The following is a 230,686-nucleotide window of genomic DNA, read 5'->3' as shown; positions in this document are numbered from 1 at the left end:
AAAAAGCCTTCTTTTGTATGAGATAAATGGTCGTACATTTTTTCACGCATTTCTCTTACTTCAATTTTTAGCTGATTGATATCTCTTTGAGCAGAAAGTACATTACAGCGAATTTTTTCAAATTCTGCTTTTAATTCAGTTTCACCAAAAATGGCACGACTGCGGACAAGCGCTTGTTTTTCCCAAGTCCATGCTTCATTGAGTTGATAGTTTTCAAATGCTTGAAGCGAACAGCCTAATAAGCCTGCATCGCCTGAAGGACGTAAGCGCATATCAACATCGTAAAGTATGCCTGCACTGGTATTCATACTAAAGATGCTGACAATTTTTTGAGCCAATCTTAAATAGAATTGATTGCTATCAATGGATTTCTTCCCACCAACAGTCACTCCTTCAACAGCTTGGTATAAAAAGACTAAATCCAAATCAGATTTATAACCGAGTTCAATTCCGCCTAATTTACCGTAGCCAATGACTAAAAAGCCTTTTTCTATTTTACCAGCTAGATGTTCCGGCACACCAAAGCGTTGACTGACTTGTTGCCAAGCAAAATTGACAACGGCATCAATAATTGCTTCAGCTAGATAAGTGAGATGATCGCTTACTTTCATAACAGGCAATACGCCTAGAATATCAGCGGCTGCAACACGTAATAAAATAGACTGTTTGAATTGGCGTAACCCGTCAATAAATTGCTCTTCATCGTCTTGCGGTAATCGCAGCATATATTGCTTCAATTCATCAGGGTACTGTGTGAACGGTAATGGATTACGTAGTGCCTCAGTATTTAATAATTCATCGAGTAGAATAGGATGGCGAGCCACTTGTTCGGCAATCATCTGTGATTGCGCACATAGTTCAATAAGCTGTTCAATGGCTTGAGGATTTTCTAAGAGCAATTCCAAATAAGTCGTTCTACTCGCAATTTTATCGACAATATTGAGGATGCGTGGCAATAAAGTGCGGTAATTTTTTTGTTTAAATATTTGAGTGAAGATATTTGGCAATAAGTGAGCTAAAACTTCTCGACCTCGAGAGCCAATAACCCGGCGCGCAAGCCCCTCTTTGAATTGAATAAGTTTATCTAAGATATCGGAAATCGCGTCCTCATAAATATGGTTATCGACCAGCATTTGTTCAATATCATCAAGATCACTTTCTAAAAAATCAATCCACTGATTATTGTCATCGCTACGTTCATCTTTTTCTTCACCAATTAGTGCATCAAAAACTGACCGCACTTTTTGTTGGTGTGCTTGTAGTATTTGATAGAAATCATCCCAGTTTTCAATTGGATAAGATGTTATCGTAGGCTGACTGTTCTCATCTAAGTAAGTGTATTCTCGACAAGCGACCATTAATCTAAGGCGATTTTCTTCATCTGTCGGAAGAAGTTGCGTTTGTTGATCATCAATAGCTTGTAGTACGTTTTCAGTACGACGAAGGAAGATATAAGCATCTCTTAATTCATGATATTGTTCAGGCGTAATTAAACCGAGATCCCGTATTTCGGACAGAAGTTTAAGCAATTCATGTTGTTGGAGCTTAATCTCACGTCCACCACGAATCAGTTGAAAAACTTGCACAATAAATTCGATTTCTCGAATCCCGCCTGCGCCTAGTTTAATATTGTCTTTTAAGCCACGACGACGTACTTCACGCTCAATTTTACCTTTCATTTCACGTAAAGCTTGAATCACACTAAAATCAATATAGCGTCGATACACAAAAGGACGAAGTAATTGTTGTAAGGTTTTTACATTGGGATCTTGCGCATCAGCGCTTAAAATACGCCCTTTGATCATGGCATAGCGTTCCCAATCTCTCCCCTGATCTTGGTAATATTGCTCCATTGCAGAAAAACTTAAGGCAAGTGCACCACTGTCACCAAAAGGGCGAAGGCGCATATCCGTACGATAGACAAAGCCATCTGGCGTGAATTGATCTAAAGCATTGATCAGTCGTTGTCCTAAACGAGTAAAAAATTTAGCATTATCAACGGCTCGTCTTGCACCAATGGTTTCTCCCTGTGAAGGGTAAGTAAAAATTAAATCAATATCAGAGGAGAAATTTAGCTCAAAACCACCTAATTTTCCCATGCCAAGAATATAGAGTTGCTGAGGGATGCCATGTTCATCACAAGGAGTGCCCATTTCTTCGCAAGCTTGTTTATACAGCCAATCTCTCGCTCCGATGATAAGACTCTCAGCAAGTTGAGAAAGACGAATAAAAATTTCTTCTACGGTAGCAAGATTCAAGCTTTGACAGAAACTAAGTTTTGCCATTTCTTGATTTCGAAAATCTCGTAGCGTTTTGTAAAGCTGTTCTTCGTTTTGGATAGTAGAGAGTTGGTCAGCTAAACGGCTAGCGTAATGTTGACAATCTGAAAATTGAGGAGGATGTTGCCACCATTGAGCTAAAAAGTGCGGGTGTTTTTTTAAGACTTTTTCCAAGAAATCAGACAGACTGATAGCATAGTTTATTTGTCCGATTGGTGTCGTGAGATCTATTGCATCCCGCTCGATTTGTTGGGTTATTTCATCAAGATTCATTTCAGGGAAATGTTGGCAAAGCACTTCGCCAAGTTGAATGAGTTTTTCAGTCGAAAGCGGAAGTGAAAGCGCCATAATTTACCCCTTAAAATGTTCGTCAATCTTGCGTAGTACGATTTCTTTGGCTTGTTGCGGTTGCAGACTATCTAGCCAATTTAATGGTGTTTTCCAGCTGCGCAGCCAGGTGATTTGTCGTTTTGCTAATTGGCGAGTCGCACAAATGCCACGGAAGACCATTTCTTCATGATCATAGTCACCACGTAAATATTCCCACATTTGGCGATAGCCCACACAGCGGATAGAAGGCAAATCAGGATGGAGATCTTCTCGTTGATAGAGTTTTTCCACTTCTTCTTGGAAACCTAATTCGATCATTTTATGGAAACGTTGTTCGATACGTTGATGCAATACCGCACGATCTTCTGGTGCAATAGCAAATTGTAAAAATTGATAAGGCAATTCTTCGCCTTTTTGTTCAGTTAATTCCGTTAATGATTTGCCCGTTAAATAGAATACTTCTAATGCACGATTAATGCGCTGTGAATCATTTGGATTAATACGCTCTGCAGAAATAGGATCAATTTTTTGTAATTCTTGGTGAAGTGCTGGCCAGCCAAGTTTTTGCGCTTTTTCTTCAATCTCTAAGCGTAACTTTTCATCAGCAGATGGAAGGGGAGAAAGGCCTTCAATCAATGCTTTGTAATACAACATGGTACCGCCAACCAAAAGCGGAATTTTACCTTGCGCGGTAATATCAGCCATTTCTCTGAGCGCATCATCATGAAAATTCATCGCAGAATAACTTTCAGCGGGATCTAAAATATCAATTAAGCGATGAGGGGCAAGGGCTAGTTCCTCTTTAGAAGGCTTTGCCGTACCAATATCCATCCCTTTATAAATTAATGCAGAATCGACACTGATCACTTCTACTGGCAGGCTTTGACGCAATTGAATAGCAAGATCTGTTTTTCCTGAGGCCGTCGGCCCCATCAGAAAAAGTGCGGTTGGTTTGGAGTCAGTTTTTTGTGTCATATTACAAATCAGTTAAAAAAGGCTGCCAGTTAATCGGTTTCAGTAATGTATTAAATTTTTCTTGATGAGCTTTATTCAGTAAGCGTTCCGTTTCACTTAATAAGCTGACTGCATCCGCTAACACTTGAATTGGTTTCATCTCTAGCGTTTGACAAAGTGCGGTCAGAAAATCAGGCATATTTTCTAGATGTTCAGCAAGCAGGCTCACCACACATTTTTGTAAATTTTGTGTACGTAAAATTGCAGGCACTTTATTTAATGTAAGGCGTAGCTGGGCTTCATTTTCAATAAATTCAAAACCACTTTGTTGGAAAAAAGCTTTTTGTTTTTGCCATTGTTCAAATTGTTTTTCATCTAAACGGAAAATAATCGGAATGAGCAATGGTTGTTGTGGAATTTCACCTTGCTGTAAGGTTAATTCATAATTTAAGGTTTGCAATTTAGCTAATGACATCAAATAAAACTGCTGATTTTGTTGTAAAAGCAATGCTTTATTTTCAATTAATGCCAATGCACGTAAATAGCCTGCATCACTTGTCTGTGGGAGTTGTTGTTCAACGACAGGTGTTGTTAAAACTTGAGATGCTTCTGTTGGACGTACTAATTCACCATATAAGCGTTGTTCGGTCTTTGTAGGTTGTTCACGATAACCATACGACGGAACGTAATCACTACGGTTTGAAAAGTGCGGTCGATTTTCAGATTGTTTTTCACGAGGCTGATGATAATTCGAGGCGAAAATATTTTGCCCTGCCGCTGCACGATTGGGTTTTGGTTCATAGTGGGTTTGATATGAAGCTGAAGGCTCTCTTGCCTCATTCATCGTTGACGCTAAATCCAATTCAGCTTGAGGAATGGCATTGAGCGCATTTGTTACGCCTTGGCAGATAAAATCATGAATTAAACGCGCTTGATGGAAACGCACCTCGTGTTTTGTTGGGTGCACGTTGACATCGACATCATGTGGATTGAGATCGATAAATAGTACAAATGCAGGGTATTGCTCAGTATGCAAATGCTCCGCATAAGCTTGACGAATGGCGTGGGTGATCACTTTATCGCGCACCATTCGTCCATTGATATAGCAATAGCTTAAATCATTCTGAGAACGGGTAAATTCAGGTGTCGCCACCCAGCCAGAAAGATGCAGATCATCATGTTTCCAATCAATACGTAAGGCATGTTGAACAAAATCATCGCCACAAATGGCAGCAACGCGTTTTAGTTGTTGTTCTTCATTTGCCGCTGGGCGGTATTGTCGAACAATTTTGCCGTTATGAGTGAGCGTAAAAGCGATATTAAATTTTGCTAAAGCAATTCGGCGAATGACTTCATCAATATGAGCAAATTCTGTTTTATCGGTGCGTAAGAATTTACGACGAGCTGGCGTGTTAAAAAAGAGATTCGCCACTTCAACTGTTGTACCGACTGGATGAGACGCAGGTTTAATTGTAGTTTCCATCTCTCGTCCCTGTGCGTAAACCTGCCATGCTTCATTTTGCTCAGCTGTGCGAGAGGTAAGCGTGAGACGAGAAACCGAGCTGATACTAGCAAGGGCTTCACCGCGGAAACCTAAACTTAAAATGGCTTCGAGATCATCAAGATCGGCAATTTTACTGGTTGCGTGTCGAGCCAGTGCGAGGCTTAATTCTTCTTTAGGAATGCCACTACCATTATCTCGAATACGAATCAGGCTGGCGCCGCCGTTTTCAATATCAATATGAATTTTATTGGCACCGGCATCAAGGCTGTTTTCCACCAATTCTTTCACCACAGAGGCAGGGCGTTCGACCACCTCACCTGCGGCAATCTGATTAGCCAGCTGTGGAGAAAGAATTTTGATTGCCATAGGATTCCTTATTTTTCTTTAAGTTTGATTTTTTGCCCAGTCACGACTTTGCCGTTTTTCAATGTTGGGTTCAGCTTTAAAAGACGATTAACCGGTACATTGTATTCACGAGAGATAGCATAGATAGTTTGATCGGCTTTCACTGTATGGTAAAGCGGGGTTTCTTTCTTGCCATCATCTTTCTTCTCATTTCCTTTTGAAGAAGTGTCTTTTTTCTCAGGCTCTTTTTTATTCTCAGCTTTTTCTTGTTTTTGATCTTTTTTAGAAACCGCTTTTTCAGCTTCAACAATCTTGCTGTTTTTTCCTTTGTTATCGGCTTTGGCTTTATCATCCGATTTAGGTTTTTCTTCTACCTTTTTACCTTTGCCGTTATCAGGAATTTTAATGGTTTCATTCAACCAAAGTTCTTTGCGTTTCAGTTTATTTAACTCAATAATTTCACTGACTTTGACATCATATTTGTTCGCCAGGCTACCAATGCTTTCACCTGGTTTCACTTTATGGCGAATACCGCTGTCTTTCACATCAGAAGTGCGGTCAGATTTTTCGGTGTTTTTCTCTTCTTTTTTAGTTGGTTCTTCCGCTTTTTTGCCTTTGCCATTATCAGGAATTTTAATGGTTTCATTTAGCCAAAGTTCTTTGCGTTTCAGTTTATTTAACTCAATGATTTCACTGACTTTGACATCATATTTGTTCGCCAGGCTACCAATGCTTTCACCTGGTTTCACTTTATGGCGAATACCGCTGTCTTTCACATCAGAAGTGCGGTCAGATTTTTCATTGTTTTTATCGTTTGATTTTGTAGATTTGCTGTCTTGCTCATCACTAGGTGGAACGGCAATTGCTTTTAAATTACCATTACGATAAGCAACCAAACCTTCGTAAATCATATAAGCAATACGACGACGATAAGCAATGGTATTCAGTTTTTGTTCTTCTTCCATATTGGAAAGGAATCCCGTTTCCACTAGAACAGAAGGAATGTCGGGTGAACGCAATACGCCAAGGCTCGCATGTTGTGGGGTACTACGGCTTAAGGAGGTGACTCGAGCAAAGCGACGTAAAATACTGTTGCCAAGTTCGTAGCCTGTACGTTGGCTATGACCAAATTGTAGATCGAGTACGGTTTGATCTAAATATTTGTCATTGTTATTGGAAAGTACTTTACCTGCACCGCCTAAAAGCTCAGAGCGTTTTTCATCGTCTTCTAACCATTGACCCATTTCATCGTTGGCACGACGATTGGATAGCACCCAAACAGATGCACCACGTTGGTCTGAATTAAGAGAGGAGTCAGCATGGATCGACACAAGGAAATTTGCTTTATATTTACGTGCAATTTCGGAACGTTCTGGCACGGAAATGTAGTAATCGCTACTGCGTGTTAAAACACCTTTGAAATTAGGATCTTTATCTAATAAGACTTTTAATTCTCGCGCGATAGAAAGGGTGACATTTTTTTCATAAATGCCGAGATTTTTTCCGATTGCACCGGGATCTTTACCACCGTGGCCAGGATCAATCGCAATTGTCCATTGTGGGGCGGCAAATACGGTAGTAGAAATTAGAGAAAATATTCCAAAGAGAAACGAAAATTTTGCTTTCATGTAAATCAATTTTATAGTTGTGTCAAAATATGCTCGCCCAGTGAGTTTTGAGCAATTAGCGTAATGTTGCGAGCATCATCGTAATAATCAATATTTACCAGTAAATCAGCCTCAGGCAGAATACCTTCACCTTTTTCTGCCCATTCGATTAAGCAGATGCAATTTTGGCTGAAATAATCACGAATGCCCATAAATTCCAATTCTTCAGGATCGGCAAGACGATATAAATCAAAGTGATAAATCATTTTCCCAGCAATGCTATATTCTTCCACTAACGTATAAGTAGGGCTTTTGACATTGCCTTGGTAGCCTAAACCTTGCACCATTCCACGAGTCAGGGTGGTTTTCCCTGCACCAAGATCGCCATTAAAATAAAGCACAATGGCGTTATCTTTCGGTTGTTTTACAAGCACTTCTGCGAGTTTTTTACCAAAACGGAGCATCGTGCCTTCATCAGGAATGTATTGGGTTAATTCGGTCATTCTTAGAGTGATTTTTTAGGTTAAAGTTTCTGGGGGATTTTATCGTATTTTGAAGGGAATATGTAGGGAAAATACAATAAAAAAATCCGCTGCTTTTCAGCAACGGATTGAGAATTTGGAGCGGGAAACGAGGCTCGAACTCGCGACCCCGACCTTGGCAAGGTCGTGCTCTACCAACTGAGCTATTCCCGCAGGGCATTCATGTGAAAATTTGGAGCGGGAAACGAGGCTCGAACTCGCGACCCCGACCTTGGCAAGGTCGTGCTCTACCAACTGAGCTATTCCCGCATTTCACATTGGTGAATGAGGCAACATTATACGAAAAAATTTATGCAACGCAAGCGCAGATTTTGCAAATGATTGAGTTTGCCTAAGTTTTCATCACTCCAGATTAATAAAGTGATCACGGTAGTAAGCTAACTCTTTTATTGACTCCCGAATATCATCAAGGGCTAAATGAGTATTGCCTTTTTTGAACCCGTCTAAAATTTCTGGTTTCCAGCGAGCAGCTAATTCTTTTAACGTGCTGACATCTAGATGACGATAATGGAAATAATCGGCTAAATCAGGCATATATTTATAAAGAAAGCGTTTATCTTGTGCGATGCTGTTGCCACAAATCGGTGAAGCACCTTTCGGTACCCATCGTTTTAAAAAATCTAACGTTTGTAATTCAGCTGCACGTTCGGTGAGTTTGCTCGCTTTGACACGGTCAACTAAGCCATTTGCTGTGTGTGTTTTTACGCACCATTCCGACATTTTGTTTAATAATTCATCACTTTGATGCACCGCAATCACAGGTCCTTCCGCTAAAATATTGAGATCTTTATCTGTCACGATGGTTGCGATTTCAATAATGCGTTCTTTTTCAGGATCTAATCCTGTCATTTCTAAATCGATCCAAATCAGATTTTGTTTATCTAATTGCATAATATAAGGTATCCTATGAACATTTTGTAATCCCGTTTATTTTAACGAAAAACATCGGAAAAAACGACCGCACTTTATGAGCAAACGTAAACTAACGCAAAATCAAACTCGTCGAATTCAATCAAATAACGCGAAAGCCTTGCATCGCCACAAGAAGAAAGAAGTGGAATGGCAAGATGATATGCTAGGCGAAAGCCAAGATGGGGTAGTGGTCACGCGTTATTCGGTTCATGCAGACGTAGAAAATGCACAAGGCGAAATTTTCCGCTGTAATTTACGTCGTACACTTTCTAGTCTCGTGGTTGGAGACAAAGTGATTTGGCGACAAGGCAATGAGCAGCTCCAAGGGGTGAGTGGCGTGATTGAAGCTATTCATCCAAGACAAAATGAAATTGCTCGCCCAGATTATTATGATGGGTTGAAACCCATCGCGGCGAATATCGATCGTATTATTATTGTTTCTGCGGTGGTGCCAGTACTTTCACTCAATATTATCGATCGTTATTTAGTGGTGTGTGAAAATGCGGGGATCGAACCTGTCATTGTGGTGAATAAAGGCGATTTACTGGATGCCGAGCAAGAGCAGGAAGTGGAAAGCCAGTTACAGATTTATCGTGATATTGGTTATCAGACCATCATCATTTCTGCTGAAACCGGAAAAAATATGGAAAAATTGACCGCACTTTTAAGTGATGGAACATCCATTTTTGTGGGGCAGTCAGGGGTAGGCAAATCCAGTTTAATTAATCATATTTTGCCAACCGTCAATGCACAAGTCGGTGGCATCAGTGAAACCTCAGGCTTGGGGCAACATACCACAACTTCTTCTCGTTTATATCATTTGCCACAAGGCGGTAATTTGATTGATTCACCGGGTATTCGTGAGTTTGGTTTATGGCATTTGGAGCCAGATCAGATCACCAAAGGCTATCGTGAATTTCAATATGTCTTAGGGACGTGTAAATTCCGAGATTGTAAGCATTTGAACGATCCTGGCTGTGCATTACGTGAGGCTGTCGAAGCAGGTCGGATTTCACCGATACGTTATGAGAATTATCATCGCTTAATTGAAAGTTTAAGTGAGACAAAATCACAACGTCATTTTTCTGTGTAGTAGACAATTTACTGTAAATTAGGTATAAAGTACCCCTAATTTCGTGATGTAGCTCAAGTTTTTTTGTGTTTAGCCTTGATTATTGGGCATTTAATAGAGATACTACAGCGGATTTATAGACTAAATTTTACAATTACTATAGAGGTAACATTATGTTCTCAAAAGATGTAGAAATTACAGCTCCTAATGGTTTACACACCCGTCCGGCGGCGCAATTTGTTAAAGAAGCTAAAGCATTTGCTTCTGATGTAACAGTGACCTCCGGTGGTAAAAGTGCAAGTGCGAAAAGCCTATTTAAGCTACAAACCTTAGGCTTAACGCAAGGAACTGTAATCACCATCTCGGCGGAAGGTGAAGACGAACAACAAGCCGTTGAACATTTAGTAGCATTAATTCCTACTTTAGAATAATTTACGATTAGCCATAGGATTTCTATTCTATGGCTATTGTTTATCTAACCTTTAATAAATTATCTCGGAAGGTAAAAGTATGATTACAGGTATTCCAGCGTCACCAGGTATCGTTTTTGGTAAAGCCTTAGTATTAAAAGAAGAAAAAATTGTTCTTGATACGCAAAAAATTTCAGAAGATCAAGTTGAGGCAGAAGTTGCCCGTTTTTATGCCGGCCGTGAAGCGGCCGTTGAGCAACTTAATTCTATTCATCAACGTGCATTAAAATCCTTAGGTGAAGAAAAAGCGGCTATCTTTGAAGGCCATTTAATGATCCTTGAAGATGAAGAGTTAGAAGAGGAAATTATTGATTATCTTCGTTCAAACAAAGTGAATGCGAGTGTGGCAGCAAGTAAAATCATCGATCAACAAGTTGAAATGTTGTCTGAAATTGATGATGAATACTTAAAAGAACGTGCAGGTGATATTCGCGATATCGGTAATCGTTTAATCAAAAATATTTTAGGTATGCACATCGTAGATCTTGGTGATATTACCGAAGAATCCATCCTTGTGGCTTACGATTTAACCCCATCAGAAACTGCTCAATTAAACTTAGAAAAAGTATTAGGTTTTATCACGGATATTGGTGGTAGAACATCTCACACCTCAATTATGGCTCGTTCACTTGAATTACCGGCCATTGTAGGGACAAATGATGTCACAGCACGAGTGAATACAGGTGATTATCTTATTTTAGATGCGGTAAACAACCGTGTTTATGTGAATCCGACTCAAGCTGAAATTGACGAATTAAAAACATTAGAAGCAAAACTTGCTGAAGAAAAAGCAGAATTAGCGAAATTAAAAGATTTGCCTGCAGTGACCCTTGATGGTCATAAAGTTGATGTGGTAGCCAATATTGGTACGATTCGTGATTGCGAAGGTGCACATCGTAATGGTGCTGAAGGGGTAGGTTTATACCGTACAGAATTCCTCTTTATGGATCGTGATCAATTACCGAGCGAAGAAGAGCAATTCATTGCTTATAAAGAAGTAGTTGAAGCAATGGAAGGTCGTCTAGTGGTATTACGTACCATGGATATCGGCGGTGATAAAGAGCTTCCATATTTAAATTTACCAAAAGAAATGAACCCATTCTTAGGATGGCGTGCGGTACGTATTGCCCTTGATCGTCGTGAGATTTTACATGCGCAATTAAGAGCGGTATTACGTGCGTCTGCATTTGGTAAACTTGCTGTGATGTTCCCGATGATTATTTCGGTAGAAGAAATTCGTGAATTAAAATCAGTGCTTGAAACCTTAAAAGCAGAATTGCGTGCAGAAGGTAAAGCTTTTGATGAAAATATCCAAGTGGGTGTCATGGTTGAAACACCATCTGCAGCGGTGAATGCGAAATTCTTAGCGAAAGAAGTGGATTTCTTTAGTATTGGTACAAACGATTTAACGCAATATACGCTAGCTGTTGACCGTGGTAATGAATTAATTTCTCACTTATACAATCCAATGTCACCTTCAGTGCTCGGCTTGATCAAACAAGTGATTGATGCTTCTCATGCAGAAGGTAAATGGACAGGGATGTGTGGTGAGTTAGCCGGTGATGAACGAGCAACCTTATTGTTACTCGGTATGGGCTTAGATGAATTTAGTATGAGTGCAATTTCTGTGCCACGTATTAAAAAATTAATTCGTCATGTGAATTATCAAGAGGTGAAAGCCTTAGCTGATGAAGCATTACAAAAACCAACCTCTGCTGAAATTGAGCAATTAATTCAAGCTTTTTTAGCAGAAAAATCGTTAAACTAGATACAAAAACAGAGTTTTACGTTAAAATACTAGCCATCTTTAATAGATAGGAGATTAAAATGGGCTTATTTGACAAATTATTTGGTTCAAAAGAAAACAAAACAGTGGAAGTCGAAATTTATGCGCCACTTTCTGGTGAGATTGTGAATATCGAAGATGTACCAGATGTTGTTTTCTCTGAAAAAATCGTAGGTGATGGTATCGCGATTCGCCCAACAGGTAACAAAATTGTGGCGCCTGTTGATGGTGTAATTGGTAAAATCTTTGAAACCAACCATGCATTTTCAATGGAATCAAAAGAGGGTGTTGAATTATTCGTTCACTTCGGTATTGATACCGTTGAATTGAAAGGTGAAGGATTCACTCGCATCGCACACGAAGGTCAAAGCGTAAAACGCGGCGACACAGTAATCGAATTTGATTTAGCAACATTAGAATCAAAAGCAAAATCAGTTTTAACACCAGTGGTTATCTCTAACATGGATGAAATTTCATCTATCGAGAAAAAATCAGGTGAAGTGATTGCTGGGGAATCTGTTGTTTTAAGTTTAACAAAATAAGATTTATAGACTAAAAGATCCGCTTTAAATAAGCGGATTTTTTTATCCTTATTCTTTTTTAAAGAAGGTAAAGATGATTTATCGATTAACTGGCCAAGTACAGCATTATGCATGGGGCGGAAAAAACTATATTGCATCATTGATTGGATTACATTCAGCGAAAGATCAACCTTGTGCAGAGTGGTGGTTAGGAGCTCATCCATCAGCACCTTCTGAAATTGAGGATGTAACAGGTAAGCAATCCCTTATTGAATTTTTATTGCAAAATCCGACCGCACTTGGACAGGCGAGCCGTCAGCAATTTGGTGATGAACTGCCTTATTTATTAAAGATTTTAGATGTTGAAAAGCCATTGTCGATTCAATTGCACCCGACTAAGTCTCAAGCTGAAAAGGGCTTTGAGGCTGAAAATGCAAAAGGCGTGGCATTAACAGACAGCACGCGGACTTATAAAGATAGAAATCATAAACCAGAAATGATGATTGCCTTATCTGATTTCTGGCTTTTACATGGTTTTAAAACAAAAGCTCAAATCCTTGCCACATTAAGTGCACGCCCCTCTTTGCAACCTTTGGCTGAAAAACTTGGCACACAAAACCTTGCTGAATTCTATGCGGATGTGATGTTGGCGGATCAATCAACGCTCGCAAATTGGCTATTACCCATTATTGAAGCCAATCAACAGCCTTATAAAAATGGCGAGTTGGCACTTGATAATCCTGATTATTGGGTGCTTTATACCATGGAAGCTATGGCAATTTTGCCTGAAAAATTAGATGCTGGCTTGGTGTGTTTTTATCTCTTTAATATCGTGCATTTGAAAGAAGGGGAAGGCATTTTCCAAGATGCAGGCATTCCTCATGCTTATCTTCGCGGACAAAACGTGGAATTAATGGCCTGTTCTGATAATGTGATTCGTGGTGGCTTAACACCAAAATATGTCGATATTGTCGAATTATTAAAAATTGTGGATTGTCGCGAAGTAACACCCAAAATTATCTCAGCCGCGCCTCAAAATCAGTCAGAATTTACTTATAAAACGCCAGTAAACGATTTTGCTTTAGCTCAAATTCGTATCGAACCCGAAATGCATACTAAAGTGAATCTTCAAAGTACGGGTATTTTGTTGGTGATGCAAGGTGAGCTAAAAATACAAGAAAAATCAACCGCACTTACCTTGAAACAAGGTGAGTCAGCCTTCATTACAGCGGATTCTGTTGTCGAGATAGAGAGTGAAAAAGGCGGTTATGCCTTCTTGGCAAAATTGCCATAAAATTAATGTGATAAGTATCACGATTTGCGAACTTATCGCTAGATTAGTCGACGATTTTAGGTATAGTGGGCGTCATTCAGGCGCCCTTTTTTATATGTCTAAATTGCATTGGGAGTTTTTATGTTGTTGCCTCGCTATTTTGAAGATCCGCAAACCTTGCACGTGAATACCACACCACATCATGCTTATTTTATTCCTTTTTCTTCAATAGAAAGTGCGGTCAAAAAGACACGAGAATTTTCCCCTTACTTTACCTTACTAAATGGTGAATGGGATTTTGCTTATTTTGAAAGCTATACTCACTTACCTCAAGATTTTCTTCGTTTTTCCTTTACAGATAAAATCCCCGTTCCATCCAACTGGCAAAATTATGGTTACGATAATCATCAATATACTAATGTAAATTATCCTTTCCCTTTTGATCCCCCTTATGTGCCCATTGAAAATCCTTGTGGTTTGTATCATCGCGTTTTTAATGTTGAAATCAATGCCGAAAAACGGTATCTCTTAAATTTTGAAGGAGTAGATAGCTGCTTATTTGTCTATGTGAATCAACAATTTGTGGGTTACAGCCAAATTAGTCATTGCACCAGTGAATTTGATATCACTGATTTTTTACAACAAGGGGAAAATCATTTACATGTTCTCGTGTTGAAATGGTGTGATGGTAGTTATTTGGAGGATCAAGACAAATTCCGAATGTCTGGTATTTTTCGAGATGTTTATTTGTTAGCGCGAGAAAAAAATTACTTACAAGATTTCTTCATTCAAACGCAATTGAATCAAGAGCTTATCAAGGCTCAATTACATGTGCTCTGTCAGTTTGTTGAAAGTGAACAGCCTATCTCTTGGCAATTATTTGATCCTCAAGGCAAATTGGTAATTGAACAAAAAGGGCATGCATTTCATGCTGAAATTGAAAATGCACAATTATGGCATGCAGAGAACCCTCGCTTATACACGTTGATTTTTCAATATGGATCAGAAGTGATTTGCCAAAAGATCGGCTTGCGTCGTATCGAAGTAAAGAATGGCGTCATGTTATTTAACGGGCAAGCGATTAAGTTTAAAGGCGTTAATCGTCACGATAGCGATCCTAAAACCGGTTATGTCATTAGTCGAGAGCAAGCCTTACAAGATTTACGCTTAATGAAACAGCATAATTTTAATGCCATTCGCACAGCGCATTATCCAAATGCCCCTTGGTTTACTGAATTGTGTGATGAATATGGTTTTTATGTGATTGCAGAAAGTGATATTGAATCACACGGCACGAATGCGGTTTATGTAGAGTCGCCAGAAACAAGCATTTTGTTAGGGGTAAAAACAGAGATTGATCATGAAGCAATTCGTCAAAAAACAATCGACAATTATTGCTATATGGCTCGAAGCCCTGAATTTAATCAAGCCATTTTAGACCGCACTTATGCCAATGTTGAGCGAGATAAAAATCGTCCTTCTATCGTGATTTGGTCATTGGGAAATGAAAGTGGCTACGGTGAGAATTTTGAGCAAGCAGTCGCTTGGGTGAAACAGCGCGATCCAAGTCGCTTAGTGCATTATGAAAACGCGATCTTTCAACATTCAGCCCATCAAAATAACACATCCAATTTAGATTTTCATAGCGAAATGTATACCAGCACGGAAGAATTGGATGCTTATTTTGCCGATACTCAAAATCAAAAGCCGTATCTTTTCTGTGAATATTTGCATGCGATGGGGAATTCTTGCGGTGACACAGAAGATTATTTCCAAGCCATGGAACGACATGTTGGCGCTTGTGGTGGCTTTGTGTGGGAGTGGTGCAATCATTCCCCTTATTTGCCAAACTCAAGCAAGATGGGCTATGGCGGGGATTTTAATGACACGCCAAATGACGGTAATTTTTGTGCTGATGGATTAGTGACGGCTGACCGTCAAATTCAAAGCAATTTGTTGGAATACAAAAATGTGTATCGTCCACTTCGAGCTACCTTAAAAAATGGTCATATTGAACTCAAAAATTATTTGGATTTTACGGATGCGGCAGAGGCTATTTCGATTCATTATCAAATAACAGAGGACTTTTCGGTTGTACAAGAAGGCCAAATAGATGATTTAAACATTGCACCAAAATCAACCGCACTTTTGCCTTTAACATTGCCGGCAAGTAACGGTTCATTACAAGTTTTAACATTGACCTATCATCAAAAAACAGAAACGGGCTTAATTCCCCAAGGGCATTGTTTGGGATTTGATCAGATCATTTTGTCGGAGCAACAACAATTCTCTACAAATGAATTCAAACCAAATCATCACTCGATTTCTGTTTCAGAACATGCCAATTTAATTTCAGTTAAAGTGGCAGATATTGAATACCAGTTTGATCAATATAAAGGCACCATTCAACAAATTACTAAAGATGGCAAGCCGTGGTTAAATCAAGCCGCTGATTTCAATATTTGGCGTGCGCCTTTAGATAATGATAGTTTAATGAAAGCACATTGGCTTGCATCAGGTTACGATCGTGCGACGAGTCGAGTCTATGATTATCGCTTAACCAAGCAGGAAAGTGCGGTTGAAATTACCTTTAAATTGGGGCTGGTCGCTGTATCAAAAGCGCGAATTTTGACATTGAATGTAGTGTATCGTATTGAACAAAATGGGCGATTTCACATCAATATTCATGCTGAAAAACAACTGCACTTGCCATTCTTACCACGCTTTGGTTTGCGTTTCTTCCTTAATCAAGGATTTAATCAAGTAGAGTATGTAGGCTATGGCCCAACGGAAAGTTATCTGGATAAATATCACGCCACGGCTTTCGGTCGTTATAAGACAACGCCCGAAAGTAATCATGTACCTTATTTAAAGCCACAAGAAAATGGTAGTCATTATGGTTGTCGTGAGGTGAAGGTAGAGAATTCGTCTGATTGTTTTACCGTGCAAAGTCATACGCCTTTTAGCATGAATGTTTCCCCTTATTCACAAGAAGAATTGGGCAGTAAAAAGCACCAATATGATTTGGAGAAAAGTGGCAGTACGATCTTGTGTGTGGATTACAAAATGAGTGGGGTAGGTTCTAACTCTTGTGGACCCGCGTTAAAGGAACAATATCGTTTGAATGAAACGGAGTGGGATTGGTCGATCTCGCTACAAATTAACTAAGATGAAATAAAAAAGTGCGGTTGAAATTAACCGCACTTTTATGTTTTTAGCAAAAATTAAGCAACAACGTTAAATTGTTCTTTCATTAATGCTTCGAAATCAGTGCAACCGCCGATTGGTCTTTCATCGATAAAGATTTGTGGCACAGTTTCCACTTCTTTACCGACAGATTTTGATAAATCTGCTTTAGAAATGCCTTCAGCGATAATATCTACATAGCGATAATCGAAATCCGCTACTTCACCTTTTAATTTTTCAGCAAGGTTTTTTGCACGTACACAATAAGGGCAGCCTGGACGACCAAAAATAACTACGAACATAGAATTTTCCTTTTATTTAAACAAAATTCTTAATGATTTTACTCTATTTCCACAAAAGCAGAAATCATTTTTCAGGATTATTGTGATTGGTGTAATATATCAACTCCTCTTTTCCTAAGGATATAACTGAATGAAATTATTGATGCTTTGCCGTGAGCCTCGCCTTTATAGCTGCCAGCGTTTAAAAGAAGCAGCAGAAAGTTGCGGGCATCAAATGGATATTTTGGATCCTAATCGTTGCATTTTAAAACTCGACAAAAATCAACCGCATTTTTCTTTGTATTATCAACAAAATGTAGAAAGTGACCCCTATTTATTGCCCGATTATGATGCTGTACTACCACGCTTTGGGACGACAAGTACCCAAATGGGTTGTGCGGTATTGCGTCATTTACAAGGAAAGGGTGTCTATTGCCTCAATAAAGAACAGGCATTTTTAGCTGCTCGCGATAAATGGCGAAGTTTGCAGATGTTATTGGAGCAAGGTATTGCTGTTCCAACTTCAGTCTTATCGGGTTGTGAGGTTGAGCCGAAACAAGCCATTAAGCAAACAACTGCTCCAATGATTATTAAAACCTTAAAAGGCTCACAGGGTATTGGCGTGATTTTAGCCGAACGTCCACAAAGTGCGGTCAGTATTTTAGAAACGTTAAAAGATGCGAATGTGCCTGTCTTGTTACAAGATTTTGTAGAAGAGGCAAAAGGGACAGATATTCGCTGTTTTGTGATCGGCGATAAAGTCGTCGCCACGATGCAACGTATTGGGCAAAATGGCGAGTTTCGTGCGAATTTTCACCGTGGTGGCACAGCAGAAAAAGTTAAACTCAATGAAGATGAAAAATCCATCGCCATTCGTGCGACTAAAGCTTTAGGACTTGTGGTAGCAGGTGTTGATTTGATTCGTTCAAAAGAAGGTTTATTGGTGCTCGAAGTGAATGCTAGTCCTGGTTTAGAAATGATTGAGAAGACCAGTGGCATTGATATTGCCTTGCAGATGATCTTGTTTTTAGAACAGCAAGTGAAACAATAAAAGAAAAGGGCGAACTATTCATGTTTGCCCTTGTTGTTTATCCTTTTGCGTCTTGTTTAAAATCGTAATTTGGTGGTAATTCCGGCATTGTATTTTCTTCATCAAAAGGCTCGCTTGCCGGTTGATGTTGAAATTCTTTGCTATCGTGAGCCGGTTTTTCTTTACCTAATAATTGCGGTTGTAATTTGATAAAACTACTTTTATCTGAAAGCCACACATCAATAAACGCTTGTGTAAATTTTTGATCGAATTCGTGATCTAACACGGTGTCATTTAACACAAAATAGCCTTTATCCGCTAAGGCAACAAAATTTAAGATGTCACTTGGTGAAAAATCAGGGAAGATTTCCTGCATTTTTTTCAGCCATGCAGTAGTGTCGTCTTTACTTAAGTTTTGGGCTTCCATTTCTTTAGTTAAAGCAATGGCGAAATTTTTCCCTTCAACTGGTTTCTCATATTTAATCGAAAACATTAACGGACGTTCATTCTTTTCATATGACCCCGTTTCAGAATATAAGCCGACAGTGTAAACATGGAATGGCCCCCATGTGTATTCAGCGTTGCCAACAGGTTGCCATTGGGCAAAAAGTGCGGTGGAAAATAAGGCTGAAATGGCAGCAATAATAAATTTCAGTTTCATAGTTTTTTTCATATCAAAAATATTGCCGTGATTATAACAAAAAAGCCCTCTAAAAAAACACAAATAAAAAGGCAGGAATACCTGCCTTTGACATTAAATTATTGGGGGAGTTTATTTTAAGCTACCCACCATATCTTCTGGACGAACCCATTTGTCGAAATCTTCGGCTGAAACTAAGCCTAAGTTAATCGCTTCTTCACGTAAGGTTGTACCGTTTTTGTGTGCAGTTTTCGCAATTTTCGCTGCATTTTCGTAACCAATGTGTGTATTAAGTGCGGTTACTAACATCAATGAATTTTCCAATTGTTGTTTAATGCGAGGATAGTTTGGTTGAATACCGGTTGCGCAGTGTTCATCAAATGATACGCAAGCATCACCTAATAATTGTGCAGATTGTAAGAAATTTGCCACCATTACAGGGTTAAATACGTTTAATTGAAAGTGACCTTGTGAGCCAACGAAAGAGATAGTGGTATCGTTACCGAATACTTGTGCACATACCATGGTTAATGCTTCACATTGAGTTGGGTTCACTTTACCCGGCATGATTGAAGAACCTGGTTCATTTTCAGGAATTAAGATTTCACCGATACCAGAACGAGGGCCAGACGCTAATAAACGAATGTCGTTTGCAATTTTGAATAAGCTCATCGCTAATTGTTTAATTGCACCGTGAGTTTCCACAATCGCATCGTGAGCTGCTAACGCTTCAAATTTGTTTTCTGCAGTCACAAATGGTAAGCCAGTGAATTTTGCAATGTAATCTGCTACTTTCACATCATAGCCTTTTGGTGTGTTTAAACCAGTACCTACTGCAGTACCACCAAGTGCTAATTGACTTAAGTGTGGAAGGGTGTTTCTTAGTGCACGTAAACCGAAATCTAATTGTGCTGCATAAGCAGAGAATTCTTGACCTAATGTTAATGGGGTTGCATCCATTAAGTGAGTACGGCCAATTTTTACCACATCTTTAAATTCTGCTGATTTTTTAGCGAACGTTTTTTGTAAACGTTCTACACAAGGAATGGTGTGTTCAACCACTTTTTTGTATGCCGCAATGTGCATTGCAGTTGGGAAAGTGTCATTTGAAGATTGGGATTTGTTCACGTCATCATTTGGATGGATGAATGATTTTTCACCTAATTTACCACCATGTAAAACGTGAGCACGGTTTGCCACCACTTCGTTCACGTTCATGTTTGATTGTGTACCTGAACCAGTTTGCCAAATGACCAATGGGAATTGGTCATCCAATTTCCCTGCAAGGATTTCATCACAGGCGGTTGCGATCAAATCACGTTTCTCTGCAGGTAATACACCTAAATCACAGTTTGCGAAAGCAGCGGCTTTTTTCAAATAACCGAACGCTTCAATAATTTCGTGCGGCATAGAAGCTGCCGGACCAATTTTGAAGTTGTTGCGAGAACGTTCGGTTTGTGCTGCCCAGTATTTATCTGCAGGAACTTGAACTTCGCCCATAGTGTCTTTTTCAATACGAAATGCCATGTGATACTCCTATCATCGAAAATAAAAATAAATCTTCGAAATTCTAACACCTACGAGTTATGAATGGAATGTAACATAAAGGTTAAAAGTTACTTTTGTGATGTAGATCATAAAAGTACGGTAAAAAATTTTCGTGTTTTTTCTATTTGCGTTAATCACCTTGTTGATGATTTATTTTTTAGTGCTTTTTTGATAAAATCCGCCAGTTTACAAAACGATAAATGGAGAAGTCGCAATCATGGCAAAAAACGCACAATTTTATCTCTTAAACCCAGAAAAGAAGATAACAGTTGAGCAACTTGCCTGTGATCTTGCCGCTCAAGCGTGGCGTTTAGGCAAGCGAGTGTTAATCGCTTGCGAAACAGAAGAGCAAGCATTTTTAATTGATGAAGCATTATGGCAACGGGAGCCGAATGAGTTTGTCCCTCATAATCTTTCAGGCGAAGCAACACAATATGCACCGCCAATTGAGATTAGTTGGAAAGGCAAACGCAATGCCCAACGTCGAGATTTGCTGATCAATTTGCAAATGGAAGTGCCGGATTTTAGCCACAGCTTTACACAATTAATTGATTTTGTACCGGTAGAAGAAACACAAAAAGCTCAAGCACGTGAACGTTATAAAATCCTTCGCTCGCAAGGTTGGACGCTTTCTACTGAAAACACTTAATATTTTTAACTTTAAAACCTAGGAAATTAACATGAATTTAAACGCTAAAGTGGCTTTAAGCCTGATTCTTGGCGCAAGCACCTTATTATCTGCTTGTGACAATAAAGAAAACACCTCAACCCAAGTTGAGAAAGCAGTAAGAATACCTACATCAACCGAAAAAGTGGAAAGTGCGGTTGAAAAATCAAAAGAATTAGTCGCAGAAACCCAATCTGCTGAAAAAGCTGAAAAAACAGAAAGCACAGAAGTTAAAGCTGACGCTAACAAAGCCGATGTAAAACCTGACACAGTGAAATCTGAAGTTAAAAAAGAGACGAAAGCGGATGATGTGGCAGAAAAAGTATCTGAGAAAAAAGAGACGGTTGTCGCTCAACAAGCGGAAACTGCTCAGAAACCACGCGTAATTACTGCTGAAAAAGCATCGAAAGAAAGTGTTAAGCACAAGCAGAAAAAAGCAGTATTGAATGTGCTAGAAAAGCAATATAAACAAGTTCGTTGTTCTGCTGACGCGAAAAACTTAAGTGGTGATAGTTTCTGTCGTCAAGAAGAACACCGTTTATTCTTAGAAATTCAACGTATTAAAGATGAATTAAGAGGGATTGAGGAATAATCTCATCCTGACCAATATGAGGGCGTGATCAATTCGCCCTCAAGATAAAAAAATAGATTTTTTGTGACCGCACTTTATGAACGACATCACTTTTTACCAACGCTTTGAAGCTGACATTCTCGCTGGGCGCAAAACCATCACTATTCGAGATAAATCCGAAAGCCATTTTAAAGCAGGTGATATTTTGCGTGTCGGACGGTTTGAAGATAATCAATATTTCTGCACTATTGAAGTGTTAAGTGTGTCACCGATTACTCTTGATGAACTGACGGAACAGCATGCGAAGCAGGAGAATATGGGACTGGACGAGTTGAAATATGTGATTCGTGAGATTTATCCTAGTGAAGATAAGTTCGTATTAATCAAGTTTAAGATAAAATAATCAGAGGCAACCAACAGTGTATATAAAATATATTAGAGTCATTTTATTGCTTCCTATTCTTCAGTCGTTGTCGGCATGTCTTAGTTTCGATGGGATATATCCGAAGTATAAAGATTATGAAGGTAGTGACTATGGCACATTAAGTGTAAAAAATTACGCAACCCATCTTATAACTATTTATAAGAAAGATGATATTAAGCAATGTTTAGTACAAGATGGCCCTCGAAGAGCTTTAGTTTTACGTGAGCTTTTTCTACCTGATTTTAAAAATGGGGTATTTAATAATTCACCATTTAAAGACTCCGAAAAATATTTATCTGAAAGTAGAGTAAAAGCAGGATCTTATGTGCAATTAACAAGAAGATCTAATAATTCAAATATAAGCTCTCAAACTTTTAAATTTATTATTGAGAATAAAGGGTATTATTATTTTCAACGAATAGCTAATGAACCTATACCTATTTTAAAGATGGATGAGGATATTAATGAGATTTTCTATCTTTTGCCGGATAAAAATGGGACTTATAAAAAGGATACCTATAGTGAAACAACAAAGAGACATTATACATTAGATGGATTACTCAGCGAAAATGATACTATTATTCGTTATAAGAATGAAATTCCCGCAAAAAAATGGGATCTTCCTGAATGTGAGTAGTTAGATTGTAAGTTAGTTAAAGAGAAAATAAATGACACAAAAATTCGAAATGGCAGACCGTTTTAATCCGTCTGCGGTAGAACAAGCCCTTTATCAACATTGGGAAGAGAGCGGTTATTTTAAACCGTCTGAAAATGAAAACGCACCGAGCTATTGCATTGCGATTCCGCCACCGAATGTAACGGGTTCCCTACACATGGGGCACGCTTTCCAACAAACCTTAATGGATACCTTAATCCGTTTTAACCGTATGGAAGGGCATAACACCTTATGGCAAGCGGGGACAGACCACGCGGGTATCGCAACCCAAATGGTGGTTGAACGTAAAATTGCCGCTGAAGAAGGCAAAACACGCCATGATTATGGTCGTGAAGCGTTCATCAACAAAATCTGGGATTGGAAAGCCTATTCTGGTGGCACAATCAGCCAACAAATGCGCCGTTTAGGGAACTCTATCGACTGGGAACGTGAGCGTTTCACTATGGACGATGGTTTATCTAACGCGGTAAAAGAAGTATTTGTTCGCTTGCATGAAGAAGGCTTGATTTACCGTGGCAAACGCTTAGTAAACTGGGATCCGAAACTTCACACCGCGATTTCTGATTTAGAAGTGGAAAATAAAGAGAGCAAAGGTTCCCTTTGGCATTTCCGCTATCCGTTAGCTAACGGTGCGAAAACGGCAGATGGTAAAGATTATTTAGTGGTGGCAACCACGCGTCCAGAAACCATGTTGGGCGATACGGCTGTTGCAGTGCATCCTGAAGATGAACGTTATCAATCTTTAATCGGTAAAACTGTGGTTCTGCCATTGGCAAACCGTGAAATTCCAATTATTGCCGATGAATATGTCGATCGTGAGTTCGGTACTGGTGTGGTGAAAATTACCCCTGCGCACGACTTCAACGACTACGAAGTGGGTAAACGCCACAGTTTGCCAATGGTTAACGTATTAACCTTAAATGCGGATATTCGTGATGAAGCGGAAATTATCGGTACTGACGGCAAACCACTTGCGGGTTATGAAGCGACTATCCCAGCTGATTATCGTGGCTTAGAGCGTTTTGCTGCACGTAAGAAAATCGTGGCAGATTTTGAAGCGCTAGGTTTATTAGACGAAATTAAACCACATGATTTGAAAGTGCCTTATGGCGACCGTGGTGGCGTACCGATTGAGCCGATGTTAACCGACCAATGGTATGTGAGCGTGAAACCGCTTGCTGATGTGGCAATTAAAGCAGTGGAAGACGGCGAAATCCAATTTGTGCCGAAACAATACGAAAACCTTTACTTCTCTTGGATGCGCGATATTCAAGATTGGTGTATCTCTCGCCAACTTTGGTGGGGACACCGTATTCCGGCGTGGTATGATGCAGAAGGCAATGTTTATGTCGCGCGTAACGAAGAAGAAGTGCGGTCAAAATACAACTTAGATTCTGCGGTTGAACTCAAACAAGATGAAGACGTGTTAGACACATGGTTCTCATCAGGTTTATGGACATTCTCAACTTTAGGCTGGCCAGAGCAAACCAAAGAACTCAAAATGTTCCACCCAACGGATGTGTTAATCACCGGCTTTGACATCATCTTCTTCTGGGTTGCTCGTATGATTATGTTTACGATGCACTTTGTGAAAGATGAAAACGGCAAACCGCAAGTGCCATTCAAAACCGTGTACGTAACGGGCTTAATCCGTGATGAGCAAGGCCAAAAAATGTCAAAATCAAAAGGCAACGTGCTTGATCCAATCGATATGATTGACGGTATCAGCCTTGAAGATTTACTTGAAAAACGCACCGGCAATATGATGCAACCGCAGTTAGCAGAGAAAATTGCTAAAGCAACCCGCAAAGAATTTGCTGAAGGTATTGCAGCTCACGGTACAGATGCGTTGCGTTTCACATTAGCCGCGTTGGCTTCAAACGGTCGTGACATCAACTGGGATATGAAACGTTTAGAGGGTTATCGTAACTTCTGTAACAAATTATGGAATGCAAGCCGTTTCGTTCTTACGAATGAAAAATTAGATTTAAGCGAAGGCGAGATCGAATTTTCATTAGCGGATCGTTGGATTCAATCAGAATTCAATCGTACCGTGGAAACTTTCCGTAATTCATTAAGCCAATATCGTTTTGACCTTTGTGCCAATGCGATTTATGAATTTACCTGGAACCAATTCTGTGACTGGTATTTAGAATTAACTAAACCGGTATTTGCAAACGGCAATGCAGCACAAATTCGTGCGGCAAGCCAAACTTTGGTTCATGTGTTAGAAAAATTATTACGTTTAGCCCATCCGCTTATTCCATTTATTACCGAAGAAATTTGGCAAAAAGTGAAAGGATTTGTGGGTATTACTGCTGACAGTATTATGTTACAACCTTTCCCACAAGTGGAAGAAAATGGCTTTGATCCAGAAGCAGAAGCTGAAATTGAGTGGTTAAAAGAAGTGATTGTTGCGGTACGTAACATCCGTGCAGAAAGCAACATCGCACCAAGCAAAGGCTTAGATCTGTTATTCCGTAATTTAAGTGCAGAAAATGCAAAAATTCTTGAAAAACAGACCGCTCTTTTAAAAGCCATGGCGAAATTAGACAACGTTCAAGTGTTAGCGGCAAACGAAACAGCACCACTTGCCGTAGCAAAACTCGTCGGTAATGCAGAATTGCTCGTACCAATGGCAGGCTTTATCAATAAAGAAGCAGAGCTTGCCCGTTTAACCAAAGAGATTGAAAAATATCAAAATGAAGTTAAACGTATCGAGAATAAACTCAGCAATGAAGCTTTTGTGGCTAAAGCACCTGAAGCGGTGATTGCGAAAGAACGCGAAAAACAAGCGGAATACCAATCAGGATTAGAAAAAATCCAAGAGCAGTATAAAGCGATTGAAGCGTTGTAGTTTTTAAATAAAGAAAGCGGTCAGATTTAAAATCTGGCCGCTTTTTTATTTTCTACAATATTGTTATAAGTCGAAAAATCTACTTTAGTTATTTAACACTTCAAGCAATGCTTGAACAGGGTGTTTCAAGATAGCTTTTTCATATCGCTTCACTTGGCTACGGCAGGAATAACCGGTTGCAAGGCAATAATTCGGATCTTTACCTTGTAATTTTTTGCCCCATGATACGTCGTAAATCTCTTTTGACATGGTTTGATTTTGAACTTCATGACCAAATACACCCGCCATACCACAGCAACCGACTTTTTCGACCTTTAAGGTTTGTCCAAATTGCGCGAAAATATGCTGCCATTCTTTTGGGCTGTTTGGCATAAAGGTGGATTCAGTACAATGAGGGAATAAATGCCACTCAAAAGTGCGGTCAGATTTCGCGATATTTTTCACCGCACTTTGTAATGCGTTACTTTCTAATTGATTGGTCAGCCATTCGTGCGCTGTGAGCACATGGAAGTCACCGCGAGAATCCCCTAAGGCCTCTTTATATTCATCTCGATAAGAAAGCACAATCGCTGGATCTACACCGACCAAAGGCACATTTAATTTAGCAACGCGATTTAAAAACTCCGCTTGTGTTTTTGCTGTTTTACTAAAGCGAGTTAAAAAACCTTTAATATGCATGGCTTTGCCATTCGGTTTAAAAGGCAGAATGATTGGCTCAACACCTAGTTTTTGTGTGAGAGCGACAAAATCACGGACCACTTTAGCATCATAATAAGAGGTATAAGGATCTTGTACGATAAAGAGCATATTGGCTTTTTCTGTTGCACTGAGACCTTCCAATTCTTCTAATTTTTTGCCTTGGTAGCCGATTTCGACTAATTGTTGTTGAAGGTTAGGCTCAGAAAGGAGAGGTAAGTCAGTCATACCCAATGTTTTTTCAACCAGGCTTTGTGTGATTTTTAGCTTGGTGAAATAATTGAATAATGCCGGTTGTTTCGCCATATAAGGTGCGGCAACTTCTAAATTCGCCACAATATGATCTTTGGCTGGACGCAAATAACGGCTGTGGTAAAAATGGAAAAATTTTGCACGGAAACTTGGTACATCAATTTTAATTGGGCACTGGCTTGCACAGGCTTTACAAGCCAGACAAGTATCCATTGCTGCCTTCACTTCATTTGAGAAGTCATATTCGCCGCGCCATTTCTGTACGCTATTGCGGAAACGTTCCACAAGTGCGGTCAGTTTCACTTGTGTTTTATGAAAATCTAATTGCTCAGGTGATACGTTTTCATTGGCCATTAATCGCAACCACTCACGCACCATCGCAGCTCGTCCTTTGGGCGAGAATACGCGATTTTTACTCACTTTCATGGAAGGGCACATAATGCTGTGCTCATCAAAATTAAAGCAAAGTCCATTGCCGTTACAGTTCATCGCGCCTTTGAATTCATCTCGCATTTGAATCGGGATTTGGCGATCATTGTCCGCACGCATCGGCGAGAGAATTGAATAGAGCTCCGCATCGCTATTAAGTGGCGTACAGATTTTACCTGGATTGAGACGATTGTTTGGGTCAAATAAGAACTTCACATAACGCAATTCTTGCCAAAGTTCGGGAGTGAAGAATTTTTCTCCATAATGAGAACGTACGCCTTTACCGTGTTCACCCCATAGCAAACCGCCGTATTTCACGGTGAGTTCTGCCACTTCATCTGAAATTTGTTTAAAGAGTTTGACTTGTTCTTTATCGCATAGGTCTAAAGCAGGGCGAACGTGCAATACGCCAGCATCCACATGGCCAAACATCCCATATTGCAGATTGTGGCTATCTAATAAGGCTCTAAACTCTGCAATGTAATCTGCAAGATGTTCTGGTGGCACACAGGTATCTTCCACAAAAGGAATCGGTTTGGCAGCGCCTTTCGCATTCCCCAATAGCCCCACCGCTTTTTTACGCATGGCGTAAATACGTTCAATAGAAGGCAAGTCAGAACAAAGTTGATAGCCGATAATATGATCTTTGCCTTGTGCAATTTTTTCATCTAATTGCTGACAAAGTGCGGTCACTTGGCTGTCGATTTTGGCTTGATTGTTGCCCGCATATTCCACAATGTTTAAACCCAGAATTGGATTTTGTTCTTCTTCTGTTAAAAGTTCTTTTACCGAATGCCAAATAATATCTTGCTTAGCTAGGTTCAGCACTTTGGAATCGACGGTTTCAACGGAAAGAGCATTGGCTTTCACCATAAAAGGCGCATTGCGAAGGGCAGCATCAAATGAGCTGTACTTCACATTAATTAAGGTACGATATTTCGGAATCGGCAATAAATTGAGTTTGGCTTCGCAGATAAACGCAAGTGAACCTTCTGACCCCGTTAAAATTCGGGTGAGATTAAATTCACTTTCATCTTTATTAAAGACATTCTTAAGATCGTAACCGGTGAGAAAGCGATTGAGTTGTGGTAAATCTTGAATGATTGAGGCGCGTTTCTCTTTGCAACGTTGGAAAATCGTTTGATGTAACGCTTTACCATTTTCTGAAAGCGGGTAGTTTTCTAAAACATCGTTAGATTTGACCGCACTTGTATCTAATATTTCACCGTTCATTAAAACAGAACGTAATGCTAAAACATGATCAGAGGTTTTGCCGTATTGTAATGAACCTTGACCAGAAGCATCGGTATTAATCATGCCACCGAGGGTTGCTCGATTACTGGTGGAGAGCTCTGGTGCAAAGAATAATCCGTGTGGTTTTAGAAAATGGTTGAGTTGGTCTTTTACGACGCCTGCCTGAACGCGAACCCAGCGTTCTTCTATATTAAGCTCTAAAATGCTCGTCATGTGGCGAGAGAGATCGACAATAATGTTGTTATTTATAGATTGTCCATTGGTACCCGTGCCGCCACCGCGAGGTGTAAAGGTTAGATGAAGGTATTTCTCTTTATTGGCTAATTTGGTGATACGTACTACATCGGCAACAGATTTAGGGAATAAAATAGCCTGAGGAAGCTGCTGATAGACGCTGTTATCTGTCGCAAGACTTAAACGGTCAGCATAATTTGAGGCAATATCACCTTCAAAATGCTGCTTTTGGAGTTCGCTAAGATAATCACTTACCATGTTATTAAGTTGTGGCACATTAGAAAGACGGGGCAACATAAAATCACTCACCTATATAATAGAGAAGAAAGTGAATTTGATGATATATGAAGCTCAAAAAAAAGTCGATTTCAACAAAAGATATTTTTTGTTAGAATAGAAATCGGGTTAAAAAGTAACCCGATTTTTGTGAACAAATGTTCATTTTAGGGGTTATTTGTCTATAAAGTAACCAAAAAGGGCAAAAAAAGTTTGATCTTTGGTATTTTTATAGGATAATAACCATACTTTTGAACGTTCCTTTGGCTATGGCAAAGGAATTGAATTTGTCAAAAGGATAAGTTAGGGCAAATTCAAAACCCTAGTTAAGCAACGTTTAGAGTGTTTCTTTTTTATAAAGTTCACAATAAACAAGGAAACTTTTCTTATTAATAACGATGACTAAATAGAGGACATCAAAATGAAAAAAACTGCAATCGCATTAGTCGTTGCTGGTTTAGCAGCAGCTTCAGTAGCTCAAGCAGCTCCACAAGAAAATACTTTCTATGCAGGTGCTAAAGTTGGTCAAGCATCTTTCCATGATGGTATCAAAGACAACTTAGGTTCTTATCACCGTAACTCTGTTACTTACGGTGTGTTTGGTGGTTACCAAATCTTAAACCGTGATAACTTAGGTTTAGCGGTAGAATTAGGCTATGATGACTTTGGTCGTGTTAAAGGTCGTGATTTAGGTAAAACTGACTTCAAACACACTAACCATGGTGCTCACTTAAGCTTCAAAGGTAGCTACAATCTTGGTGGTTTAACTTCTGCATTAGAAGGTTTAGATGTTTATGGTCGTGCTGGCGTAGCATTAGTTCGTTCTGACTACAAATTCTATGATGTAGCAAACGGTGGTGCTCGTGTTCACGCAGACGGTCGTCATAGCTTACGTACTTCTGGTATGTTCGCTGCAGGTGTTGAATATGCATTACCATCATTACCAGAGTTAGCATTACGTTTAGAATATCAATGGTTAACTCGCGTGGGTAAATTCCGTACTCAAGATACAGCTAACAGCTCTGTAGACTACAACCCATGGATCGGTTCTATCAACGCTGGTTTATCTTACCGCTTCGGTCAAGGTGCTGCTCCAGTTGTTGCACCTGAAGTTGTAAGCAAAACTTTCAACTTAAGTTCTGATGTAACTTTCGCTTTCGGTAAAGCTAACTTAAAACCACAAGCTAAAGCAACTTTAGACGGTATCTACGGTGAAATCGCTCAAATCAACAACGCTAACGTAGCAGTTGCTGGTTATACAGACCGTATCGGTAAAGATGCACCAAACGTGAAATTATCACAACGTCGTGCAGACTCTGTAGCTAACTACTTAGTAGCTAAAGGTGTTCCAGCTCAAAACATTTCTGCAGTTGGTCACGGTAAAGCTAACCCAGTTACAGGTTCTACTTGTGACGCGGTTAAAGGTCGTAAAGCGCTTATCGCTTGTTTAGCACCAGACCGTCGTGTTGAAATCGCAGTTAACGGTACTAAATAATTTTATTTAGTTATCCATTAACGGATTAGCATTAGAAGACCTAAACTTCGGTTTAGGTCTTTTCTTATATAAATTAAACCTATAAATTGAAGGAATTTTTGAATGAAAAAGTGGATTATCTTGATTATTATCGCAATTGCTGCAGGTTTAGGCTTAGTGTCTAGCTACAATGGTTTAGTAAAAGCAGAAACTGAAATTGATTCTGTTTGGGCAAATGTTGAATCATCTTATCAACGTCGTGCTGATTTAATTCCAAACTTAGTGAATACTGTAAAAGGTCAAGCTAATTTTGAACAACAGACATTAACTAATGTAATCGAAGCGCGTGCAAAAGCGACACAAACTAAAATTGATCCGTCTAATTTAACAGAAGAACAATTAAACGAATTCCAACAAAATCAAAATCAAGTCGGTTCAGCACTATCACGCTTACTTGTTACAGTAGAACAATACCCACAATTAAAAGCGAATGAAGGTTTTATGAACTTACAAGCGCAACTTGAAGGTACAGAAAACCGTATCAATGTGGCTCGTAATAAATTTAATGAAGCTGCACGTATCTATAATGAAAAAGTACGTCAATTCCCAACTAAATTAGCAGCAATGATTTTTGGTTTTAAAGCTAAACCTTACTTTAAATCAGCTACTGGCGCTGAAAATGCACCAACTGTAAACTTTAACTAAGGTTTATCTATGCCATTCTTTTCCAGAATTCCAGTAGATAAAAAGCAAATCGAGGCGGCGATTAGTCGCCTCGAAAGCTTAAGTTCGGCTGAGTTACGTGTTTATATTGAACGCAAAGTACCAAAGGCTTCAGCACAACTGTCCGCAATGGAACGAGCTTTAGAAGTCTTTGACGAACTGGAAATGCATAAGACAGCAGCGCAAAATGCCGTGTTGATTTATGTGGGATATAAAAATCATCTCTGTGCAATAGTTGGTGATAAAGGCATTCATCAATTTGTTGATGTGGCTTATTGGCAGTTACAATGCGATTTAATGATTGAGCAGTTTAAACAAAAAGCTTATACAGAAGGCATTGTGGATGCGATTGATCGTATCAGTGATATTTTATCTCGCCATTTCCCTATTCAGCCTAATGATGTGAATGAATTATCGAATGAGGTAATTATTAATGGCTAAGCTTTTATCTTTTATGAAAAGTGCGGTTATTTTTAGCCTTGTTTTTTTTGCTAAAATGGTTGTTGCGGCAGAATTTCCGCCTGCACCAAATCCTTTCCATTACATAAACGATTACACTAACACACTTTCATCAGAACATAAGCAAATTTTAGAAAATAAACTGATTGCTTATAGCAAAGAAACGAGTTCACAAATCGCTGTTGTTTTGGTTCCTACAACCGGCGAATATGAAATTGCTGATTATACCTTTGCTTTAGGTGATAAATGGGGCATTGGACGTAAAAATCTGAACAATGGCGTGTTGATGCTGATAGCGAAGGATGATCGCAAAGTCTTTATCGCAACAGGGCAAGGTTTAGAAGGTGTTTTGCCAGATGCTTTTTTATCGCAAGTCATCCGTTCGGCAATTTTGCCACAATTTAAACAAGGCCAATATGCGCAAGGTATTAATGATGGCTTAAACCAAATTATTGCGGCAAGTAAAGGCGAGTTTGATGCAGCACAAGTTGAAGAAGATGCGTTCGATAAGTATATTCCATTCTTAATGGTATTGGCGTTTATTGCTATTGTATTATTTGGTGAGTTCCAATATCACAAAGATGAAGTCTATATTAGCCCGAATCAACGTGACCAACTGAATAAAATTATTCGTCAAAGTACGATTTCTCGTCGTCATGGCGGTGGCTCCGGTTTTGGAGGTGGATTTGGTGGTGGCTTCGGCGGAGGTGGTTCTTCCGGTGGTGGTTTTGGTGGCGGTGGCTTCGGCGGCGGTGGAGCGGGTGGAAGTTGGTAAGACCAAGCCTTTCACTCAGGTTCTATCTTATGCTAGAATAACGCCCTATTCAGACTTATTTGAACAAGGAACATTATGGAAACGTTAGACAAAATCAAAAAGCAAATCGCTGAAAACCCAATTTTAATTTACATGAAAGGTTCACCAAAATTACCTTCTTGTGGTTTCTCTGCACGTGCATCTGAAGCATTAATGAATTGCAAAGTGCCTTTCGGCTATGTTGATATTCTTCAACACCCAGATATTCGTGCTGAATTACCGGCTTATGCAAACTGGCCAACTTTCCCACAATTATGGGTAGAAGGTGAGCTAATTGGTGGTTGTGATATTATTTTAGAAATGTATCAAGCGGGTGAACTTCAAACTTTATTAAGTGAAGTAGCGGCTAAACATCAAGCTTAATTGATAACCGATTATCAAGATAAACCTGCTTTTTAGCAGGTTTTCTTTTGCTCAAAAAATGATAAACCAGATAGAAAAGTGTGATCGAATTAACATTTTTAAATTAAATAACTTGTTGATTAAATTTCCTTAAGATAGACTACGTTGCGTTAGTCGGGGTGCCTATATTAATGGCTGAGAAATACCCGTGAACCTGAAACAGATAATGCTGGCGTAGGAAACTAATCATCTCATTATGCTGTTTCGTTATGCAAAAATAAGGAGAACGCATAATGAACAAAACGCTTTCCATTTTAACCGCACTTTTTACCGCTTCCGCTTTCGCACAAGCAGCTCCTCAAACATTAGATGTTTATACTTATGATTCATTTAGTGCTGATTGGAGCGCTGGACCAAAAGTTAAAGCAGCTTTTGAACAACAATTCCCGCAATGTAAGCTGAATTATGTGGCTTTTGATAATAATGGCACCTTGTTTAACCGTGTTCGTCTAGAAGGTAAAAAAATTAAGGCGGATGTAGTGCTCGGTTTAGATAGTTATCAAATTGAGGATGCACAAAAACTCAATATTTTTGAGCCAAATAAAGTGGATTTAAGCCAGTTACGTTTACCAATTAAATGGGAAAATCACACGTTCTTACCATTCGATTATGCACAATACGCGTTTATTTATGATAAAAATAAACTGACTAATCCACCAAAGAGCTTAAAAGAATTAGTTGAGCGTCAAGATCTTAAAGTGTTATATCAAGATCCGCGTACAAGCAGTATTGGACGTGGTTTATTACTTTGGATGAATGTAGTTTATCCAGAAGCAGATGTCGCAAATGCCTGGAAGACCCTTTCTAAACATACGGTCACGGTCACCAAAGGTTGGACTGAGTCTTATGGGGCCTTCTTAAAAGGCGAAGGTGATCTGGTTTTAAGCGTAAATACTTCGCCGATTTACCATATTCTTTCTGAACAAAAAGACAATTATGTGGCAACGGAATTTGCAGAGGGGAGCGTATTACAAGTTGAAGTCGCAGCAAAAGTTGCTAACCGTAATAATGCCTGTGCGGATGAATTTTTAGGCTTCCTACTTTCACCGCAAGCTCAAGCGGATATTGCCAAAAATAATGTGATGTTACCTGTGGTAGAAACCAATATCGAAAGTCATATTGATGCGCTTAATTCTCGTGCAAAATCAATGCGTATTTTAGATACCACGAAGGTGACAAGTGACCAGCTTAAAGGCTGGATCAATCAATGGCAAAAAGCCTTATCTAAATAGTATTAATGAGCTTATTGCAACATCCGCATTTTCGTCCTCGCCATTATTTGGGCGGAAGTGCGGTCATTTTTTTCATTGTTTTACTCTATGGATTTTCACTTTCTGCGGTTTTTTCAGTAGGAAGTGATTATGCTTTATCTGATTTCTTAAAAGATGATTATTTGCATCAAGTCATCGCTTTTAGTATCTGGCAGGCATTCTTATCGGCCGTGCTTTCTAGCATAATTGGAACGTTATTTGCACGTGCTTTTTTCTATTTAGATTTCAAAGGCAAATCGCTCATTTTACGCATTTTTTCCCTCACATTTGTTTTGCCGGCATTACTGGCTATTTTCGGTCTAATTGGTATTTATGGCACTGCCGGTTGGCTAACACAACTTCTGCAAACCCTAGGTATTTCATGGAAACCATCCATTTATGGTTTAAGCGGCATTCTCATTGCCCATTTATTTTTTAATATTCCCTTAGCAGCCCGAATGAGTTTACAGGCTTTGCAAAGTGTACCGACCGAACAGCACCAACTTGCGGCACAATTGAATATCAAAGGTTTCACATTTTTCCGTTTAATTGAATGGCCTTATTTGAAAAGCCAAATCGTGTCAGCCTTTGTATTGATTTTTATGCTGTGCTTCACCAGTTTTACGATTGTCTTGGCACTGGGTGGCGGGCCACAAAACAGCACATTAGAAGTTGCCATTTACCAAGCCATTTTCTTTGAATTTGATTTACCCAAAGCCGCACTTTTTGCGCTTGTACAATTTGCGTTTTGTTTTGCGTTATTTTCACTTTCACAATATTGGGCAAAAGCACCTGAAACGCAGATTTCACAACGTTATCGCTGGGTTTTGCCTTCTTCAAGTGCGGTCAAATTTGGATATGTTTTTGTCTTATTCTCGGTGTGCTTATTTATTTTAAGTCCCTTATTCAATATTGTTTTCCAAGGTTTGTCTGCGACCCAATTATTTGACTATTGGCAAAATCCACAATTATGGAAGTCGCTTGCTTATTCATTAACCATGGCTCCGACTGCAGGGATTTTATCGGTCTTATTTGGATTTTTCTTATTATTGCTTTCAAGACAGCTGCAATGGTTATATCACCCCAAATTAGCCCACTTAATTTTAACGGGGGGCATGATGATTTTAGCCATTCCGACGATCGTCTTAGCAGTCGGTCTATTCCTTTGGTTACAAGATATTGATTTTTCAGCAGGACATTTATTTGTAGTGGTATCGGTTTGCAATGCCTTGGCTGCCTTGCCATTTGTTATCAAAATTCTTAATACACCGATGAATCAATCGATGCAATATTATGAAAAACTCTGTTTATCGCTGAATATTACAGGTTGGCAGCGTTTTCATTTAATTGAATATCCGCTGCTAAAAGCCCCGTTGAAATATGCTTTGGCACTCGCGACAACCTTATCACTCGGCGATTTTACGGCAATAGCTTTATTTGGTAGCCCTGATTTTACTTCGTTGCCTCATTTGCTTTATCAACAAATCGGGCAATATCGAAGCCAAGAAGCGGCTGTTACGGCATTGATTTTATTGGGCTTATGCTTAGGGTTATTTATGTTTATTGAAGGGCAGAAGGAACAATATGATTAAATTAAATAATGTAGTCTTCAATTATCAATCCATGCCGATGGTGTTTGATTTACAGATTCAAGCGCAAGAAAAAGTGGCTATTATTGGGGAAAGTGGCGCAGGAAAAAGTACCTTGCTGAATTTAATTGCCGGATTTGAATATGCTGATAGTGGCGAGATTTGGCTCAATGGTGAAAATCATACCAAAACAGCACCTTTTGAACGCCCTGTTTCCATGTTATTTCAGGAAAATAATCTCTTTACTCATCTTTCCGTGGAAGAGAATATTGCTTTAGGTTTAAAACCGAATTTAGCCTTAAATGCAGAAGAAAAAGCACTTGTAGAACAAGCCGCAAAGGCGGTCAATTTACAGGATTTTTTAACGAGAAAACCGACCGCACTTTCAGGTGGACAAAAACAGCGAGTGGCGTTGGCACGCTGTTTGCTACGAGATAAACCCATTTTATTATTGGATGAGCCTTTTTCTGCCCTTGATCCTAAATTACGCATTGAAATGCAGGATTTAATGGATCAATTATGTGAAGAAAAAAAGCTCACCATGTTACTGGTGACACATCAACCCAAAGAAATTGAACGGCATATTGATCGAGTGATTGAAATTCATCAAGGCAAAGTGATCTGATCTCTTTTTATCATATTGCAGAGTAATATGCTCAACTTAATAAAAGCGACATAGCTTAAACGAGGAAAATATAATGACCACAACAAATGTAGTACAGCTTTCATCCATTACACCTCACCCCTCAGTAGAGTATTGGTCTGTTTGTAAAGTCGAAGCGTTATTTGAAACACCTTTTTTAGAATTAGTCTATCGTGCGGCTCAAGTGCATCGAGAGCATTTCAACCCTGGTGCAATACAGTTATCGACGTTGATGTCGATTAAGACGGGTGGCTGTCCAGAGGATTGTGGTTATTGCCCACAATCAGCACGTTATCAAACAGGCGTACAAAATCAGCAGATCTTGGATATTGATGAAATTGTTGAAAAAGCCAAAATTGCGAAAGCACGTGGTGCAGGACGTTTTTGTATGGGCGCAGCATGGCGTGGTCCAAAACCAAAGGATATGGAAAAAGTGACGGCGGTTATTCGTGCGGTAAAAGATATCGGCTTAGAAACGTGCGGTACCTTTGGGTTGTTGCAAGATGGTATGGCGGAAGAGTTAAAAGATGCAGGATTGGATTATTACAACCACAATCTAGATACCGCGCCAGAGAATTATCACAATGTCATTGGTACACGCCGTTTTGATGATCGTTTAAGTACATTAGGAAAAGTGCGTCATGCTGGTTTAAAAGTTTGTTGTGGTGGTATCGTAGGGATGAATGAAACCCGTAAAGAGCGAGCAGGCCTTATTGCGAGTCTGGCGAATCTTGATCCGCAGCCGGAGTCCGTGCCAATTAACCAATTAGTAAAAGTGGAAGGTACACCAATGGCTGATGCGGCTGATCTAGATTGGACAGAGTTTGTTCGTACCATTGCGGTTGCGCGTATTACCATGCCGAAAAGTTATGTTCGTCTTTCTGCTGGTCGTCAAGGCATGAGTGAAGAAATGCAAGCGATGTGCTTTATGGCGGGAGCGAATTCCATTTTCTATGGCGATAAATTATTAGTGACAGGCAACCCAGAAGAAGATGGCGATCAACTTCTTATGGCTAAATTGGATCTTGAGCCGGAAACGGAAGAAAATAGAAAGCCACTCGAAAGAAATTAGTCATAAAAAAAGTGCGGTGAAATTCACCGCACTTTTTATTGAGGCTTACTTCACTTGTTCAGTTAGGCAAGGCTGAATTTTATTTAGCATTTCTTTTAGAATACGCGCTGGAGCAGCCACGATGTTGCCTGAGCGTAAATAGCCATGACCCGCATTGAAATCACACACTAAACCGCCAGCTTCACGCACGATTAAATCACCCGCTGCGCAATCCCAAGGTTTTAAGCCCATTTCGAAATAACCGTCAACGCGACCAGAAGCCACATAGCAAAGGTCTAATGCGGCAGAACCTGTACGACGGAAATCAGCTGCTTCATCAATTAAGTTATTCATAATGGCAAATTGAGTTGGCATCAAACTTGGTTGTTTGAATGGGAAACCGGTGGCTAAAATTGCCCCGTTAAGTTCATTTTGGCTATCTACACGTAAACGCACTTCATTTAATTTTGCGCCTTCACCACGCACAGCAGTGAATAATTCATTACGAATAGGATCGTAAACCACACCCACTTCGGTACGGTTTTTTACACGGATAGCAATAGAAACGGAGAAATGTGGCAAACCTTTTACGAAGTTGGTTGTGCCATCTAGTGGATCAATTACCCATTGAATATCACTGTCTTTGCCTTCTAATGCACCACGTTCTTCACTGATAATTGTGTGATCAGGATAAGATTTTTGAATGATTTCAATGATCTCTGCTTCAGCGGCTTTATCGACGCTGGTCACATAATCATTAATACCTTTTTTACTTGTTTGGATGTCATCACGGCGCTCATAGTTTTTAGCAATCACGTTGCCCGCTCTTCGTGCCGCACGAATAGCGATATTTAACATTGGATTCATATTTCCACCAGATTTTAAAGAACAGATAATAGGTCGCCTATTATAAGGGAGTTTTAGTAAATAGCCAGTTGAAAATGTTTAATTCACGGTTTTTCACGTTTTTTAAAGGAAATTTGCGATCAGTATCGCAAAAATAAAGTAGTAAATTTGGCTTTCTTCTGAAGGAATTTTAAAGTGCGGTCAAAAAAGAAGGCATTTTATGTATAAAGGGATAACCTTATTAGAAACCTTGATTGCATTATTTATTTTAAGCGTAACGTTGGCGTTTGCATTGCCTAAATGGCAGAAAAATGATCCCAAATATTTTCTCGAAAAAGAGCAACAACGGCTTTATTTTTTCTTACGTAATATCCAAGCGAGGGCAGAAAACTCATCGGCGATTTGGTTTATTTTGGCCAATCAAGATAGGGCGAATCAACGTTGGTGTATTACTGCTCAAGTAAAAAGCGATCATTTTTGTGATTGTTTTCATCCCCAGAATTGTCCTAAAAATCTTTATGCGCATTTTTACTATCCTTATTTTGAAGGAAAAACGATGCTGATAGGCCCTAAATTATATCCGTCAGAAGTGGCGGTGAAATTTAATGGGGCCAGAAATACTATGGAAACGAATTGTTTTATGTTGCAAGCTGAAGAGCATCGTACATTGTTTTCTTTTTTCAATGTGGGCAGTATTAAATTAAAACCAGATCAAGCGGCGAGTGCATGTACAAGATGAAACCATTAAAAGGCGAAACATTGGTAAGTTTATTGGTTTCACTTGGCTTATCTGCTTTATTATTGTTATTGGTGGCACAGTTTTATGCCCAAACTCAACAGCAAAATCAGCGTTTAATGTTACAGCTCAAACTACAAGCAGAATTACAACGCACAATTCAACTCATCGGGAAAGATTTGCGTCGCGTAGGCTTTCGGGCCACAAACCAAAAACTCATTGAGGATAATCTGGCTTTATTTGAATTGGATGAAAAGGGCACTGCAATAACCATTGCTCAAGCAGACAATACCCCGTCAAATAGTTGTGTTTTGTTTTTTTATGATTTGAATAGCAATGGTTGTATTGGTGAAAAATACACAAAAAATACCTGCGTAAATGGTGTTAAAAATGTGGCGAAAAATATCGAAAAAGAGCTGTTTGGTTACAAACTTAACGGCAAAATGATCGAAACCAAACAAACCTACAAAAATGCAGTAAATGCAGATTGTCGCTCAGCAGAGTGTCAGCGAGCCTTAGCGCAATCTACTTGTAACGCTGGTGGTGGATGGACAGATTTATTGGATGAAAAAGAGTTTGAGATTTCTCAATTACGTTTTGATTGGTTAAAGGCAGGGAAAGGGATTGAAATTAAACTCGCAGGGCATCTTGCCGCATATAAGCATATTCAATATGAAACTTCGCTTGTGGTGCCTTTATTAAATCAAGAAGAATGATGATGAAAAAAGGGATTGTGACACTGACGGCACTGATTTTACTTTCAGGCTTCTTGGCGCTGATCTTATTATTTGATGAACAGATCTTTGCATTTTTTCGATCTCAAATGAGTCAGCGAAAATATTATGTAGAACAAGGCCTGGCGTTACAGGAAATCAGTCAGCAGCAACAAAAACATATTTGCCAAAACTTGCCTTTAAATGGTGCTGAAAAAGTGAAACAAGTCTTTTTCGAGTCTAATGGGGCAGAGGATAAAGTGACCTATTCTGTTTGGTGTAAACGAGCAGAGTTATTTAAGAAATCGCCCACAAAAGGCATTAATGAAAATATGCTGCGAGATTTTATTTCTAGCGAAAAACAAGCGGATTTTCAACCGCACTTTGTGAAAGTAGCGTCAATTTTAACGGCTCAAAAAGTACCCCAAGTGTATTGGATAACACAAAACCAATTAGAAATTAAAGGGAATGTGAGTGGTATTCTGCTAGCAGAAGGGGATTTAACCTTAACGGGCAAAGGACGAATAAGCGGTGCAGTGATTACAGGTGGTTCACTTAAGTTAGAGGGAGACGTGACAGTAGCTTACGGTAAAGCTGTGGTTGCAAAACTCGTACAAGAATATAGCCAATGGCGTTTGGTGGATAAAAGTTGGAGTGATTTAAGTGCGCAAGATCAAAGTGAATAAAGGCATGTCGTTAATGTCACTTTTATTAGCCTTATCAATTTTCAGCGGGTTATTTTTGATTTTTAACCGATGGATGAGTGAACAACGGAAAAGTGCGGTCAAAATTTTTCAAGAATTTCAGGCGATTCAAATTGCTGAGAATCAGGCTCAACGCCAGTTTATAGGCTTGTCTTGTGAAAATAACGTACAACAAAATGGCATTCAATTTGCAATTCAATGTAGTCATCATCAAGTGAATATACGCTATCCTCAAGGTGAATTTTTATTGAAAACCGAGTAAAATAACGCATTGTTTTTGCTTTCAAAAGGGCGTTACTTTGTTCGTTACTTATTATTCAAACCAACCAGAAATTCAAAAGGATATTTTAGTTTCGCTGTTGGAAAATTTACCGCAACATGATCCATTTCAGTCTGACATTGTGTTGGTGCAAAGTCCGGGTATGGCACAATGGTTGCAAATGGAAATTGCTAAAAAACGCGGCGTTGCAGCGAATTTCCAATTCCCCATGCCTTCCAGTTTTATTTGGAAACTTTACGCCGATAATTTGCCGAATGTTTCCACGCAAAACCCTTTTGAAAAAGATTCAACGTTATGGCGATTAATGCGATTAATCCCTACTTTTTTACAGCAAAAAGAATTTGAACCATTAAAAAAATATTTAGCGTCCTCACCGGCATCAGAACAGCAAAAACTTTATCAATTAAGCCTAAAAGTTGCCGATTTATTTGACCAATATCTCGTCTATCGCCCCGAATGGATTGCCGCATGGGAAGAAAATAACGATGAAAAGATCTTGGCTCAAATTAATCAGCAAAAGCAGGGCCTTTCGGCGTTAAATCCTACCTTTCTTTCTCAAATTAAAGGCAATATTCACTGGCAGGGAATTTTATGGCGAGCCTTGGTGGATGATGTCCAACGTGATTTCGGTGGAAAAGCAAGGCATCGTGCAGCACTCAATCAACAATTTTTAGAGCTATGTCGTGATCCAAATGCGACACTTAACTTGCCGGAACGTATTTTTATTTTTGGTATTCCAGCATTGCCAACGGTTTATCTCAATATTTTCCAAGGTATTTCAGCTAAAACAGATGTACATTTATTCTTCAATAATCCATGTCAAGAATATTGGGGAGATTTGCGAGATCTGAGTAAATCCTATTTATTAGAAAGACAGCGTTTCGTGCAAGAAACCAACGATGTGAAGCCTTTAATTTCAGCCGAGCAAGTGTCATGGGAACCAGCCGATCTTGATTACACTAATCAACAAGAAGAATTGTTCAGCGGGAATCCGCTTTTAGCCTCTTGGGGCAAAATGGGGCGGGATTTTCTCTATCAATTAGTGCGAGATGAAGAAAATATTCAAGCCATTTCCCGTGATTACTATGCCGAACTTCCCGAAAAAACATTGTTAGGGCAGATCCAAAATCAAATTTTGACGTTGAGTCATGGTGCATTAAATGTCGCGAAAAATGACCGCTCTTTGGTGATGAAATCTTGTCATAGCGCGATGCGCGAAGTTGAAGTGCTACATGATTATTTGTTGGATTTATTCAATCAGAATCAGCATAAACCAAAAGAAGAACAGATTACACCAAAAGATGTGGTGGTCATGGTGGCCGATGTTAACCAATATACGCCTTATATTCAGGCTGTCTTTGGTGCGAATAGTGCGGACGCACCCATTATTCCGTTCTCAATTTCTGACAGTAAATTATCTGAAAGTGATGTGATCGTGTCGAGCTATCTTTCTCTGTTAAATTTAAAAGAAAGTCAGTTTGGCGCGGAAGAGGTGCTGGCTTTATTGGATATTCCGGCTATCCGTGAACGTTTTAATATTGCCCTTGCCGATCTCGAGCAAATCCGTGAATGGGTGAAAGAGTCGGGTATTCGCTTTGGTTTGGAAAAACTGCAGAATACACTGAATTTTAATGCGTGGCAGGCGGGACTTGAACGCATGACCTTAGGTTATGCGATGCGTGAAGAACAAGGTGTTTGGCAAGACAGTCTTGGACTTGATAGTAGCTATGGATTGAAAGGGCAGTTAGTTGGTGCAGTGAATCAATTTTTTACGGTCTTAAATAAATGGCATCAAGATTTGCAAAAAGCACACAATATTGAAAAATGGCGTGAAAAATTGACCGCACTTTTGACAGATTTTTTTGTGCAAAATAAAGAAACGGCGGATACCTTATTTTATATTCAAGATTGTATCAATGCGTTTGCCGATGATTTGCAGACCGTCAATTTTGAAGAAACCTTGCAGGCGGATGTGATTGCGGAAGTGATGTCTGCACGTTTAGAAGAAACACCAAACAGCCTTCGTTTCTTAGCGGGAAAAGTGAATTTCTGCACACTTTTACCAATGCGTTCAATTCCTTTCAAAGTGGTGTGTTTGCTCGGAATGAATGAAGCGGATTACCCACGCAGTCATACCCCAAATAGTTTTGACTTAATGCAATATCATCATCAAAAAGGCGATCGTGTTCGTCGAGATGATGATCGTTACTTATTCCTCGAAGCCTTACTGGCCGCAAGATCCCATTTTTATGTCAGTTATGTAGGCTGTTCAATCATTGATAATCAACCCAAAGAACCTTCAGTATTGGTGAGCCAATTGGTTGATTATATTAATCATTATTCAGACAATGGCTTAAAGATTGAACAACATCCAATGACGGCGTTTAGTCCAAGCAATTTCCAACATGAAGGGAAAATTAACCGCTCTTTTGCGAAAAAATGGTTGCCGATTGCGCAATTTCAAGAAAGAAAATGTCATGAATTTGTTGTGCCGATGGGCGAAAATCAAGCGCCAATAACGGAAATTGAGCTCGATCGGTTTGTGAGTTTTGTTGAAAATCCAGTGAAATTCTTTTTTGAAAAGCAGCTTGGTGTGTACTTCCGAGATGAAGATGATCGCATTGAAGAAAGTGAAAACTTCACGTTAAATGGTTTGGAGCATCATCGCATTAGTAATGAATTATTGCATTTAGAGGAAGCGCAATTTAACGATTATTTCGCCAAACAGCGAGTGAAAGGCATCATGCCACGTGGCGAGTTTGCGGAAGTCTGTGCGCAATCCATTCGTGCTGATGTATTGGCTTTTAAAGAGAAAATTAAGGACTATTCTTCACCACATAGTGAGAGTGTCGATTTTGTGGTGGAAACGGCACAAGGCAATATTCGCTTGTTTGGCTATATGGAGCCATTATTTGGTGATGAAAATCAGATAATCGAATGGCGATTTGCAAAATATAAAGATCGTTATCGTATTCGCCCATGGCTTTATTATCTCATTCAACTGGTGACAAAAGAGAATGCACTGCCACCACGTATTATCGCTAAGGATAAGGATTTAACATTAAAAACAATAGAAAAATCAACCGCACTTGAGAAACTGAAAATGTATGTTGAGGCTTATTTACAGAGCCAGCAACAAATTCAGCTCATACCAACGGAAAATATAGCGAAGTTTATTGAAAAAGATGAAAGTGCGGTCAATTTTGACAATGTTTTAACGAATATCGAATTTCTTGCGGAAGATGATAACTATAGTTATAGAAAAGCCGATCCTTATTGGGCGAGGGTATTGGGTCAAACAGAACAATTTAAATCGCAGGAAGGTATTTCACAGTTGGTGAAGCAAACCACATCTTGGTTTGGAGAAATGTTGTCTTAAAGCGGATCTTCAGATCGAAAAGATCCTGGATTTTTGATAAGATACTGACTTAAGAATCATTTTGAAAAGGAGCTAGAATGCGTTGTCCGTTTTGTTCAACTGAAGAAACTAAGGTGATTGACAGCCGTTTGGTTTCTGATGGGTATCAAGTGCGTCGTCGTCGGGAATGCGGGAATTGTCATGAACGCTTTACCACCTTCGAAACGGCCGAATTAGTGGTGCCAAAAATTATTAAAAATGATGGGTCACGCGAACCGTTTAATGAAGATAAATTGCGTAGCGGTATTCAACATGCGTTAGAAAAACGCCCTGTAAGTTCGGATGATGTAGAAAAAGCCATTAGCCATATTATCATCCAATTACGCGCGACGGGTGAGCGCGAAGTGCCAAGTCATCTCGTGGGTAAATTAGCCATGAATGAGCTGAAAGAATTAGATAAAGTGGCGTATATCCGTTTTGCATCCGTTTACCTGAGCTTTGATAATATCAATGAATTCACCAAAGAAATTGAAAGCTTAAAGGATTAATATGAGTGACACCTTTTCCCCTGATGACGTGAAATTTATGCAACTGGCTCTTGAGCTTGCGGCAAAAGGGCAGTACACCACCGCGCCAAATCCATCCGTAGGATGTGTGTTAGTTAAGAACGGTGAAATTGTCGGGAAAGGGTTTCATTTTAAAGCTGGTCAGCCTCATGCAGAACGTGTAGCGTTGGCAGATGCCGGTGAGAAAGCGAAAGGTGCAACTGCGTATGTGACGCTTGAACCTTGTTCTCATTATGGACGCACACCGCCTTGTGCATTAGGTTTAATTGAAGCGGGGGTCAGTCGAGTTGTTGCCGCCATGGCAGATCCTAATCCTCAAGTGGCAGGCAAGGGCTTAAAAATGTTAGCCGATGCAGGTATACCAAGTGCGGTCAATTTATTGAATGAACAAGCAGAAGCCTTAAATAAAGGTTTTCTCAAACGTATGCGGACTGGCAAGCCTTATGTGCAGCTGAAATTAGCCATGAGTTTAGATGGACGAACAGCCATGGCGAGCGGTGAAAGCAAATGGATTACAGGTGATGAAGCTCGTGCGGATGTACAAAAAATGCGAGCCAAAGCGGCCGCACTTTTATCAACAAGTGCTACCGTGTTAGCCGATGATCCAAGCTTGAACGTGCGTTGGAATCAATTCCCCAATGACCTAAAAGCGGAATATGCGGAAGATACTGTGCGTCAGCCTATTCGCATAATTTTAGATTCTAAAAATCGAGTTCAACCAAGCCATCAATTATTCCATACCCATTCGCCAGTTTGGCTTGTGGGTTCAATTCCACGAGATATGTCTGTGTTTCCTGATTTCTGTGAGCAAATGTTACTGCCAGAAAACTATGATTTTGATCTATTGATGACAGAATTAGGTAAGCGACAAGTGAATTCTGTTTGGGTAGAAGCGGGTGCCAATTTAGCGGGTAGCTTGATTGAACAACATGCTGTAGATGAATTAATCATTTATGTTGCCCCGAAACTCTTGGGAGATAAAGCTCGAGGATTATGCCAACTTTCGCATTTGGAAAAACTTGCGGATGCCCCATTGTGGCAACTGCAAGAATGTGAAAGAATTGGGGATGATTTAAAGCTCAGTTATTTACCTAACTTATTAATAAAAGAATAAAAAAATGCTTAAAAAACTTTTCCACTCCGCCCTTTGGGGGCTTGCTGCGGCAGGTGTTATTTTATTTGCCGTTCCTAAGCTCAATAACAGCAGCCTTTTCTCTGCTGATGATATCGTTTCGTTCAATAGCGCCGTGAGAATTGCTTCTCCTGCTGTGGTGAATGTGTACAACCGATCTTTTTCTTCTGCCAGTATTAATGATAGCGATCAATTACAGGTAAATAACTTAGGTTCTGGCGTGATTATGACGAAAGACGGTTATATTCTTACCAATAAACACGTTATCCAAAATGCCGATCAAATTGTGGTGGCACTGCAAAACGGCAATATTTATGAAGCAAATTTAATCGGTTCGGATAATTTGACGGATCTTGCAGTATTAAAAATCAAAGCAACCAATCTTTCGACGATTCCACAAAATCAAGAACGCCAAGTACGAGTGGGTGATATTGCTCTGGCTATTGGTAACCCATATAACCTTGGACAAAGTGTGTCACAAGGGATTATCAGTGCGGTAGGACGTAGTGCCGTAGGGGATTCTTTAGGGCGTCAAAACTTTATTCAAACAGATGCATCAATTAACCGTGGTAACTCTGGTGGTGCGTTGATTAACTCAGCTGGCGAATTAGTAGGGATCAGCACGTTAAGTATTGGTAAAACAGCCAATGAAATTGCGGAAGGTCTGAATTTTGCGATTCCAATTAGCATTGCTAATGATGTGTTATATAAAATTATTCGCGATGGCCGCGTGATTCGTGGTTATTTTGGGGTACAAAGTGAAATCACCGCTAACTCTAATGGTGGTATTGTGATTACAGGCGTGACCGCCAATAGCCCAGCAGCGAAAGCAGGCATCCAAGTGGGTGATGTGATTTTACGTTTAAATAAACAAGATAACTTATCTATTCGTGAAATGATGCAAATTATTAGTGATACTAAACCGAATACAGAAGTCATTGTTACTGTTTCTCGCTTAGGTAAAGTGATTGATCTCCCTGTAGTTATTGAAGAGTTACCATCTAACTAAGGATATATCGTGGAAGTTAAAACCAGTCACTTTTTTGCCTGTTTAGATCGTCTTCGCTTAATTCAGCGTTGGTCATTGATGCGTAATATTGAAAAGGAAAACTTAGCAGAGCATAGTCTGCAAGTTGCCTTTGTGGCACAAGCCTTGGCGATTATTAAAAATCAATTTTTTGACGGGGAAGTGAATCCTGAGCGTATTGCGGTGATGGCAATGTATCATGATACCTCTGAAATCTTTACTGGGGATTTGCCGACCCCAATTAAATATTTCAACTCTGAAATCACGCATGCTTATAAAGATATTGAAGCGGCTGCCGAATTGCATTTAATTAGTTTGCTCCCGACAGAATTACAAGACAGTTTCGCGCCATACTTAGATAGTGAGCAATTTAGCTCTGAAGAAAAGCATATAGTAAAACAAGCGGATTTGATTTGTGCCTATATTAAAGCCCAATTTGAATTAGAGCATGGTAACCATGAATTTAAAACAGCGAAAAAACGCTTAGAAAATTTAATGGAACAATGGCACAGTCAAGAAATGGATTATTTTTTACAGGTCTTTTTGCCTAGTTTTGGGCGATCAATTGATGAGATTGCGTTATGAGCGAAAATAAAAAAAGTGCGGTTAATTTTGACCGCACTTTCTGTTTCGAGGATTATTTCAATGTTGCTAAAATAATCTGTTCAGGATCCACGTGTAACCACACATCTTGTCCCACTTTCCAACCATCTTTGCTATGAATACTCGCACAAAATTCAATTGAGCTGTCCTTTATTTGCAAAATCACTTCTTCATTCTGCATAGAAAGAATCGTCGCTTGGAAAAGGTTATTTTTTTCTTCTAATGGGGTAGTGCTAATTTTCACCCAAGGGGCTTTAAACATGACCATCACTTCTTTTTCAGTAATGAGTCTGAGTCGCTCTGCACTGCGCATTGTGATTGAAACATGTAATGGATGAGCTAAATCCTGAATGTTTACTGCAACAATGCAGCGGGAGTCCACAATATGTTGGCTTGCTACCTTACCGAAAAATTGATTGCGCGCACTACTTTGTAAGGAGAATTTTGCTGTTGCTGAAAGCAGGCTGTTTAACGGGATCGTCTCATCTTGCAGAATATGGAACGCGTGCTCTTGTGTTTGTTCGAGCAAATCGTAAAGCTGTAGCAAACGTTCTGCGTAAGTCGTTAATGATGTACCGCCCCCATTTTTCCCACCGATATTACGTTCTAAAAGCGGTTTTGGGCTGATTTTATTCATTGCCTCAAGGTGATCCCAAGCACTTTTATAGCTCACTTTAGCGTTTTTGGCCGCTTGGTTGATTGAGCCACATTCTTTAATTTCTTTTAAGAGGCGAACACGTTTTGGATCAATAAATAATTCTTGATGAAGTTTGATCGTCAGTAAAATTTCAGTTTGTTTCATCATCTCCTCCTAATACACAATTCTGTTTATTTTACTTGATCTTTAAGTTTTTCTGTATGCTTATTTAAAAATTCAAGTTATAATTTACTCGCAGTATATTTTTTTATATATAGTTTCATTTATATAGGAGATAGATAATGAAATTAACTAAATTTGCAACCGCACTTTTAATTGCGGGTATGGGTGTATCTTTTGCTGCATCAGCAAAAGTGACTGTGTTTGCAGCAGCTTCAATGACTGATGCGTTACAACAAATTGCGGATCAATACCAAACTGAAAAGCCAAATAATACCGTTGTTTTCTCTTTTGCTTCTTCTTCTACTCTTGCAAAACAAGTTGAAGAAGGTGCACCTGCAGACTTATTTATTTCAGCTAGCAACAAATGGATGAAATATTTATCAGATAAAAATCTCACTGTAAAAGAAACGGAAAAAGTATTAGCGGGTAATGAATTAGTGTTAATTGCGCCGGCTAAAAGTGCGGTTAATTCAGTGGATATTGCTAAAGGTGAATGGATTAAAGGCTTAAAAGACAGTTATTTGTCCGTGGGTGATCCTGCGCATGTTCCTGCAGGACAATATGCAGAAGAATCATTAACGAAATTGAATTTATGGGATCAAGTCAAAGATAAATTAGCGCGTGCGAAAGACGTGCGTGGTGCGTTAGCTTTAGTTGAACGCGCTGAAGCGCCTTACGGTATTGTGTATAGCACCGATGCGAAAGTGAGTAAAGACGTGAAAGCAGTAGGTGTATTCCCGAAAGAGAGTTATAAACCGGTTGAATATCCGGTTGCGATTTTAAAAGATCATGACAACGCGGATACCCGTGATTTTCTCAATTACTTAGAATCGAGTGCTGCGAAAAAAATATTTGTTGAATATGGTTTCTCTGTGAAATAATGAGCCAGACTTTATAAAGAAAGGACAGGAAACTGTCCTTTTTGTTATCTCTAAAGAAATTTCGTCATATCGATATATACACAAGGAAATATTTTGCTCTCTTGGTTTCAATTAAGCTCGATGGAATGGGATGCGATTCACTTAAGCATGAGTGTCGCATTGAGTTCTATGCTTTGGAGTTTGCCCTTCGCAATTTTTATCGCTTGGCTGCTGGCTCGTAAGGAATTCTACGGTAAGTCACTGATTACAGGAATTATTCATCTGCCTTTGGTGTTACCGCCAGTGGTAATTGGTTATTTATTATTAGTCGCCATGGGACGTAACGGTTTTATCGGTAAGTATTTATATCAATGGTTTGGCTTATCCTTTGGCTTTAGCTGGAAGGGAGCGGTATTAGCTTCTGCAGTGGTAGCATTTCCATTGGTTGTGCGGGCAATTCGTCTTTCTTTGGAAAGCATTGATTTTAAGTTGGAGCAAGCCGCACAAACGCTTGGCGCTTCGCCTTGGCGAGTCTTTTTTACAATCACGTTGCCTCTTTCTCTCCCTGGTGTATTGGCGGGTTTAGTATTAGGTTTCGCACGTTCTTTAGGGGAATTTGGGGCAACCATTACCTTCGTATCTAATATTGCGGGGGAAACCCAAACCATTCCTTTAGCGATGTATTCATTTATCCAAACACCGGGCGCAGAAGCACAAACTGCACGACTTTGCTTGTTTGCGGTGATTCTTTCATTAATTTCCTTATTGCTTTCCGAAGCCTTAAGCAAACGGATGCAGAAAAAATTGGGGCAAGGCGATGCTACACATTAATGTACAACAACAATTAGGTCGCCTGACCTTACGTGCGGATCTGCAATTGCCAACTCAAGGTGTGACGGCTATTTTTGGTTTGTCAGGTTCGGGTAAAACCTCATTGATTAATTTAGTGAGTGGTTTAACTCATCCCGATCAAGGATTTATTCGTTTAAATGACCGCACTTTGGTGGATGTGGAGAACAGTGAGAATCTTCCCGTACATCAGCGTAAAATCGGCTATGTATTCCAAGATGCGCGTTTATTTCCTCATTATAATGTCAAAGGTAATTTGCGTTATGGCATGAAGCATGTCAGCCGTGAAGATTTTGACTATATCGTTCAGCTCCTTGGTATCGAACCGTTACTCAAACGCTATCCGCTTACTTTATCGGGAGGCGAAAAACAACGTGTGGCGATTGGGCGAGCCTTATTAACAGATCCTGATATTTTATTGATGGATGAACCGCTTTCAGCTTTAGATATGCCTCGCAAACGTGAGCTCATGCAATATTTGGAAAGTCTATCCAAAGAAATTAATGTGCCGATTTTATATGTGACGCACAGTTTAGATGAATTATTACGCTTGGCCGATCGTGTAGTGCTGATGGAAAACGGCAAAGTGAAAGCCTATGACACCTTAGAAAATGTGTGGAACAGTCCGTCATTTGCCCCTTGGAAAGGCGAATCGGAGCAGAGTAGTGTGTTGGCGTTGCCCGTCTATTTACATAATCCAACCTATAAAATGACCGCACTTTCTTTAGGCGAGCAACAGCTTTGGATTAACGAAGTGCATCATCAAGCGAATGAAAAAGTACGTGTCTGTATTTATAGTTCCGATGTATCACTCACTCTCAGCAAGCCAGAACAAACGAGTATTCGTAATATCTTACGTGGGCAAATTGTACAAATCGTTCCGCAAGAGAATCGCATTGATATTGCGGTGTTGGTGGAAGGGCATAAAGTTTGGGCAAGTATCAGTAAATGGGCGTTTAATGAATTGCATTTCGCTCAAGGCATGGATGTTTATGTGCAAATAAAAGCGATTTCAGTCGTATAAAGTAAAAGTGCGGTCAATTTCAAAACAGTTTTAAAATTGACCGCACTTTTTGTTTAGGATTACTTACCTAAGTTATCAAAGAATTTCTTCACACCGTCTAAAAAGCTTGAAGATTTCGGATTATGCGATTTTTGTCCTTTCAAACTTTCTTCCAGTTTTTCTAATAATTCTTTTTGTTCTTTATTTAAGTTCACTGGTGTTTCAATCACCACTCGACAAATGAGATCACCTGCGTAGCCGCTACGTGTAGAGCTTACCCCTTTACCACGCATACGGAATAGTTTGCCTGTTTGGGTTTCAGCAGGGATTTTGAGTTTCACTTTACCATCTAAGGTTGGAACTTCGATTTCACCACCTAACGCAGCCATTGAGAAACTGATTGGCACTTCGCAGTAGAGGTTATTGCCATCACGTTCAAAGATATGATGTTCTTTAACGTGAATGACCACATATAAATCACCTGCTGGAGCACCATTTTCGCCAGCTGCACCTTCACCGCTTAAACGTAATTGGTTGCCGGTATCCACGCCTGCAGGGATTTTAACGGAAAGATTTTTCTTCTTGTGAACACGACCTTCGCCATGGCAGCTTTTACATGGTTTTTCAATTTTCTTACCAGAACCATGACAAGTAGGACAAACCGCTTCAGTTACGAAGAAACCTTGTTGGCGACGAATACGACCTGAACCATGACAGCTTGGGCATGTCTCAACTTTTGATCCTTTTTCTGCGCCAGTACCATCGCAGCTATCACAGTGAGCAAGGGTATTAATTTGGATATCTTTGGTTGTACCTTTTACGGCTTCTTCTAACGTAATTTGGATGTCATAACGTAAATCTTCACCGCGAACAACACGCTGACGACCGCGTCCGCCACCGCCGAAGATATCGCCGAACATATCACCAAAAATATCACCGAAATCAGCACCGCTGAATCCGCCACCGAAGCCACCGCCTCCCATGCCACCTTGTTCAAAGGCTGCATGACCGTATTGATCGTAAGTCGCACGCTTTTCTTTATCACCTAGGATTTCATAGGCTTCTTGGATTTCTTTAAATTTTTCTTCTTTGGCTTTATCACCTTTGGTTCTATCAGGGTGATATTGCATGGCGAGTTTTTTGTAAGCACGTTTAATTGCTTTTTCATCTGCGCCACGTTCAACACCAAGAACGTCGTAATAATCTTTCTTTGCCATAATGTTTTCGTTTTCCGTTTAAAAATATAAATTTAAAAAATTTTATTTTGTTATTGTATGGTATTGCGTTAACAACATACCTAAGAATAAAAATAATGTCGAAGTCAGAAATATCAAGGGTAAATTCGTTAATTTATGACTTATTTTGCTGCTGCAAATGCTTGCTCTAAGTCAGCTAAAATATCTTGAATATTTTCAATACCGCAAGAAAGGCGAATAAGTCCTGCAGAAATCCCCGCTTTTTCTAATTCAGCTTCACTTAATTGGCGGTGCGTTGAAGTCGCTGGATGTAATGCACAAGTCCGAATATCGGCTACGTGTACTTCACGTGAGGTCATTTGCAATGCGTTTAACCATTTTGCCGCGGTTTCTTTATCACCTTTAATCTCAAAGGAAATAACGCCACACAAACCGTTCGGTAAGTATTTTTGTTTGAGCACGTAATCTGGTGAACTTGGTAAGCCAGGGTAATTCACTTTAACAACTTGCGGATGTTTTTCTAAAAACTCGGCTACAGCCTGTGCATTTTCATAATGACGTTGCATGCGAAGCGCAAGGGTTTCCATACCTACATTTAATAAGAAACTATTTTGTGGTGCTGGTGTAGCACCTAAATCACGCATTAATTGCACGCGTGCTTTGACAATATAAGCCGCAGGGCCGAAGGTTTCTGTGTAAACCAAACCATGATAAGTTTGGTCTGGCATGCTTAATTGCGGATATTTGCCGTTATTCCAATTAAAGTTACCACCATCAGTAATTGAGCCACCTAAGGCAATAGCATGACCATCTAAATATTTAGATGTACTGTGAATGACCACATTTGCGCCAAATTCGATTGGACGACAAAAATAGGGCGTTGCAAAGGTATTATCAACTAATAATGGCGCCTCAGCAGCTTTCGCTAAGGCTGCAAATTTTTCAATATCCAACACGCGTAAAGCGGGGTTCGCAATGGTTTCAGCAAAAACAGCTTTTGTATTTGGACGAATTGCTTTTTTGAGCTCTTCAAGTGGTAAATCTTGATCCACAAAAGTCACTTCGATACCCATTTTTTTGAATGTATGGGCAAATAAATTGTAAGTACCGCCATACACATAAGAAGAGGAAATGAAATGATCGCCTGCTTCTAAAATATTCAACATCGCATAGAAAACCGCAGATTGACCAGAAGCAGTACACATTGTTGCTACACCACCTTCAAGTGCCGTGATTTTTTCTTCCGCAGCATTTGTTGTTGGGTTTGCTAGGCGAGTATAGAAATAACCGGCTGCTTGTAAATCAAATAACTTGCCAATTTCTTCTGCAGAATCATAAGTATAAGTAGTGCTTTGTACGATTGGTTGAACACGTGGCTCACCGTTTTTAGGGGTATAGCCAGCATGGAGGCATTTCGTTTCGAATTTCATTGTTTTTTCCTTTGTTGTGTTTGTTTTGGGGTAAAGTGCGGTCGTTTTTTATAAAATTTTACGCACTTTGAGCTTAGCAATGTGGTACAACAGCGATATAAATTTCTACCAAACCATCAGAGTGGTATTTTTCAAAATCCACCGAATAAGCCCGCTTAAGTAAACCTTGTTGTTCTTTTTTCCAGATTAGTTGCCATGTTTGATAAATTTCATCTACTTTGCAACGAAAAACTTCGTAGAAACTCAAATCTTCAATTTCAATCACTGGCATATCTGTCTCTAATACTACTTCACTTGCAATCGCAAAATCATAGTCTGTTAGGTGATTCGTAGCATAATTAAAATAGATGCCATAACAACAGTGACCTTGTGGTAGTTTATCAAGATTGTTTTGCCAAAGGGCTGAGATTATCTCATTTGCTATGTTGTTATTTAAGCGTTGTTGTACGATTGGGTAGAGTTTTAACGCCATTTATCCTCCGGGTTTATTTTTCCTGACTTCACTTTTTTAAATAAAGTCAGGAAAAATGGCATTTAATGAATATGCCAAAAGGGCGTATCGCTACGCCCTTTGATTTAGGTTAAAGTGAAATTATTTGTTGTCTTTCACTTCTTCAAACTCAGCATCAACAACATCATCATTTGGTTTGCTGTTGCTTTGAGCTTGTTGTGCATCAGCTTGCGTTTGTGCCGCTTGAGCAAGTTTTTGAGCAACTTCTGCAAGTGCTTGAAGTTTTGCTTCGATTGCTGCTTTATCTTCACCTTTCGCTGCAGTTTCTAAATCGCTTAATGCACTTTCAATTGCTGCACGATCTTCAGCTGGAACTTTGTCACCGGCTTCTTCTAATTGTTTACGTGTGCTGTGTACAAGGTGATCTGCTTGGTTGCGAGCTTGTACTAATTCTTCAAATTTACGGTCTGCTTCAGCATTTGCTTCTGCATCACGAACCATTTGTTGAATTTCTTCATCACTTAAACCTGAAGAGGCTTTGATGGTGATTTGTTGTTCTTTACCCGTACCTTTATCTTTCGCAGAAACATGGATAATACCGTCAGCGTCGATATCAAAGGTTACTTCAATTTGTGGCATACCACGTGGAGCAGGGTTGATGCCTTCAAGGTTGAATTGACCTAAAGATTTATTCGCTGATGCTTGTTTACGTTCACCTTGTAATACGTGAATGGTTACTGCACTTTGGTTATCTTCTGCTGTTGAGAATACTTGCGATTTTTTAGTTGGAATCGTCGTGTTTTTCTCAATTAAGGTAGTCATTACGCCACCCATTGTTTCGATACCTAAAGATAACGGAGTTACGTCTAACAATAATACATCAGTTACATCACCCGCTAATACACCACCTTGAACTGCTGCACCGATAGCAACGGCTTCATCCGGGTTCACGTCTTTACGAGGTGCTTTACCGAAGAACTCTTCTACTTTTTGTTGTACTAATGGCATACGGGTTTGACCGCCCACTAGGATAACATCATCAATTTGTGATGCACTTAAGCCAGCATCATTTAATGCAACTTTTACAGGTTCAAGTGATTTAGCCACTAAATCTTCTACTAAAGATTCTAATTTAGCACGGGTTAATTTAATGTTTAAGTGTTTAGGACCTGTTGCATCTGCAGTGATGTAAGGTAAGTTCACATCAGTTTGTTGTGCAGAAGAAAGTTCAATTTTCGCTTTTTCACCTGCTTCTTTTAAACGTTGCATTGCAAGTGGGTCGTTACGTAAATCAACGCCTTGTTCTTTTTTGAACTCATCCACTAAGTAGTTGATTACACGGTTATCGAAGTCTTCACCACCTAAGTGAGTATCACCGTTGGTTGCTAATACTTCGAAGGTTTTTTCGCCACCTACTTCATCAATTTCGATGATAGATAAGTCGAATGTACCACCACCTAAGTCATAAACAGCGATAGTTTTGTTGCCTTGACCTTTATCTAAACCGTAAGCTAATGCTGCAGCTGTAGGTTCGTTGATAATACGTTTAACTTCTAAGCCTGCGATACGACCTGCATCTTTTGTCGCTTGACGTTGAGCGTCGTTAAAGTATGCAGGAACAGTGATTACTGCTTCTGTCACTGGCTCACCTAAGAAATCTTCCGCAGTTTTCTTCATTTTTTTCAATACTTCTGCAGAAATTTGAGGAGGCGCAAGTTTGTCACCTTTTACATTTACCCATGCATCACCATTGTCTGCTTTGGTGATTTCAAATGGCATAATGTCGATATCACGTTTTACTTCAGCATCATCAAAACGACGACCAATTAAACGTTTGATTGCGAATAATGTATTTTTCGGGTTGGTCACCGCTTGGCGTTTTGCCGGTTGACCGACTAAAATTTCGTTATCATTTGTATAAGCGATAATTGACGGGGTAGTACGATCGCCTTCTGCGTTTTCAATTACGCGAGGTTTGTCACCATCCATTACAGCGACACAAGAGTTTGTTGTACCTAAGTCAATACCAATAATTTTTCCCATGTTGTTACTCCTAATTAAATTTTAAATTCGTTGTAAATTGTTACGATGAATAAGATGTGGATACTTTTTCGCATTTCAAGAGGCAAGATTTAAAATTTTTTCTTCCTTTTAAAGTGCGGTCATTTCCGTTCTTGTTTTACAAAATAAGTCCAGAGATGAGAAGTTCAAGGGGGGATATAAAATTATTTTTTAAAAATAAGAAAAAAATTGTGATTTGTGATAAATTGCCAGCAATTTTAATCATCTATTAGTTAGCAAAGGAATCAAAATGAAAAAATCAACTGTAGCATTAGGTGTCATTGTTGCCCTCGGTATTGTCGGCATCGGTGGTGCATGGTTTACTGGAGAAAAAGCACAAACTGAATATTTGCGTCAAATTGAATTAGCGAACCAAAAATTCCAAAGTTTAGGTTTGTCAGATTCAGTGAATCTTGTTTATAAAAATAAGCAATTTGATCGCAGTTTCTTTACTTCTCAAGTGGAAGATGAAGTAGTTATTTCTTTACCGAAAGAAGGACAAGTATTTACTATCCCACTTTCAACTAAGCTTTATCATGGACCATTTCCACTTAATCAGTTGGAAAAATTTAACTTCGTACCAACAATGTTTTCAGCACAAGGTGTGATTGGTAAAAATGAAACAACTCAGCCACTATTTGATTTTCTTAAATCAGATAAACCTGTTCAATATCAAGCTTCGACTAGTTATAGTTTAGCAACAAAAGGTAAAGTTGAATTAGCAGCAGGGGAAATGACAGATCCTCACTCACCGCAAAATAAGATCGCATGGTCAAATATCAACATTGGTTTTGATGTAGATAAAGATCGAGCGGGGAAATATGACATGACCTTAGACGAAGTGACTGCTGATTTAGGCCCTAGTAGTGCAGATGGGGATAGCCAGGACGCTACTGCAGTTAAGTCGGTAAAAACGAAGATGAAGGGCATGAAATTGGATGCTTCATTCAATCCTACAAAATGGGCTTACATTTATACTGGGAAAGGTTCTTATTCAACTGAAAGCTTCGAAATGACGAGCACGGACTATGCTGGAAAAACGACTTCTCTTATTGAAAAAGGCTTAAAAGCCACATCTGATATTTCACTTAATGGTGATTTTGTAAACTTAAAAAGTGAGAGTGCAGTAGATTCATTTGTTCTAGATGGAAAAGAGTTAGGGAAGTTAACTAACAATAGCGAGTTAAATCATATTGAAGCAAACGCAGTAAATGCCTTGATTGAAGCTGTTTTCACAGTATTTAAGTCTGTTAGAGATGATAAAAATGTGAATGATGAAGTGGTTTCTGAAATCTTAAGTTCATGGGTTGAAGAGCATGGTATGGCTATTTTTAATAATCAACCTCAAATTAAACTCAATCCTGTGTCAATTTCAGATGATCAAGGCAAAGTGTCATTAGATTTAAATGTGGCGCTAGCGAAAGATCCGAAATTTGATTTAATGGCGGGGAGTTTATATAAACAGTTTACAGATTTTGCAGTGAATATTCATGTAGATAAAGCAACTGCAGAAAAACTTATGACACAATTAGATCCAGAAGCAGATAAAGCGTTGATTAAAGCACAAATTGAAGAGCAAGCTAAGCAAGCGGCAGCACAAAATATTGTGGTGAATAATGATAAAAATGTGACGCTTAACTTAGTGCTTGAAAAAGGCGAACTCAAACTTAATGGTCAAGTGATTCCAGAAGAGCAAGTTCAAGGCGTATTATTTATGTTAATAATGGGCGCAGCAATGCAGGGTAAATAATTAACGAATAAATAAGCAGAAAGGAGATAAAGTGATTTATCTCCTTTTTTATTTGGTTAATTTAAACGTGCTTTTAAATATCCTTCATAATCGGGAATATCAATATTGATTTCTTGATAAAATAAACTTGATGTTAAAAGGAAATCGGCTGTGCTTTGATTAATCGCCACCGGAATATTCCAGACGGTTGCAATACGCATGAGCGCTTTTACATCAGGATCATGTGGCGCGGCATTCATCGGATCCCAAAAGAAAATCATCATATCAATTTTTTTCTCAGCAATTAGTCCACCGAGTTGTTGATCGCCTCCCATCGGGCCACTTAATAGTGAGGCTATTTTGAGTCCCGTTTCTCTTTCTAATAGATGGCCTGTTGTACCAGTTGCATAAAGTTGATGGGGAGCAAGTGCATCTTTATGTTTCTTTACCCAATTGAGCAGATTTTGTTTACAGCTGTCATGTGCAACGAGCGCTATTCGTTTATGAGAAAAAATTGGGCGAGTTGTCGTGTTCATATTTTGTCCTCTAAAAAGCTTAAAAGCATGCGAACACTTTAGATCAAAGCGGGTAGGGAATGCAATACATAAAGTATGCTTTAACTTAAAGTCAAAAATCCTTTAAAAATGACCGCACTTTTAGTGAAGAGTATTGCAATAACTCGAAGAAATGCGTGAGAACAGTGAAAATCTACTATCTTTCTTGCAAAAAATCTTCTAAAATTTACAAGATTTGTTAAATGTTTGTAACATTGATTAACAAGCTTGATTTTCGTGTTTGGTCATAACCAAACTTCATTTTCACTCAGTAAAATAAGGAAAGACTATGTCAGATACCTTAGTAAACGATATTGACCCAATTGAAACACAGGATTGGTTGTCAGCTGTTGATTCATTAATTCGTGCCGAAGGCGCAGAGCGTGCGCATTACATCATCAATCAGGTGATCGACCAGGCTCGTAATGGTGGTGTGAACATTGCAAAAGGTGGCGTAACAACCCCATATGTTAATACCATCCCAGTTTCTGAACAGCCAGCATACCCAGGTGATAAAGCTATTGAGCGTCGTATTCGTAGTGCTGTACGTTGGAATGCGATCATGGCGGTATTACGTGGTCAGAAAAAAGATCTTGAATTAGGAGGTCACATTTCAACTTATCAATCTGCAGCAAGCATGTATGAAGTCTGTTTTAACCACTTCTTCAAAGCTGCTACAGATAAAAACGGCGGTGACTTAGTCTTCTTCCAAGGCCACGCAGCGCCAGGTATGTATGCGCGTGCATTTGTTGAAGGCCGTATTACTGAAGAACAAATGAATAACTTCCGTCAGGAATGTGAACCAGGTAAAGGTCTTTCTTCTTACCCTCACCCGAAATTAATGCCTGAATTCTGGCAATTCTCTACCGTATCGATGGGTTTAGGTCCAGTAAATGCAATCCGTACTGCTCGTTTTTTAAAATACTTAGATAACCGTGGCTTAAAAGACACCAAAGATCAAAAAGTCTATGCTTTCCTTGGTGATGGTGAGATGGACGAAATCGAAGCGAAAGGTGATTTAACCTTCGCAGCACGTGAAGGCTTAGATAACTTAATCTTCGTTGTAAGCTGTAACTTGCAACGTTTAGATGGCCCTGTAACGGGTAACGGTAAAATCGTTCAAGAATTAGAAGGTTTATTTGCTGGTGCTGGTTGGGAAGTGATCAAAGTCATGTGGGGCTCTAACTGGGACAAATTATTTGCCAAAGACACCTCAGGTAAGTTAACTCAATTGATGATGGAAGTGCTTGATGGCGACTATTTAACCTTCAAATCTAAAGATGGTGCTTATGTTCGTGAACACTTCTTTGGTCGTTATCCAGAAACTGCAGCATTAGTAGCGGATATGACAGATGATGAAATCTGGGCATTAAGACGCGGTGGCCATGATTCTGAAAAACTTTATGCGGCATTCCATAAAGCGCAAACAGCAGGTAAACCTGTAGTAATCCTTGCACACATGGTTAAAGGTTATAAAATTCCTGAAGCAGAAAGTAAAAATACGGCTCACCAATCTAAAAAAATGTCGATCGAAAGTCTTAAATACTTCCGTGATCATTTCCACCTAGATATTAAAGATGAAGATATTCCTAACTATCCATACATTACCTTCCCAGAAGGTTCGGAAGAGTACAATTATCTTCATGGCAGACGTAAAGCGTTAAACGGTTACTTACCGAAACGTTTACCAAAATTCACCACTGAATTTAAAGTGCCATCTTTAGAAGAATTTGCCCCATTATTGGAAGCTCAAGCTCGTCCAATTTCAACTACAATGGCATTCGTGCGTTTCTTAAATACCTTATTGAAAGATAAAAATATTGGTAAACAAATTGTGCCAATTGTTGCTGACGAAGCACGTACTTTTGGTATGGAAGGTTTATTCCGTCAAATCGGTATTTACAATCCACATGGTCAAAACTATGTGCCTTCTGACCGTGATTTAGTGGCTTACTACCGTGAAGCGAAAGATGGCCAAGTATTACAAGAAGGTATCAATGAATTAGGTGCTGCATCATCTTGGTTAGCTGCAGCGAACTCATACTCTGTCAATAACCTTCCGATGATTCCATTCTTTATCTACTACTCAATGTTTGGTTTCCAACGTGTGGGTGACTTAATGTGGGCAGCAGGTGACCAATTAGCACGTGGTTTCATGATCGGTGGTACTTCTGGCCGTACAACATTAAATGGTGAAGGTTTACAACACGAAGATGGCCACAGCCATATTCAATCTCTTGTTATTCCTAACTGTGTGTCTTATGACCCAGCTTACGTTTATGAAGTGGCAGTTATCCTACAAGACGGTATCAACCGTATGTACGGTGAAAAACAAGAAGATGTGTTCTACTACATCACCACATTAAATGAAACTTACGAACAACCAGCAATGCCAAAAGGTGCAGAAGAAGGTATTCGTAAAGGTCTTTATAAATTTGAAACCGTTGAAGCGAAAGGCAACAAAGGTCATGTTCAATTATTAGGTTCTGGTGCGATCTTCCGTCACGTTCGTGAAGCAGCACAAATTCTTGCAAATGAATATGGAGTAAGCTCAGATGTATATAGCGTGCCTTCATTCACTGAAGTGGCTCGTGAAGGTGCGGATGCTGTACGTTGGAATATGTTACATCCAACTGAGACACCACGCGTACCTTACATTGCACAAGTAATGAACGATGCTCCAGCTGTTGCAGCAACTGACTACATGAAATTATTTGCAGAACAAGTTCGTGCATTCATCCCAGCACAAAGCTATCACGTATTAGGTACTGACGGTTTCGGTCGTTCAGACAGCCGTGAAAACTTACGTGAACACTTTGAAGTGGATGCACGTTATGTTGTGGTTGCAGCATTACATGAGCTTGCAAAACAAGGCAAATTTGATGCGAAAGTGGTGGCTGATGCAATCGCGAAATTTGGTTTAAAAACTGAAATTTTAAATCCGCTTTACGCTTAATTAAAACATCCTGTGTGTGAGAGCACACAGGAGCATCTACAAATAAAGTGCGGTTGATTTTAACTGCGTTTTTTAAAGGTAAGATAACATGTCAAAACAAATTCAAATTCCTGATATCGGTAGTGATGAAGTTACCGTAACAGAAGTGATGGTGAAAGTAGGTGATACCATTACTGCTGATCAAAGTATTATCAATGTTGAAGGTGATAAAGCTTCAATGGAAGTCCCTGCACCTGAAGCCGGTGTGGTAAAAGAAGTATTAGTAAAAGTGGGTGATAAAGTCACAACTGGCACACCAATGCTTGTATTAGAGTCAGCGGATGCGGCAGCGCCTGCTCCAGCTGCAGCAGCACCTGCAGCACCTGCACCTGCACCGGCAGCCGCACCAGCAGCTGCAAGTGTCGTTGAAGTCAATGTACCCGATATCGGTTCAGACGAAGTAAACGTGACAGATATTATGGTGAAAGTAGGCGATACCGTTGAAGTTGATCAGTCAATAATCAATGTTGAAGGTGATAAAGCGTCAATGGAAGTGCCTGCTCCAGTTGCTGGCGTCGTAAAAGAAATTTTAATCAACGTGGGTGATAAAGTTGTTACTGGCAAATTAATCATGAAATTTGAAGTGGCAGGTACTGCACCAGCCGCAGCACCAGTTCAACAGGCTGCAGCGCCTGCAGCAGCACCAACAGCTTCAGCCATTAAAGAAGTGAATGTTCCAGATATCGGTGGCGATGAAGTTAACGTAACTGAAATCATGGTTGCCGTTGGTGACAGCGTTTCTGAGGAGCAATCTTTAATCACCGTTGAAGGCGATAAAGCCTCAATGGAAGTGCCAGCTCCGTTTGCGGGTGTGGTAAAAGAAATTTTAGTGAAATCAGGTGATAAAGTTTCAACTGGTTCATTAATTATGAAATTTGAAGTGGCAGGTGCAGCACCAGCGCCAGCAGTAGCTCCTGCAGCGGCAGCTCCAGCTCCTCAAACAGCACCTGCAGTAGCGCCGGCAGCACAATCAGGTAATGTATCTGGTTTAAGCCAAGAACAAGTTGTAGCAAGCGCAGGTTATGCACACGCAACACCGGTGATTCGTCGCTTAGCGCGTGAATACGGTATTAACCTTGATCGCGTAAAAGGTACGGGCCGTAAAGGTCGTGTCGTGAAAGAAGATATTCAAGCTTACGTGAAAACCGCTGTTAAAGCGTTTGAAACAGGCACTGTATCTTCTGCAGCAGCGGGTAATGGTGTGGCAAACGGCGCAGGCTTAGGTTTATTACCGTGGCCGAAAGTTGACTTCAGCAAATTTGGTGAGGTAGAAGAAGTTGAATTAAGCCGTATCAACAAAATCTCTGGTGCAAACTTACATCGTAACTGGGTAATGATTCCACATGTTACTCACTTCGATCGCACAGATATCACCGATTTAGAAGCATTCCGTAAAGAACAGAACAAGATTGTTGAAAAACAAAAATTGGATGTGAAAATTACACCGGTTGTGTTCATTATGAAAGCAGTAGCGAAAGCATTAGAAGCGTTCCCACGTTTCAATAGCTCTATTTCTGAAGACGGTCAAAAATTAACACTTAAAAAATACATCAACATTGGCGTAGCGGTAGATACACCAAACGGTCTTGTTGTACCTGTATTTAAAAACGTGAACAAAAAAGGTATTATCGAACTCTCTCGTGAATTAATGGAAATCTCCAAAAAAGCACGTGACGGTAAACTTTCAGGTTCTGATATGCAAGGTGGTTGTTTCACCATTTCAAGCTTAGGCGGTATTGGTACAACTCACTTTACACCAATTGTAAATGCACCTGAAGTGGCTATCTTAGGTGTGTCTAAATCAGAAATGCAACCAGTTTGGAATGGTAAAGAATTTGAGCCACGCTTAATGCTTCCATTATCATTATCTTTTGACCACCGCGTGATCGATGGTGCTGATGGTGCTCGTTTCTTAAGCTATATCAATGGCGTATTAGCTGACTTACGTCGCTTAGTGATGTAATTAACATGGTAAGATGTGAGTGATTAGGCTCACATCTTACAGAAAGGACCGCAAGTGCGGTCAAAAATTTGAACGTTTTTACGAGGTAAAAATGAGTAAAGAAATTAAAACCCAAGTTGTGGTACTTGGTGCTGGTCCTGCAGGTTATTCAGCGGCATTCCGTTGTGCGGACTTAGGTTTAGAAACAGTACTTGTTGAACGTTATTCAACATTAGGTGGGGTATGTTTAAACGTAGGTTGTATCCCTTCTAAAGCATTACTTCACGTTGCTAAAGTAATTGAAGAAGCAAAACACGCAAGCAAAAATGGTGTGTATTTCGCTGAGCCTCGCATTGATTTAGATGAAGTGCGCGCAGGTAAAGAAGCGGTTGTGGCTAAATTAACAGGCGGTCTTGCAGGCATGGCTAAACAACGTAAAGTCACCGTTGTTGAAGGTTTAGCGGCGTTTACCGATCCACATACATTAGTAGCACGTGATCGTGATGGTAAACCAACAACAATCAAATTCGATAATGCGATTATCGCAGCGGGTTCTCGCCCAATTCAATTACCATTCATTCCACATGAAGATCCACGTGTTTGGGATTCAACAGATGCTCTTAAATTAAAAGAAGTACCGAAAAAACTTTTAATCATGGGTGGTGGTATCATCGGTTTAGAGATGGGTACCGTATATCATGCATTAGGTTCTGAAGTTGAAGTGGTTGAAATGTTTGACCAAGTAATTCCAGCAGCAGATAAAGATGTTGTTGCAATCTACACCAAACAAGTAGAGAAAAAATTCAAGTTAATGCTTGAAACTAAAGTGACTGCAGTTGAAGCAAAAGACGATGGTATCTATGTTTCAATGGAAGGTAAAGCATGCAATGACACTAAACGTTATGATGCAGTGTTAGTGGCAATCGGTCGTACACCAAACGGTAAATTGATCGATGCAGGTAAAGCTGGAGTTGAAGTGGATGAGCGTGGTTTCATTCATGTTGATAAGCAAATGCGTACTAATGTGCCTCATATCTTTGCAATCGGTGATATTGTTGGTCAACCAATGTTAGCTCACAAAGGTGTCCACGAAGGTCACGTAGCGGCAGAAGTGATTGCAGGACAAAAACATTACTTCGATCCAAAAGTCATTCCTTCTATTGCTTATACTGAACCAGAAGTAGCTTGGGTAGGTAAAACTGAGAAAGAATGTAAACAAGAAGGTTTAAACTACGAAGTCGCTAAATTCCCTTGGGCAGCTTCTGGCCGTGCGATTGCATCTGAATGTGCAGAAGGTATGACCAAATTAATCTTTGATAAAGATACTCATCGTATACTTGGTGGGGCTATCGTGGGGGCTAACGGTGGTGAATTATTAGGTGAAATCGGTCTAGCGATCGAAATGGGTTGTGATGCGGAAGATATCGCATTAACAATTCATGCTCACCCAACACTTCATGAATCTGTAGGTCTTGCGGCTGAAGTATTTGAAGGTTCAATTACCGATCTTCCAAATGCAAAAGCGAAGAAAAAATAATCAATTCTAATCCTTTTAAGGGCTACTCATTGAGCAGTCCTTATTTTTTTTGAGATCTCACTCACAAAATTGCATAAAAATTCAATAAAAACTGGCGGGCATAATGACTTTTTGATAAAATCCGACCAGTTTTGTTTTTATATTTTTTTATTATTTAAAAGCTATGTTAAAGAAGATTTTGATTATTGTAGGTTTGGCTGTTTTGACAACAGCCTGCTCTAACAACTCGGGGCAGGCACAAAACGGCATGATTAGTGAAAGTGATGATGCTGAGTTAACGGGTTTGATTGCTGGTTTAGATGGGAAAAAAGGGGGCGTTTACCCTAAATTAAGAACTAACCGTCCTAAATCAGGTTTAATTGGTGATAAAGCGCTTGCTCAAGTTTATAACGAATGGGTTGGTACTCGTTACAGAATGGGTGGCACTTCAAAACATGGTATTGATTGCTCTGCATTTATGCAAACTGCTTTTCTCGATGCTTACGGCATGGAGCTTCCACGTTCAACCTCAGAACAACGCTATTTAGGTCGCCAAATCCAAAAACATGAATTACGTAAAGGTGATTTAGTGTTCTTCCGTCGCAACAATCATGTTGGCGTTTATATTGGTAATAACCAATTTATGCATGCAAGTACAAGTCAAGGCGTAACAATTAGTTCATTAGATGAAGATTACTGGTCAAGAACTTATACACAATCTCGTCGCGTGATGTAATGACAATTTTATTTCAACAAGAAGTGCGGTTAATTTTAACCGCACTTTTCTTTATTTAGAATTTAGATTATTTGATTATTGGCTTAAGCCGCAAATTTCATTAAGTCTCTTCTTGGTTTCATTTGATGGATAGTATTCGTCACCGTGCCAACTAATGGAAGGTTTGTCCATTGTGTTGTTTTAATATTTTCCACTTTAGAATCTAATGCCATGAATACAAATTCATTACCGCTTACGCCGGCAAATTCATAGATATGGAATTCATCTTGTTTTTCTAAAACGACAAGATCACCAATGAAAAGGCTGTCATTTTTTTCAACCACTAACATATCGCCCATTTCAATTCCCCAAGCAAGCATATTCGGATTGGTAACACGAATAAAACAAGTTTGTTGTGGACGTTTGATGCAATAAAGGTTGAGATCTAATTTTTTATTAAATGTTGATTTGCTTTCAACATCATTGAAAAATGGCATAGGATGATAAGAAAACGTCATATCATTTTGTGCAACTGTATTTGCGTAGTTCATCATCTTGTGTTCCTTTTAGTTTGTGTGTTTTTAATCAGTGGTTGTTTATACAGTTGTAATATACTGGTATTAGATACAGTATGTCAATAGGGCATAGAAAAAATTTTTTTATAGGCGAAAATTTTAGAAAAAATTCATTCCTTACTGAAAAAGTTCAATTTTTTAACAAAATAATAAAGAAAAAATTTTCTTTTAAATAAAATTTGAGCTATCTTTATCTTGTTTCGGTGGATCGTAACGATCTGAAGTTCAACTTAATCTTCATTTAAAACTATTATGAATACAACACGTTTATTTCATTTTTTGTTCCAAGGTAATTTGGTAAAACGAATTGCCGTTGGTTTGGTACTCGGGATCCTTGTTGCCTTGGTGAATGAGAGTGTAAAAAATTCAGCAGGTATTGATCTTGCATCTAGCTTTGGAGTGCTCGGTCAAATCTTTGTTAAAGCATTGCGTGCTGTTGCACCAATTTTGATTTTCTTCCTTGTTATGGCTGCGCTCGCTAATAAGAAAGTGGGCTCTAAAAGTAACATGAAAGAAATTGTCGTGCTTTATCTTTTGGGTACGTTCTTAGCGGCTGTGGCTGCAGTAATTGCAAGTATGGCATTCCCATCAGATGTGGCTCTTGCAGTAAAAGAGGATGCGAGTTCAGCACCTCAATCTGTTGGTCAAGTCATGTTAACGTTAGTATTGAATGTGGTGGATAACCCATTAAATGCAATTTTCAAAGCAAACTTTATCGGTGTTTTAGCGTGGTCTATCGGTTTAGGTTTAGCCCTTCGTCATGCATCAGATGCAACTAAACAAGTTGTGGCTGATTTTGCAGAAGGCATTTCTAAAATTGTTCACGTGATTATTTCATTTGCACCTTTTGGTGTATTCGGTTTAGTGGCTGAAACATTATCTGACAAAGGCTTATCTGCGTTAGGTGGATATGTTCACTTATTATTCGTGTTAATCGGTACAATGCTATTTACTGCCTTTGTACTTAATCCAATTCTCGTTTATTGGAAAATTCGTCGTAATCCATATCCATTAGTGTGGACTTGTGTACGCGAAAGTGGTGTAACTGCATTCTTTACACGTAGCTCTGCAGCAAACATTCCTGTAAACATTGAATTAGCAAAACGCTTAAATCTTGATGAAGAAACCTATTCTGTGGCAATTCCATTGGGTGCGAATATCAATATGGCGGGTGCGGCAATTACTATTACTGTATTAACGTTAGCAGCTGTTCATACATTGGGTATTGAAGTTTCTTTTGTTAGTGCGGTGTTATTAAGTATTGTTGCGGCGCTTTGTGCGTGTGGGGCATCTGGTGTTGCTGGTGGCTCATTATTGTTAATTCCATTAGCTTGTAGCTTATTCGGTATTAATGATGACATCGCTGCTCAAATGATTGGTGTAGGTTTCGTGATTGGTATCTTACAAGACTCAACAGAAACAGCACTTAACTCTTCAACTGACGTACTATTTACTGCGGCAGTATGTATCGAAGAAGAGCGTAAAAACGGTTAATTAAATTAATCTAATAAGGCGGGCAATTGCTCGCCTTTTGTTTTTAAAGGAAAGAGAATGGCACTTTTAATTCAGCAAGCAAAATTTAAGCTTTATCAAAAACAGACCTTAAACTTACCGCACTTTGCGATTGAGCCACAACAATATTGGGTTGTGGTAGGCAGTAATGGGAGTGGGAAATCGGCGTTTGCTTTAGCTTTGCAAAATGAGTTACCTTTACAGGAAGGGGAGTACCATAATTCCTTCAAACGTGTTCACTCCTTTTCTTTTGAAAAACAACGAGAAATTCTTGAAGCCACATTAAAGAATTTAAACAACGATGATACCGATCCAGATTTCTTTGGTAAAACGGCAAGAGAAACCATTTTAAATGGCAGCACGGAACTCACTTTTTGTGAACAAATTGCAGAAAAATTAGGGATTACTTATCTCTTAGATCGTTTCTTTATCAAACTTTCTACTGGGGAAACACGAAAAGTCTTATTGGCACAAACATTATTGCAAAAGCCCGATTTATTAATTTTAGATGAACCTTTTGAAGGGCTAGATCAGCAATCAGTAAAAGATTGGATGGTGATGTTGAACGAACTAAAAAAAGAATGTGCTATCGTTCTAATCGTTAATCGTTTGGCAGATATTCCGGCTGAAGCGACTCATTTAGCTATGTTGGAAAATTTAGAGTTAGTATTAGAAGGTGTACGCCAATCCATTGAGCAACAAAGTATTTATCAACAATTAGTGTATGCGGAACAGTCTGTTGATGTTGCGTTGCCTGAGCCGGCCTCACCATTACTAAAACTGCCTGAAAACCAACCGCACTTTGAACTTAAAAATGTTACAGTTCAGTATGGCGATAAAGTGATTTTGGATCATTTAAATTGGGTTGTTCAGCCAAATCAAAATTGGTGGATTAAAGGACCAAATGGAGCAGGGAAGTCAACCTTACTTTCGTTAATTACAGGTGATCATCCTCAAGCCTTTGCGAATCATGTGATGATTTTTGGTAAACAACGTGGTTCAGGCGAAACCATTTGGGATATCAAACAAAAAATTGGTTACGTAAGCAGCCAACTGCATTTAGATTATCGTGTGAATTGTTCCGTGCTAGATGTGATCATTTCAGGTTTTTTTGACAGTATTGGGATTTATCAACAAGTGCCAGAGGCAATTCGTTTGAAAGCCATGCAATGGTTAGCTCGTTTAAATCTGACTCATTTAGCAAAAAAGCCATTTCGTTCACTTTCTTGGGGACAGCAACGTTTGCTTTTAATTACACGTGCAATGGTGAAATATCCGCCTGTTTTGATTTTAGATGAACCTTTTCAAGGGCTTGATGGATTAAATCGCAAGCTAGTAAAACATTTTATTGAGCAACTGGTCAATAATAGTAAAACCCAACTTTTATTTGTCTCTCATCAAGATTTAGATGCCCCGAATTGTATTACGCATCTTTTTGAATTTATAAGAGAAAACGATAAATATATTTATATACAAAGTGCGGTCTAATTTGATAGACTTTTCTTATATATCCTCATCATTAAGGAGCAATCTATGGAAGGCTTATCCGTTGCCGCAATCGTCTTTATTGTATTAGTTGTAGTCGTACTTTTTTCAGCACTCAAAACTGTACCGCAAGGTTATAACTGGACGATTGAGCGTTTTGGGCGTTATACCCACACTCTAATGCCTGGCTTAAACTTTGTCGTACCATTTGTGGATCGTGTTGGCCGCAAGATCAATATGATGGAACAGGTATTAGATATTCCCTCACAAGAAGTTATTTCTAAGGATAACGCCAACGTATCTATTGATGCGGTCTGTTTTGTTCAGGTGATTGATGCTCGTAGTGCAGCTTATGAAGTGAACCATTTAGAACAGGCGATTATCAATTTAACTATGACCAACATTCGTACCGTATTAGGTTCGATGGAATTGGATGAAATGCTTTCCCAACGTGACTCCATTAACGGTCGCTTGCTGGCAATTGTGGATGAAGCGACCAATCCTTGGGGAATTAAAGTCACCCGTATTGAAATTCGCGATGTGCGTCCACCACGTGAGTTGATTGATTCAATGAACGCACAAATGAAAGCAGAACGTAATAAACGGGCGGAAGTCTTAGAAGCGGAAGGGATTCGTCAGGCGGAAATTTTACGTGCAGAAGGAGAAAAACAAGCCCGCATTCTGAAAGCAGAAGGGGAGCGTCAAGAAGCCTTCTTACAAGCAGAAGCGCGTGAACGTGCAGCAGAAGCAGAAGCGAAAGCAACCCAAATGGTGTCAGAAGCGATTGCCAGCGGTGATACCAAAGCAATCAATTACTTCATCGCACAAAAATACACAGAAGCCTTAAAACAAATTGGTGGTTCACCGAACAGTAAAGTGGTTATGATTCCGCTTGAAGCAGGCAATTTAATCGGCTCGGTGGCGGGTATTGCCGAACTGTTAAAAGGCGACAAAAAAGCGTAATTTCTTAAAGTGCGGTTAAAAATGACCGCACTTTTTCTCTCAAGGAGTTGATATGGCAGATTGGTTAACAACTTGGTCGGTATGGCATTGGTTAGTATTAGGTTTTGTATTATTAATCGCTGAAACTCTCGTACCTGGCGTGTTTTTATTATGGTGGGGCTTGGCCGCGATTGTGGCAGCAGGCGTAATGGCGTTGGTGCCAAGTTTATCCTTAACCGCCTTAGCCATTTTTTATGCGATTTTAGCGATTATTCTCTCGTTGCTTTGGTGGAAATACCAACATAGCAAAGATAATCAGGATCAATCACGTACAACCTTAAATCAACGGGATCATACTCTGTTAGGTAAAAAAGGCACGGTGTTAGAAATTGGTTCTAACGGGATTGGTCGAGGTGCTTTTGGCGATACCACATGGCGTATCCAAGGCGAGCATTTAAATGTGAACGAGCTTGTGGTGGTAGAACGCGTTGATGGCATTACATTGTTAGTTAAAAAGGTAACAGAATGAATCATTTGATTATTTTTGCGCATCCCAATAGCCAAAAAAGTTTTGGTCGTGCAATTGTGGATCGCATTGTAAAAGCAAGTCAACAGCTTGGTGTTGAAACCCATTTGCGTGATCTTTACACCATGAAATTTAACCCGATTATTTCCTTTGAAGAATTACAATCGGCTAATAAGGGTATTATCCCCGCAGAAATTCAGCAGGAACATGATTTTATTCGCCAAGCAGATTTGATTACGATGGTTTATCCTTTATGGTGGATGGGGTTTCCCGCCATGTTGAAAGGCTATTTGGATCGTGTATTAAGCCATGGTTTTGCTTATAAAACAGAGAATGGTGAATCCAAAGGTCTGCTTCAAGATAAAGCAATGCAACAATTTATCACCATAGGGAGTAGCGTAGCAAAATATCAAGAATACGGCGTGGATAAATCCCTCAATCATTGTTTGATCAATGGTTTATTTAATTATTGCGGTATCGAGAATGTGGATTACTCTTTATTTGGTGATATTCACATTATCGATGATGCAGCCCGCCAGGCGATGCTTGATGAAGCTGCTGAAAAAACAACAGCAAAATTGACCGCACTTTTAGCTCAATCTTGAGCACAATTATAGGAAAGCAACAGATGTCAGAAACTCAAATGAATAATTTCTCTTTAATTAGTCGCTTATTCGGCAATTTATTTTATCGCAGCCCTACGGATCCAATTTTGAGTGGGGTATTTGATTGGCTGCAACAACAAGGTTTAAGTCAAGTGTGGGCACTTTCTACGGATAAAGAAAGTGAAGCCGCCATTGATAATTTACAGATGAAAATTGATTTAACGTTACTTGATCAAGAATATCAAAAATTGTTTGGTCCAAACGGTAACGTGCCGACAGCTATTTCAAGTTATGGTATCGATGTGCAACGTTTTATGGATTTCCGTCATGCTCGTAACGTGCCAGAGACAGAGAATGTGGATCATTTCGCCTTGTTATTGCTTACAGCCTCTTGGTTAGAAGACAACACGGAATCGCTATCCGCTCAACAAGATTTATTCGGTGATTTCTTATTACCTTGTGCAGCGAAATTCTTAACCCAAGTGGAAACTTATGCCACACTTCCTTTCTATCGTTCATTAGCGTATTTAACCCGTGAAATCTTGGCTGCAATGGCTGATGAATTAGAAGAAGGCGAGTAGTTTTCATCAATAGAATAGATTTCTAAAAGAGATTTTTAGATGCCAATAAAAAAGCCCCGCGTGTCAAAACGCGGGGCTTTTATTTAATGGAAGATCAATTATTCTTCAGAAGTCACATCTTCAGAGCCTTCATCCTCATCATCCACATCACAAACACGTTCAAGGCTGACTACGTGCTCATCTTCTGCGGTACGAATTAAACGAACCCCTTGGGTGTTACGGCCAACGATGCTTACTTCACTTACGCGAGTACGCACTAAGGTACCCGCATCAGTAATAAGCATGATTTGGTCAGTTTCTTCTACTTGTGTCGCGGCAACGACTTTACCGTTACGTTCGCTCACTTTAATCGAAATCACCCCTTTGGTATTACGGGATTTGGTTGGGTATTCGCTTAATTGTGTGCGTTTACCGTAACCGTTTTGCGTCGCCGTAAGGATTGCGCCGTCATTTTTCGGCACAACTAAGGAAACCACTTTATCGATATTGAGATTGAGGGTTTCTTCTGCATTATCATCGGAAACCTCTTCAATTTCGACCGCACTTTCATCGTCAGCGATGTCGTTGGTGAGGGCGAGTTTAATACCGCGAACACCTGTTGCTAAACGACCCATTGCACGGACTGCACTTTCCGCGAAACGCACTACGCGACCTTGCGAAGAGAACAACATGATTTCGTTAGAACCATCGGTGATATCCACGCCGATTAATTCATCTTCATCACGTAAGTTCAAGGCGATGATACCGCTTGAACGTGGACGGCTGAATTCGGTTAGCGCAATTTTCTTCACAATACCACCAGCCGTTGCCATGATGACGAATTTATCTTCTTCATAAGCAGAGATTGGCAAGATTGCGGTGATACGCTCGTTTTCTTGCAACGGTAGAATATTCACAATCGGACGACCACGCGCACCACGGCTTGCTTGTGGTAATTGATAGACTTTCAACCAATATAAGCGACCGCGGCTCGAGAAGCAGAGAATCGTATCATGAGTATTCGCCACTAAGAGTTTTTCGATGAAGTCTTCATCTTTCATCTTCGTTGAAGATTTACCTTTACCGCCACGGCGTTGTGCTTCATAGTCGGTAAGTGGTTGATATTTCACATAACCTTCATGAGAAAGGGTCACTACTACATCTTCTTGAGCAATTAAATCTTCTAAATCAATATCACCAGAAGCCGCAGTAATTTCAGTACGACGTTCGTCAGCGAATTGAGCACGTACTTGTTCAAGCTCTTCACGAATCACTTCCATCAAGCGTTCAGGGCTGTTGATGATATGGAGAAGTTCTGCAATTTTAACCAATAACTCTTTGTATTCATTGATCACTTCTTCGGTAGCAAGACCGGTTAAACGGTGCAAGCGAAGTTCTAAGATTGCATCAACTTGTTCTGGAGAAAGATAGTAATCAGAACCTTTAATACCAAATTCAGCGGCTAATTCAGCCGGACGAGCCGCTGCATCAAGCAAGCCTAAAATTTCGTTATTCAGTTTCCAAGGACGAGAAATTAATTTTTCTGCCGCTTCTTTACGCTCTTTCGATTGACGGATGATATCGATGATTTCATCGATGTTTGATGTCGCAACCGCTAAACCTTCTAAAATATGAGTACGCTCGCGGGCTTTACGCAATTCAAATAAAGAACGGCGAATCACCACTTCGCGACGGTGCATCACAAAGGCTTCAATGATTTGTTTTAAGTTGAATAAACGTGGTTGACCGTGATCTAAGGCCACCATGTTGATCCCGAAAGTCACCTGCATTTGTGTGAGAGCATAAAGGTGATTTAATACCACTTCGCCTACGGCATCGCGTTTGATATCTATTTCAATGCGGATCCCTTCTTTGTTAGAAAGGTCGATAATATTGCTGATGCCTTCGATTTTTTTATCTTTGATGAGCTCAGCAATTTTTTCTACCAATTTGGCTTTGTTCACTTGATAAGGCAATTCGGTCACAATGATTTGCTCTTTGCCTTTATCTGTAGTTTCTACGCTAGCACGAGCGCGAACATACACTTTGCCGCGACCTGTGCGATAAGCTTCTTCAATCCCTTTACGGCCATTAATTAATGCCGCTGTTGGGAAGTCTGGGCCAGGAATATATTGCATTAACTCATCAATGGTGATGTTTTCATTATCAATATAAGCCAAGCAGCCATCTAAAACTTCATTTAAGTTGTGTGGTGGAATGTTCGTTGCCATCCCCACCGCAATACCAGAAGAACCGTTTGCTAAAAGTGCAGGAATACGGGTTGGTAATACATCTGGAATCATTAATTCGCCATCATAGTTTGGCGAGAAATTCACGGTTTCTTTATCCAAGTCAGTTAATAACGCTTGGGTAATTTTTTGCATACGGACTTCGGTATAACGCATTGCCGCTGGCGCGTCACCGTCGATTGAACCGAAGTTACCTTGCCCATCTACCAACATGTAGCGTAATGAGAACGGCTGTGCCATACGCACAATGGTGTCATATACCGCAGAATCACCGTGCGGGTGATATTTACCGATTACATCACCTACCACACGGGCAGATTTTACGTATTTTTTGCCGGCAGTGATGCCAGATTGATCCATGGAGAAAAGCACACGTCGATGTACCGGTTTTAAACCGTCACGCACATCAGGCAAAGCACGCCCAACAATCACCGACATGGCGTAGTCAAGGTAAGAAGATTTTAGTTCTTCTTCAATATTGACTGGGGTAATAGAGGAATGGATTGAATCCGTCATTTTTATTCCTTTTTTGATCAAAAAATTGCGACGGATTATAGCATAAATTTAAGCGTTTTTGTGCGAAAAGTGCGGTTGATTTTAAAGCAGTTTTTTAATGCGGAAATAAATAAGGCAGACATTAAGTCCGCCTTATGATTGAAAGAAAATCAACTATTTCCAATTTTCTCGTTTAGCTTTTTGTAATTTCGCATAAGCACCAAGTAAAGCTTGGTGTTCTTTGAAGTTTTCAAGCGTTTCATCGCTGGCTGGCAAGTTATAGAACGGGTTACCTTTTTCTGCTACCGCAGCCCAAGCTTGTTGAACGGCTTCTTTGCCATACATTCTTTCAAACACAGTGCGATATTGTTGTGGATCGCGAGTATTGTCTAAATGCAATTCAATGATACTGATTAAGGCACGATAGTAATTCACACGCTCAGGCGTAAACACGGAGCTATTCATATTCATTGTCCAGTTTGCCCAATCTAAGGCTAATTCTAATTCACCTAATGCTAAGTAAAGCATGGATTTCAGTTCACCAACACGTAATGTTGTCCAACCGCTTGCTTTTGGTGCAACGATACCGATAAATTCGCGAACGCGTGTAGCATCGTCAATATCTTGCTCATCTAATTCTGCTAATAACTCTTCGTAAGTTTCGGCATCATGATGATGGTGTGGTAGATCCAATAAGATCTCGCGCCAGTCCATCCCCATGTTGTTATTGGCATAAATGAGATCATCAGCAGGGTAGATATCAGACATGCCAGGCACAATAATGCGGCAAGCGTAAACGTCTAAATGGTTGTAATCCATGATATAGACTTCTTTTTCTTTCGCCTTAAAGATTGACATCAAGTTTTCATATTCTTCTTGTGTTGAACCAGAGAAATCCCAATCTACAAACTCATAATCTGGTGTATTTTTGAATAAATCCCAAGAAATCAAGCCACTAGAATCAATGAAGTGTGTTTCAAGGTTAGCGTGTTCAGCCACATCATCATTATTGAATGATGGAGGAGAGAATACATCGAGATCTTTTAAGCTGCGACCTTGTAAAAGCTCCGTTACCGTACGCTCTAATGCCACTTGGAAATTAGGATGGGCGCCAAAAGAGGCAAAGCATGTGCCGTTATTTGGGTTGAGCAATACCACGCAAATGACAGGATATTTGCCACCTAATGAGGCATCGAAAGCATAAATTGGGAAACCTTCTTCCTCTAATTTGGCAATAGAGGCTTGAATAGATGGATAGCGATCCATGACGGATTTTGGAATTTCAGGAAGACTGATCGCTTCTGCAATAATGCGATTTTTCACATAGCGCTCAAAGACCTCAGACAGTCCTTGCACACGCGCTTCATTTTTTGTGTTACCAGCGGACATCCCATTAGAAACATACAAATTCGCAATGATACTTTGTGGAATATAGACGGTTTGTTGATCGGATTGGCGCACATAAGGCATGGCGACAATACCACGATCGTAATTACCGGATTGCAGATCCACGAGTAATTCAGGCGTTAGTTCTTGGTTTGGATCGAAATAATCCCATAGATAATCATCTAAAATTCCCTCTGGTAAAAGGGCGTCATCTTCAATTGGAAACCATTTTTCAGTTGGGTAATGAACAAAATCACCGTTAGCAATTTCTTGTCCTAAATAGAAATCAGCAAAGAAATAGTTGGTGGAAAGACGCTCGAAATATTCACCTAATGCAGACGCTAATGCGGCTTTTTTGCTTGCGCCTTTGCCGTTAGAAAAACATTGTGGGCAATCTTTATCACGAATGTGTACCGACCATACATTTGGCACAGGATTAAGCCAAGAGGCTTCTTCAATATTGAAACCAAGTGCGGTCAATTTTTGTTGAAATTTTGAAATACTGTCTTCAAGTGCGGCATCTTTGCCGAGAATAAATGTTTGTTCGGTCATAATTGTTCCTGTTATAAAAAGCTCCAGCATCATAGGGGAGTTTAGTGAGCTAATCAAGCATAAAATTTATGCACTTCTGCTCTTGTTTTCCTTGATTTTTAAGGGTAAATTAGCTTGGCGTAGAAAGGCATTTTCTGCGTGGGTAAAATTATAAACAAATCAACCAATTGGGAGATATCATGGCTCAAGGATTTTATGAATTAAAAGTGGCTAAAGACGGACAATTTATGTTCAACTTAAAAGCAGCAAACGGACAAGTGATTTTAACTAGCGAACTTTATAAAACTAAAGCATCAGCTGAAAACGGTATTGCTTCAGTGCAAAAAAATGGCGTGGATGCGAAAAACTTTGAATATCGCGTAGCGAAAAATGACAAACCTTATTTCGTATTAAAAGCGGCTAACCACCAAGAAATTGGCCGTAGCCAATATTATTCTTCTCAAGCTGCAGCAGAAAAAGGCGTTGAGTCAGTGATTAATAACGCATCTTCTGCAGTAATCAAAGAAGTCTCAGAATAATTATTCTGTTCTTATTTCTTTAAATGCACCTGCCGGCTCTAAAAACGCCGGCATTTTTGACCGCGCTTTCTCAGGATTTAGTGTTAATGGATAGGTTCGTTTTTGAGCAACGATGACCGTGAGCGGAGAGCAGAGCGTGGTCTTTTCTTGTTTTATGGATAGTCTTTCTTCTGCAATCACATCAAAATTTAATAATGATAGCCAGTCAATGACTCGCCAAGTAGCATATTGTCGGAATTTGAAGTTACCTAACTTTGGTTTGAAAAGTAATGGACTCATCGGATTAAATAACGTGATGAAAATCCAGCCATCATCCTTTAAAACACGATGAGCTTCTCGCAATATTTGGTGAGGATCTTGCGCAAAATTTAAGGTGTTTGCCAACAAGCAGGCATCCATTTCTTTTTCAATAAAAGGCAAGGCTAATGGCGATGCTTGGAGTAAGCTATCACTTTCATTTAATAGTGTGGTAGGAAAATACGCTGTTTTTTCAGCTAATACAATTTGGTGACGTAAAGGCAAGTCAAAGGCGATTTCACCACTTAAAGCCCCGATTTTCAGAATTTGATAGCCTAAAATTTTTGGTGTCCATTGGGCAAAATAATCGGTTAATACGTTACAATAGGCTTCACCTTGTGGTAACGCTTGCCAACTTTCAGGTGAAAGAAGTGGTTTGTGCCATTTGGCTTTCCAATTCAATGTTAATCCTATTTTCATAAGGTAATTTATGCTAGTTCCTATTCCTGCGCTCAATGATAACTATATTTGGCTTTATAGACGAGAAAATTTCCCCGTAATTGTGATCGATATCCCAGAAATAACCCGTTTAATTCCGTATTTAGAATCGAATAAGTTAGACGTAGAGGCGGTGTTATTAACCCATAATCATGATGATCATGTGCAAGGTGTCGCGGAATTTAAGCAATATTATCCCAATGTGCCAGTTTTTGGTCCAACAGAATGCGCAGACAAAGGGTCAACCAATATCGTGGATAGTGGTGTGATTAATACAGCACATTATCATATCGAAGTTTTGCCAAGCGGTGGCCATACGGCAGGGCATGTCAGCTATTTAGTGGATGGGCATCTATTTTGTGGCGATGCGTTATTTTCTGCGGGCTGTGGTCGCGTGTTCACGGGAAATTTTGCTCAAATGTTTGAAACCATGCAGCGTTTTAAGCAATTACCGAATGAAACCGTGGTTTGCCCCGCTCATGAATATACGCTAGGTAATTTAGCTTTTGCGGAAACCGTTTTGGCGGATAAAAGTGCGGTTGAAAATCAAAGTGTTTTAGTGAAGGGTTATCGTGCAGAGGGTAAACCGAGTTTGCCGACAACAATTGAATTAGAGAAACAAATTAATCCGTTTTTACAGGCAAAAAATTTAGACGAATTTACACAATGGCGTTTAGCGAAAGATAAGTTTTAACTCATTTTAGTTATTTATTTGAGTTTTTTCTCTTGAAATTTGCTCAATTCTCAACAATTCATTAAAATAGCGAAACTTTTACTTTCTACTTAAGCCGCATATTCATAAAAGTGCGGTTGTTTTTATTAGGTTTTTATGACCCTTCTTGTTCTAGGCATTAATCATAAAACGGCTTCTGTCGCCGTTCGTGAGAAAGTCGCTTTTTCTGAAGAAAAGCGGCAGCTTGCCTTACAACAAATTCACCAACAAGATTTGGCTGAAAGTGCGGTTATTCTTTCTACCTGTAACCGTACAGAGATTTATCTTCATCATCGTCAAATTTCACCCCAAGAGTGTAAACAATGGCAAACAAACTGTATAAATTGGTTTGCTAATATTCATCAGCTTTCTGTCGATGAATTAAATAAAAGTATTTACACCCATCAAAATCAACAAGCTGCAAATCATTTAATGCGCGTGGCCTGTGGTTTGGATTCATTGATTTTGGGCGAGCCACAAATTTTAGGACAGGTGAAACAAGCTTTCCAAATCAGTGAAGATTATTATCAAGCGGCGAATATTCCACTTTCAAGCACGCTTTCTCGCTTGTTCCAAAAAACCTTTGCAACAGCAAAACGAGTGCGTACTGAAACCAATATTGGTGAAAGTGCCGTATCGGTAGCTTATGCGGCTTGTAGCTTGGCTCGTCAGATTTTTGAATCTTTACGTGAACTACAAATTTTACTTGTTGGGGCAGGAGAAACCATTGAATTGGTGAGCCGTCATTTATTACGTCACGGTGTAAAAAAATTGATGATTGCTAACCGAACTTTATGTCGTGCTGAGCAGTTGGTGGAAAAATTAGCGTCTAATACACCGATTGATGTGTATTCGCTTGATGAATTGCAAACACCGCTAAATCAAGCCGATATTGTTATCAGCTCTACAGGTAGTCCGACTATTTTAATCACTAAAGCGATGGCTGAAATTGCGGAGAAAGTACGCCAATTTAGACCGACTTTAATGGTTGATATCGCCGTGCCTCGTGATATTGATGAAAACATCTCGGAATTAGAAAGTGTGTATCATTACACCGTGGATGATTTGCAAGATATTATCCAACGCAATCTTTCTCAACGTGAGCAAGCATCAGAACAAGCACAAGATATCATCACGCAAGAATGTAATGCCTTCTTTGAGTGGTTGAAAGTGCAACAGTTCTCTAATTTAATTCGTCATTATCGTGATGAGGCAGAAAATACTCGCCAAGAATTACTCGAAAAAGCGTTACACCAAATTCAACAAGGTGAGAATGCTGAAAAGATTCTACAAGAATTAAGTTATAAATTAACAAATAAACTTATTCATGCTCCAACCCAAACCATGCAATCCATGATGAGATCGGGTAATGCAGAAGGGTTGCATGCCTTTTCAAATGCGTTGCATTTAACCCATCCTTTAAATGAAAAAAACGATTAAATTTTTGACCGCACTTTTCAGTAGCGCATCGTTACTGATGAGTGTGCCAGCTCTAGCGGAATACCGAACTTTTGATGATGGCAATATTACTTACGGAATTTTTCAAGCAAAGCCCGAAGAAGTACAGCTACATTGGAAAGATGCTGAAGGTAAAGATTATCAAAGTCTAACGCGTCTCAAAAATGCCTTAGAGCCTAGCTATAACGTGAAAATGATCATGAATGCAGGCATTTATAGCATGAATAACACGCCAGCGGGATTATGGATTGAGCATGGAAAAGAGCTCAATGCGTTAAATACAAAATCAGGCAAAGGTAACTTTCATGTACAACCCAATGGTGTGTTTGCCATTGCAAAAAATAAGCCCTACATTTTAACCACCGCCGCTTATCAGAAAAGTAAACTCAAGCCGGATTTTGCGTTGCAATCAGGCCCAATGTTGATTGTTCATGGCAAAATAAATCCGCAATTTAGAGCAAGCCTAGAAAGCTATCATAAGCGTAATGCAGTGTGTTTGACGAAGCAAAATGAATTGCTATTTTTGATGACGATAAAAGATGAGCCTAATCTTTATACCTTGAGTCAAGGTTTGCTTAAAATTGGTTGCCAGGATGCCTTATACCTTGATGGAACCATTTCTAATTGGTACATTCCAGGGCAATTTAGCTCTTTGCATTGGAAGCATTTTGTGGGAATGATCTCCGTTCTTGATGTGAACAAAAAATAGCAAAAGCGTTTTATTTATAATCAACTAAATCAAAAAATCCGTTTTTTGCAAAAAAATGATTGACGAGAATAGGTCAAATCAGGATAATACGCCCCGCAAAGCCGATAAGGTAAAGCAAATGATGGCTACATAGCTCAGTTGGTTAGAGCACAACACTCATAATGTTGGGGTCGCAAGTTCGAATCTCGCTGTAGCCACCAAATTTGCGGGACTGGCGAAATTGGTAGACGCACCAGATTTAGGTTCTGGCGCCGAGAGGTGTGTGGGTTCAAGTCCCTCGTCCCGCACCATTTATCAGCTTGCAGTCAAATAGTAGTTGGGGTATCGCCAAGCGGTAAGGCACCGGGTTTTGATCTCGGCATCCCTAGGTTCGAATCCTAGTACCCCAGCCATACTATCTAAATAAAATCTTCTTTATTTCCAATCAAAGAATTTCTGTTGGGGTATCGCCAAGCGGTAAGGCACCGGGTTTTGATCTCGGCATCCCTAGGTTCGAATCCTAGTACCCCAGCCATCTTATTTTCTCTATTTCTTTTATATAAAAAATGCGATTAAATTTAACTGCACTTAGTCCTATCTGTCAGTTGTTATTTGCTACAAATTTTAATGTCTTTATATAAAAGAAAAGCACCTTGCGGTGACCTTTCTTTCATATTGATTATTTTAATTCTACTAAAGTTAAATTACATTGAGCTGTTGATGCTGAAGGTAATGCCTCATAATCTTTACCCGCTTGGGGGGTGAATACAAGTTTTTTGCCTAGGCAATGTTTAGGTCCTACGAACTTACCATTGACTATATAATTAATATTATGGGGTGTAATAATTTCACTTTGTAGAGTGATTTCTGCATCTGATGGGATTATAAATTCCTTAAAAAAAGTACCAGAACCTATTTCATTGAATTGGCTAGGATTCATACTTGCACTAGAGCTTGGCATGCCAATAGATTCATTCCCTTTAAGATAGAGTAATGAGCTGAAGGATTGCCCAAGGCTTCCTCCAACATTCACTTTTTCTGTTTTTCCATTTTGTTTTACTTCCATCATTGTGTAGCGACCATTTTGTCCATATAGACGGATACGAGCATCAGTTTGTGGGTTATAAGCTTTTCCTGCATTTGATAGTTCAGTATTTACACAACCTGAAAGTAGTAACGCTGCTGTACTGATAAGCATCAATTTTTTCATGATTTTTCCTTTTGTTAATGATAGGAAATGGTGAATTAATGTTCCCTTGTTTTAAAGAAGGTCACATCTGGATAACGTTCTTGTGCAAGATTTAGGTTTACCATGGTAGGTGCGATATAAGTGAGATTATCACCGCCATCTAATGCTAGGTTTTGCTCATTTTTGCGTTTGAACTCTTCAAATTTTTTGTTATCCGCACATTCTACCCAACGAGCTGTTGCTACGTTGACAGTTTCGTAAATGGCTTCAACGTTATATTCTGATTTCAAACGAGAAACAACCACATCAAACTGTAACACACCGACTGCGCCAACAATCAAATCATTATTACTTAATGGGCGGAACACTTGAACAGCACCTTCTTCAGAAAGTTGTACTAAGCCTTTTAACAATTGTTTTTGTTTAAGAGGATCTTTCAAACGAATACGACGGAATAATTCAGGGGCAAAGTTTGGAATACCGGTAAATTTAAGCTCTTCGCCTTGCGTAAAGGTATCACCAATTTGAATAGTACCATGATTGTGCAAACCGATAATGTCTCCAGCATAAGCCTCATCGGCATGAGTACGATCCCCCGCCATAAAGGTAAGCGCGTCAGAAATGACTACATCTTTACCAATACGTACGTGTTTAAGTTTCATCCCTTTTTCGTATTTACCAGAAACTACGCGTAGGAAAGCCACACGGTCTCGGTGTTTTGGATCCATATTGGCTTGGATTTTAAATACGAAACCAGTGAATTTTTCTTCTTCAGCTGAAACTTTACGGGTATCTGCTTGACGAGCTTGTGGAGCAGGTGCCCATTCAGTTAAACCATCTAAGAAATGATCAACACCGAAGTTACCTAATGCAGTACCGAAAAAGACAGGTGTTAATTCACCACTTAGGAATAAATCCAAATCAAATTCATTACTTGCACCTTTTACAAGCTCTAATTCATCACGCAATTGTTGGGCTAAGTCATCACCTACGGCGGCATCTAATTCTGGGCTATTTAGACCTTTCACAATGCGTACTTCTTGGATTGTAGAGCCTTGCCCACTTTGGTAAAGATAGGTTTCATCTTTATATAAATGATAAACCCCTTTAAACAATTTACCGCAACCAATCGGCCAAGTAATTGGCGCACAATGGATTTTTAATACGCTTTCCACTTCATCTAATAATTCCATTGGATCACGAATATCACGGTCAAGTTTATTCATGAAAGTGATAATTGGCGTATCGCGTAAACGGGTCACTTCCATCAATTTAATGGTACGTTCTTCAACCCCTTTTGCCGAGTCGATAACCATTAAGCAGCTATCTACAGCCGTCAAAGTGCGATAGGTATCTTCCGAGAAATCCTCATGTCCCGGCGTATCCAATAAATTCACTAAGCATTCATTGTAAGGGAATTGCATCACGGAAGTGGTAATGGAAATACCACGTTGTTTTTCCATTTCCATCCAGTCAGATTTTGCATGCTGTGCAGAGCCTTTACCTTTTACTGAGCCTGCTTTTTGAATGGCATTGCCGTATAACAATACTTTTTCGGTGATGGTGGTTTTACCCGCGTCAGGGTGGGAAATAATCGCAAATGTGCGACGTTTATTCACTTCTTCTAATGGATAACTCATTTGTCTTGTTTCTTCTGTTTTAAATGATGCTGTATTGTCGCTGATTTTCAGATTGAGCTCAAATTAAATTGCTTTTCTTTTGTTATCTATAGCTTATTTAGGTATATGACTCTGTAGTTTCTTTTCTTTAAAATTTTTCATAAAAAAAAGCAAACGTTTGCGCTAAAAGTGCGGTACAATATCCACCGATTTTTTATTCTTATAATTAAAGGTGCAAGCAATGACACAACTTAGTCTAAAAAAAATCTATTCGGGAAAAGTGCGTGATCTTTATGAGATCGATGATAAACGAATGCTAATGGTAGCCAGTGACCGTTTGTCCGCATTTGATGTGATTTTAGATGATCCTATCCCACGTAAAGGTGAAATCCTGACCCAAATTTCCAATTTCTGGTTCAATAAATTAGCCCATATTATGCCGAATCATTTTACATGCGATTCAGTTTATGATGTGTTACCAAAAGAAGAAGCTGATTTAGTAAAAGATCGCGCAGTGGTTTGCAAACGTTTGAATCCAATTAAAATTGAGTCTATTGTGCGTGGTTATTTAACAGGTAGCGGGCTAAAAGATTATAAGCAGACAGGGACCATTTGTGGTTTGAAATTACCGGAAGGATTAGTTGAGGCAAGTAAATTACCTGAACCGATTTTTACGCCATCAAGTAAAGAAGAAGTGGGTAATCACGATATCAATATCAGCTATGAACAATGTGAAAAAGCAATTGGTGCAGAGTTAGCGGCACAAGTGAGAGAAAAAGCCATTGCGCTTTATACTGAGGCAGCAAAATATGCGCTGACTAAAGGTATTATTATTTGTGATACTAAATTTGAATTTGGTTTAGATGAAAATGGTACGCTCACTTTAATGGATGAGGTATTAACACCGGATTCTAGCCGCTTTTGGTCAGTTGATACTTATAAAGAAGGGACAAACCCTCCATCATTTGATAAGCAATTTGTACGCGATTGGTTAGAACAAAGTGGTTGGAATAAACAACCGCCAGCACCGAAAGTACCAAAAGAAGTGATTGAAAAAACAGTGGCTAAATATCAAGAGGCTTTGGATTTATTAACAAAATAACATTAACAAACTCCCTGCTATGCTTTAGAATAGCAGGGATTTTTATGGATAAAATATTGTGAATAAAAGAGTATGAAATCTGTTGCGATAGTTGGTTTAGGTTGGTTAGGCTTACCGCTGGCGCTGCACTTAAAAGAGCTTGGTTGGTGTGTAAAAGGCTCAAAACAATCCCCTGATGATGCTCAGAAATTGCATCAGCTAGGTATTGAAACTTATCCTTTTTCGCTTTCTGACGAAATGAAACGTTTACCAGACCATATTCGCCCTCTTTTTAATGTAGATGCTCTCATTATCACCCTACCACCTAGCAGTTTTTCTTCTCAACAGTATTGTGAATATCTTGCTTTTTTAACTAATCAAGCCAAGAAACAAGGTGTACAGCATTTGGTTTTTACCAGTTCAACTTCTGTTTTTCCTAATATTTCGGGGCAATTTGATGAAAGTTCTCAACTTTCAGCTGAAACAGAAATGGGCAAAACACTGATACAAGCAGAACAGTGCTTGTTCCAATCAGGAATATTGCATTGCGATATTCTTCGACTAGCAGGATTAATTGGTAAACAACGCCATCCTGTTAAATTCTTAGCAGGAAAATGCAATTTAAAACAGGGCTATTCACCTGTTAATTTGGTGCATCTAGAGGATTGCATTCAAGCTATTACGGCCTTACTCATGAATCCAAATGGATTGCGAACTTACCATCTTTGCGCGCCAATTCATCCTACTCGAGCAGAATATTACACAAAAGCAGCGGTATTTTATGATTTATCCATACTACAATTTGAATGTAGTGATTCGGATCCGAAACGAATCATTATGGCAGATAAAATTTGTCGAGATTTAGGCTTCGCTTATCGTTATCCAAATCCCGATGATATGTTAGAAAAGCGCAGTGATTTTTGACCGCACTTTTTAAAGACTCACTCACCATAACCACAATGAAGGAAATAAAATATGTCAAATACGATTCTGCAACATTTACCTAAAGGTCAAAAAGTTGGTATTGCTTTTTCAGGCGGGCTAGATACCAGTGCGGCATTACTTTGGATGCGTCAAAAAGGTGCAGTACCTTATGCTTATACAGCAAACTTAGGTCAACCAGATGAAGATGATTACAATGCAATTCCCAAAAAAGCAATGGAATATGGTGCGGAAAATGCGCGTTTAGTGGATTGTCGTGCGCAGTTAGCCCATGAAGGGATTGCGGCTATTCAATGTGGTGCATTCCATATTTCTACTGGTGGAGCAACCTATTTCAATACCACACCACTTGGCCGTGCGGTAACAGGTACGATGCTTGTTGCAGCCATGAAAGAAGATGATGTGAATATCTGGGGTGATGGTTCAACTTTCAAAGGTAACGATATTGAGCGTTTTTATCGTTATGGCTTATTAACCAACCCAAATTTAAAAATTTACAAACCATGGTTAGATCAACAATTCATCGATGAGTTGGGCGGTCGCTTTGAAATGTCACAATTCTTAATCGCAAATGGTTTTGACTACAAAATGTCAGTAGAAAAAGCGTATTCAACTGACTCTAATATGTTAGGTGCGACACACGAAGCGAAAGATTTAGAAAAATTAAGCACTGGTATTAAAATTGTAAAGCCAATTATGGGTGTGGCATTTTGGGATGAAAATGTTCAAGTGAAACCAGAAGTGGTGACTGTTCGCTTTGAAGAAGGTGTGCCGGTTGCATTAAACGGTAAAACATTTGATAACGTGGTGGATCTTTTCTTAGAAGCAAATCGTATTGGTGGTCGTCACGGTTTAGGTATGTCAGACCAAATTGAAAACCGTATTATTGAAGCAAAATCACGTGGTATTTATGAAGCACCGGGAATGGCATTATTCCACATTGCTTATGAGCGTTTAGTCACCGGTATTCACAATGAAGATACTATTGAACAATATCGTATCAATGGTTTACGTTTAGGCCGTTTGTTATACCAAGGTCGTTGGTTTGATCCACAAGCATTGATGTTACGTGAAACTGCACAACGTTGGGTTGCTCGTGCGATTACAGGGGAAGTGACATTAGAACTTCGTCGTGGTAATGACTATTCCATCTTAAATACTGAATCACCAAACTTAACTTATGCGGCAGAACGTTTAAGTATGGAAAAAGTGGAAAATGCACCATTTGATCCAATCGATCGTATTGGTCAATTAACTATGCGTAACTTAGACGTAGCAGATACACGCGGAAAATTAAGTATCTACTCTCAAGTAGGTTTATTAACTGCGGGTAAAGATTCCGTTTTACCGCAATTAGGTAAAAAATAATTTTCTCCTTTAAATATAAAAAGTGCGGTCGATTTTGACCGCACTTTTACTTTTCTAAATATTCATTTCTTGAAATAGATTTAATTTATCCGGCACGAGATAAACTTGATCACCTATTTTATATTGCGCATTGAGATAATTTTCTTTGGTAAGAATGACTTCAATAGGTTGTTCAGTTTGCGAACTTTCTACTTCAATTCTCACGATAAAACCAATAGCATTAATATGACGAATCGTACCACTCGCTAAGGCATTATGAGATTCGCGTGAAAGCGTCAGTTCGTAAGGGCGAATATAAGCCGTTGCAGATTGGTTATTGACTGCATGAGTCGCATTGCTATGTGTTTGTAAATTATGAGCAAATTCACCAATGACTAAATTGCCTTGATCAATGTGTCCGTGGAACACATTAACATCCCCCACAAATTGCGTGACGAAAGGGGTTTGTGGTGCATGATAGATTTGGCTAGGCTCATCAATTTGCTCCACTTGACCTTTATTCATCACCACAATACGATCAGACATATCTAATGCTTCATCTTGATCATGGGTAACGAAAATGCTGGTCACATTGAGTTCATGTTGCAATTCCCGTAGCCAACGACGCAATTCTTTACGAACTTGGGCATCCAGTGCACCAAAGGGTTCATCAAGTAGTAAGACTTTCGGTTGAACCGCAAGGGAGCGAGCCAAGGCTATCCGTTGTTTTTGACCACCTGAAAGTTGATTAGGGTAGCGATCGGCTAGCCATTCAAGTTTTACTAGCTTTAAAAGTGCGGTGACTTTTTCGCGAATTTCTTCTGCAGAGGGACGTTCTCTACGAGGTTTCACCGTTAAGCCAAAAGCGACATTGTCAAAGACGGTCATATTTTGAAATAGTGCATAATGCTGAAACACAAAGCCGACACCGCGTTCAGCAGCTGAAAGTTGAGTCACCTCTTTTTCACCAAACCAAATGTGTCCATTATCAGCAAATTCTAATCCGGCAATGATCCTTAATAGCGTTGTTTTTCCACAACCACTAGGTCCAAGCAAGGCGGTTAGCTGATTTTCCGGAAAGCTTAGATTGATATCTTTCAACGCATGAAACTGTCCAAAGTGTTTGTTTAGTTGCTGGATTTTGATTGTCATGTATTGTGTTCCTGTTGTTATTCTTGGATTTTTTTCTTTTCCACATATCTCACTACGTTTTGCAATCCCAGTGTTCCCACTGCGATTAATGCCAATAAACTGGCGCAAGCAAATGCGGCAACAAATTGATATTCGTTGTAACTAATTTCTACATAAAGCGGAATGGTATTAGTCAAACCGCGAATATGCCCAGATACAACACTTACGGCACCGAATTCACCCATTGCACGAGCATTACTTAAAATCACTCCATAAATTAATGCCCATTTTATTTTTGGTAGCGTTACATGCCAGAAAAGTTGCCAAGTGGATGCACCTAAGATTAACGCAGCTTGTTCCTCACTTGTGCCTTGTACTGACATGGTTGGAATTAATGATTTTGCAATAAGTGGAAAGGTGACAAATAAGGTCACGATAACAATGCTTGGTGTTGCAAACATAAAACGAATATGGTGTTCAGCAAGCCATGCGCCCCAAAGTCCATCTAACCCAAACAACAGTAAGAACATTAATCCTACAACCACTGGTGAAATGGAAAAGGGGAGGTCGAGTAGTGCGGTTAATAAGCTTTTCCCCTTAAAGTCAAAATAAGCAATAGCCCAAGCCATAACCACACCGATAAAAATGTTAATAGGTAATACAATTAAAGAGACTTTAATCGTAAGCCAAATAGCTGCTAAGGCTTCCGGTTCTTTTAATGCAGCCCCAAATAGCCCAATCCCTTGTTCAAGGGCTGAATAGAACACGGTAAACAGTGGGAGCAATAAGATGACCGTAAAAAAACTGAGTGCGGTCAGAATTAAGATCCATTTTTGCCATGATTGGGTTTTCATAAATACCTCTTATCGAATTGGACTAATGCGTTTGGCAACAGACCATTGCGCTAAGTTAATGAATAAAATCAACAGAAATGAAATGGCAAGCATTAATAATGCAACCACAGATGCGCCTTGCACATCGTACAAATCAAGTTTTGACATAATAATCAATGGTGCAATTTCTGAGACGAGTGGCACATTACCCGCAATAAAAATGACTGAGCCATATTCACCAAGCGATCGCGCAAATCCCATACCTGCACCGCCTATTAATGCAGGCAATACAGCTGGGATAATGACTTTTCGCAATGTTGTTAATCTGGATGCACCTAAAATTTGGGCTGCTTCTTCATAGCTAGGATCGAGATTTGCTAATACGGGTTGAATCGCTCGAACGGTAAAAGGCAAGCTAACAAAAATCAGCGCAATCGCAATACCACTTGGAGTATAAGCGAGTTGAATCTCTAAATGGCTTAACCATTGTCCAATCAGTCCAGTCGGAGCATAAAGCGAGGCAAGTGCGATACCGGCAACGGCAGTGGGTAAAGCAAAAGGTAAATCCACTAACGCATTGACGAGATTCTTACCTGGAAAGTCATAACGCACTAAAACCCATGCCAATAAAAAGCCAAAAACGATATTAATTAACGTCGCGATTGCCGCCATTTCAAAGGATAGCGTTAAGGATGAGATCACTCGTTCACTCGTGATGATTTGAACGATATCAGCCCATTTTAACTGCCAGGCAGTGAGTACAAGCAATGTTAATGGCAACAATACCATTGAGCCGAGCCAGGCTAATGTAATTAACATGCTTTGTTTAAATCCTGGTAATACGGTTTTCATTATCTCACCTTCACAACAGATAAATACCTAAGCTTTGTAAGCGTTTTGAAATGTTCAAAAAAATAACCGCTCTTTTCCATAATGGCAAAGAACGGAAATTTATTTAATATTCCAAAGTGAAATAAGAAAACGCTTTTCTCTTGAGTTTATATTTCATTTTGTTCTATAAAATGCTTTTTCGTTATTTTTTGTACTTAACATTTTGCGATATAAATTTAGCCACACGAAATTGAGGGTAATAACGGAGGAGAGTAAAAATGAAAAAAATTGCTTTATTTTCAGTGCTTTCTTTCGGCTTGGTAGCTTGTTTATGGCATACCAGTACGGAACAAAAAACAGTACTACTGAATGTGTCCTATGACGTGATTCGTGATTTCTATAAGGAATATAACATCGCGTTTCAACGTGAATTTCCCTCAGATGTGATGATTTCACAATCGCATGGTGGCGCCAGTAAACAGGTGTTAGGCGTGTTAAATGGCTTGCCTGCAGATGTGGTGACATTGACACAAAGTAATGATATCGACGCTTTAGTTAAAAAAGGCTTAGTGGATGCAGATTGGCAGCAAGTATTACCGAATGGTGCGGTTCCTTTTGGGTCAGTGATGGTGCTTTTGGTGAGAAAAGGAAATCCAAAACACATTCAAGACTGGTCGGATTTGATTCGGGATGATGTCAAAGTGGTCTTTGCTAATCCCAAAACGTCAGCAAATGGACGCTTTGCTTATTTATCGGCTTTAGCTTATGCCGAACAGCATAGTGATAAACCACAAGATTTTGTGTTACGCCTGCTAAGAAATGTGCCAGTTTTAGAGGCGGGTGCACGCAGTGCCAGTATTTCTTTTACGCAGCGTAATATCGGTGATGTTTTAATTGCCCCGGAAAATGAAGCGGCGCTAGCGGCTAAAACACTGGGCGAAAATAGCGTTGAAGTGGTGTATCCGAGTATAACAGCCTATACCCCAATTTATGTGGCGGAAGTGAATAAAAATACGCAGACAGATGGTTTGCATCAACTTTCCCATGATTATTTGAGCTATTTATGGTCACCTCAAGCACAGGAACTGGCTGCCCAAAATTATTTCCGTCCGACAGATAAAAAAATTATTGCTAAAACGACCGCACTTTTTCCCGAAGTGAATCAATTTGATGTGAACCAACGTTTTGGTTCGTGGGAGGCGATTAATACTCAACATTTTGTCGATAACGGCTTATTTGATCGTCTATATATCAGTGCACAACGTGCTGATAAAGTGAATAAATAGGAGTGATACCCATGAATTATTTTCCACTTTTTGCTGATTTAACCGGTCGCCCGGTACTTGTTGTCGGCGGTGGTTCGGTGGCTGCTCGTAAAGTAGGGTTGTTACTCAAAGCGAATGCGCAAGTCCGTATTGTTGCTCGCCAATTAAATGAGGAATTAAGCGAACTTGAACGTCAAAATAAAGTACTATGGATTGCCAAAGAATTTAATGCCGAACAAATGAGAACGGTGATGTTGGTGATCGCGGCAACAAATGATGAGATATTAAATCATCGTATTTTCCATTTAGCCGAAAGCCAACATAAATTAGTCAATGTGGTGGATGATCAGCCCCACTGCAGTTTTATTTTTCCTTCTATTATTGATCGTAGTCCGATCCAAATTGCGATTTCGAGTGGTGGCAAGGCGCCAGTATTAGCCCGTTTATTACGTGAGAAACTGGAAGCATTATTGCCACAACATTTAGGCAAAATCGCTGAGATTTCTGGTAAGTGGCGTGATCAAGTAAAAGCAAAATTGGCATCGGTCACTGAACGTCGCCGTTTTTGGGAAAAAATGTTTAGTGGACGTTTTGCCAATCTCATAAAAAATCAACAGCAAGCGCAAGCTGAACAAGAATTAGCTGAACAGCTAGAAAGTAACTATCAAGGTGGCTTTGTCTCTTTAGTTGGTGCCGGTCCTGGAGATGCGGGGTTACTAACCCTTAACGGTTTACAGGAAATCCAACAAGCCGATGTGGTGCTTTACGATGCTTTGGTTTCAGATGAGATTCTTTCTTTAATTCGCCGTGATGCAGAACGTATTTTTGTGGGAAAACGTGCCAATGGTCGTTCTGTCGCACAAGAGGAAACCAACCAATTGTTATTAACCCTTGCCCAACAAGGCAAGCGAGTAGTGCGCTTAAAAGGTGGTGATCCTTTCGTTTTTGGACGCGGTGGCGAAGAATTAGAAGTATTAGCTCAACATCAAATTCCATTTTCGGTTGTACCCGGCATTACAGCAGGTATTGGTGCAACAGCCTATGCAGGCATTCCATTAACTCACCGTGATTATGCACAAAGTGCTATTTTTGTGACCGGTCATCGTAAAGCCGATGCGTCTGATATTGAATGGCAAACCTTAGCAAGAAGTCATCAAACCTTAGTCATTTATATGGGGACGTTAAAAGCGCAAGTCATTGCTGAACGTTTACAACAATATGGTCGCGCTGCGAATACGCCTGTTGCGATTATCAGCCAAGGTACTCAACTTACTCAAAAAACAGCGATTGGCACTCTTGCAAATTTAGCTGAATTAGCTGAAAAAGCAGAGACCCCAGCCTTAATTGTGGTGGGTGAAGTGGTGAAATTACACGAACAATTAGCGTGGTTTGGCGAAGAAAAACAACGTCAAAAACAACCGCACTTTACCTTAGAAAGTTTAACCATCAGTCAAGTGGCATAAGGAGTGGATGATGAGTTTATTTAAACCGACTTTTTGGCAAATTCCACTTGTTAGCCTTAATGTACAAGATCGTTTGGCAGAAAAAACAGCTACATTGAAGCAACGTTTACATCAAATAGTTGATAGCCATCACGATGCACGCTTTGCCAGCAGTTTAGCCGTAGAAGATATGGTCATTACCGATGTCATTGCGCGTGAAAACTTAGATATTGGTATTTTTACTTTAGATACCGGTTTACTTCATCAAGATACGTTAAATTTATTAGACAACCTTGAGAAAGTCTATCCACATCTTCAAATAGAACGCTTTCAGCCGATTGCTGATGAAGTGACTCGCTACGAGGAAGAAAAAGGGAAATTTGCTTTTTATGAAAACGTGGAATTACGTCGCGAGTGTTGCCATATCCGTAAAATCGAACCCTTAAATCGCGCCATTCAAGGTGCAGATGCATGGCTGACCGGACAACGTCGAGAACAATCGGCTACACGTACTGCGCTCCCTTTTGCTGAGCAAGATCAGTCTCGTGGTATTGATAAATACAATCCTATTTTTGATTGGTCAGAAACAGATGTGTGGGCTTATATCTTAGCGAACAATGTGCCTTATAACGATCTTTACCATCAAGGTTTTCCAAGCATTGGCTGTGAACCTTGTACCCGCCAAGTTAAACAGGGCGAAGATATTCGCGCCGGCCGCTGGTGGTGGGAGAGTAAAGATAGTAAGGAATGTGGATTACATAAGTAGAAAAATATAGGAAGCAAAACATGACAAAAACTGAACTCAACAACCAACATCTAGACTGGCTCGAGGCGGAGTCGATTCATATTATTCGTGAAGTCGTTGCGGAATGTGAAAACCCGGCGTTGCTTTTTTCCGGTGGAAAGGATTCGGTGGTATTGCTGGCATTAGCTCGTAAAGCATTCCAGTTAGGTGATCGTCCGGTACATTTGCCGTTTCCATTGGTGCATATTGATACCGGCCATAACTATCCAGAAGTGATCCAATTTCGAGATGAACAAGTGGCAAAACTTAACGCGCGCTTAGTCGTTGGGCATGTGGAAGATTCCATTGCCAAAGGCACGGTGGTATTACGCAAAGAAACGGATTCGCGTAATGCGGCACAGGCGGTCACTTTATTAGAAACCATTGCAGAGAATGGATTTGATGCCTTGATGGGCGGTGCACGTCGTGATGAGGAAAAAGCTCGTGCTAAAGAACGAATTTTCTCGTTCCGTGATGAGTTCGGTCAATGGGATCCTAAGGCACAACGTCCGGAATTATGGTCTTTGTACAATGCTAAATTGCATAAAGGCGAAAATATGCGAGTGTTTCCGATTTCCAACTGGACGGAATTAGACATTTGGCAATATATCGCTCGTGAGAATTTGGAATTGCCTCCGATCTATTACAGCCATAAACGCGAAGTTGTACGTCGAAAAGGTTTATTAGTGCCAGTGACACCATTAACCCCTAAATTGCCGAATGAAGTCAGCGAAGTATTAGATGTTCGTTTCCGCACCGTGGGTGATATTAGCTGTACCTGTCCGGTAGCGAGCATTGCATCAACACCATTAGAAATTATTGAAGAAACCGCGATTGCCGACATTTCCGAACGTAGTGCTACCCGTCTAGACGACCAAGCCAGCGAAGCCGCCATGGAAAAACGGAAAAAAGAAGGGTATTTCTAGTATTTCTACTTTCTTGCTTGTGCAAGAAAGTAGCAAAGAACACACCCCAATTAAATCGCTCCTCTTCACTTTGTTTCAATTTTCTTAACGAAAAATTTGTAAACTCGCTACGCTCAAACAGTACAAATTTTTCTAAAAATTGAAAGTCGTTCAGGCGATTTATATGGGGCATTATTCAAAGATGATGAAATACAAAAGAATAATTAACAGAATATAAGGAAGAAATATGACACAACATTCAACTCCACTTCGTTTTATTACTGCCGGTAGTGTAGATGACGGGAAAAGTACCTTAATCGGCCGTTTACTTTACGATAGCAAAGCGTTATTAACCGACCAAATTAAAACCCTTAACGCAGGAAAAGAGAAAGGTAATAAAGCAGCCATTGATTTTTCTATTTTGACAGATGGTTTGGAAGCAGAACGTGAACAGGGCATTACCATTGATGTGGCGTATCGCTATTTCTCTACGGCAAAACGTAAATTCATCATCGCCGATACCCCAGGACATGAGCAATACACACGTAACATGGTGACAGGAGCTAGTACGGCATCTGCTGCAATCGTCTTAATTGATGCTTCTCAGCTGAATTTTGATGAAAAACCGTTACAACTCTTACCACAAACTAAACGTCATTCAGCGATTTTACGTCAATTAAATTGCCCGCACATTTTAGTGGCAGTAAACAAAATGGATTTGTTGGATTACAGCGAAGAAAAATTCAATGCCATTGTGGAGGCGTATCGTCAATTGGCGGCACAACTTGGTTTAAAAGATATACATTTTGTACCGGTATCTGCATTGCTTGGCGATAACCTAGTATATGCAAGTGAAAGCACCCCTTGGTATCAAGGCGAACCTTTACTCACCATTTTAGAAAATTTACCAAGTGTAGATGAAGTGAGCCATTCTAATGCTGATTTTTATTTCCCCGTGCAATTAGTGGTGCGTCAGGATGCGGATAAAGCCGATGATTTCCGCGGTTATCAAGGGCGAATTGAGCGCGGTTCCGTGCAACTGGGACAGGCTATTCGAATTGAACCGAATGGATTAACCGCTAAAGTGACCGAGATTATTACGCCAAAAGGTGAAGTGACACAGGTGGTGGCCGGGGAAGTGATTACCTTACGTTTAGATCGCGACATTGATATTTCTCGTGGTGATTTATTTGTAGATGAAAGTTCACCACTTACACCACAAAAGCAACTTGAAGCCACAATTTGTTGGTTTGATGAACGCCCACTAAATACTGCCCGTAAATATTTACTTAAACATGGTACGCAAACCGTATTTGCCAAAATCAGTGAAATTGAAAGCGTGTTAAACGTTCATACACTCGAACAAGAAAGTGGTACTGCAGCCTTAAAGATGAATGATATTGCTCGAGTGCGTTTAAGTTTACAGAAACCGATTGTTGCCACAACTTATGAAGAAAATATTGCTGGTGGTGCCTTTATTTTAGTTGATGAAGCAACTTATAACACAGTAGCAGCCGGTATGATTCTCTAACTCGCGCTTTCTTTAATATGTGAATTTACTGATATAACTCATTTTCTTGTGGGGAAACTTATGCAACACAACAATCCATTACCAACAGAAATACTAAATCTCTTACCAACGCTAACGCCTCTTCAATTGGCATGGCTTTCCGGTTATGCATGGTCGCAAGCTTCCGGTGTAGAACAACAGATAGCAGGGCAACATTTGACAGCAAATTTGACCGCACTTTCGGCAGAGCCTTTTTCAATTACTGTGCTTTCAGGCTCACAAACCGGCAATGCTAAATCGGTGGCGGATAAAGTTGCCGCAGAGCTTACTGAAGCCGGTATTGCCGTGAAACGTGTCGCTTTAAAAGATTACAAAGCGAAAAACATTGCGGATGAAAAATGCTTGCTTTTAGTGATTTCCACGCAAGGTGAAGGCGAGCCACCAGAAGAAGGCGTGGTATTGCATAAGTTATTAAACGGTAAAAAAGCACCAAAACTCACCGAACTGCAATTTGCTGTGTTGGGGTTAGGGGATAGTTCTTATCCAAATTTCTGCCAAGCAGGCAAGGATTTTGATCAGCGTTTTGCCGAATTAGGCGCGACGCGTTTATTTGAGCGAGTGGATGCAGATTTAGATTACAGTGCAACCGCGGAACAATGGATCCGAGATATTGTGGCTATTGTAAAAGAAAAGGCTGCACAGGCTTCACCGGTTGTGCAAAGTATTGCTACAGCTACAACCGCACCGGTAGTCAAGAAAAGCCAATACAATAAAGCCAATCCATTTCCTGCAACGTTAATCACTAACCAGAAAATTACCGGCCGTCAGTCGGATAAAGATGTACGTCATTTAGAATTTGATTTAGCAGGTTCGGATCTTCATTACCAAGCGGGGGATGCACTCGGTGTATGGTTTGACAATGATCCTAAGTTAGTCGATGAAATTTTATCGCTCGCACAGATTGATCCTACTACAGAAGTGACAATTGAGGGAAAAGCGCAAACTATTTCGACCGCACTTTTATCGCATTTAGAGCTGGCTCAAAACACGCCGGCTTTTGTGAAAGGCTATGCAGCCTTGGCGCATAACGAACAGTTAAACGATTTGGTTGCGGATAATCAAGCATTGCAAGAATTGGTTCAACGCACACCGATTGTGGATGTGTTACATAAATTTCCTGCAAAATTAACCGCGGAACAACTGGTTTCATTATTGCGTCCTTTAACGCCTCGTTTGTATTCCATTTCATCTTCTCCAGCAGAGGTTGGGGAAGAAGTGCATCTAACTGTTGGCGTGGTACGTTTTGAACATGAAGGTAGAGCACGCAGCGGCGCAGCTTCAAGCTTTTTAGCGGATCGCGTAGAAGAAGATGGTGCTGTGCGTGTATTTGTAGAGCATAACGATAATTTTCGTCTGCCAAATGACACGACTAAGCCAATTATTATGGTGGGTTCCGGTACCGGCGTGGCACCATTCCGTGCCTTTATGCAGCAACGCGTAGCCGATGAGGCAAATGGTAAAAACTGGCTGATTTTTGGTAATCCGCATTTTGCCAGCGATTTCCTTTATCAAACCGAATGGCAACAATTTGCCAAAGAGGGCTTCTTGCATAAATACGATTTTGCTTGGTCACGCGATCAAGAGAAGAAGATCTATGTGCAAGATAAAATTCGTGAAAATTCGACCGCTCTTTGGCAATGGTTACAAGAGGGTGCTTATTTTTATGTGTGTGGTGATGCAGCAAAAATGGCAAAAGATGTGGAGCAAGCATTACTCGAAGTCATTGCTAAAGAAGGCAATTTAAGTCCGGATGAAGCAGAAGATTATTTAAATGAACTGCGTGAAGAAAAACGTTATCAACGCGATGTGTACTAGATTTGTGGGGTGAAAAAATGACAGAGCAAAACAAACAAAAAGGCTTGGAATGGCAAGAGAAACCGCTTTCTGACAATGAACGCTTAAAAACCGACAGTAACTTTTTACGCGGTACGATTTTAGATGATTTAGAAGATTCCTTAACCGGTGGTTTCCGTGGGGATAACTTTCAATTAATCCGTTTTCACGGTATGTATGAACAAGACGATCGTGATATTCGTGCCGAACGTGCAGAGGAAAAACTCGAACCGTTGAAATTTATGCTGTTACGTTGCCGTTTACCGGGTGGAATTATCAAACCATTCCAATGGATTGAATTGGATAAATTCGCCCGTGAACATAGTTATTATCGTTCGATTCGTTTAACCAATCGTCAAACTTTCCAATATCACGGAGTGCCGAAAAGCCAATTACAAACCATGCATCGTTTATTGCATAGTTTGGGATTAGACTCCATTGCAACGGCTTCAGATATGAATCGTAATGTGTTATGTACTTCTAATCCAATTGAATCAAAACTACACCAGCAGGCATATGAATATGCCAAGAAAATTTCCGAGCATCTATTACCGCGCACACGAGGATATTTAGATGTATGGATTGATGGTAAGAAAGTTCAAAGTAGTGATGATTTTTTACAGGAAGAACCGATTCTCGGTAAAACTTATTTGCCACGAAAATTCAAAACTGCCGTGGTGATTCCACCCCTCAATGATGTGGATTGTTACGGGAATGACTTAGATTTTGTCGCCATTGCAGACGAGAACGGCAATTTGGTTGGCTTTAATGTCTTGGCTGGCGGTGGTTTATCCCTTGAACATGGCAACACCAAAACCTATCCGCATATTTCCCTTGAACTGGGTTATGTGCCGTTGGAATATACCTTAAAAGCAGCGGAAGCCGTGGTGACAACCCAACGGGATTTTGGTAATCGTAGCGATCGTAAAAATGCACGTAGCCGTTATACCATTCAAAACATGGGATTAGATAATTTCCGCGCCGAAGTAGAACGCCGAATGGGCATTCCATTTAAACCGATTCGTCCGTTTAAATTTACCGAACGTGGCGATCGTATTGGTTGGGTAAAAGGCATTGATAACAACTGGCACTTGACCCTGTTTATCGAAAGCGGTCGTTTGGTGGATAACGATGAGAAAAAATTACTGAGTGGTGTGTTGGAAATTGCCAAAATTCATAAGGGCGATTTTCGTATCACCGCCAACCAAAATCTGATCGTGGCAAATGTAGCGGAAGAGGATAAAGCACAAATTGAGCAAATTGCGCGTGATTATGGTTTGATTCGTGATGATGTGAGTAAATTACGAGAAAACTCAATGTCCTGCGTTTCTTTCCCTACTTGTCCATTGGCGATGGCGGAATCAGAGCGAATTCTTCCAAGCTTTATTGATGAACTGGATAAAGTGATGGCGAAACATCATGTGGCTGATGATTATATCGTTACCCGTATTACCGGTTGTCCAAATGGTTGTGGTCGTGCGATGTTGGCGGAAATCGGTTTGGTGGGCAAAGCAATTGGTCGTTACAATTTGCACATCGGTGGGGATCGTGAAGGTGTGCGAATCCCACGTCTTTACAAAGAAAATATCACGATTCCGGAAATTATCAGTGAACTTGATACTCTGATTGGCCGCTGGGCAAATGAGCGTCATGCAAACGAAGGTTTTGGTGATTTCACCATTCGTACCGGCATTATCAAGCCGGTGGTGAATGCACCAGTTGATTTCTGGGATGACTCAAAAGTGATTATTCAATCAGCGGCTTAATGTACAAAAGTGCGGTCGATTTTGACCGCACTTTTAGTTGAGATAATAAAAAACCTTAGGTTTTAGCCTAAGGTTTTGATTTTTTAGCAAGCATTATTTTTTCTCTTCACATTTGTTGATATCGCTACATTTGCCGTAGAGATATAAACTGTGTGCTTTTAATTTGATGCCATGTTGTTCACTGATTTCTTTTTGACGTTGTTCAATGATGTTATCAGTAAACTCAAATACTTTGCCACAATCTTCACAGATAATGTGATCGTGGTGTTCTGTTGGCGCAAGCTCAAAAACAGATTTGTTGCCTTCAAAATTATGGCGAATCAAGATATGCGCTTCATCAAATTGGTTAAGCACGCGATATACGGTTGCAAGGCCAATATCACTGCCTTGCTCTAACAAGATTTTATATACTTCTTCAGCTGAGAAATGTTCATGTTTATGCTCTTGCATTAATGCAAGGATAGTGAGCCGAGGTTCAGTAATTTTTAATCCTGCTTTTTTGAGTAATTTGATGTTTTCTTCAGACATAATGTTCCCTTAAATTTGCTAAATTAGAGATGGTTAAGCTAATTCTGCTAAACACATTTCATCGTAGATTTGTTTTGTCCATTTCTCTACGCGTTCTGCAGTAAGTTCAGGTTGACGATCTTCATCAATACATAAACCGATAAAGTTTCCATCATCTAACAATGCCTTTGATGATTCAAAGGTGTAACCGTCCGTTGGCCAATTCCCTACAATAATCGCACCGCGTGGTTCAACGATATCTCGTACTGTACCGATCGCATCACAGAAATAATCTGCGTAGTCTTCCTGATCGCCACAGCCAAAGATACCGACTAATTTGTCAGTAAAATCAATTTCTTCTAAGGTTGGGAAAAAATCATCCCAGTCAGCTTGTGCTTCACCGTAATACCAAGTTGGAATACCGAAAAGTAAAAAATCATAACTTTCGATATCTTCTTTAGAGCTTTTTGCAATGTCACGAATATCAACGAGTTCGTTGCCTAATTGCTTTTGAATCATTTTTGCAATGTTTTCTGTATTACCTGTGTCACTACCGTAAAATAAACCGACAACTGCCATTGTTCTTTCCTTTTGAAATAAAATTAGGTGAGTAGAAAAAAAGATGAGGGATCAAAGCCCCACAATTTGTGCGAACTATAACATAAATGAATTCTCATTTGAATAGAATAATTCTCATTTAAAACGATTAATTCTTATTTAGAAACCTATCAATAGCACGTATCACAAAATCAGGTTTTTCGGCATGAACCCAGTGCCCACAACCATTGATGGTGAAGGAGGTCGCATTCGGGAATTGTTTTAGAATGGTTTCGGTATATTCAGGTTTAATATAAGATGAAAGCCCACCTTTGATGAAGAGTGTAGGCGTATTAGCATAAACTTCCTGCCAATCCATCAGTTCCGCATAATGCTCAAAAAGTGCGGTCAAATTGAAACGAAAATATTCACTTGAAGTCGGCTCAAAAGATTTCAACATAAATTGTACCACACTCGGATCGGCAATTTCAGTTTCTAAAATAGGCTTAGCTTGTTGACGAGTTTGTGGCTGCGCTTTTTTCACGGCAAACAAACCACGGAACACATCATCATGTCCAGCACTGCTATTTGCGACAGGGGCAATATCAATAACAACTAATTTTTCCACGCGTTGTGGTTGAAGAGCGGTCATTTTCATGGCCGTTTTTCCACCCATTGAATGACCAATTAAGATAACCTTATCTAATTGAAGATGATCGATAAGTTGCCATACATCATCAGCCATGACATCGTAATTCATTGTTTCTGAATGAAAACTATGCCCATGATTACGTAAATCTACGCGCAAAATATTATAGTTATCGCTAAATGCACGCGCGATGACACCAAGATTATTCATATCGCCAAACAAGCCATGAATGAAAACTAAAGTAGGCGAATTAATTGATTGTTTTGTTTGGTGAAATTGATGGTTTAATAATTGGGAAGATGACATATATTTTGCGTGAGAATTTGGTTAGAAATCGTTATAATGGACGAAAATTTTAGCAAACGGAGAGAAAAAAATGAAGATAATTGAAGTCGATGAAGAATTATATCAATACATTGCGGCGCAAACTCAATCTATTGGAGAAAGTGCGTCTGATATTCTTCGCCGTTTGTTGAATTTACCCACTCACGCAACAAGCTCGGTTGATTTCTTTGAATCAGTCGCGTCAGCTGAAACGCCAAAAAGTGCGGTGCATTCAGAACCTGTTTTAACGGAAAAAACAACCGAAGCATCACAACCAAAAGTTGAGCCTGTCGAACCACCAAAAGCAGTGAAAAAACAATCAGATGAAGCAATTAATCACATTGTTGATAAAGTTCGAGCGTTATTGAATTCGACAGAATTTAAAGAAGAGCCAAAAGCAGTTGTGCGTTTTTTAAGTATATTACGTACGCTTTATCGTACCAATCCAGAAAGCTTTGCACAGGCAACCGAAAGCTTGCAAGGCCGTACTCGCGTGTATTTTGCTCGTGATGAAGGGACGTTGCTTGTGGCAGGTAATCATACTAAACCAAAACAAATTCCAGATACACCATATTGGGTGATTACCAATACCAATAGTGGCCGTAAAATGTTGATGTTAGAAGGGGCGATGCAGTCTATGCATTTGCCAGAATATTTAATCGACGAAGTTCGACCTTATTTCGTTAGCAACTAATTCGATGCAAAAATTCCCTTGGCAAGCATTTGCCCAAAATTCAGCGTATGCAAATCAGGTCGCGTTGCAAAATTCGCAGGGCGATCCTTTTACTTGGGCAGAACTTGCTGAGAAAATTAATCAGGTGGAAGCCTTTCTTTTACAACAAGGTGTGACAGCGCAAAGTGCGGTTGCTTTTTGTGGTAAAAATTCAGAACAGATCTTATTTCTTTATTTAGCCGTTATTCAGCTAGGCGCAAAAATTTTAGGTATCAACCCTGCATTTCCTCAAGAAAAAAGAGAAGAATTGTGCCAAGTGTATGGGGTGAATTTTTGTTATCAAACCGAAGATATTCATTATTTATCTGTTAAAGCATTACCCGAACATAACGCTGACTTTACAAAAGCGGCAACGATGACATTAACATCGGGCTCGACTGGTTTGCCTAAAGCAGTGGTGCATAATGTGTCTGCTCATTTAGCTAATGCAGAAGGCGTTTGTGCCTTAATGAATTTTGGCAAAGATCAATCATGGCTACTTTCTTTGCCGCTTTATCATGTTTCCGGACAAGGCATTGTGTGGCGCTGGCTTTACGTAGGTGCAACCTTAGTTTTACCGAAAGAAGATTTTTATCAATCTATTGGTGAGGTTTCCCATGTTTCTCTCGTGCCAACGCAATTACAGCGTTGGTTTGATTATTTGGTAGAACATCGACAACCTATCCAAACTCAAGCGGTATTATTGGGTGGTACACAAATCCCCGTAAAATTAACCCAAGCGTTAAGTGAATTAGGGATTCGCAGTTATTCAGGTTATGGTATGACCGAAATGGCTTCTACCGCATTCGCTAAACAATCGGATGGAAAAATAGGTGTGGGGCAGCCTTTGCTTGGTCGAGAGTTCAAGTTAGTGAATGAAGAAGTTTGGCTAAAAGGTGCGGGACTTGCCATGGGATATTGGCGAGATGGGTGTGTTGACCCGCTAACTAATGCTGAAGGTTGGTTTCAAACCAAAGATAAAGGCCAATGGCTCGATAACGAATTAGTCATTCAAGGCCGATTGGATAATATGTTTATTTCTGGCGGTGAAAATATTCAGCCGGAAGAAATTGAAAAAGTGATTGCACAATCAGATTTAGTGAAGCAAGTCTTTGTTTTGCCTAAATATGATGAGGAATTTGGCCATCGTCCTGTCGCGATTGTTGAATTTCATACATCCTTTAATGAAAGTGCGGTTGAATCTCTCAACGTTTTTTTACAAGGGCGATTGGAACGATTTAAGCAACCCGTTGCCTACTATGAACTCCCGCAGGATTTAATCCAAGGGGCAATAAAGATTTCTCGCAAAGCACTCGCCGATTGGCTGTCGCAACAATAGGAAAGTTAGTTTAATGAAAAAAATCTCTCGTGTTTTGACCGCACTTGGTCTTTCATTTGTTTTTACTCTGGCGCTTTCTCAGCCTGTTTGGGCAGAGAATAATAATGCGGATTTACCGACGGAAAAAACACTAAAAAGTGAATTAGCCGAGGCACAAAAATTACCAGATGGTGATGAAAAAACAAATAACGTCGCGACAATCCAGGCTTCGCTTGATTTCTTGCAACAAATTCAAACACAGCAAAAAAATAATAACGATTTGCAAGATACGCTTATTGATGCAGATTCTGAAATTCAGAAGAATAGTGCTGATCTTCAAAATCTTAAAAAACAGCTAAGTACGCCAAGTAACACCGATTATGCTTCACAAAGTTTAGCCAATCTACAGGCTCAGGTTGAGAAACTGACTAATCAACAACAAGATGCGCAATCTGCCTTAAGTGCGGTGAATACACAACTAGCAGGGCAGAGCTCAGTGTCTGAACGTGCTCAAACAGCCTTAACAGACAATGTTAAACGTACGCAAGAATTGAATCAGAAATTAGCTGATCCAACGACAAGTGCACTGTTAAAACAACAAATTCAGCTGGAATTGCAACTGATTGAGCTAAAAAATATCTATAATCAAGTGCTATTAAAAAATAGCGATCAATTGACAGTGCTTTATCAAAGCCGATATGAACTATTAAATACTCGTGTTCAAGCATTGCAGCAACAAATTGCAGCCATTCAAGAAGCGATTAATCAAAAGAATTTGGCTAAAACACAAAACCAAGTTGAGCAAGCACAGCAACAAAGCCAAAGCATTGAGCAAAATCCGCTGATCCAGAAAGAGTTAGATTTAAATTCGCAACTTAGCCAATATTTACTTGAGCAAACAGAGAAAACCAATACATTAACGCAAGATGAACTACGCATGCGAAATGTCTTGGATAACTTAACGCAGACACAACGTACCATTGATGAGCAAATCAGTGCGTTACAAGGCACGTTGGTACTTTCTCGCATTATTCAGCAACAAAAACAAAAATTACCGACCAATTTAAATATTCAAGGTCTTTCAAAACAAATTGCAGATTTACGTGTACAGATCTTTGATATCACGCAAAAACGTAATGAGCTTTATGATATTGATGCCTACATCAGTAAAATAGAGCAGGATGAAAACAAATCGTTTACACCGGCGGAAAAAGCACAATTAACGAATTTATTGACAGAACGTCGAAAAGTGGCTTCTGATTTGATTAAGTCATTGAATAATCAGTTAAATTTGGCGATTTCCTTAGAGTTAACCCAACAACAGATTACTCAAATCAGTGATCAAATTCAGTCTAAACTCGATCAACAAAGTTTCTGGGTAAAAAGTAATAATCCAATTAATTTAGATTGGATCAAAAAACTGCCAATGTCACTCAAGGCACAACTTGATGGTATTGGAAAGAAAATCGGCTTCCCAACAAACTTTGATAATTTGCCGTATTTACTCACTTATGTCTTTATTTTGTTTGTGATTGGTGGGTTGATTTTCAAATTTAAAGAATCGATTAAACAACGTTTGAGCGTGATTAATGGCGAAATAAATACGCTTCGTTCGGATAGCCAATGGCATACACCACTTGCGTTATTTTATACTGCACTTTTATCTTTATCAGGTACCCTTTGGTTCTTAGCGGCTTGCCAACTTTTAGGCTTTTTCTTCGTGAAAAATCCACAAGAGTTTTGGGAGTGGTCGCTCAGTATGGCGGGCTATTGGTGGTTCTTTAGCTTTATTTTAGCTATTCTTCGTCCGAATGGTATTTTAGTGCGCCACTTTGGTTTTGCTAAAGAGAGTGCAGCTAGCCTACAAGATGTCACGAAACGTATTATTGTTTCTGTTGTGTTATTACTAAATACATCAATTTTCAGTAATGTCATGGATACCGGCTTAGCCAATGACATCCTCGGCGAAATTAATACGATTGTTGCTTTGCTTTTCTGTATTGTGATTATTGCACCACGTTTTGTTCGTACAGAAAAATCCTTGAGTTCAACGACAACAGATAAGCGTGATAGAACCATTTTCAAGATCGTGCGAATCTTATTGCAATTGGTACCTGTTGTTTTAATTGCGTTAATTGCTTTAGGGTATTACTACACCGCCTTAAATTTAATTACACATATTATTAATACTTATATTGCATGGGTTGTGTGGTCGTTGGTGCGTCATACAATTTATCGTGGTGTCACAGTAGCATCAAGACGTTTAGCTTATCGTCGTTTACAAGAGAAACGCCAGCAAAAACAACCGGATTCAAATGATGCTTCAGCCTCTGATGATGTGGTCGTGATTACCGAACAAGAAGAGGGATTAGCCTTAAATGAAGTACGTAGCCAGTTACTACGCTTTGCCGATCTCTTTATTTGGACCGCACTTTTTGCCATCTTCTATTATGTATGGTCAGATTTAGTTACAGTTGTAAGTTATTTGCGTGATATTACTTTGTGGCAACAAACCTCAACGACTGAAGCAGGCGTGGTGACAGAAACGATTTCACTCTTTAACTTGATTGTTGCGTTAATCATTGTTGTGATTACCTATATTTTAGTGCGTAACATTCAAGGTATTTTAGAAATATTGCTCTTCTCGCGAGTGAAACTTTCGCAAGGTACGCCTTATACCATTACAACATTATTAACCTATATCTTGGTTGCAGTGGGTGGCGCATGGGCATTTTCAACGCTCGGAATGTCATGGTCTAAATTACAGTGGTTATTTGCCGCTCTTTCCGTTGGTCTCGGTTTTGGTATGCAGGAAATTTTTGCGAACTTTGTTTCCGGTATCATTTTATTATTTGAACGTCCAATTCGTGTGGGCGATACCGTAACCATCAATGATGTAACGGGTACGGTGGCAAAAATCCGTATTCGCGCTATTACCATGATTGATCCGGATCGAAAAGAAGTAATTGTGCCAAATAAATCTTTTGTTACTGGACAAGTGACTAACTGGGCATTATCTAATACCGTTACTCGTTTAGTGGTGTCAGTTGGCGTGGCTTATGGATCAGATTTAGAACTGGTGAAACGTTTATTATTACAAGCTGCAAATGAGCAACCAAACATCTTAAAAGATCCAGAACCAAGAGCGCTATTTTTAACCTTTGGTGCGAGTACCTTAGATCACGAACTACGTGTTTATGTTGGGCAAGTGTCTGAGCGAAATGATACGCTTGATGCACTCAATCGCCGTGTGAATGAGTTATTTGCAGAAAATAATATTGATATTGCATTCAATCAATTAGATATCTTTATTAAGAATAAAGATACTGGCGAAGAAATTCCATTTATTGATGTGGCGAAATTAGCCAAAAATCATTAATTAAAGAGAGAAAATATGGCAGGGAATACTATCGGACAACTTTTTCGTGTGACGACCTTTGGAGAGTCTCACGGTATTGCATTAGGCTGTATCGTAGATGGCGTACCGCCGAATCTTGAATTATCGGAAGCCGATATTCAACCAGATTTAGATCGTCGTAAACCGGGTACATCACGCTATACCACACCGCGTCGTGAAGACGATGAAGTGCAGATTTTATCAGGGGTATTTGAGGGTAAAACAACGGGTACCAGCATTGGAATGATCATTAAAAATGGTGATCAACGTTCACAAGATTATGGCGATATCAAAGATCGTTTCCGTCCAGGGCATGCAGATTTTACCTATCAACAAAAATACGGTATTCGTGATTATCGCGGTGGTGGTCGTTCTTCTGCACGAGAAACCGCCATGCGTGTTGCTGCGGGTGCGATTGCAAAGAAATATTTACGTGAGCAGTTTGGCATTGAAGTGCGTGGTTTTTTAAGCCAAATCGGCGAAGTGAAGATTGCGCCACAAACTGTCGGCAAAATTGATTGGGATAAAGTGAATAGCAATCCATTTTTCTGTCCAGATGAAAGTGCGATCGAAAAATTTGATGAATTAATCCGTGAATTGAAAAAAGAAGGGGATTCGATTGGCGCTAAACTAACGGTGATTGCAGAAAATGTCCCTGTTGGCTTAGGTGAGCCTGTTTTTGATCGACTTGATGCAGATTTAGCCCATGCTTTAATGGGGATTAATGCCGTTAAAGGTGTAGAAATTGGCGATGGTTTTGCCGTAGTTGAACAGCGTGGAAGTGAACATCGTGATGAAATGACACCAAATGGTTTTGAAAGCAACCATGCTGGCGGTATTTTAGGGGGCATTAGCTCTGGTCAGCCAATTATTGCGACCATTGCACTAAAACCAACATCCAGTATAACCATTCCAGGACGCTCGATTAATTTAGAAGGTGATCCTGTCGAAGTGGTGACAAAAGGCCGTCATGATCCTTGTGTCGGTATCCGAGCAGTCCCTATTGCAGAGGCAATGGTCGCGATTGTGTTACTCGACCATTTATTGCGTTTTAAGGCGCAATGCAGATAACTCTTTTAAATTAAGTTTATTTTCTCTTTTATTGAAGATAAGGTCATTCGTTTTAGGAAATCTTATGAATAAATCTTTAGCAAAATTACTTTCAAGTGCGGTTGTTTTAGGGAGTGTTTTTTTCTCGTTACAAACAACAGCCTCACCACAAGACTGGCAACGTATTAAACGTCCAATTCCTGCAGCAGATGGTAAAGCGAATCCAATTGGTAGCTATTCGAATGGTTGTATTATCGGGGCGGAGCCATTGCCTTATAAAGGTGAGGGATACCAAGTCATTCGTATGAATAAAAACCGCTATTATGGTCATCCGGATATGATTGCTTACTTACAGCGTCTTGGACAAAAGGCGAAGTCTGCAGGCTTACCAACGATGTTAGTTGGGGATATTGCTATGCCGGGTGGTGGTCGCTTTTTAACAGGGCATGCAAGCCATCAAATGGGATTAGATGCGGATATTTGGTTGCGAATGGGCACCATGACAGACAGCGAAGCGCTAAATTCTGATGGAAAAGGCTTGCTTGTGGTGAACCGTCAAACACAACGTGTTGATGAAAATGTGTGGAATAATAATCATGCAACGCTAATTAAACTGGCGGCACAAGATCCCAAAGTCACGCGTATTTTTGTGAATCCAGCAATTAAATTAAAACTTTGTCAAACTGCGGGAGATGATCGTACCTGGTTACACAAAATTCGTCCATGGTTTGGTCATGATTCACATTTCCACGTGCGCATTGCTTGTCCGAAAGATGCAGCTTATTGTGAAGATCAAGCACCTGTACCAGCAGGCGATGGTTGTGGTGATGAACTTTATTCTTGGTTTGAACCCGCAAAACCCGGTTCAGGCTCTTCTAAACCAAAAGTGACACCGCCAGAACCGTTCTTGTGCCAACAAGTGTTGAGTTCGCCAAATAGTAGCGAATGGTTAGAGTAGGAGTTAAATCATGGAGTTGGGGATTGATATATTAGCCATGCTTTTTGCTGCTGCCTTTATTGCCGCATTTATTGATGCGATAGCGGGTGGCGGAGGCTTAATTACAATCCCTGCCTTATTAATGACAGGCATGCCACCTGCGATGGCGTTAGGTACAAATAAATTACAAGCGTTTGGTGGGGCGTTGTCGGCAAGTATTTACTTTTTGCGTAAAAGAGCGGTCAATTTATCGGAGTTTTCTTTCATCTTACTGGTGATTTTTATCGGCTCGGTGATTGGTACCTTGCTTATTCAAAGTTTAGATGCGTCATTAATTAAAAAAGGGCTTCCATTTCTCATTTTAGCGATCGGTTTATACTTTTTATTTACGCCTAAATTGGGTGAAAGTGATCGTAAACAACGAATTTCTTACGCTGTTTTTGCGTTATGTTTTGGTTCACTTTTAGGTTTTTATGACGGCTTTTTTGGGCCGGGAACAGGTTCATTAATGAATCTAGCTTGTGTGACCTTACTAGGATTTAACCTCACTAAAGCGACGGCGCATGCTAAAGTCATGAATTTAACCTCAAATTTAGCCTCATTAATTTTCTTCCTAATTGGTGGTCATGTGATTTGGACTGTCGGTTTAGTGATGATGGCAGGAAGCCTGATAGGCGCAAATTTGGGTGCAAAAATGGTGATGGCAAAAGGCAAACAACTGATCAGACCGATGGTGGTGATTATGTCATTTATCATGACGATAAAAATGGCGTATGATCAAGGTTGGTTTCATTTTTAACGATTGATTATGACAGATTCTCAAAAAAAATTACGTATTACGGCTCGAACAGGTTATGAACCACATTTTTCATGGTCATATTTGCACCCCAAAAATTGGGGGATTTGGCTTGGTATTTTTGTGCTTTTGTTATTGGCTTTTGTGCCGTTTCGTTTACGCGATAAATTAGCAGAGAAACTGGCTCGTGCACTCTCGAAAAAAATTGGTAAACCACGTATTCGTGCAGAAATTAATTTGAAACTCTGTTTCCCAGATTGGACAGATGAGAAACGTAACAAAGTAATTGAAGACATGTTTGTGACGGTCGCACAAGTAATGCTTGGTATTGGAGAAATTGCCATTCGTTCTAAAAAACATTTACAAAAACGTAGCGAATTCATTGGCCTTGAGCATATCAAGCAAGCGAAAGCCGAAGGGCATAACATCATTTTGATGGTACCGCATGGTTGGGCGATTGATGCATCTGGCATTATTTTACATACACACGGCATGCCTATGACATCAATGTATAACCCACACCGAAATCCGTTGGTGGATTGGTTATGGACTTTAGCGCGTCAACGTTTTGGCGGAAAAATGCATGCTCGCCAAAATGGGATTAAGCCGTTTTTAGCGCACATCAAGCAAGGTCAAATGGGGTACTATCTTCCAGATGAGGATTTTGGTGCAGAGCAAAGTGTCTTTGTGGATTTCTTTGCCACTTATAAAGCTACCCTTCCTGGGTTAAACAAAATGGCGAAATTGGCAAAAGCGGTGGTTATTCCAATGTTTCCACGCTATAACGCTAAGAATGGCAAGTATGAAATGGAAATTCGCCCACCGATGCAATTAAGCGACGATCCTGAGCAATCAGCCCGTGCGATGAACGAGGAAATTGAGTATTTCGTTACGCCAACCCCAGAACAATATGTCTGGATTTTACAGCTTCTTCGTACTCGAAAAGACGGAGAAGATATTTACCCAGATTAATTCATTTTATTTACAAAAGTGCGGTCAAAATTCACCGCACTTTTGTATTTTTCTATGCTAGAATGCGAGCCTAAAAACAGGATTTTTTCTTACTCTTTTTTGAGCAATTATTTATGAACAAACAACTTGAATTAATCAAATCTTCTATCAAATCTATCCCAAATCATCCCAAAGAAGGCATCATTTTCCGTGATATCACGAGCTTACTCGAAGTGCCTGCGGCTTTCAAAGCCACAATCGATTTGATCGTTGAAAAGTATAAAGATCAAGGTCTCACAAAAGTAATAGGTACCGAGTCTCGTGGATTTATTTTTGGTGCGCCAGTTGCATTAGCCTTAGGCTTGCCATTTATCCCTGTTCGTAAACCGGGCAAATTACCTCGTGAAGTGATTGCACAGTCTTATCAATTAGAATACGGTCAAGACACCCTTGAATTGCACACTGATGCCATTTCGCAAGGTGATAATGTGTTAATCATTGATGACTTGTTAGCAACGGGTGGAACAGTTGAAGCTACCGTGAAATTAGTTCAACGTTTAGGTGGTGAAGTGAAACATGCTGCCTTTGTGATTAATTTGCCAGAATTAGGGGGCGAAAAACGCTTACGTGATTTAGGCATTGATTGCTACACCTTAGTGAATTTTGAAGGCCATTAATTTTTAAAGGGATGCGATGAGCTACCAAGTTTTAGCCAGAAAATGGCGACCAAAAAACTTTTCTGAAGTAGTGGGGCAAAGCCATGTGCTCACTGCTTTGGAAAACGGTTTAAAAGAAAACCGTTTACATCATGCTTATTTATTTTCCGGCACCCGTGGCGTGGGGAAAACCTCTATTGCTCGTTTATTTGCGAAGGGCTTGAACTGCGTAAACGGTATTACTGCCGATCCTTGCGGTGAATGTGAAAACTGCAAAGCGATCGAAGCGGGCAACTTTATTGATTTAATTGAAATCGATGCGGCTTCTCGTACTAAAGTAGAAGATACCCGTGAGCTATTAGACAACGTGCAATATAAGCCGGTAGTGGGGCGTTATAAAGTCTATCTCATCGATGAAGTGCATATGCTTTCCCGCCATTCTTTCAATGCATTGTTAAAAACCTTGGAAGAACCACCTGAATATGTGAAATTCTTATTGGCTACAACGGATCCACAAAAATTGCCAGTTACGATTTTATCCCGTTGTATGCAATTTCATCTCAAAGCATTAGATGAACCGCAAATTTCAGCACATCTTAATCGCGTGCTTACTGCCGAAAATATCCCTTTTGATGCGCCAGCACTAGATAAATTAGCCAAAGCAGCACAGGGTAGTATTCGTGATAGCTTAAGTTTAACGGATCAAGCCATTGCCATGGGCAACGGTAAAGTTTCCACCGATGTGGTGAATAGCATGCTTGGGCTGTTAGATGAAGACCAACCGATTGAAATCATTTACGCCTTACATCAAGGTAACGGTGAGCGTTTAATGAAAACCATCCAAACGGTGGCAGAAAAAGCAGGCGATTGGGATGAGTTACTGGCAGAAACAGCTGAGAAATTACATCAAATTGCATTAATGCAGTTACTCGCTAAAAGTGCCACAGATGAAAACGATCACTTAGGTTTTCTGGCTAAACATATTTCACCGGAAGACGTACAATTCTTCTATCAAGTAATTGTATCGGGTCGAAAAGAATTGGCTTCTGCGCCTAATCGTCGAATTGGTGCAGAAATGACATTATTGAGGGCATTGGCATTCCACCCAAAGTTCCTTACGGCAGCACAAACGCCTAAACAAGACGGGCTATCCCCTGAACAAAATACACAGAAAAGTGCGGTTGAAAATCAGCCTGTTTCTGGGTATGTAGATATGCCGGTGCTGTCGCAAAACATCAAAGCAAATTATTCTGCACAAGCGCAAAAGCCGATGGCTCAATCGGCGGTTGTGCATTCTTCACCTTCTCAACCTGTTGCCACGCAAACCACATCTTCATTGAATTTAGCTAGCCTTGCTGCGCTAGAGGCATTGAATCAATTAACGCAAATTGAGCAATCAGAGCGCCAACATCATCATGATGAACAACAAGCCGCAGTGGAAGAAACCTTACATCATCTCCAAGCGTTAGATGAGCAAAAAAATTCACCAAAAATGACCGCACTTCCAGTGCGAGAGATGACACCACCGAAAGCGACGCAAACGAAGGCAGCGGTGCCAAACCCAATTACTCAACAAGCAGAAGCGTTAAAGCAAAGTGTTGAGACGGTTGAAAATACCATTGATGACAATGCTGAAATGGATGCGGAAGAGCAAGAAATTCTGGATGCGGAAACCTATCGTTGGGAGTGGAGCAATCCGGATTTAGCCAAAGTGGATAACAGTGTGCGTCCTTCTGATATTAAACAGGCAATGTTGAAAGATGTGACACCAGAATTGCGTGAGAAAATTATTCAAATTACGCAAAAACAAGATCCTTGGACGGATATTGTCGAACGCTCAGGCGTAAGTGGTTTCTCAAAAGAGTTGGCATTAAATTGCTTTATTAAGTCGCAAACAGAAGATGAAATTCAACTCGGGCTTCATTCTGAAAAAGCGCATTTAAAACAAGATCGAAATATTAAAAATTTAGTGGAACATCTTGAACGTTTATATGAAAAACCAGTCAAATTGTCGATTTTTGTTGAAGATTCCGATGTTTTAACCCCGATGGATTACCGTAAAAAAGTGTATCAAGACTTGCGTGAACAGGCACGTACGGATTTACAGCAAGATAAAAAACTACTTTTATTACAAAAAGAGTTTGATGCAAAGTTGGATGTCGAAAGCATTCGACCAGTCTAAAACTCATTTCTCTAAATTTTAACTTTATAAAGGAAAGAATATGGCGTTTAGCTCTCTTTTTACTCTTATTGATGACATTGCATCGATTCTTGATGATGTCGCCTTGATGACCAAAATGGCAGCCAAGAAAACCGTTGGCGTAGTAGGCGATGACTTAGCCTTAAATGCTAATCAGGTAACGGGGGCATCTTCCGATCGTGAATTACCCATTGTTTGGGCAGTCACCAAAGGATCCTTAGTCAATAAAGTCATTTTAATTCCAATTGCTTTACTGCTTTCTGCATTTTTACCTTGGTTGATCGTGCCACTTCTGATGATTGGTGGGGCATATTTGTGTTTTGAAGGTGTAGAGAAAATTCTACATAAATTTATTGCTCATGAAGAGCATGAAGAAAAAACAACCTTTAATGAAGCCGCTAAAATTAAAGGGGCAATTCGTACGGATTTTATTCTTTCTGCTGAAATTATTATTATTGCATTGGGCGAATTAACCGAAGCGAGCTTGCTGACACGTATTATTTCCCTTTCAATAGTCGGTATCGGAATTACTATTTTTGTTTATGGCTTGGTCGCATTGATTGTTAGAGCGGATGATTTCGGTTTATACCTTATCAAAAAAGGTGGTGTGGCTAAGTCAATCGGGAATGCAATTTTAGTGATTATGCCAAAATTTATGCGTTCACTTAGTTTTATCGGTACGCTTGCGATGTTCTTAGTCGGTGGCGGTATTTTCGTACATAATGTGGATTTCATTCATCATTTGCTCGCTGATTATCAATTAGCAGATGGTTTACTTGGTAATGTGGCGACGTTAGTCGTGGGTGTGATTGTAGGGGCAATTGCTTGTGCAATTGTATTACCCGCAATGAAATTATTTGGTAAACACTAAAAACGAGATAAAAAATAACCGCACTTTGATGCTTTCAAGGTGCGGTTTTTTTATAGACGAAACAGATTATTTGCGGGAAGTGTAATCGCCGACACAGACCCATTTATAACTGGTTAAGGCTTCTAATCCCATTGGACCGCGAGCATGAAGTTTTTGAGTACTTACCGCCACTTCTGCGCCTAAACCAAATTGCCCACCATCAGTAAATCGAGTACTTGCATTAACATATACAGCTGCCGCATCTACTTGATTGATAAATTGAGTGGCTAGTCGTTGATTTTCCGTCAAGATACTTTCTGAATGTTGTGTGCCATATTCACGAATATGAGCAATTGCCGCATCCATATCTTCAACCACTACGACATTGAGATCGAGTGACCCCCATTCTTGGCGTAGCGCTTGTTCGGTCACTTCTTGCACATCGATATTGGCAGCTTGAAGAATCGAAAGTGCGGTCGATTTTGCATGGAATTTCACTTTTTTCTCAGCTAAATATTTCGCGAGTTTTGGTAGGAAGGTTTCTGCAATCGAGCGTTGAACTAAAAGCGTTTCCAACGTATTACATGTACTTGGACGTTGGCATTTTGCATTAGCAATCACAGCAAGGGCTTTTTCTTGGTCAGCACTTTCTTCCACAAAAAGATGGCAAACACCCACACCACCGACAATCACTGGAATGGTTGAATGTTGTTTACAAAGTTCATGTAAACCAGCTCCGCCACGAGGAATAATCATATCTACATAGCGATCCAATTTAAGTAGTTGCATTACAAGCTCACGATTCGGATCCGTAATGGCTTGGACTGCATGGCGTGGTAATCCCGCTTGTTCAAGGGCATTTTGTACTACTTCCACTAAAATTTGGTTGGAATGTTGTGTTTCTTTTCCTCCACGTAAAATCACGGCATTACCCGTTTTTAAGCAAAGGCTTGCCACATCAATGGTGACATTAGGACGCGCTTCGTAAATCGTACCAATCACGCCAAGCGGTGTACGAACTCGCTCGATCTTTAATCCGCTATCTAAGGTGCTCCCATCAATGATTTTCCCCACAGGATCCGCAAGAGAAATCACATGGCGGACATCATTCGCAATACCTTTTAGGCGCTCTTCGGTTAATAAAAGGCGATCAATTAAGGCTTCAGATAAGCCATTTTGTTTCGCAATTTCAATATCTTTTTGGTTTGCGGCAAGAATATGATCCGCTTGTTGTTCTAATTGATCTGCAATAATGCTGAGCGCATGATTTTTTTCAGTGGTGTTTAACTGCGCTAAAATAAAGGCCGCATCTTTGGCCTGTTTGCCCATTTGTTCTAACATATCGAATCCCTTGTTATTTCAACAAAAATATGGTGTAGCTTATCGTAAAAATGCGTAAGGTGAAATGATTAAAATTAAGGATTTTGTGAATTCGGTGTGAATGGTTTATGATTTGCCAAGTTTTATGCTAGATGGCATATTTTAAAGCACATTTTTTCACTTTCAGTATTTCTTGAAGTAAAAATGGTTGTAATAAAATATCTTAAAAATATGATGAGATTTTGTAGGGAAAATATGAAAAAATTATCAAAATCGCCAATAAATAATACATTATGCTTTAGAAATATTAACTTTAATGGATTTTCGACAAGTAACAAATGGGTGGGTTACTTTGGAGCAAATGATTTAGGTGATACGGCTAACATAAAAAGAGCTTCTAAATTGCTTAAAAGATTTTTTTCTGAAGATTTGGACGGTTTTTTCCTTATTAGTGCTCTAGTATATGATGATAATTCAGAGGTAGATGATGAATTAAAACAATCTGGCTATTTAGAAGAATACTTGAGTTTATATGAAGAAGCCAAGAAGAGTAATTTCTTAAATGAGTATACTGGTGTTTATGAAGATTATTTTGAATCAATCGATTTGAAAAATGAGCCACAACCTCCAATAAGTATATTTAACATGCATTTTGATTCCAATAAGATCTTCTTGTATTGTGAGTTGGTTATTGCTTTTTATTTTGGAAAAGTTTGTGGTGGTATTTGTTTTTTAATTAATCCTAAGTTAGGAATTGCACTTTATCCGCACGATGATATCGGTTATGGCTGTATCTCTCTTACAGATGACACATCTTTAGCAGAGCGTTTCCTCGAGTTTTGTAATGAAGATAAATATTTCTATTCCATTTTCGATGAAGAATTAGCATAAACAAATGTTTGTATAGCTATTACTTACTTCGTTTTCTTCGGTAATTTATCATTTGTTTCCTCTTCTTGCTCTTGGAAATCGAAAACGGGTAAGCCCCAGCCGAATCGAACAGCAAGTAAACGCAGTGCAAAACCGCTGAATAACGTGAGTAAAATTGAAAGCGTGTGTTCTAATTGAATGTATTGGAATGCCATATACATAGCAGCAGAGAAGAATGATACACTGGCGTAAAGTTCTTTTTGGAATACAAGGGGAATGCGGTTACAAAGTAAATCACGCAACACACCACCAAATGCACCCGTTACTGTTGCCGCAATGGATGTAACGGTAAAACCATAGCCCATATCAATGGCAATTTGCGCACCGATAATGGAATATACGATTAATCCTAAAGCATCTAACACCAAGAAAATCGTGCGGAAGTAGCGCATGAAATGTTTGATGAAGGGCGCGATAAAAACCGTTAATACCGCTGCACCAGCCACCATAATGAAATATTCAGGATGTTTAACCCAGCCAAGCGGGTAGTGTCCAAGTAAGACATCGCGTACCGAACCGCCACCAATCGCCGTCACACAGGCAATAATAATTACCCCAAAAATATCCATTTTTTCTCGTCCAGCGGCTAATGCACCGGTAATTCCTTCGGCAGTTATTCCAATAATATAAAGTACGCTTAATAGCATTTTTTGTGGTTCCTAAAGTGCGGTTATAATTTTGCTTATTTTAAAAGGGAATGAGTCAAAATGCACGAAAGCCATTAAAAAAAGCTGTAAATTTTGGCATAATGACGCCTTCTTTTTCTAATCGAGAATCTTATGTCAGAAGAACAATCCAAACCCTTAGCCGCATTTCTTGCTATCTTGCCAATTGGGTTGCTATTAATTATTGAATGTTTTGCAGAGTCTTTGCAATCTGCTGAAAAACTGATTCCTCATTTAGCCTTTGGTGTGCTGATTGCGCAGCTACTTTGTTTGGTTGCCTTTATTAAAGGCGAAATTTGTCCAGGACAACGCGGACGTTTAATCAAAGCAAATGTCTATTTTGCACTTTATTGGTTAGTTTGGCTTGGAATGAGCTTAGCCTCACCACATCATTACGTGATGACTGATATTGTTAGCTTATGCGGATTATCTGCCGTATATGCAGTATGGAAACAACCTAAAGATGAATCAGCTCGCCGTGGTTTTCTCTTAATGGCATCATTGGTGAGTGGATTGGGTGTAATTGCCTATTTGATGATTTTCTTCGGCAATCCAACACCAAATTTCGTGCAATATAATCCATTGGCACAAGCGGTGATGGGCGTATTATTAGCGAATTTATGTTTGTCTGTTTCTCGTAATCGTCTGCAAGGTTTCATTGCGTTACTGCCATTATTGATGATTTTACTGCTTGCACTGAATGCGTTAGCAGTACTGATCTTTATTATTTATCAAGATGTAAGTGCGGTCAGTTTTGATGGTGTTTTCGCATACGGTATTTATTTTGTTCTTCATTTAGTAATAGCAGGGGTATTGCTTTTGCATAGTGTTAATAAATGGAAACTCAGTTATAACAGCTTACTCATTTTGTTCTTTGTGGCGGCGAGTTTGGCTGTCTGGGCAATGTTCATTTAATGGATAAAATAAAATCTTATGCCGCCCCGATGTTAGTCGTGGGCTGCGTGCTATTCGGTTTAGGAAGCCTAATTGTTAAGTTTGTGCCAGTAGGTGGTTATGCCATTGCATTTTGGCGTTTACTTATTGCCTCTTTTATTTTCTGGTTCTTAATGAAATTAAAAAGACAGCGTTTCCCGAAAAGCCGTAAAGCGATGATGTATGCCGCATTAGCTGGCATCTTTTTAGCCTTTGATTTATCTTTTTGGCATGAAAGTGTATATGCCGTAGGGCCGGGTATTTCAACATTGCTGAATAGCTTGCAGATTTTCTTTTTGGCCGCAATTGGCTATTTTTTCTTTGGTGAACGCCAAACGAAATTACAAATGTTAAGCCTTTTTCTAGCGGTTGCGGGTGTTGTCTTAATCTCAGGGGAAGAGCTACAGCATAATTTTGACGGTATGTACGGCATTATCATTGGGCTCATTTCTGCAGGCATGCTTGCCACTTCAATGATTATGATTAAAAAAGTGCACGAAGAAGAACCCAGCGCTTTATTTTCGTTAATGTTTATTTTGAGTTTAAGTGGGGCGATTGTCTTAATTGTCCCTTCGCTAATTTTTAATCCTGATAATCTTTATCCCACCACTTTCACTGATTGGGGATTGGTGTTTATTTATGGTGCAGTGATGCAATGTGTCGCCTGGGGCATGATTGCTTATACCATTCCTTATTTGCCGTTAGGTTTAACCGGTTTGTTGCTTCTTTCTGAACCGGTGGTTGCGCTCGTAATTGATTACTTTGGATTAGATAAGCCCATCAATCATTGGCAATGGGCGGGGGCAGTGCTGACATTAGTGGCGATTTATCTTGGCTCTCAAAAAAATAAAACCGCTTAAAACAAAAAAGTGCGGTAAATTTCACCGCACTTTGCCTTCACATTAAACCAATTACTCAGCTGCTTTCTTTTTCAAGTATTGATAGAGCTCGTCTTTAATCCGTAATTTTTCTTTTTTCAAGTTCTCAATTTCCGTATGAGTAGCGAGTTCTATGTTATCAATCTTATTTTTGATCTCTTGGTCTAACACATTGTGTTTTTCAAACAAGCGATCAAAATAAGCATCTTTGTTTTTGAGATTAGTAATTAAATCGCGAAATTCAGGAAACATAGGTTACTCCTCTTGGTTAACGTTCATTTTCATTATAGAACTTTTTTTTGCTGTTTCTAGTGCCTCATTCTCAGAATTTGACAGAGATCACAAAATTAAATCATGGCAAAGTGCGGCCATAAAATTGGATATTTTTGAAGAGGTTAATAAAAGAAAAATCAGGGTTTTAACTGGTTTATTTGATCAAAGCACGCTAGAATAAAGGTATCTGTTTCATAATGAAAAATAAGGAATTCCAATGATCGATCCAAATTTACTCCGTAATAATCTGGCTGAAGTAGCAGAAAAATTAAAAGTAAAACGTAACTTTATTCTTGATACGGAAAAACTTACCGCATTAGAAGAACAACGCAAAGATTTACAAGTAAAAACTGAAACATTACAAGCAGAGCGTAACGCACGTTCCAAAGCTATTGGTGCAGCAAAAGCACGTGGTGAAGATATTGCACCATTATTGGCTGAAGTAGATAACATGGGCGAACAGCTTAATGAAGCGAAAACCCAACTTGATGCGGTGTTAGCAGAAATCAATCAAATCGCATTAAGCATTCCAAACCTTCCAGCAGATGAAGTGCCATTAGGTAAAGATGATACTGAAAATAAAGAAATTTTACGTTGGGGTACACCGCGTACCTTTGATTTTGAGATCAAAGATCACGTGTCATTAGGTGAAGATGCCAATGGCTTAGATTTTGCTGCAGGAGCTAAATTAGCGGGTGCGCGTTTTGCGGTAATGAAAGGTCAAATTGCTAAAATGCACCGTGCATTAGCACAGTTCATGTTAGATCTTCATACCGAACAACATGGTTATTTAGAAACTTATGTGCCTTATTTAGTTAACCATGCGACTCTTTATGGTACAGGCCAATTACCAAAATTCGGTGAAGATTTATTCCATACTTTAGCGTTAGAAGGTGAGCAACCTTACGCATTAATTCCAACAGCGGAAGTGCCAGTGACTAACCTTGTACGTGATGTAATTATTGATGAAGCAGAATTGCCAATCAAAATGACCGCACATACACCATGTTTCCGTTCTGAAGCGGGATCTTATGGTCGTGATACTCGTGGTTTAATTCGTATGCACCAATTCGATAAAGTAGAAATGGTACAAATCGTCGATCCAGATAAATCAATGGAAGCACTTGAAGAATTAACCGGCCATGCAGAAAAAGTATTACAGCTTTTAAATCTACCATATCGTAAAGTCTTACTTTGTACCGGAGATATGGGCTTTGGTTCTTGCAAAACTTACGACTTAGAAGTGTGGGTGCCTGCACAAAATACTTATCGTGAGATTTCTTCTTGCTCAAATATGTGGGATTTCCAAGCACGTCGTATGCAGGCACGTTGCAAAGCGAAAGGGGATAAGAAAACTCGCTTAGTGCATACATTAAATGGTTCAGGTTTAGCAGTTGGCCGTACATTAGTGGCCGTGCTTGAGAACTACCAAAATGCAGACGGCTCAATTACGGTGCCAGAAGTATTACGTCCTTACATGGGCGGATTAGAAGTGATCTGCAAATAATTAATAATATATTAATTCAATTTAGGGCTAATTTTTATTAGCCCTTTCTTTCATTTAGATAAATGAGATTTTTATTCTAGTCTTTGAGATAAATCCACATCAATATTCATGCATTTAGAGGTAATCTTATAAGGTATCAATTTTTAGGAGAATAATAATGACTGATAAACGACCATTTCCATTACCAACAGGCTATTTTGCGATTCCATTAGGTTTAAGCGCTTTATCTTTAGCCTGGTTGCATATGGGCGATACGCTCTCTTTTTCTCTAAATGTGAGTGATATTATTGGCATAACGTCTGTTTCAGTATGGGCACTTTTCGTCTTGCTCTATATTTATAAAATGATTTATTTCTCTCAAGAAGTACAAGATGAATATTGTTGTCCGATACGTTTTTCTTTTCTTGCATTAATACCGATTACAACGATGTTAAGCGGGGATGTTCTGTATCGCTGGTTTCCTCTTATTGGTGAGGGATTAATTTGGATCGGGACAATTGGGCAATTATTGTTTGCTTCAGTGCGAATTAGTGCGTTATGGAAAGATGGCACATTTGAGGAAAAATCGACACTGCCACCTTTTTATTTGCCCTCTGTGGCGACTAACTTTACAAGTGCCTCATCATTAGCCTTGTTAGGCTATCAAGATTTAGGCTATTTGTTCTTAGGTGCAGGGATGATTGCTTGGATTATTTATGAACCGGTGTTATTCCAACGTTTACGCGTGTTGCAGATTGAACCCCAATTTCGTCCAACAATGGGGATCATTCTTGCCCCAGCATTTGTGGGCTCGTCGGCTTACTTATCGCTTAATGGGGGAGAGATCGATCTTTTCGTTAAGCTCTTATGGGGATACGGTTTTTTACAAATGTTCTTTTTAATTCGCCTGTTTCCTTGGATTAGTGAAAAAGGACTGAATATTGGGTTCTGGGCTTTTTCATTCGGATTAGCTTCTTTAGCGAATGGGGCGGTTTCTTTTGTTCATCATAACGTACTGAGCGGATTGGCAAACGGTGCATTTATCTTTGCTAACGTGATGATGAGCGGTTTGGTGCTGATGACATTAGGAAAAATTTTCAAAGGACAATTTTGGTTAAAATAGCTTAAATAAAAAGTGCGGTTAAAAATGACCGCACTTTTTTTATGAATTTTTTAAATAACAACCTATCATTTACAAAAACTAGACATGTCGTTTTGCTGTTGATGTAAATGCAATTTTATCTGGTCGATAGCTAATACTCCCATATTGAAACGGTCGACCATCAGCCAAATAAGTGGTACTCGTCACATTCACAACCATGTCATACTCACCAAGATCGATCGCATTTTTTTCTTCTTCGTTTGCATAGCGAAAGACAATTTTTCGTTGAGAGTGACTAATTTTTAATTTTAATTCGTTTTCTAAATAGTGATAAATAGAGTGTTCAGCGATTTCTCGGCTAATAAAAGGTACGATGCGGCGATCAAAATAAGAAACCTCATATTCAACGGCTTCGCCATCAATTTCACGGAGGCGAGCAATACGGTAGAAATCAATCTGGTCATCGACATTAAAAATATGCATCAGCTCTTCTTCACCTTGCACAATATACAAGCTGGTTAATGTGGTTTTTACTTGATGTGTTGAAGCACTATTTAACTCGCTGACGGTTTTAATTTCGGAAAGCATTTGTGGTTTAGATAAATCATGTTTTAAAACAATCGAATTTCTGCCTTGTTGCTTTTGAATATAGCCATCAATTTCAAGTAAGGAAAGCGCTTTTCGAATAGTATCTTTAGAAAAACCATAGCTTTGCATAAGTTCATTTTCACTCGGGAGTTCTTGCAATGGTGCTAAATTACCATTATTAATTTGGCTTTTTATCTCGTTATAGACCTGCTTGTACTTGCTCATTTCTTATCCTTTTATCAGCCGCTCCATAAATGTGTTAATAGCATATCATAAAATCCTTAATGTTATACGTATAAATTTTAATGAAAACCAATCTTTTACGAAAATGTTCTAAACTTTTACGTATATGTTGTTGCATTAAAATATGTTTAGGTTAGAATAAGCGAAAAATGATGACGTCCTAAAGGAGATATTATGCTTACTCGTTCAAGTGGTGTTCTTATGCACATTACCTCACTACCAAATGCATTTGGGATTGGTAGTTTTGGGCAATCCGCTTATGATTTTGTCGATTTTTTAGTTGAAACCAAACAAACTTATTGGCAAATTCTTCCACTCACTACCACCAGTTATGGTGATTCTCCTTATCAATCTTTCTCTGCGGTTGCAGGTAATACTCATCTTATTGATTTTGATTTATTAACCCAAATGGGCTTGTTGAAAGAATCGGATTATGCTTCGGTCAATTTTGGTGATGATCCAACTAGCGTGGATTATGAACGTATCTTCTACGCGCGCCGTCCGATTTTAGAAACAGCCGTGAAAAATTTTTTAGAGAATCAATCATTCCAAGCTGATTTCAAACACTTCGAGAAAAGCAATCGTTTGTGGTTGGATGATTTTGCTGAGTTTATGGCAATTAAAGAGCATTTTGGCAATCAAGCATTGCAAAAATGGGATGATAAAAAAGCTGTGGCTCGAGATCCAAGTGCATTGGAAAAATATCGCACCATGTTAGCGGAGCAAATTCAGTACTTTAAAGTGACGCAATATTTCTTCTTCAAACAATGGACTGAATTAAAAAATTACGCAAATCAAAAAGGCATTAAGATTATCGGTGATATGCCGATTTATGTGGCGGCAGATAGCGTTGAAGTTTGGACAAAACCAGAACTCTTCCAATTAGATGAAGAACGCAATCCGCTTTTTGTCGCGGGGGTCCCAGCCGATCAATTCAGTGCAACAGGACAACTTTGGGGCAATCCGCTTTACGCTTGGGAAGAACATAAAAAACAAGGCTACGCTTGGTGGATTCACCGCATTGAAGAAAGCTTCAAAATTTATGATGTACTACGTATCGACCATTTCAAAGGTTTCTCTGATTATTGGCAAGTAGATGGAAAAGCAGAGGTGGCTAAAGATGGTAGCTGGCAGCCAGGCCCAGGTTATGACTTATTTAAAGCCGTTAAAGAGCAATTGGGCGATTTACCGATTATTGCCGAAGATTTAGGTAATATTGATGACAAAGCCAGAAAATTGCTTACAGACTGTAACTATCCTGGCATGAAGATTCTGCAATTTGGCTTTGAAGATGTTAGCGGAGAAAGCTTAGATAGCCCGCATTATTGCATCCCGCATTCCATTGTTTATACCGGCACACATGATAACGATGTGACCAATGGTTGGTATAACAGCCTGACTGAACAACAGCAGCAATATATCAATGATTATACGCATCGCCATGAGGATGAATCGATTTGTCAGGCGATGATTCGTCAGCTCTTTGCAACGGTTAGCAATACGGCGATTGCCACAATGCAAGATGTTTTAGATTTGCCTGCGAGTTCAAGAATGAATGTTCCTTCAACAATTGGTGGAAACTGGCAATGGAGAATGCAGCAATCAGATTTAACGCAAGATAAAAAAGACTTTTTAGCAAAAATGACCACGTTATATCAACGTGCTAATCAGGAAAAAACAATGATTAAATTTAGTACATTTGTAAAAAACGAAACCAATAAATCGCTTGAGCAATTAAGTGATAAAGAAACTTATATTCAATTATTAAATTACGTAAAAGCACTTTCTGCAGATAAACCTAAAAATGCGGGTAAACGTAAGGTTTACTATATCTCAGCAGAGTTTTTAATTGGTAAATTACTTTCTAATAACTTGATTAACCTTGGTGTGTATCAAGATATCAAAGCGGAATTAGAAAGTGCGGGTAAATCATTAAGCCATATTGAAGATATTGAGCCAGAACCATCTTTAGGAAATGGTGGTTTAGGGCGTTTGGCTTCTTGTTTTATTGATTCCATGTCTACCCTTGGCTTAAATGCTGAGGGGGTTGGTTTAAATTATCATTATGGGTTGTTCAAACAGGTCTTTAAAAAGAATGAACAACATGCTGAACCTAATGATTGGATTGAGGATAACTCTTGGTTAATTCCAACAGATATTAGCTATGAAGTACCATTTAAGAAATTTACATTAACCTCTAAATTAGATCGTATTGATATTTTAGGTTATAAGAAAGATACGAAGAACTATCTCAATTTGTTTGATATTCAATCAGTGAATCCTAAACTGATTAAAAAAGGTATCGAGTTTGATAAAACTGCGATTGAAGAAAATCTGACTTTATTCCTTTACCCAGATGATTCAGATAAAAACGGGGAATTATTACGTATTTATCAACAATACTTCATGGTATCAAATGCGGCACAATTATTAATTGATGAAGCGATTGCGCGTGGTAGTAACTTACATGATTTAGCTGATTATGCGTATGTACAGATCAATGATACACACCCTTCAATGGTGATTCCTGAATTAATTCGCTTATTAACCGAAAAACATCAGATTAAATTTGCAGAAGCTGTTGAAATCGTACGTAATATGGTGGGCTATACCAACCATACCATTTTGGCTGAAGCATTAGAAAAATGGCCGCTAGATTATTTAGATGAAGTGGTGCCACATTTAGTGGTGATCATTAAGAAATTAGATAAATTAGTGCGTGCAGAATATAAAGATCCAGCAGTACAAATTATTGATAAACAAAAACGAGTGCATATGGCACATATGGATATTCACTTTTCAAATTCGGTGAATGGTGTGGCAGCATTACATACGGAGATTTTGAAAAATTCAGAACTTAAAGCGTTTTATGCGTTATATCCTGAAAAATTCAATAATAAGACAAACGGCATTACCTTCCGTCGTTGGTTAGAGTTTTCTAACCAAGCATTAGCGGCTTACATTAAAGAATTGATTGGTGATGAGTATTTGCATGATGCAACGAAATTAGAAAAATTGTTAGCCTTTAAAGATGATAAAAAGGTTCATCAACAATTAGCGAAAATTAAGTTTGAAAACAAATTAGCACTAAAAGCATACCTTAAAGAAAATAAAGGTATTGATTTAGATGAAAATTCAATCATTGATACGCAAATTAAGCGTTTCCATGAATATAAACGCCAACAAATGAATGCGCTTTATGTGATTCATAAATACTTAGAAATTAAAGCAGGTAAATTGCCAAAACGTAAAATTACGGTAATTTTCGGCGGAAAAGCGGCACCTGCTTATATCATTGCACAGGATATTATTCACTTAATTCTTTGCTTATCTGAGTTAATCAATAATGATCCTGAAGTGAATAAGTATTTAAACGTCCATTTAGTGGAAAACTATAATGTGAGCGTGGCGGAAAAACTGATTCCTGCAACCGATATTTCAGAACAAATTTCACTTGCTTCTAAAGAAGCTTCCGGTACAGGGAATATGAAATTTATGCTTAATGGGGCGTTAACGTTAGGCACAATGGATGGCGCTAATGTTGAGATTGCAGAATTAGCCGGTGCTGAAAATATCTATACGTTCGGTAAAGATTCAGAAAGCATTATTAAACTTTATGAAACAGCAGGCTATGTTTCAAAAGAGTATTATGAAAACGACAAGGATATTAAAAGAGCGGTCGATTTTATTCTGAATCCTGCAGTAGTGAAATTAGGCAATAAAACACGTTTAGAACGTCTTTATAATGAGTTATTAAATAAAGACTGGTTTATGACGTTAATTGACTTTAATGCTTATGTTGAAGCGAAAGAACAAATCTTAGCCGATTATGAAGATCAAGATAGTTGGAATGAGAAAGTCGTTCAAAATATCGCAAAAGCGGGCTTTTTCTCATCTGACCGCACGATTGCTCAATATAATGCAGACATTTGGCATTGTGAGGGCTAAGGGGAAGCAATGAAACTACTTACCCTGAATGTACACGCTTGGTTAGAAGCTAACCAAGCGGAAAAAATAGAGATTCTTGCGGAGACTATTATCGAAAAGGGCTATGACATCATTGCCTTACAAGAGGTTAATCAATTGATGTCGTCTCCTGCTATTTCGCCAACGTTAAAGCAAGATAACTATGGTGTCATTCTGTTAAATAAAATCAATCAACGCGTTGCACAGAAATACTCACTTGTTTGGAGCAATTCGCATATTGGTTACGATAAATATGATGAAGGCATTGCATTTTTAACGCGTTTGCCTGTTTATGATGTTGATGCGTTTTATTGTAGCCAACATCAACGTCTTGACTCGATTCTCTCGCGTAAAATCATTGGCTTGACGGTAGAATATCAAGGCCAGTTAATTGAATGCTATTCTTGCCACATCAATTTGCCAAATTGTGATGGTGAAAACCAACTTGATAATGTTCGTTATATTGTAGAGCGAAGTCAAAGTGCGAATCTTAAAATCCTGATGGGTGATTTCAATACTGATGCAATAAGCGATCAGCAAGCTTACCAGCAGATTAAATCCTTAGGCTTATTTGATACATTTGAAATGGCAGAGCAAAAGGATAGCGGTATCACTGTGGAGAAAGCGATTGACGGTTGGAAAGGCCATAGTCAAGAAAAGCGATTAGATTATATTTTTTTAAATCAAGCAAAAAGGGTTTTATCCAGTCAGGTTATTTTTAATGGAAAAAATAAACCGATTGTTTCCGACCATTTTGGCGTAGAAGTAGCTCTCATCTTGTAGGAGAATCAATATGAAAAAAATGCTCAGTTTTGAATTTTGGCAAAAATTCGGTAAGTGCCTAATGGTTGTGATTGCCGTGATGCCAGCCGCGGGTTTAATGGTGAGTATTGGTAACTCACTGCCTTTGATTAGCGATGCGGAATGGCTAGCGCTTGTCGGAAACATTATCGCCCAAATTGGTTGGGGGATTATCGGTAACCTCCATCTATTATTTGCTTTAGCGATTGGTGGTAGCTGGGCAAATGAGCGTGCGGGCGGGGCATTTGCAGCTGGCCTTGCTTTCATTTTAATTAACTTAATTACCGGTAACTTTTTCGGTGTGAAACTTGAAATGCTAGCGGATCCAAATGCACATGTAAGTACAGTATTGGCCGGTGAAATTCCTGTGGCGAATTACTTTGTGAATGTGCTTGGGCAACCTGCGTTAAATATGGGCGTGTTCGTTGGTATTATCGCCGGTTTTGTGGGTGCAACAACTTTTAACCGTTACTACAATTTCCGTAAATTACCTGAAGTATTGACGTTCTTTAATGGTAAACGTTTCGTTCCTTTCGTTGTCATTTATCGTTCTGTATTAGTGGCGATCTTCCTATCATTATTCTGGCCTTTAGTTCAAGCCGGTATTAATCATTTCGGTCAATGGATTGCGAACTCACAAAACTCAGCGCCAATTTTAGCACCATTTATTTATGGCACCTTAGAACGTCTATTGCTTCCATTTGGTTTACACCACATGTTGACTATCCCAATGAACTACACTTCATTAGGTGGTACTTATGAGTTCTTAACTGGTGCACAACAAGGTAAACAAGTATTTGGTCAAGATCCACTTTGGCTTGCCTGGGTGACTGACTTAATCAACCTTAAAGATGCAGGTAATTTAACGCAATATAACGACCTTCTTTCAACTGTGACACCTGCTCGCTTCAAAGTAGGACAAATGATTGGTTCAACTGGTATCTTAATGGGCTTGACCCTCGCAATGTATATCAATGTGGATGAAGACAAGAAAAAACTCTATAAAGGTATTTTCCTTTCTTCTGCACTTGCGGTGTTCTTAACAGGTGTGACTGAACCAATCGAATACATGTTTATGTTTGTCGCATTACCGCTTTATATTGTTTATGCTTTAGTACAAGGCTGTGCTTTTGCCATGGCAGATATTGTGGACTTACGTGTGCATTCATTCGGTAACATTGAGTTCTTAACACGTACACCAATGGCGATTAAAGCCGGTATTGGTATGGATGTAATCAACTTTATTTGGGTATCAATCCTATTTGCCGTTGCCATGTTCTTTATCGCGAACTTTATGATTAAGAAATTTAACCTTGCGACAGCAGGCCGTAATGGTAACTATGATGCGAAAGGTTCAGGTGAGGCTTCTAGCAATGAGCCAAAAGTGGCGGATGCTAGCACGCAAGTTATTCAAATCATCAACTTACTTGGTGGACGTAATAATATTGCAGATGTTGATGCTTGTATGACACGTTTACGTATCACCGTACATAATCCAGAGTTAGTGGGTGATGAAGCAAGTTGGAAACAAGCAGGTGCAATGGGCTTTATCGTGAAAGGATCTGGTATCCAAGCGATTTATGGACCAAAAGCAGATGTCTTAAAATCCGATATTCAAGACGTGCTTTCATCTGGCGTTGAAATTCCTAAAATGTAATTCTACCTAAATATCTATTTTATCCCCGCCTTCAAGGCGGGGATGTCATATCAATATCTCATCTCGATGTTCTTCAACATATCCCAATAATCCTTTTATTTATTACTATCGACGTACAAAATATTTTTACAACTTAGGTTCTATAAAAAATACCGCCCGTTGTGTCACGAGCGGTATTTCTAGATGGAAGGGAAGTGGTTATTAAATGATTAATTGACCGACAATACTGCGAGTTTCTTTTCGTACTTCAGTAAGTTTCACTTTCACCAAATCGCCGATTTTGTAACGGCGTTCCCCTTGAATATACATCGCCAATTCATCAGCATTCACTTGCATTTCATCTTTATTTGGATGCAACGTGGAAGCTGGTACGAACATGGATGCACCATTTTCTAATAATTGAACACGTAAACCGCCACGCATCACATCTTGCACTTCTGCATCAAATTCAGCATTTTCAGCGACTTTGTCAGCAAGATAGCGACAATATAACCAATCTGCAATATCACGTTCAACTAGGCGATTTTGACGACGGGCTTCTTGCAAGCGAGCAAGGACTTCATCTTGTGGTTTTTCACAAGCTTGCTGTGTGAGCACTGCTTTAATTAAACGATGGTTTACCATATCAGAATATTTACGGATAGGCGATGTCCAAGTCGCATAACCTTCTAATCCAAGTCCAAAATGTGGAGCGAGTTCGGATTTAAACTCCGCAAAGGTTAAATAACGACGTAAACGGAATTCTAAATAGTCACCTTCAATTGGTTCAATATCATGACGCATTTGGCAATAACCTTTTAAGGTTGCCAAATTTTCCACTGAATAACGCTCTGCAAGCTCGGCTTGATTTTCTTCATTAGCTAAATTTGCCATTAAGAAATTATGGGCATTTTCTAAGAATTTCTTATCAAAGCCCGTATGTGTATTAAAGATACCTGTTTGTGCATGCTCCGCTAAGAATTGAGCGGCACAAATGTTGGCAATAATCATGGATTCTTCCACGATTTGATTTGCAATACGACGATATTCCGCCTTAATTTCTTTTACTTTGCCATTTTCAGCGAGAATAAAGGAATAATCCGGTTTCTCTTTAAATAACAATGAATGGGTTTTACGCCATTGAATACGCGCTTGAGTAAATTGATGTAACCAATCAATTTGTTGGGCAATTTCAGGTGTTTCCGGTTGCCATGCATCCGGTACTTGTTCTAAATAATCTGAAATCTTGTTATAGGCCAATTTCGCTTTAGATTGCACATAAGCGGATACAAAATGTGGTTTAGCCGTGATGTTACCTGCAAGATCTGTTTCAATGTAACACACTAAAGCAGGACGAGTTTCATTTGCCATTAATGAACATAATTCATCGGATAATTCACGAGGCAACATAGGAATGTTAAAGCCAGGCAAATAATTGGTGAAACAACGCAGTTTCGCATCTTTTTCAATTTGTGAATCTAATGCAATGTAAGCTGTGGGATCCGCAATGGCAACGACTAATCGCCAGCCGGTTTGCGTACCATTTTGCTCGATAGGTTCAATATAAAGAGCATCGTCCATATCCTGTGTGCTTTCAGAGTCAATAGTAACAAAATGAAGTGCGGTCAGATCTTCACGTGTTTGTTGATCTAATATTTCATAACTTTCTGCACCTTGCACAGGATGACGAGATTGCTCATGGCGTGCCAATGTCACCCACCAAGGGGCTAATTCATCATCAGCACGGCAGATAAATTGATTGATGGTGGCATAGAAAAAGCGATCATCACGTAATGGGTGCGTTTTCAAATTTGCTACGACCCAGTCGCCTTCTTGTAGTTCTTCTTTGACGGATTTAGCTTGCTGTGCCCCAATAGGTTGGTTGATACTTGGATGATCAACTAAAACTTGCAATTTCTTGTCTTTATTGAACCGCACTTTGGCAATAAAGCGAGTGAGCATTGGTTCAATTAATTCTTCAGGTTCAGCTTGTTCTTTATCGCCTTGCTTTTCAATGGTGGCTTTGATTTTGTCACCGTGCATTACTTTTTTCATCGCAGGCGGGGCAATAAAGTAGCTTTTTTTATCGCACTCTAAAAAACCATAAGCTTTATCTGTACTTTTTACCACGCCTTCAACGTGTTCTTTGCTGTCGTGGATTTGTTGCTTAAGTTGTGCAAGTAATGGATTATCTTGGAACATAGTTATATTTAAAAAAAGAGAAAAGGCAGACTGAAAAGCCTGCCTAAAAATAGATTGTACGAAAAATTATTCTTCGCCTAATTCGCCCATTGCGGTGATGCTGAAACCTGCATCTACGTGAACGATTTCACCAGTAATACCAGATGCTAAATCGGAGCATAAGAATGCTGCTGAATTACCCACATCTTCGATAGTAACTGTGCGGCGTAATGCTGCGGTTTTCTCGAATGTAGCAAGCATTTTCTTGAAGTTTTTAATACCTGATGCTGCTAAGGTACGGATTGGACCTGCAGAAATTGCATTTACACGAATACCTTCTTTACCTAAGTCAGCTGCCATTACGCGAGTAGCCGCTTCAAGAGATGCTTTCGCTAAACACATCACGTTGTAGTTAGGAATTGCGCGTTCTGCACCTAAGTAAGAAAGGGTTAATAACGCTGCATTTGGATTTAAGTAAGGACGTGCCGCTTGTGCCATAGCAACGAAGCTGAATGCACTGATGTCGTGAGCAATACGGTAGCCTTCACGAGTTGCTGCGTTTACGTAATCACCATCTAATTGATCGCCTGGTGCGAATGCGATAGCGTGTACGAAACCATCAAATTTTTCCCAACGTTTGCTTAATTCTGCAAAGCAGTTTTGGATGCTTTCATCGGTCGCTACGTCTAAAGGAAGGACGATGTCAGAACCAAATTCTTTTGCAAATTCTTCTACGCGCGGTTGTAATTTATCGTTTAAATAAGTGAAAGCAAGTTCAGCACCTTGTTCTTTCATTGCTTTTGCGATCCCGTAAGCGATAGAACGGTTGCTTGCAAGACCTGTTACTAAAATACGTTTACCAGTTAAGAAACCCATATTTTTTCCTATGTTTGAGTTAAAAAAATCGACGAGATTATACTTGTTTTGTGTGCTTTCGGCAATCAATCACACTTTGTACCAGTTAGGCTGGATTATCAATATCTTTAAATTCTACATCCAAGCCATATTCAGCCGCTAGCCATTCACCTAATGCCTTAATGCCGTAGCGTTCTGTTGCATGGTGACCAGCCGCAAAGAAATGAATACTTTGTTCACGAGCAGAGTGAATTGTTTGCTCCGAAACCTCGCCGGTAATAAAGGCATCACAACCTTGTGCTGCCGCTAAATCAATATAGCTTTGTCCGCCACCAGTACAAATGCCTACTTTACGGATTAAGTGCGGTCCGTTTTCCGTGCAAATTAACGGTTTACGGTGAAGCACTTGTTCAATACGTTGCGCAAACTCTTCAGCGGTAACAGGATTTTTTAACGTTCCCCAAACAGGAATGCTGGTTGCGCTATTTTCTAAAGGTTGAAGATCGCCAATTCCTAATAACTGAGCAAGTTTTGCGTTGTTGCCTAATTCAGGGTGAATATCTAAGGGTAAATGGTAGCCGTATAAATTGATGTCATTCACAAGTAAGGTTTTGATGCGTTTGCCTTTCATACCGCGAATACACGGATTTTCGCTTTTCCAAAAATAGCCGTGGTGGACAAGAATCGCATCAGCTTGTTGTGAGACAGCATAATCAATTAATGCTTGGCTTGCGGTGACGCCTGTAATGATTTTTTGGATTTCTGCTTTACCTTCCACTTGTAAACCGTTAGGCGCGTAATCATTGATTCTATCTGTGCTAAGTTTTTCGTTTAGTAAACGTTCAAGTTCTAGATTGTTCATTATTTTTGAGAGAAAAGAAAAAGGTGAGATATGGTAAGGGATTTAAAAAAAAATGGCTAGTGCAAAAGGAGTGGGGGGGAATGCACTAGCCAGTAGTGTGTTTGTAATAAAACAAGTTTACTATCTAAAACGAGATTCATTATATATTTAATTATATAAAGATCAAGAAAAAAATAAGGAAAAATTTCCCTATTTTTCGATGTGTCGTTTTTGTGTTCGAAAATAGATGAAAAATCAACCGCACTTATGAATACAAACTTGGTTCATCCTCAGTTGGACGCGTTTTAAATCGGCGGTGTAGCCACATGTATTGTTCCACATCTTTTAAGATTTCTTTTTCCACGACTTTATTCATTCTTGCAGCAATCGCTTTTTCATCTGAAAGATCGGAAAAATCTACTGGTGGAGAAATACTGACCGTATAGCCTGAGCCGTCTTTATTACGCAATGGAGCAAAAGGGACGACTTTACAATTTGGTGCAGATTTAAGCAGATAATAACTGCCCGTTGTGGTAGCCGCTTCTTTTACAGCAAAAAAAGGCACAAATACGGCATTTTTTCGGCCGTAATCATGATCAGGCGCATACCAAATGGTTTCACCTTTGCGTAAGGCTTTAAGCATGCCACGCAGATCTTTTCGATTTAGCATATCTTTGTTTGAACGTAATCGGCCTTTAATTTGCAACCAATCCAGTACAGGATTGTCGTTAGGGCGATAAACGCCTACGCCAGGATGATGTAATCCCACAATACGCGCGCCTAATTCAAGGGTAAGGAAATGAACACCCACAAAGATTATGCCGTCTTGGGCATTTTCTTTTAAATAATTTAGCCCTTCAATTTTGGACCATTTTTTAATGCGCGCATCAGACCAAAACCATGCCATGCCGGTTTCAATAATTGCCATTCCAACAGCACGTAAGTTCTCTTGCAAAATGGCTTCACGTTCTTGCTCAGGCATTTCTGGGAAGCAGAGTTCAAGGTTTCGGCGAGCAATCGCGGCACGACGTTTTCCCACTTTTAATTTTGAGAAAAGCCAGCCTAAGCCATTGCCAATATGACGTAGAATTGGATAGGGAAGTAACAAAAGGCTTCGCCAAATCGCCACACCAAGCCAAAACCCCCAGTATTTGGGGGCAAGAAAGTGCGGTTGAAATTGAGGGAGTTTTTCGTTTTTCATAATTCTTTTCTGGTTAGTTCGGCGTGTAGTTTATCGCAAATTTGAGTTGTGGTAAAATTGCGCCAAATTTTATTATCCCAACAGAGAGATTTCAAAATGGCTCAATATTCTGCCAATTTTAATCAAGCAAAAGTATTAGTGTTAGGCGATGTGATGCTTGACCGTTACTGGTTTGGTGCGACTAATCGTATTTCACCGGAAGCACCGGTTCCTGTAGTTCGTGTACAAAATAATGAAGAACGAGCGGGCGGTGCAGCAAACGTAGCAATGAACATTGCTTCTCTTAACGTACCAGTACAAATTTTAGGTTTAATTGGTCAAGATGAAACAGGTACAGCCTTAACCAATTTATTACAGCACCAAAAAATTGATTGTAATTTTGTGGCATTGGATACTCACCCAACCATTACGAAATTACGTATTTTGTCTCGTCATCAACAATTACTTCGTTTGGATTTTGAAGAAGATTTCCAAAACGTGGAATGTCATGAGTTGCTTGCGAAATTAGACGCGGAAGTGAAAAACTTTGGTGCGTTAGTGCTTTCAGATTATGGTAAAGGCACGTTAAAAGATGTGCAAAAAATGATCCAAATTGCACGCAAAGCGAACGTGCCCGTGTTGATCGATCCAAAAGGCACGGATTTTGAGCGTTATCGTGGTGCGACTTTACTGACACCAAATATGTCAGAGTTTGAAGCAGTAGTAGGTAAGTGTGATTCTGAAGAAGAAATCATTGAGAAAGGTTTAAAATTAATTTCAGACATTGAATTGACCGCACTTTTAGTGACGCGCTCTGAAAAAGGCATGACACTACTGCGTCCAAATCAAGAGCCGTTCCATTTACCAACTGTTGCCAAAGAAGTATTCGATGTAACAGGTGCGGGCGATACGGTAATCAGTGTCTTAGCTACTGCACTTGCAGATGGACGTTCTTTTGAAGAATCTTGCTATTTAGCTAATGTGGCGGCAGGTATTGTGGTCGGTAAATTGGGTACATCAACGGTTTCTACTGTGGAATTAGAGAATGCCATCCATGGCCGTTCTGAAACGGGTTTCGGTATTATGTCTGAAAACCAATTAAAAATGGCGGTCGATCATGCTAAAGCGCGCGGTGAGAAAATTGTGATGACAAATGGTTGTTTTGACATTCTTCACCCTGGCCATGTGTCTTACTTAGAAAATGCTCGCAAACTTGGTGACCGTTTAATTGTTGCCGTGAATACGGATGATTCAGTCAAACGCTTAAAAGGTGAAAGTCGCCCAATTAACAATCTGAATGCACGTATGGCAGTATTGGCTGGTTTAGCATCAGTGGATTGGGTGGTTTCTTTTGATGAAGATACACCACAACGTTTAATCGGTGAGATTTTACCGGATTTATTGGTGAAAGGCGGCGATTACAAACCTGAAGAGATTGCAGGCAGCAAAGAAGTGTGGGCGAATGGTGGCGATGTTCGTGTATTGAATTTCGAAAATGGCTGTTCAACTACAAATGTGATTGAAAAAATCAAAGCGCTGAAAGATTAATAACTTTATAAAAAAACGGGCAACCTGTTTCACAAGTTGCCCGTTTTTTATTTTAGAATTTATATCGGATATTGCCGAAATAAACGCGTCCTTCTTCTGGGTAACCTGCTTGATAGAAATAGTTTTTATCAAAGAGGTTTGAGACACCCGCTTCTAAACTTAATCCTGAAACCGGTTCATAGATTAATTTCGCATTGCTGTTTCCAAAACCAGAGAGCTTCACAGTTTCACCGCCATCTAAATAATAACGGCCATGTTCCGCTTCTTGGCTCACATAAAGTGAAAGATTTGGTAATATTTTCCAATCAACAAATGCAAAGAATTTATGTTTTGGCACATTCTTCACAATGGTATCTTGGGTTTTATTTTTTGCATGCGTATAGGTGTAGTTTGCCCCTAACGTTAAATTATCTGTTGCAAAAAGATTAACCGCTAATTCAGCACCTTTAAAGGCTTCTTTGCCTACATTTTGATATTGATTGAGTTTTTTGCTAATCGAGACTTCTTCAATGGCATCTTTTACTTCAGAATAAAAAAGTGCGCTATCCACTCTTAACCAATCGCCGAAGGTATGCATATAACTAGCTTCGTAATGGTAAGCGGTTTCTGGGCTTAAGAATGGATTCGGTTCAGTACGACCAAATCGGCGAGAATAACGTTCTTTCATTGTGGCAAAACGTGTTTTCTTCGCAAAACTTAGCGCAAATTCATCATTTTCAGAGAAATGATGGGCAAGTTTGATTTGATAATTAAAGGCGTGTTTATTACCGATATCAAATGGACAAATCGCATTTTTTTGGTGAGTTGAAACACATTGTTTTTCAAATTTCTCTGCACGGCTAGCATCGCGTTTATCGTAGCTGATGCCTGTAATCAGAGAGGTTTGCTCATTAAAACGATGAGTATTTTCTAAACCAAAGCTGTAGGTACGATCTTTATCTACTGCGGTCGGTTCATCATCATTATGTTCGCGATGTACGTCATATTTAATGATGGTAGAGAATTTTAAGCGGTCTTTTGAGGTTAAATCCCCGCCTAAATCAAAGCCAGCACCGTAGGAATAATCACGGTAATAGCTATTAAAGCTTGATTTTTTCTTTTGAGTGCTGAATGTGGCATCATCAAAAGCACGTAGATCATTTTTAAAGGTGTCATAAAATGCCTTCGTGTTTAGCGTGAGATTGTGGGCGCCAAATTCAGTATGGGAAAGGAAATAGATACTGTCTTTATCCCACATCGGCCAGCGCCAATAGCGTTCAAAACTATCAGAGCCAGAATAGAACGGTGATTCTTTTGTGCCTTTTTGTGTGGAGAACGCCAGTGTGTATTCGTCATGCTCATTTGGTGTATAAGCGACTTTCAAACTTAATTTTTTATCACGTTGTTTAGAATTTTCGGCTCGACCGCCATCATCGCCTTTTGGATTGATTTGTTGATAATGATGAGAAAGTTGTAAGCCATGTTTTTCAACAAAAGAACCACTTATTTGCGCATAGAATAGTTCTTGTTTAGTGCCTAAATTAAAATCTGTTTTATTGGTTGCTGTGCCACCACTTTTACCGTGTGAAAAGCCATAGCCAATAGAACCTTCGAAAGGTTGAGTTGTTTTTTTAGAAATTAAATTCACGGCACCACCCATCGTATTTGCGCCATAAAGCACAGAGCTTGCGCCCTTAGAAATATCAATACGAGATAAATCAAAGGTGGTAAAACGCCCCAAGTCCATTTCGCCATCATAAGGGATATAAACAGGAATACCATCCATATATACGGGTACGCGGCGAGCATTAAAACCACGCACGAGTAAGTTGTATTCGTTGCGTGCACCACCATGTTCGACAAACACACCCGGTGTGCTTTTTGCTACATCAGACACTCGATCTTGGTTATTTTTTGTAATTCAGCCTGGTCAATACGCGCGGTGCTGAGATCACTTGATTTTTCACCGATGACTTCAATTTGACCAAGGGTAAATACATTTTCGGCATAAGCAGGCAAGCAAGCTAAACTAATGGCGATGCAAAGCAGTTTCTTTTCCATTAGAACATCCTTTTAGGTTAGGGTTGAAGCGTAACTTCAATGCAATGGTGATCGCGGCGAAAATTTTTTCATCATTATGAGGGAAATTTTCTCGCAAAGTGCGGTTAGCATCGCTGAAGTTTATTTTTCCGTTAGCTAATTCGGAGAATAAAATCGAAGGGTTGAGCTGAAGTTGCTCCGCAATTTGAAGAATTGAAAAGTGTTCAAACGTCATAATCAAACGATCTAAATTGCAATAGGTGGGATAGCGATTATGTGTCACTAAATCGGTAAATTGTTGCACAATTTTGACCGCTTTATTTTTTCGATTAAAGAAGTGTAAAGCCACGCCCAAAATAAGCAGTAATGCCGAACCTAAATGCAACTGAAAGATGCCTTGAATGGGCCACTGAAAGTAGATCCCTAAGCCGCTGAACAAGATGCCTACCAATCCTGCAATGAGCATAGAAAGCAAGCAAAACTTATAAATCACATCCCATTTCATTTTTTCACCTTTAGCTATGAATAATAAATGCTATATAATAAAAAACATAACGATGACATTCTACCAAAATTTATTTACTATGTTAAAAAATATATAGCGTTAAAATAAAGTTATCTCATTTTAAATCGCTAAAAGAGGGAAGAATATGAAAAAATGGATAGGTATTGCACTTGCGCTTTGTGTATCAACCAGTGCATTTGCAACAGAAGAAATCGCTTATTTGGCGGGGGAATTACCTCCATCAACTAAAATTGAAAAAGTATTAAGTGCGGGTAATCCGGCTGATGTGTTGCTCCTTTCAAGCGCGCCCAATAAATTACTGGGATTGGCGGGATTTAATATGGAAAAACGTGGAAAATTGTTTCCTGCAGCACAACAATCTCTACCAACCTTGGGAAAAATTGCCGGAAAAGGCAGTACGCTCTCGCCAGAGAAAATTGTGGCATTGCAACCGAATTTAATTATTGATGTAGGCAATGTTACCCCAAACTATATCGATCAAGCAAAACGGACTTTTGACCAAACAGGTGTACCTTATTTGCTGCTAGACGGCAAACTCAGTGAAACACCCACTACTTTGCGTTATTTAGGGAACGTGTTAGGCGTAGAAAATCTTACAGAACCTCAAGCAAAGTATGCCGAAGAAACCCTTAAACAAGCGGTCGAAAATGCCTCTAAATTGACCAAAACCTTCTATTTAGCTCGTAGTGCAGATGGCCTACAAACAGGGCAAAAAGGCTCTATTCATACAGAAGCCATTGAAATCGTGGGTTTAAAAAATGTGGTAGAAGGCGATCATAAAGGGCTTACGCAGGTTTCGATGGAGCAGCTTTTATTATGGAATCCTGATGTAATTTTTAGCCAATACCCAGAGTTTTTGCAAACCTTAAAAGAGAATCCGCAATGGCAACAGTTAAGTGCGGTCAAAAATGGACAAGTTTTTTTAATCCCGAATAATCCATTTGGTTGGTTAGATTCGCCACCTAGTGTGAACCGTTTGCTTGGGGTGCGTTGGGTCTCGCATTTAGTTAGCGGTAAACCTATGACTGAATTTACAAAAGAAGTGCAAACGTTTTATCACGTGTTCTATCAGATTGAATTAACCGCAGAGCAAGCGACTCAATTGCTACATGATGTGAAATAGTTATGCCATATTTTGTTCAACGTAATCCCAAACTCTTTTTTACTTCGTTAGTGATTTTATTAGTCGGCACCATTTTGCTTTCGTTGAATGTGGGGCGATTTCCGATTTCTCCCCTTCAACTTGGACAAGCGATTCATTGTCTATTTGAAACGGAATGTCAAATGCCTTCTTCCGTTGAAACGGTGCTTTGGCATATTCGTACACCGCGTATTTTGGTCGCCTGTTTAGTGGGTGCCGCCCTGGCTGCTGCGGGGACGACTTATCAAGGGATGTTTAAAAATCCGTTGGTTTCTCCTGATATCTTAGGGGTTTCAAGCGGTGCGGGACTTGGTGCTTCATTGGCGATTTTCTACAACTTACCGATGTTTTACGTGCAGCTTTTTGCCTTTAGTGGCGGTATCTTGGCGGTGTTATGTGTTTCGATGGTTGCATCACGAAGCCGTAATCAAGATCCTATTTTGGTCTTAGTACTTTCAGGGATTGCTATCGGTTCATTACTTGGCGCAGGTATTTCACTGTTAAAAATTTTAGCCGATCCTTTCACCCAATTACCTTCGATTACCTTTTGGCTATTAGGTAGTTTCACGGCCGTTGGCGTGAAAGAATTAACTCAACTTGCCCCTATTTTGATACTCGGCATTCTGCCACTTTTCTTATTGCGTTGGCGCTTAAATCTGCTCGCCTTAGAAGAAGATGAGGCTAAAAGCCTCGGTATACCTATCCAACGCACGCGCTATATTTTGATTATTTTCACTACGCTTTGCACCGCAAGTGCGGTCTCCATTACGGGGATTATTGGCTGGGTCGGTTTGCTTGTACCCCATATCGCTCGATTATTGGTAGGCGCCAATTTCATTTTATTGCTGCCGACATCCTTGTTGCTTGGTGCGAGCTTTTTACTTCTCACCGATACACTTGCTCGCACAGTTGCGAGCATTGAACTCCCAATAGGGATTTTAACCTCTGCTTGTGGTGCACCGTTTTTCCTCTATTTATTGTTGAGAGGGCGAAAATGAATTTAATTGAAACGCAACAATTGACGATTGGTTATGGTAATAAGCCTCTGCTAGATAAGATCAATTTTGCACTGAAACCTCAGCAAATTTGCTGTTTACTTGGCGCCAATGGTGCAGGGAAAAGTACTTTCTTAAAAACCTTGCTTGGTTTGCAGCCTGCTCTCAATGGGCAAGTTTTCTTTCAAAATCGACCGCTTGCCACATATTCTGCCGCTGAATTAGCACGCGAAATTGCTTATGTGCCGCAAGCACACGCGCAACTTTTTCCTTTTCTGGTGCAAGATATGGTGTTGATGGGGCGTTCTGCATATCTAAAATGGTATCAAACCCCAAAAGCGGAAGATAAAGATCTTGCTATCGCGGCTTTAGCGGAATTACAAATCACACATCTTGCCAAACGTTATTATCATGAACTCAGTGGGGGCGAAAAACAACTCGTGCTCATCGCCCGAGCCATTGCACAACAGGCGAAATTGTTGATTATGGACGAACCGACAGCCAGTCTTGATTTTGGTAACCAAATTAGAGTGTTGGAAAAAATTAAACAGTTACAACATCAAAATATCGCCTTACTGATTACGACTCACAATCCTCAACAAGCGGTCTATTTAGCTGAAAATATTGCGATGCTCGATCAAGAATTTGGTTTCCAGCAAGGTGAAAAAAGTGAACTGATGACCTTTGAAAACCTCGCCAAAATTTACCGCACTTCAGTTCAGGAATTGCAAAAACATCTCAATTTATAAAAAGATAAATTGGTTTGTATAAATCCGTTATAATTTAACTTATATAAAGATTATGCTATATTCCATTCGATTCAAATAAGGAGTTTAAATGAAAAAATTAGCCACTTTAGCCGCCTTAATGGCGATCACATTCTCCAGCCAAGCTGCTGATCTTTATCTTTATGCCGGTGCGGGCTTAAAAGAGCCGGTAGAGAAAATCGTAAAACAATTTGAGCAAAATACGGGCAATAAGGTCACCGTGGAATACGGTGGTTCAGGTCAAATTTTGGCACGTTATAACCAAGTAAAAACCGGCGACTTATTTTTATCCGGTTCGGCAGATTATGTCGAGAAATTGGCTCAAGACAATCAAGTTAAAGCTGTTGAACCGCTGGTTTTACACATTCCAGTAATGGCGGTACGCAAAGATAAAAGTACGAATATTCATTCTTTTAAAGATCTTGCTGAAAGTAACTTACGTTTGGGAATTGGTGATGCCAAGGCGATGGCGTTAGGTAAAGGGGCGGAGAAAATCATTGAGCTATCGGGTTATCAACAGGCGTTGAATGAAAAAGTGGTCGTGAAAGCCGCTACTGTAAAACAATTGATGATGTATCTATTGAATGGTGATGTGGATGCGGCAGTTGTTGGTCGTTCTGGTGCATGGAAAGTACGAGATAAAGTAGAAATCTTGCCAAACCCACAAGGCACACCGCAAGAAAAAGTCACCTTAGCGTTACTTTCATCTTCGGCACATCCAACGGAAGCTAAACAGCTATTTGATTTTTTCCATACAGAAGGCGTGAAGTATTTTACCGATGAAGGCTTCTTACCGGTTAAATAAAAGCCTTAGTTTAAAGTTAGCACTGCTCCCCTTGATGTTGCTATTTTTGACGGTATTGGGAACGGTGCTTGCTTTAATTGGGCAGTTAAATTGGCATTTTTTTAAACAGGTGTTGTTTGATCATGAACTGCACTTTGCCTTAATGCTTTCTTTAGGGACTTCGCTCTTTTCGCTAGTTGTTGCATTGTTAATTGCATTACCTGCCGCTTGGGTGATGAGTCAAATTCGCCTACCGCTACAAAATCTCATTGATACCGTGTTGGACTTACCGATGGTTTTGCCACCCTTAGTTACGGGGTTAAGTCTACTTTTGTTGTTCGGTTCACAAGGTTGGCTGAGTTCATGGATTCCAGAGATTAGCCGTTGGATTTTTAGCCCGCTTGGTATTGTGGTGGCACAAAGTTATATTGCCACCTCAATTATGTTGCGTAATTCACGTGGAGTTTTCAGTAATTTTGATGACGGTTATCGGCTTGCCGCCTATAACCTAGGTTTAACACCTTGGCAAAGCCTGCTTAAAGTTGAGCTCCCTATGTGTTGGAAGCCTTTGTTGTGTGGGGCAATTTTGGCCTGGGCGCGCGCCATTGGTGAATTTGGCGCGACTTTAATGCTGGCTGGTGCTACCCGTTTTAAAACAGAAACTTTGCCAGTGGCTGTATATCTCAATATTTCCAGCGGTGATTTTGAAATTGCGATTGGGGCAGCCTTATGGCTTTTAATGATTTCAGCCTGTTTGCTTTTTTTATTACGCGTGCTTAATCGGGAGCTTTAGGATGTTACAGATTCAACATTTACAGGTTGGTATTTTAAAGGATATTAGCCTAACGGTTGCCAACGGTGAATCAGTGGCGATTGTTGGGCAATCGGGAAGTGGAAAAACCACGCTTCTCAATGCCATTGCCGGTTATTCGGATTATCAGGGGAGTATTGCATTTAACCAATGTACTTCGGATAACCTTGCCTCTTGGGAAAGACGTTGTCGCTATTTAAATCAACGTTTGTATCTTTTTCCCCATAAAACCGTAAGTGGAAACTTAAGTTTAGCGAAACCGAAAAGCACAAGACAGGAGCAACTTGATTTATTGGCACTGTTGAACATTGATGCGTTGATCGATCGTTATCCGCACCAATTATCGGGTGGGGAACAACAGCGTGCAGCACTAGCACGGGCGCTAATCAATCCACCGGATGTGATGCTATTAGATGAGCCATTTTCATCATTAGACTGGCAAACCCGTCAACAGATTTGGCAGAACGTAAAAAGTTTACTTAAAGCCTTCAATCTCACCATGTTATTAGTGACTCATGAACCTAAAGAAGCGGATTTTCTAGCGGATAGACAAATTCATTTACATTTAGGACGATTAATTTAAGGACAAACTATGATTTATTTCTCAGACAAAGAACTCGATGATTTTTTATTGGAAGATATTTATCGCGGTGACTTAACCACGCATGCGTTAGGTCTAGAAAAAGTCCCAGCAAAAATTGAATTTAAACGTAAAAATGCCGGAGTAGTGGCGGGGATTTCGGTGGCAGAACGGTTACTGAAAAAATTAGACATTACTCCACAGATTTATGTGAATGAAGGGGAAGCTGTTGAAGCAGGTGCAGTGTTGCTAAGTGCGGTCGATTCTGCGGATAAATTACAGCAGGCATGGAAAGTGGTGCAGCTTGCATTGGAATGGTCTTGTGGCGTGGCGCAATACATGGCGGAGATGATTGCTAATGCCAAAGCCATTAACCCGCATGCGGTGGTGGCTTGTACCCGTAAAAGTATCCCGAATACCCGCAAACTGGCAACTAATGCAGTGTTGGCTGCTGGCGGACATATTCATCGTCAAGGCGTGAGTGAAACCTTACTGGTTTTCACAAATCATCGTAATTTATTGGCTGAACCGAATAACTGGGTGCATATTGTGGAAACCTTAAAGCGTGAAGCACCAGAAAATAAGGTCACCCTTGAAGCAGACAATTTTGCACAATTTGAACAAATGATTAGTGCCTCTCCCGATATTATTCAGTTAGATAAATGGTCAGTTGAAGATGTGAAAGCGGCTTTAGATCTCATCAAAGCACAAGGTAGAAATATTACGCTTTCTGTTGCAGGTGGGGTGAATAAAAATAATGTGGCAGATTATGCCAAGTTAGGCATTAATTTATTTATTACCTCTGCACCTTATTATGCCGCACCGGAGGATATTAAGGTGGTGATCAGTAAAGCATAGTCGTTTTGCTTAGTTCATCAATTGTTTTGTGTATATCGCTATATATTTTATTGTATAATCAAGATCCGTTTTCATTTTAAGGATAATTTATGAAATTTAATCGCTTATTCGCTGCAGCTTTGTTTGGCATTTTTTCCACATCGGCATTAGCTGATCGTGTTGTAACTGATCAATTGGATCGTCAAGTGACGATTCCCGATCATATTCAGCGTGCCGTGGTATTACAGCATCAAACCCTCAATATTGCCGTGCAATTAGATGCCACCAAACAAATTGTTGGGGTGTTATCAAATTGGAAAAAACAACTGGGGCAAAATTATGTACGTTTAGCACCAGAATTAGAAAAAATGGCCATGCCAGGTGATTTAAATTCGGTGAATATTGAAAGCTTGTTGGAATTAAAACCAGATGTGGTGTTTGTTACCAACTATGCGCCACCGGAAATGATTAAACAAATTGCTGATACTGGTATTCCAGTGATTGCCATTTCGCTACGAACTGGCAGTGATAAAGATAAACTTAATCCTACCTTGGCCGATGAGGATAAAGCTTATAACGAAGGTTTAACCCAAGGTATTGAGTTGATTGCTCAAGTGTTTGAAAAAGAACAACAAGGCAAAGAATTAGTTAAAGCAGCCTTTGCGAATCGTAAAATGTTGGCAGATCGTTTGGGAGGCATTCCTGCGGAGAAACGAGTGCGTACCTATATGGCCAACCCGGATTTAAATACCTATGGTTCAGGTAAATATACCAGTTTAATGTTGGAGCATGCAGGTGCTTATAACGTCGCAGCTGCAACAGTGAAAGGCTTTAAACAGGTTTCCATGGAAAATGTGCTAGAGTGGAATCCGGCGGTGATTTTGGTACAAGATCGTTATCCTAAAGTGGTGTCACAAATTAAAGAGGATGCGGCTTGGGCGAATATTGATGCAGTGAAAAATAACCAAGTGTTTTTAATGCCGGAATATGCGAAAGCTTGGGGTTATCCGATGCCGGAAGCCTTAGCATTAGGCGAAGTTTGGTTAGCAAAATCGCTATATCCGCAAAAATTCCAAGATATCGATTTAGATAAAATGGTGAATGACTACTATTTGAAATTCTATCGTCAGCCGTATAACAATGGTAAATAAACATTCCAAATTGATGGGCTTATTGCTCATTGTCTTGGTTGCGAGCGCCCTGATTTCTTTAGGAATAGGGCGTTATGCTTTATCCTTAGAGCAGATTTTGCAAATTTTAGCGGCAAAATTGACCGCACTTCCTATTGATCCAATCCATCAGCAGGTTATTTTCCAAGTTCGTTTACCACGTATTTTATCCGCTCTCTGTGTGGGGGCCGGATTAGCTTTAAGCGGCGCGGCATTGCAGGGCATTTTCCGTAATCCGTTGGTGGATCCACATATTATTGGCGTTACTTCTGGTTCGGCATTTGGCGGCACACTGGCCATCTTTTTTAGTTTGAGTCTGTATGGCTTATTTGCCAGTACGATTTTTTTCGGTTTAAGTACGCTAGTGCTTGTTTTTTTATTTAGCGTAAAGTTTGGCCGAAGAAGTTTGCTGATGCTGATTTTAATCGGGATGATTTTAAGCGGGCTATTTTCTGCATTAGTGAGCCTGTTGCAGTACGTTTCTGATACCGAAGAAAAATTACCGAGTATCGTGTTTTGGTTGATGGGCAGCTTTGCCACGGCTAATACGGAAAAATGGCTGTTTTTCTTCGTGCCTTTTGTGTGTTGTTCAACATTGTTGCTGAAACTTAGCTGGCGTTTAAATTTGCTTTCTTTAGAGGATAAAGAAGCGAAAGCGTTAGGGGTAAAAGTTGGGCGATTACGCTGGTTGGTGATTGCCCTTAGCGGAACATTAGTCGCTTGCCAGGTGGCTATTAGCGGCAGTATCGGCTGGGTTGGTTTAATTATTCCGCATATTAGTCGCATGTTGGTCGGTGCTAATCACCAACGTTTATTGCCTTGTACGATGTTAGTGGGAGCGATTTATATGCTGTGGGTGGACAATGCGGCTCGAGCCTTAACCGACAATGAAATTCCGATCAGTATTTTAACCGCACTTATTGGCGCACCTTTATTTGGCATCTTGGTTTATCGTTTGAAACGAAATGGAGCGATGCGTGACTGATTTGATTAAAGTAAATGATCTTGCATTTGATTATGAAAAAAACAACCTGCTTTTTCAACATCTCAATTTTGCTTTACAGGCAGGAGAGATTCTCGCGATTTTAGGACAGAATGGTTGTGGCAAAAGTACCTTGTTAGATCTGTTACTTGGCATTCATCGCCCCTTACAAGGCAATATTCAGCTGAATGACTCAATTGGCTTTGTTCCGCAATTTTTTAGTGCACCTTTTGCCTATTCGGTATTAGATATTGTACTAATGGGGCGTTCAAACCATATTGCCACCTTTAGTAAGCCCAAACCACAAGATATTGAAGTGGCGTTACAAGCGTTAGCCGATTTACAGTTGCAGCACTTAGCCGAGCAAGATTTTGCTTCTCTTTCAGGAGGGCAACGCCAGTTGATCTTGATTGCACGTGCCATTGCATCCGAATGTCGTTTAATGCTGTTGGATGAACCAACTTCAGCGCTTGATTTAGCCAACCAGGATGCGGTGCTATCACTTTTAAAACAATTAACGAAAAAGCACGGCTTGGGAATTATTTTCACCACGCATCAACCTAACCATGCAAAAGCGATTGCGGATAAAACACTTTTGATCAATCGAAATTTTATTCGCTTTGGGCAAACGGATGAGATATTAACTTCTGAAAATTTGACCGCACTTTTTCATTTACCGATGATTGTTGAACAATCGCAATATCAACAGCAACCGTTTAGCCATTTCGTGCCGGTTTATGAGGTGTTGTTAGAAGGACAGAGAGATGAATAAACTCACTATTTATAGTGCGGGAAGCTTTCGATATGCCTTATTGGAGCTTACTCGTGCATTTAAGCAATATAATGACGTGGAAATTGAATGCATATTGGGGCCCGCTGGTTTGTTGAAAACGCGTATAATGCAAGGGGCGTTAGCTGATCTTTTTATTAGTGCGAATTCAGAAAATGTATCTGCACTAGGGAGTCGAGTTTTTCAGCAGCAGGTGCTAACTTATAATCAACTTATGCTGACAACAAAGAATAAGCCAGAATTTCAGCGAGATACCCTTGAGCTACTTTTGGATGATCAATATCGATTAGCTACGTCGACGCCAGTTTGTGATCCTTGTGGTGATTATACTTGGCAGCTTTTTGACCTCATTGAAAAAGATTATCCCGAACAAGGTAAAAGGTTAAAATCGAAAGCATTGAAATTGGTCGGTGGAACAGAAAATCAAGTTGTCATGCCACCAGGTGAAATGGCTTCGCATTATCTCTTGAAAAATGATTATGCGGATATGATGTTAGGCTATGCGCATTACCAGACAAGATTAGAAAATGCGGGGATGCTTTGTCATGCATTACCATCCGAATACGATATTCGAGCAGAATATGTCCTCGCTATGCTGAATGAGACCGAATTGACGCAACGATTGTATCAATTTTTATTGAGCGAGTATGCGCAAGACATTATTTGTAAGAACGGATTTAAAAGTGATTAAACATTTAAGAGGAACCGTACAATAATTCCTTGCTTTTATTGGCTTCAATCGTTAAAATTCAGGCTCCTTGTCATCGCTGAGTTAGAGATCGGCGAATGATGTATTAATAACACTACCTTTTAGGAGTAAAAAATGTCTCTAAGTACTGAAAAAAAAGCAGCAATCGTTGCTGAATTTGGTCGCGATGCGAAAGATACTGGTTCTTCTGAAGTTCAAATCGCATTATTAACTGCACAAATCAACCACTTACAAGCTCACTTTGCTGAGCACAAAAAAGACCACCATGGTCGTCGTGGTTTATTACGTATGGTTTCTCGTCGTCGTAAACTTTTAGACTACTTAAAACGTACTGATCTTGCTTTATACCAAAGCACTATCGCTCGTTTAGGTTTACGTCGCTAATTTTTATTACGATAGTAAAAATAAAAGCCTTCGGATTACCGAGGGCTTTTTTGTTTTCTGCATATTAGAAAAATAAAAAACGGTCAAAAATTTGACCGCTCTTTTTTAGTCCATTAGTTTGCAATGCCTTTATGACGAAGTAATGCATCTAATTGAGGTTCACGTCCACGGAAGCGTTTGAATAATACCATTGGTTCTTCAGAGCCGCCTCGAGTGAGAATTTCATCCAAGAAGGATTTACCCGTAACTGGATTGAAAATCCCTTCTTCTTCAAAGCGAGAGAAGGCATCTGCAGATAGCACTTCAGCCCATAAATAGCTGTAATAACCTGCGGCATAACCGCCCGCAAAAATATGGCTAAAGCTATGTGGCGCTCTTGCCCATTCAACACCTTTAATCACGGCAACTTTATCTTTCACTGCTTTTAAGGTATCAAGTACTTGGTTAGCTTTACCCACTTCAAAAGTATGATGAAGGGTAAAATCAAACAAGCCAAATTCAAGCTGACGTAACACAAACATTGCCGCTTGATAGTTTCTCGCTTTGAGAAGTTGATTTAATTTTTCTTCTGGCAATGGTTCGTGCGTTTCAAAGTGACCCGAAATAAAATCAAGGGCTTCTTTTTCCCAACACCAGTTTTCCATAAATTGACTTGGAAGCTCTACCGCATCCCAAGGTACACCATTGATACCTGCAACATCCGGCACATCAACTTTTGTGAGCATATGGTGAATACCATGACCAAACTCGTGGAATAGAGTGGTGACTTCATCATGGGTGAATAACGCAGGTTTATCACCAATAGGTGCATTGAAGTTACACGTTAAATAGGCAACTGGTTTTTGAATTGAACCGTCGGCATTGCGTTTTCTGCCGATACAATCATCCATCCATGCGCCGCCACGTTTATTTTCGCGTGCATAAAGATCGAGATAGAAACTGCCGCGTACTTCATCGGTTTCATCAATTAAATCAAAGAAACGTACATCTTTGTGCCAAGTATCTACACCAAAACGTTCAACTGCACGAATATTAAAAATACGCTTAATTAATTCAAATAAACCCGAAATAACGCGATCTTCAGGGAAATAAGGACGAAGTTCTTCATCATTGATCGCATATAGATGTTGTTTTTGTTTTTCGGAATAGAAACTGATATCCCAAGGCGCAAGTTCAGTGACGCCAAATTCTTTTTCACAATAAGCTTTGAGTTCAGCTAATTCTTTCTCACCTTGTGCTTTTGAACGATCTGCAAGGTTATTTAAGAAATCTAACACTTGTTGTGGGTTTTCTGCCATTTTGGTCGCAAGTGAGCGTTCAGTATAGGTATTAAAACCTAGCAATTTAGCAAGCTCCACGCGTAATGTCATGATTTCTTCAATGATCGCGGTGTTATCCCATTTACCGGCATTTGGACCTTGATCTGAAGCGCGAGTCGCATAAGCACGATACATTTCTTCGCGTAATGCTGCATTTTCACAATAGGTCATGATTGGCAAATAACTTGGGATTTCTAACGTAAAGCGATAGCCTTTCAAGCCTTTACTTTCGGCAGATTGTTTTGCCGCAAGTAATGCAGATTCAGGAAGACCTGCTAATTCACTTTCATCTTCAATGACTTTTTCCCAGCCCATAGTGGCATCGAGCACATTATTGCTAAATTGTGAGCTTAATTCAGATAAGCGAGCAACAATCTCACCATAACGTTTTTGTTTTTCTTCGGATAAACCAATACCTGAAAGCTCAAAATCACGTAGTGCATTTTCAATGGCTTTCTTTTGTGCAACGGAATAAGTCGCAAATTCAGGGCTATTTTTTAAGGATAAATAGGCATTGTATAACCCTTCGTGTTGGCCAACCCAGGTGCTGTATTCAGAAAGTAGTGGTAAGCAAGCTTGATACGCATCACGTAATTCAGGGCTGTTTTTAACTGAATTTAAATGGGAGATCGGTGACCAAGCACGACTTAAGTGCTCGCCTGCTTCAGAAAGAGGTTCAATAAAGTTTTCCCAAGTAAAGTGCGGTTGTTTTAAAACTTGTTCAATGGCTTGACGATTTTCTTCGATGAGTTTTTGGATTGCCGGTTGAATATGCTCCGGTTTGATTTGAGAAAACGGAGGTAAGCCTTCAATATGAAGTAATGGATTAGACATAAATATTCCTTTTGCTAATAGTTTCTTTAGTAAATTGCGGTAGATTCTATAATATCAAGGTTGAAAAATCTAAAAAATCAGTGATAATTGCGTATCACTTTTATTTAGGAATGATGATGAACGACGCTTTATTGTTTTCTGGCTTAATCACTTTTTCGGTTATAGTCGGTTTTGTTGCACTTAAATTCTTCCCCAAAAATCCTTTAATTAAAGCAATTTATATTGTACTAGGCTGTATTTCTTTGGTTTTAGGCGTGATTGGTATTTTTCTTCCGTTTCTTCCGACTACACCTTTTTTATTGCTTACACTTTATTCTTTTGCGCAAGGTTCATCTCGTTTAGAGCAATGGTTTTTAGGGACTAAGCTTTATCAAAAGTATCTGAAATCCTTTAATGAACGTCGTGCATTAACAAAAAAAGCAAAAATTTCTATTCTAACCTTTTCAACTACGATGCTTTTAATTGGCTTTTATTTTACTCCAAGTGTAGTGGGTCGAACGATCATTGCCATTTTAATTGCGGTAAAATACTGGTTCTTTTTCTTTTGGATTAAAACAGAAGACGTTGAAAATGGATAATTCTTTCCTTACTTGGCTTAAAAGTGCGGTTATTTTCGGTGTCGTTTTTGGATTGAGTGGTTGTGATAAATTAAACAGCCAGAAATCGATAAACACAGAAACAGATGAGCAACCAACACAAAGCCAGTCTATCAAACAAGAAAATACATCAAAACCGAGTAGGACTTTACTGACTCGGGCGTTTACTCATCCCCCTTCTTTTGAGCCTTGGTTTGTTCGTTATCCAGAACAAGAGGGCTTATTACGAGATTTATATGAAGGTTTAACCGCTTATGATCCGGAAGGGAGAATCGTGCCGGGTATCGCAGAAAGTTGGGAAACAAAAGACAACAAAACCTGGATCTTTACCTTACGTGAAGGGCTTCGTTGGTCAAATGGTGATCCTTTAGTCGCCCAAGATGTCATGCTTTCTTGGCAAGCACTGTCTCAATCAAATAGCTCATTAAGCTCCTATTTAGCTTATCTCAATTTAAAAAATGCGAAAGGCGTTTTAGAAAAAAATAAACCTTTTAAGAGTTTAGGAATTTATGCGGAAAATGACCGCACTTTACGTATTGAGCTTGATAAAGCAACCCCTTATTTACCGGAAATGTTGGCGCATATCAGTCTTGTGCCTCAATATAGCGATCCTGATTACCCGGTGACAAACGGGGCTTATATGATCGAAAGCGAAAGCGTGAAAAGCATACACTTAACTAAAAATCCCTATTATTGGCAGAAAAATAATGTGGCTTTTGAGCGTGTAGAATATTTGCCTTTTCTCGCCACTAAATTATCTGACTTTGATGTGGTGGTTGATGTACCAGAAGTGAACGCGGACCTTCAACATTTTCCGCAGCTTTGTGGATATTTTTATGAATTTAATCTGAAAGATCCTAAAGTTGCTAAGGCAGATGTGCGTAAGGCGATTGCTTCGTTGGTTTCGGTTACGAATATTGTGAATAATGAGATTCCAGCGGCAATTCCGAGTTCGTATTTTTTACCGAAAGCCATGTTAAATGGACAAGATTCAAGATGGGAACCCGTTGTTGCCGAGCAGTTATTAGCTCAAAATAAAATAGATGAAAGACATCCGCTACATTTAAATGTGCTTTATGATGATGCGCCCTTGCATGTGAATATCGCGCAACGCTTAGTGGGGCAATTAACACAATCCGATATGTTGCGCGTGGATGCCCAACCTGTCAATTGGCAAACATTACAGGCTAAACGTCAAAAAGGGGATTTCCAAGTCATTCGTTCTGGCTGGTGCGCAGACTTTAATCATCCTATGGCATTCTTGGGTTTGTTCTATTCTAAAAGTCCCGATAATAAAAATGGCTATGCCAATGCGGAATATGACCAACTTTTTGAGCAAGCATTGAAAAGCTTAAATGAAAAAGAGCGGTCAGAAATTTACTTAAAATTAAGTGAGAAGATCCAACAGGAAAACCTTGCTTTACCGCTTTTCCAGTACACTACACCGGTTTATCTTTCTCCAACTATTATGGGGGCGAAGAAAAATTCAGTGGGCGTCATTTACAGTAAGGATCTATGGCGAAAAGTTGAAAACTAAAGCTGATTAAGAAAGTTGTTCATAATGTGATGAGCAACTTTTTTATTAAATCCAATTAAAAGTGTAAAGCAACACTATTTACTTTTTGTTTTTATACGCTACAATACACAACAAATCAACCTAGAGGGAAATCCTTATGTTAAAAATGAATGATTTGGTTAAGCTTAGTCAGACACCAAAATCCACGGTGCTGTACTATGTGAAAGAAGGTTTGTTGCCAGAGCCGGTGAAAGATAAACCGAATTTTCATCTCTATGATGAACATTGTGTGAAGTTGCTCAGTTTTATTAAATATCTACAAAGCAATTTCAATGCAACGATTTCACAAATTAAAGCACTTTTTGCTCATCCTCGTTTTGATTGGAATAATCCTTATGAAAGCCTTATTGGATTATTGGATATCATCATGGGGGCTGAAAATGAAATGTTTTCAGTCGAGCAACTCTCTGAAGAGTTTCATCTTTCTACTCAGCAAATCGAAGACATGGTAGCAGAAGGATTATTGAATCCTCGCGAAGGTATTTTTACCGCAAAAGAACGTGATATTTTGGCGATCTTGTCTCGTTGTGATGTAGCTGAAATGGATGTGGTGAAAGCTTATTTAGCTGCTGCGAAAATGTTAGCGGAAAAAGAGGTGAATGTGACTTTAGCGGCATTAGCCAATAGCGAACAAAAAGATGAAAAATTAAAACATTTATTTGATTTATTGTTGGTGTTGAAACCTTATCTCTTGAATATGAAAACCTTTAATCTTTATCAAGCGGAGAGTGCGAAATGAAACTCTTAAAATATGCTGGCTTTGTGCCTTATTTAGCCATTGCCTTTATTAATGCCAGTGTGGATTTAGCACATAAAATTACCATTCAAAATGTGTTGCTGAAAAGTTTTTCAGGCGAGAGTTTGGTGGTTTTAACGGCATTAATTAATGCGATGATTTTATTACCGTTTATTTTCTTATTTTCCCCTTCGGCATTTATTAACGATAAATTTTCTCGCACCAATGTGATTCGTTATAGCAGTTTAGCGGCAGTGGCGATCAGTGCGGGGATTTTATTGAGTTATATGACGGGAATGTTTGCTATTTCCTTTGTACTGACATTGATTTTGGCAGCGCAAAGTGCGGTTTATTCTCCAGCCAAATACAGCATTATTAAATCGATTGTGGGCACTGAGAATATCGGTATGGCAAATGGTGTGATTCAAGCGCTCACCATTGTGGCCATTCTGTTTAGTTCTTTTGCATTTTCTTTCTTCTTTGAAGCACATTATGTGGCATCAGATGATCCGAATGAAGTATTACAAAGTGTTTGGGTGATAGGTGTTGCGTTAGTATTGCTGAGTGCATTAGAAGCCTATTTTGCTTTTAAAATCCCATTCTTTAAGCAAGAAGCTGAGAATACAGATGGTCAGTTTGATATGAGAAAATACCTTTCTTTAGGGTATTTAAAAGATAATGTTCGCACATTAAAAGCAGATCAAAATATTTGGTTGAGTGTTATTGGATTAAGCCTGTTTTGGGGCGTGTCACAAATTATTGTGGCGGCATTCCCTGCGCATTATAAAGCGATGTTCAATGAAGATAATGCTGTTGTCATTCAAGCGATTCTTGCGGTGAGTGGAATAGGGCTTGCGCTTGGTTCATATCTTGCAGGACGTGCTTCTCGTTTGCATATTGAGTTAGGTATTGTTCCGCTTGGTGCGTTGGGTATTTGTGTGTCGTTATTCTTCTTAACCCTAGCTCAAAGTGGAGTAGTATTAGCACTTTGTTCTTTTGTTTTTGGTTTCTCTGGCGGTTTATTGATCGTGCCATTGAATGCAACGATTCAGTATTTCGCACCTGAGAAAATCAGCGGCAAAATTATGGCGGGTAACAACTTTGTGCAAAACGTGTTCATGGTGGTCTTTTTGCTATTAAGCATTGTTTTTGTACAACTTAATGTTTCGACTCAAGGTTTATTCTTAGTGACTTCTGCTGCATGTTTTGCTGCAAGTTTATATACCATGTCGAAAGTACCCCATTTATTTACGCGTTTATTCTTGCTCTTTGCGTTAAAAGCAAATTACCGTTTTCATGTGGAGGGGTTAAAAAATCTTCCACAAAGTGGAGGAGTTCTATTATTAGGTAACCATATTAGCTGGATTGACTGGTTGGTGTTACAAGCGGCTAGCCCGCGTGCGATTAAATTTGTGATGTATCGTCCGATTTACAACAAATGGTATCTCACTTGGTTCTTCCGTATTTTCAAAGTGATCCCAATTGGTGGAGGCTCAAGCCGTGAATCTATTGAAACTATTCGTGAATATTTAGCGCGTGGTGAAGTGGTGGCGTTATTCCCAGAAGGTCATATCAGCTATAACGGTCAAATCAATGAGTTCCAAAAAGGCTTTGAGCACGTATTAAAAGATTTAGAGAATGTCACAACGGTTCCGTTCTATTTACGTGGATTATGGGGCAGCAGCTTCTCTCGTGCCGATTCTTTCTATAAGAATTTAACTAAACGCCAAGGTAAACGTGAAATTTTAGTAGCATTTGGTAAACCCATTCATGGCTTTATTGATGCGACAGCGATGAAGCAAAAAGTACTCGAACTTTCTTTCTCCGTATGGGAAAAAGTCATGAGTAAACGTAAACCGCTGATGCACCATTGGTTGAATTCGGCAAAATCGAATTTATTCAAAGAAGCCGCGGTGGATGCACAAGGTACCAAACTGAATAACCTGAAATTTATTGCTGCAGTATTGATGTTTGTGAAAACCTTGAAAGTCGCTTTAGGGAATGAAAAAAATGTCGGTGTGTTATTACCAAGTTCATCAATCGGGGCAATTATCAATATGACCTTAATGGTGATGGGCAGAGTACCAGTAAATTTAAACTACACGCTAAGCCCTGAAGTGATGGAAAAAGCGTTGAAAAAAGCCAACATTTCGCAAGTCATTACCTCTGAAAAATTCTTGGATAAATTGAACACAAAAGGTTTTGACTTTAGCCAAGTGGTGGCTGATAAAGCCCTCTTTATGGAAAATTTAGGAAAATCGATTACTAAAGCGAATAAAGTGCGGTCATTTTTAACGGCGTTTTTAGCGCCACAATGGTGGATTAAATTACGTTACTTTGCAGACGTAAGCTTGGAAGATAATGCAACCATCTTATTCAGTAGTGGTAGTGAAGGTGATCCGAAAGGCATTGAATTAAGCCATAAAAATTTACTGACGAACATAAAACAGATCGGTGAATTATTAAATTTCCATAAAGATGATGTGATTTTGAATTCCTTACCAATTTTCCACTCATTTGGCTTAACCGTGACAACCTTATTGCCATTGTGTGAAGGGATTAAAATGGTGAGTGTGGCGGACCCAACAGATGGGGCGACAGTAGGAAAAATGTGTGCTCGACATCGGGTGAGTATTTTATTTGGTACTTCAACTTTCTTTAGATTGTATGTACGCAATAAGAAATTCCATCCGTTAATGCTACAAAACGTGCGCATGGTTATTGCGGGTGCCGAAAAATTGAAAGCAGATGTAAAAGAAGCCTTCAAACTTAAATTTGGCTTGGAAATTTACGAAGGTTATGGCGCAACTGAAACAGCACCTGTAGCTAGTGTCAATATGCCTAATTTACTGGATCCGGAAACCTTACAGGAATTTACCTTCAATCAAGCCGGTACAGTTGGTATGCCATTACCGGGTACCATTATCAAAATTGTGGATCCAGAAAGCTTGCAAGAATTACCAGTCGGTGAAGACGGTTTGATCTTGATTGGTGGTGGACAAGTCATGAAAGGTTATTTGGATGCCCCTGAAAAAACAGCAGAAGTGATTGTTGAAATTGACGGTGTACGTTATTACAAAACCGGCGATAAAGGTCATATCGATCATAACGGCTTTATTACCATTGTAGATCGTTATTCTCGATTTGCTAAAGTAGGCGGCGAAATGATCAGTCTCGGCAGCGTGGAAGAGAAACTTTCACAAGTATTTGATGAGGAAAATCAATTTGTTGCCGTTGCCTTGAGCGATGATAAAAAAGGCGAGAGTATTGTGCTTTTAATCAAGTCTGCGCTTTCTTTAGATGAGATCAATGAACGCATTAAAGGATTAAATGTACCGCCGATTATGCTCCCAAGCCAAGTCTTCTTAGTGGATGAAATTCCGATGTTAGGAAGTGGTAAAGTGGATTTCAAAGGTGCGAAGAACCTGGCGATGAGTTTGATTAACTAAAGGAAATCGTAATAAATAAAAGAGCGGTCAATTTGACCGCTCTTTTTGTTATTTAATGAACCTCATTTAGGTGTTTTTCAGCATCTTTACCTTACATCAACGTACCGACATATTTTAACATGACCCCAGCGGCAATGGCCGAGCCAATTACACCGGCAACGTTCGGACCCATGGCGTGCATGAGTAGGAAGTTTTGGTTATCTGCTTCCAATCCGATTTTATTGGAAACGCGAGCTGCCATAGGAACGGCAGATACACCAGCAGAACCAATGAGCGGGTTAATTTTGTTTTTGCTGAATTTATTCATCAATTTTGCCATTAATACACCGCTACCTGTACCGATTCCGAAAGCAATTACACCAAGAATTAAAATGCCTAATGTTTGCGGTTGTAGAAATTTATCCGCAATCAGTTTAGATCCCACTGACAAGCCAAGCACGATGGTCACGATATTAATTAAGGCGTTTTGTGTGGTGTCGCTTAAACGTTCTACCACACCGCTAACGCGCATGAGATTACCGAAACAGAACATCCCGAGTAATGGGGCAGCATCCGGTAGGAGTAAACCAACGAGCAACAGCAAAATCACCGGGAACAAGACTTTTTCACGATTACTCACATGGCGCATTTGCGTCATGCGGATTCTGCGTTCTTCTTCTGTGGTTAACGCTTTCATAATCGGTGGTTGAATCAATGGCACTAATGCCATATAGGAATAGGCTGCTACGGCAATCGCGCCAAGCAATTCAGGTGCGAGTTTACTGGTAAGGTAAATTGCAGTCGGACCATCTGCACCACCGATAATACCGATAGATGCGGCTTGAGGTAGCGTAAATTCGATAATACCGAAATAATTTAAGGCTAGCGCACCGAGTACGGTAGCGAAAATACCGAATTGAGCAGCGGCACCAAGTAGCAATGTTTTCGGATTGGCTAATAGCGGACCAAAATCTGTCATTGCACCTACGCCCATAAAAATGACCAATGGTGCAATGCCGTAGCTGATCGCAACTTTATAGAACAATGCTAAAATACCAGCACTATAACCCATATCCACAGATAACGCTTCTAATTGATTTATCATCGATATCGGCGCAGAATTTAGTGCTGCCTTTATCAAGGCTGGATCGGGTGGTACACCCAATTGCGAAGCGATTACAGCAATTTGTTCTGGTGAGCCGAGATGAAGCAAATTCTCCAATGCTGTCATAGCAAGACCAGCCTCAGGGATATTGGATAATAATCCGCCGAAACCAATTGGTAGCAACAGCAAAGGTTCAAATTTGCGCGAGATAGCAAGCCACAGCAACAGCAAGCTCACAGCGATCATTACTGCTTGCCCCCATTGCAGATGGAATATACCCATCCCTTTAATTAACGCAATAATACTCTCCATAGACTATTCCTTATGCTAAGGTCATCACGGTGTCACCTACGGCGACTGCATCACCGGCTTTGACGCAAATGCCACGTACGGTACCAGCCTGTGCAGCTTTCACTTCGGTTTCCATTTTCATGGCTTCGAGAATGAATAATACATCGCCAGCTGCTACGGTTTGACCTTCTGTTGCAACAACTTTCCAAATATTACCCGCCATCGGCGCCGTTACTGGTGTACCACCGGTTGCTGGAGCAGGAGCCACTTGCGGCGCAGCTTGAGGAGCAGTAGTCGCCACATGAGAGATATCACCGCCTTCGCTTACTTTTACCACAAAGGCTTTGCCTTCCAATTCCACGGTATAAACCGCAGAGCCAGAAGCAGATGGTGCAGCTTTAGAAACAGGTTTATTTTCCACCGCACTTTCATTGCCGGTTGGAGCAGGTTCAAAGGCGGCTGGGTTGTTGCGGTTTTCTAAGAATTTCCACGCAATTTGCGGGAAGAGCGCCACGATTAAAGCATCATCCACAGCGTTGTCTGCCAATTTCACGCCTTTCGCTTTAGCTTGTTCAGCAACTTCAGCTTCAATTTTCGCCATTTCAGGCGCAATGTGATCGGCTGGACGGTCTGTTACTGGTGCCGCACCTTCTAATACTCGAGCTTGCAACGCGCTATCTACCGGTGCAGGTGTTTTACCGTATTCACCTTTTAAAATACCGGCAGTTTCTTTCGCAATGGTTTTGTAGCGTTCGCCAGTGAGAACGTTAATAACCGACTGTGTACCAACAATTTGAGAGGTTGGTGTAACGAGTGGAATGTAGCCCAAGTCTTTGCGCACGCGTGGGATTTCTTCTAATACTAAATCTAATTTATCGGATGCATTTTGTTGTTTTAACTGGTTTTCCAAGTTGGTGAGCATACCGCCTGGCACTTGTGCCACTAAAATACGGCTATCTACACCGCGTAATTGGCCTTCAAATTTGGCATATTTTTTACGCACATTACGGAAATAGGCAGCAATTTTTTCTAAGCGAGGAATATCCAAACCGGTGTCATATTCAGTACCTTGTAAGGTGGCGACAAGGGATTCAGTTGCAGGGTGACCATAAGTACCTGACATAGAAGAAATTGCCGTATCAATACCATCTACACCTGCTTCAACCGCTTTTAATAGCGCCATTTCTGCCATACCAGTGGTGGAGTGACAGTGTAAATGCAATTCTACGTCGAAACATTTTTTGATTTCGCGCACTAAGTCTGCAGCTGCCATTGGATTTAAAATACCGGACATGTCTTTGATGACTAAGCTATCGATACCGATTTCAAGCAATTGTTCAGTCGTATCAAGCCAGGTTTACATAGTATGTACAGGGCTGGTGGTATAACTTAATGTCCCTTGAGCATGGCCACCAAATTTACGTACTGCTTGCAACGCTGCTTTCATATTACGCGGGTCATTGAGCGCATCGAATACGCGGAAAACATCCATACCATTCGCTACACAACGTTCCACGAAACGTTCTACCACGTCATCAGCATAGTGGCGATAGCCTAATAGGTTTTGACCACGTAATAACATTTGTAATGGGGTTTTTGGACAAGCTTTTTTCAATTCACGCAAACGAACCCAAGGATCTTCACCTAAAAAGCGAATACAGCTATCAAATGTTGCACCACCCCAAGCTTCCAACGACCAATAGCCAATATCATCTAATTCATGAGCAATTGGTAACATATCATCAAGACGCAAACGCGTTGCGAAAAGTGATTGGTGGGCATCACGAAGCACCAGTTCTGTCATTTTAATTTTTTTAGCCATGGTAAAATCCTTATTTTATTTGAACTGTTGGGTACGGCGATGGTGTGCGATAGCCGCTGCAATCACAGGACGTAACCGCTCAAAATCGTCAGTAGGTGCCGCAGAAAGTGCGGTTGAATTTTGGGAAGTTTTGGGTTCGGGTTGAGGTTCTGGAAAGAATCGGTTGATAAGTTTAGACATCACTCCAATAGCCCAAATTAAAATGAGCAAAAAGACCAATACAAAACCCATCCCTGAAAACATCAGGTTAATTCCTTCGCCTATAAGTGCAGAGGGAGTCATCATTTTTCTTCCTTATTTGCTTGAAAAAATGGACAATTTTATTCTAATCGATCTGTTTGAATAAAACTGTGATGAAGATCATAATTTGAAATATAGGCACACAATAAAAGTGGAAATGTGCGGTTGATTTTGAAGTATTTTGGCGTGAGTTAAATATTATTAATGAGGTATTTCTACTGAAACATACGTTATACAAAGCGTGTAAAAATTAAAAGGACTAAGTCCTATAGTGACAGAACTTAGTCCTTGAATTAAATGAATCTCGATTTGTTAATAGAAAGGAAAATTATTCTACTTTTACAATCCAGCCTTCAGGTGCTTCCACATCACCGAATTGGATGCCGGTTAGCTCGTTGTAAAGTTTACGTGTAACAGGGCCTACTTCAGTTTCTGAATAGAACACGTGGAATTTACCTTTGTGTTGAATACCACCTACTGGCGTAATCACTGCGGCAGTACCGCAGGCACCCGCTTCGGCGAATTGATCAAGTTGATCAATATAGACATCGCCTTCAATGGCTTCCATACCTAAACGTTCTTTTGCAATGTGAAGTAATGAGTATTTCGTGATACTTGGTAAAATAGATTCAGATGCAGGCGTGATAAATTTATTATCTTTGGTGATACCAAAGAAGTTTGCCGCACCTACTTCTTCAATTTTAGTGTGAGTTTTAGGATCAAGGTAAATCGCGTCTGCAAATTTACGTTCTGGTGTACCTTGTTCTGCGGCTAGTTCATGAGGAAGCAAACTTGCTGCATAGTTACCACCCACTTTTACACCACCTGTACCCATAGGTGCAGCACGGTCGTAATCAGTCGTAATGAAGTTAGATGGTGCTAAACCACCTTTGAAATATGCGCCTACTGGGCAGCAGAATACAGAGAAAATAAATTCAGGTGCAGTTTTTACACCGATATTAGCCCCCGTACCAAAGAGGAATGGACGTAAATATAATGTCGCGCCAGAGCCGTAAGGGCCTAACCATTCTTGGTTTGCTTTTACTACTTCTTTACAAGCACGGATAAATAATTCTGTTGGCACTTGAGGCATCAATAAACGATCTGCGGTATGTTGCATACGTTTTGCATTTTGATCAGGACGGAATAAGTTGATTGAACCATCTTTACAACGATAGGCTTTTAAGCCTTCAAAGCATTGTTGACCGTAGTGAATTGCAGTTGAACCTTCGTGGATATGTAGCATATTATCAGTGGTAAGTTTCCCTTCATCCCATTTACCATCTTTCCAATGTGCGATAAAGCGATAATCTGTTTTGATATAACTAAATCCAAGATTGTTCCAGTCTAAGTCTTTCATTTTGCTTCCTTAATTTGTATAAATAATTTTATGAATGGAAATGCAGTTAATCTACACCATAACGGCAACTATGAAAACCTTTAAACACAAAAATATTGTGATTTCTCAAAATTTTTATTGGATTTTTAAATTTGTGAAGTTGGTCAGGAAATAAAATTTTGCTTATGTTAGAATGCGGAAATAAAAAAACGCCGCTCGAAATGAGCAGCGCTTAACCAGAATGGTTTAATATATACAGGAAGTAAATGAGTAACTTAATTGTTACTCCAGTTCGGAGAACCGAACTATATGCAAACACAACATCATACTTAAGTCTGAAACTCATTAACTTGTAAGGAATTACCAATCATTAAGTATGGGTGTATTGTAGGTAGAAGGTGATGGAAGGACAAATGATGTTTTTTTATTTGACGCATAAAAAAAACTAATCCGAATTAGATCTTAATCATTATAAACTAAAATTTAGCCGTTGGGAAGAATTATGTATAAACGTTTGCCTCCCTTGAATTCATTGAAGTCTTTCGAATCAGCTGCACGACATTTAAGTTTCACAAAAGCTGCGGATGAACTTTTTGTGACACAAGCCGCAGTGAGCCATCAAATAAAATTATTAGAAGATTTTTTAGGTGTTGAGCTTTTTATACGTAAAAATCGTTCACTCGAATTGACAGAATTTGGGAAAGCCTATTTTGTTGATATTAACAAAGTTTTGCGAAAATTAAATGAAGCGACTGAACGTTTATTAACACTTAAAGCAGAGCCACATTTGGCAATTAGTGTGCCACAAACCTTTGGTATTCAATGGCTTGTGCCACATTTGAGTGATTTTAATAAGCAACACCCTGAAATTGAAGTACGCTTGAAGGGCGTGGATCAAGATGAAGGTTTATTAAATAAAGAAATTGATATTGCCATTTATTATGGCAAAGGTGATTGGGAAAATTTACAAGTCGATCGGTTAGGTGAAGAAAACTTAGTGATTTTGGCGGCACCTTCATTGCTTGAGAAAATTCCCGTTCGCCGTCCAGATGATTTGAAAAAGCACACGCTGATTCACACACATACTCGAGATAACTGGCAAGCGATGGCAGATTATCTCAAATTAGATGATTTGAATATTCAGCAAGGTCCATTATTTAGCCATACCTTTATGGCATTACAAGCTGCCGTTCATGGTCAGGGTATCGTGCTGGCTAATCGTATTTTGGCTCAGCAAGAAATTGAAAATGGTCATCTGAAAATTGTGTTACCAACCGAATTACGGGATCCGAAATCATTCTATGTAGTCAATCATTTAGATCGTTTAGATGATGAACAGATTCAAGCCTTTAGAACGTGGATTAAAGATTCAATAAAATTAGGGAAAATATGAATAAATTAGCCTTATATTGTCGAATTGGCTTTGAAAAAGAAGTGGCCGCAGAAATTACCGACCGAGCTTCTGAGCGTGGCGTATTTGGTTTTGCTCGCGTAGTAGAAAACAGCGGCTATGTCATTTTTGAATGCTATCAACCAGGTGATGCAGATCGTTTAGCGAGAGAAATCCCTTTTAATCGTTTGATTTTTGCACGTCAAATGATCGTTGTGTCAGATCTCTTAGAAAACCTAGATCCTCAAGATCGTATTTCGCCAATTTTGGCTCAATATGAACGAATTGCAGAAGACATTAATCTTAAGCAAGCAGTAGAGCTATTTGTTGAAACAGCAGATACGAATGAAGCCAAGGAGCTTTCGACATTTTGCCGAAAATTTACCGTGCCGTTGCGCCAAGCGTTGAAAAAGAAAGGTTGGTTACAAGGCAAACCGAATGTAAAGCGCGGTCAGATTTTGCATTGTTTTTTCACGCAGCCGAATTGTTGCTATGTGGGGTATTCCTATCTTGGTAATAACTCCACCCACTTTATGGGAATCCCACGTTTAAAATTCCCAGCGGATGCACCAAGCCGTTCAACTTTAAAATTGGAAGAGGCGATTTTAACCTTTATTCCTCGAAATGAAGAAAGTAAACGTTTGAATGAAAATATGGTTGGTGTTGATCTCGGTGCTTGCCCTGGCGGCTGGACCTATCAATTAGTGAAACGTGGTTTATTTGTGTATGCGGTTGATCACGGCAAAATGGCGGCAAGTTTGCATGATACCGGCAGAATTGAGCACTGTCCGGAAGATGGATTTAAATTCCAACCACCAAAACGTAAGCATATTGATTGGCTTGTGTGTGATATGGTGGAGCAACCAAGTCGAATTGCGAATTTAATTGGAAAATGGTTAATTAACGGCTGGTGCCGAGAAACTATTTTCAATTTGAAATTGCCAATGAAAAAACGTTATCAAGAAGTGATGTTGTGTTTAGAAAATCTTGCGGTGATGTTCGCAGAAAAAGAACTGGAATTTGATATTCAGGCGAAGCATTTGTATCATGATCGTGAAGAGATTACGGTACATATTGCTTTAAAATAAAAAAGCAAAGTGCGGTCAAAAAACATGGAATTTTTTGACCGCACTTTTTATTTAAACCATTATTTATTGGCTAAAATCACTGCGCGAGTTGGGGCTTGATAGCCTTCGATGGTTTTACTGTGATCGTTTGGATCTAAGAAATCAATCAAACTTTCATTTTCTAACCAATCCGTTTTACGCTGTTCTTCTAATGTCGTGGTGGCGACATCCACACAACGCACATTAGTAAAACCGACCTTTTCCAACCAATTAATGAGTGCGGCAACGGAAGGAATAAAATACACGTTCTTCATTTTTGCATAGCGATCTGAGGGCACTAAGACCGTATTGGCATCACCATCAACCACTAAGGTTTCTAACACCAATTCGCCACCTTTTACCAATTGATTTTTTAGCTGCGAGAGATGATCGAGCGGTGATTTACGATGATAAAGCACGCCCATTGAGAACACGGTATCAAATGCCGCAAGTGGTTGCATTTCTTCAATACCTAATGGGATTAAGTTAGCTCGACGATCGTTATTTAGTAATTTTCGAACTGCTTCAAATTGGCAAAGAAAAAGCTCAGTAGGATCAATACCAACGACCATTTTTGCGCCTTCACCAACCATTCGCCACATATGGTAGCCGCTACCGCAGCCCACATCTAAAATGGTACGATCTTTTAATGGTGCAAGATGAGGCAAAACACGATCCCATTTGAAATCAGAACGCCATTCACAATCCACGTGAATACCAAATAAATGATAAGGTCCTTTTCGCCATGGCATCAATTGTTTCAAATGATGGATAATACGTTGTTTTTCGCCCTCTGAAAGTGGGGAAGTGCGGTCAGATTTCACCGCATTTTTTAAATCGATAGTATCTGCCTGCAAATCAGGGAGAAAGTCCACGATTTTTGACCATTTTGCATAATCACCATGGGTTTGTTTTTCCCATTCTTTTAACTGCAAAGGCAATGTTTCTAGCCAAGCAGATAAATTCGTGGTGGCGATTTGTTGATAAAAAGGACGAAAATCAATCATTATTTTGCTTCCTTATAGGCTTTTTCTGCTTTCTCAAAGGTTTCTTTAACTTCATTTTCAGGTTCTGCGGAAAGGAGAGAAACCACAATAATCGCCAAGCTAGCAAGGATGAATCCTGGGATCATTTCATAGACATTAAACCATTCACTGGTTTCAGGAATCACCGATTTCCAAGCAAAGACAACCACTGCACCGACAACCATGCCAGCCATCGCTGCTGATGAAGTCATGCGTTTCCAGAATAAGGAGAAAAGCACGACAGGACCAAATGCAGAACCAAAGCCCGCCCAGGCAAATTCAACGAGTTTTAATACTTTGCTGTTTTCATCTTGTGCAATCCAAATCGCAATGCCCGCGATAACTAAAACCATTGCACGACCTAGCCAAACTAATTCTTTTTCAGAAGCTTTTGGACGAATAAAACCTTTATAAAAATCCTCAGTGATAGAACTTGAAGAAATTAATAATTGAGCGGAAAGTGTACTCATTACTGCCGCTAAAATCGCAGAGAGTAGAATACCGGCAATCCATGGATTAAAGAGCAATTTAGCCAGTTCAATAAAGACTTGTTCTGGTTCATTATTTACCACGCCAGCTACATTGGGGTTAGCAAAGAAATAAGGAATACCGAAGAAGCCAATACCAATTGCACCGGCAAGACAAATCACCATCCATGTCATACTGATGCGGCGTGCTTTAATGAGAGATTTCACCGAGTAAGCAGCCATAAAGCGCGCAAGGATATGCGGTTGACCAAAATAACCTAAGCCCCAAGCCGCTAAACTTAATAAACCTAATGGTGTAGTAGAACTAAATAAATCGGTAAAGTCTTTATTTGCTGCGATTTCTGCTTGATGTAGCACTTCAGTAAATTGTGATGCATCACCCAAACTTAAAAAGATAAAGAGAGGCGTTAAAATCAGTGCAAAAATCATTAATGTAGCTTGAATGGTATCCGTCCAGCTTACGGCTAAAAATCCACCGATAAAGGTATAGACGATGGTCGCTAATGCGCCGTACCAAATGGCGGTGGAATAGTCGACTGAGAATAGGTTTTGGAATAATTTCGCCCCTGCAACCACACCGGAACCACAATAAATGGTGAAGAATACTAGGATGATTGTTGCAGACACAATTTTTAAGAGATTATGTGATGTGCCAAAGCGATGGTGGAAATATTCCGGTAATGTGAGTGCATTGTTGTTAAATTCGGTATAGATCCGTAAACGACCAGCTACGAGTAACCAGTTAAAATAAGCTCCGAGGATTAAACCAATGGCGATCCAACCTTCAACCAGTCCAGACACATACACCGCACCTGGCAAGCCCATTAATAACCAGCCGGACATATCAGATGCGCCTGCAGACATGGCGGTCACAAAACTTCCGAGTTTACGGCCGCCTAAAATATAATCGGATAAGTTGTTTGTATAATAATAGGCAAGGACACCGATTAAAATCATGCCGAAAATATAAATACTAAAAGTAATAAGTGTTGGGTCTAAACCAAACATTAAATACCCCAAAAAAAGTCATGAAAATTTGAGAAAGGTCATATTTTACCTTATTTGGGTCTATTATTCTATTTTCCTTTTCGATAGACTTATACCATTAAAACTAAGGTCGAAAAAATGAATTCTGTTGAATTATTAATGAATGTTACGCCCAATGAAACCCGCGTTGCGCTAGTGGAAACGGGTGTTTTAAAAGAGGTTCATATTGAACGTCAAGCCAAACGTGGCATCGTGGGGAATATTTATAAAGGGCGAGTAACCCGTGTTTTACCGGGGATGCAGTCCGCGTTTGTGGATATCGGTTTAGAAAAAGCGGCATTTTTACATGCTTCCGATATTGTCTCACATACCGAGTGTGTGGATGTGAACGAACAAAAGCAATTCCGAGCAAAAAGCATTTCTGAACTCGTCCGCGAGGGGCAGGATATCGTGGTACAAGTGGTAAAAGATCCTTTGGGCACTAAAGGTGCAAGATTAACTACCGATATTACATTGCCTTCTCGTTATCTCGTCTTTATGCCGGAAAATAGCCATGTTGGTGTTTCACAACGCATTGAAAGTGAAGAAGAGCGCGCAAGATTAAAAGCGCTTGTTGAGCCTTTTTGTGATGAGTTAGGCGGCTTTATTATTCGTACCGCCACCGAAGGCGCAACAGAAGAAGAGTTACGCCAAGATGCGGAATTTTTAAAACGTTTATGGCGTAAAGTGCTTGAGCGTAAAGGCAAATATCCAACCCGTTCTAAAATTTATGGCGAACCCGCATTACCACAACGTATTTTGCGTGATTTTATTGGTGCTAATTTAGAGAAAATTCATATTGATTCCAAACTTTGTTTTAACGAAGTTAAAGAATTTACCGATGAATTTATGCCTGAATTAAGTGAAAAATTAATGCTTTATACGGGAAGTCAGCCGATCTTTGATATTTATGGTGTAGAACGTGGTATTCAAAATGCACTTGAAAAACGCGTGAATTTAAAATCAGGCGGCTATCTCATTATTGAGCAAACTGAAGCCATGACGACTATTGATATCAATACCGGTGCATTCGTTGGTCATCGAAATTTAGATGAAACGATTTTTAACACCAATATTGAAGCCACTAAAGCCATTGCACAGCAGCTACAACTGCGTAATTTAGGCGGTATTATCATTATTGATTTTATTGATATGCAAACCGATGAGCATCGCAATCGCGTGATTGAATCCTTGGAAGAAGCTCTATCGAAAGATCGCGTAAAAACCAATGTAAATGGTTTTACTCAACTTGGTTTAGTGGAAATGACTCGTAAACGCACACGCGAAAGTTTAGAACACGTTTTGTGTGATGAATGCCCAACTTGTCAAGGTCGTGGGCGTGTGAAAACCGTCGAAACGGTATGCTATGAAATTATGCGAGAGATCATTCGCGTTAACCACTTATTCTCGAGTGAACAATTTGTGGTTTATGCCTCTCCAGCCGTGGCAGATTACTTAATCAAAGAAGAATCGCACGGTTTATTGCCAGAGATAGAAATGTTCATTAGCAAACAAGTTCAAGTTAAAACCGAGCAGTACTACAACCAAGAACAGTTTGATGTGGTGGTGATGTAAAAGACAAAAGTGCGGTTAAAATTAACTAAATTTTGATAATATGATGTGATAGTAATATGGAATATATCAATGAATCAACTAATTAACCAGCAAACTAATCAACTAACTGTAGCTGTAATTACTGCAACAATTGGCCGTGATGAGTTAGAGAGAACAATTGAAAGTATCAAAAATCAATCTTACCCATGTAAGCATTATATTTTTGTAGATGGAGAAGACTTTCGGTATAAGGCGAAAACTATTTTAGATAAATATCCGGATGTTATTCCTATTTATTTGCCAATGAATACGGGTAAAAATCAAATGTTTAATAGTTCAATTAATGCAATTGCTCCATTCTTAGTATCAGAAGATATAATCTGTTATTTAGATGATGATAATTGGGTAAGGAAGGACCATATAGAAAGTTTGGTTCATGAAATTGCTTTAGGTGCTGATTTTGCTTATTCTTTACGGGCATTTTATTTATCGGATGGGCGTTTTATTTGTTTAGATGATCTAGAGTCATTAGGGTATTGGAGTGCTAAAGGCTTTATTAGATTTGATCTGAAAATAGGGGAGAGAAGTACAGTTTTAGAATATAATCTCAATAATTTTCAATCATTTATTGATGTTAATTGCTATGCAATTCCTAGGGAGATTGCTTTTGAACTTCCTAAAGCTTGGTATTCTGGATGGGGTAATGATAGAAGAGTATATCAGAAGTTAAGTGAATTAGGTTTAAAAGGAAGAGGAACTGGTAGATATACAGTTAATTATCAAATTGATTTTGAAAAATTCTTTAATCTAGAAACCTTTTTATCAGAGTACTCCTTATCAGATGAACTAAACAATCAACTCGGAGAAGCTATATTGAAAAATATGTGTCTTAAAAATATCGAAATGCATGATTATAAAAGACCATGGGCAAAGGAATAGTATGAAGTGTAGTTAAACTTGCCTATACTTTTAACTTTTGATGATATTATTTGAAAACTTATACTATTAATTGATAAATTAAAAAATAGTGAGGGAATGAGTAATTTTATTTTATTTTTAAAAGAGCGATTATTTTAACATTACTAACACAATTAGTTTACTGGATAAAGCGTTATTTTTTACTGGAGTAATAGATTAGATTGAATTTATCTTCAATAGAGAAAATATGATTTTTTCACTGAGAATATGACTGGCTCAAAGGTAATAGAATAATGAAATATGTTTTTGGATATTTTACTAGTATTCTTGTTTTTTCTTTGATTTATTTTGTGGCTATTTTTTATGTACAATTTGATGCAGTAGTTAAGAACATAAATTATGTTCTTCTAGCAAAAGAGTCAATAGTAGCAAGTTTGAAACTTCATATCCTCATTCTTCCTATTATATTTCTAACGACTAAAAAAAAACAAAATAGCATGATGGAGCACTTTATATTTGTGTTTGAAAGTACTCTGTACAAATTATTTTTTACTTTTAAATGGCATAAATTTTCTGATGTTAGTTTTTAATTGCTTGTTGATAAGTTTTCATTTATAAAACGTATAGTTTAGAGTTCATAGGGGAAGTAAATGCTTATAGCTGATTTAAAATGGATTGATTATGGCTTTTCAACGAGGGATGAGGCATCCTTACTAGTTCTTAAGCCAGCTTATTGCTTAAATTTAACATTAGCAATAGGAACAAAAGGAAATTCTGGGAGTGACTATTTTTATACTAATGTTTTTAATGTAGGAATGGTGCAAAGAGAAAAGGTCTTGGTGATAAATAAAGGAATGGTTGTTGCTCTGAAAACATTAGATGACATAGAAAATTATTTGTCACTCATGATAAATAGTATATCAGGGGAAACCTGGGATGATATTGTTATTCAGTTACAAAAATATTTTGATTGGGAATATGAAGGGTATAGAGAAGTTTAAAAAGCATCTAATTTTAAATTCAAGAATAAAAAGTGCGGTCAAATTCGACCGCACTTTTTACTTTAACTATTTCAATCTTTCTAACTGTTGAATAATGGCTTCATCAGGTTGTGATTGGATTTTTCGCATCCGCATAAAGAGTAAAGCTGCAGCAATGGTTAATGCAATAATAAACGCGACCCAGAAACCTTTTGCGCCAATGCTTGGAACAATCCAATCCGTGCGGGAAAGAATATAACCAACAGGGATACCTACGCCCCAATAAGCAAGTAACGTGATATAAAGGATAATTTTAGTGTCTTTATAGCCACGTAAAATACCGCTCACGACGACTTGCACTGAATCTGAAAATTGATAAATCGCTGCCATCGCTAATAAGCTGCCTGAAAGAGCAATAACGGTGGCATTATCGCCTACAATTAATGCGGCAATCTCTGCACTAAATACCCAAATCACCAACGCCAATACACTTGCCACAATCAAGCCAAGAATAATAGCTGCATGAGCCATGATTTTGGCTTTTTGTGGTGCATGATTACCCAGTTCTTGCGCCACTAAAATGGTTGCAGCCATGGCAATAGACATTGGGAACATAAAGGCTACGGCACTAGTATTTAAGGCAATTTGGTGGCTGGCGACCACATCTGCGCCTAATGGGGAAAGTAATAAACTACTTAATGCAAAGAGTGAGACTTCACTGCACAGCGCAATGGCAATAGGCAAGCCAAGTGCGGTCAATTTTTTCAGTGTTTTGATGTCTGGCTTTTCAATAATCTTTTCAAAGACTTTCAAACTACGTTCGTTATAGTTTTTGGCAGAATAGCTAATCATCAAGATTGCCATCGCCCAGTTGACAATGGCCGTTGCCACACCACAACCGACACCACCTAATGCCGGTGCACCAAATTTGCCATAAATAAACATATAATTCAGTGGAATGTTCAGCATTAACCCCATGAAGGTAATCACCATGGCCGGTTTGGTCTTAGCAATGCCATCATTCAAACAGCGGAAATTAATCAGCAATAAATAGGCAGGCAAGCCCCACACCATCGCACGCAAATAATTCATCGTCACATCTGCCATGTGGGCATCCATATTCATAAACTGTAATATGAAATCATTGTGATAGATGATGAGTGCAAGGGGAATCATCACTAAAAATGAAATCCAAAGGCCTTGTCTCACTTGGTGAGCAATGCGATGGCGCTGCCCAGATCCATTTAAATAGGAAATTGTTGGTGGCAAGGCGAGTAATAAGCCTTGACCGAAAAGCACCAAAGGTAGCCAAATGGAGGCACCAATACCGACACCGCTTACATCAGCCGAGCTCACACGCCCTGCCATAATCACATCCACGGTGCCCATGCCAGTTTGAGCTAACTGGGCAAGACCGATAGGTGTCGCAATTCGGATAAGTTTTTGAATATCAATACGGTATTGAGAAAAAAGACGAGAATTCATAAATTTTGCTATAATATTGGAAAAATTTTTAATGAAGGAATAATAATGTTTACAGGTATTGTACAGGGCATCGCCCAAATTTATGCAATTAAAGACAGCGATAATTTTAGAACACAGATCGTAAAATTACCAGCTGAAATGCGAAAAGGCTTGGAAATCGGTGCATCCGTGGCGAATAACGGCGTGTGCTTAACGGTGACTGAAATTCACGATGATCTTGTGAGCTTTGACTTAATGCAGGAAACTTTGCGCATCACCAATCTCGGCAGCTTAAAAGCAGGAGATTTTGTGAATATCGAACGCGCAATGCAAATGGGCGCAGAAATTGGTGGACATATTTTATCCGGCCACGTTTACTGCACTGCGAGCGTTTCACAAATTATCGAAAGCGAAAACAATCGTCAGGTTTGGTTTAAATTACCAACTAAAGACGTGATGAAATATATCCTAACAAAAGGATTTATTGCGATTGACGGCATCAGTCTCACTATTGGTGAAGTAAAAGATGATGAATTCTGCGTGAATTTAATCCCTGAAACCTTACATAGAACACTTATCGGCAAACGCCAAATTGGCGATTTAGTAAATATTGAAATTGATCCGCAAACTCAAGCGATTGTGGATACAGTGGAACGGTATTTAGCCGCTAAAGTTTAGTTGGAATGAAAAAAAGTGCGGTAGAAAACGATGTTGTTTTTTACCGCACTTTTTATTGAATTATATGAGATTAGTTAGCTTTGGATTTCTTCGTTTTTTTCCATTTCCAAAATAGGAATAGGGCTAAAATACCGATTAGGATATAAATAACAAGTTGGCCTTTTTTAATTTGCTCGTGTAACCAATCTAAATTTTTCGCACCAAATTCGCCAAGGTAAACCCAAATTGGCACGGAAATAATTGCGGCGCAGAAATCAATTAATACAAAGCGGGTGTAGCTGACGCGGCGGGTAATACCAGAAACCATGTAAATTGGTGCACGTAAACCAGGTAAGAAACGAGCTACAAATAATACGCGGTTGCCGTATTGGTCAAATTTTTCACGTACCATTTTGAGACGTTCTAAGGTTACTAGTTTGCGCATTGGGCGGAAACGAAGAATTCGTGTGCCGTAAATACGACCAAGCCAGTACATGGTTGAATCGCCGGCAAGTACGCCAATCATACTCACGACTAACATTAAGTGGGAATTGACACTTTCAGGATAGAGCCCTGCAATTACACCGCCGGAGACAAGCGTGATATCTTCTGGAATAGGTACACCAAAACCACAAATAATCAGAACAAATAGCACCGCCCAATAACCGTAATCGGTAAAAAAGCTGATAAGAAATTCCATTTGAAACCCACTTACAATCAGTTAGTTAAAATTAATTAAAAATTGGGGTTCATTTTAATCGCTTTGCCTTGAAAAGCCTAGAAAAAATTTGCTATGTAAATTTGCATTGTGGGGCTGAATATTTTATAATCTGCCGCTCTCAAAGTTTGTCTTTGAGCAAATTTAGGAAAATTGCTGGGTCGCCTGCAATTTTTTATTTTAAACTTTTAATCAAGAGAACATTAAAATGGCATTTAAATTTAACGCTGAAGTTCGTCAAGCGCAAGGTAAGGGTGCGAGCCGCCGCCTGCGTCACAACGGTCAAATCCCTGCAATCATTTATGGTGGCAGCGAAGCACCTGTTTCAATCATCTTAAATCACGATGAATTAAACAACGCACAAGCTCACGATTCTTTCTATAGCGATGTAATCACTTTAGTGGTTGAAGGTAAAGAAGTTGCAGTGAAAGTTCAAGCAATGCAACGTCACCCATTCAAACCAAAATTGGTTCACATTGACTTCAAACGTGCTTAATTTTTAGCTTGTGATAAGAACACCAATAATGATGAGTTATTGGTGTTTTTTCTTTTCGGGCAAAGTGCGGTCAAATTTGAAATCGTTTTAGGAGTATTTTTCAATGAAGATAGCCTTAGGTATTGAATATAACGGAAAACAATATTGTGGCTGGCAGCGACAAGAGAAAGTGCGCAGTGTGCAAGAAGAATTAGAAAAAGCGTTATCTTTTGTGGCAAATGAAAAAATTGAAGTGTTTTGTGCGGGCAGAACAGACTCTGGTGTTCATGGCACAGGACAAGTGGTGCATTTTGAAACTACAGCAGTTCGCCCCGAAAAAGCATGGGCATTTGGCACGAATGCGAATTTGCCTGATGACATTTCAGTGAGTTGGGCAAAAGTGGTGGATGATGAATTTCACGCCCGTTTTTCGGCAACCGCGCGTCGTTATCGTTATATCTTGTATTGCAATAAATTACGTTCAGCCATTTTGCCGGAAGGGATTACTCATTGCCATTTAGAGTTAGACGAAAAGAAAATGCACCAAGCGGGGCAGTTCTTATTGGGGGAAAATGATTTTTCCTCTTTCCGCGCGGCACAATGTCAATCGAATACCCCTTGGCGAAATGTGCATCATTTAAATGTGGTGCGAAAAGGGCAGTACGTTATTGTAGATATTCAAGCCAATGCCTTTGTGCATCATATGGTACGCAACATTGTGGGAAGCCTGATTGAAGTCGGCGCAGGCAATCAACCCGTTGAGTGGATGAAATGGTTGTTAGAGCAAAAAGATCGTAAATTGGCCGCGCCAACAGCGAAACCAGAAGGGCTGTATTTAGTTAATGTGATTTACCCTGAAAAATTTGCGATTCCACAGAAAAATTTAGGGCCATTGTTTTTAGAAGATAATCTCATCTGACTAGCAAATTTCGCTAAATTATGATTAAATACGCAAACTTTTCTAGTTAATAAAAAAGGTAAAAAATGAGCTGGATTGATAGAATTTTTAGCAAAGGAACCTCTTCCTCTGCATCACGTAAAGCTAACGTACCAGAAGGGGTTTGGACAAAATGTACCTCTTGTGAACAAGTGCTTTACGGTGAAGAAGTAAAACGTAATTTATATGTTTGTCCAAAATGCGGTCATCATATGCGTATTGATGCTCGTGAGCGCCTTTTAGCCTTGTTAGATGAAGGTTCAAGCCAAGAACTATCGGCTGATTTAGAACCAAAAGATATTCTTAAATTTAAAGATTTAAAAAAATATAAAGATCGTATTTCTGCAGCTCAAAAAGAAACGGGCGAAAAAGATGCATTAATCACAATGACAGGTACACTTTACAATATGCCTATTGTTGTTGCTGCTTCAAACTTTAGCTTCATGGGCGGCTCAATGGGATCGGTTGTGGGTGCAAAATTTGTGAAAGCGGCAGAAAAAGCAATGGAATTAAATTGTCCGTTTGTTTGTTTCTCTGCAAGTGGTGGTGCACGTATGCAAGAAGCACTTTTCTCCTTAATGCAAATGGCGAAAACCAGTGCGGTGTTAGCAAAAATGCGTGAAAAAGGTGTGCCGTTTATTTCGGTATTAACCGACCCAACATTAGGTGGGGTATCTGCAAGTTTTGCCATGTTAGGTGATGTGAACATCGCTGAGCCAAAAGCATTAATTGGTTTTGCAGGCCCACGTGTTATCGAACAAACTGTACGTGAGAAATTACCGGAAGGCTTCCAACGTAGTGAATTCTTACTTGAGAAAGGGGCGATTGATATGATCGTGAAACGTTCAGAAATGCGTTCAACCCTAGGAAACCTTTTAAGCAAACTCACCAATCAACCTTCACCTTTTGTTGAAGTAGAAGTTGTTGAAAATGCCTAATACAATGAATTTAAAAGCCACTTCGCCACTCGCTGAGTGGCTTTCTTATTTGGAAAACAGTCACTTCAAAGCGATTGATTTAGGGCTAGAGCGTATTAAGTTAGTGGCAGAGGAACTGGACCTTTTGGACCCCGCACCTTATGTGATCACGGTAGGGGGCACAAATGGCAAAGGCACGACTTGCCGTTTGCTCGAAACCATTTTGTTAAATCACGGTTTGCGTGTGGGAGTGTATTCTTCCCCTCATTTATTGTGTTATAACGAGCGGGTTCGTATTCAAAATCAAGACTTACCGGATGAAATGCATACTGCTTCTTTTGATTTCATCGAAAAGCATAAAACGCAATCCCTCACTTATTTTGAATTTAGCACATTGTCGGCTTTGCATTTATTTAAACAAGCGAAACTTGATGTCGTCATTCTAGAAGTGGGGCTTGGTGGGCGTTTGGACGCAACCAATATTGTCGATAATGATCTGGCCGTTATCACCAGTATCGATATTGATCATACGGATTTTCTAGGTTCAACACGTGAAGAAATTAGCTTTGAAAAAGCAGGTATTTTCCGTGCGAATAAACCTGTTGTGATTGGCGAACTAAATGTCCCGCAACCTATGTTAGAACAAGCGGAGAAATTACATTGCCACGTTTCACGTCGAGATGTTACTTGGTCGTTTAAAGCCAATGAGCAAACTTGGATGTGGCAGAGCAACAAAGTGCGGTTAGAAAATTTGCCGTTTTGCCAAATTCCATTAGCCAATGCCGCAACCGCTTTGGCGGCTGTTGAGCAATTACCTTTTGATATTTCTGTCGAGACCATTAAACGTTCATTAATTGAAGTGGAATTAGTTGGTCGTTTCCAACAATTGAAAGGTAATCAGCTAGAAAAACTGGCAGAACGCTTGAATATCCCTTATTCACAGTTACCAAAAGTGATCATCGATGTGGGGCATAATCCCCATGCGGCAAAATATTTAGCCGAAAAATTGACCGCACTTAAAGCACAAATATCAGGTCGCATCATTGCTGTTTGCGGTATGCTGAAAGATAAAGATGCGGAGTCGGTGTTTAATCAACTGACATCTGTTATTGACCAATGGTATTGTGTCACATTAGGCGGTTACCGTGGTCAATCTGGCGATGATCTAAATGCAAAATTAACAACAGTTTGCCCATCAGCAAAAAGTGTTTCTGAAGATTCTGTAGCTGAAGGTGTGCAAAGTGCAGTTAAAAATGCCGATAAAAATGACATTGTGCTGGTATTTGGATCCTTCCACACCGTAGGGGAATTTTTAGAATATTTAGCTTAATGGCGATGAAAAATATTAAAGGCTGGTTTTGACCAGCCTTTTGTTTTTTAAAGTATTTTGTGAAAGTAATCACTTAATTCTGAGTATTGGAATGTAAATCCGCAATCTAACAAATGTTTTGGATAGGCATTCTGACTGTCTAATAGAATGCAAGCGCGTTCACCGAGAAGAGAAGTGAGTAAAAATTGAGGCACTTGAGCAAAACAAGGTCGATGTAGTGCTTGACCTAATAATTGGTTGAATGTCTTGTTTTTAACAGGATGTGGCGCAGTAAAATTAAATGCACCTTCACAATCATTATGGTCAAGTAAGAAGAGAAGGCCTTCTACCATGTCCTCTAACGCAATCCAACTCCAATATTGCTCGCCATTCCCTAATTTGCCGCCTAATCCAAAGCGATAGAGCGGTAGAATTTTAGCAAAAGCGTCGCCTTTTGGAGAAAGCACCAATCCTGTTCTCACTAAACAGACTCTTGTGTTGGTTTGTTTAGCTGCATTTTCCCAATCAATACAAAGTTGTGCGGTAAATTGACTACCTGGAGGAGTGCCTTCAGTGATCTGGTCTTCGCCACAGTTTCCATAAATTCCGGTGGCTGAACCTGAAATCAATACAGGCGGATGTTCACTTTGGTTAATGAGTTGAACAATCTGTTGGGTTAAATCAATACGACTGTGAAGCAGTTTCTCTTTTTGTTGAACAGTCCATCTTTTATCGAAGATAGGCTCACCGGCAAGATTTATGACAGCATCAAAGCCATTCAAATCTTTGAGTGTTGAAAGTGCGGTCAAAAATTGTGGTGTTTTTTCAGGAAAAATAATTTGGGCTTTTTCAATAGAGCGAGTTAATACGGTAACGCTATCGCCACGTGAAAGTAGCGATTCAACTAAGGGTTTCCCAACAAATCCCGTTCCACCGGTCACTAAGATATTCATTATAGATTGCTTTCAAAGAGCGTTTGAATTTGTCCTAAAAGCGATTTGATTGTTGTCTCTTTTGTTGGTGTCACAAAAATAGTGTCATCTCCTGCAATCGTGCCTAAAATGCCTTCGGGTTTACCAATGGAATCCAATAAGCGAGCAATCAACTGTGCCGCACCTGGAGAGGTTTTAATGACGATAACAAAATCATTATGATCAATATCTAAAACCAGATTTTTCAATGGACTGCTGGTGGCGGGTACACTTAATTCGCTTGGTAAGCAATACACCATTTCCATTTTCGTATTTCTCGCACGAACTGCACCAAATTTACTTAGCATGCGTGAAACTTTAGACTGGTTAATGCTTTGAAATCCTTGGTTTTTTAAGGCGTCAACAATTTCACTCTGAGAAGCAAATCGTTCTTGATGGAGCAGTTCTTTAAATGCTTTTGTTAATTGATCTGACATAGTTATTCTCATATAGGGGAATTTGCATAAGAATTGCATAAAAATTCATTTTAAGCAATTAAAATAAATTTACAGTTTGAAAAGTTTGAGCTAGATCGCATTATTGAATTTCTCTGTTTGTAATTTAATGACTAAGACTTTAAAATTCTACCTAGTTAGGATTAATTAATACATGAGGAGTATTTTATGAAAGTTGCAGTATTAGGCGCAGCAGGCGGTATTGGTCAAGCATTAGCCTTATTACTTAAATTACAATTACCCGCTGAAAGTGAATTAGCACTTTATGATATTGCACCAGTGACACCAGGTGTGGCTAAAGATGTGAGTCATATTCCAACAGCGGTGAAAGTAGAAGGTTTTGCGGGAGAAGATCCAACACCTGCACTTAAAGGTGCTGATGTCGTTTTAATTTCTGCAGGGGTTGCACGTAAACCGGGTATGGATCGTTCAGATCTTTTCAACATCAATGCGGGTATCGTGCGTAACTTAATTGAACATGTTGCAAAAACTTGTCCAAAAGCTTGTGTAGGTATTATCACCAACCCTGTGAACACGACTGTTGCGATTGCTGCAGAAGTATTGAAAAAAGCGGGTGTTTACGACAAGCGTAAATTATTCGGTGTCACTACTTTAGACGTGTTACGTTCTGAAACATTCGTATCTGAATTAAAAGGCTTAAATGTTTCTCGTACAAGCGTACCGGTAATTGGCGGCCACTCAGGTGTAACTATTCTTCCATTACTTTCACAAGTTCAATATGCTGAGTGGAAAGAAGAGGAAATTGCACCTTTAACAAAACGTATCCAAAATGCAGGTACTGAAGTGGTTGAAGCAAAAGCAGGTAGCGGTTCTGCGACACTTTCTATGGCTCAAGCTGCAGCACGTTTTGCGCGTTCATTAGTGAAAGGCTTAAGTGGCGAAACTGTGGTTGAATGTACTTATGTGGAAGGTGACGGTAAATATGCACGTTTCTTCGCTCAACCAGTACGTTTAGGTAAAGAAGGTGTAGAAGAAATTTTACCAATCGGTACCTTAAGCAAATTTGAACAAGAAGCTTTAGAAGCAATGTTACCAACATTGCGTGCAGATATTGAATTAGGCGAAAAATTTATTAACGGTTAATTTAATTCTATTTCTAGAGAAGAGGAGCTGTATGCTCCTCTTTTTTTATACAAAAACGATTAAACATAAAAAAGTGAAGAAAAAGCGTGATTTAGCTCACAAATTTGAACATTGCTATTTGCAATATAAAGGACTTTGCCGTATTCTTAAACCACTAAAAACAAGTGCTATTTTTAAATAGCCGACATCTATTTTGCTTTCCGAGTAGTGCCCCAGTGGGGCACTTTTTTTTGCCTTATTTTTAGTCTCAGCATAAAAAAGTGCGGTCAAAAAACACTGGATTTTCTGACCGCACTTTTAAAATGAATGCTAAGCGAAAGAATTATTCAAACATTGCTGAAATAGATTCTTCATTGCTGATACGACGAATTGCTTCAGCAAGCATAGTTGAAAGAGTCAGCACGCGTACTTTACCAAGTGCTTTCATTTCAGGTGAAAGTGGAACGGTATCCGTTACCACGATTTCATCAATGGCATCACTCGCTAAATGTTGTGCAGCTGCGCCAGAGAATACGGCGTGAGTTGCGTAAGCAAATACGCGTTTTGCACCGCGTTCTTTTAATGCTTCAGCCGCTTTACATAATGTACCACCTGTATCAATCATATCATCCACAAGGATACAATCACGATCTGCAACATCCCCGATAATATGCATAACTTGTGATACGTTTGCGCGTGGACGACGTTTATCGATAATCGCCATCTCTGTATCATTTAATAATTTCGCAACTGCACGAGCACGAACAACACCACCGATATCTGGAGAAACAACGATAGGATTGACAAGATCCGTTTTCTTCAAGATGTCATCAAGTAAAACTGGTGAACCGAATACGTTATCAACAGGTACATCAAAGAAACCTTGGATTTGCTCTGCGTGTAAGTCACAAGTTAATACGCGGTCAATCCCTACAGTTGAAAGTAAATCTGCCACCACTTTTGCAGTGATTGGAACACGAGCAGAACGCACACGACGATCTTGACGAGCATAACCAAAATAAGGAACAACGGCAGTAATACGGCCGGCAGATGCACGACGTAAAGCATCAACCATTACAATCAATTCCATCAGGTTGTCATTCGTTGGTGCACAAGTAGATTGAATAATAAACACGTCTGCACCACGCACATTTTCATTAATTTGCACTTGGATTTCACCATCGCTAAAGCGTCCAACAGTGGCATCGCCTAATGAAATGTAAAGACGTTCAGAAATCTTTTTCGCTAGCTCAGGCGTAGCATTTCCAGCAAAGAGTTTAATGTCTGGCATTTTATATAACCTCAGGTTGAGTGTAGATAGATTGGTTGGTCGAGAGTTGTTTCAACATCACATGTAATGGTGAAACGTTTAATCCTTTAGCAACAAAGCCGAAAAATTCCTTCGGTTTTTGTTGGAAAACAGCTTGTGCTGATTTTTCATCATCAAATTCAGCAAAAACACAAGCCCCGGTTCCGGTTAATCTGGCTGGTGCATATTGTAGCAACCATAGTAGGGCTTTTTCAACTTCAGGATATTGAGTTCGCACGACTTTTTCGCAATCGTTTGCAAATGGTTGATTCAAAAGTTCGGCAAGGGATCTTTTTTCTGTATTGCGAGGCAAATCGGGATCACTAAAGACCATTGCAGTAGAAATCGCAGTCTCGGGTTTTAGTACCACATAATATTTTTCTTGTGGTTCACAGTATTGGATTTTTTCACCTACGCCTTCTGCAAAAGCGGCTTGGCCATGAACAAAGATGGGGACATCTGCACCAAGTTTTAGTCCGAGCTCAGCAAGTTCATCAATGGATAAATGGGTTTGCCATAAATAGTTTAAAGCAAGGAGAGTAGTTGCTGCATTGGATGAACCGCCCCCAATACCACCGCCCATTGGCAGAATTTTATCTAAATGAATTGTTGCGCCGAGTGTACAGCCTGTTTTTTCTTGTAGGAGCGTGGCTGCACGATAGATTAAGTTTTGCTCTAGAGGTAAGCCTGGAATTTCTGGTGTGATGTGGATTTGTTTATCTTGGCGAATATCAATGGTGAGCCAATCGCCAAAATCAAGAAATTGGAAAAGCGTTTGTAATTCGTGGTAGCCGCTTGGCAGTTTACCGTTTATATAGAGAAATAAATTGAGTTTTGCGGGGCTTGGAAAGCGGTTAGGCTTTCCAAGAGAAGTTGAAAGTGCGGTCGAAAAGTGATGTGTTTTCATTAGAACACCCATTCATCCACACGAATTTTTAGGGTTTGCGATGTACTTTTGTTCTTTAACAGAATATTTTCAGGCATCGAATTATCTGCATGATAACTTAAGTAATCGGCTGTCCACATCGAGCCATCAAGTGGGTAGCTAAATTCGGATAAAAGGTGATTCGTTCCAACTTGGTAATCTGCGTTATCCGCTGGCTGACCTTTTAACCAATAAGATAAATGCTCTAATGGCACATCCATTCCGATGATTTCGCGTAATAATAATTTGGCATTTTTATCCGATTGTTGGTTGCCTTTATTATCTGAAATCGTCATCCCGTTTGGATGCATTTCCATAGTTAGTGTCGTTTTGCTAATCAGAGAATAAAGTTTTAACTTATAGGCTTTCGGATTTTGATATTGCCACTCAAAGCGGCTCGAAAAACGCTCTTGTGGACTGATGTAACCAATTTGTCCTTTGGTGCTATAAGATTGAATTTGTTTGATTTTTTTGAGGTGCTGTTGCCACGTAATATCGTTTTTATCGATATGTTGAACATCTGTTGGGCGCTCTGCATCAAGAGTACAAGCGGATAAGATCACACTTGCAAATACAGGTGCTAGAAGAGATTTTAATAATTTCATAACAAAATATTTACTAAAAAATTGCACATATTGTAAGGGTTAGTTTACTTTTAGTAAAGATGGATTAAGCATTTAAGCGTGTTTTCTCTGCTTTCACCGCGGTAATTCTTCGACGCGTTAATTCATCTCGAATACCTTGTTTTTCAAAACCATCTGCAATGACTTGCTGTACATCAACAGCAAGGGCAGCTTGATAAAGCGCTTTGAGATAATCAATTTGGGGATATTCTTTATTTTTAAAGCCCGTTCGTCCGCGAGTATCAGATAAACATACTAATAGAAATTCTTTGAAGCGCTGAGGTTTACGCCAAACATCAAACGTATTAAAGAGTTTCACCACTGTTTCAGGGCGAAGTTCTAAGGCTTTATGTACATGCGTATGATATTCACAAGTTAATTCGGATAATTCTTGAATATAATTAGGCACTCTAAGGCGTTTGCATAATGAGCGAGTTGGTTTAATCCCCGCTTTTTCATGACCATGATGACTTGGCCACATTTCTTTTGGTGTAAAGGCTTTACCTAGATCGTGACAAATTGCTGCAAAACGAACCGCACTTTTATTCAAATTGGTATTTTCTGTGAGTTTAACCGCTTGTTGCAATACGAGCATGGTATGAATAAAACTATCAATTTCAGGATGATATTTGGCTGGATTCGGTACACCGTCTAAGGCGGCAATCTCAGGGAAAAGTATTTTGAGTGCGCCGACTTGATGTAGCGTTTCAAAATAAATTTCAGGATGCTGTTCGTTTAATGCTTTTTCTGTTTCCATCCAAACTCGCTCAGCCGTTAGGTGAGCGAGCTCACCTTGTTCAGTGAGTTCAGCCATTAATTTAAGGGTTTCTTCGGCAATAGAAAAACCTAAATGATGAAAGCGAGCCGCAAAGCGTGCAACACGTAATACACGCAGTGGATCTTCAGCAAAAGCAGGTGAGATATGACGTAAAATACGTTGATGAATATCCTCTACACCATGATAAGGATCGTGCAGCTTGCCATCTTTGTCTTGGGCAATGGCATTAATGGTAAGATCTCGGCGAATTAAATCTTGTTCAAGCGTAATCTCATCTGAAAAATCACAAATAAATCCGGTGTAACCTTTACCTGATTTTTGTTCTGTACGAGCAAGTGCATATTCTTCATGGTTTTCAGGATTGAGAAAAACGGGGAAGTCTTTGCCAACTTGTTGGTAACCTTGAGTTAACAACATTTCTGGTGTAGCGCCCACGACAACCCAGTCACGATCTTTAATCGGCAAACCTAAAAGTTGATCACGTACTGCACCGCCGACAAGATAAATTTCCATTTTGCTCTCCCGTCAAAATATAAAGAAAAGGTAGGCAAATGCCTACCTCAACGATGAATCATTACCAGTTATCACGGCGTTTACGTCTAGGTAAAATGTGAGGTAACACGAGACCTATTAACAAACCTACGCCTAACACAGAACCACCATAAATAAACCATTGAATTGCAATTTCGCGTTTATTAGCATCAAGCATCGCTTCTAAATCACGATTTTTGTTTTTCGTCATTTCTAATTCACGTTTAAGTTGTGAATTTTGTTCAAGCAATTCACTGCTTTGTTGTTCCGCTTGTTTACTACGGCGTTGAATTTCGTTTGTACGTTGTTGCCAATCTGAATCGACGCGATTCAGTTTTAACGTTAATTCTTGTACCTGTGCTTTTAATTTCGGATTTTCTTCACGGCTACTTGGTGTAGTACTTAGTTCAGAAGTTAAAATCCAAGCTTCACGATTTTTATTATCACGAATTAGGGTGTATTTTCCTTGTTGTTCCAAGACTGTTACCGCTTCGCCAGATTGGATTGCCCCCGCGATCTTAAATTGATCACCTGCACCACGGCGTAAATAGGTGTTCAGATTTTCTGTCACATATTGCGTTTCAGCTTGAACTGTTCCAATGGTTGAGCCCAATAGAACACAAGAAAATAAAAGTTTGCTCACTTTTGACATAATACTTCCTAGATTCATGAACAAAGTGCGGTTGGAAAATGAAATGAAAAATAACCGCACTTTTAATAATTATACTAGTGGAAAATCGCGCGAAGGATGTAGAAAATCACAATCGCAAAGAATGCACCAGCAGGTAACGTTACAACCCATGAACTAATGATGTTACGGATAACCGTTAAGTTAAGCGCTGCAATACCACGTGCGAAACCGATACCTAAGATTGCACCCACTAAAGTTTGTGTAGTAGAGATTGGTAAACCCGTACCCGATGCCACAACAACAGTCATCGCAGTTGCAAATTGTGCAGCAAAACCACGACTTGGGGTTAAATCGGTAATACCTGATCCTACGGTTGCCATCACTTTTTGTCCCATTGCGATAAGACCAACGGCGATACCTAATGCACCTAAAGGTAAAATCCACCAAGCTAAATCACCACCACTGAGGATTTTCCCGCCATTTTGCACGATTGATACTACAGAAGAAAGCGGACCAATTGCGTTAGCTACGTCATTAGACCCATGTGCGAATGCCATTGCACAAGCGGTTAGAAGCATTAAGATACTAAAAATCTTTTCAACCGATCCGAATGATCCTTTTCTTGCTTTTGCAGTAAATGCTTTGCTGCGGAAGTAAAAATGGCAGAAGATCATACCAACAACACTGATAAGCAATGAAATAACGAGCGTTTCATTGTTGGAAAGATTTAAACCAACGTGTTTTAAACCTTTTGCCATGGTAACGATACAAAGTACGAATACGGTAATTGCCATGTAGTAAGGACCGTATTTTTGTGCGTTTTTCAGCGGTTCTTCTGTATCGAAAATGAGTTTCTGGATACTTGCAAAGATGGTATAAGCTAAAAGCCCAGCAATCACCGGGGTGATAAACCAACTTCCCACAATCCCGCCGATAGTAGACCAGTCAACAGAACTTGGGCCAATCGTAATACAAGCAAAACCAATTAAAGCCCCGATGATGGTGTGAGTACCTGAAACGGGCCAACCCATTTTGGTGGCGATAAACAACCAAGCTCCCGATGCAAAGAGAGCAGAAAGCATCCCTAATGCCAATACATCAGGCATCTCGACAAATTGAGTTGGGTCGATCACACCACTTTTGATGGTTTCAGTTACTTCGCCACCAGCTAAATACGCGCCGGCAGATTCAAAAATGAGGGCAATAATAATTGCTTGTTTGGCTGTAATGGTCCCAGAACCAACTGAGGTGCCCATTGAGTTTGATACGTCGTTGGCACCAATACCAAATGCCATAAAAAAACCGAATACCGCAGTAATTAAGACTAACCACGAACCGTATGCATTAATAATTTCCATAGTGATTTCCTATGTTGTAGTTAATGTCGTCAAAATTAGGAACGGGCTAGCATCAATTCGATGCGAGATCCAACACGTTGAGCTTGATCGGCTAATACGCCTACCCATTCGATGATTTTATATAAGAACATCACATCAATAGGGTTATAACGACTTTCAATCGTGTAGAGCATTTTACGCAATTTAATTTGCATTTGATCCGTATCATCTTCAATGCTGTCTAGCTCTTGAATCATATGGTTCACTAACTTTAATTCACGGCCTTTAAAACCGGTTTCAAGTAGTTTATCCATTTCTTCAATCACTAAATGAGCTTGATGAATAGAATCTAAACTACGTTTCACATAGTGCAAAAATTCTTCCTGCATTTCTTCAGGAATTCCAAATTGGCGACCAATCATACGACCAGCAATGTCTTTAGCATAGTTAGCTAATTTGTCTTGTTGGGTAACTAATTCGAGTAAATCGGTACGATCAATGGGTAAAAATAAACCGCGAGGTAATTTCAAACGGATTTCGCGTTTTAAACTATCTGCTTCACGTTCACATTGAGAAATATCTAGACGTGTTTTTTCTGCATCATCCCATTGTTTTACAAAGGTATGTTGGAAGAATGGAATTAATAAATCACAACATTCAGTAACTTTGTCAGAATGTTTCTGCAGTGGTTTTAAAGGAGAATGGGCAAATAATCCGAGAATATTATTCATTGCCATAGGTGTTTTACTCCATAACAAGGGTTAAAATTTCGGTTGCATATTACCTGATTTTATAAGGAAATACACGAAAAAGATCTTGATTTGTATAAAATTATATGTATATTTAAACAGTTAAAATTGATAAGGAAAAATAAAATGAGTAATGAAGTTGAATTAAAGCTTGCAGTTACCTCTGATGCTTTAGATACCTTAAAAACACATCTCAATCAATTCAAAATCTTAGAACAAAATACAGTCTTTCTGGGAAATACCTATTTCGATTATCCGGATCATTTTTTGGCTAAACAAAAAATGGGATTGCGTGTCCGTCAGGAAAATAATGATTTTACCCTCACTTTAAAAACAGATGGAAAAGTGGTTGGCGGATTGCATAGCCGTCCAGAATACAATTTATCTATACCTGATAATTCCGTACCTACAACGGAACAATTAACCTCATTGTATCCATTTGAAAACTTACCTTCCGCTACATTACAACCGATTTTCTCAACAGATTTTAACCGCACTTTTTGGTTAATTGCATTTGGTGCATCAAAAATTGAAGTGGCTTTTGATCAAGGGAAGATTCTGTCTGGGGAGAAAACACAGCCTATCTGTGAAATTGAATTTGAATTAAAAGAAGGGCTTGTTTCAGATCTTTTCCATTTTGTCTCACTTTTACCTTTTGAACAGGATGTTTATTTTAGTTCAGCAAGCAAAGCAAAACGTGGCTATCAATTAGGTAGCAAACCTCTTTTAATTGATTGGTTAAATAAATGGCGTGATTTCTTAAAAGAGGAACGTGAGGGAAGTGCGGTAGATTCTCGCCAGAAATTGAGTGCGGTCATGAAAATGGAACAGCAATTAATTGAAGAAACGCTTTCATTCCCAACAGATGTGTTTGCTTTCGATTTTATGAAAACCGTTGAGCGTGTGGGCGCATTTTTTAACCTTTATCATTATTATGATGACAACAAAGCCTTGTTTGAAAAACTGGAAGAAAGTCAATCAGCTGAGTTATTAGCAAGTAATCAGTTTTTCCTAAATGAAATTAAAGGCTTGATTACCTTTCATAGTGAGACAAAAGATAACGTTCAAACTATTGAAAAGTTAAAAGCATTACTAAAGAGCCGAGCGTATTTTGAAAGAATGCTTGGTTTAATGATGTTGATGGCGTAAAACGGGTTCTCTAAAGGATAGTAAAAATGGCAAAAGCTCCTAAAACCGCTTATGTATGTAATGATTGTGGCGCGGAATTTTCGCGCTGGCAAGGGCAATGTTCTGCCTGTAAAGCATGGAATACGATCAGTGAAGTGCGGCTAATTTCAGCCTCAAATTCCACAAAAAATGATCGTTTTAGCGGGTATGCAGGAGAAACTCGCGCAAAAATCCAAACGCTTTCTGAAATTAGCTTACAAGAAACACCGCGTTTCACCAGTGGATTTAAAGAATTAGATCGCGTGCTAGGTGGCGGGATCGTGCCGGGGAGTGCCATTTTAATTGGTGGTCATCCTGGTGCGGGGAAAAGTACCTTGTTACTTCAAGTGATGTGCGGATTAGCGAAAAATATGACCGCACTTTATGTGACAGGGGAAGAGTCACTTCAACAGGTGGCAATGCGAGCTAATCGCTTGAATCTGCCGACAGATAAATTAAATATGTTATCTGAAACATCTGTTGAGCAAATTTGTAATCTAGCGGATCAGCTGAAACCTCAAATTATTGTAGTAGACTCGATCCAGGTTATGCATCTTTCGGATATTCAATCTTCTCCAGGAAGTGTGGCACAAGTGCGTGAATGTGCCTCTTTTCTGACTCGTTATGCGAAAACCCGACAAGTCGCCATCATTATGGTTGGACACGTCACGAAAGATGGCACCCTTGCAGGTCCAAAAGTATTGGAACATGCCATTGACTGTTCGTTATTACTGGAAGGGGAGGCAGATTCCCGTTTCCGTACGTTACGTAGCCATAAAAACCGTTTTGGTGCGGTGAATGAGCTGGGCGTATTTGGTATGACAGAGCAGGGCTTGCGCGAGGTGAAAAATCCATCGGCGATTTTCTTAAGTCGAGGCGATGAACAAACACCAGGTAGTTCCGTGATGGTACTGTGGGAAGGCACTCGTCCGCTTTTAGTCGAAATTCAAGCATTGGTGGATCATTCTATGCTTGCAAATCCGCGTCGTGTGGCGGTGGGGTTAGAGCAAAATCGTTTAGCCTTATTGCTTGCGGTATTGCATCGTCATGGTGGATTACAAATGTCGGATCAAGATGTCTTTGTGAATGTTGTTGGTGGGGTAAAAGTCGGGGAGACAGGGGCAGATCTTGCGTTATTACTTGCATTAATTTCCAGTTTCCGTAATCGACCATTACCACAAGATTTAGTTGTCTTTGGTGAAGTAGGGTTAGCGGGTGAAATTCGCCCGGTGACCAGTGGTCAAGAACGTATTAGTGAAGCGGCAAAACATGGCTTTAAACGTGCGATTGTGCCTTTTGCCAACAAGCCAAAAAGTGCGGTCGAAAATATGGAAGTTTTTACGGTGAAAAAACTCTCTGATGCACTTGCTATTTTGGATAATTTCTAAAAAAACGTTGTCCTATTGTTGTCTGATTACTGAAAGTTTTTGATAAATTAGATAGAATATGCGCCGTACATAAGGAAAGGTTATGGAAAAGAAATTAAATAAAGCGTTGGATAGTATTGATATCAAAATCTTAAATGAATTACAACGCAACGGTAAAATCTCTAATATCGATTTATCAAAGAAAGTGGGGTTATCGCCAACGCCTTGTTTAGAAAGGGTAAAACGCCTAGAAAAACAAGGTGTGATTATGGGCTATCGCGCACTACTAAATCCTGAATTACTGGATGCCCCTTTATTGGTGATCGTTGAAATCACGCTTGTGCGCGGTAAACCAGATGTTTTCGAAGAGTTTAATGCTGCGATTCAAGCGCTTGATGAAATTCTCGAATGTCATTTGGTATCAGGCGATTTCGATTATTTACTCAAAACACGTGTGGCAGATATGGCGGCATATCGAAAATTATTAGGTACTACATTATTGCGCTTACCTGGTGTGAATGACACCCGAACTTATGTCGTCATGGAAGAAGTGAAACAAACTAATTATCTCGTACTAAAATAAAAATGATTAAACGAATTACAAAACGATTTACACCGAAACAATATTTAGCAGAATTATTACTCGGATTGACCGCACTTTTAGGTTTATATTTAATCGTGGCATGGTCAAGCTATACGCCATTAGATAACTCTTGGTCGACGGCAAGCTTTCAAACTGAAACCATTAATAAAGCCGGTGCTTTTGGTGCTTGGTTAATTGATGCGTTTTTTGTTTTTCTCGGCTATGTAGGTCATCTCATTCCGTTTGTCATTTTCATTGTACCGATTTATTTACTGAAAACCAAAGCGGTTCATTCTCTCTCGGCAACTCGAATTGCATTACGTTCCTTTGGCTTTATTGCTCTCATCGTTGGCTTAACCATGATGGCAACGCTGCTGCTTTCAAATACGAACTACTATTTAGCTGGCGGCGTGTTTGGTGGCAGCTTAGTGGTAAATTTATATCCTACGCTCGGTAAGTTTGGCTGTATTTTAGTGGGCTTTATCTGCGCAGTTGTAGGCTTTATTTTCTGTTCTGGTGCATCATTAATTCGTTTAATTGTGAGATTCTACCATTGGCTAACCATGAAAAATCAGCCGGCAGAAGAGGAGCATGCAGAGCATACTTCTGTAGATGATCTTGAACAAATTGTGATTGAGGCACCTCAACAACTCGCTTTTTCTGATTCTCAATTGGAAACAGAATCAGCAGAAGATAAAAAAGAGGATGAGTCTGAAAATACCTTTGTTAAGCCTGAGCAGCTAATTAATATCAGTGGGTTATCCTCTCCGAGTGTTTCAGAACCTGCAGATGTTGAAAAATTAGAAGATAAGTTTAAAGGTTTCACGGTTGAATCTGATAATTTACCGAATGTGTCTATCTCTGCCAATTCTTCCGTTGAATTACCGACAAAAGAAGATTTTTCAGCAACATGGAAAAATCCGCAAGTGAATCATCAAAGTGTGGACGAATCAGATGACATTTTTGAAGAAAATGTGATGCCAAAAGTATCACTTAAAACGCCTGAAAATACGACCGCACTTTATCCAACTTATGATGAACCTTTAGAATCAGAAAATGATGGTTTAGAAGATGAATTAGCACGTCAGTTTGCCGCACAAGAACAAGCGCGTTTGCAAGAAATGGAAGTGCGAGCAAAAGCTGCGAATGCTGAAGATGCATTAAAAGTGATCTTAAATGAACCGGCAGTTTCAGCACCTAAAGCGCGTGAAATTCATATTGAGAATGCAACTGAAACAACCTATAAGCCGTATTCTGATACGCTTATTCACCCAGCATTCCAACAACCAACGAATAAACGTGAAAAACCAACGACACCATTACCAAGTTTAGATTTACTTGAGCATCGCCCTACACAGGCTCAAGATATTACGCGTGAAGAAATTTTAGACACATCCGCACGTATAGAACAACAATTGAAGAATTTTAATGTCAAAGCAACGGTACAAGATGTGTTAGTAGGGCCAGTGGTGACTCGCTATGAACTTGAATTACAGCCGGGTGTAAAAGCATCCAAAGTAACAAGCATTGATACCGATTTAGCACGTGCGTTGATGTTCCGTGCGATCCGTGTGGCGGAAGTGATTCCAGGTAAACCTTATATTGGTATTGAAACACCGAATGCTCACCGTCAAATAGTGCCATTGCGTGATGTGCTCGACAGTAATGAATTCCGTTCCTCAACATCATTGCTTTCAATGGCTTTGGGGAAAGATATTAGCGGAAAACCTGTTGTAGTTGATTTGGCTAAAATGCCTCACTTACTTGTTGCGGGTTCAACAGGTTCAGGTAAGTCTGTTGGTGTGAACACCATGATTTTAAGCTTGCTTTTCCGTGTAACACCGGATCAAGTGAAATTTATTATGATAGACCCGAAAGTGGTTGAGCTTTCTATTTATAACGATATCCCACACTTGCTTACCCCAGTGGTAACGGATATGAAAAAAGCGGCAAATGCACTGCGTTGGTGCGTAGAAGAAATGGAACGCCGCTATCAATTGTTGTCAGCCTTACGTGTGCGTAACATTGAAGGGTATAACGAAAAAATTGAAGAATATGAAAAACTCAATATGCCAATTCCAAACCCAATTTGGAAGCCTGGCGATACAATGGATAAGATGCCGCCTCCATTAGAAAAATTGAGTTATATTGTTGTGATCGTTGATGAGTTTGCGGACTTAATGATGGTTGCGGGTAAACAAATTGAAGAGTTAATTGCGCGCTTAGCACAAAAAGCTCGTGCAATTGGTATTCACTTGATTTTAGCCACACAACGCCCATCAGTAGATGTAATCACAGGTTTGATTAAGGCTAATATTCCAAGCCGTATCGCCTTTACTGTAGCAAGTAAAATTGACTCTAGAACGATTCTGGATCAGGGCGGTGCAGAGGCCTTATTGGGTCGTGGTGACATGTTATATTCAGGCCAAGGTTCTTCGGATCTCGTTCGTGTACACGGTGCCTTTATGAGTGATGATGAGGTAGCACGTGTGGCAGACGATTGGCGTGCACGTGGTAAACCGAATTATATTGATGGCATTTTAGATGGCGCGGATGATGAAGACTCAGGTGAAAAATCAACGACAAGTAGTGGCGATCTTGATGCATTATTTGATGACGTCGTTGAGTTTGTCTTAAGCACAGGCAATACATCGACTTCTTATGTTCAACGTAAATTTAGTGTTGGGTTTAACCGAGCAGCTCGAATTATGGATCAGCTTGAAGAACAAGGCATTTTAGGCCCAATGAAAAATGGAAAACGAGAAATTTTAGCTCGACGTTCCGAATATTAATTCTCTTAAGTTTCACTTTACAAAAAGGAAAGTAGAATGAAAAAAACATTATTAAAAATGACCGCACTTACTGCACTGTTGAGTGCGAGTAGTTTTGCTTTTGCGGATGCGGCAGATGAGCTACAAAATCGCTTAAATCAAGTGACAGTATTGAGTGCTGATTTTGCTCAAACTGTGACCTCTGTTGGCGGTAAAAACGTCCAACAAGGAAGTGGAAAACTTCAAATTAAACGTCCAAATCTTTTCCGTATGGATACCAAATCACCACAAGAAACACAAATTATTGCAGATGGTAAAACCCTTTGGTATTACGATCCATTCGTGCAACAAGTTACCGCTCAATGGGTGAAAGATGCTGTCAATAATACACCTTTCGTACTTTTAACCAGTAATGATAAAAGCCACTGGAATCAATATTCAGTGACACAGAATGCGGATACCTTTGTGTTAAAACCAAAGGCAAAAAATAGCAATATTAAACAATTTGATATTCGTGTCGATGCAAATGGTGTGTTAAAAAATTTCAGCACTACAGAAAAAGATGGTCAAACCAATCTTTATGTATTGCGCAACATTACAAACCAAACCTTAGCGGATAGCTTATTCCAATTTAGCGTACCGAAAGGTGTAGAATTGGATGACCAACGTAAAGGTAAAAAATAATCCATAAGGTGTGAATGATAATTTTCACACCTTTTGCTTATTAAGGAAAGAATATGTCTAATCTTAATTTTGATTTTGCTGAAAATGACTTTCGCCCTTTAGCTGCCCGTATGCGACCAACTAATTTGGAGCAATATTATGGGCAGACGCATTTAATTGGGGAAGGAAAGCCGCTTCGTAAAGCAATTCAAGCGGGGCATGTTCATTCTATGATTCTGTGGGGACCGCCGGGTACAGGTAAAACAACACTGGCGGAAATTATTGCTCATCGTATCAATGCAGAAGTTGAACGAATTTCCGCGGTAACAAGCGGTGTGAAAGAAATTCGAGAATCAATTGAGCGAGCGAAACAAAATCGACTTGCAGATCGCCAAACGATTTTATTTGTGGATGAAGTACATCGCTTTAACAAAAGCCAACAAGATGCATTTTTGCCACATATTGAAGATGGTACGATTATTTTTATTGGTGCGACAACGGAAAATCCTTCCTTTGAATTAAATAATGCATTGCTTTCTCGTGCGAGAGTTTATCTACTCAAATCATTGACAGTTACTGAAGTCGAACAAGTTCTAAAACAGGCGATTTCTGAACCTGAGCGAGGATTAGGTAAAGAGCGGTTAGTTTTAGAAGAGAATTTGCTACAGGTATTAGCCGAATATGTGAATGGTGATGCGCGCTTGGCTTTAAATTGTCTTGAATTGATGGTGGATATGGCTTCTGAAACAGAAAACGGTAAAAAATTAGACCGCACTTTGTTGAAAGAAGTATTAGGTGAGAGACAAGCGCGTTTTGATAAACAAGGTGATCGCTTCTATGATTTGATTTCTGCTTTACATAAATCCATTCGTGGCTCGGCAGCCGATGCTGCACTTTATTGGTATGCACGAATTATTACCGCAGGTGGCGATCCTCTTTATGTTGCAAGACGTTTATTAGCGATTGCCTCAGAAGATGTCGGCAATGCTGATCCTCGCGCAATGCAAGTGGCTCTCGCAGCTTGGGATTGTTTTACGAGAGTGGGCGCCTATGAAGGAGAACGGGCTATTGCGCAAGCCATTATTTATTTAGCGGTAGCACCGAAGAGTAATGCGGTTTATAAAGCATTTAATGCTGCCAAACAGCATGCGAAAGCGTTTCCTGATTTTGATGTGCCACCTCATTTACGTAATGCGCCAACGGCTTTAATGAAAGAATTAGGCTATGGCGCTGAATATCGTTATGCTCATGATGAACCTAATGCTTATGCCGCTGGGGAAAATTACTTTCCACCGGAACTGAAAGATACCCAGTATTATTTCCCAACTAATCGAGGGATGGAAATTCAAATTAAAGAAAAACTTGAACGTTTACAAGAGCAAGATAAAAACGCATCCAAAAAACGCTATAAATAGTTTCTTCGAAAATGGTAAATATAAAAAAGTGCGGTCAAATTTGACCGCACTTTTTGTTATCACTTAAAAGCGCATTATTTTGCTGCTTTTAACTCTTGGTAATACTGTTCATAATATTGAATCGCATCACCTACATCATCTTGCCAGTAGCTTTTTTGAAGAATTTCTGCTGGTGGATAGATAGATGGATCTTCTGTAATTTCTTTTGGAAGTACTTTTTTCGCTTCAAGGTTAGCTGTTGGGTAACCGATCGCTAAAGTCAATTTCTCCGCTGCTTTTGCACCTAACAAGTAGTTAATTAACTTGTGTGCACCATCTGGGTTTTTAGAGGTTTTAGGAATCGCTAAAGTATCAACCCAAAGAACAGGACCTTCTTTTGGGAACACCATATTTAATGGCGCTTGTTCTTTTTTCGCGATACGTACAGAACCATTCCATAATTGACCTAATTCTACTTCACCAGAGATGAAAGAGTTTGCAGGGTTATCAGAATTGAAAGAAAGTACGTTTGGACGTAATTTCAATAACTCTTCATAAGCTTGCTTGATAATTGCTGGATCTTTGGTATTTGGATCTTGACCAATTTTTAATAACGCAATATTGAATACTTCACGCGCATCATCCAATAATTGGATTTTGTTTGCATATTCAGGTTTCCAGAAATCACCCCAAGAAGTGAAGTCAGAACCTTTATAGGTATTGGTATTAAATGCAATACCTGGCGCACCTAACAACTGAGGAAGTGAGTATTTATTGCCTTTGTCATAAGGTTTGTTGAGCCAATCAGGGTCTAATTCTTTGATAACAGGTAATTTACTGTGATCTAATTCTTGTAGCATACCTTCGCGTGCCATTTTAGATACAAAGTAGTTAGATGGAGCAATAACATCATAACCGCCTGCATCACCTTGGGTTTTCATTTTAGCATACATCGTCTCATTGGATTCAAGACTTGCTACGATAACTTTGATACCAGTTTCTTTTGTGAAGTCATCTAAAAGGCCATCTGGTACGTATTCAGTCCAAGTATATAAGTACACAGTATCATTTGCTGGAGCCTGTGCTTTTGTTGCATCAGACTTGGCTTCTTTGTCGTTACAAGCAGTTAATGTAGCGGCAACTAAACCGGCAGTAAGCAAACCTGCAAATTTTTTCATTTTTCTTTGTTCTCCGTAAAAGAGGGGTAAAAAACCACCTGCATTAATGCAGGTATAAAAAAACGCCTTGATTGTGCGTCAAGGCGTATTTTATTTGATCTTAAAAGATTTGTGAAACCTTTTTATATCAATGTTTAATGATTATTTTTGCGTGTAACTAATTGACTTAAAATTACTAATCCTAATGAAAGCACAATCATAATCGTTGCTAATGCGTTTACTTCTGGTGTTACACCTGTTTTTACAAGTGAGAAGATACGCAACGGTAGGATTTCATAGCTTACACCACTTACGAAAGAGGATACAACAACATCATCTAATGAAATAGTAAAGCTTAATAACCAACCTGATACCACTGCAGGTAAAGCAAGTGGTAGGATAATTTTACGCAAAATAGTGACTTCGCTAGCACCTAAATCTTTCGCTGCTTCAAGCATTCTTGCATCAAAGCCATTTAAGCGAGAGAAAATCGTTACGGTAACATAAGGTAAACAGAACGTTACGTGTGCCAATAATAATGACCAGAAACCAAGCGAAATCCCTACAACCATGAATAAGGCAAGTAGAGAAACCGCCATTACGATATCTGGTGACATCATGACGATAAATAACATACCGCTTACTGCTTGTTTACCACGGAAACGATAGCGATAAAGCGCAATTGCGGTTAAACCACCCACAATAGTCGCTAACGTTGCAGCAAAGAAAGCAATAGTGACAGAGTGGAACGCAGCTTGGATTAAGGTATCGTTATTAAATAAACGCTCATACCAGTTCCAACTAAAGCCTTTCCAACTTAAACCATAACGGTCTTCGTTAAAGGAGTTAGTTACCAAGATAATAATTGGGATATACAAATAAGCGTATACCACAAACATAAAAATATTACGTAGTAAACGGCTCATTATTCTAACTCCACTTTCTTATTCAACAATTTATTTGCACGATAGTAAACGAAAATCAATAATGCCATTAAGATGGTTAAGCCGATACTGATTGCTGAACCGAATGGCCAGTTACGGGAAATTAAGAATTCACTCTTAATCACGTTACCGACTAATAATACTTTCGCACCACCAAGTAAGTCAGCTACGTAGAACATACCCATTGCAGGTAGTAATACTAATAAACAACCCGCTACGATACCTGGCATGGTTAATGGCAAAATAACACGGAAGAAACGTTGAACCGCATTCGCGCCTAAATCTCTTGCCGCTTCTAATAAGCGTCCATCTAATTTTTCAATAGCAGAGTAGAGCGGTAGAATCATAAATGGTAAAAGGAGATACACTAAACCAATGATTACAGCTACTTCGGTATTTAAAATACGAATAGGCTCACTCAAAATGCCCATATCCATTAACATGGTATTTAACACACCTTTCACACCAAGGAAGACTTTCATCCCATAGATACGAATCAGTGAATTTGTCCAGAATGGTAATACCACGAGGAATAACAAAAATGGACGATATTTTGGATTAATTTTGCTGACCATAAAGGCAAATGGATAGCCAATGAGTAAGCAAATAATCGTCGCAATGCCAGACATATACAATGAATTCCACACAACCTGCGCATAAAGCGGATTAAACAGGTTAGTGTAGTTATCTAAAGTAAATGGCAAAGCATAAAAGTCGCTACCATCTCGGGTTAAAAAACTTACGGTTAATACTAATAAGTTTGGAATTAGCACAAAGAAGATTAACCAACTGAAGATAATTGCAACAGTAATTTTCTGGAATTTATTATTGATTATCTTCATCGTTGAGTACAACCTCCCAACCTTCGTGCCATGTAATACCTACACGTTGACCAACGCTGTGATCCATATGTGGGTCATCTTCGTTAAAGAACTCGCTCACTAATACGCGTTTACCGTTGTGATCAAATTCCACTGTAGACTCAAGTGTCATCCCTTTATAGGTACGATCCACAATGCGACCAATAATTGCATTTGAGTGTTCATTTTCGTCAAGCTCTTCAATCACAATATCTTCTGGGCGTAATAACACTTGTAGTTTTTGACCTTTTTCAGCGGAAATGCTTGTATGGATATCACATACTCGACCTTCTACGTTAGCAAGTAGCTCATCGTCAGATTTACGTTCAATTACAGTGGCATCAAATACGTTAATTTCACCAATGAAGCGAGCGACGAATAAGTTGGCTGGATCTTCATAGATTTCACGTGGTGAACCATCTTGTGCAATTTTACCTTTACGCAACAAGACGATACGGTCAGACATGGTGATCGCTTCTTCTTGATCGTGGGTAACGAAAATAAAGGTAATGCCAAGTTGACGCTGTAATTGTTTAAGTTCGTTTTGCATTTGTTTACGTAACTTATAATCCAGCGCAGATAAAGATTCATCCAGTAGCAACACTTTTGGCTTATTCACAACAGCACGAGCAATCGCGATACGTTGTTGCTGACCACCAGAAAGTTGAGCTGGTTTACGGTCGGCCATTTCCTCTAATTGCACCATACGCAATGCATCCAGAACACGAGGTTTAATCTCGCTTTCTGCCACTTTTTGCATACGCAAACCAAAAGCCACGTTATCAAAAATAGTCATATGCGGGAATAATGCATAACTTTGGAATACGGTATTAATGTGGCGTTTTTCCGCCGGAACATTAGTAATGTTCTCACCGTCCAAAATAATATGACCTTCATCTAATTCTTCTAAACCCGCTAATAAACGCAAAACTGTCGTTTTACCACAGCCAGAAGGGCCAAGAATTGTGACGAATTCACCGTTATTAATGGTTAGATTGAAATCATTAATGATTGTGTTGGAACCATAGGATTTTTTGATAGAACGAAGCTCAATAATAGGCTTGTTTTGAACCAGATTTTCCACTAGCTTTGGTTTTCTCCCTAATTTCACCAATTTGATTGGTACTGAGTAGAAATAAACCTGCAAAAAATGATGCAGGGGCGACATAAAATTGAACAGATATGATATAGCGAATTGTTAATGATGAAAAGGATTTAATCGTGTTTTTAGGAAAAAATTTATCGAAAATTTGACCGCACTTTTTTCAGAAAATCTTATAACTCTCTACTTTATTGTTATATATCAAGAACTGCAACGAATTTTGGGATTAGACTAGTGCCGATATAAAGGAGAATTTTAAAATGGAAGAACATAATAACAATGAATTATTACAGCGATTTTTAACTTATGTCGCGTTTGATACGCAATCTAAATCGTCCGCAAAACATTCACCCAGTTCGCCAGGACAAATGAAATTAGCGTTGCATTTGCAGCAAGAATTAATTGAACTTGGTTTACAAGATGTCAATGTAACTAAGCATGCCGTCGTCACGGCTTATTTACCCTCAAATCATCCTGATTTAACACAAACCATTGGTTTTATTTCCCACTTAGATACCTCACCACAATGTAGCGGTAAAAATGTTCAACCCGAAGTGATCGAAAACTATCGCGGGGGAGATATTGCATTAGGTTTAGGGGAAGAGTTTATTAGTCCCGTGTATTATCCATTTTTACATCAGCTTATTGGCAAAACTTTGATTGTGACAGATGGAACCACTTTACTTGGTGCGGATAATAAAGCTGGAATCGCAGAAATTATGACCGCACTTTCTGTCTTACAACAGGAAAATATCCCACATTGCAATATTAGAGTGGCATTTACGCCTGATGAAGAAATAGGCTTAGGAATGCATTATTTCCCATTAGATGATTTCCCTTGTGATTGGGCATATACCATTGATGGTGGGGAAGTGGGCGAGCTCGAGTATGAGAATTTTAATGCGGCAACGGCAAAAATCACCTTTAAAGGACGGGGAATTCATCCAGGTTATGCGAAAAACAAATTAGTGAATGCGCTTACCTTAGCTTGTGAGTTTCAACAAGGCTTTCCAAAAGATGATGTTCCCGAAAAAACATCAGGAAAAGAGGGTTTTTTCCATTTAGATGATTTTAAAGGGGATATTGAGAAAGTTGAGTTACATTATCTCATTCGAGATTTTGACCAAGCTAATTTTGAGCAACGTAAAGCGTTTATTTATCAACTTGTAGAAAAATTTAATAGAGAGAAAAGCCTAAAAGACCCTGTGGAATGTGTGATTGAAGACAGTTATAAAAATATGTATGACACAGTCAAAAATGTCCCACAGGCGATTAAGCTCGCGGATGCAGCAATGAAAGCTTGCGGTATTATACCAAATCACAAACCAATACGAGGTGGAACCGATGGGGCATTTTTAGCGGAAAAAGGATTAGCTTGTCCAAATATCTTTACTGGTGGCTATAATTTCCATAGCAAACATGAATTAGTGACCCTTGAAGGGATGGAAAAAGCCGTCGAAGTGGTTATAAAAATAGCAAACTGTAAAGATTTGTAAATTAGTGTAAAGAAAAAGCTTGCATTTGTCAGAATATGTCAATATAATCGTTAGCGTTTTATCGAGATTCCTTTGATAAAGCTAAACTTTAGAGATTTTATTCATAAATTCCTTTTTGGTGCTCCTAAGAAATTAGGAGCTTTTTTTTATCCAAAATTCAGATCTTTACTTCAAAAACGGATTGCTTCGTTTTTCTTGTCCAATAGTTGTGTAAGGGCCATGTCCTGCAATAACAACCATATCATCATTTAATGTAAATAATTTATTTTTGATTGATGAGATTAATGTATCGAAATCCCCACGAGGGAAGTCTGTACGACCAATGCTGTTTTGGAAAAGGACATCGCCAGTAAAAGCAATATTTTTTTCATGCTCAATAAAACCAATGTGGCCAGGTGTATGACCAGGAAGATGAAGAATTTCAAAGGTAAATGTACCAATTTGAATTTTTTCGCCTTCTTGATTAAACCAGCGATCAGGTGTAAATGCAGAAATATAAGGTAAGCCAAACTGCTGAGATTGCTGTGGTAGACTTTCAAAAAGGAAACGATCTTCTTCCTGTGAGCCCCAAATTTCAATGTTAAAATGATCGCGAATCGCTTCTGCAGCCCCTACATGATCAAGATGACCATGCGTCAATAAGACTGCTTTTAGGTTTAATTCTAATTCCTCAATGCGTTGAATAAGCTTTTCCGCATTACCACCAGGATCGATAATTGCCGCATTTTTTTCATCATCCCAAATAAGAGAGCAATTTTGCTGAAAGGCTGTAACTGGAATAATTTCAATATTCATCTTTTTTTCCTTATCGTTGATAACAAAAAACCGCACTAAAGTGCGGTCTAAAATTAAACTGTTTTTTATGCACCACGCCATGTTCTTACAGGGCCAGTATCTACGTGAATAAAATTACTATACGGATAATATCCTACACCACCGCTATCAAGATTTTCAGCCGCTTGGCGTAATCTTGCTAAAGGCACACCAGGGATTTTAAAATCAATCGCTTGGCCTTTAATATGATAGCTGTTGCTTGCTACATCACGACTTTGTCTACGACGCATGGCATTTGTCGCAGCACTACGATAGCCACAAATCACATCAATTTGCGCAGTACGTAAACCTAAATCACTTTGTAAATGATAAAACTTCATGAAGAGATTTGGATCCATTCGGCGTACTTGATCTGTACGGCGATCTCTCATGAAGTAATCAAGTTTACCAAGTAATGAACGATTAAATCCAGTTGTTGCTGAGAACTCACCGCTTAATCGTTCATTGGTGTTGACATTATAGAAGCTAAGAATGCGAGGTTTAGGGGTAGAGACCATTGCTAACACCGTACTCGGCATCATGCTTGCGCCTAAAACGATGCCGCCTAATGAAAGCCATTTACGACGATTTTTGTCAATGTTACCCATTTTTTTAGTCTCTTTTATTACCCATCTCTCACCCTAGACAATTTTTTCTTTAAAAAGTTCTAGCGTGAACATTGTTTAAAGATATTTTTTTACAACAGCCCAGTCAATACCATTAAAAGTCGCGCTATCGTCGTATTTATAAATATCCGGTAAAACTTGTGTTTGGCCGTTTTCAACCCATGCAGTCACATAATACAAGAATACAGGATCATTTGTACGAATGCTCGCAGACGTTGTTTTCTTACTTTCTAAAACGTTACGTTTTTTATCTTCTGACCAACCAGCTTCTTGTAACAGAATAGAGGCAAGTTGATCGGATTTTTCTACACGTACACAACCTGAGCTTAATGCACGGTCTTTTTTGCTGAATAAGCTATGATTTGGTGTATCGTGAAGATAAATCGCATCAGAGCTTGGCATATTAAATTTGTAGTTACCTAATGCACTGTCGCCAGCGGCTTGACGGATACGGTATGGGAATTTATCCCCAATACTACTCCAATTAATCGAGTAAGGATCGATAGTATTACCTTTACTGTCCAAAATAGAGTAGTTGTGTGCAGCCGCGTAGCCTGGGTCACGTTTTAATTTCGGTAAAATATCTTCATTGATTAAACGTGTTGGAGCATTCCAAGGTGGATTAACAACCACATTGCTCAAACGGCTGTACATCACTGGTGTACGACGTTCATTTTTCCCCACGATAACGCGCGATTCTAAAATTGCTTTGCCATCACGATAATATTTCAATTGATAGCTTGGAATATTAACAAAGATTCCATTTTCAAAATCAGGAATAACGCGTAAACGTTGTGCATTAAGAGCGAGTTTTTTACCCATTGCAGAAATACCTGAAGCTGAAATCATCGATGGAAGTGCTTGTACGGTTTCACGGTATAAACGATTATGGTTAGATAATCCGTTTATAAAACCAGAAACGGCATTGTTTTTAACCGCACTTTGCCATTGGTCAATAATTTCTTGATTTGGTAATTCTGGTTTATAAGCATTCGTTGCGTATAACCAACGTTGTGCTTGTTGATTTACGTTCTTGCTGTAATACAAGTAATCAAGGAAAGCATCACTTAACAACACATCATAGGTGAGTCCGCCCGTTTTTTCAGCATTATGTAAATTGACTAACGATTGAGCTGAACGTTTAGAAATACCAGATGCCACCATGGCTGCATATTCACGTAGGAATTGTTTCTCAGCCGCCTTGTCTTTCCACATTAGGTCATATTTATTATCGGCATATAATTTAGCCAAAATTGGTTTGAACTGTAGATTTTGTTCACCAATTTCATGCGTTAATGACATCTCTAGCATCGCTTGCTTTTCAGCGGCAAGACGAGCTTGATCTTCTTTGATTTCAGCTTCAAGTTTTGCTCGCTCTTCTGGACTTAATTTAGACATATCAACGCCTTTATTTTCGGCTTGTTGAGGCTGTCCAACTGTTTTGGCCCATTCAGCTAATGCACAACCTGACGTCATCATTGATAATGATAAGACTAATGCGCTTAATTTCATTGTTCCTTTTAACATTGCTGTACCTTTAAAAATATTCATAAAAAATAACCGCACTTCAGTTTTTTTTCATCTGCCAAAGTGCGGTCAAAATAATCGTTATTTTGTTGCTTTTGCCGCTTCTTGTTTTATTTCAGCATCCACTTTTTGTTGATTCGCATTAAGTTTAACTAAATCAGCTGCCATTTTTTCCGCTTCTTTTAAGAAGAAATCAGGTGCTTCATAGTCTTTTGGCAAATCATCAATATCTTTTAATGCTTTTTTACCTTCACGTTTAAAACGATCATTGAGATCTTTTAAACGTCTCGCATCATCCTTATCATTTTCCGCTTTACGCTCTTGGAAATTCAATGATAAGAATTTGCGCTCGCGACGTTCATCACGGATTTTAAGATCTTCATTTAAAGCAATAAATTCAGGATCTTTTGCAATACGCTCTAGATGTTTTTCATTTAATGCTTCAACATCTTTACGTGCTTTATTGGTTTCAGAATAAGTCGCCGGTGGAATTTTATCCCAAGGTAATGCGTTGTCTTCTTTTTCTTCACCAATTTCTTTGGCATCAATAATTTCAGGGAAATTAATATCTGCAGCGACACCTTTTAATTGGGTTGAACCACCATTAATTCGATAGAATTTTTGGATAGTATATTGCAATACACCAAGTGGTGTTTGGTCTAAATCATAAACAAAGTTTAATGAACGACTTTGTTGTACGGTACCTTTACCAAAGGTATTTTGCCCAATAATGATACCACGATTGTAATCTTGCATTGCCGCAGCAAAAATTTCAGAGGCTGATGCACTGAAACGATTAATCATTACCAACAATGGTCCTTTATATTGTTGAGCATTGTCATCATCTTCGTGTACACGAATACGTTGATACGCATCTCGTACTTGTACCACAGGACCATCAGTGATGAATAAACCGCTTAATGCCACGGCTTCTGTTAATGCACCGCCGCCATTCTCACGAAGATCCACAATTAAAGCGCCAATTTTTTTCTTCTCAGCATCTACTAATAATTTTTTCACATCATCAGTTAAGCCAATATAGAAACTTGGAATTTTAATGACACCAACAGTTTCACCATCTACTTTAGAAACTGTAAGTTTTGCTGCTTGGTCTTCAATACGGACTTTATCGCGAACTAAAGTGACAATACGGCTTTTCCCACCTTTTGCAGGTTCAATTTCAAGACGAACTTTTGTTCCTTTTTTACCTTTGATTTTGTCAACGATATCTTCTAAACGCCAACCGATAATATCTTCGATTTCGCCTTTTTCTTGGCCCACACCAATGATTTTATCGCCCGCTTGCAATTTCTTACTGCGTTCAGCCGGTGCACCTGGTACTAAAGACTTAATACTGGTTTCGTCATCTTCAGATTGTAATGTTGCACCAATCCCTTCTAAAGAAAGGTTCATGCTTTCATTAAAGCTTTTTGCAGTACGTGGCGCAAGGTAGCTTGTATGTGGGTCTATTTCTCGAGCAAAGGCATTAATATAAATCTGAACAATATCATCTGCTTTAGTTTGAGTTAATCGACGAATCGCTAAATTGTAACGTTTAGTGAGTTTTTCTTTAATTTCAGGCCATTTTTTATCTTTTAATTTCAGGCTGATTACATCATTTTTGACGCGTTCTTCCCAAAGCTTATTCGCTTCTTCTTCCGTTGCTGGGAAAGCGGCTTTTTCACGATCGATCTCAATTTGATCATTACCTTTTAAATCTGGTTCTTTATCTAATAGAGATAGAGCATAAGCATAACGCTCATAACGACGTTTCATCATCAGATCGTAAATAGCAAATGCTGCAGAAAGATCGCCCTCATTAAGTTGGTCATCTAATTTTGAGCCATATTTAGCACGTAAATCATCAATATCTGATTTTAAAAAGGTGTTATGGCTGTAATCTAAACTTTTAATATAACGATCAAAAATCTTTTCGGAAAAGGCGTCATCAAGCTGGAATTTACGATAATGTGATTGGGTTAAACGTGTCGTTGCACGCTTAGTTGCTAACTGATTTGCATCAGTTGCCGAAGGAATCGTAATATCACTTTGCTTTAATTTCGGCTGCACAGCAAATGTGTCAGACGAATGAAGAAATAACGCACCTAAAATTGCTGTCGCAATAAGACTTTTGGTTGTATGTAATTTCATTTAACCTTTCCCGATAAGAAATAAATTATTAGGCAAATAAACGATCTGCGGTGACTGTCATCACTAAACCATTTTCAAGTTCTACGCGTGCGCCATCTTTTTCCACATTTAATACCGTCGCATTTTTCGCTTGTTCAGCCACTTTCACTTTCACTTTGCTACCCGCAGAAAGTGTTGTGAAATCAACCGCACTTAGTTTTACTTGTGGTGCTTTTGGTTTGCGAATTGCTTGATTTGAATTTGGTTTACGAGCAGGTCGTTTTTGTTGTGTTTTTTTCGTTGCTAATTCTGCTTTACGTTTTTCTGCAAATTTAGCTTTTGCTTCAGCTAATTGTTGAGCCGCATGAGAAACGTGTTCAGCGTCTAATACACCAGCTGGGTTGCCGTATAAATCCACACGCTCAGCTCCTTCACGGCAGCCGTGTAAATAGCGCCAGTTAGAAGTGTATTGACGTAAAGCCTGACGCAATTGAGTTTTGCTGACACGTTCATCATCTTTTAATGCTTCAGCAAGATCTTGGAAAAGACCAATTTTTAATGGTTTTGCTTCACCTTCTGCAATAAAGCAAAGCGGGAATTTTTCTACAAGATATGCAATAATCGCTTTTGTATCAGTTAATTTTTGAACGCCTTCAGCATTATTTTCAGCTTGGGCTTCAACTTGAGAATCTGTCATTTCTGCGTTTTCCTAGGATAAAAATAAAAACTTGCACAGTTTACCGCACTTTTATAAGGATTGACAATGGTTGGGCGGAATAATTCCGTTTCTAGCACAGATGTATAACTTCACAAATCCCCTCAATTAAGGCTAAAATAGTCCACTTTTTAAATTTTTGATGAAATAATGACAAAAACACCTGATTTTACTCATGCTACTTATAAACTTGTGCGTTGCATTGGATGTGACGCAACAGTGTCTGTTTGTCGTCCGCAAGCGGGGGAGTACGCACAATGTCCGCGTTGCCATCAGAAATTGCAATCGGGTAGTCGTTGGTCACTTAAGCGTTGCTCATTAATTGCCCTTTCTATCTTAATTTTAATGCCGTTTGCTTTAGGTTATCCTCTATTAAGTTTAGATTTACTGGGCACTAAAATTGATGCTTCCGTTTGGCAAGGTATTTGGAAAATGGCGGTGAGTGGTTATGCCTATACCGCATTTATGATTTTTATCTGTGCGATTTTAATGCCGGTGTCTTTTGCGATTTTAGTCATTATGTTGCAGCTTTCTAAATTACTCAAAATTAAGCCACGTAATGTCTTATTATTTGTGGGTTATATTAAGCCTTGGGTGATGTTCGACGTTTATTTAGTTGCACTGGCTGTTACCATGTTTAAAGTGCGCGAATATGCCACATTAGAAGTGGATGTGTATTTAATTGCTTTTGTTTTTACTGCGCTTTTAACCACTTTATTATTCATTAAAATTAATTTAGATGATTTATGGCATGATTTTTATCCCGATCAGAAACCGGTTACCAAAAGTGATAAACCTTTAGAGCTTTGTACCGCTTGCGATTACACTTTTTTAAAAGAAGATCAACAATACGATCACCGTCATCGAGCCATTTGCCCACGTTGTGCATCGCTTATTGAAACACCCGATAGTATAAAATTGCAACGCGTTTGGGCAACATTAATAGCCGGGATTATTATGCTTTTCCCTGCAAACTTGCTCCCAATATCTGGCGTTTATTTAACAGGCAATTTGTCACAAGATACCTTAATGTCGGGCGTGATGTCATTTATAAGCATGGGCAGCTATTTTGTTGCTTTCGTGGTATTCTTTGCCAGTATTTTTGTGCCCGTAAGCAAAATCCTAATTATGTTGTATTTACTGGCTAGCGTGCATTTTAAATGGCGACATTCAATTAAATGGCAAATGCGATTATTACATATCGTTCACTTTGTAGGACGTTGGTCAATGCTGGATCTTTTTGTGCTAGCCTTGATGATGTCTCTAGTAACACGCGGACAGATTATTAATTTTACTGTAGGCCCTGCGGCATTTTATTTCGGTGCAGCAGTGTTTTTAACTATGATTTCAACTTCTCAGTTTGATAGTCGATTAATTTGGAAAATTTATGACAGAAAACAATAAACCAGAATCTCAATCTATTGATGAGCAATCTAACAATGTAGAAGCGTTATTACGTAAGAATAAACGCATCTCACCGTTTTGGTTGTTACCTTTTATCGCATTATGTATTGGTGCCATTTTATTTTTCCAAATTGTACAAGAACGAGGAAAGACTATTACGATCACGTTCTCTAATGGGGCTGGGCTCGTTGCAGATAAAACCCCTATTCGCTATCAAGGTTTGCAAATTGGTGTCGTGAAGAAGGTTAACTTTACCGACAATATGCAAAAAGTGAAAGTTGAGGCAAATATTTATTCTGAAGCAACAGAAGTGTTAAAAGAAAATACCAAGTTCTGGCTTGTTCAGCCGAGTGTGTCTCTTGCGGGGATTTCGGGTTTAGACTCTTTAGTTTCAGGAAATTATATTACGCTCCAGCCAGGTGATGGTGACTCTGAAGATGAATTTATTGCGGAAGAGCAAGGTCCTATTGCGCAAGTCAATCCAGGGGATTTGTTAATTCATTTAATTTCAGATGATTTAGGTTCAATTTCGATTGGTGCTTCTGTGTATTTCAAAAAAATGCCAGTCGGGAAAATTTATGATTACCGATTTAATAAAGACAATAAAGTTGAAATTGATGTAGTAATTGATAAGGCCTTTGCGCATTTTGTGAAGAAAGATTCACGTTTCTGGAATATTAGCGGTATTAACGCCAATATTAATTCATCCGGTATGAATGTGTCGGTGGAAAGTTTAAATGCTGTGGTGCAAGGTGCCGTATCATTCGATTCGCCATCAGATAGCCCGCAAGCGGTGACTAATAGCAATTATATCCTTTATTCTAATTTACAAGCGGCTAAACGCGGGATTGAAGTTGAGGTGACTCTACCTGTTTCAGCCGGTTTACAAGCAGGACAAACTTCAGTTTATTATGGTGATGAGCAAGTTGGTTTGCTTTCGTCTTTAAGAACAGTCGAAAACAATGAAGATATTTTACAAGGGACATTATTAATTGAGCCAAGCCAGGCAAATCTCTTAAAAACCAATACACATATTGTATTAAAAAATCGTAAGTTAGATTTAGGCGATATTGCTAACCCACAGAAATTCTTCCGTGGTGATTATTTCGAAATTATTCCAGGAAGTGGGGAAAGCAAAACGCAATTCGAAGTCATTCGAGAAAATGAGTTATTACTCAAAGCACCAAATACCTTGGTTTTGACCTTAACGGCACCAGAGACTTATGGTATCGCGGAAGGACAGTCGGTGTTTTATAACAATATTGCCATTGGGCAAATTGTGAAACAGCACTTGAATGTTGATGGTGTCAAATTTGAAGTGGCGATTGCATCAGAATATCGCAATCTTATTCATGAAAACACCCAGTTTGTCGCTGCCTCTAATTTTGATGTGAGTTTGGGTATTGATGGCTTACGTTTTGAATCTGCAACACCATCAAAATGGTTGCAAGGTGGCGTGCGTGTCTTAGCGAAAAAAGGAAGTGGCGCACCGCATTCTACCTATCCACTTTATAAGGATATTAGCAGTGCAGAAACAGGCGTTACGGGCAACTTAGTGAATCCAACGATTGTGTTACATTCCACTAATTTGCCAAGTATTAGCAAAGGTTCTGTGGTGCTTTATCGTCAGTTTGAAGTGGGTAAAATTATTAACGTAAGACCGAAAGCTAATAATTTTGATATTGATGTGTATATTTATCCGGCTTATCAAGATCTTCTGACAGATAAAAGCGTATTCTGGGTTGAAAGTGCGGCACAGATTGATATTACGCCGAAAGGCATTAGTATCCAGGCTTCACCGGTTGCGCGATCATTAAAAGGCGCAATTAGTTTTGATAATACGGGTTCAGGCAAAAATAAAACACTTTATCCAAGTGAATTGAGAGCTAAATCAGCGGGGCAAGTGATTACGTTAATAACAGATGATGCAACGGCTTTAAGTAAAGGAATGAGTTTGCGTTATCTTGGTATGAATGTTGGTGAAGTTGAGCAGATTGCCCTTGATCAAAAAACAAATCGTATCACAGCAAAAGCATTAATTAACCCAAGTTATATGGGGATGATTGCAAAAGAAGGTACGGTATTTAAAGTGATTTCCCCACAAATCTCAGCGGGTGGAATTGAAAATTTAGATAGCCTTTTACAGCCTTACATTGATATTGAATTAGGTAAAGGTCCATCAAAAACACAGTTTAATTTAGCGCAAACCGCACAACCTCGAAATAAATACAGTAATGGCGTGCCATTTATTTTGGAAACCAGTGATGCGATGAATTTAACGGAAGGATCACCTGTGCTTTATCGAGGTGTTGAAGTGGGAACCGTTCGTAAGTTTGAATTGAATTCTTTAGGCGATCGTGTGTTGGTACATATTGCGATTACACCGAAATATCAACATTTAGTACGTAAAAATTCAGAGTTCTGGGTTTCATCAGGCTATGATTTCAACCTTGGTTGGAAAGGGGCTGAATTTAATACCGGTAGTGTACAGCAATTGTTGAAAGGGGGCATTTCGTTCTCGACTCCGTCGGGTACGATCGTTCAACCGCAAGCAACGGCAAATCAGCGCTTTATGTTGCAAGTGAAGAAACCAGCTGAAGCACCAACTTGGAATTCGGGTGCTTTACCGGCAAATCAATAAAATATATAAAGAAATAACCGCACTTTTGAATCATCAAAGTGCGGTTATTTTTTTAGGTATTTTGAATAGTGTTATAGGTGTTATTGTCCCATATTTTTGACTGATTTTAAAAAGCCTTTGGCTGAAGTATAGACTTCATCTTTTCCCTGAGCATGTAAAATCATATCGGACATTTCACGGAATGCACCCTTCCCGCCGCCAAGTGAAAGTATATAATCCACAGCATTTTGCACATAAGGCGCAGAGTCTGCCACAGCAAAAGAAAGGCCACAGGTTGCAAAAGCAGGGAGATCGACGCTGTCATCACCAATATAGGCAGTTTGTTCTGCGGTAACACCTGCTTGTTTCATGAGATCTAAACAAGCACTTTCTTTTTCAAGCTTACCTAAAAAGAACAATTTAATTCCGAGATCACTAATTCGCTTACGCAGAATCGCAGAATCTCTGCCCGATAATACGGCGACTTGAATACCTGCATCCATCAACATTTTGACACCAAGTCCATCACGCACATGGAAGCTTTTAATGGCTTCGCCATTTGCATCATAATGGAGTAGGCCATCAGTTAATACGCCATCAACATCGGTGATGACCAATTTAATTTTCTTTAATTTTTCGTTAATCATTAGCTTGAGAACTCCACTAAACCCACAACATTATTTTCATCATTGACCACAACAAGAGAGTGGATTTTCTTCTCTTTCATCAAGTCTTCCGCTTTCGCTAAGAATTCATTTTCATGAATAGTTTTCGGTGACGAGGTCATCAGTTCTTTCGCGGTTTTATTAAGCGTGTCAGCACCATTAGCGGTTAATGCTCGGCGCACATCACCATCGGTAATAATGCCTTTAAGTTGTTGGTTTTCCATCACTAATGCCACACCCATACGACCTTCATTCATAATGCTTAAACAATCAGTGAAGCTGGTATCTGGTGTCGTAATTGGTAGGCGAGTTTGCATTTGATCTTTCACTTTGCATAACAAACGACGACCAAGACTTCCACCTGGATGGAATTTCGCAAAATCAGCTGGTTGGAAATGGCGAGCAGTAATCAATGAAACCGCAAGGGCATCGCCTAAGGCTAAAGTCACTAACGCAGAAGTGGTTGGAGCGAGGTTGTTTGGACAGACTTCACGCTCTACGGTGATATCTAAAACATAATCCGCATGGTGAGCAAGTGTCGAGTTTTTATTACTGGTTAAAGCAATAATTTTATTACCAAAGTTTTTCAAACTTGGAATGAGTTTATTTACATCATCGGTTTCACCGCTATAAGAAATCAGCATCACGATGTCGATCGGTTTTAACATACCTAAATCACCATGAAAGGCTTCGGTCGGGTGAAGGAAGAAACTTGGGGTTCCCGTGGAAGCAAAAGTCGCCACCATTTTTTTGCCGATTAGCCCTGATTTACCAATACCACCGATAACTAAACGACCTTCGCAAGCAAGGATAAGATCCACAACTTGAGAAAACTCATCACCTAAGCGTTGGCTTAGTTGTGTGAGCGCTTGGCTTTCAACAGAAAGGGTTTCTCGTGCGATTTGTAAATAATTCATAGGAAATCCTTATGATAGAAGTGCGGTTGAAAATAACCGTATTTTATGGGGCTATTCTAACGGAAGTTATTAAAAATAAGAATGAAAATTTGACCGCTCTTTGAATTCCCCCTATACTACGCCGCGAGTTGGTTAGACAATCGCTGGTTTATTGAAGCCCTTAACCGTGTTCGCACGACCTAGTGGGACAAGTAAACGAGAGGAAAGTCCGAGCTACAAAGGGCAGAGTGCCGGATAACGTCCGGGCGGCGTGAGCCGACGACCAGTGCAACAGAGAGCAGACCGCCGTGAAAACGGTAAGGGTGAAAGGGTGTGGTAAGAGCACACCGTGCCGTTGGTAACAACGTGCAGCAAGGTAAACTCCACTCGTAGCAAGACCAAATAGGAACTCAATGGGTGGCCCGTCCAGAGTTCGGGTAGGTTGCTTGAGCGGCAGAGTAATTTGTCGCCTAGAGGAATGATTGTCCACGACAGAACTCGGCTTATCGACCAACTCAACAAATTCATAAAAAAATGACCGCACTTTTGTTTTTTCGTTATCCTACTCGGGATGGAATGAATAAAAGTGCGGTCATTTTCTTTTTTGTTTTACCACAAGCTCATTTGTTCTAAATGGCTTTCTTCCGGCAAAGTCACGTGTAATCCTACAAGACGAATAGACTTCCCATGGCTACGCTGCCAAATTTGTTCCAGTAATTGCTGAAAGCTTTCTAACGATAAAGTTAAGCCAGTTTTTTCTAAGGTTGTCACCTGAAAATCTTCAAACTTTAATTTCACCCCAATTTTGCGAAAAGCCGTTAAGGGGACATTCGGCGCACTTCGTTCAATACGGCGAATAAGCTCGGCATAGAGATTATCTAGCAACGCTATACCTTGTTCGAGATGACGAATATTTTCAGATAAAGTGCGTTCTACACCGATAGATTTTCTCTCCCGATGCGCTTGAATTTCACGATCATCAATGCCATGGCTAAAATCCCAAATTCGCTTGCCCATTTTACCGAAGATATTTAACAAAATAGATTGGTCGAGTTTTTGTACATCTTCGCAAGTTTCTAATCCCATTTTTAATAAACGTTCAGAAGTGACTTTGCCTACGCCAGGGATTTTTTTTAATGGCAGTGTTTTTACAAATTGTTCAACTTCATGAGGTTGAATCACAAATTGTCCGTTCGGTTTATTCATATCGGAAGCAATTTTGGCGAGAAATTTAAGGGGGGCAACGCCAGCTGAGGCGGTCAGTTTTAATTCATCAAAAATCGCTTGGCGAATTTCTTGTGCGATCCAAGTGGCAGATCCTGAACATTGTGTACAATCCGTGACATCCAAATAAGCTTCATCTAATGAAAGTGGCTCAATGATAGAAGTATAGCGTTGAAAGATCTGATGAATTTGTGCGGATACCTGTTTATAAAGCGGCATATTAACTGGCACTAAAATCAGATTAGGGCATTTTTTGATGGCTTGTGCCGTAGGCATCGCACTGTGTAGCCCAAATTTTCGAGCCTCGTAATTACAGGTAGTGAGCACACCACGTTGTCGAGAACTACCACCCACTGCGACAGGTTTGCCCTGTAGCGTTGGATTTTCACGGATTTCAACAGAGGCATAAAAGCAATCCATATCAATGTGAATAATTTTTCGGGTGGAGTTCATGCTATAAGTGCGGTCAAAATTAGGCGTGTTTTTAGTATATCGAAAAGAAAATAACTGTTCAAGTATACAGTTATTAAAAAGCCCACATTACGTGGGCTAGATAAGAAAATTAACGATCAGAAAGAACGGTTTTATCACCAAACAGGATAACGCGTTCAATAGGATAAACATCAATTTTTTCTTGTTGGTTCATAAAGACTTTACGAGCATCTTCAGCCAATTGAACAAACGGAATTTGTAAATTAATATTGATGGATTTACCCGGTTGTAATGGAGTTTCTAAATTGATTTGCATATCTTGGCTGTAAATAACTTTACGGTTATTCACATATACGCCCACCCATTGAATGTTTTTGATTGGTTTTTGACCAATGTTAGTGATTTCATGTTTGAATGCACTTAATGCTTGGCCATTTTCATCAACCACCATTTCACGATTACCAATATTGATGGCAAGATATTTGTCAATGTTATCACTCGCTTTTGTCACTTGTTGAGTTGCTTGTGTTGTTTTTGCGGGTGTTGCTTCTTTTGCAATAACTTGTGTGTTAAATGCTAAACATAATGCACCTAATGAAAGTGCGGTCAGAGATTTTAATGTTTTCATTATTCGATTCCTTATTAAAAAGTGGCAAAATTTTACCCTAACTTCTTAGGTTAATAAATAGCTTCTTTTCCTTTCTTGGATTTTTTGATAAACTGCCGAACGATTTTGGGGCTGATTCTGGATTCGACGGGATTAGCGAAGCCCAAGGTGCACGTCGAGGTGCGGTAGGCCTCGTAAATAAACCGCAAAAAAATAGTCGCAAACGACGAACAATACGCTTTAGCAGCTTAATAACCTGCTCATAGCCTTCGCTCCCCAGCTTCCGCTCGTAAGACGGGGATAAAGCGGAGTCAAACCAAAACGAGATCGTGTGGAAGCCACCGTTTGAGGATCGAAGCACTAAATTGAATCAAACTAGCTTAAGTTTAGCGTGTCTGTCCGCATGCTTAAGTGAAATTAAAGACGAGACTAAACGTGTAGTACTGAAGGTAGAGTAATTTCGGACGCGGGTTCAACTCCCGCCAGCTCCACCACAAAATAAACCTATCAAGTCCTATGAAAGACTTTAAAGCCTTGAAAATAATAACTTCAAGGCTTTTTTATTATCCTATCGAAACCTATCAAAACCTATCAAATCCTTGAATTTTAGTTATACGTTTAGTTATACTGATTACTGTATAGCTAAAATGGTATAACTAAAATCATTCAAAGTCTGCTGGTTAATGACATTAACGATATTTTAGCTATATCCAAATTTTAGAAAGTCTGAATTGTCGTCGGAGTTATTCAGAACAGTTTTAATATTCAGAAAGGTGAGATATGGCACGCACAATTACACCACTAAACAACACGAAAATAGACAAAGCAAAGCCGCAGCAAAAAGAATTCACGTTATCCGACGGTAAAGGGCTTTATTTGTTGATTAAACCCAATGGGGCTAAGTTATGGAGATTTAACTATTACAAGCCATTCACACAGCCGAAGAAAAGAGCATTAATTGGCGTCGGTAAATACCCTGATATTTCATTACAACAAGCTAGAGCAATCAGAGAGGAATATTTATCCTTGCTTGCTCAAAACATCGATCCCGCAACATACCGCCGACAACAAGAACAAACAAAAAAAGATGAGCTGAATAATACCTATGAATCCGTAGCGTGGGCGTGGTTTGAATATAGAAAAACTAAAAAGAATTTTTCAGCTGACTATCAGAAAGATGTAGAAAGTTTAATAAGAAGAAACTTACTTCCACACTTTGGACATTTACCAATTTCTCAAATTACCGCTCCTTTAGCTTTGAAAGCATTTAAACAATATCAAGACGAGGGCAAGTTAGAGAAACTTAAACGCTCAATTCAGAAACATAATGAGATTATGACTTATGCTTTACACAGAGAAATAATACAGTCAAATCCAACAGCGAATATATCAAAGGAATTTGATAGCCCAACAGTAGAGCATTTCAAAACGATTAAGCCCGAAGATTTAAGCGAATTTATATACACGTTAAATCACGCTCAAATTCAATTACAGACACGTTATTTAATCTTATGGCAATTACTTACTATGACACGCCCAAATGAGGCGGCAACAGCACGCTATGAGGATATTGATGAAAAAGCCAAGATATGGACTATCTATATTCAAAAAGGTATTAAGGAAGATGATAAGGGGAGAGTTCATAAGATAACACTATCACGACAAGCCTTAGCTTTATTGAGAGAAATTAAGAAATTGAGCGGGGGAAAAACTTATTTATTCCCTAGTATGAAAAATCCACAATCACACGTAAATACACAGACAGCTAATAGTGCGATTAAACGAATGGGGTATAAAGGAAAGTTGGTGGCTCATGGATTAAGGGCTATTGCTAGTACTTACCTTAATGAGAAAGGCTATGATAGCGAATTGATTGAGGTGGCATTATCTCACATGAAGTCAGACCGAATTAAGGCGGCTTATGACCGTGGCGAACGATTAGAGCAGAGATTTAAATTACTTCAAGTATGGGGTGATTTTATTGAAGAATGTTCGCAAGGGGCAATTCCTAAATATCATTTACAGATAGTAGTTTAAAACTTAATAAAACTTAGTAAAATTGAGATGTTATTTAGTATATTTTACTAATTTAGAAAACTTTAGATTAAATAGAGATTGAACATAGTGCGACTAGGTGAGGCGTAATTAACCACACTGAAAGATAGTAACCCTTATTGCTATTTGTCGCACTTCCTCCAATAAGGGCAACGCTAAGGGGCGTTTTATGATTGACATTCAAAGCGAATTATTACATCTAAAACAACAACGGCAACAAGAGTATATTTCAATATCTGAATTGTTAGATTTTCTGAAAGAGCATAATCCAAAATCATCATATGGAGAAATCGCAAGATATTTACTAATTAAGTTATCGCCTCATGATATTAGAAATAGTGATGAACCAATATGGGGGAATGAGGAGTTTGCTGAATGGCATGAGCAACACGGAATTGATGTGTTCGATGTTCCTTTAGAGATTGATAAAAAAGAAACATATTTACCCCCAAATCTTTTTTTTGATACCTTAGAATACGTTCGAGATAATTCATTACCTAACTGGCTTATGTTTGATGATGTAGAACAACCAGAGCATGAATCTTCAGTGGATTATTTGCCAAGAGAGCAATCTGATATCTATGTGAAAAGAGAAAGAATAGAGAGTATCTTAAGTATTAACACTATGCGTAGTACAATTGAATCAAAGATAAACGAGAGTTCATTAAATACTGTGGATGACAGAGATTTAACCATAAAGCAACTTATAGCAGAGAATAATAAGTTAAAGGCTGAAATAGCAGAATTAAAAGGGCAATCATCACCAAAAATAATTAATTATAACAATTCTTCTATTTATGGACATTCAAGCGAGAATCTAGAGCTAGTGTTTAGACTCTCGAAAGTGATTGCTGAAAAATGTGATATTGATAATCCTCATTCTTATCCAACAAAGAAAGATTTCGAAGATTATATTAAAAAGTACTATTCTGATAGCTTAAAATTATGTGAGGCGTTTTATCAAATTTTAATACCTAATAAAGTTAAAAATAGAGGTAGAACTCCAAAAGGGGTTGATACCTTTAAAGGCTTTATTTGATTGGTTTGTAACATTTTTAAAGGGCTATTCCTCAAAAGGGGATAGCCCTTTTTTATTACCTAGAATATCTATACTCAACAAGACTATTCAGTCTATTAGTACCTCTTTTTACACGCCATAATCCTCTCCGAAACAACGAAAGCCCAAAAGGGTTTATCAGTTCCAACACTAAATTTACGGAGAAAACCAATGAATCAACAATTTCAAACAGACCGCATTATCCGACGTATTGATGTAATGAAAATGCTGGGCGTAGGTAAAACCACCTTTTCAGACTGGCAGAATCAAAATTCCAAACGTTACCGACCTGACTTCCCTCAGAAAATCCATTTAGGCGTAAATTCTGTCGGTTATCTAGAAAGCGAGATATTAGCTTTTATTAAAAGACTAGCAGAAAACCGCAAAACCAAAAATCTTTAATATAACGATCATAGGAGGGTTTTAATAATGAGCAATACAAATTCAAGTTAATACAGAAAATCGCAATACGGCAACGCTAGGCGGTATTTTAACGATGATTGAAAGTATTTATCAGATAGCTGATGAAATATTAGATAAACAGGCAACGGATTACCAATTAGAGGAGGCATTAGGATTTATTAGTGAGAAAGCAACTTTAGCATTAATGGATATTGAAGAATTAAAACAGCAAATCATAGGGCTGGTGGACTTAGGAGAGTAAAACAATGAATAAATTAACAAATGAAGAAAGACTAATTAATTTCACGTTTAGAAATGGTGGTAGCTTTTCAGAGAGGGAGGGCGTATTTCAGCTTAATTTCACTAGCGGAAGAAACTATATATCTTCACTTGAGAATAAGCTCGACATTAAACTCCATCGGGAATGGGAGAAAACAGCAGACGGCAACAACAAATACTACCGTTATAGTATTCCTGACCGATTAACCGCAGAGCGTTTGATTAAGTTCGCCAATATGAAAGCTCAATTAAGGGGAGAAGTAGCTTTCAATGAATTGGCAACGCAAAACATTTTACAACGATTTAACTAGAAAAAAATGCCTATGCTTTCATCACGGGGGCATAGGCAAGATTAAATTAAAATTGAACAGGTTAATTATATGGCAAGCCACGCAAGAAATAAAGCGAGAAGAGATACAAGCCCTTTTGTAGGGCTTAGAAAAGATATTTTAAAAAGCCCTCATTTTCGCAGTTTAACAAGCACAGAAACAAAAGTATTTCTACACCTTTACGGAGAGTATAACGGCTCAAATAATGGCTATTTAGCATTACCATATAACAGGGCTGATGAAGAGCTAAATATTAGCCGACAGCTATTAAGCAAAACATTAAAAGGACTTGAAGAAAAAGGCTGGATAGAGAAAAGCCGACAAGGTGGAAAGGGTAGATTGTCTTATTATGCGGTAACGATTGAGCCAGTAGATGAAGTTATTAAAAATGGCGTAAATATTCATGACTTACGACCAACAAAAACCGCCTCTCATAAATGGCGTAATTGTTTAGCGAAGTAGCTTGTTCTCGACCAAAATTTTTTATTAGTCTTTTTTACCCTATATTTGATACTTTAAAAATGATTTTTTCCACCAACAAACAACAATGTTTTCTTATAGTATATGGCAGATATATAAACACGTTACGAAATCATACCAAGTACACCCCTAAAATAAGTATGATTTCATAACACCAAAAAGAAAAAATGGCATTTTTAGCTCAATATTTAAACAATGACGTTACAAAATCATACTAACTTAGTTCCCAAATCATACTTGAGAAAATCTAAATTTATGTTGCGTTCAGTTTGGAATAATTCTGGGTGAATGTATAACAAACAGGTTGAAGAGAATTGCGAAACAAACTGCGAAATTTCGAAACCAATTGCGAAACTAACGAAGCAGATTAATCAGTTCAATATCGTAGAATAAGCATTAAAAATTTAGCTTATGTTATTAAAATAATGGTGATGTTGTGCCCCTAGATACGTTATAATCCCCCTTCGATTGAAAAAGCTTAAAGAGAGATTGTATTATACCTCGCATAACCAAAAGAATTGATCTCTTAAAGCAATTTTTTGAAAATCTATCAGACCAAGATAAGCAATAATTTTTTAGTTGATATTTCAAATTTCAAAAGGTTATCTAGCCAAAGGAAGTTAAATCATGCCCCACTGTCAATCTGTCCATTATGCCCAAATAGGCCTTTGAGACCGATGATAGATCTACGATACCTGTCTAAGTGTTGAATTGATCTTGTTATTTGAAGTTTTAGATAAGGTAGAAATTGATATGAACAAAGTTTTTAATGTAAATTGTATGGATTATATGGTGAATATGAATGATGTTAGTGTTGATTTTACGCTGACTGACATTCCATATAATGCAGTAAATCGTCAAAGCAATGGGTTGCGGACTCTTGATAAGGATAAAGCTGATGTCTTAACATTTGACCTTAACGAGTTTTTGGAAAACGTTTATAGAGTAACTAAAAATTCAATCGTTATATTTTGTGGAAAAGAGCAATTTAGTGAGATATTTACCTTTTTTACCAACAAAAAAGGAACCGTTCGCCCTATCATTTGGGAAAAAAGCAATCCATCACCAATGAACGGACAATATGTTTATTTGAGTGGTGTAGAAATGGCAGTTTGGTTTAAACGTAGTGGGGCAAAAACGTTTAACGCCCACTGCAAAAACACTGTTTTTAAATTCCCCAACGGTAGAAGTAAACAACACCCTACAGAAAAAAATCATTTGCTTCTGAAGGAGTTAATACTAGACAATACTAATGAGCAAGACATAGTATTTGACCCTTGTGCTGGAAGTGGAAGTCATTTGCTTGTAGCTAAGCAATTAAACCGTCAGTATCTAGGTTGTGAAATAGATAATAATTATTTTGATTTAGTATATAAAAGACTAACTGAATAAATATTGTCTTACTTGCTCTTTTTTAGTTAAAAATTCTTCGTAGCTTCCAAAAATGCAATTTGTACTATAGCATAAATCAGTAACATTTAATGGCACAAATGCTGAACCATGTTGATCAACCGAGCCAATGTCTTTCTTATTATTGGTTTTAATTTGACTAAATAAATTTGCTACCTGTGGTTTACAATAATTAATTAAATCTTCCTTGCTAATTAAGAGAATAAAGTCTGGGTTTTGGTTTGTGTATTTTGTGTTGTAAAATAAGATAATAAAGTAATCCAAATAATTTTCTTGGAAAAGTTTGCCAACCTTGGAAATATTGCAATTATATTTTTCCTTAAAATTTGAAATGATATTAATACTTGGATTATATTTATAACTTCTGTTAGGGAGCGCATTCTTTGGTGTGTAAGCTGAAATAATATCAAGTCTAAAATCACCATATTTTGCGTAATTATTTGAATATTGGACATCTATTTTGATATTGTCTTTTGTACAAATATCGACTGCAAGTGGATCTTTCACATTATTTCTGTGACAATTAACACCACACTTTTGAATGATTTCTTTTGCCAAATTCTCTATAAGTTCTGTTTGATAATCTGAATTGTAAGCCATAGTGTCCCCACGCTTATTTGAATAAAATTCAGGAAATTCTATTATACTATTTTTCCCTTGTACAGCAGTAATCAAGAGTATCTTGAAACACTACCCAAATTTATCCATTAGCAAAGAGACTAGTAAAACTTAAGGCTTGATGTATTTCATTAAGCCTTTTTTATTGCTTAATGGGGTAGGGGGATATGAAAGTTAGGGGAAACGGTTTTAAGTACCAGCCATCAAACTCTTTTTAATCGCTATTACAGTTTTCTAGGCGTTTAATCGGGTATAGGGGGGATAATAAATCTCTAGATGAGTTATTTGTTAAAACCGCTCATTCAACTCAATTTTCACAACCGCGAAATTAACATTTTTGTCTAAAAATATTTTCTTTTTGCGATCTAGATCGAGAAATTAGTAGCCTTTTCTAGACAGGAAGTTATCGATTGTTAAAGTTCTCTATGTTATCCACCAACAGGAGGCTTACTATGAAAAGAGCAAACAAAACAGATAATGCTTTATCACTCAAAGAACAATTTAAGCTATGGCTTGAAGAAGAACAGAAAAGCGATGAGATGATTGTAATGGCAACTATCCCACACATACTAAAAAGATTTGATTGTAGGTTAGGAATTATTAAGGGTAATCGCCTTGAAAAGCGTTATTTAAGTGAGTGGAGAAAGTTATTTCGTATAGACAGAGAAATAGAAAGGAATGGTTTAATATAGCCTTACATCACATTGTAGAGCCTATCTATCTTAATTTTTAGGTATAAAGATGATGATGGCTAGATATACGATAATTTGTTGATAACCACGCTCCCTATGCCCCGTGGAATGGATATAGGCTAGGGAGTACCTTTTAGAATTGATAGAAAATGAGTAAAGATGACTGTCATCAATCGACATAGAACGCATTAAATCTGTCCTTTTCAAACTAGCTGATGAATGGTATATTTCATCACGTATGACCCTTTCATGGTTTGATGACTTTGAATTTTAGTTATACGCTTAGTTATACGTGGCAAATGTTGAATTGTATGAATTCAGTATTAATAGGGGTTGTTGATGATAATTCAGATGACGCCAGCCCACCACAAAATAAACCTATCAAGTCCTATGAAAGACTTTAAAGCCTTGAAAATAATGACTTCAAGGCTTTTTTATTGCGCTTTTAACTTCTATCAAACTTTCGAATTTGAGTAGTACGTTTAATAGTTGGAGCTTATTGATTGGTTAAATTGTTGCATTACTAAAGTGCTTTGTAATCGGTAAATTATCAGCTAAAGGAGCAAATATGAATATTTTATTACTAGACGGTGGAAAAGAGTTTGGTCATTCACATGGTGAGTTAAATCATACACTTCATAAAAAAGCGAAAGAAGTTTTGACCGCACTTGGACACAATGTAAAAGAAACCGTGATTGATGCCGGCTATAATGTTGAAGAAGAAGTTGAAAAATTCTTGTGGATGGATGCTGTGATTTGGCAGATGCCAGGTTGGTGGATGCACGAACCTTGGACAGTGAAAAAATACATAGACGAAGTATTAACCGCGGGACACGGCAAGCTTTACCACAGTGATGGCCGCCATCGTGTCAATCCGACTGAAGGCTATGGCACAGGTGGTTTATTGCAAGGCAAAAAACACATGCTTTCGCTTACTTGGAATGCGCCGATTGAAGCGTTCACTCGTGAAGGCGACTTCTTCGAAGGCAAAGGTGTGGATGCGTTATACATGCACTTCCACAAACTCAACGAATTTATCGGCTTGACTCGTCTGCCGACATTCTTATGTAACGATGTAATTAAAAATCCACAAGTAGAAAAATACTTAACTGATTACCAAGCACATTTGGAAAAAGTATTCGGTTAATTACAAAAATACGTTGAAATTTGACCGCACTTTATCATTTAAAAACCGTCTGAAACGATGATCTGCACCCCAAAAGTTAGAAGGTTAGTCTAACTTTTGGGGTGCAGATCAGTTATTTATCCATCTATTTTTTCTTCGATCCACTGAAAAATACGATAAAGTATTGGTACAATATTGCACATAGTTTACATTGGAGTAACAAAAATTATGTATCAATATTGTGATTTAGATGATAGTCGTTTTGAAAATCTTGTAGTGGCCATTTGTAAAAAAATTCTTGGTGAAGGAACACAAGGATTTTCTGTTGGGACTGATGGTGGTAAAGATGGGGAATTCTGCGGTAAAGCAAATTCTTATCCTAGCGAGCAAGAACCTTGGGAAGGACTCACCATCATTCAAGCAAAACACACTCAAGGTATTAATAAACATTTTACGGATCCTGACTTTTATAGTGAAAATAGTGAGAGTAATGTTCTTGCAAAAGAAGTTATAAAAATCAAGAAAATGGTAGAAAATAATAATATTGATCATTATATGCTTTTTTCCAACCGTAGTTTAACAGGAGGGGCTAAGCCCAAAATTATAGAATATATAGCTAAAAATACGGGATTAAATAGTTATGATATCGGGATATTCGGTATTGATGATTTAAATTACTATTTAGATTGCTACCCACATATCGTTAATATGAGAAGCATTAATTTAGAGCCACTGAATATTGCCCCAACAATAAATCTTAATGAACTTTCTGAAGTGATTGGTCAATTCTCTAAGGTGTTTGAAGATGAAAACGTACAAAAAGAATTACTACCAACAATCAGAACAAGTTATAAAGAAAAAAATAAATTAAACAACTTAAGAGATGAGACTGCAAAAGAATTAGAAAAATTGTACATGAAGTATATCTTTCAGATTGACCAGTTCCTAAAAGATCCACAGAATTATCAGGTGTTAAAATCTTATCAAGAATCGATTGAAGAATTTCAGTTGCAGTATATTATTCCTAAGCAAATAGAATTAGACTATTTTGATTGTATATACAATGAGTTAGTGTCCTACTTAACAAGTAGAGATTATGTGTTATCTAAAAATAGGAGACTTACTAGAATGATGGTTTTTTATATGTATTGGAACTGTGATATAGGAAAATCAAATGATAATTCGTCCGAGTAAACATAATGACCCTGATAAAACCTTGATTTATGCTACTTTTCTAATTCTAAAGAAACTTAAGAATAAAAAGATTATGCCTTATGAAGAATTATTAAGTTTTATAAAAAAAGAAATAGTTAGTGGGGAATATTTATTTCTACCAGCATTGAGTTTTCTATTTTTACTTGGCTTGATTGATTATCAAGCAAAAACAGACATGATTGAATATATTAAGCAGAAACAATGAAAATTTCTAAACTATATAGTAATCTTTCAAAGAAATTTAATGAGATTATATTTAACGAAAGACTAAATTTCATTTATGGTGATGTAAAACACCCTAAAAATCATGATTTGGATTCCCATAATTTAGGGAAGACTACACTTGCTCGTCTTTTAGATTTTATGTTCTTAGCTAGGAAACATAAAGAACACTTTCTATTTAAAAACGAAGAGGTTTTTGAAGGTTTTATCTTTTTCCTAGAGCTTAAATTAAGCTCAGGAAAATATTTAACTATAAAAAGAGGAGTTAAGAATAATACAAAAATTAGCTTTTTATTACATGACGAACCAAATCAAGATTTTAGTTCTTTGCCTGAAGTAAAATGGGATTACTACGAATTATCTTTTGATAAAGCAAAAGACTATTTAGATGGAAAATTAAATTTTACAGCAATAAAAAGTTGGGATTATCGTAAGTTGATTGGCTATCTTATTCGTACTCAAGATGATTTTCATCAAGTATTTCAACTCCAAAAATATCGTGGCGGCAAAGATATTGATTGGAAGCCTTATATGGCTGATCTATTAGGTTTTAATGGAGAGCTTGCAAAACAACGTTACCAACTTGATAAACAAGTATCTGATTTAGAAAATAAAATCAAGGAACAAAAAATAGATGAAAAATCTGCACTTGAAGCTTTAAGTAAAACAGATGGTCGTTTGTTACTTAGGAATAATGAGCTTACTCAATTAACTGGTCTTGTTGAAAAATTTAATTTCCGTGAAATTGATAATAAATCTATCGAAAGACTAGTTTCTGAAATTGATGATAAAATAGCGTCTTTGAATATGAAAGAATATTCCATAAAAAATAACATTTATCATCTAGAACAATCATTTTCTAATAGTAAAATAAAATTTAACCCTGATGATGTGGAAAATTTATTTAACGAAGTTCAGATACTGTTTCCAGAACAAGTTAAGAGAGATTTTGAACAATTAATTGACTTTAATAATGCAATCACAAAAGAGAGAAACTCTTATCTAAAACAAGAGCTACAGGAAAATCAATCTGAACTCATAAAAATTCAGGAAGAATTGACTAAACTAAATGATGAGAGAGCAAAGCAGCTTGAGTTTTTGCAAGAAAGTGAACTAATAAATAAGTTTAGAAAATCTAATCGTCAAATTTCTATTGTTCAGGCCGAAATAATTGATTTAGAAAAACAAAAAGAAAATATTCAAAAAGTATTAGAGTTGCAGAAACAAAAAAGAGATTTACAGCTTGCCTTGAATGATATTCAAGATAGAATGGTATTAAATGTTTCTCAAGTCAATAATAGTACTGAAAGCGTATTTTCAAAGATTCGAATTTATTTTAATGAGATAATTAATGCTGTCTTAAAAAAAGATGGAGAGCTATTCGTTTCATTAAATGATAATAGTAATTTTGAGTTTAAAGCAGAATATCAAGAATCTGGGAAAAACACTAATGAAAGTCAAGGTAATACATATAGAAAATTTCTATGTATTGCTTTTGATTTGGCAGTTGTTAGAGCTTATCTTGATAAGGAATTTCCTAAATTTATTTATATTGATGGCGTTTTTGATGGTTTGGATGATCGTAAAAAAGAGTTGCTCCTAAAAGTATTGAGAGAATATAGTAATTTAGGAATTCAAATTATTGCGACAACAATTAATTCAGAAACACAAGGCATGGAAACATCAATTATGGAAAATGAAATTGTTCTAACACTACATGATGATGGGCAAGACGGTAGACTATTTAAAATGCCTATTTGGTAACTTCAATTTGTAAAAATGTCGTCTGAAATGGATCTTTCAGACGACATTTTTCTATTTATTTCAGCAGTTAAATTTTTTAGTTTTTGCAAAATAGCTGGAAAAATGACCGTTTGTACGTCATCTGTAAAGAAAAGAAAATAGTGCGATAGGGTACGTCTTACCAAATTCATCAAGGAACCACATGAAAAATCGCTTTGAAACCCTAAAAATTTTCTGCTCACTGGCGGAAACCTTACAATTTAAAGAAACTGCCAATCGCTTAGCTGTTTCGCCACCCGTTATTACACGAATCATTGCTGAATTAGAAGATTATTTAGGTGAACCACTTTTTCAACGCAACACGAGACAGGTTAGGCTGACCGATTTTGGCGAGCAATTTTTACCTGAGGTGCAAGCTTTATTAGCACAAAGCGAACGCTTATTTATTTCCAGAAAACAACGTCAAGAAAATGACATGACAGGTTTAGTACGCATTACCGTGCCGAGCTGGCGAATAAATGATAGTGTTCTGTCGCAATTATTGACCGCACTTGCACCTTATCCTGAGCTGATTATTGATTGGCGTGACGATATGAGCAAACTTGATGCCGTAACGCACCGTGTTGATATCGGTCTGCGCATCGGTTTGCAACCAGACGAAAATTTTATTGTTAAAAAAATCGCCGATATTGGCGATGTATTAGTCGCTTCACTGGAGCTCATAGCACAACTAGGCAAACCCACTTCATTAGATGATTTGGCAGAACGCTATCCTTTTGCCGGACAAATCAACCTCAGCACAGGGCGAGCATGGCATTTCCCGATTAACAGTGAGCAAGTCTTAAACCCCCGTCGAATCAATTTTTTAAGTACAGATTTATACAGCTATTTACAGGCAGTATTGCAAGGGAAATCAGCAGGAATGTTGAGTGATTTCTTATGTGAGCCTTATCTAAAATCCGAGCAGCTTGTTCGCTTGTTTCCTGAAGTGGAGATTCAAAAATGGCAACTGTTTTTATACCGTCCATATGAAACCGTTACGCTACCAAGGGTATTGAAAGTCTTTGAAATTCTGGAAGGAATTTTGAAAAAGGAATTTGAGAGATAATCAAGCGGTCTAATTTTGAATTGAATTTGCAAAAACACCTAAAAATCTGACCGCACTTTAAAATAAAAAGATCTAAACATCCTCAATTTGAAACTGCTTACGCCAGCGATTCGGTGAAATCTTATGTTTTTTCAAGAAGTGCTGACGCAAGGCGGTATCGCTATGAAATCCACTTTGTTCTGCAATGTCAGTGATAGATAAATCTGTGCTTTCCAAAAGCTCTCTTGCTCGTTGTAGCCTTGCTTCAATTAACCATTGATTTAATGACATTCCAGTTGCTTTGCGAAAATGTCTGGTGAAAGTGCTACGGCTCATTGACAAACGTTCGGCAAGGCTATCAGTCGAATGAAGTGCGGTCAGATTTTCATTTAAATAAGCAAGCAACGCATTGATATTATGATTAGGTGTGGAACGAGAAATAGGGCGTTCGATAAATTGTGCTTGTCCGCCTTCACGATGAGGGGGGATAACCAGTATTCGGGCAATATGATTGGCAATTTTCACACCATATAATTTACGGACAATAGAAAGACAACAATCCATGGAAGCTGCCGTTCCTGCGGAGGTAATCAGTCGATCTTGTTCCAAATAAATAGGATTTAAATCCCATTTCACCTGCGGAAAGCGACGAGTAAAATCACTATCTCCCAACCAATGTGTGGTTGCTTTTTTGCCGTTAAGTAGGCCACTGCACGCTAACACATAGGCGCCATAACATAAACCCACCACTGTCGCACCACGTTGATACGCTTGCCGTAATGCTGTTAATAAAGCCTCACTCGGCATCACTTGAGTATCATACCATCCAGTCATCACAACAATATCGGCATTCTCCAACCATTCTAAACCTCCATCTAAATGTATGTGAAATAGCGAGTTTGTCAGTTTGTCCGAATCGCTAACGATTTTACAGTTAAATAACGGCTTGCCGTTTAAATCCGACATAGAAAAAACGGAATATGCCATCGCAAAATGAATGGGCATCATTTGTTCATACACAATCAAAGCAACTGTGGGTTTATTCATTTTATTTCTCCTACTTTTATATGAGCATAGCACAAAAAAAATGACCCGATTATTACGTTTATTGATTTTTTATCTATTTTTGAACAATTTTGTTCTCACTATAATATGTTTATTCATTCAATAACGTATATAGAAAAGGAAAAACAATGAACTTAAAAACCTTAATTAGCGCTACAGCATTGGCTATTAGCGCAAATACTTTCGCTGTAGATCTTGCCTCTAAAAACACTGATAGCTACCAACATATCCGCAATGCTACTGGTCGTCTGAACTACGCAGGGAAAACTTTTTTAATTGATCCGATGCTTGCTGAAAAAGGACGTTATACAGGCTTTGAAGGAACATTAAATAGCCATTTGCGTAATCCACTTGTGGAATTACCGATGAAAGCAGAAGATACTTTCAAAGATGTTGATGCCATTATTTTGACTCATACACATGAAGATCATTGGGATGAGGTTGCACAAAAAATTTTACCTAAATCCATCAAAATTTTTGTGCAGCATGAACGGGATGGCGACTTACTCAAAGCGCAAGGTTTTACTAATATAACCAGTTTATCGCTAGAAAAACCGGTGGAGTTTGAAGGTATTATTTTAAATAAAACTGGCGGTTCTCACGGCACAACGGAAATGTACGCTGTACCACAATTAGCCGAGATTTTAGATGAGGCGATGGGCGTAACATTCCAAGCAAAAGGTCATCCAACGGTTTACTTGGTTGGTGACACAATTTGGACTGCCGAAGTAAACAAAGCCATTAATCGTTATAAACCAGATGTAATGATTATGAACACAGGTGATGCGCGTACCTTAGCTTTTCCGAATGACGGCATTATTATGGGGTTACAAGATGTTGCTCATGCTCGTAACATGCTACCAAATACAAAACTTATCACAGTGCACATGGATGCGGTAAACCATATGTCCGTTTACCGTAAGGATTTACGCCAATTTGTCCAAGCAAACAAGCTTGAAAATGTAGCAATTCCAGAAGATGGTGAAACAGTGAAGTTTTAAAAACAAGCGGTTTTAATTTTGAATTGAATTTGCAAAAACACCTAAAAATTTGACCACACTTTGTTATAAAAAAGCCGTCTGAAATTTCAGACGGCCTTTTTCTAAGAAATAATTTTAATTAATTCCTTCCACTAAAATTGCGCGGCCTGTTGTTGCGCCCAAACGGATGGATTTGAATGCTTGGAAACGCCGAAATCGGGCATGATACGCAATACTTTCCGCAAAACAGGTTTTCTGTTTCAGGAAAACCGCCTGCCGGAAAACTTGACCGCGATGCAGAATATCGCTATTTTTATGGACAAACCCGATGAAGGCGAAATTATCGCGCTGGCGGCGAAAGTCGGGCTGACTGCGGGCGATTTGAACAAATATCCGACCGAATTGTCCGGCGGCATGGCGAAACGGGTAGCATTTTTGCGCCTGCTGCTGTGCGGCTGCGACCTTGCCTTGCTGGACGAGCCGTTCGTCGGTTTGGACCGCGATTTGCGCGATATTTTGGTCGCCATGCTGGTGGAAAAAATCGAGCGGCAGGGCATGGCGTGTATGCTGGTAACGCACGACCGCTTCGAAGCCGCACGCCTGAGCCATGAAATCATGCTGCTTTCCACTAAGGGCATGAACGTGCAAAACGTGATTACCCTGCCTACGCCGCTGTCCGAACGCGATTCGGTTTTTGAAAAAGCCGTGGTGCCAAGGGGGCAGGGGATTCATTATGAGGTGCTTTATGTTTTCGACTGTGATTACTGCTGCTGTTTTATATATTGCTACAGCAGTAGATTTGTTGGTAATACTATTAATATTTTTTGCTAGAGCAAATACTAGAAAAGAATATCGAGATATTTATATCGGACAATATTTAGGTTCTGTAATTTTAATATTAGTTAGTTTATTTCTAGCTTTTGTTTTGAATTATGTTCCGGAAAAATGGGTGTTGGGTTTATTAGGTTTAATACCGATTTACTTAGGTATTAAAGTTGCTATTTACGACGATTGTGAGGGCGAAAAAAGAGCTAAAAAAGAATTGGATGAAAAAGGGTTGTCAAAATTAGTCGGTATTGTTGCTTTGGTTACAGTTGCTAGTTGTGGTGCAGATAATATTGGACTTTTTGTTCCTTACTTTGTGACTTTAGATCTTGTCGACTTATTAGTTACTCTTCTTGTATTTTTAATATTGATTTTTGTTTTAGTATATACAGCACAAAGATTGGCTAATATTTCAGGTGTTGGTGAAATTGTAGAGAAGTTTAGTCGTTGGATAATGGCTGTTATTTATATTGGTTTAGGGTTATTTATTATTATTGAAAATAATACAATTCAAACAATAATATCAATAATATGAATGATACGGGCATTTGAGTATCTGACAAACCTTCGGCTTGCTTCTTCAATACAAGATACAACCCTGTCCGCCCAATAAATCCATATCCGAAAGCATCTTCATGCAGAATTAAGCCAAACCATGAATAAGTTTTTCACCCACCCCATGCGGCCGTTTTTCGTCGGTGCTTGCCATACTCGGCGCGTTGGTGTTTTTCATCAGCTCCGCTGCTGTCATTTTGAAATGAAACCAAATCAAAGCCAATTGAACCGTCATCTACTTGTGTATGGCCATCACGACCGCCGATTGCTGTTGCTGATGTTTTGTAGAAAATTTTCATGATATTGTCCTCAATTCAATATTGGTTAAATGTTTTGGCGTACTGCCGTTGAAAGTGAGTTCATTATATTGAACGGCAATATGAAGTATTATATGATTCATCCAAATTATTTGCCTATTCCTACAAAATTATGTTCTCAACTGAAATGATAGAACGATTATTAAAGGTTATTCCACATAACGAACTCTATTCATCATCGATTAAAGGCTTATTTCTTCGCCATTCAGATCAACCATTTTGTTACGAAGGTATTATTCAAGAGCCGAGCATTTGCATCGTGTTAAGCGGAGAACGTGAAGTGCAGCTAGGCGAACAATGCTACCGTTTTGACAATCAACACTTTATGTTCTGCCCTGTCAATGTGCCGATGCGCGGCGAGATTAAATATGCAGTGCCACAAAAGCCGTTTTTAGTGATGTCGATGAAAATTCATATTGAATGCGTTAGCAAGATTTTATTAGCAAATCCAAACCTTGCAGATGATGTCCAACAGGGCGACGAGGGTTTTGCACAATGGCATTTGGATGAATCTCTCAAAAATGCTGTTGAACGCTTATTACTCTTGCACGAAAATCCAAAAGATATTGGGTTTCTTGCACCGCTTATCCAACAAGAAATATATTATCGACTCCTTACAGGCGAACAAGGTGGCAAATTTAAAGCCATGGTAAGCAATGGATCGCACACCAAAAAATCGCCCAAACCACCTATTATCTGCAACAACATTTTAGTGAAACCATCACTGTGGAAACCTTGGCAAATCTAAGTGGTATGTCATTATCTGGCTTTCATAGTCATTTTAAGAAGATAACCAGCCTTTCACCGCTGCAATATCAAAAATCCTTACGTCTGATGGAAGCCAGACGACTGATCGCACAAGAAGAGCGAGGCATTACCGAAACCGCTTACCAAGTCGGCTACGAGTCACCTAGCCAATTCAGCCGTGAATACAAACGGTATTTCGGGCATGCGCCCAAGGGGGATATTAAATAGATGGGGCTTAAAGATAGGTTTAAATACACCTAAAAATTTGACCGCACTTTATGATGAAAAAAGTCTGAAACGTTAATTTCAGACGTTTTTTATTTAACCAAGATTTTGTGAAAAACATTAAAAATGAGATAATTCTCAAACCTTTTGAGAGGCTTTATTGATAAAAATATTTGGAGAAAGCATGGAACACAAACTTGAGGATATCATTGCGATTTTTAATCAATGTTTTGAAGAAGAATATAATACGCGATTGGTTAAAGGTGGGGATGAGCCGATTTACATTCCTGCAAATGATGAGGTGCCTTATAACGCGATTTACTTTGCGAGAGGCTTTTACAGCAGTGCATTACATGAAATTGCCCATTGGTTAGTGGCGGGGAAAGAGCGTCGTAAATTAGAAGATTTTGGCTATTGGTATGAGCCAGATGGTCGTTCTGAAGCACGTCAGCGTGATTTTGAAAAGGTGGAAGTGAAACCTCAAGCATTGGAATGGATTTTAGCCACAGCGGCGGGATTTCGTTATTTTGCCAGTGCGGATAATTTGAATGGCAATCCGGGAGATACGCAACCATTTAAGCAAGCAGTATATGAACAAGTAAAAACCTATGCAGAAAAAGGCTTACCAAAACGTGCCGAAACCTTACGTCATGCATTGGCCCAATTTTATGGCACAGAAGATCGAATTGATTTAGCGAAATTTGATGTGACTCGCATCTAAAGTGCGGTCATTTTTAGGCAGATTTTGCGGCTGTCAATTTTCCTTAAAATCGGCTAAAATAGGCCGATTTTATTTTTGGCTTTAACTTTATAAAAATATGAAAGATTCTATTATTGCAAAACTTGAAAGTTTAAAAGAACGTTATGAAGAATTAGAGGCATTGCTAGGCGATGCGTCGGTGATTTCAGATCAGGATAAATTCCGTGCGTATTCTAAAGAATATTCACAACTTGAAGATGTAGTGAAATGTTTTAATCGTTGGAATCAGCTTAACGCTAACATCG

202 protein-coding genes, 6 tRNA genes, 2 other RNA genes, 3 pseudogenes and 1 riboswitch (2 of these 214 cut by a window edge) are annotated in these 230,686 nt (G+C 39.1%); of the genes and pseudogenes, 138 read left to right on the top strand and 75 right to left on the bottom strand.

Annotation, left to right across the window (positions count from 1 at the left end):
- The 8 genes from glnE to orn all read right to left on the bottom strand — a co-directional run.
- On the bottom strand, window positions 1–2,627 hold the 5' portion of the coding sequence (gene glnE, locus DPV81_RS02415; RefSeq protein WP_111386587.1) for a bifunctional [glutamate--ammonia ligase]-adenylyl-L-tyrosine phosphorylase/[glutamate--ammonia-ligase] adenylyltransferase. Its footprint begins 307 nt before the window's first position; the window shows 2,627 of its 2,934 coding nt (coding positions 1–2,627); it begins with the start codon at window positions 2,625–2,627; its stop codon lies off the left edge, out of view.
- A gap of 3 nt (window positions 2,628–2,630) precedes the next feature.
- Entirely contained in the window at window positions 2,631–3,584 is a 954-nt protein-coding gene (miaA, locus tag DPV81_RS02410; protein WP_111386586.1) for a tRNA (adenosine(37)-N6)-dimethylallyltransferase MiaA, read from the bottom strand.
- A gap of 1 nt (window position 3,585) precedes the next feature.
- Window positions 3,586–5,433 (bottom strand): DNA mismatch repair endonuclease MutL, encoded by a 1,848-nt coding sequence (gene mutL / locus DPV81_RS02405; protein WP_111386584.1) that lies wholly within the window; start codon window positions 5,431–5,433, stop codon window positions 3,586–3,588.
- Window positions 5,434–5,441: 8 nt separating this feature from the next.
- Window positions 5,442–7,040 carry an N-acetylmuramoyl-L-alanine amidase gene (locus DPV81_RS02400; protein WP_111386582.1) on the bottom strand — a complete coding sequence of 533 codons (1,599 nt, stop codon included), beginning with the start codon at window positions 7,038–7,040 and terminating at the stop codon, window positions 5,442–5,444.
- An 11-nt stretch (window positions 7,041–7,051) separates the two neighbouring features.
- Window positions 7,052–7,522, bottom strand: coding sequence for a tRNA (adenosine(37)-N6)-threonylcarbamoyltransferase complex ATPase subunit type 1 TsaE (gene tsaE / locus DPV81_RS02395; RefSeq protein ID WP_111386581.1), 471 nt, complete (start codon window positions 7,520–7,522; stop codon window positions 7,052–7,054).
- Window positions 7,523–7,638: 116 nt separating this feature from the next.
- Window positions 7,639–7,714: transfer RNA gene (locus DPV81_RS02390), tRNA-Gly, on the bottom strand.
- A gap of 20 nt (window positions 7,715–7,734) precedes the next feature.
- Window positions 7,735–7,810 (bottom strand) — tRNA-Gly (locus DPV81_RS02385).
- Window positions 7,811–7,903: 93 nt separating this feature from the next.
- Entirely contained in the window at window positions 7,904–8,452 is a 549-nt protein-coding gene (orn, locus tag DPV81_RS02380) for an oligoribonuclease (RefSeq protein ID WP_111386579.1), read from the bottom strand.
- Window positions 8,453–8,528: 76 nt separating this feature from the next.
- On the opposite strand from orn, the gene rsgA reads away from it, so the two are divergent.
- The 6 genes from rsgA to DPV81_RS02350 all read left to right on the top strand — a co-directional run bounded on the left by rsgA (window position 8,529) and on the right by DPV81_RS02350 (window position 16,763).
- Window positions 8,529–9,566 (top strand): small ribosomal subunit biogenesis GTPase RsgA, encoded by a 1,038-nt coding sequence (gene rsgA / locus DPV81_RS02375; RefSeq protein ID WP_049366138.1) that lies wholly within the window; start codon window positions 8,529–8,531, stop codon window positions 9,564–9,566.
- A gap of 152 nt (window positions 9,567–9,718) precedes the next feature.
- Window positions 9,719–9,976, top strand: a complete 258-nt coding sequence (gene ptsH, locus DPV81_RS02370) for a phosphocarrier protein Hpr (RefSeq protein ID WP_005695633.1) — start codon at window positions 9,719–9,721, stop codon at window positions 9,974–9,976.
- Between the two features lie 79 nt (window positions 9,977–10,055).
- On the top strand, window positions 10,056–11,783 hold the full coding sequence (gene ptsI / locus DPV81_RS02365) for a phosphoenolpyruvate-protein phosphotransferase PtsI (protein WP_111386577.1): 1,728 nt from the start codon (window positions 10,056–10,058) through the stop codon (window positions 11,781–11,783).
- Between the two features lie 59 nt (window positions 11,784–11,842).
- Window positions 11,843–12,343, top strand: a complete 501-nt coding sequence (gene crr / locus DPV81_RS02360) for a PTS glucose transporter subunit IIA (protein ID WP_049374055.1) — start codon at window positions 11,843–11,845, stop codon at window positions 12,341–12,343.
- 73 nt (window positions 12,344–12,416) lie between these two features.
- Window positions 12,417–13,616: a mannose-6-phosphate isomerase, class I gene (gene manA, locus DPV81_RS02355; protein WP_111386576.1), complete on the top strand. Its 1,200-nt coding sequence runs from the start codon at window positions 12,417–12,419 to the stop codon at window positions 13,614–13,616.
- Window positions 13,617–13,736: 120 nt separating this feature from the next.
- Window positions 13,737–16,763 (top strand): glycoside hydrolase family 2 TIM barrel-domain containing protein, encoded by a 3,027-nt coding sequence (locus tag DPV81_RS02350; RefSeq protein ID WP_111386574.1) that lies wholly within the window; start codon window positions 13,737–13,739, stop codon window positions 16,761–16,763.
- Between the two features lie 56 nt (window positions 16,764–16,819).
- On the opposite strand, the gene DPV81_RS02345 is transcribed toward DPV81_RS02350, so the two are convergent.
- Window positions 16,820–17,083, bottom strand: coding sequence for a GrxA family glutaredoxin (locus DPV81_RS02345; protein ID WP_049366131.1), 264 nt, complete (start codon window positions 17,081–17,083; stop codon window positions 16,820–16,822).
- A gap of 130 nt (window positions 17,084–17,213) precedes the next feature.
- On the opposite strand from DPV81_RS02345, the gene DPV81_RS02340 reads away from it, so the two are divergent.
- Window positions 17,214–18,113, top strand: a complete 900-nt coding sequence (locus DPV81_RS02340) for an ATP-grasp domain-containing protein (protein WP_111386572.1) — start codon at window positions 17,214–17,216, stop codon at window positions 18,111–18,113.
- Window positions 18,114–18,150: 37 nt separating this feature from the next.
- Here DPV81_RS02340 and DPV81_RS02335 read toward each other — a convergent pair whose 3' ends face one another.
- Both DPV81_RS02335 and fumC read right to left on the bottom strand, forming a co-directional pair.
- Complete coding sequence (locus DPV81_RS02335; RefSeq protein ID WP_049374051.1) at window positions 18,151–18,753, bottom strand: chalcone isomerase family protein; 603 nt, start codon at window positions 18,751–18,753, stop codon at window positions 18,151–18,153.
- Between the two features lie 111 nt (window positions 18,754–18,864).
- On the bottom strand, window positions 18,865–20,259 hold the full coding sequence (gene fumC, locus DPV81_RS02330; protein WP_049366126.1) for a class II fumarate hydratase: 1,395 nt from the start codon (window positions 20,257–20,259) through the stop codon (window positions 18,865–18,867).
- 238 nt (window positions 20,260–20,497) lie between these two features.
- Here fumC and DPV81_RS02325 point away from each other — a divergent pair, with 238 nt between their 5' ends.
- The 5 genes from DPV81_RS02325 (at window position 20,498) to valS (ending at window position 25,475) form a co-directional block, all read left to right on the top strand.
- Window positions 20,498–20,929, top strand: coding sequence for a DNA polymerase III subunit chi (locus tag DPV81_RS02325; RefSeq protein ID WP_111386570.1), 432 nt, complete (start codon window positions 20,498–20,500; stop codon window positions 20,927–20,929).
- 31 nt (window positions 20,930–20,960) lie between these two features.
- Window positions 20,961–21,539, top strand: a complete 579-nt coding sequence (locus DPV81_RS02320) for a hypothetical protein (protein ID WP_111386568.1) — start codon at window positions 20,961–20,963, stop codon at window positions 21,537–21,539.
- Window positions 21,540–21,615: 76 nt separating this feature from the next.
- On the top strand, window positions 21,616–21,921 hold the full coding sequence (gene yqfB / locus DPV81_RS02315) for a N(4)-acetylcytidine aminohydrolase (RefSeq protein ID WP_111386566.1): 306 nt from the start codon (window positions 21,616–21,618) through the stop codon (window positions 21,919–21,921).
- 67 nt (window positions 21,922–21,988) lie between these two features.
- Complete coding sequence (locus DPV81_RS02310; protein ID WP_243583363.1) at window positions 21,989–22,579, top strand: hypothetical protein; 591 nt, start codon at window positions 21,989–21,991, stop codon at window positions 22,577–22,579.
- 31 nt (window positions 22,580–22,610) lie between these two features.
- Window positions 22,611–25,475, top strand: coding sequence for a valine--tRNA ligase (gene valS, locus DPV81_RS02305; protein ID WP_111386565.1), 2,865 nt, complete (start codon window positions 22,611–22,613; stop codon window positions 25,473–25,475).
- A gap of 84 nt (window positions 25,476–25,559) precedes the next feature.
- On the opposite strand, the gene ydiJ is transcribed toward valS, so the two are convergent.
- Complete coding sequence (gene ydiJ, locus DPV81_RS02300; protein WP_111386563.1) at window positions 25,560–28,637, bottom strand: D-2-hydroxyglutarate dehydrogenase YdiJ; 3,078 nt, start codon at window positions 28,635–28,637, stop codon at window positions 25,560–25,562.
- 400 nt (window positions 28,638–29,037) lie between these two features.
- Here ydiJ and ompA point away from each other — a divergent pair, with 400 nt between their 5' ends.
- The 9 genes from ompA to bioB all read left to right on the top strand — a co-directional run bounded on the left by ompA (window position 29,038) and on the right by bioB (window position 37,042).
- The gene (ompA, locus tag DPV81_RS02295; RefSeq protein ID WP_111386562.1) at window positions 29,038–30,111 is read left to right on the top strand and encodes a porin OmpA; all 1,074 of its coding nucleotides are present in this window, start codon (window positions 29,038–29,040) and stop codon (window positions 30,109–30,111) included.
- 102 nt (window positions 30,112–30,213) lie between these two features.
- Window positions 30,214–30,795, top strand: coding sequence for a LemA family protein (locus DPV81_RS02290; RefSeq protein ID WP_111386560.1), 582 nt, complete (start codon window positions 30,214–30,216; stop codon window positions 30,793–30,795).
- 9 nt (window positions 30,796–30,804) lie between these two features.
- On the top strand, window positions 30,805–31,254 hold the full coding sequence (locus DPV81_RS02285) for a TPM domain-containing protein (RefSeq protein ID WP_111386558.1): 450 nt from the start codon (window positions 30,805–30,807) through the stop codon (window positions 31,252–31,254).
- Window positions 31,247–32,047 carry a TPM domain-containing protein gene (locus DPV81_RS02280; RefSeq protein ID WP_111386557.1) on the top strand — a complete coding sequence of 267 codons (801 nt, stop codon included), beginning with the start codon at window positions 31,247–31,249 and terminating at the stop codon, window positions 32,045–32,047. Before DPV81_RS02285 ends, DPV81_RS02280 begins: the two co-directional genes overlap by 8 nt.
- A 75-nt stretch (window positions 32,048–32,122) precedes the next feature.
- Complete coding sequence (grxD, locus tag DPV81_RS02275; RefSeq protein ID WP_005699458.1) at window positions 32,123–32,449, top strand: Grx4 family monothiol glutaredoxin; 327 nt, start codon at window positions 32,123–32,125, stop codon at window positions 32,447–32,449.
- 144 nt (window positions 32,450–32,593) lie between these two features.
- Window positions 32,594–32,686, top strand: a riboswitch (TPP riboswitch).
- Window positions 32,687–32,721: 35 nt separating this feature from the next.
- On the top strand, window positions 32,722–33,720 hold the full coding sequence (gene thiB, locus DPV81_RS02270) for a thiamine ABC transporter substrate binding subunit (RefSeq protein WP_111386555.1): 999 nt from the start codon (window positions 32,722–32,724) through the stop codon (window positions 33,718–33,720).
- Window positions 33,721–33,725: 5 nt separating this feature from the next.
- Complete coding sequence (gene thiP / locus DPV81_RS02265) at window positions 33,726–35,330, top strand: thiamine/thiamine pyrophosphate ABC transporter permease ThiP (protein ID WP_111386553.1); 1,605 nt, start codon at window positions 33,726–33,728, stop codon at window positions 35,328–35,330.
- Entirely contained in the window at window positions 35,323–35,952 is a 630-nt protein-coding gene (gene thiQ, locus DPV81_RS02260) for a thiamine ABC transporter ATP-binding protein (protein WP_111386551.1), read from the top strand. The genes thiP and thiQ overlap by 8 nt, the downstream gene beginning before the upstream one ends.
- Window positions 35,953–36,025: 73 nt before the next feature.
- The gene (gene bioB / locus DPV81_RS02255) at window positions 36,026–37,042 is read left to right on the top strand and encodes a biotin synthase BioB (RefSeq protein ID WP_111386550.1); all 1,017 of its coding nucleotides are present in this window, start codon (window positions 36,026–36,028) and stop codon (window positions 37,040–37,042) included.
- A gap of 45 nt (window positions 37,043–37,087) precedes the next feature.
- On the opposite strand, the gene suhB is transcribed toward bioB, so the two are convergent.
- The gene (gene suhB, locus DPV81_RS02250; protein ID WP_005695663.1) at window positions 37,088–37,888 is read right to left on the bottom strand and encodes an inositol-1-monophosphatase; all 801 of its coding nucleotides are present in this window, start codon (window positions 37,886–37,888) and stop codon (window positions 37,088–37,090) included.
- A 199-nt stretch (window positions 37,889–38,087) separates the two neighbouring features.
- Here suhB and DPV81_RS02245 point away from each other — a divergent pair, with 199 nt between their 5' ends.
- From DPV81_RS02245 to yfbR, 9 genes are all read left to right on the top strand, one after another.
- Window positions 38,088–38,606, top strand: a complete 519-nt coding sequence (locus DPV81_RS02245; RefSeq protein WP_111386548.1) for a prepilin-type N-terminal cleavage/methylation domain-containing protein — start codon at window positions 38,088–38,090, stop codon at window positions 38,604–38,606.
- The gene (locus DPV81_RS02240) at window positions 38,603–39,319 is read left to right on the top strand and encodes a PulJ/GspJ family protein (RefSeq protein WP_111386599.1); all 717 of its coding nucleotides are present in this window, start codon (window positions 38,603–38,605) and stop codon (window positions 39,317–39,319) included. The genes DPV81_RS02245 and DPV81_RS02240 overlap by 4 nt, the downstream gene beginning before the upstream one ends.
- Entirely contained in the window at window positions 39,316–40,002 is a 687-nt protein-coding gene (locus DPV81_RS02235) for a DUF2572 family protein (RefSeq protein WP_165818949.1), read from the top strand. The genes DPV81_RS02240 and DPV81_RS02235 overlap by 4 nt, the downstream gene beginning before the upstream one ends.
- A gap of 13 nt (window positions 40,003–40,015) precedes the next feature.
- Complete coding sequence (locus DPV81_RS02230; protein ID WP_111386544.1) at window positions 40,016–40,282, top strand: DUF5374 domain-containing protein; 267 nt, start codon at window positions 40,016–40,018, stop codon at window positions 40,280–40,282.
- A 37-nt stretch (window positions 40,283–40,319) separates the two neighbouring features.
- The gene (gene recC / locus DPV81_RS02225) at window positions 40,320–43,679 is read left to right on the top strand and encodes an exodeoxyribonuclease V subunit gamma (protein WP_111386543.1); all 3,360 of its coding nucleotides are present in this window, start codon (window positions 40,320–40,322) and stop codon (window positions 43,677–43,679) included.
- Between the two features lie 77 nt (window positions 43,680–43,756).
- A complete protein-coding gene (gene nrdR, locus DPV81_RS02220) occupies window positions 43,757–44,206 on the top strand; it encodes a transcriptional regulator NrdR (RefSeq protein ID WP_005695670.1) in 450 nt (149 codons plus the stop codon).
- A gap of 1 nt (window position 44,207) precedes the next feature.
- Window positions 44,208–45,338 carry a bifunctional diaminohydroxyphosphoribosylaminopyrimidine deaminase/5-amino-6-(5-phosphoribosylamino)uracil reductase RibD gene (gene ribD / locus DPV81_RS02215; RefSeq protein ID WP_111386541.1) on the top strand — a complete coding sequence of 377 codons (1,131 nt, stop codon included), beginning with the start codon at window positions 44,208–44,210 and terminating at the stop codon, window positions 45,336–45,338.
- A gap of 4 nt (window positions 45,339–45,342) precedes the next feature.
- The gene (degS, locus tag DPV81_RS02210) at window positions 45,343–46,365 is read left to right on the top strand and encodes an outer membrane-stress sensor serine endopeptidase DegS (RefSeq protein WP_111386540.1); all 1,023 of its coding nucleotides are present in this window, start codon (window positions 45,343–45,345) and stop codon (window positions 46,363–46,365) included.
- Window positions 46,366–46,371: 6 nt separating this feature from the next.
- Window positions 46,372–46,968 carry a 5'-deoxynucleotidase gene (gene yfbR, locus DPV81_RS02205; protein WP_111386539.1) on the top strand — a complete coding sequence of 199 codons (597 nt, stop codon included), beginning with the start codon at window positions 46,372–46,374 and terminating at the stop codon, window positions 46,966–46,968.
- A 52-nt stretch (window positions 46,969–47,020) separates the two neighbouring features.
- On the opposite strand, the gene modE is transcribed toward yfbR, so the two are convergent.
- Window positions 47,021–47,788 (bottom strand): molybdenum-dependent transcriptional regulator ModE, encoded by a 768-nt coding sequence (modE, locus tag DPV81_RS02200; protein WP_111386537.1) that lies wholly within the window; start codon window positions 47,786–47,788, stop codon window positions 47,021–47,023.
- 134 nt (window positions 47,789–47,922) lie between these two features.
- Between modE and modA (DPV81_RS02195) the strand changes: the two genes are divergently transcribed.
- The 3 genes from modA (DPV81_RS02195) (at window position 47,923) to modC (ending at window position 50,539) form a co-directional block, all read left to right on the top strand.
- Window positions 47,923–48,687 (top strand): molybdate ABC transporter substrate-binding protein, encoded by a 765-nt coding sequence (gene modA, locus DPV81_RS02195; RefSeq protein WP_111386535.1) that lies wholly within the window; start codon window positions 47,923–47,925, stop codon window positions 48,685–48,687.
- A gap of 93 nt (window positions 48,688–48,780) precedes the next feature.
- A complete protein-coding gene (gene modB / locus DPV81_RS02190; RefSeq protein WP_258164903.1) occupies window positions 48,781–49,497 on the top strand; it encodes a molybdate ABC transporter permease subunit in 717 nt (238 codons plus the stop codon).
- Complete coding sequence (modC, locus tag DPV81_RS02185; RefSeq protein ID WP_111386533.1) at window positions 49,484–50,539, top strand: molybdenum ABC transporter ATP-binding protein ModC; 1,056 nt, start codon at window positions 49,484–49,486, stop codon at window positions 50,537–50,539. Before modB ends, modC begins: the two co-directional genes overlap by 14 nt.
- Window positions 50,540–50,598: 59 nt before the next feature.
- On the opposite strand, the gene dnaJ is transcribed toward modC, so the two are convergent.
- The 4 genes from dnaJ to dnaK all read right to left on the bottom strand — a co-directional run bounded on the left by dnaJ (window position 50,599) and on the right by dnaK (window position 55,638).
- Window positions 50,599–51,735, bottom strand: a complete 1,137-nt coding sequence (gene dnaJ / locus DPV81_RS02180; protein ID WP_111386532.1) for a molecular chaperone DnaJ — start codon at window positions 51,733–51,735, stop codon at window positions 50,599–50,601.
- Between the two features lie 140 nt (window positions 51,736–51,875).
- Window positions 51,876–53,144: an O-acetylhomoserine aminocarboxypropyltransferase/cysteine synthase family protein gene (locus DPV81_RS02175; RefSeq protein ID WP_111386530.1), complete on the bottom strand. Its 1,269-nt coding sequence runs from the start codon at window positions 53,142–53,144 to the stop codon at window positions 51,876–51,878.
- Between the two features lie 73 nt (window positions 53,145–53,217).
- Window positions 53,218–53,616 (bottom strand): GyrI-like domain-containing protein, encoded by a 399-nt coding sequence (locus tag DPV81_RS02170; protein ID WP_111386529.1) that lies wholly within the window; start codon window positions 53,614–53,616, stop codon window positions 53,218–53,220.
- A 120-nt stretch (window positions 53,617–53,736) separates the two neighbouring features.
- Window positions 53,737–55,638 (bottom strand): molecular chaperone DnaK, encoded by a 1,902-nt coding sequence (gene dnaK / locus DPV81_RS02165; protein WP_111386527.1) that lies wholly within the window; start codon window positions 55,636–55,638, stop codon window positions 53,737–53,739.
- 268 nt (window positions 55,639–55,906) lie between these two features.
- Between dnaK and DPV81_RS02160 the strand changes: the two genes are divergently transcribed.
- Window positions 55,907–57,406: a YdgA family protein gene (locus tag DPV81_RS02160; RefSeq protein ID WP_111386526.1), complete on the top strand. Its 1,500-nt coding sequence runs from the start codon at window positions 55,907–55,909 to the stop codon at window positions 57,404–57,406.
- A gap of 56 nt (window positions 57,407–57,462) precedes the next feature.
- Here the strand turns inward: DPV81_RS02160 and mgsA are convergent, their stop codons facing one another.
- The gene (mgsA, locus tag DPV81_RS02155) at window positions 57,463–57,921 is read right to left on the bottom strand and encodes a methylglyoxal synthase (protein WP_111386524.1); all 459 of its coding nucleotides are present in this window, start codon (window positions 57,919–57,921) and stop codon (window positions 57,463–57,465) included.
- Between the two features lie 307 nt (window positions 57,922–58,228).
- On the opposite strand from mgsA, the gene aceE reads away from it, so the two are divergent.
- The 4 genes from aceE (at window position 58,229) to DPV81_RS02135 (ending at window position 65,128) form a co-directional block, all read left to right on the top strand.
- On the top strand, window positions 58,229–60,895 hold the full coding sequence (gene aceE, locus DPV81_RS02150) for a pyruvate dehydrogenase (acetyl-transferring), homodimeric type (RefSeq protein ID WP_111386523.1): 2,667 nt from the start codon (window positions 58,229–58,231) through the stop codon (window positions 60,893–60,895).
- 88 nt (window positions 60,896–60,983) lie between these two features.
- Window positions 60,984–62,897 carry a pyruvate dehydrogenase complex dihydrolipoyllysine-residue acetyltransferase gene (aceF, locus tag DPV81_RS02145; RefSeq protein WP_111386521.1) on the top strand — a complete coding sequence of 638 codons (1,914 nt, stop codon included), beginning with the start codon at window positions 60,984–60,986 and terminating at the stop codon, window positions 62,895–62,897.
- Between the two features lie 91 nt (window positions 62,898–62,988).
- Window positions 62,989–64,413 (top strand): dihydrolipoyl dehydrogenase, encoded by a 1,425-nt coding sequence (gene lpdA, locus DPV81_RS02140; RefSeq protein ID WP_005695688.1) that lies wholly within the window; start codon window positions 62,989–62,991, stop codon window positions 64,411–64,413.
- A 163-nt stretch (window positions 64,414–64,576) separates the two neighbouring features.
- Window positions 64,577–65,128, top strand: a complete 552-nt coding sequence (locus DPV81_RS02135; protein ID WP_005695690.1) for an NlpC/P60 family protein — start codon at window positions 64,577–64,579, stop codon at window positions 65,126–65,128.
- 83 nt (window positions 65,129–65,211) lie between these two features.
- Here the strand turns inward: DPV81_RS02135 and DPV81_RS02130 are convergent, their stop codons facing one another.
- Complete coding sequence (locus DPV81_RS02130; RefSeq protein ID WP_075875252.1) at window positions 65,212–65,661, bottom strand: LexA family protein; 450 nt, start codon at window positions 65,659–65,661, stop codon at window positions 65,212–65,214.
- 273 nt (window positions 65,662–65,934) lie between these two features.
- Between DPV81_RS02130 and sstT the strand changes: the two genes are divergently transcribed.
- From sstT to DPV81_RS02100, 6 genes are read left to right on the top strand one after another with little or no spacing between them, the layout of a single operon-like run.
- Window positions 65,935–67,176 (top strand): serine/threonine transporter SstT, encoded by a 1,242-nt coding sequence (gene sstT / locus DPV81_RS02125; RefSeq protein ID WP_111386520.1) that lies wholly within the window; start codon window positions 65,935–65,937, stop codon window positions 67,174–67,176.
- A gap of 57 nt (window positions 67,177–67,233) precedes the next feature.
- Complete coding sequence (gene modF / locus DPV81_RS02120) at window positions 67,234–68,682, top strand: molybdate ABC transporter ATP-binding protein ModF (RefSeq protein WP_111386518.1); 1,449 nt, start codon at window positions 67,234–67,236, stop codon at window positions 68,680–68,682.
- A gap of 45 nt (window positions 68,683–68,727) precedes the next feature.
- A complete protein-coding gene (locus DPV81_RS02115; protein ID WP_111386516.1) occupies window positions 68,728–69,642 on the top strand; it encodes an SPFH domain-containing protein in 915 nt (304 codons plus the stop codon).
- A gap of 52 nt (window positions 69,643–69,694) precedes the next feature.
- Entirely contained in the window at window positions 69,695–70,150 is a 456-nt protein-coding gene (locus DPV81_RS02110) for an NfeD family protein (RefSeq protein ID WP_111386515.1), read from the top strand.
- Window positions 70,147–70,752 (top strand): NAD(P)H-dependent oxidoreductase, encoded by a 606-nt coding sequence (locus tag DPV81_RS02105; RefSeq protein ID WP_111386513.1) that lies wholly within the window; start codon window positions 70,147–70,149, stop codon window positions 70,750–70,752. The genes DPV81_RS02110 and DPV81_RS02105 overlap by 4 nt, the downstream gene beginning before the upstream one ends.
- Window positions 70,753–70,775: 23 nt before the next feature.
- Window positions 70,776–71,333, top strand: coding sequence for a TorD/DmsD family molecular chaperone (locus tag DPV81_RS02100; RefSeq protein WP_111386511.1), 558 nt, complete (start codon window positions 70,776–70,778; stop codon window positions 71,331–71,333).
- A gap of 98 nt (window positions 71,334–71,431) precedes the next feature.
- On the opposite strand, the gene gyrA is transcribed toward DPV81_RS02100, so the two are convergent.
- Window positions 71,432–74,077, bottom strand: a complete 2,646-nt coding sequence (gene gyrA, locus DPV81_RS02095; protein ID WP_111386510.1) for a DNA topoisomerase (ATP-hydrolyzing) subunit A — start codon at window positions 74,075–74,077, stop codon at window positions 71,432–71,434.
- Between the two features lie 153 nt (window positions 74,078–74,230).
- Window positions 74,231–75,994: a 30S ribosomal protein S12 methylthiotransferase accessory factor YcaO gene (ycaO, locus tag DPV81_RS02090; protein ID WP_111386508.1), complete on the bottom strand. Its 1,764-nt coding sequence runs from the start codon at window positions 75,992–75,994 to the stop codon at window positions 74,231–74,233.
- 179 nt (window positions 75,995–76,173) lie between these two features.
- Between ycaO and DPV81_RS02085 the strand changes: the two genes are divergently transcribed.
- Window positions 76,174–76,512, top strand: coding sequence for a YegP family protein (locus DPV81_RS02085; RefSeq protein WP_049370256.1), 339 nt, complete (start codon window positions 76,174–76,176; stop codon window positions 76,510–76,512).
- On the opposite strand, the gene DPV81_RS02080 is transcribed toward DPV81_RS02085, so the two are convergent.
- A complete protein-coding gene (locus DPV81_RS02080) occupies window positions 76,513–77,229 on the bottom strand; it encodes a class I SAM-dependent methyltransferase (RefSeq protein WP_165818947.1) in 717 nt (238 codons plus the stop codon).
- 10 nt (window positions 77,230–77,239) lie between these two features.
- On the opposite strand from DPV81_RS02080, the gene gloB reads away from it, so the two are divergent.
- The 7 genes from gloB (at window position 77,240) to DPV81_RS02045 (ending at window position 80,640) form a co-directional block, all read left to right on the top strand.
- A complete protein-coding gene (gloB, locus tag DPV81_RS02075; protein WP_111386507.1) occupies window positions 77,240–77,941 on the top strand; it encodes a hydroxyacylglutathione hydrolase in 702 nt (233 codons plus the stop codon).
- A gap of 135 nt (window positions 77,942–78,076) precedes the next feature.
- Window positions 78,077–79,399: a glutamyl-tRNA reductase gene (gene hemA, locus DPV81_RS02070; protein WP_111386505.1), complete on the top strand. Its 1,323-nt coding sequence runs from the start codon at window positions 78,077–78,079 to the stop codon at window positions 79,397–79,399.
- The gene (locus DPV81_RS02065; protein ID WP_111386504.1) at window positions 79,383–80,126 is read left to right on the top strand and encodes a phosphodiester glycosidase family protein; all 744 of its coding nucleotides are present in this window, start codon (window positions 79,383–79,385) and stop codon (window positions 80,124–80,126) included. Before hemA ends, DPV81_RS02065 begins: the two co-directional genes overlap by 17 nt.
- 123 nt (window positions 80,127–80,249) lie before the next feature.
- Window positions 80,250–80,326 (top strand) — tRNA-Met (locus DPV81_RS02060).
- A gap of 5 nt (window positions 80,327–80,331) precedes the next feature.
- A tRNA-Leu gene (locus DPV81_RS02055) sits at window positions 80,332–80,416 on the top strand.
- Window positions 80,417–80,443: 27 nt separating this feature from the next.
- Window positions 80,444–80,518 (top strand) — tRNA-Gln (locus tag DPV81_RS02050).
- A 47-nt stretch (window positions 80,519–80,565) separates the two neighbouring features.
- Window positions 80,566–80,640: transfer RNA gene (locus DPV81_RS02045), tRNA-Gln, on the top strand.
- Window positions 80,641–80,784: 144 nt separating this feature from the next.
- On the opposite strand, the gene DPV81_RS02040 is transcribed toward DPV81_RS02045, so the two are convergent.
- Window positions 80,785–81,315, bottom strand: a complete 531-nt coding sequence (locus DPV81_RS02040; protein ID WP_111386502.1) for a hypothetical protein — start codon at window positions 81,313–81,315, stop codon at window positions 80,785–80,787.
- Between the two features lie 35 nt (window positions 81,316–81,350).
- A complete protein-coding gene (gene prfC / locus DPV81_RS02035) occupies window positions 81,351–82,934 on the bottom strand; it encodes a peptide chain release factor 3 (protein ID WP_070775555.1) in 1,584 nt (527 codons plus the stop codon).
- A 220-nt stretch (window positions 82,935–83,154) separates the two neighbouring features.
- Here prfC and DPV81_RS02030 point away from each other — a divergent pair, with 220 nt between their 5' ends.
- The 3 genes from DPV81_RS02030 to argG all read left to right on the top strand — a co-directional run bounded on the left by DPV81_RS02030 (window position 83,155) and on the right by argG (window position 86,304).
- Window positions 83,155–84,015, top strand: a complete 861-nt coding sequence (locus tag DPV81_RS02030; RefSeq protein ID WP_111386501.1) for a phosphoribosylaminoimidazolesuccinocarboxamide synthase — start codon at window positions 83,155–83,157, stop codon at window positions 84,013–84,015.
- A gap of 72 nt (window positions 84,016–84,087) precedes the next feature.
- Window positions 84,088–84,918, top strand: a complete 831-nt coding sequence (locus DPV81_RS02025; RefSeq protein ID WP_111386499.1) for a Rossmann-fold NAD(P)-binding domain-containing protein — start codon at window positions 84,088–84,090, stop codon at window positions 84,916–84,918.
- Between the two features lie 51 nt (window positions 84,919–84,969).
- A complete protein-coding gene (gene argG / locus DPV81_RS02020; RefSeq protein ID WP_111386498.1) occupies window positions 84,970–86,304 on the top strand; it encodes an argininosuccinate synthase in 1,335 nt (444 codons plus the stop codon).
- A gap of 54 nt (window positions 86,305–86,358) precedes the next feature.
- On the opposite strand, the gene DPV81_RS02015 is transcribed toward argG, so the two are convergent.
- Genes DPV81_RS02015 through cysT form a run of 3 tightly spaced genes read right to left on the bottom strand, consistent with a single transcriptional unit; the run spans window position 86,359 to window position 89,099 of the window.
- Entirely contained in the window at window positions 86,359–87,435 is a 1,077-nt protein-coding gene (locus DPV81_RS02015; RefSeq protein WP_111386496.1) for a sulfate/molybdate ABC transporter ATP-binding protein, read from the bottom strand.
- 17 nt (window positions 87,436–87,452) lie between these two features.
- Window positions 87,453–88,268, bottom strand: coding sequence for a sulfate ABC transporter permease subunit CysW (gene cysW, locus DPV81_RS02010; protein WP_111386495.1), 816 nt, complete (start codon window positions 88,266–88,268; stop codon window positions 87,453–87,455).
- A 9-nt stretch (window positions 88,269–88,277) separates the two neighbouring features.
- A complete protein-coding gene (gene cysT / locus DPV81_RS02005; RefSeq protein ID WP_111386493.1) occupies window positions 88,278–89,099 on the bottom strand; it encodes a sulfate ABC transporter permease subunit CysT in 822 nt (273 codons plus the stop codon).
- A gap of 257 nt (window positions 89,100–89,356) precedes the next feature.
- On the opposite strand from cysT, the gene DPV81_RS02000 reads away from it, so the two are divergent.
- From DPV81_RS02000 to cysI, 7 genes are all read left to right on the top strand, one after another.
- On the top strand, window positions 89,357–90,364 hold the full coding sequence (locus DPV81_RS02000; protein WP_111386492.1) for a sulfate ABC transporter substrate-binding protein: 1,008 nt from the start codon (window positions 89,357–89,359) through the stop codon (window positions 90,362–90,364).
- Window positions 90,365–90,375: 11 nt separating this feature from the next.
- Entirely contained in the window at window positions 90,376–91,806 is a 1,431-nt protein-coding gene (cysG, locus tag DPV81_RS01995; RefSeq protein WP_111386490.1) for a siroheme synthase CysG, read from the top strand.
- 10 nt (window positions 91,807–91,816) lie between these two features.
- Entirely contained in the window at window positions 91,817–92,551 is a 735-nt protein-coding gene (locus tag DPV81_RS01990) for a phosphoadenylyl-sulfate reductase (RefSeq protein WP_111386489.1), read from the top strand.
- Window positions 92,552–92,571: 20 nt separating this feature from the next.
- The gene (cysD, locus tag DPV81_RS01985; protein WP_111386487.1) at window positions 92,572–93,495 is read left to right on the top strand and encodes a sulfate adenylyltransferase subunit CysD; all 924 of its coding nucleotides are present in this window, start codon (window positions 92,572–92,574) and stop codon (window positions 93,493–93,495) included.
- Window positions 93,496–93,721: 226 nt separating this feature from the next.
- Window positions 93,722–95,005: a sulfate adenylyltransferase subunit CysN gene (cysN, locus tag DPV81_RS01980; RefSeq protein ID WP_111386485.1), complete on the top strand. Its 1,284-nt coding sequence runs from the start codon at window positions 93,722–93,724 to the stop codon at window positions 95,003–95,005.
- A gap of 60 nt (window positions 95,006–95,065) precedes the next feature.
- Entirely contained in the window at window positions 95,066–96,859 is a 1,794-nt protein-coding gene (locus tag DPV81_RS01975) for an assimilatory sulfite reductase (NADPH) flavoprotein subunit (protein ID WP_111386484.1), read from the top strand.
- Between the two features lie 17 nt (window positions 96,860–96,876).
- A complete protein-coding gene (gene cysI, locus DPV81_RS01970) occupies window positions 96,877–98,643 on the top strand; it encodes an assimilatory sulfite reductase (NADPH) hemoprotein subunit (RefSeq protein WP_111386482.1) in 1,767 nt (588 codons plus the stop codon).
- 93 nt (window positions 98,644–98,736) lie between these two features.
- Here the strand turns inward: cysI and fur are convergent, their stop codons facing one another.
- The 3 genes from fur to DPV81_RS01955 all read right to left on the bottom strand — a co-directional run bounded on the left by fur (window position 98,737) and on the right by DPV81_RS01955 (window position 100,642).
- Complete coding sequence (gene fur / locus DPV81_RS01965; protein ID WP_049366031.1) at window positions 98,737–99,171, bottom strand: ferric iron uptake transcriptional regulator; 435 nt, start codon at window positions 99,169–99,171, stop codon at window positions 98,737–98,739.
- Between the two features lie 33 nt (window positions 99,172–99,204).
- Entirely contained in the window at window positions 99,205–99,729 is a 525-nt protein-coding gene (fldA, locus tag DPV81_RS01960; protein WP_070775543.1) for a flavodoxin FldA, read from the bottom strand.
- A 127-nt stretch (window positions 99,730–99,856) separates the two neighbouring features.
- A complete protein-coding gene (locus DPV81_RS01955; RefSeq protein ID WP_111386480.1) occupies window positions 99,857–100,642 on the bottom strand; it encodes an alpha/beta fold hydrolase in 786 nt (261 codons plus the stop codon).
- A 70-nt stretch (window positions 100,643–100,712) separates the two neighbouring features.
- Here DPV81_RS01955 and seqA point away from each other — a divergent pair, with 70 nt between their 5' ends.
- The 10 genes from seqA to DPV81_RS01905 all read left to right on the top strand — a co-directional run bounded on the left by seqA (window position 100,713) and on the right by DPV81_RS01905 (window position 113,548).
- Entirely contained in the window at window positions 100,713–101,354 is a 642-nt protein-coding gene (seqA, locus tag DPV81_RS01950; protein ID WP_111327025.1) for a replication initiation negative regulator SeqA, read from the top strand.
- Window positions 101,355–101,358: 4 nt separating this feature from the next.
- Window positions 101,359–102,711, top strand: a complete 1,353-nt coding sequence (gene menE / locus DPV81_RS01945) for an o-succinylbenzoate--CoA ligase (RefSeq protein ID WP_111386479.1) — start codon at window positions 101,359–101,361, stop codon at window positions 102,709–102,711.
- A gap of 13 nt (window positions 102,712–102,724) precedes the next feature.
- Window positions 102,725–106,069, top strand: a complete 3,345-nt coding sequence (mscK, locus tag DPV81_RS01940) for a mechanosensitive channel MscK (RefSeq protein ID WP_049374009.1) — start codon at window positions 102,725–102,727, stop codon at window positions 106,067–106,069.
- Between the two features lie 15 nt (window positions 106,070–106,084).
- Window positions 106,085–107,158 carry a chorismate synthase gene (gene aroC, locus DPV81_RS01935; protein ID WP_111386477.1) on the top strand — a complete coding sequence of 358 codons (1,074 nt, stop codon included), beginning with the start codon at window positions 106,085–106,087 and terminating at the stop codon, window positions 107,156–107,158.
- Between the two features lie 64 nt (window positions 107,159–107,222).
- Window positions 107,223–108,095, top strand: coding sequence for a penicillin-insensitive murein endopeptidase (mepA, locus tag DPV81_RS01930; protein WP_111386475.1), 873 nt, complete (start codon window positions 107,223–107,225; stop codon window positions 108,093–108,095).
- 10 nt (window positions 108,096–108,105) lie between these two features.
- Window positions 108,106–108,873: a TSUP family transporter gene (locus DPV81_RS01925; protein WP_005699456.1), complete on the top strand. Its 768-nt coding sequence runs from the start codon at window positions 108,106–108,108 to the stop codon at window positions 108,871–108,873.
- 9 nt (window positions 108,874–108,882) lie between these two features.
- Window positions 108,883–109,842, top strand: a complete 960-nt coding sequence (gene lpxM / locus DPV81_RS01920) for a lauroyl-Kdo(2)-lipid IV(A) myristoyltransferase (protein ID WP_111386474.1) — start codon at window positions 108,883–108,885, stop codon at window positions 109,840–109,842.
- Window positions 109,843–109,955: 113 nt separating this feature from the next.
- Window positions 109,956–110,498 (top strand): adenine phosphoribosyltransferase, encoded by a 543-nt coding sequence (gene apt / locus DPV81_RS01915; protein ID WP_005698770.1) that lies wholly within the window; start codon window positions 109,956–109,958, stop codon window positions 110,496–110,498.
- A gap of 16 nt (window positions 110,499–110,514) precedes the next feature.
- On the top strand, window positions 110,515–112,659 hold the full coding sequence (dnaX, locus tag DPV81_RS01910) for a DNA polymerase III subunit gamma/tau (RefSeq protein ID WP_111386472.1): 2,145 nt from the start codon (window positions 110,515–110,517) through the stop codon (window positions 112,657–112,659).
- 40 nt (window positions 112,660–112,699) lie between these two features.
- Complete coding sequence (locus tag DPV81_RS01905; RefSeq protein ID WP_070775532.1) at window positions 112,700–113,548, top strand: DUF808 domain-containing protein; 849 nt, start codon at window positions 112,700–112,702, stop codon at window positions 113,546–113,548.
- Between the two features lie 66 nt (window positions 113,549–113,614).
- Here the strand turns inward: DPV81_RS01905 and proA are convergent, their stop codons facing one another.
- Window positions 113,615–114,868 carry a glutamate-5-semialdehyde dehydrogenase gene (proA, locus tag DPV81_RS01900; protein ID WP_111386470.1) on the bottom strand — a complete coding sequence of 418 codons (1,254 nt, stop codon included), beginning with the start codon at window positions 114,866–114,868 and terminating at the stop codon, window positions 113,615–113,617.
- 234 nt (window positions 114,869–115,102) lie between these two features.
- Between proA and DPV81_RS01895 the strand changes: the two genes are divergently transcribed.
- Window positions 115,103–115,738, top strand: coding sequence for a hypothetical protein (locus tag DPV81_RS01895; protein WP_111386469.1), 636 nt, complete (start codon window positions 115,103–115,105; stop codon window positions 115,736–115,738).
- 23 nt (window positions 115,739–115,761) lie between these two features.
- Here the strand turns inward: DPV81_RS01895 and DPV81_RS01890 are convergent, their stop codons facing one another.
- The gene (locus tag DPV81_RS01890) at window positions 115,762–116,424 is read right to left on the bottom strand and encodes a trimeric intracellular cation channel family protein (RefSeq protein WP_111386467.1); all 663 of its coding nucleotides are present in this window, start codon (window positions 116,422–116,424) and stop codon (window positions 115,762–115,764) included.
- Between the two features lie 132 nt (window positions 116,425–116,556).
- Between DPV81_RS01890 and DPV81_RS01885 the strand changes: the two genes are divergently transcribed.
- Together DPV81_RS01885 and DPV81_RS01880 are read left to right on the top strand one after the other, a co-directional pair.
- A complete protein-coding gene (locus DPV81_RS01885) occupies window positions 116,557–117,357 on the top strand; it encodes an HI_1241 family integral membrane domain (protein WP_111386466.1) in 801 nt (266 codons plus the stop codon).
- Window positions 117,357–118,235 (top strand): DMT family transporter, encoded by an 879-nt coding sequence (locus tag DPV81_RS01880; RefSeq protein WP_111386464.1) that lies wholly within the window; start codon window positions 117,357–117,359, stop codon window positions 118,233–118,235. The genes DPV81_RS01885 and DPV81_RS01880 overlap by 1 nt, the downstream gene beginning before the upstream one ends.
- Window positions 118,236–118,286: 51 nt before the next feature.
- Here DPV81_RS01880 and DPV81_RS01875 read toward each other — a convergent pair whose 3' ends face one another.
- On the bottom strand, window positions 118,287–118,505 hold the full coding sequence (locus DPV81_RS01875) for an HP1242/YdcH family protein (protein ID WP_005695756.1): 219 nt from the start codon (window positions 118,503–118,505) through the stop codon (window positions 118,287–118,289).
- 238 nt (window positions 118,506–118,743) lie between these two features.
- On the opposite strand from DPV81_RS01875, the gene serS reads away from it, so the two are divergent.
- Window positions 118,744–120,033 carry a serine--tRNA ligase gene (serS, locus tag DPV81_RS01870; protein WP_111386463.1) on the top strand — a complete coding sequence of 430 codons (1,290 nt, stop codon included), beginning with the start codon at window positions 118,744–118,746 and terminating at the stop codon, window positions 120,031–120,033.
- Between the two features lie 157 nt (window positions 120,034–120,190).
- Window positions 120,191–121,135 carry a dicarboxylate transporter/tellurite-resistance protein TehA gene (gene tehA / locus DPV81_RS01865; RefSeq protein WP_049373996.1) on the top strand — a complete coding sequence of 315 codons (945 nt, stop codon included), beginning with the start codon at window positions 120,191–120,193 and terminating at the stop codon, window positions 121,133–121,135.
- 78 nt (window positions 121,136–121,213) lie between these two features.
- Here tehA and DPV81_RS01860 read toward each other — a convergent pair whose 3' ends face one another.
- Window positions 121,214–121,927, bottom strand: a complete 714-nt coding sequence (locus tag DPV81_RS01860) for a GntR family transcriptional regulator (protein ID WP_005695759.1) — start codon at window positions 121,925–121,927, stop codon at window positions 121,214–121,216.
- 192 nt (window positions 121,928–122,119) lie between these two features.
- On the opposite strand from DPV81_RS01860, the gene malQ reads away from it, so the two are divergent.
- The 3 genes from malQ to DPV81_RS01845 are packed head-to-tail and all read left to right on the top strand — an operon-like array spanning window position 122,120 to window position 128,369.
- Entirely contained in the window at window positions 122,120–125,893 is a 3,774-nt protein-coding gene (gene malQ, locus DPV81_RS01855; protein ID WP_111386461.1) for a 4-alpha-glucanotransferase, read from the top strand.
- 9 nt (window positions 125,894–125,902) lie between these two features.
- Window positions 125,903–126,694, top strand: coding sequence for an endonuclease/exonuclease/phosphatase family protein (locus DPV81_RS01850; protein ID WP_111386460.1), 792 nt, complete (start codon window positions 125,903–125,905; stop codon window positions 126,692–126,694).
- Window positions 126,695–126,704: 10 nt separating this feature from the next.
- Window positions 126,705–128,369: a PTS transporter subunit IIBC gene (locus DPV81_RS01845; protein WP_111386458.1), complete on the top strand. Its 1,665-nt coding sequence runs from the start codon at window positions 126,705–126,707 to the stop codon at window positions 128,367–128,369.
- A 201-nt stretch (window positions 128,370–128,570) separates the two neighbouring features.
- Here the strand turns inward: DPV81_RS01845 and rnb are convergent, their stop codons facing one another.
- From rnb to DPV81_RS01825, 4 genes are all read right to left on the bottom strand, one after another.
- Window positions 128,571–130,550, bottom strand: a complete 1,980-nt coding sequence (gene rnb, locus DPV81_RS01840; RefSeq protein WP_111386457.1) for an exoribonuclease II — start codon at window positions 130,548–130,550, stop codon at window positions 128,571–128,573.
- A 66-nt stretch (window positions 130,551–130,616) separates the two neighbouring features.
- Entirely contained in the window at window positions 130,617–131,405 is a 789-nt protein-coding gene (locus DPV81_RS01835) for an SDR family oxidoreductase (RefSeq protein ID WP_014065603.1), read from the bottom strand.
- Between the two features lie 85 nt (window positions 131,406–131,490).
- Window positions 131,491–132,246, bottom strand: coding sequence for a Nif3-like dinuclear metal center hexameric protein (locus DPV81_RS01830; RefSeq protein ID WP_111386455.1), 756 nt, complete (start codon window positions 132,244–132,246; stop codon window positions 131,491–131,493).
- Between the two features lie 244 nt (window positions 132,247–132,490).
- Window positions 132,491–133,426 carry a Kdo(2)-lipid IV(A) acyltransferase gene (locus DPV81_RS01825; RefSeq protein ID WP_111386453.1) on the bottom strand — a complete coding sequence of 312 codons (936 nt, stop codon included), beginning with the start codon at window positions 133,424–133,426 and terminating at the stop codon, window positions 132,491–132,493.
- Window positions 133,427–133,522: 96 nt separating this feature from the next.
- Between DPV81_RS01825 and hldE the strand changes: the two genes are divergently transcribed.
- Window positions 133,523–134,953, top strand: coding sequence for a bifunctional D-glycero-beta-D-manno-heptose-7-phosphate kinase/D-glycero-beta-D-manno-heptose 1-phosphate adenylyltransferase HldE (gene hldE, locus DPV81_RS01820; RefSeq protein WP_111386451.1), 1,431 nt, complete (start codon window positions 133,523–133,525; stop codon window positions 134,951–134,953).
- A gap of 52 nt (window positions 134,954–135,005) precedes the next feature.
- Here the strand turns inward: hldE and DPV81_RS01815 are convergent.
- Both DPV81_RS01815 and DPV81_RS01810 read right to left on the bottom strand, forming a co-directional pair.
- Window positions 135,006–136,993 (bottom strand): annotated as a pseudogene (locus tag DPV81_RS01815) (TonB-dependent receptor plug domain-containing protein).
- Window positions 136,962–137,477 (bottom strand): hypothetical protein, encoded by a 516-nt coding sequence (locus tag DPV81_RS01810; RefSeq protein WP_111386449.1) that lies wholly within the window; start codon window positions 137,475–137,477, stop codon window positions 136,962–136,964. The pseudogene DPV81_RS01815 and the gene DPV81_RS01810 overlap by 32 nt, the downstream one beginning before the upstream one ends.
- Before the next feature lie 145 nt (window positions 137,478–137,622).
- Here DPV81_RS01810 and DPV81_RS01805 point away from each other — a divergent pair, with 145 nt between their 5' ends.
- The 12 genes from DPV81_RS01805 (at window position 137,623) to rpsO (ending at window position 147,447) form a co-directional block, all read left to right on the top strand.
- Window positions 137,623–138,621, top strand: a complete 999-nt coding sequence (locus DPV81_RS01805; RefSeq protein WP_111386447.1) for an iron ABC transporter substrate-binding protein — start codon at window positions 137,623–137,625, stop codon at window positions 138,619–138,621.
- A 2-nt stretch (window positions 138,622–138,623) separates the two neighbouring features.
- Entirely contained in the window at window positions 138,624–139,637 is a 1,014-nt protein-coding gene (locus DPV81_RS01800) for a FecCD family ABC transporter permease (RefSeq protein WP_111386445.1), read from the top strand.
- Window positions 139,634–140,383 (top strand): ABC transporter ATP-binding protein, encoded by a 750-nt coding sequence (locus DPV81_RS01795; protein ID WP_111386443.1) that lies wholly within the window; start codon window positions 139,634–139,636, stop codon window positions 140,381–140,383. The genes DPV81_RS01800 and DPV81_RS01795 overlap by 4 nt, the downstream gene beginning before the upstream one ends.
- Window positions 140,384–140,471: 88 nt before the next feature.
- Entirely contained in the window at window positions 140,472–141,206 is a 735-nt protein-coding gene (gene modA, locus DPV81_RS01790; RefSeq protein WP_111386441.1) for a molybdate ABC transporter substrate-binding protein, read from the top strand.
- A complete protein-coding gene (locus tag DPV81_RS01785; RefSeq protein ID WP_111386439.1) occupies window positions 141,181–141,978 on the top strand; it encodes an ABC transporter permease in 798 nt (265 codons plus the stop codon). The genes modA (DPV81_RS01790) and DPV81_RS01785 overlap by 26 nt, the downstream gene beginning before the upstream one ends.
- A gap of 1 nt (window position 141,979) precedes the next feature.
- Window positions 141,980–142,579, top strand: coding sequence for an ABC transporter ATP-binding protein (locus tag DPV81_RS01780; RefSeq protein WP_111386437.1), 600 nt, complete (start codon window positions 141,980–141,982; stop codon window positions 142,577–142,579).
- Between the two features lie 9 nt (window positions 142,580–142,588).
- Window positions 142,589–143,434 carry a ModD protein gene (gene modD, locus DPV81_RS01775; RefSeq protein ID WP_111386435.1) on the top strand — a complete coding sequence of 282 codons (846 nt, stop codon included), beginning with the start codon at window positions 142,589–142,591 and terminating at the stop codon, window positions 143,432–143,434.
- An 89-nt stretch (window positions 143,435–143,523) separates the two neighbouring features.
- A complete protein-coding gene (locus DPV81_RS01770) occupies window positions 143,524–144,564 on the top strand; it encodes an ABC transporter substrate-binding protein (RefSeq protein WP_111386433.1) in 1,041 nt (346 codons plus the stop codon).
- Window positions 144,554–145,567, top strand: coding sequence for a FecCD family ABC transporter permease (locus tag DPV81_RS01765; protein ID WP_111386431.1), 1,014 nt, complete (start codon window positions 144,554–144,556; stop codon window positions 145,565–145,567). Before DPV81_RS01770 ends, DPV81_RS01765 begins: the two co-directional genes overlap by 11 nt.
- On the top strand, window positions 145,560–146,336 hold the full coding sequence (locus DPV81_RS01760) for an ABC transporter ATP-binding protein (protein WP_111386429.1): 777 nt from the start codon (window positions 145,560–145,562) through the stop codon (window positions 146,334–146,336). The genes DPV81_RS01765 and DPV81_RS01760 overlap by 8 nt, the downstream gene beginning before the upstream one ends.
- Window positions 146,329–147,045, top strand: a complete 717-nt coding sequence (locus tag DPV81_RS01755; protein ID WP_111386427.1) for a substrate-binding domain-containing protein — start codon at window positions 146,329–146,331, stop codon at window positions 147,043–147,045. The genes DPV81_RS01760 and DPV81_RS01755 overlap by 8 nt, the downstream gene beginning before the upstream one ends.
- 132 nt (window positions 147,046–147,177) lie before the next feature.
- Entirely contained in the window at window positions 147,178–147,447 is a 270-nt protein-coding gene (rpsO, locus tag DPV81_RS01750; RefSeq protein WP_005628925.1) for a 30S ribosomal protein S15, read from the top strand.
- A gap of 113 nt (window positions 147,448–147,560) precedes the next feature.
- On the opposite strand, the gene prlC is transcribed toward rpsO, so the two are convergent.
- The gene (gene prlC / locus DPV81_RS01745) at window positions 147,561–149,600 is read right to left on the bottom strand and encodes an oligopeptidase A (RefSeq protein ID WP_111386425.1); all 2,040 of its coding nucleotides are present in this window, start codon (window positions 149,598–149,600) and stop codon (window positions 147,561–147,563) included.
- 206 nt (window positions 149,601–149,806) lie between these two features.
- On the opposite strand from prlC, the gene DPV81_RS01740 reads away from it, so the two are divergent.
- The 4 genes from DPV81_RS01740 (at window position 149,807) to DPV81_RS01725 (ending at window position 155,957) form a co-directional block, all read left to right on the top strand.
- Window positions 149,807–150,178, top strand: a complete 372-nt coding sequence (locus DPV81_RS01740; RefSeq protein ID WP_111386596.1) for a YbaN family protein — start codon at window positions 149,807–149,809, stop codon at window positions 150,176–150,178.
- Window positions 150,171–151,733 (top strand): peptide ABC transporter substrate-binding protein, encoded by a 1,563-nt coding sequence (locus tag DPV81_RS01735; protein ID WP_111386423.1) that lies wholly within the window; start codon window positions 150,171–150,173, stop codon window positions 151,731–151,733. The genes DPV81_RS01740 and DPV81_RS01735 overlap by 8 nt, the downstream gene beginning before the upstream one ends.
- Before the next feature lie 136 nt (window positions 151,734–151,869).
- Window positions 151,870–152,511, top strand: a complete 642-nt coding sequence (locus DPV81_RS01730; protein ID WP_111386421.1) for a MerR family transcriptional regulator — start codon at window positions 151,870–151,872, stop codon at window positions 152,509–152,511.
- Window positions 152,508–155,957 (top strand): acyl-[ACP]--phospholipid O-acyltransferase, encoded by a 3,450-nt coding sequence (locus DPV81_RS01725; protein ID WP_111386419.1) that lies wholly within the window; start codon window positions 152,508–152,510, stop codon window positions 155,955–155,957. Before DPV81_RS01730 ends, DPV81_RS01725 begins: the two co-directional genes overlap by 4 nt.
- 91 nt (window positions 155,958–156,048) lie before the next feature.
- Here DPV81_RS01725 and DPV81_RS01720 read toward each other — a convergent pair whose 3' ends face one another.
- The 4 genes and pseudogenes from DPV81_RS01720 to DPV81_RS01705 all read right to left on the bottom strand — a co-directional run bounded on the left by DPV81_RS01720 (window position 156,049) and on the right by DPV81_RS01705 (window position 160,754).
- Window positions 156,049–157,353: a sodium ion-translocating decarboxylase subunit beta gene (locus tag DPV81_RS01720; protein ID WP_111386417.1), complete on the bottom strand. Its 1,305-nt coding sequence runs from the start codon at window positions 157,351–157,353 to the stop codon at window positions 156,049–156,051.
- 10 nt (window positions 157,354–157,363) lie between these two features.
- Window positions 157,364–159,154, bottom strand: a pseudogene (gene oadA / locus DPV81_RS01715) (sodium-extruding oxaloacetate decarboxylase subunit alpha).
- 15 nt (window positions 159,155–159,169) lie between these two features.
- Window positions 159,170–159,436 carry an oxaloacetate decarboxylase subunit gamma gene (locus tag DPV81_RS01710; protein WP_049370319.1) on the bottom strand — a complete coding sequence of 89 codons (267 nt, stop codon included), beginning with the start codon at window positions 159,434–159,436 and terminating at the stop codon, window positions 159,170–159,172.
- Window positions 159,437–159,722: 286 nt separating this feature from the next.
- Window positions 159,723–160,754 carry a branched-chain amino acid aminotransferase gene (locus DPV81_RS01705; protein ID WP_111386415.1) on the bottom strand — a complete coding sequence of 344 codons (1,032 nt, stop codon included), beginning with the start codon at window positions 160,752–160,754 and terminating at the stop codon, window positions 159,723–159,725.
- A gap of 481 nt (window positions 160,755–161,235) precedes the next feature.
- Between DPV81_RS01705 and gcvA the strand changes: the two genes are divergently transcribed.
- Both gcvA and rlmM read left to right on the top strand, forming a co-directional pair.
- A complete protein-coding gene (gene gcvA, locus DPV81_RS01700) occupies window positions 161,236–162,126 on the top strand; it encodes a transcriptional regulator GcvA (protein ID WP_111386413.1) in 891 nt (296 codons plus the stop codon).
- Window positions 162,123–163,211, top strand: a complete 1,089-nt coding sequence (gene rlmM, locus DPV81_RS01695; protein ID WP_111386411.1) for a 23S rRNA (cytidine(2498)-2'-O)-methyltransferase RlmM — start codon at window positions 162,123–162,125, stop codon at window positions 163,209–163,211. Before gcvA ends, rlmM begins: the two co-directional genes overlap by 4 nt.
- Window positions 163,212–163,270: 59 nt before the next feature.
- Here rlmM and cmoB read toward each other — a convergent pair whose 3' ends face one another.
- Together cmoB and putP are read right to left on the bottom strand one after the other, a co-directional pair.
- On the bottom strand, window positions 163,271–164,236 hold the full coding sequence (gene cmoB, locus DPV81_RS01690) for a tRNA 5-methoxyuridine(34)/uridine 5-oxyacetic acid(34) synthase CmoB (protein ID WP_111386409.1): 966 nt from the start codon (window positions 164,234–164,236) through the stop codon (window positions 163,271–163,273).
- Complete coding sequence (gene putP, locus DPV81_RS01685; RefSeq protein WP_049368956.1) at window positions 164,236–165,750, bottom strand: sodium/proline symporter PutP; 1,515 nt, start codon at window positions 165,748–165,750, stop codon at window positions 164,236–164,238. The genes cmoB and putP overlap by 1 nt, the downstream gene beginning before the upstream one ends.
- A 117-nt stretch (window positions 165,751–165,867) precedes the next feature.
- Here putP and rng point away from each other — a divergent pair, with 117 nt between their 5' ends.
- The 3 genes from rng (at window position 165,868) to DPV81_RS01665 (ending at window position 169,241) form a co-directional block, all read left to right on the top strand.
- On the top strand, window positions 165,868–167,343 hold the full coding sequence (gene rng / locus DPV81_RS01680) for a ribonuclease G (protein WP_049365968.1): 1,476 nt from the start codon (window positions 165,868–165,870) through the stop codon (window positions 167,341–167,343).
- A 69-nt stretch (window positions 167,344–167,412) separates the two neighbouring features.
- The gene (locus DPV81_RS01675; protein ID WP_111386407.1) at window positions 167,413–168,261 is read left to right on the top strand and encodes a glycosyltransferase; all 849 of its coding nucleotides are present in this window, start codon (window positions 167,413–167,415) and stop codon (window positions 168,259–168,261) included.
- Window positions 168,262–168,890: 629 nt separating this feature from the next.
- Window positions 168,891–169,241, top strand: a complete 351-nt coding sequence (locus DPV81_RS01665) for an Imm8 family immunity protein (protein ID WP_111386403.1) — start codon at window positions 168,891–168,893, stop codon at window positions 169,239–169,241.
- Between the two features lie 66 nt (window positions 169,242–169,307).
- Here the strand turns inward: DPV81_RS01665 and DPV81_RS01660 are convergent, their stop codons facing one another.
- The gene (locus tag DPV81_RS01660) at window positions 169,308–170,705 is read right to left on the bottom strand and encodes an MATE family efflux transporter (RefSeq protein ID WP_111386401.1); all 1,398 of its coding nucleotides are present in this window, start codon (window positions 170,703–170,705) and stop codon (window positions 169,308–169,310) included.
- A gap of 45 nt (window positions 170,706–170,750) precedes the next feature.
- On the opposite strand from DPV81_RS01660, the gene DPV81_RS01655 reads away from it, so the two are divergent.
- Window positions 170,751–171,362 carry a riboflavin synthase subunit alpha gene (locus DPV81_RS01655; protein WP_111386399.1) on the top strand — a complete coding sequence of 204 codons (612 nt, stop codon included), beginning with the start codon at window positions 170,751–170,753 and terminating at the stop codon, window positions 171,360–171,362.
- A gap of 70 nt (window positions 171,363–171,432) precedes the next feature.
- On the opposite strand, the gene DPV81_RS01650 is transcribed toward DPV81_RS01655, so the two are convergent.
- Window positions 171,433–172,041: a DedA family protein gene (locus tag DPV81_RS01650; protein ID WP_111386397.1), complete on the bottom strand. Its 609-nt coding sequence runs from the start codon at window positions 172,039–172,041 to the stop codon at window positions 171,433–171,435.
- Between the two features lie 226 nt (window positions 172,042–172,267).
- On the opposite strand from DPV81_RS01650, the gene rplY reads away from it, so the two are divergent.
- From rplY to folC, 4 genes are all read left to right on the top strand, one after another.
- Window positions 172,268–172,555 carry a 50S ribosomal protein L25 gene (gene rplY, locus DPV81_RS01645; protein WP_005698823.1) on the top strand — a complete coding sequence of 96 codons (288 nt, stop codon included), beginning with the start codon at window positions 172,268–172,270 and terminating at the stop codon, window positions 172,553–172,555.
- Between the two features lie 103 nt (window positions 172,556–172,658).
- A complete protein-coding gene (gene truA, locus DPV81_RS01640) occupies window positions 172,659–173,453 on the top strand; it encodes a tRNA pseudouridine(38-40) synthase TruA (protein WP_111386395.1) in 795 nt (264 codons plus the stop codon).
- A gap of 65 nt (window positions 173,454–173,518) precedes the next feature.
- Window positions 173,519–174,409 (top strand): acetyl-CoA carboxylase, carboxyltransferase subunit beta, encoded by an 891-nt coding sequence (accD, locus tag DPV81_RS01635; protein WP_049381001.1) that lies wholly within the window; start codon window positions 173,519–173,521, stop codon window positions 174,407–174,409.
- Window positions 174,410–174,413: 4 nt separating this feature from the next.
- A complete protein-coding gene (folC, locus tag DPV81_RS01630) occupies window positions 174,414–175,718 on the top strand; it encodes a bifunctional tetrahydrofolate synthase/dihydrofolate synthase (protein WP_111386594.1) in 1,305 nt (434 codons plus the stop codon).
- Between the two features lie 47 nt (window positions 175,719–175,765).
- On the opposite strand, the gene DPV81_RS01625 is transcribed toward folC, so the two are convergent.
- Complete coding sequence (locus DPV81_RS01625; RefSeq protein WP_111386393.1) at window positions 175,766–176,650, bottom strand: TIGR01777 family oxidoreductase; 885 nt, start codon at window positions 176,648–176,650, stop codon at window positions 175,766–175,768.
- Window positions 176,650–177,105 carry a transcriptional regulator ArgR gene (argR, locus tag DPV81_RS01620; protein WP_111386391.1) on the bottom strand — a complete coding sequence of 152 codons (456 nt, stop codon included), beginning with the start codon at window positions 177,103–177,105 and terminating at the stop codon, window positions 176,650–176,652. The genes DPV81_RS01625 and argR overlap by 1 nt, the downstream gene beginning before the upstream one ends.
- Before the next feature lie 186 nt (window positions 177,106–177,291).
- Here argR and mdh point away from each other — a divergent pair, with 186 nt between their 5' ends.
- Window positions 177,292–178,227, top strand: a complete 936-nt coding sequence (mdh, locus tag DPV81_RS01615) for a malate dehydrogenase (protein ID WP_111386389.1) — start codon at window positions 177,292–177,294, stop codon at window positions 178,225–178,227.
- 322 nt (window positions 178,228–178,549) lie between these two features.
- Here mdh and DPV81_RS01610 read toward each other — a convergent pair whose 3' ends face one another.
- The 7 genes from DPV81_RS01610 to DPV81_RS01580 all read right to left on the bottom strand — a co-directional run bounded on the left by DPV81_RS01610 (window position 178,550) and on the right by DPV81_RS01580 (window position 185,077).
- Entirely contained in the window at window positions 178,550–179,497 is a 948-nt protein-coding gene (locus DPV81_RS01610) for a ribose-phosphate pyrophosphokinase (protein ID WP_005698775.1), read from the bottom strand.
- A 1-nt stretch (window position 179,498) separates the two neighbouring features.
- Window positions 179,499–180,422: a 4-(cytidine 5'-diphospho)-2-C-methyl-D-erythritol kinase gene (ispE, locus tag DPV81_RS01605; protein ID WP_111386387.1), complete on the bottom strand. Its 924-nt coding sequence runs from the start codon at window positions 180,420–180,422 to the stop codon at window positions 179,499–179,501.
- Window positions 180,422–181,045, bottom strand: a complete 624-nt coding sequence (gene lolB, locus DPV81_RS01600) for a lipoprotein insertase outer membrane protein LolB (protein ID WP_111386385.1) — start codon at window positions 181,043–181,045, stop codon at window positions 180,422–180,424. Before lolB ends, ispE begins: the two co-directional genes overlap by 1 nt.
- A 64-nt stretch (window positions 181,046–181,109) precedes the next feature.
- The gene (locus tag DPV81_RS01595; RefSeq protein ID WP_111386383.1) at window positions 181,110–182,354 is read right to left on the bottom strand and encodes a multifunctional CCA addition/repair protein; all 1,245 of its coding nucleotides are present in this window, start codon (window positions 182,352–182,354) and stop codon (window positions 181,110–181,112) included.
- Window positions 182,355–182,415: 61 nt separating this feature from the next.
- Window positions 182,416–183,024 carry a TIGR04211 family SH3 domain-containing protein gene (locus tag DPV81_RS01590; protein WP_111386381.1) on the bottom strand — a complete coding sequence of 203 codons (609 nt, stop codon included), beginning with the start codon at window positions 183,022–183,024 and terminating at the stop codon, window positions 182,416–182,418.
- Between the two features lie 74 nt (window positions 183,025–183,098).
- The gene (locus DPV81_RS01585) at window positions 183,099–184,361 is read right to left on the bottom strand and encodes an inorganic phosphate transporter (protein ID WP_111386379.1); all 1,263 of its coding nucleotides are present in this window, start codon (window positions 184,359–184,361) and stop codon (window positions 183,099–183,101) included.
- Between the two features lie 35 nt (window positions 184,362–184,396).
- Window positions 184,397–185,077, bottom strand: a complete 681-nt coding sequence (locus DPV81_RS01580; protein ID WP_049365956.1) for a TIGR00153 family protein — start codon at window positions 185,075–185,077, stop codon at window positions 184,397–184,399.
- Between the two features lie 138 nt (window positions 185,078–185,215).
- Between DPV81_RS01580 and DPV81_RS01575 the strand changes: the two genes are divergently transcribed.
- The 6 genes from DPV81_RS01575 (at window position 185,216) to DPV81_RS01550 (ending at window position 193,055) form a co-directional block, all read left to right on the top strand.
- A complete protein-coding gene (locus DPV81_RS01575; RefSeq protein WP_111386377.1) occupies window positions 185,216–186,238 on the top strand; it encodes a CYTH domain-containing protein in 1,023 nt (340 codons plus the stop codon).
- A 26-nt stretch (window positions 186,239–186,264) separates the two neighbouring features.
- Complete coding sequence (gene radA / locus DPV81_RS01570) at window positions 186,265–187,644, top strand: DNA repair protein RadA (RefSeq protein WP_049368973.1); 1,380 nt, start codon at window positions 186,265–186,267, stop codon at window positions 187,642–187,644.
- Between the two features lie 82 nt (window positions 187,645–187,726).
- Window positions 187,727–188,206 carry a leucine-responsive transcriptional regulator Lrp gene (gene lrp, locus DPV81_RS01565; protein ID WP_005695827.1) on the top strand — a complete coding sequence of 160 codons (480 nt, stop codon included), beginning with the start codon at window positions 187,727–187,729 and terminating at the stop codon, window positions 188,204–188,206.
- A gap of 2 nt (window positions 188,207–188,208) precedes the next feature.
- Complete coding sequence (locus DPV81_RS01560) at window positions 188,209–190,998, top strand: DNA translocase FtsK (protein WP_111386375.1); 2,790 nt, start codon at window positions 188,209–188,211, stop codon at window positions 190,996–190,998.
- Window positions 190,999–191,034: 36 nt separating this feature from the next.
- Window positions 191,035–191,661, top strand: coding sequence for an outer membrane lipoprotein periplasmic chaperone LolA (gene lolA, locus DPV81_RS01555; protein WP_049365952.1), 627 nt, complete (start codon window positions 191,035–191,037; stop codon window positions 191,659–191,661).
- A gap of 53 nt (window positions 191,662–191,714) precedes the next feature.
- The gene (locus tag DPV81_RS01550; RefSeq protein ID WP_111386373.1) at window positions 191,715–193,055 is read left to right on the top strand and encodes a replication-associated recombination protein A; all 1,341 of its coding nucleotides are present in this window, start codon (window positions 191,715–191,717) and stop codon (window positions 193,053–193,055) included.
- 74 nt (window positions 193,056–193,129) lie between these two features.
- On the opposite strand, the gene DPV81_RS01545 is transcribed toward DPV81_RS01550, so the two are convergent.
- The 4 genes from DPV81_RS01545 to potA all read right to left on the bottom strand — a co-directional run bounded on the left by DPV81_RS01545 (window position 193,130) and on the right by potA (window position 197,079).
- Window positions 193,130–194,212, bottom strand: coding sequence for an extracellular solute-binding protein (locus DPV81_RS01545; RefSeq protein ID WP_005698550.1), 1,083 nt, complete (start codon window positions 194,210–194,212; stop codon window positions 193,130–193,132).
- A gap of 134 nt (window positions 194,213–194,346) precedes the next feature.
- The gene (gene potC / locus DPV81_RS01540; protein WP_005695832.1) at window positions 194,347–195,117 is read right to left on the bottom strand and encodes a spermidine/putrescine ABC transporter permease PotC; all 771 of its coding nucleotides are present in this window, start codon (window positions 195,115–195,117) and stop codon (window positions 194,347–194,349) included.
- Window positions 195,117–195,977, bottom strand: a complete 861-nt coding sequence (gene potB / locus DPV81_RS01535; RefSeq protein WP_005695833.1) for a spermidine/putrescine ABC transporter permease PotB — start codon at window positions 195,975–195,977, stop codon at window positions 195,117–195,119. Before potB ends, potC begins: the two co-directional genes overlap by 1 nt.
- Window positions 195,961–197,079 carry a spermidine/putrescine ABC transporter ATP-binding protein PotA gene (gene potA / locus DPV81_RS01530; protein ID WP_165818953.1) on the bottom strand — a complete coding sequence of 373 codons (1,119 nt, stop codon included), beginning with the start codon at window positions 197,077–197,079 and terminating at the stop codon, window positions 195,961–195,963. The genes potB and potA overlap by 17 nt, the downstream gene beginning before the upstream one ends.
- 278 nt (window positions 197,080–197,357) lie before the next feature.
- Between potA and pepT the strand changes: the two genes are divergently transcribed.
- On the top strand, window positions 197,358–198,593 hold the full coding sequence (pepT, locus tag DPV81_RS01525) for a peptidase T (RefSeq protein WP_111386369.1): 1,236 nt from the start codon (window positions 197,358–197,360) through the stop codon (window positions 198,591–198,593).
- A 165-nt stretch (window positions 198,594–198,758) separates the two neighbouring features.
- Here the strand turns inward: pepT and DPV81_RS01520 are convergent, their stop codons facing one another.
- The 5 genes from DPV81_RS01520 to proQ form a co-directional block, all read right to left on the bottom strand.
- Window positions 198,759–199,388 carry an MBL fold metallo-hydrolase gene (locus DPV81_RS01520; protein ID WP_111386367.1) on the bottom strand — a complete coding sequence of 210 codons (630 nt, stop codon included), beginning with the start codon at window positions 199,386–199,388 and terminating at the stop codon, window positions 198,759–198,761.
- Between the two features lie 65 nt (window positions 199,389–199,453).
- The gene (mepK, locus tag DPV81_RS01515; RefSeq protein ID WP_049365945.1) at window positions 199,454–200,014 is read right to left on the bottom strand and encodes a peptidoglycan L,D-endopeptidase MepK; all 561 of its coding nucleotides are present in this window, start codon (window positions 200,012–200,014) and stop codon (window positions 199,454–199,456) included.
- Window positions 200,015–200,089: 75 nt separating this feature from the next.
- Entirely contained in the window at window positions 200,090–201,559 is a 1,470-nt protein-coding gene (locus DPV81_RS01510; RefSeq protein ID WP_111386365.1) for a L,D-transpeptidase family protein, read from the bottom strand.
- Between the two features lie 81 nt (window positions 201,560–201,640).
- Entirely contained in the window at window positions 201,641–203,710 is a 2,070-nt protein-coding gene (gene prc / locus DPV81_RS01505; protein ID WP_070582243.1) for a carboxy terminal-processing peptidase, read from the bottom strand.
- Between the two features lie 28 nt (window positions 203,711–203,738).
- Window positions 203,739–204,386, bottom strand: coding sequence for an RNA chaperone ProQ (gene proQ / locus DPV81_RS01500; RefSeq protein WP_111386363.1), 648 nt, complete (start codon window positions 204,384–204,386; stop codon window positions 203,739–203,741).
- Window positions 204,387–204,554: 168 nt separating this feature from the next.
- Here proQ and DPV81_RS01495 point away from each other — a divergent pair, with 168 nt between their 5' ends.
- Together DPV81_RS01495 and DPV81_RS01490 are read left to right on the top strand one after the other, a co-directional pair.
- Window positions 204,555–205,808 carry a paraquat-inducible protein A gene (locus tag DPV81_RS01495; RefSeq protein ID WP_111386361.1) on the top strand — a complete coding sequence of 418 codons (1,254 nt, stop codon included), beginning with the start codon at window positions 204,555–204,557 and terminating at the stop codon, window positions 205,806–205,808.
- A complete protein-coding gene (locus DPV81_RS01490) occupies window positions 205,792–208,449 on the top strand; it encodes a PqiB family protein (RefSeq protein WP_070867993.1) in 2,658 nt (885 codons plus the stop codon). Before DPV81_RS01495 ends, DPV81_RS01490 begins: the two co-directional genes overlap by 17 nt.
- Window positions 208,450–208,529: 80 nt before the next feature.
- Here the strand turns inward: DPV81_RS01490 and DPV81_RS01485 are convergent, their stop codons facing one another.
- Both DPV81_RS01485 and DPV81_RS01480 read right to left on the bottom strand, forming a co-directional pair.
- Window positions 208,530–209,075, bottom strand: coding sequence for a KdsC family phosphatase (locus tag DPV81_RS01485; RefSeq protein ID WP_065285379.1), 546 nt, complete (start codon window positions 209,073–209,075; stop codon window positions 208,530–208,532).
- A complete protein-coding gene (locus DPV81_RS01480; RefSeq protein WP_070582246.1) occupies window positions 209,075–210,010 on the bottom strand; it encodes a KpsF/GutQ family sugar isomerase in 936 nt (311 codons plus the stop codon). The genes DPV81_RS01485 and DPV81_RS01480 overlap by 1 nt, the downstream gene beginning before the upstream one ends.
- 124 nt (window positions 210,011–210,134) lie before the next feature.
- Between DPV81_RS01480 and rnpB the strand changes: the two genes are divergently transcribed.
- Window positions 210,135–210,511, top strand: an RNA gene (gene rnpB / locus DPV81_RS01475) — RNase P RNA component class A.
- A gap of 87 nt (window positions 210,512–210,598) precedes the next feature.
- Here rnpB and dinB read toward each other — a convergent pair.
- On the bottom strand, window positions 210,599–211,666 hold the full coding sequence (gene dinB / locus DPV81_RS01470; RefSeq protein ID WP_111386359.1) for a DNA polymerase IV: 1,068 nt from the start codon (window positions 211,664–211,666) through the stop codon (window positions 210,599–210,601).
- Between the two features lie 109 nt (window positions 211,667–211,775).
- A complete protein-coding gene (locus tag DPV81_RS01465; RefSeq protein WP_049372660.1) occupies window positions 211,776–212,273 on the bottom strand; it encodes a hypothetical protein in 498 nt (165 codons plus the stop codon).
- Between the two features lie 107 nt (window positions 212,274–212,380).
- Here DPV81_RS01465 and ssrA point away from each other — a divergent pair.
- The 8 genes from ssrA to DPV81_RS01430 all read left to right on the top strand — a co-directional run bounded on the left by ssrA (window position 212,381) and on the right by DPV81_RS01430 (window position 218,246).
- Window positions 212,381–212,746, top strand: a transfer-messenger RNA (tmRNA) gene (ssrA, locus tag DPV81_RS01460).
- Window positions 212,747–213,032: 286 nt separating this feature from the next.
- Window positions 213,033–214,289, top strand: coding sequence for an integrase arm-type DNA-binding domain-containing protein (locus tag DPV81_RS01455; protein ID WP_111386357.1), 1,257 nt, complete (start codon window positions 213,033–213,035; stop codon window positions 214,287–214,289).
- Between the two features lie 187 nt (window positions 214,290–214,476).
- Window positions 214,477–215,346 (top strand): hypothetical protein, encoded by an 870-nt coding sequence (locus tag DPV81_RS01450; protein ID WP_111386355.1) that lies wholly within the window; start codon window positions 214,477–214,479, stop codon window positions 215,344–215,346.
- Between the two features lie 189 nt (window positions 215,347–215,535).
- Window positions 215,536–215,766, top strand: coding sequence for a helix-turn-helix transcriptional regulator (locus tag DPV81_RS01445; protein ID WP_111386353.1), 231 nt, complete (start codon window positions 215,536–215,538; stop codon window positions 215,764–215,766).
- Between the two features lie 94 nt (window positions 215,767–215,860).
- Window positions 215,861–216,028, top strand: coding sequence for a hypothetical protein (locus tag DPV81_RS09405; RefSeq protein ID WP_165818946.1), 168 nt, complete (start codon window positions 215,861–215,863; stop codon window positions 216,026–216,028).
- Window positions 216,029–216,032: 4 nt separating this feature from the next.
- Window positions 216,033–216,356: a PM1773 family protein gene (locus DPV81_RS01440; protein ID WP_111386351.1), complete on the top strand. Its 324-nt coding sequence runs from the start codon at window positions 216,033–216,035 to the stop codon at window positions 216,354–216,356.
- Between the two features lie 69 nt (window positions 216,357–216,425).
- On the top strand, window positions 216,426–216,836 hold the full coding sequence (locus DPV81_RS01435) for an ArsR family transcriptional regulator (protein ID WP_111386349.1): 411 nt from the start codon (window positions 216,426–216,428) through the stop codon (window positions 216,834–216,836).
- Window positions 216,837–217,607: 771 nt separating this feature from the next.
- Window positions 217,608–218,246 carry a DNA-methyltransferase gene (locus DPV81_RS01430; RefSeq protein WP_111386347.1) on the top strand — a complete coding sequence of 213 codons (639 nt, stop codon included), beginning with the start codon at window positions 217,608–217,610 and terminating at the stop codon, window positions 218,244–218,246.
- Here the strand turns inward: DPV81_RS01430 and DPV81_RS01425 are convergent.
- On the bottom strand, window positions 218,235–218,864 hold the full coding sequence (locus DPV81_RS01425; protein WP_111386345.1) for a hypothetical protein: 630 nt from the start codon (window positions 218,862–218,864) through the stop codon (window positions 218,235–218,237). The genes DPV81_RS01430 and DPV81_RS01425 overlap by 12 nt on opposite strands.
- A 470-nt stretch (window positions 218,865–219,334) precedes the next feature.
- Between DPV81_RS01425 and DPV81_RS01420 the strand changes: the two genes are divergently transcribed.
- From DPV81_RS01420 to DPV81_RS01395, 6 genes are all read left to right on the top strand, one after another.
- Window positions 219,335–219,574, top strand: coding sequence for a tRNA delta(2)-isopentenylpyrophosphate transferase (locus tag DPV81_RS01420; RefSeq protein ID WP_111386343.1), 240 nt, complete (start codon window positions 219,335–219,337; stop codon window positions 219,572–219,574).
- A 568-nt stretch (window positions 219,575–220,142) separates the two neighbouring features.
- The gene (locus DPV81_RS01415; RefSeq protein ID WP_111386341.1) at window positions 220,143–220,721 is read left to right on the top strand and encodes an NAD(P)H-dependent oxidoreductase; all 579 of its coding nucleotides are present in this window, start codon (window positions 220,143–220,145) and stop codon (window positions 220,719–220,721) included.
- A 207-nt stretch (window positions 220,722–220,928) separates the two neighbouring features.
- Window positions 220,929–221,894: an ABC-three component system protein gene (locus tag DPV81_RS01410; protein ID WP_049372465.1), complete on the top strand. Its 966-nt coding sequence runs from the start codon at window positions 220,929–220,931 to the stop codon at window positions 221,892–221,894.
- A complete protein-coding gene (locus tag DPV81_RS01405; RefSeq protein ID WP_243583362.1) occupies window positions 221,875–222,120 on the top strand; it encodes an ABC-three component system middle component 8 in 246 nt (81 codons plus the stop codon). The genes DPV81_RS01410 and DPV81_RS01405 overlap by 20 nt, the downstream gene beginning before the upstream one ends.
- Window positions 222,117–223,901 carry a DUF2326 domain-containing protein gene (locus DPV81_RS01400; protein WP_111386339.1) on the top strand — a complete coding sequence of 595 codons (1,785 nt, stop codon included), beginning with the start codon at window positions 222,117–222,119 and terminating at the stop codon, window positions 223,899–223,901. The genes DPV81_RS01405 and DPV81_RS01400 overlap by 4 nt, the downstream gene beginning before the upstream one ends.
- Before the next feature lie 181 nt (window positions 223,902–224,082).
- Window positions 224,083–224,988 (top strand): LysR family transcriptional regulator, encoded by a 906-nt coding sequence (locus DPV81_RS01395; RefSeq protein ID WP_111386337.1) that lies wholly within the window; start codon window positions 224,083–224,085, stop codon window positions 224,986–224,988.
- 72 nt (window positions 224,989–225,060) lie between these two features.
- Here the strand turns inward: DPV81_RS01395 and DPV81_RS01390 are convergent, their stop codons facing one another.
- On the bottom strand, window positions 225,061–226,014 hold the full coding sequence (locus tag DPV81_RS01390) for a GlxA family transcriptional regulator (protein ID WP_111386335.1): 954 nt from the start codon (window positions 226,012–226,014) through the stop codon (window positions 225,061–225,063).
- A 146-nt stretch (window positions 226,015–226,160) separates the two neighbouring features.
- Here DPV81_RS01390 and DPV81_RS01385 point away from each other — a divergent pair, with 146 nt between their 5' ends.
- The 3 genes from DPV81_RS01385 (at window position 226,161) to DPV81_RS01375 (ending at window position 228,372) form a co-directional block, all read left to right on the top strand.
- On the top strand, window positions 226,161–227,033 hold the full coding sequence (locus DPV81_RS01385; RefSeq protein WP_111386334.1) for an MBL fold metallo-hydrolase: 873 nt from the start codon (window positions 226,161–226,163) through the stop codon (window positions 227,031–227,033).
- Between the two features lie 201 nt (window positions 227,034–227,234).
- Window positions 227,235–227,843, top strand: coding sequence for an ATP-binding cassette domain-containing protein (locus DPV81_RS01380; RefSeq protein WP_111386332.1), 609 nt, complete (start codon window positions 227,235–227,237; stop codon window positions 227,841–227,843).
- Window positions 227,758–228,372: a CadD family cadmium resistance transporter gene (locus tag DPV81_RS01375; protein WP_003766668.1), complete on the top strand. Its 615-nt coding sequence runs from the start codon at window positions 227,758–227,760 to the stop codon at window positions 228,370–228,372. The genes DPV81_RS01380 and DPV81_RS01375 overlap by 86 nt, the downstream gene beginning before the upstream one ends.
- Before the next feature lie 133 nt (window positions 228,373–228,505).
- Here the strand turns inward: DPV81_RS01375 and DPV81_RS09400 are convergent, their stop codons facing one another.
- Window positions 228,506–228,691 (bottom strand): hypothetical protein, encoded by a 186-nt coding sequence (locus DPV81_RS09400; protein ID WP_165818942.1) that lies wholly within the window; start codon window positions 228,689–228,691, stop codon window positions 228,506–228,508.
- Window positions 228,692–228,821: 130 nt separating this feature from the next.
- Here DPV81_RS09400 and DPV81_RS01370 point away from each other — a divergent pair.
- The 3 genes and pseudogenes from DPV81_RS01370 to prfA all read left to right on the top strand — a co-directional run.
- Window positions 228,822–229,684: pseudogene (locus DPV81_RS01370) on the top strand (helix-turn-helix transcriptional regulator).
- Between the two features lie 181 nt (window positions 229,685–229,865).
- Window positions 229,866–230,402 (top strand): elongation factor P hydroxylase, encoded by a 537-nt coding sequence (locus DPV81_RS01365; protein ID WP_065244875.1) that lies wholly within the window; start codon window positions 229,866–229,868, stop codon window positions 230,400–230,402.
- 97 nt (window positions 230,403–230,499) lie between these two features.
- Window positions 230,500–230,686, top strand: partial view of a peptide chain release factor 1 gene (gene prfA / locus DPV81_RS01360; RefSeq protein WP_111386330.1) — the 5' portion only. 896 nt of this gene lie beyond the right edge of the window; the window shows 187 of its 1,083 coding nt (coding positions 1–187); the start codon lies at window positions 230,500–230,502; its stop codon lies beyond the right edge, outside the window.

It is taken from the genome of Haemophilus parainfluenzae (genome assembly GCF_003252795.1).
Classification (GTDB): Bacteria; Pseudomonadota; Gammaproteobacteria; order Enterobacterales; family Pasteurellaceae; genus Haemophilus_D; species Haemophilus_D parainfluenzae_K.
This window is presented reverse-complemented; position numbering and strand designations above follow the sequence as displayed.

What these genes read in the sequence shown, in the direction of transcription:
- miaA (WP_111386586.1), bottom strand. Translation starts at nt 3,584, where the DNA reads ATGACACAAAAAACTGACTCCAAACCAACCGCACTTTTTCTGATGGGG.
- mutL (WP_111386584.1), bottom strand. Translation starts at nt 5,433, where the DNA reads ATGGCAATCAAAATTCTTTCTCCACAGCTGGCTAATCAGATTGCCGCA.
- DPV81_RS02400 (WP_111386582.1), bottom strand. Translation starts at nt 7,040, where the DNA reads ATGAAAGCAAAATTTTCGTTTCTCTTTGGAATATTTTCTCTAATTTCT.
- tsaE (WP_111386581.1), bottom strand. Translation starts at nt 7,522, where the DNA reads ATGACCGAATTAACCCAATACATTCCTGATGAAGGCACGATGCTCCGT.
- orn (WP_111386579.1), bottom strand. Translation starts at nt 8,452, where the DNA reads ATGCAATTAGATAAACAAAATCTGATTTGGATCGATTTAGAAATGACA.
- rsgA (WP_049366138.1), top strand. Translation starts at nt 8,529, where the DNA reads ATGAGCAAACGTAAACTAACGCAAAATCAAACTCGTCGAATTCAATCA.
- ptsH (WP_005695633.1), top strand. Translation starts at nt 9,719, where the DNA reads ATGTTCTCAAAAGATGTAGAAATTACAGCTCCTAATGGTTTACACACC.
- ptsI (WP_111386577.1), top strand. Translation starts at nt 10,056, where the DNA reads ATGATTACAGGTATTCCAGCGTCACCAGGTATCGTTTTTGGTAAAGCC.
- crr (WP_049374055.1), top strand. Translation starts at nt 11,843, where the DNA reads ATGGGCTTATTTGACAAATTATTTGGTTCAAAAGAAAACAAAACAGTG.
- manA (WP_111386576.1), top strand. Translation starts at nt 12,417, where the DNA reads ATGATTTATCGATTAACTGGCCAAGTACAGCATTATGCATGGGGCGGA.
- DPV81_RS02350 (WP_111386574.1), top strand. Translation starts at nt 13,737, where the DNA reads ATGTTGTTGCCTCGCTATTTTGAAGATCCGCAAACCTTGCACGTGAAT.
- DPV81_RS02345 (WP_049366131.1), bottom strand. Translation starts at nt 17,083, where the DNA reads ATGTTCGTAGTTATTTTTGGTCGTCCAGGCTGCCCTTATTGTGTACGT.
- DPV81_RS02340 (WP_111386572.1), top strand. Translation starts at nt 17,214, where the DNA reads ATGAAATTATTGATGCTTTGCCGTGAGCCTCGCCTTTATAGCTGCCAG.
- DPV81_RS02335 (WP_049374051.1), bottom strand. Translation starts at nt 18,753, where the DNA reads ATGAAACTGAAATTTATTATTGCTGCCATTTCAGCCTTATTTTCCACC.
- fumC (WP_049366126.1), bottom strand. Translation starts at nt 20,259, where the DNA reads ATGGCATTTCGTATTGAAAAAGACACTATGGGCGAAGTTCAAGTTCCT.
- DPV81_RS02325 (WP_111386570.1), top strand. Translation starts at nt 20,498, where the DNA reads ATGGCAAAAAACGCACAATTTTATCTCTTAAACCCAGAAAAGAAGATA.
- DPV81_RS02320 (WP_111386568.1), top strand. Translation starts at nt 20,961, where the DNA reads ATGAATTTAAACGCTAAAGTGGCTTTAAGCCTGATTCTTGGCGCAAGC.
- yqfB (WP_111386566.1), top strand. Translation starts at nt 21,616, where the DNA reads ATGAACGACATCACTTTTTACCAACGCTTTGAAGCTGACATTCTCGCT.
- valS (WP_111386565.1), top strand. Translation starts at nt 22,611, where the DNA reads ATGACACAAAAATTCGAAATGGCAGACCGTTTTAATCCGTCTGCGGTA.
- ydiJ (WP_111386563.1), bottom strand. Translation starts at nt 28,637, where the DNA reads ATGTTGCCCCGTCTTTCTAATGTGCCACAACTTAATAACATGGTAAGT.
- ompA (WP_111386562.1), top strand. Translation starts at nt 29,038, where the DNA reads ATGAAAAAAACTGCAATCGCATTAGTCGTTGCTGGTTTAGCAGCAGCT.
- DPV81_RS02290 (WP_111386560.1), top strand. Translation starts at nt 30,214, where the DNA reads ATGAAAAAGTGGATTATCTTGATTATTATCGCAATTGCTGCAGGTTTA.
- DPV81_RS02285 (WP_111386558.1), top strand. Translation starts at nt 30,805, where the DNA reads ATGCCATTCTTTTCCAGAATTCCAGTAGATAAAAAGCAAATCGAGGCG.
- DPV81_RS02280 (WP_111386557.1), top strand. Translation starts at nt 31,247, where the DNA reads ATGGCTAAGCTTTTATCTTTTATGAAAAGTGCGGTTATTTTTAGCCTT.
- grxD (WP_005699458.1), top strand. Translation starts at nt 32,123, where the DNA reads ATGGAAACGTTAGACAAAATCAAAAAGCAAATCGCTGAAAACCCAATT.
- thiB (WP_111386555.1), top strand. Translation starts at nt 32,722, where the DNA reads ATGAACAAAACGCTTTCCATTTTAACCGCACTTTTTACCGCTTCCGCT.
- thiP (WP_111386553.1), top strand. Translation starts at nt 33,726, where the DNA reads ATGAGCTTATTGCAACATCCGCATTTTCGTCCTCGCCATTATTTGGGC.
- thiQ (WP_111386551.1), top strand. Translation starts at nt 35,323, where the DNA reads ATGATTAAATTAAATAATGTAGTCTTCAATTATCAATCCATGCCGATG.
- bioB (WP_111386550.1), top strand. Translation starts at nt 36,026, where the DNA reads ATGACCACAACAAATGTAGTACAGCTTTCATCCATTACACCTCACCCC.
- suhB (WP_005695663.1), bottom strand. Translation starts at nt 37,888, where the DNA reads ATGAATCCAATGTTAAATATCGCTATTCGTGCGGCACGAAGAGCGGGC.
- DPV81_RS02245 (WP_111386548.1), top strand. Translation starts at nt 38,088, where the DNA reads ATGTATAAAGGGATAACCTTATTAGAAACCTTGATTGCATTATTTATT.
- DPV81_RS02240 (WP_111386599.1), top strand. Translation starts at nt 38,603, where the DNA reads ATGAAACCATTAAAAGGCGAAACATTGGTAAGTTTATTGGTTTCACTT.
- DPV81_RS02235 (WP_165818949.1), top strand. Translation starts at nt 39,316, where the DNA reads ATGATGATGAAAAAAGGGATTGTGACACTGACGGCACTGATTTTACTT.
- DPV81_RS02230 (WP_111386544.1), top strand. Translation starts at nt 40,016, where the DNA reads ATGTCACTTTTATTAGCCTTATCAATTTTCAGCGGGTTATTTTTGATT.
- nrdR (WP_005695670.1), top strand. Translation starts at nt 43,757, where the DNA reads ATGCGTTGTCCGTTTTGTTCAACTGAAGAAACTAAGGTGATTGACAGC.
- ribD (WP_111386541.1), top strand. Translation starts at nt 44,208, where the DNA reads ATGAGTGACACCTTTTCCCCTGATGACGTGAAATTTATGCAACTGGCT.
- degS (WP_111386540.1), top strand. Translation starts at nt 45,343, where the DNA reads ATGCTTAAAAAACTTTTCCACTCCGCCCTTTGGGGGCTTGCTGCGGCA.
- modE (WP_111386537.1), bottom strand. Translation starts at nt 47,788, where the DNA reads ATGAAACAAACTGAAATTTTACTGACGATCAAACTTCATCAAGAATTA.
- modC (WP_111386533.1), top strand. Translation starts at nt 49,484, where the DNA reads ATGCTACACATTAATGTACAACAACAATTAGGTCGCCTGACCTTACGT.
- dnaJ (WP_111386532.1), bottom strand. Translation starts at nt 51,735, where the DNA reads ATGGCAAAGAAAGATTATTACGACGTTCTTGGTGTTGAACGTGGCGCA.
- DPV81_RS02175 (WP_111386530.1), bottom strand. Translation starts at nt 53,144, where the DNA reads ATGAAATTCGAAACGAAATGCCTCCATGCTGGCTATACCCCTAAAAAC.
- DPV81_RS02170 (WP_111386529.1), bottom strand. Translation starts at nt 53,616, where the DNA reads ATGGCGTTAAAACTCTACCCAATCGTACAACAACGCTTAAATAACAAC.
- dnaK (WP_111386527.1), bottom strand. Translation starts at nt 55,638, where the DNA reads ATGGGAAAAATTATTGGTATTGACTTAGGTACAACAAACTCTTGTGTC.
- DPV81_RS02160 (WP_111386526.1), top strand. Translation starts at nt 55,907, where the DNA reads ATGAAAAAATCAACTGTAGCATTAGGTGTCATTGTTGCCCTCGGTATT.
- mgsA (WP_111386524.1), bottom strand. Translation starts at nt 57,921, where the DNA reads ATGAACACGACAACTCGCCCAATTTTTTCTCATAAACGAATAGCGCTC.
- aceE (WP_111386523.1), top strand. Translation starts at nt 58,229, where the DNA reads ATGTCAGATACCTTAGTAAACGATATTGACCCAATTGAAACACAGGAT.
- aceF (WP_111386521.1), top strand. Translation starts at nt 60,984, where the DNA reads ATGTCAAAACAAATTCAAATTCCTGATATCGGTAGTGATGAAGTTACC.
- lpdA (WP_005695688.1), top strand. Translation starts at nt 62,989, where the DNA reads ATGAGTAAAGAAATTAAAACCCAAGTTGTGGTACTTGGTGCTGGTCCT.
- DPV81_RS02135 (WP_005695690.1), top strand. Translation starts at nt 64,577, where the DNA reads ATGTTAAAGAAGATTTTGATTATTGTAGGTTTGGCTGTTTTGACAACA.
- DPV81_RS02130 (WP_075875252.1), bottom strand. Translation starts at nt 65,661, where the DNA reads ATGATGAACTACGCAAATACAGTTGCACAAAATGATATGACGTTTTCT.
- sstT (WP_111386520.1), top strand. Translation starts at nt 65,935, where the DNA reads ATGAATACAACACGTTTATTTCATTTTTTGTTCCAAGGTAATTTGGTA.
- modF (WP_111386518.1), top strand. Translation starts at nt 67,234, where the DNA reads ATGGCACTTTTAATTCAGCAAGCAAAATTTAAGCTTTATCAAAAACAG.
- DPV81_RS02115 (WP_111386516.1), top strand. Translation starts at nt 68,728, where the DNA reads ATGGAAGGCTTATCCGTTGCCGCAATCGTCTTTATTGTATTAGTTGTA.
- DPV81_RS02110 (WP_111386515.1), top strand. Translation starts at nt 69,695, where the DNA reads ATGGCAGATTGGTTAACAACTTGGTCGGTATGGCATTGGTTAGTATTA.
- DPV81_RS02105 (WP_111386513.1), top strand. Translation starts at nt 70,147, where the DNA reads ATGAATCATTTGATTATTTTTGCGCATCCCAATAGCCAAAAAAGTTTT.
- DPV81_RS02100 (WP_111386511.1), top strand. Translation starts at nt 70,776, where the DNA reads ATGTCAGAAACTCAAATGAATAATTTCTCTTTAATTAGTCGCTTATTC.
- gyrA (WP_111386510.1), bottom strand. Translation starts at nt 74,077, where the DNA reads ATGACGGATTCAATCCATTCCTCTATTACCCCAGTCAATATTGAAGAA.
- ycaO (WP_111386508.1), bottom strand. Translation starts at nt 75,994, where the DNA reads ATGACCGAACAAACATTTATTCTCGGCAAAGATGCCGCACTTGAAGAC.
- DPV81_RS02085 (WP_049370256.1), top strand. Translation starts at nt 76,174, where the DNA reads ATGGCTCAAGGATTTTATGAATTAAAAGTGGCTAAAGACGGACAATTT.
- DPV81_RS02080 (WP_165818947.1), bottom strand. Translation starts at nt 77,229, where the DNA reads ATGAAAATAGGATTAACATTGAATTGGAAAGCCAAATGGCACAAACCA.
- gloB (WP_111386507.1), top strand. Translation starts at nt 77,240, where the DNA reads ATGCTAGTTCCTATTCCTGCGCTCAATGATAACTATATTTGGCTTTAT.
- hemA (WP_111386505.1), top strand. Translation starts at nt 78,077, where the DNA reads ATGACCCTTCTTGTTCTAGGCATTAATCATAAAACGGCTTCTGTCGCC.
- DPV81_RS02065 (WP_111386504.1), top strand. Translation starts at nt 79,383, where the DNA reads ATGAAAAAAACGATTAAATTTTTGACCGCACTTTTCAGTAGCGCATCG.
- DPV81_RS02040 (WP_111386502.1), bottom strand. Translation starts at nt 81,315, where the DNA reads ATGAAAAAATTGATGCTTATCAGTACAGCAGCGTTACTACTTTCAGGT.
- prfC (WP_070775555.1), bottom strand. Translation starts at nt 82,934, where the DNA reads ATGAGTTATCCATTAGAAGAAGTGAATAAACGTCGCACATTTGCGATT.
- DPV81_RS02030 (WP_111386501.1), top strand. Translation starts at nt 83,155, where the DNA reads ATGACACAACTTAGTCTAAAAAAAATCTATTCGGGAAAAGTGCGTGAT.
- DPV81_RS02025 (WP_111386499.1), top strand. Translation starts at nt 84,088, where the DNA reads ATGAAATCTGTTGCGATAGTTGGTTTAGGTTGGTTAGGCTTACCGCTG.
- argG (WP_111386498.1), top strand. Translation starts at nt 84,970, where the DNA reads ATGTCAAATACGATTCTGCAACATTTACCTAAAGGTCAAAAAGTTGGT.
- DPV81_RS02015 (WP_111386496.1), bottom strand. Translation starts at nt 87,435, where the DNA reads ATGACAATCAAAATCCAGCAACTAAACAAACACTTTGGACAGTTTCAT.
- cysW (WP_111386495.1), bottom strand. Translation starts at nt 88,268, where the DNA reads ATGAAAACCCAATCATGGCAAAAATGGATCTTAATTCTGACCGCACTC.
- cysT (WP_111386493.1), bottom strand. Translation starts at nt 89,099, where the DNA reads ATGAAAACCGTATTACCAGGATTTAAACAAAGCATGTTAATTACATTA.
- DPV81_RS02000 (WP_111386492.1), top strand. Translation starts at nt 89,357, where the DNA reads ATGAAAAAAATTGCTTTATTTTCAGTGCTTTCTTTCGGCTTGGTAGCT.
- cysG (WP_111386490.1), top strand. Translation starts at nt 90,376, where the DNA reads ATGAATTATTTTCCACTTTTTGCTGATTTAACCGGTCGCCCGGTACTT.
- DPV81_RS01990 (WP_111386489.1), top strand. Translation starts at nt 91,817, where the DNA reads ATGAGTTTATTTAAACCGACTTTTTGGCAAATTCCACTTGTTAGCCTT.
- cysD (WP_111386487.1), top strand. Translation starts at nt 92,572, where the DNA reads ATGACAAAAACTGAACTCAACAACCAACATCTAGACTGGCTCGAGGCG.
- cysN (WP_111386485.1), top strand. Translation starts at nt 93,722, where the DNA reads ATGACACAACATTCAACTCCACTTCGTTTTATTACTGCCGGTAGTGTA.
- DPV81_RS01975 (WP_111386484.1), top strand. Translation starts at nt 95,066, where the DNA reads ATGCAACACAACAATCCATTACCAACAGAAATACTAAATCTCTTACCA.
- cysI (WP_111386482.1), top strand. Translation starts at nt 96,877, where the DNA reads ATGACAGAGCAAAACAAACAAAAAGGCTTGGAATGGCAAGAGAAACCG.
- fur (WP_049366031.1), bottom strand. Translation starts at nt 99,171, where the DNA reads ATGTCTGAAGAAAACATCAAATTACTCAAAAAAGCAGGATTAAAAATT.
- fldA (WP_070775543.1), bottom strand. Translation starts at nt 99,729, where the DNA reads ATGGCAGTTGTCGGTTTATTTTACGGTAGTGACACAGGTAATACAGAA.
- DPV81_RS01955 (WP_111386480.1), bottom strand. Translation starts at nt 100,642, where the DNA reads ATGTCATCTTCCCAATTATTAAACCATCAATTTCACCAAACAAAACAA.
- seqA (WP_111327025.1), top strand. Translation starts at nt 100,713, where the DNA reads ATGAAGATAATTGAAGTCGATGAAGAATTATATCAATACATTGCGGCG.
- menE (WP_111386479.1), top strand. Translation starts at nt 101,359, where the DNA reads ATGCAAAAATTCCCTTGGCAAGCATTTGCCCAAAATTCAGCGTATGCA.
- mscK (WP_049374009.1), top strand. Translation starts at nt 102,725, where the DNA reads ATGAAAAAAATCTCTCGTGTTTTGACCGCACTTGGTCTTTCATTTGTT.
- aroC (WP_111386477.1), top strand. Translation starts at nt 106,085, where the DNA reads ATGGCAGGGAATACTATCGGACAACTTTTTCGTGTGACGACCTTTGGA.
- mepA (WP_111386475.1), top strand. Translation starts at nt 107,223, where the DNA reads ATGAATAAATCTTTAGCAAAATTACTTTCAAGTGCGGTTGTTTTAGGG.
- DPV81_RS01925 (WP_005699456.1), top strand. Translation starts at nt 108,106, where the DNA reads ATGGAGTTGGGGATTGATATATTAGCCATGCTTTTTGCTGCTGCCTTT.
- lpxM (WP_111386474.1), top strand. Translation starts at nt 108,883, where the DNA reads ATGACAGATTCTCAAAAAAAATTACGTATTACGGCTCGAACAGGTTAT.
- apt (WP_005698770.1), top strand. Translation starts at nt 109,956, where the DNA reads ATGAACAAACAACTTGAATTAATCAAATCTTCTATCAAATCTATCCCA.
- dnaX (WP_111386472.1), top strand. Translation starts at nt 110,515, where the DNA reads ATGAGCTACCAAGTTTTAGCCAGAAAATGGCGACCAAAAAACTTTTCT.
- DPV81_RS01905 (WP_070775532.1), top strand. Translation starts at nt 112,700, where the DNA reads ATGGCGTTTAGCTCTCTTTTTACTCTTATTGATGACATTGCATCGATT.
- proA (WP_111386470.1), bottom strand. Translation starts at nt 114,868, where the DNA reads ATGTTAGAACAAATGGGCAAACAGGCCAAAGATGCGGCCTTTATTTTA.
- DPV81_RS01895 (WP_111386469.1), top strand. Translation starts at nt 115,103, where the DNA reads ATGAAAAAATTATCAAAATCGCCAATAAATAATACATTATGCTTTAGA.
- DPV81_RS01890 (WP_111386467.1), bottom strand. Translation starts at nt 116,424, where the DNA reads ATGCTATTAAGCGTACTTTATATTATTGGAATAACTGCCGAAGGAATT.
- DPV81_RS01885 (WP_111386466.1), top strand. Translation starts at nt 116,557, where the DNA reads ATGTCAGAAGAACAATCCAAACCCTTAGCCGCATTTCTTGCTATCTTG.
- DPV81_RS01880 (WP_111386464.1), top strand. Translation starts at nt 117,357, where the DNA reads ATGGATAAAATAAAATCTTATGCCGCCCCGATGTTAGTCGTGGGCTGC.
- DPV81_RS01875 (WP_005695756.1), bottom strand. Translation starts at nt 118,505, where the DNA reads ATGTTTCCTGAATTTCGCGATTTAATTACTAATCTCAAAAACAAAGAT.
- serS (WP_111386463.1), top strand. Translation starts at nt 118,744, where the DNA reads ATGATCGATCCAAATTTACTCCGTAATAATCTGGCTGAAGTAGCAGAA.
- tehA (WP_049373996.1), top strand. Translation starts at nt 120,191, where the DNA reads ATGACTGATAAACGACCATTTCCATTACCAACAGGCTATTTTGCGATT.
- DPV81_RS01860 (WP_005695759.1), bottom strand. Translation starts at nt 121,927, where the DNA reads ATGAGCAAGTACAAGCAGGTCTATAACGAGATAAAAAGCCAAATTAAT.
- malQ (WP_111386461.1), top strand. Translation starts at nt 122,120, where the DNA reads ATGCTTACTCGTTCAAGTGGTGTTCTTATGCACATTACCTCACTACCA.
- DPV81_RS01850 (WP_111386460.1), top strand. Translation starts at nt 125,903, where the DNA reads ATGAAACTACTTACCCTGAATGTACACGCTTGGTTAGAAGCTAACCAA.
- DPV81_RS01845 (WP_111386458.1), top strand. Translation starts at nt 126,705, where the DNA reads ATGAAAAAAATGCTCAGTTTTGAATTTTGGCAAAAATTCGGTAAGTGC.
- rnb (WP_111386457.1), bottom strand. Translation starts at nt 130,550, where the DNA reads ATGTTCCAAGATAATCCATTACTTGCACAACTTAAGCAACAAATCCAC.
- DPV81_RS01835 (WP_014065603.1), bottom strand. Translation starts at nt 131,405, where the DNA reads ATGGGTTTCTTAACTGGTAAACGTATTTTAGTAACAGGTCTTGCAAGC.
- DPV81_RS01830 (WP_111386455.1), bottom strand. Translation starts at nt 132,246, where the DNA reads ATGAACAATCTAGAACTTGAACGTTTACTAAACGAAAAACTTAGCACA.
- DPV81_RS01825 (WP_111386453.1), bottom strand. Translation starts at nt 133,426, where the DNA reads ATGAAAAACGAAAAACTCCCTCAATTTCAACCGCACTTTCTTGCCCCC.
- hldE (WP_111386451.1), top strand. Translation starts at nt 133,523, where the DNA reads ATGGCTCAATATTCTGCCAATTTTAATCAAGCAAAAGTATTAGTGTTA.
- DPV81_RS01810 (WP_111386449.1), bottom strand. Translation starts at nt 137,477, where the DNA reads ATGAAATGGGATGTGATTTATAAGTTTTGCTTGCTTTCTATGCTCATT.
- DPV81_RS01805 (WP_111386447.1), top strand. Translation starts at nt 137,623, where the DNA reads ATGAAAAAATGGATAGGTATTGCACTTGCGCTTTGTGTATCAACCAGT.
- DPV81_RS01800 (WP_111386445.1), top strand. Translation starts at nt 138,624, where the DNA reads ATGCCATATTTTGTTCAACGTAATCCCAAACTCTTTTTTACTTCGTTA.
- DPV81_RS01795 (WP_111386443.1), top strand. Translation starts at nt 139,634, where the DNA reads ATGAATTTAATTGAAACGCAACAATTGACGATTGGTTATGGTAATAAG.
- modA (WP_111386441.1), top strand. Translation starts at nt 140,472, where the DNA reads ATGAAAAAATTAGCCACTTTAGCCGCCTTAATGGCGATCACATTCTCC.
- DPV81_RS01785 (WP_111386439.1), top strand. Translation starts at nt 141,181, where the DNA reads ATGAAGGCTTCTTACCGGTTAAATAAAAGCCTTAGTTTAAAGTTAGCA.
- DPV81_RS01780 (WP_111386437.1), top strand. Translation starts at nt 141,980, where the DNA reads ATGTTACAGATTCAACATTTACAGGTTGGTATTTTAAAGGATATTAGC.
- modD (WP_111386435.1), top strand. Translation starts at nt 142,589, where the DNA reads ATGATTTATTTCTCAGACAAAGAACTCGATGATTTTTTATTGGAAGAT.
- DPV81_RS01770 (WP_111386433.1), top strand. Translation starts at nt 143,524, where the DNA reads ATGAAATTTAATCGCTTATTCGCTGCAGCTTTGTTTGGCATTTTTTCC.
- DPV81_RS01765 (WP_111386431.1), top strand. Translation starts at nt 144,554, where the DNA reads ATGGTAAATAAACATTCCAAATTGATGGGCTTATTGCTCATTGTCTTG.
- DPV81_RS01755 (WP_111386427.1), top strand. Translation starts at nt 146,329, where the DNA reads ATGAATAAACTCACTATTTATAGTGCGGGAAGCTTTCGATATGCCTTA.
- rpsO (WP_005628925.1), top strand. Translation starts at nt 147,178, where the DNA reads ATGTCTCTAAGTACTGAAAAAAAAGCAGCAATCGTTGCTGAATTTGGT.
- prlC (WP_111386425.1), bottom strand. Translation starts at nt 149,600, where the DNA reads ATGTCTAATCCATTACTTCATATTGAAGGCTTACCTCCGTTTTCTCAA.
- DPV81_RS01735 (WP_111386423.1), top strand. Translation starts at nt 150,171, where the DNA reads ATGGATAATTCTTTCCTTACTTGGCTTAAAAGTGCGGTTATTTTCGGT.
- DPV81_RS01730 (WP_111386421.1), top strand. Translation starts at nt 151,870, where the DNA reads ATGTTAAAAATGAATGATTTGGTTAAGCTTAGTCAGACACCAAAATCC.
- DPV81_RS01725 (WP_111386419.1), top strand. Translation starts at nt 152,508, where the DNA reads ATGAAACTCTTAAAATATGCTGGCTTTGTGCCTTATTTAGCCATTGCC.
- DPV81_RS01720 (WP_111386417.1), bottom strand. Translation starts at nt 157,353, where the DNA reads ATGGAGAGTATTATTGCGTTAATTAAAGGGATGGGTATATTCCATCTG.
- DPV81_RS01710 (WP_049370319.1), bottom strand. Translation starts at nt 159,436, where the DNA reads ATGACTCCCTCTGCACTTATAGGCGAAGGAATTAACCTGATGTTTTCA.
- DPV81_RS01705 (WP_111386415.1), bottom strand. Translation starts at nt 160,754, where the DNA reads ATGAAAGACTTAGACTGGAACAATCTTGGATTTAGTTATATCAAAACA.
- gcvA (WP_111386413.1), top strand. Translation starts at nt 161,236, where the DNA reads ATGTATAAACGTTTGCCTCCCTTGAATTCATTGAAGTCTTTCGAATCA.
- rlmM (WP_111386411.1), top strand. Translation starts at nt 162,123, where the DNA reads ATGAATAAATTAGCCTTATATTGTCGAATTGGCTTTGAAAAAGAAGTG.
- cmoB (WP_111386409.1), bottom strand. Translation starts at nt 164,236, where the DNA reads ATGATTGATTTTCGTCCTTTTTATCAACAAATCGCCACCACGAATTTA.
- putP (WP_049368956.1), bottom strand. Translation starts at nt 165,750, where the DNA reads ATGTTTGGTTTAGACCCAACACTTATTACTTTTAGTATTTATATTTTC.
- rng (WP_049365968.1), top strand. Translation starts at nt 165,868, where the DNA reads ATGAATTCTGTTGAATTATTAATGAATGTTACGCCCAATGAAACCCGC.
- DPV81_RS01675 (WP_111386407.1), top strand. Translation starts at nt 167,413, where the DNA reads ATGAATCAACTAATTAACCAGCAAACTAATCAACTAACTGTAGCTGTA.
- DPV81_RS01665 (WP_111386403.1), top strand. Translation starts at nt 168,891, where the DNA reads ATGCTTATAGCTGATTTAAAATGGATTGATTATGGCTTTTCAACGAGG.
- DPV81_RS01660 (WP_111386401.1), bottom strand. Translation starts at nt 170,705, where the DNA reads ATGAATTCTCGTCTTTTTTCTCAATACCGTATTGATATTCAAAAACTT.
- DPV81_RS01655 (WP_111386399.1), top strand. Translation starts at nt 170,751, where the DNA reads ATGTTTACAGGTATTGTACAGGGCATCGCCCAAATTTATGCAATTAAA.
- DPV81_RS01650 (WP_111386397.1), bottom strand. Translation starts at nt 172,041, where the DNA reads ATGGAATTTCTTATCAGCTTTTTTACCGATTACGGTTATTGGGCGGTG.
- rplY (WP_005698823.1), top strand. Translation starts at nt 172,268, where the DNA reads ATGGCATTTAAATTTAACGCTGAAGTTCGTCAAGCGCAAGGTAAGGGT.
- truA (WP_111386395.1), top strand. Translation starts at nt 172,659, where the DNA reads ATGAAGATAGCCTTAGGTATTGAATATAACGGAAAACAATATTGTGGC.
- accD (WP_049381001.1), top strand. Translation starts at nt 173,519, where the DNA reads ATGAGCTGGATTGATAGAATTTTTAGCAAAGGAACCTCTTCCTCTGCA.
- folC (WP_111386594.1), top strand. Translation starts at nt 174,414, where the DNA reads ATGAATTTAAAAGCCACTTCGCCACTCGCTGAGTGGCTTTCTTATTTG.
- DPV81_RS01625 (WP_111386393.1), bottom strand. Translation starts at nt 176,650, where the DNA reads ATGAATATCTTAGTGACCGGTGGAACGGGATTTGTTGGGAAACCCTTA.
- argR (WP_111386391.1), bottom strand. Translation starts at nt 177,105, where the DNA reads ATGTCAGATCAATTAACAAAAGCATTTAAAGAACTGCTCCATCAAGAA.
- mdh (WP_111386389.1), top strand. Translation starts at nt 177,292, where the DNA reads ATGAAAGTTGCAGTATTAGGCGCAGCAGGCGGTATTGGTCAAGCATTA.
- DPV81_RS01610 (WP_005698775.1), bottom strand. Translation starts at nt 179,497, where the DNA reads ATGCCAGACATTAAACTCTTTGCTGGAAATGCTACGCCTGAGCTAGCG.
- ispE (WP_111386387.1), bottom strand. Translation starts at nt 180,422, where the DNA reads ATGAAAACACATCACTTTTCGACCGCACTTTCAACTTCTCTTGGAAAG.
- lolB (WP_111386385.1), bottom strand. Translation starts at nt 181,045, where the DNA reads ATGAAATTATTAAAATCTCTTCTAGCACCTGTATTTGCAAGTGTGATC.
- DPV81_RS01595 (WP_111386383.1), bottom strand. Translation starts at nt 182,354, where the DNA reads ATGGAAATTTATCTTGTCGGCGGTGCAGTACGTGATCAACTTTTAGGT.
- DPV81_RS01590 (WP_111386381.1), bottom strand. Translation starts at nt 183,024, where the DNA reads ATGTCAAAAGTGAGCAAACTTTTATTTTCTTGTGTTCTATTGGGCTCA.
- DPV81_RS01585 (WP_111386379.1), bottom strand. Translation starts at nt 184,361, where the DNA reads ATGGAAATTATTAATGCATACGGTTCGTGGTTAGTCTTAATTACTGCG.
- DPV81_RS01580 (WP_049365956.1), bottom strand. Translation starts at nt 185,077, where the DNA reads ATGGCAATGAATAATATTCTCGGATTATTTGCCCATTCTCCTTTAAAA.
- DPV81_RS01575 (WP_111386377.1), top strand. Translation starts at nt 185,216, where the DNA reads ATGAGTAATGAAGTTGAATTAAAGCTTGCAGTTACCTCTGATGCTTTA.
- radA (WP_049368973.1), top strand. Translation starts at nt 186,265, where the DNA reads ATGGCAAAAGCTCCTAAAACCGCTTATGTATGTAATGATTGTGGCGCG.
- lrp (WP_005695827.1), top strand. Translation starts at nt 187,727, where the DNA reads ATGGAAAAGAAATTAAATAAAGCGTTGGATAGTATTGATATCAAAATC.
- DPV81_RS01560 (WP_111386375.1), top strand. Translation starts at nt 188,209, where the DNA reads ATGATTAAACGAATTACAAAACGATTTACACCGAAACAATATTTAGCA.
- lolA (WP_049365952.1), top strand. Translation starts at nt 191,035, where the DNA reads ATGAAAAAAACATTATTAAAAATGACCGCACTTACTGCACTGTTGAGT.
- DPV81_RS01550 (WP_111386373.1), top strand. Translation starts at nt 191,715, where the DNA reads ATGTCTAATCTTAATTTTGATTTTGCTGAAAATGACTTTCGCCCTTTA.
- DPV81_RS01545 (WP_005698550.1), bottom strand. Translation starts at nt 194,212, where the DNA reads ATGAAAAAATTTGCAGGTTTGCTTACTGCCGGTTTAGTTGCCGCTACA.
- potC (WP_005695832.1), bottom strand. Translation starts at nt 195,117, where the DNA reads ATGAGCCGTTTACTACGTAATATTTTTATGTTTGTGGTATACGCTTAT.
- potB (WP_005695833.1), bottom strand. Translation starts at nt 195,977, where the DNA reads ATGAAGATAATCAATAATAAATTCCAGAAAATTACTGTTGCAATTATC.
- pepT (WP_111386369.1), top strand. Translation starts at nt 197,358, where the DNA reads ATGGAAGAACATAATAACAATGAATTATTACAGCGATTTTTAACTTAT.
- DPV81_RS01520 (WP_111386367.1), bottom strand. Translation starts at nt 199,388, where the DNA reads ATGAATATTGAAATTATTCCAGTTACAGCCTTTCAGCAAAATTGCTCT.
- mepK (WP_049365945.1), bottom strand. Translation starts at nt 200,014, where the DNA reads ATGGGTAACATTGACAAAAATCGTCGTAAATGGCTTTCATTAGGCGGC.
- DPV81_RS01510 (WP_111386365.1), bottom strand. Translation starts at nt 201,559, where the DNA reads ATGTTAAAAGGAACAATGAAATTAAGCGCATTAGTCTTATCATTATCA.
- prc (WP_070582243.1), bottom strand. Translation starts at nt 203,710, where the DNA reads ATGAAATTACATACAACCAAAAGTCTTATTGCGACAGCAATTTTAGGT.
- proQ (WP_111386363.1), bottom strand. Translation starts at nt 204,386, where the DNA reads ATGACAGATTCTCAAGTTGAAGCCCAAGCTGAAAATAATGCTGAAGGC.
- DPV81_RS01495 (WP_111386361.1), top strand. Translation starts at nt 204,555, where the DNA reads ATGACAAAAACACCTGATTTTACTCATGCTACTTATAAACTTGTGCGT.
- DPV81_RS01490 (WP_070867993.1), top strand. Translation starts at nt 205,792, where the DNA reads ATGACAGAAAACAATAAACCAGAATCTCAATCTATTGATGAGCAATCT.
- DPV81_RS01485 (WP_065285379.1), bottom strand. Translation starts at nt 209,075, where the DNA reads ATGATTAACGAAAAATTAAAGAAAATTAAATTGGTCATCACCGATGTT.
- DPV81_RS01480 (WP_070582246.1), bottom strand. Translation starts at nt 210,010, where the DNA reads ATGAATTATTTACAAATCGCACGAGAAACCCTTTCTGTTGAAAGCCAA.
- dinB (WP_111386359.1), bottom strand. Translation starts at nt 211,666, where the DNA reads ATGAACTCCACCCGAAAAATTATTCACATTGATATGGATTGCTTTTAT.
- DPV81_RS01465 (WP_049372660.1), bottom strand. Translation starts at nt 212,273, where the DNA reads ATGAAAACATTAAAATCTCTGACCGCACTTTCATTAGGTGCATTATGT.
- DPV81_RS01455 (WP_111386357.1), top strand. Translation starts at nt 213,033, where the DNA reads ATGGCACGCACAATTACACCACTAAACAACACGAAAATAGACAAAGCA.
- DPV81_RS01450 (WP_111386355.1), top strand. Translation starts at nt 214,477, where the DNA reads ATGATTGACATTCAAAGCGAATTATTACATCTAAAACAACAACGGCAA.
- DPV81_RS01445 (WP_111386353.1), top strand. Translation starts at nt 215,536, where the DNA reads ATGAATCAACAATTTCAAACAGACCGCATTATCCGACGTATTGATGTA.
- DPV81_RS09405 (WP_165818946.1), top strand. Translation starts at nt 215,861, where the DNA reads ATGATTGAAAGTATTTATCAGATAGCTGATGAAATATTAGATAAACAG.
- DPV81_RS01440 (WP_111386351.1), top strand. Translation starts at nt 216,033, where the DNA reads ATGAATAAATTAACAAATGAAGAAAGACTAATTAATTTCACGTTTAGA.
- DPV81_RS01435 (WP_111386349.1), top strand. Translation starts at nt 216,426, where the DNA reads ATGGCAAGCCACGCAAGAAATAAAGCGAGAAGAGATACAAGCCCTTTT.
- DPV81_RS01430 (WP_111386347.1), top strand. Translation starts at nt 217,608, where the DNA reads ATGAACAAAGTTTTTAATGTAAATTGTATGGATTATATGGTGAATATG.
- DPV81_RS01425 (WP_111386345.1), bottom strand. Translation starts at nt 218,864, where the DNA reads ATGGCTTACAATTCAGATTATCAAACAGAACTTATAGAGAATTTGGCA.
- DPV81_RS01420 (WP_111386343.1), top strand. Translation starts at nt 219,335, where the DNA reads ATGAAAAGAGCAAACAAAACAGATAATGCTTTATCACTCAAAGAACAA.
- DPV81_RS01415 (WP_111386341.1), top strand. Translation starts at nt 220,143, where the DNA reads ATGAATATTTTATTACTAGACGGTGGAAAAGAGTTTGGTCATTCACAT.
- DPV81_RS01410 (WP_049372465.1), top strand. Translation starts at nt 220,929, where the DNA reads ATGTATCAATATTGTGATTTAGATGATAGTCGTTTTGAAAATCTTGTA.
- DPV81_RS01405 (WP_243583362.1), top strand. Translation starts at nt 221,875, where the DNA reads ATGATAATTCGTCCGAGTAAACATAATGACCCTGATAAAACCTTGATT.
- DPV81_RS01400 (WP_111386339.1), top strand. Translation starts at nt 222,117, where the DNA reads ATGAAAATTTCTAAACTATATAGTAATCTTTCAAAGAAATTTAATGAG.
- DPV81_RS01395 (WP_111386337.1), top strand. Translation starts at nt 224,083, where the DNA reads ATGAAAAATCGCTTTGAAACCCTAAAAATTTTCTGCTCACTGGCGGAA.
- DPV81_RS01390 (WP_111386335.1), bottom strand. Translation starts at nt 226,014, where the DNA reads ATGAATAAACCCACAGTTGCTTTGATTGTGTATGAACAAATGATGCCC.
- DPV81_RS01385 (WP_111386334.1), top strand. Translation starts at nt 226,161, where the DNA reads ATGAACTTAAAAACCTTAATTAGCGCTACAGCATTGGCTATTAGCGCA.
- DPV81_RS01380 (WP_111386332.1), top strand. Translation starts at nt 227,235, where the DNA reads ATGATACGCAATACTTTCCGCAAAACAGGTTTTCTGTTTCAGGAAAAC.
- DPV81_RS01375 (WP_003766668.1), top strand. Translation starts at nt 227,758, where the DNA reads ATGTTTTCGACTGTGATTACTGCTGCTGTTTTATATATTGCTACAGCA.
- DPV81_RS09400 (WP_165818942.1), bottom strand. Translation starts at nt 228,691, where the DNA reads ATGAAAATTTTCTACAAAACATCAGCAACAGCAATCGGCGGTCGTGAT.
- DPV81_RS01365 (WP_065244875.1), top strand. Translation starts at nt 229,866, where the DNA reads ATGGAACACAAACTTGAGGATATCATTGCGATTTTTAATCAATGTTTT.